This window comes from Pinibacter soli, from assembly GCF_029961145.1.
Classification (GTDB): Bacteria; Bacteroidota; Bacteroidia; order Chitinophagales; family Chitinophagaceae; genus Pinibacter; species Pinibacter soli.
Genome location: NZ_JASBRG010000007.1, coordinates 2,203,531 through 2,434,216, shown reverse-complemented (window position 1 = coordinate 2,434,216; position 230,686 = coordinate 2,203,531). Strand labels below are relative to the sequence as shown.

Genomic DNA, 230,686 nt, shown 5'->3' with positions numbered 1-230,686 from the left:
ACCAAGCTCACTACGTTATTATGTTGCAACAGTAAGTCAAATATATTTGTTAATATTGTATCACACACAATTAAATAAAATGGATAATAATTTTTCAGCCCAGGTAAAAGAGATTATTTCGTTTAGCAGGGAAGAGGCTTTACGGCTGGGGAATGATTTTATCGGCACCGAGCACTTGTTGCTTGGCCTGATAAGAGAAGGGGAGAATACGGCCATAAAAATTCTGAAGAGCTTTAATGTTGATCTCTATGAACTGCGAAAGGAAGTGGAAATGGCAGTTAAGGATAAGACAGGCAAGAATATCGCAAACATTAATAGCCTACCACTGACCAAGCAGGCAGAGAAAGTTATAAGAGTAACTGTTTTGGAAGCAAAGGCTTTGAAGAGCCCAACTGTAGAAACAGAGCACCTGATGCTTTCAATTTTAAAGAACAAGGAAAACATTGCTACGCAAATCTTAAATCAATTTGATGTGGATTACGACATTTTTAGAAATGAACTTGGCGTGGTAAGAAGCAATGAAGTTAGGAGTGAATTTTCTGATGAGAACGAAGATGATTTCGATGAGGAGAAAAAATTTGCTCAGCAAAAATCTAAGACCACAGGAAACACAAAAAGTAAAACACCTGTACTAGACAACTTCGGACGTGATATTACACGCCTTGCAGAAACAGGCTCCCTCGACCCTATTGTTGGTCGTGAGGAAGAAATCGAGAGGGTATCACAGATACTTTCCCGCAGAAAGAAAAACAACCCGATACTGATCGGTGAACCGGGAGTTGGTAAAACAGCTATCGTGGAAGGGCTTGCTCTTCGCATCGTTCAGCGTAATGTATCCCGCGTGTTGTTTGACAAAAGAGTTATTTCGCTTGACCTTGCTGCTTTAGTGGCAGGTACAAAATATCGTGGACAGTTTGAAGAAAGAATGAAAGCGATCATGAACGAGTTGGAAAAGAACCGTGATGTGATCCTGTTCATCGATGAGATCCACACGATCGTAGGTGCCGGTGGTGCCAGCGGTTCACTGGATGCTTCAAACATCTTTAAGCCGGCATTGGCACGTGGCGAACTGCAATGCATAGGCGCTTCTACTTTGGATGAGTACAGAATGTACATTGAAAAAGATGGTGCACTTGACCGTCGTTTTCAAAAGGTTATTGTAGAACCACCAAGTGTAGACGAAACCATTCAGATATTAACAAACATTCAAAGCAAATACGAAGATTATCACAACGTTTCTTATTCTCCGGAAGCAATTGAAGCTTGTGTTAAACTAAGTGACCGCTACATGACCGACCGTTTGTTGCCAGATAAAGCAATCGACGTGCTGGATGAAGTGGGTGCTAGAGTGCACTTGAAAAATATCAACGTTCCTCAGGAAATCGTAGATCTTGAAAAGAAGATTGAAGATGTGAAGAACGAGAAAAACAAAGTTGTTAAGAGCCAGAAGTTTGAAGAAGCCGCTTCTTTACGCGACACTGAGAAACGCTTACAGGAAGAGCTTGAAAAAGCGAAAATCAACTGGGAAGAAGAAAGCAAACATAAACGCTACCCGATAGACGAAGATGCTATCGCCGAAGTAGTGAGCATGATGACAGGAATTCCTGTAAAACGCATGGTGCAGGCTGAAACAGAAAAGCTGCGCAACATGAGTAATGATATGCGCGACATGGTGGTTGGTCAGGATGAAGCCATTCAAAAAGTGGTGAAAGCCATTCAACGTAACCGTGTGGGATTGAAAGATCCTAAGAAACCTGTTGGTAGCTTTATTTTCCTTGGTCCTACTGGTGTTGGTAAAACTGAGTTGGCAAGATCATTGGCAAGATATCTCTTCGATAGCGAAGATGCACTGATAAGAATAGACATGAGTGAATACATGGAAAAATTCACCGTGAGCCGTTTAGTAGGTGCGCCTCCGGGCTATGTGGGTTATGAAGAAGGCGGTCAGCTTACTGAAAAAGTAAGACGTAAACCTTACTCTGTAATCTTACTTGACGAGATTGAAAAAGCACACCCGGATATCTACAACATTTTGTTGCAGGTACTGGATGATGGTCAGCTTACTGACGGACTTGGCCGCAAAGTAGATTTCAAAAACTCACTTATCATTATGACATCTAACATTGGTGTTCGCCAATTGAAAGATTTCGGTGAAGGTGTGGGTTTTGCAACTGCTGCAAGAACTGCTAATTCTGAAGAGAACAGCAGAGCGGTAATTGAGAAAGCATTGAAACGTACTTTCTCTCCAGAGTTCCTTAACCGTATTGATGATGTGATCATATTCAATTCTTTGTCAAAAGAAAATATCTTCACCATTATTGATATACTGATGAAAGGTGTGTTGAAACGCCTCAACAATCTTGGTTTTACACTCGAACTGACAGAAGAGGCGAAAAGCTTCCTTGCAGAAAAAGGTTACGATGTGCAGTTTGGTGCAAGACCACTACACAGGGCGATTCAGAAATACCTTGAAGATCCTTTAGCAGAAGAAATACTGAATATGCAAGTGAAGAACGGCGATATTCTGGTAGCAGATTTGGATAAAGAAAACAGCAAGATCAAATTCAGTTTAAAAGAATCAAAAATTTCTTCTGAGAAGTCTCAGGCATAAAAAGAAATAAATTAATAGTCAAGGAGTACAGCATATGTTGTACTCCTTTTTTTATTTTTGCGGGGAGAGGGAGCACGCACCCGCCCCGCTGAAGCCGTTCGGACGGGGATGACGCTGATTAGACTGAGATTGGCACACGGATGACACGGATTGGACGGATGAACACGGATTTTTTTTGTTGATGTTTGATTAGTCTGTTGCTTATGGGAGAGTATGATAAGCTATTATCAGTTCGCTGTGTCGTTGCTTCGCTGCGATAGCCTCGAGAAATGTAAAAAGCCTTTGCGAACTTGTTGTTCCCTTTGCGCCTTTGCGTGAAATCTTTTTGAATTTTTAATTTTGACTAAACCTGATGCATAAGAAAATAATTATAACGATAGACGGGTGGAGCAGTTGCGGGAAAAGCACTCTGGCTAAGCAATTGGCTAAAGAATTAAACTATGTGTATATAGACAGCGGCGCGATGTACAGAGCCATCACATTGTATTTTCTCCGTAATCACGTAGACTGGACCAAACATAAAGCGGTAGAGGAAGCTCTGAGGAAAATTACGCTCGATTTTCGTTATAACGAACATAGCAACCAGTCGGAAATGTACCTGAACGATGAAAACGTTGAATACGTAATTCGCGATCTTGTTGTTGCTGAAAAAGTAAGCGATGTGGCTGCGGTAAAAGAAGTGCGCCAATTTGCTGTTAAGCAACAGCAAATGATGGGGGAGAAAAAGGGCATTGTAATGGATGGAAGAGATATTGGAACTGTTGTTTTCCCTAAAGCCGCTTTGAAAATATTCATGACGGCAGACAATGCAATACGCGTTGAAAGAAGATTTAAAGAACTCTACGATAAAAATCCAAACGTAACTATTGACGAGGTTAAGAATAATCTCGAAATGCGTGACTATATAGATTCTCACCGGGATATAAGCCCACTTAGACAAGCTGAGGATGCCATTGTTCTCGACAATACAAATCTTACGATGAAGCAGCAACTGGAAATTGCGCTGAGGTGGGCGAAGGAGAAGATTGGCTAGAAATTAGGAATTAGGAATTAGGAGTTAGAAATTAGAAAATGTGCAACAGTCTGTATTGCCCTAAGCGTTTAGAGAATTTTTTTAGTGAAACGTAGGTTTTCGGTGCCTAGTGGTAAATATTTGGTAGTATAAATCGTAACCAATGCTACACGGCTACATTCGCTTTGAACTCGGCTGTGGTAATTACTCAATTTTTCTTGATCGGTCAGTATTTTATGAATAAAGCTTAACTTTTTTTAAGCGTTTATTTATATTCGTAACAGATAAGAAAAGTTATGAAACCATTTAGATCCCTCCTTGCCTTCCTGGTTACTACAATTACCCTGTTCGCACTGAGCTCATGTCAGAAAGAAATAAGTTACGACCTGGGTCATGGAGGCAGTGTAGGAACGTCAACCGGAACTTTTACTGCAAGTATCAACGGCGTTGGCTGGGCGGCAGCTGCAGATAAACAAAGCGTTACAATTAAGGATGGGATGATCAACATAACGGGAACAAGCAGCAACGGACAAATGGTTACAATCACTCTCCAGGGAGACACTGTGGGCACATACGACGTTTCTTTTGCAGCTTTGAAAGGATTGCTGACTTACGAACCGGATTATACCAAACCTGCCAATATATATTCGTCCGTTGGGTCCAATGATCCTGCGAGTGCTAATGGCACAGTGACGATAACATCAATTGATGCGGATAAAAAAGTTATCAAAGGAACGTTTCAATCGAAAACATTTAACCCCACTGATGGAACCAGTTACACCTTTACGGAAGGCGCATTTGAATTAACTTATTCAACCTCTCTGCCAACAACTCCGACTACAGGAGATGCTTATTTAAAAGCCACCATCAACGGTACTGCATGGCAGGCAAAATCAATTACTGCACAAATAACGCTTGGCCAAATCTATATCGCCGGAATGGATGCGTCCAAAATATTTGCATTTACCATACCGCCGGACGCAAAAGTGGGCTCATATACTTATGATCCGCTTAACCAGCTTTATACAACAGACTATAGTGAAATAAATGGAACATCCGGAAAAATGTATTCTGCAGAATCCGGTACGCTAAAAATCACGCAGCACGATCCTACCAAGAAAACCATGACGGCTACATTTGAATTTGTGGGAAGAGAAGTGCTGGATGGCGTGGAAACAAGACAAATAACAAAAGGCTCGTTTTTTGTAAAATATCAATAAGCATAAGTAAAAAGATTAAAAGTCAAAATTCAAAAGCGCTGTGTTGCCTTTTAACTTTTGATTTTTACTATATAATAAAAAAGAGCGGCCCTTCGACTGAGGGCCTCTCTTTTTTGATATTTAGTCCGGTTGAAAAACTTGATTAGTTTATTACACCACCTCTTTCTCTTTATAGACTGTAAGCCTCGAAAAATCTACTCCATTAAATATCTTGGCAAGCCCCATATTGTTTGACCTGCTGTATTCTTCAAATTGTGATTTTGGAACAATTCTCCAAAGATTCTTCGATTTAAGATCATCGTAATCCTTGTCTTTTACAAAAAGGCCGTAAATGGCGTCCCTCTTTTTAAAGTCAATTTTTACTTTAGTATCAGCCGATGTTTTAGAATCTATGAACTTTTCAATTTCTTCTGTGTGCATATAGAAGGTGTTTAAATTGTTACTGAATTATGAAAGAGCCTTACGTGTGTTTTCTTTTCTCCTAAAGCTTTTGCCTGGCTTGCTGTATCCAGGTTTTTTGGTTACAACCGGTGTTGCGGACTGCTTTGTTTCAAAAGCTTCAAACGGATGATTTTCCGCAGGAACTTTTAGCCCGATCAATTTATTAATATCGTTCAGGTATGGCCTTTCTTCGCTATCGCAAAATGAAAAAGCTATGCCACTCGTGCCTGCTCTGCCTGTTCGACCAATTCTGTGAACATATGTTTCCGGTACATTGGGTAAATCAAAATTGATCACATGTGAGAGTGCGTCCACGTCAATACCCCTTGCAGCAATATCGGTAGCCACTAACACTTGCAGTTTGCCATTTTTAAAATTGGTTAGAGCATTTTGACGGGCATTTTGTGATTTGTCACCATGAATAGCATCTGCCGCGATATTCATTTTCTTAAGCCCTTTTGCAATTTTATCGGCGCCGTGCTTTGTTCTAGAAAAAACAATGGTACGATCAATTGCTTTTGCCTGCAGCAAATGAACAAGTAATGGTAATTTTTCTGTCCTGTTAACAAAAAACACCGATTGGTCTATTTTTTCGGCTGTTGATGAAACAGGCGCCACTTCAACTTTTATTGGAAAATGCAAAAGCGAATTGGCAAGATGTGCGATTTGAGGAGGCATCGTTGCAGAGAAAAACAACGTTTGCTTTTTTTCAGGTAATTCTTTGATGACTTTTTTTACATCATGTATAAAGCCCATGTCAAGCATGCGGTCCGCTTCATCCAACACAAATATTTGAATATGCTGAAGAGATATGTAACCCTGGTTTATGAGATCGAGTAGCCTTCCGGGTGTGGCGATCAAAATATCTGTACCATTGCGCAGCGCATTTACCTGGTTATGCTGCGAAACTCCTCCAAAAATAACCTGGTGTTTCACACCGGTATTGCGACCATATGACGCAAAGCTCTCATTGATCTGTATAGCCAGTTCTCTTGTGGGAGTAAGAACCAGTGAGCGTATATTTCTATGGGCTTTATGATCAGCGTGCAGACCGTGCAATATTTGTAAGGTGGGAATAGCAAACGCGGCAGTTTTCCCCGTTCCTGTTTGTGCGCAACCCAAAATATCTCTTCTTTCCAGCACTGCCGGGATTGATTGCAATTGTATAGGGGTGGGATTGGTGTAGCCTTCAGTTTGAAGGGCTTTTAAAATAGGTTCTATGATACCTAATTGTTCAAATGTCATTATATCTTTTTAATTTCTAAATAATGCGACCGCATGTTTAAATGATACAGCGGTCAACGTTTAATTGCTCACATTATGACAGATTGAGCACAAATAATTTAATACTGGACTAATGGCTGCTAATAATGCGAATAAAGCTTATTAGGTAAGCTAAATATTATCTGAGGAAAAGATCAGAAAAGAAGTATCCGGAGAAGATGAATGATAATTTCTTGACTAAAAGTAGCTCAAATGATTTGCAAATATAGTGTAAATAATTTTAATAAATAGTTAAATAAAAGTCGATAAGTTATTTTATAACTAAGTCATTTTCAGGATATTAAATAGATAATAAATAAAAATGGCTTGAGGAGTTAACATCAAGCCATTTGCATATTCAATAAAAAAATGTCATCAGCTGCCGCGACTACCACCTGTTTTCACCATTTTCTTTCCTCCGCCGCCAGTCACTTTTGAAGTTGGCTTTGCAATGAATTTAGAACCATTTGCCGCAGGCTGGTTTTTGCCAACTGCTTTCCCTTTTCCTTTATTGTTTACGGGTAATGCCATGTGCTTTCATTTTTGTGTTAATAAAGATAAGGTTTTGCGCAGAACTTATTGCAGGTACAGGCAGAGCAAGGTAATTTATTATTTAACAAAGATAAAATAAGGCCCTACTGCCCTGTCTCTCGAATCCGAACCCCGTAATACCACATCAATCATAATCTTTGAATTTTTAGTCAAACCCCTAATGACGGTTTGCTGCTCGCTGGAAAATAAATTGCCGTTGTGCTGTATAAGTTTTGCCAGAGTATCCGAGGCTGGACCAATGAAAGTTGTATAAAATCCAACTATACTAAGAGGCTTATTACGCAGACTATTTACAACAATTTTTATTCCTCCATTGGCAAGGATTTCGCCCACGGTCGCCGTGTCATTGGTTATATTTCCGACATGAACTTTAATCGAAAATGTAGTGTCGATCAAGAATGTTTTTTTCAACAACAACTTCTTCCCGGAAAGAACTGAAAGCGTGTCCGGATTCAGATTTCGCGCACGGATCGCAAACTGATTGCTGCCCGTTGGAGTTACCGCATTTCCAACGCGTGACACCAGGTCAACCTTTGCAGAGGTGCCCGAAACAACCAAAATATTTTCCGAGCCATACGCCAGGACATTTGTATCTGGTTTAATGAGGCTGGTATTTTTAATGGAGACCTGCGCATAAATTTTCAGTGAAAACAATAAAATGATGTAAACAAGACTGGGTTTCATAATGGAATAGATTGAATATAAAATCTCTATTTCAAGCGCTCCAATACTCCCTTTCGCTTCACAATATTTTTATAATCCCATTGAATTTCTCTGGATTTTTTCAACCATCGTTTCAGATGGGTTTTGTTTATTTGCGATGCAGCGGTATAGCGCATTTCGGCGGCCTTAAACGATCCTTCTACCTGTAGCTTTTCTTCATCGAATGATTGTCCGCTCCAAAATAATAAGCGAACACTATCTTTTAATTTGCTATAACCTACAATAGGATTTCCTTCTAGAAACCAAACTGGATGCCGGTGCCATATTTTATTTTCTGCCTCCGGCAAATGAAGAGTTATTTCGTGCGACAGTACATCGCAAATTTCTTTGTCTTCATCTGCAAGTGCATCGTTATAAGCTTCGATGTCTTTGTTGATTGCTGTTTTATTTTCTTTCATGTTAAGCAATTGATTTACTCATCTTTAAGAAGTCCAAAACGGGAAAACACAAGTTTTCTTCTTCGTTCAAAGGTTGTAAGCACATTAAAAAATACTCATTATTTAAGAAATAGTTTACTTTTTATGGAACGAAAAAATCCACTCACTGAGCTGATTTTGTTTCTTGCATTCCTTCTTCAATTGTGAATTAATTGGCAAGATCGCCCATCTTGGGTCGTAATCCCTGTGGTGCTCGCGCTTGTGGTAACGACAGGCAGTCCATAGAGCGTATGGAAAATGGGAAGGTTATACCTTCAGTCTATTCCATTTATTAAATCACCAAAGCGCCGGAGATTTCAATGGCTGCGTTTTTTAATTTCTAAATTTTCTCGATATTATTCCGCGACTTGTTGGTTTCAACTGCGAAATGATAATATTCAATTGGTGCTGCACAAGACCTGACAGGTTTTTAAAAACCTGTCAGGTCTTACAACCCTCCTTACACACAACTATCCGGCTTTAGCAGTACAAACAAGTTTGAGTTTTTCTGAATCAGGCGCTGCATTCGCAGGGCTGGCAATCACTATGAATTCCGTCTTTTTAAGAGAAGAGATACTCATATTCATTTCTTTACCTACTGCCAGTTTAATTGATTTTAATTTAGGATCGTATAGCCATGTACCTTTTATCTTGTCTTTGTCGCTGGTCAATACAAATGTTTTATCCTTGCTGAACTCGTAGCTAATATTGCCCATGTCTGAGGGTTTCTCTATTTTGGTATTTCCGGTTATGACATAACTTACTTCCCATTTTTTACAAAGAAGAGCAGTTACGCTGTCGGCTGATAAATTAATGGTTTGGCTAAATGATTTAATGTTTGCAAAAAATAATAATAGGGTTAAGATGGTAAGGATTTTTTTCATAAAGGGTTGTGTTAATATAGAATAATAATTAGAAAATCAGGAATGGTTTGTAGGGTTGCATCAAATTGTAAATTATATACTTTCTCCAAATGTCAACAAATTATTATCAGGATCAAGCAATGAAAATTCCTTTTGTCCCCAGGGCTTCGTTTCCAAATGTCCGTTAGGGTGGATTGCTACTTTTGCGTCTATGAGAGATTGATAAAATACTTCAATATTATTAACCCTGATATAAACCTGTCCATAATTTTCTTTTGGGTCAAGTTCCTTGAACTCGAAGAAATGAATTTCAATATTGTCTTTTCCAATCATCAAATAACCATCCCAGTCAAGGCTTCCCAGTTGTATAAAACCAAGTTTGTTCAGATAATAATCCCGCGTTGCAGCTTTACTGCGCATTGGGAGCTTTGGATGGATGGCTGTAAGCATTTCTGGTGTTTGTATAAATTTAATTAATTAACCGGTTTATAGGAATTGAAATTCCTTTTATCTGTGATTCGACATGCGCTGTGCTAACATGTCGAATAGCTTAATTCCACACAAAGGCACAAAGCCGCAAAGAAGTTAAAAAAAGTTAAAGGATTTTGAATGATGGGGTAAAATTATATGATCAATCGTCTTGTTATTTCATATGCAGAAACTAGATGTTGTATTAGGTTTGCTGATCTTGTTTTTCGTTCCTTGGCCGGGAAAATGTCAACAAAAAGATTCATCCAATCTTATTATAAAAGGCCATTTTAAGAATGTGCGCCCTCTTTCAAAAGTGCTTGTAACTATTGTAACAGGAAGTGGCCATAGAAAATCCGACTCTGTTAAAATAGTGAGCGGCTCTTTTGTATTAAAATTTAGATTGGACGAGCCATCTATTGCATGGATTGATTTTAGGAGATTTAAAACTCCAGAGGAGCGTGATAAAGGTGTGCGATATCTTTTTACGCAGTACGACTCGGTTTATAATCATGAACTTTTAAGTACTTTTCTTGAGCCGGGTGTTTTAACTATTGATGCGGATAGTTCATTTTCTACAGCAAAATTTATGGGGATGCAATCACATAGTGACTGGGAAATATTGCATAGGACCATAGGCCCAATAGAGAAGAAAATATTTGAAGAGAACCAGGCGTATTGGCGCCGACAACAGAAAAACAATGACACTACGGGCTTGTTTGCCGAGAGGCAAATGGCTAACGCTTTGCAGCAACAAATAGCTGACTGCAAACTCCAGTTTGTCAAAACTCATCCTGACTCTTATGTCAGTGTACATTGTCTTTGGGAACTGGCGGGTGGAAATATCAACTATGATTTCATCAATCCTTTGTTTGTAAGTCTTACATATCGAATGAAATTTTCTAAAGAAGGTAAAGATCTGTCAGAGCGTCTAAAGCTTGCAAGCAAAATGCAGCCGGGTTTTCCATTCACGGATTTTACAGCAACTGATGTAAAGGGCAAAACCTTTCAGCTATCATCACTAAAGGGAAAATATATCTTGCTTGATTTTTGGGTGAGTTGGTGGCGACCATGCCAAATGGAAAATCCCAACAAGGTGCTGGCCTATGAAAAATATCACCATCATGGTCTGGAAATTGTTAGTGTCTCCCTTGATACCGTAAATGTTGCCTGGGAATTCGCGATAGAAAAAGATCATTTGAGCTGGTATCATGTTTCCGACCTCACAGGCAAGTACGACAGGGTAGCCCAAGCTTATGGAATAACCGCTGTACCGCAAAATATCCTGATCGATCCAAACGGAATGATCATTGCCCATAACTTGTACGGAGAAGATTTACAAAAGAAATTGAAAGAGTTATTTGATGTCGAAAATAAACCGGCATCTTAAATGCGGAAAGGCTTCACGCAAAGCCCCGTTATGTTTCACGCCCGCCTGAATGAAATTCTTTCGGGCAAGCGGCGAACGCAGCGGAGCAGGATCTCTGTCGATCTGCATAATCAGCGTCATCTGCGTGCTCACTCAAAAAATCCGTGTAAATCCGTCCAATCCGTGTCATCCGTGTGCCATAAAAAAAGTTGGCAACTCTCGCTGCCAACTTATATCTTGAAAACTTTTAGGTTTCTCCTAAATCTTCTTCAGCAATAATTTCCTTTGAGAAAAATTATATGCTGCATCCAGAACTGTAACTACAGCCGGCCAGTTTTCGGCTTTTACGTTTACGTTTTTAAATACCTGCTTAGCTTGAATCAACAGTTGATTATTTACAATTTTTGCTTTGCTGGTAAAACTTGCAAACTCATTGTCTGTTCGTGCATTCAAAGCTTCCCATCCTTTAATAGTGTAGCCTATGGGAATGTCGAACGCGATGTTGTATGTAAAGTTGCCTTCGTAGTTGATGTTGATAGGCAATGTACGTGTACGGTCCGCTTTTTTAATTTTTGTTTGCTCGCCCATAAGGAAAGGAATCTTAATGATAATGTCTTCTCCAACTTTTGAAGTCATTTCATTCAGCGAAAAATTCTCTACGTATTTGAGCTGATTTTTTTTGTAGCTACGGCCATCATCAACTACGCGGAAGTTCGTATATTTTTCCACCTGATCGTTATAGAGGTCGTTGGCATTCTCTTCCATCATTAGCGGTTTGTCTTCTTTCCATTCCTTTTTTTGATGGTTAAATTCAGTCGTAGCTTTTTCTTCTTCTACAGAACTTAAACCTTCCCACATGCCGGTGCCATCATAGTTTCTGTAATCGCTTTCCATAAAAGGAGTGAGCGCAAGCGCATCATCTATGTAAGCGCTCTTTACAAGACCTTTGGCTTCTGTTGTTTTCTCAACACTTAAAATAGATTGAGTAACGTCTGGCATTTTGCTCATAACCTGTACGGTTATTGAGTTGGCAAGCGTATCAGAAACAGGAAGCGGCTCTACAGTTTCCTTTTCCTTTGTATTATTAGGATTGAATCTTACAGAAAGGTTGCCATTGTAAATAGACGGCATTTCTTCTGGATTCAAATGTTCATCCGGGTTGCAATAATATTTTTTGTTGTATTTGATCAGCCAGCCAAGCTCTGAAGTAAAGGCCACTTTTGATAGATCCGTTAACTGGTTATTTGTAGTTACAATTACTTCGTGCGGAATTTTTCTTTCATTTAAAAGTGCGGAAAAAACTTTAGCAAAAGTGTAATCGTCCCAATTATTATACACCGTTTTAGAACGGATAGAATAGTAAGCTTTGCGTACATATTCATCATCGCTTGCACTGTTGATGCCATGCTTTTTCAATTCTTTGTAAATCGCATTTTCCATTGCACTGATGTTCCCTTTCGCATCATCGCCGAATGCCGCGCCCTGCATTTTGTTTGGCTCAAACCAGATAATCTTTGTTTTTTCAACAAACTCTTCCGGCTGCATGTCTTTCTTAATATCGTCATCGCTTTTAAACCATATCAAGCCCTGGCTGTTGTTCTTGGCATACTTCACCTGGAATTTCATTACAGGCAATTCTGTGTATCTGTTTACAAATTTTATGTTGCCATATTTGTCGCGGTTATCATCTTCCCAGCGGTACACTTTGTTGCCGTGCTTGTCTGTGGCATCGGTAAAGGCCGGAGTGTTTTTTAAGTTTTTATAAGCGAGATGATATTTTTCATCTTCCACGTTTACTTCTATGATTTGTTTTACAACAGGCATTGATCTGTTGCAAACGTAATACACCGGATAAAACTCTTTGTAAGATGGATTGTTGCTAAATTGTTTTGAATTGATATTTCTGAATTCATATTCTATAACATCTCCTTCTTCCAGATCCGGCACTGCTATTTTATAGTAGTTAGGACGATAGGTGGAAGAAAATCTTCTGTCGGTATAACTTCTAAAGATATCAGGAACGGCGCTTGGATTATCAACTGCAATGGCGTCTTCTATGTCAACATTTTTTGTTGAGCCATCCTTTTTTATCACACGTGCCGCAAACGCATCTTTCTCTGCATACAGCCTGAAGTAAAGAACAGAATATTGTTCAAGCGAATATTTGTCGTTTAACAAAAGCTTTCTTCTTTCTGTTTCTTCCACTATCATTTTAGTGGCGCCGTTGCCTGCATTGGCGCCATAAATGGAGTAGCCAAATGTAGGCAGCGCCATCAACAAGCCAACTAAATTGCGGCCGATAATTGTACCTGCACTCAAGCCTTTTTTGTCGAAACTAAAACTGGTTTTTTGCGATAGAATTACCGCGCCTTCGCTCGACCATTGTGGAGAGGCATTTATGCTGAAGTCTTTATCATCTGTAAGAAGGGGATCGCTCTTGAGATTTTTTTCAATGATGCTGATTTCGTTTTTATTGATGTGGCGCTGCGCCATGCTTTGCAAAGCGAGGCAGGCACAGGTTATGATTAAAATACTTTTTTTCATCTGGTTATATTTTATCCGGTTAGATGGTCTGTAGAAATGACAACTGCATTGTGCCGAACTCACCATCTTACATTTGTTGTGTAAAGGAGTTGTAAGTGTTTATTCAATAATGGAAATACTACTGCGGTTAAACTCTTTTATGGAACTGACAAATTTCTTCCACGCATCAAAGTCGACAGGCAGTATCACAGGCGAAGCCATTACTGTTTTCTTTTGTAAAGTCACCTGACCGTTGTTGAATGCGTACTCTGCATCCACCTGGTTTTTGTTGAAGTTTGCAGTGAATTTTTTTGGCATTGAACCGGGCTTTGCACTGGCAGGCAATTTCAGCATTATTTTATCTGTGGCTACAAAAGCGTTACCCAAGTCGATTGGCGATTTCCTATTTTCTCCCGGCATAAAGCCCATGATGTTGCGTGGGAAAAAGTCGATGGTTGTGTAAATATTTTTATCAATTTCTGTGATCTGGTTGCTTACTTCTATATCGCCTTCAACGGTGATAGGAATTTCCCTGTTCGTAAAATCAGATGTTTTAATGTTGGAAGTTTCCGTGTTTTCGCCGGAAACCTGCAGCAGGCTGCTTACAAAGTCTTTACGTTTGTCGACAGGCACATTGTTGTAAATGTAATGGAACAAGTGGCGGGATTCACCGTCAAAAGTAACAGTCATGTGTCCGGTAAGTTTATCGCCGTCGATAGCAAGGTTGGACACGGTATTTATTTTGTCGTTCTCCATGTTTTCCTGCGGCACTGTTTCTAGTTTGTAAGAGCTGCCATTTTCAACCAGTACTTTCTTGCCCTGGATGCGGCTGGCGTTTGTTCCAAGCGCAGCATACTTTTCAGTACCGTCGATGAAGTATGTTTTGCCTTTAAGGTAAAGCACAGATATCGCGTGGTTGCTTACACACATAGATTGTACATCTGTAATATCGTAGGGAATTTCCCTTGTGCCGATCCATGAGAAATGGGCATCGAAGCCTGCAAGTTTCAGCATTTCTGTAACAAGGTTGGCCATGCCTTTACAATCGCCATATTTGTTATTGTAAACATCTTGTACTGTTTCGGGAACAAAGCCTGCATAACCTTCTTCAAAGGCAATGTAGCGGATGTTGTCCTGCACCCAGTAATATATGGCACGCACTTTATCTTCATCCGTCGTTTTGCCTGCTGTTAGTTTGGTTACCTGAGCCTTCAAAACGTCCGTTTTGTTTTGGGCTTTTTTGTAGAGCAGGCTGTACCAGGTGTACATGTCGTCCACATTTTTAAAGCCGCTTATTTTTTGCTTGTTTACTGTAAAGCTTCTAACGGTTAGGATCAGGTGTGGAAGATAGTAAGGTTTCGCCAGCGACATTTTTTCTGTCTTTGCGCCCGCCATATCATCTGCCTTGTAAGTGTAAATGGTATAGTCTTTATCCTTCTTTACCTCTTTCTTGATTTTGTAGCCGTCGAAATTCTTTTCCAATATTTCCAGCTCAAGCCAGGAGGGCACTTTGAAGGTGATGATTTGCTGTTTTACAGGAAAAGATTCGTGGAAAAACAAGCGTGTCAGATACTTCGCGTCAGTGTATTGATAGTTGTATTTAAAACGGCAGCGCTGGCCCGATTCCTCTGCTTTAAAGCCGTAGACCATGCCGTAGGAGTCGTCCTGGAAAATGCTTTCATCGGTAAGCGAAATTCTTTCCGGCGGATATTTTTGGGTCTTGAAATTGTTCTTGTAAAAAATCTGGAAGTCGTAATCCTTTAGTTTGACGAATGTATTAAAAGGTAGCATGTACCCAACGATGGCTTTCTCCTCAATGCTGGCCATTTCAATATTTCCGGTTTCTTCGGCGGTAACTACGGGCTGGCCGTTGATGCCTTTGGAGGTGCCGAATTCAATTTGTTTGTTGATGAGGTAAGCACCGTACTTTGCCTTTTTATCCAATTTTTTAAGGTTAGAGGCTTGCTGAGAGCCTTCGCTGTCTGCGGTTTGGGACTGCGAGAAAACGGATACGTTCACGCACAGGCACAAAGCAATGCCTAACAAGGTTTTTAGCATAAGGGGTTTATTTTTTACTGATAATTATATAAGATGCATTAAGATGGTGAAATTACCAAAGGATGCAAATATTTGACAAAATGGTCGTTGTGTCAAATAGATATTTCGATAATGTGTTAGAAGGCTTCACGCCCGCCTGAATGACTTTAGTCGGGCAGGCAAAGGTGCAAAGGGGCGCGGAGTGCTTGTGAATTTCACGGAGCAGCGAAGCAAAGTGCTGTTGCTGATTTGCAGCTAACTCACTAAATATTACTTAGTTCAGCCCTTATGGCGTTCTCCGCCTCTAAGACAATAGTTGCGATTTCTTTGCCTGTGGTTTGAATGCAGGGAAGAACGGTCCAGCTTATGTGTTCCCCGACCGACATGGGAAATCGCCAGCGGTTTAGTTTCCAATTATTATTGATCACTATAGGCACAACTAATGCGTCAGGAGCTTTTTTCAATAACGCATTGATCCCGGCAGCGGCAAAACCTTTTACTGTTCCATCTTTTGATCTTGTGCCCTCAGGAAATATTACCGCACTATAATTATTTTCTTCTATTAGTTTTCCAAGTTTTGCTATTGCAGTAATTGCTTGTCTGGGATCATTCCTGTTAATCATTGCGGCTCCGCTATGGCGAAGATTATAAGAAATGCTTGGAATGCCCTTGCCGAGCTCTATTTTAGAAACAAATTTTGGATAATTGTTGCGCAGGAACCAGATAATGCCAACAATATCATACAGGCTTTGATGGTTGGCTACAAAGATGATTGGTTTATCCACGGGCGGCTTAAACTTGTATTTTATATGTATGCGTGTTCCTAAAATCCAAAGGCTGTATAAGAGACAAAAATTCATTACATCTACTGTTTTCTTATGCGCATTTTTTCCAAATATTCTTAGTGCAATTACTTGCGCTACATGGAACACGCAAAGTATTAGCCCAAATACAAAGTAAAAAATGGGTGTTAAGATGTATCCTAAGAGTTTTTTCATAAAAAATCAATAAATAGTTTTGAACCAGGTACGCAATTGCGAGGCTGCAAGTTTAAAGTATCCATGCGAATCAAAAGATGACTTCGTCAAACTGATATATAAAACTTGAAAAGGAGAATGCGGCCGTTAACGGGCTAAGTAAGCGCAACGGCTTCGCTCTATCCGATATTCTTCGCTCAATAGAAATTCTGCTGTACAAGTGTGCGACGCAACAATGGCCCAATAATACCTCAACTGCTGATTACCTAATATTCACCGATCATACAATCTTAAAATCCACGTGTCTTCTCTAAAATAAAAAAAGTTGGCAACTTTCGCTGCCAACTTAAAACGTATTACTTAAAACTTACTACTTAACAAACTGCTTGCGAATGATGTTCAATGCGCCACCGGCTTTGAACCATTCGATCTGCTGATCGTTGTAAGTGTGATTTGCCATGATGATTTCGCTGCTGCCATCTTTATGGTGCAATACCAGTTCCAATGGTTTGCCTGGAGCGAAATGAGTCAGGCCATTGATATCGATTGTATCGTCTTCCTGAATTTTATCATAGTCTGCTTTGTCGGCAAAAGTCAATCCCAGCATACCTTGTTTTTTCAGGTTGGTTTCGTGGATACGGGCGAAAGATTTCACCAAAACCGCACGTACACCTAAGTGACGAGGCTCCATAGCCGCATGCTCACGTGAAGAACCTTCACCGTAGTTTTCATCACCAACTACTACTGAACCAACGTTTGCTGCTTTGTAAGCACGTTGAGTTGCAGGAACTGCGCCGTATTCGCCAGTCAACTGGTTTTTAACAAGGTCAGTTTTTTCGTTGAAGAAGTTAACCGCACCGATCAACATGTTGTTGGAAATGTTATCAAGGTGACCGCGGAATTTCAACCATGGGCCTGCCATAGAGATGTGGTCAGTTGTACATTTTCCTTTTGCTTTGATCAGGAGTTTCAAACCTTTAAGGTCTGTACCTTCCCATGAAGCAAATGGATCCAGCAATTGCAAACGGTTAGAGGTTGGAGAAACTGCTACCTGAACGCCACTGCCATCAGCAGCCGGAGCCTGGTAACCCGGATCGTCAACAGAGAAACCTTTTGGAGGCAATTCATTACCTGTTGGAGCATCCAGTTTTACTTTCTCACCTTTTTCGTTTATCAAAGTATCTGTAAGCGGGTTGAAAGAAAGATCACCTGCAATAGCCAATGCTGTAACCAATTCAGGAGAAGCAACGAACGCGTAAGTGTTAGGGTTACCATCCGCACGTTTAGCAAAGTTTCTGTTGAAACTGTGAACAATGGTATTTTTTTCTTGCTTGTCAGCACCCATTCTGTCCCACATACCAATGCAAGGCCCGCAGGCATTTGCGAAAACTTTTGCACCGATCTGGTCAAAAATATCAAGAAAACCATCTCTTTCGATAGTGAAACGAACTTGCTCACTACCAGGAGTAATGGTGAATTCTGCTTTTGTTTTAAGACCTTTTTCTTTTACTTGTTTTGCAAGGCTCACTGCACGGCTGATATCTTCGTAAGAAGAGTTTGTACATGAACCGATCAAACCCACTTCGATTTTAGTAGGCCAGCCATTTTTAGCAGCTTCTTCTTTCATTTTAGAAATAGGAGTGGCTAAATCCGGAGTGAATGGTCCGTTTAAGTGTGGTTCCAATTCGCTCAGGTTGATTTCGATAACCTGGTCGAAATATTTTTCAGGATTTGTGTACACTTCAGCATCTGCAGTAAGGTGTTCTTTGATAGCGTCAGCAGCAGTTGCGATTTCTTCGCGGCCGGTTGCTTTCAAATAGCGGCTCATGCTTTCATCGTAACCGAATGTAGAAGTGGTTGCACCAATTTCTGCACCCATGTTACAGATAGTACCTTTACCTGTACAGCTCATGCTTGTAGCGCCTTCGCCGAAATATTCAACAACAGCACCGGTACCACCTTTTACAGTAAGAATACCGGCAACTTTTAAGATAACATCTTTAGGAGCGGTCCAGCCATTCAATTTACCTGTGAGTTTTACACCGATCAGTTTAGGGAACTTCAACTCCCAAGGAAGGCCGGCCATCACGTCGCAGGCATCAGCACCACCAACACCGATAGCAATCATACCCAAGCCACCTGCGTTTACCGTGTGGCTATCTGTACCAATCATCATGCCGCCAGGAAAAGCGTAGTTTTCCAACACCACCTGGTGAATGATACCCGCACCCGGTTTCCAGAAACCGATACCATATTTATTAGAAACAGAAGCAAGGAAGTCATAAACCTCGCTGCTCTCGTGAACTGCTCTGTCAAGGTCCACTTTGCTGTTTTCTTTAGCTACAATCAGGTGGTCGCAATGTACAGTAGAAGGAACGGCAACTTTATCACGACCCGCTTGCATGAACTGCAAAAGCGCCATTTGCGCAGTCGCATCCTGCATGGCAACGCGATCCGGAGCAAAATCAACATAGCTTTTTCCCCTTTCAAAAGGCTGGGTAGCTGCGCCTTGCCAGAGGTGGGCATACAATATTTTTTCTGTTAGCGTTAACGGACGTCCAACAACTTTGCGGGCAGTCTCCACCTTAGCACCGAAACCGGCGTAAAGTTTTTTGATCAGGTCTAAATCGAAAGCCATGTGTATTATGTTTAGAATTGTGACAATGAATGCTTTACACGGCGGTCATAGTCAATCAGAGAGGGAAAAATTCTTTTATTGCCTGGGACAGCCGTAAAAAGTGCTGCGAATTTACTAAAAAATAGAACTGGTTGAAAATGAACATTGAGAAAAACAGCTGAACGCTGAAAGCCGAATGCCTAACGCTTAATGCAGAAAATTGAGCTGCATTAAGCGTTAGGCATTCGGCGTAAGCAATAATAGGTGCTATAAAGTTGCTTTAAACTTGCCGTTTGAAATAGTTACTACATCGCCTTTTTTGTTCCACCCGTTGCCAGAGAATGTGCCGGCAACTGTTTTCGTAGCCGCATCATAAGATGAAATGGTAACCGTTATTTTGAGATTGGACAATGCACAAGTGCCGCATTTTTCGTAATAGATATATTTCGCGTTTGGCGGCAGATCTGTATACATTGTAACCTCAGTAGAATTAATGGCAAAACTATTTGGCTCGGAAACATAATTGCCTGGTACAGGCTGTGAAGGCGAGCCATTGAAATGAACATTGATCCTAAATGTTGTGTCGGCGGTAGAGGCGGAGCCATATAGCGTCATTACTTTGCCGGAAACAAGATCGTCGCCGAAGCTATTGTATCTTCCAAAAGTGCCGCTGTATGTTACGCCACCTTCGGTAAAACTCCAGGAGCCGGATGTTGGCGGCGGTGCGCTAACTGCAATTTGCAGACTACATCTGGAGGTACCTACCTCAATCGGAACATTTGCCATAGCGTCATTTCCCGGCGTTCCTAAACCGTATAGTGTTATCTGTTGTACACCTGTTGTGGTAAAGGTGCCGCTGCCGGAAAACGAAATGCCATTGCTTTTACCGGTGGTTATCGTATAGGTGCCCGGACTGATGACGTTTACACTGATCGTAACAGCATTCGCGGAAGTAAGCGCAACGCCCGTGTAGTAACTGCCCTGGAAGGTGGCAGAAGAACAGCTGGTGGCTGTAAGTTCAAACTTTGCAGCAGCAACGGTGAAGGTTACTTGTTTTTTAATGCACTGATTTGCAGTTATAGTGATCTTTCCTTCCATGCTGTCTGACTTACCGCAATAAGCCTTGTATGAGTGTTCGCCCGGTAACAAAGAAAAAGTGGCACAACCTGAGAGGCTGCAATCAGATGGTTCGGTACTGGTAAAAGTGGTTATTGATTTTTCGTCTTTTCCGTCAATCTTAATTCTGATACTGCCACCTTCGGTGCAGGAGTTTTTCGCCCAGAATTCCACCTGGCCCATAACTGGTCCGGTTTGTTGCAAAACAACTTCTTTTCTTTCACACCCGCCCTTGCTAACGGTAACGGTGCCCTTAACCGAATCCTGAGTGTTTGAAGCAGCTACCCATGTATAAGTTCCAACAGGCACTTTGAATCTTGCTGTACCCGCTGTTTGGCAGTCGGCAGGAGCAGAGGACGTAAACACGCTGATGGTTTCTGTTTTGTCATTTATTCTCACCTTTATCGGCCCACCGCCATTAGGATTACCTTTTGCCCAAAAGCTCACCCAGCCGCTGTCTTTTGCTGCCGGAGGAGGCGGAATATTTGATTTAAGCGTTAACGTAAATCTTCCGTCCCTGATTTGCTTCCTGGCACCAAATGGATCTTTTACGGTGCCGGAAAAAGTTCCGCTTATTGATGTTGCACTGATTTTGGTGATAATGATCTGAAAATTTCCGGTATCACTTTGGTAGATGATCGCGTTGTTTTTCATGTAGGTGAAACCTACATGGTTGACCTGGTAAGTTGCTGGTTTAGTTGTATCGAAATTCTCAATGGCAAATAGTATCAGCCCTGTTTTGTCGCTGGACCTTCCGGTCACTGCAACGTTCGCACCGCTGGAACCAGCCTGCATAAAGGCCGAGTCGATGGTGCCGCCGTAATTGTTTGAACCTTCTTTGAATTCCCATTGTGTGGAAATCGTGGCATTATAATTCGGTTCGGAACTGTTTTCTTTGCCACAAGAAAAAATGTAAATTAGGAGTACACATAGCGGTACAAAGAGGGCAAGACTCTTTTTCATTGGTTCGAAAGTTTTGGTGGAGGTGCGTTTACCTGCCTAAAATACTAATTTTTTAAAAAAAATAAAAGTCCCGGATTGTTATTCTTTAGTAAATAGGCTGGATGCTTAATACTGTAGACCGCTTGTCCGGATACGAAAAAATTACCTGACAACATATGCTGCCGGAATCGCTGAAAAACATACTCCTGAACCTTCACCCGCTCGAGCCGGAGGTTCTAAATGAAATAGCCATACGCCTGAAGCTAATGGAGCTGAAGAAAAAAGAGCTTTTGCTCCGGCAAAAGCAGGTTTACACAGACGTCTATTTTATAGAAAAAGGGTTCCTGCGAAGTTTTTATGAAGAAGGAGAAAATGAAGTGACCACCTGGTTCATGAAGGAGCATGATTTTATCATTTCTGTAAAAAGTTTTTTTGATCAGCAGGCAAGTCATGAATCAATCGAAGCTATTGAAGATTGTGTTATGTACTATATCTCCTACGAAGATTTGATGCACTTGTACGAGAAATATCACTCATTCACTTTCGTGGGTCTGATGCTTACTCAACATTACTACAAGCAAAGTGAAGACAGACTTTTTAACCTTCGCAAAAAAGATGCGTTTGAACGTTATCAATATCTTCTTGAAACATATCCCGAAATAGCTTTGCGTTGCCCGCTAAAACACATCGCATCTTACCTGGGCATTACATTGGAAACATTAAGTAGAATAAGAGGAAGAAAAATTTGATCCTCTGTGCAGCGCTTTCGTTTACCACTGAGGCCTAAGGGCACTGAGCCTCCTAAGAAAACCCTTATTGACCGCTCTGCAAGGCTTGTAGCTTTGCAGCTCCATGCTATCGCCTTGGGCGATGTATTGCAGAGCTGTTGCCCAAGGCGACAAAATAAAACTGCAAGGCTAGAAGCCTTGCAGAGCATAATTATCAACCATTCAGTTATTCGTCATTCCTACACGCCAAGGCTCCAGCCAGCTCTATACTGTCTCTTCACAAACTGATTCGCGTCTTCAAAGTTGGTGATGCGCATATTTGCGCCATCCCACAAAAGTTTGATGTAACGACCGGGGTATGTGAACCCGCCGCCTTGTTTTTCTTTGCGAATATCATAGCTGCGGATTGCGAGGTTGCCCATCAAAATACTTTCTGTAAGCGGACCAGCAATGTCAAAATTGGAACTTAATTCTTTGGCCTCTTTGCTGCCATAGCCTTTCATTGCCGCATTTACCCATGCTGCATAATGTCCATCCGCGCCGCCGGGTACGCGTTGAATGGTTTGTGGCACTTTAGTAATCGCAGTTTTAGAAGTGGGCAATAACTGTGGGTTAAGACTGTAAGTAGAGCACATCATTTTCCCTTTTGTACCCACAAATATTACTCCGTTGCCGCCATCGCCCATTTGCTCATTGGGACCAAGCTCAGCTGGCCTTTCCGGTTGAATACCGCCATCCATCCAGTGAAGCTTAACACCCGGCTTGCCATTTTTTTCTGCAAACTTCAAAGTGACATGCGAAGAAGGGGGACAGCTATCAGGGAAATAACCACGTTTGAATTCACCTACATAAACAGACCCTACGCTACACTCAGCTTCGGTTGGGTAACCAAGATCCATAACCGAAAAAGCCGGAGCTATAATGTGGCAGCCCATATCGCCCAATGCGCCTGTGCCGTAATCCCACCAGCCGCGCCAATTGAACGGTACAAGGTTGTTAACGTAGTCTTTTTGCGGAGCTGTACCTAACCAAAGATCCCAATCAAGCTCCTTAGGTACTTCTGCTTTTGCAGCCGGCCATTGAATGCCTTGTGGCCAAACAGGTCTGTCGGTCCAGCAGAAAATTTCGGTGATGTCGCCAATTACGCCGCTGCGGTACCATTCTGTCAATTGCCTTACGCCGTCATTGCTGGCACCCTGGTTTCCCATTTGCGTAACTACTTTATATTTATGGGCAGCTTGTGTAAGCATGCGTGCTTCGTAAATGTCATGTGTCAGTGGCTTTTGCACGTACACATGTTTGCCCATCTGCATAGCCGCCATTGCCTGTACAGCATGCATGTGGTCCGGTGTAGAAACAGAAACCGCGTCAATCGATTTTCCTTCTTTTGACAGCATTTCTCTATAGTCCTTGTAGAATTTTGCATTTGGGAAACGCTTGCGACTATTTGCAGCGCGGCGTTCATCTACATCGCATAGGATAGCAATTTCTGCTTTGCCGCTTTTGTTGAACATATCGATATCGCTTTCGCCTTTACCGCCTACGCCAATGCCGGCAATAATAAGCTTGTCGCTGGGAGCGACGAAGCCTTTACCTCCTAATACGTGACGTGGTACAATATACATCCCTGCAAGTGCAGTAGTGGTGTTACGGATAAATTTTCTGCGTGAGTTGTCGCCTTGTTTTTTCGGTGAATCTTTTTGCATAGCTGATCGTTGGTTGTTGTTTGAGAAACTAATATAGAGGCAAAATTTGAAAATATGGTAATTTGAAAATTTGAAAATGTGGGTAGAAAACAAATAAGAATTAAGAATTAAGAATTCATGATGTTATGACTTCTCAGGACATTGTGTTGCTGAACGATACGCTTGAAGCAACACAGAAAGAATTCTTAATTCCTAATTCTTAATTCTTAATTTCCGAATTTATCTTGCATCATCTTGTTAAATGAGTCCGATTGTCCTTTTGCAATAGAAAGCGGTTGCCAATCGCCGGCTTTCATGATTTTGCCGAGCATTACAATTTGTCCCACGTGACCACAGTAGTGAGCAATTTGTCTTACAATAGCGTCAGTAACGGATTGTGGTTCGGTGCGAATGAAAATATCTTTTGAAAGATCTTCTTCCTTCAAACTTTGCAAAGTATCAAACAATACTTTCCAACCTTTTTCCCAAAGCTCAAGTAAATGTTCTTTGTTTAGGTTTTGATCATTAAACTCTGTATCACGGTTGCGCCAGGGCTTTTCGCCATCTTCCGTTAAAAAGTTTGTCCAGCGGCTAAGCATATTGCCACTCATGTGCTGAATAAGAATAGCAATGTTATTGCATGCGTCATTCGGCTGATAATGCATTTGCTCTTCGCTTAGCTGCGCAAATGTTTTATCCGCCAATCCTTTGTAAGTGGTGAAATGCTTGATGGCATTTTGTACGAGGAGAGAGGTTGACATGGTAGTGTGTTTTTAATTTTAATAGCCGCATGATTAGCAAATGACTGAATAAACTGAATGGACTGAATAGACTGAATGTTTAATTTCGATTTTGCTCTTTACCTTTCAACCAATCAGTTTATTCAGTCTATTCAATTTATTCAGTTATTAATAACCCGCCGCGCTGTCATCTCCGCGATGATCGCCTACGGCTTCTATCATTCCTTTATCAATTTTTATCGCTTCGGTTCTGCCGATGCCGCCAACTTTTTTAATAGTATAACCCATTGCCGACAATTGTTCCAATACATCTTCAGGAAAATTTTCTTCTACCACCAGTTCATCCGGCAGCCATTGATGGTGGAATTTTGGTTTGTTTACTGCATCATCAAGGCTAAGGTTAAACTCCAGCACATTCACCAGCGATTGAAACACTGAGGTTGTAATGGTTGTGCCGCCGGGGGTTCCCACAACCAAATACGGTTTGTCGTTTTTCAAAACAATCGTTGGCGTCATAGAACTCAACATCCTTTTGTGAGGAGCAATTGCATTTGCTTCACCGCCCACTGCACCATACATATTCGGAACACCAGGTTTTGCACTGAAATCATCCATTTCATTGTTAAGCAGAAATCCCGCTCCGGCTACAACCGTTCGACTGCCGTAGCCTCCGTTTAATGTGGTAGTGATCGCCACCGCATTTCCATCTTTGTCATAGACGCTCAGGTGCGTCGTTTCATCGCTTTCGTGGGGAATTTCTCCGGGACCAATTTTGGTGCTCACGCCAGCTTTTTCAGGATCGTACAGTTTCATGCGCTCGGCAATATATGCGTCACTCGTAAGTGTTTTAACCGGCACTTTATAAAAATCAACGTCGCCTAAAAATTTTGCACGATCGGCGTAGGCGAGTCTGTCAACTTCCGTCATTAAGTGAACTGCTTTTACTGAATGAAAACCGTAGTCTTGCATCGGCTGGTTTGCAATCATTTTCATCATCATGGGTAACAATACTCCGCCACTTGAAGGCAATGGCATCGTTACGATCGTGTAGTCCTTGTATTTGAAAACTACCGGCTTTCTTTCTTTGGCTTTATAATTTTTAAGATCATTATAAGAAATAATGCCATTCCCTTTTTGCATTTCTTCAACGATCATTTTCGCTGTGGCGCCTTCGTAGAAACCTTTTGCGCCATTATCGCGAATGCGTTTCAATGTATTGGCAAGTTCGGTTTGAATAAGCGTATCGCCTTTTTGCCATTGTGTATTTTTTACAAAGGCTGAAGTTTTTGAACTGTATTTCAAAAAATCATTTTTGTAATGATTCAATCCTCTTGCTTCCGGTACGGTAATTACAAATCCTTTTTCGGCCAGATCAATTGCAGGTTGTATCAAAATCTTGAAAGGTAGCCGTGCATATTTAAGAGAAGAAAAAATACCTGCAATTGTGCCTGGGACACCGCTTGCAAGATGTCCATTTTGACTAAGAGTCAACTGGCTTTCACCTTTTGCGTTTAGATACATATCACGGGAAGCCTTGCCGGGGGCCATTTCGCGAAAGTCGATAGTTACATTTTTCCCATTGCTTAAATGCGCAACCATAAAACCGCCGCCCCCAATATTGCCAGCTCCCGGATATACAACTGCGAGAGCAAGCTGTGTGGCAATGGCAGCGTCTACCGCATTTCCACCTTTCTTTAAAATGCTAAGTCCTGCCTGGCTCGCCAGTGGATGGGCACTCACCACCGCTCCGTTTTTTCCCTTGAAATTTTTCTGAATACTGTAATCAAAAGGTTGAATTATTTGCTGGCTATACGAAAGCTGCGAAAAGACAAGCAGCAAAACAATTAAATGTTTTTTCATGTTTCAAAATGTTCTCTATCTGCAATTTAAGTATATTCGGGTGAAGGGTGAAGAGATGCTTCGCATCTCCAGGATTACCACTAAGTCACTCAGGGCACTAAGCCACATTAAGGGTGCGTTTATTTTTAACCACAGAGGAAGGGGTTTTTTTCACAGAGTGAAGGAGATTAGTTTTCGGAGTCACCACTCTCTGTTTCCTCTGTGAAAAAAATCTATGCGAACTCTGTGGTAAGAAACTCTTGCCGAGCTTTGGTGTTTGTATAACAATGCTGATTCAAGATTGACCATTCATGATAAATAATTTTCGATGAAAAGATTCATTAGCTGTTTTCTTGTTTGTTTAATTGCAATAACATCTTTTGCCCAGCTGCAAAGCCCTGAACAATTTCTTGGCTACAAGATAGGAAGCAGGTATACGCCTCATTATAAAATTGTGAATTACTTTAACTATCTGGCAAAGCAATCGCCAGACATGGTGAAGCTGGAGCAATACGGAGAAACCAATGAAGGACGGCCGCTGTTGTTGGCATTTATTTCAACGAAAGAAAATATTACCAACCTTGAAAATATTCGTCAGAATAATTTGAAGCTGGCAGGCTTTGACGCAGATAAAGCGAACGCTTCAGAAAAGACGCCGGCTATCATATGGATGAGTTACAACGTGCATGGCAACGAGCCTTCATCATCTGAGGCTTCTATGCTTACTATTTACGAGTTGCTTAATCCATCAAACACGAAATCAAAAAACTATTTGCAAAATACAGTAGTGATCATTGATCCATGCATGAATCCTGATGGCCGCGATCGCTATGTTTACTGGTTCAATCAAGTGGTAGGAAAAAAGGCAAACCCGAATCCTGCATCGCGGGAGCATAGTGAGCCGTGGCCGGGCGGCAGAAGCAATCACTACAATTTTGATCTTAATCGTGATTGGGCATGGCAAACGCAAATTGAGAGCCAGCAAAGAATGGCGAAGTACAATGAATGGTTACCACAAATTCATGTCGACTTTCATGAACAGTCTTATAACAACCCTTATTATTTCGCACCGGCTGCAGAGCCTTTTCATGAAGTGATCACAGAATGGCAAAGAAATTTTCAAACAACCATTGGTCGAAACAATGCAAAATATTTTGATGAAAATGGTTGGCTGTATTTCACCAAAGAGCAGTTTGATTTATTCTACCCAAGTTATGGTGATACTTATCCATTGTATAATGGCGCAATAGGGATGACCTACGAGCAGGGTGGTAACAATCGCGGCGGGCTCGCTGTGGTTACTGATGCAGGCGACACATTGACTTTGTATGATCGTGTGATGCATCATTTCACCACGGGTATTTCAACCATTGAAATCGCTTCGCAAAATGCGGACAAGCTGGTGAAGGAGTTTCACAAGTATTATAACAACGCAATAAGTTCGCCTTTGGGAGATTTCAAAAGCTATGTAATAAAAGCAGATGATGGCGACAAGCTCGATCGTTTGAAAAAACTGTTAAACCGTAATAAAATATTGTGGTCGTATTTGCAGGTAAACAACGCACAACTAAACGGGCTTAACTATTTCACCGGCAAGCAGGAAAATTTTAAAGCGGCGATCGGTGACATCGTTGTGAATGCAAATCAACCAAAATCAAATCTTTTGAGGGTGTTGTTTGAAAGGGTATCAAAGCTTAGTGATTCAGCTACTTATGATATTACTGCGTGGTCGTTGCCTTTCGCTTATGGACTGGAAACGTATGGACTGAAAAGTTATATTACCACAACTACCAAAGCAAATCCTGATTCAATTACGACCTTTGCATTGCCGCCAACAACTTACGGTTATGTGGTGCAGTGGAATGGAATGAGCAGCGCGAAATTTCTTACGGCAGTTTTACAAAAAGGATTGAAAGTTCGCTATGCTGAAAGATCATTCAAAATAGGTAGCGAAGATTTTGATAAAGGAAGTTTGATTCTTACCAAAGCAGGAAACAATACGCTTTCGCAATCGTTGGAACAAATTATTAAATCTGCCGCAGAGCAGGCAAACGTGAGAGTTTATGCAGTAAGTTCGGGCCTCGTGGATAAAGGGTTTGATTTTGGTTCGGACAAGGTGCATGTGATCAAATCTCCACGTGTGGCACTGCTGGCGGGAAAAGAAGTGACGTCGTTGAACATGGGTGAAATCTGGCATTTATTTGATCAGCAATTGAATTATCCGGTGTCGCTCATCAACGTGAGCGATCTGCAAAAAGTGGCATGGAACAGTTTTGATGTGCTGATCATTCCGGATGGTGATTATGATTTCTTCAATGAAAAAAACACCAACGATGAATTGAAGAACTGGGTGAAGAGAGGCGGAAAAATAATTGCGGTACAAAGTGCAGTGATGGAAATGGCAAAAGCAGATTGGGGAATCAAATCAAAAGTGCCTGATGATGATAAAAAAGACGATGTGATAAAAGGAGACTATTCGTTACTGCATCGTTACGAAAACCGCGACCGTGATGTGTTGGTAAACAGTATTCCGGGATCGATATTTAAAGTAGAACTTGATAATACGCATCCACTTGCTTTCGGTTATCCTGATTTTTATTACACGCTGAAACAGGATGAAAATATTTACGAGTTTATGAAAGAAGGCTGGAACGTGGGTGTATTGAGAAAAGATAATTACATTGCCGGCTTCACGGGCAGCAAAACAAAGGAAAAACTAAAAGACGGCTTGCTGTTTGGCGTGCAGGAAATGGGTAGGGGTAAGGTGGTATACCTTGCTGATAATCCTCTATTCAGAAGTTTTTGGGAGAACGGAAAGCTGTTGTTTTGTAATGCGGTGTTTATGGTAGATTAGTACGGAGTGAGGTATAAGGTATGAGGTCTGAAGTTTAAACGCCTTACATCTTATGCCTGAAGCCTCAAACCTCAAAACATGATTAAAATTGCAATTCTGGATCTTTACGAGGGACACGCAAACGAAGGTATGCGATGCTTAAAGCAGATTATTGATCAGTTTAAAACAGACAATAACTTGCCGATCGTACACGATGAGTTTGAAGTGCGCTTGAGCAATAGTGTTCCCGATCTTTCTTATGATATTTATATAAGCAGTGGTGGCCCCGGCTCCCCGTTGGAAAGTGAAGACGTGGATTGGGAAGTAAATTATTTCCGTTTTATAGAAAGGTTGCGACGCTGGAATACTGAACCGGGTACGCGAAAGAAGCATATGCTTTTCATTTGTCATTCGTTTCAATTAGCCTGCAGACATTTTAGAATAGCACAGGTTGCGAAAAGAAAATCAACGGCGTTTGGCGTGTTCCCTGTTCATCTTTTACCTGAAGGTAAAAGCGAAAGATTGTTTGAAGGTTTGCCCGATCCGTTTTATGTAGTTGATAGTCGCGACTACCAAGTGATACAACCTGATATGGAACAAATAGAAAAACACGGAGCGAAAATATTGTGTATCGAAAAAGAACGCCCGCATGTGCCATTGGAAAGAGCCATCATGAGTGTGCGTTTTAATGAGTATATGGTAGGTGTGCAGTTTCATCCTGAGGCCGATGCACAGGGGATGCTCGTTCATTTAGAAAACCCCGTTAAGAAACAAAACATCATCGAAAAATATAGCTTTGAAAAATGGCAGTCAATCGTGGAAGCATTAAGCAATCCGGAAAAGATATTGTGGACGTATGAGACGATGCTGCCAAATTTTTTGAAAAACGCGATTGAGAAAGAACGCTGATTTTCATGATTGTCATGATTTTTATGATTTGAAATTTGTAGGGGCGATTTGTATTCGCCCTAATCAACATTCAACAAAGACAGAAAATAATAACCAATGATCCCGCAAGTTCGTCGAGAATACAACAAACAGTTCACTGAGCAAGCCTACAGCGATTTTCTGAATGAGCTGGATGAATCATATCCTGGTGCCATCGATTTTCGTTTGGCGGAAACACCGGTATTTGTTGATAAGGCATTTAAAAATAAAGTGCTGCAAGCTTGCGAAAGCATCATTGATTTTATTGTAGATTCTGCATTCATGGAACTTACAAAAAAATCAATTCCTGAAGGCGAACGTTTTGCCAACGAAACATCTCCTTGTCAAATGCTGGTGTTTGATTTTGGTATTTGCGAAAATAAAAATGGTGAAATAGAGCCGATGCTAATCGAAATGCAGGGATTTCCTTCGATGTATGCTTTTCATGCATGGTTTCCGGAGATCATGCGCAAGCATTTGTATGTGCCTGAAAATTTCACACAATACTTAAATGGTTATACAAAAGAAAGTTTTGTCAACGAATTTAAGAAGATCCTTGTAGATAATATATCGGTTGAGAATGTAGTATTGCTTGAGATAAAGCCGCACGAGCAAAAAACGAGAATAGATTTTTATTGCACTGAAGCTTACACTGGAATCAAGCCCATTTGTATTTCTGAATTGATACAGGACGGTCGCCAATTGTTCTACATGCGCGACGGCAAAAAGACTTTGATCAAAAGAATTTACAATCGTATCATCACTGATGAACTTAGAGCCCGACGTCACGAATTCGACAACATGGTCGACATTACGCAAGACTTCGATGTTGAATGGATCCCGCATCCCAATTGGTTTTACCGCGTCAGTAAATACACGCTCCCTTTTTTGAGACACGAATATGTGCCGCAAACTTTTTTCCTTAATGAAATAAAACAATTGCCTGCTGATCTGGAAAATTATGTATTAAAACCTTTATTCTCTTTCGCCGGTCAAGGTGTGGTTATTGATGTAACAGCAGAAGAGATCGAAAAAATAAACGATACCGAAAACTGGATATTGCAACGCAAAGTACAATACGCAAACATCATTAAAACTCCCGAAGAAAACGATCCAGCAAAAGCAGAGATCCGCATCATGTATTTGTGGAACAAAGATTGGTCACGGCCAAGGGCAGTCCTCAATCTCGCTCGCCTTAGCAAAGGAAAAATGATCGGCACGCGATACAACAAGAATAAGACTTGGGTAGGAGGGAGTGTGTGCTTTTTTGAAGAGTGAAAAATTAGGAATTAGGAATTAAGAATTAAGAATTAAGAATGCATTCTGTGTAGCATTAGATTTCAAATGCAAGATGATTGAGCTTTAAAAAAAGATCCGTGTAAATCAGTCTAATCAGTGTCATCTGTGTGCTCTCTAAATAAAAAAAGTGCAGAGTAGAAACTCTGCACCACATCCTAGAAAAACGAAATTAACATCCTTTATATTTAGTCGTTTTTTCCCATCCAGTCGGGACGTACTTTGCTGTCGTCTTCTTTTGTAACCACATTAATGTTGATCAACCAGCCGTTCATTTCATAAAGAAGTTCGAGCTCTACTTTTAAATTTTTGTAACGGTCATCACCTGTTTGAAGATGCAAAGCACTTGTTACAAATTGCAACTCTTCTTTTGGTGATTCATAATTCCCTTTTAAGAATAGAATAGAACCATCAATTAATCTGATTTTTACGTTGTTGAGATTTCGATAAAAAGTGCTGTAGGCTTTGGCTGCTTTATCGTACTCGTCATAATGCCCCATAACGGCTTGCCAGCTTGCGGTGGTGTCCAGAGCTGAGTGATATCGCGTGATCATGCAACTTTCAGAACCTTCCAGTTCTATATTGGAGGCGTAGTTGTCAATTTCTCCTTGTGAGAGAACCAGATCTCCGGCGATGTTTTTGTAGTTAAATGTAAAGTCTTTCAAAACCGCGGTCATTGTTTCAGAAAAGTTACCTTTTCTTGGGGTGGGTGATGACTGCGAATAGCCAATGGTCGACACCATCAGGCAGATCATCAAGGCAGTAATTGGCTTCATTGAAGTAGGATTTATGAAGGCAAGTTTAGAGAATAACTTTTTAGCAACAAACAGGTATGAGGTTGGTTGATAAAAAAATAAATCAGCACGATGTTATTCTCGTTTATTCAACAACGTTATTTCGGAGTTCATAGATGTTAACAAAAGGTCGGCCCGGATTTTAAATGCTGATTCCTATTGATTTTGACGAGTGATGCAGAGGAGGCAGATAAGCATAAATCAATTTTTCTATTGTTGGTAAACGAAATTTCGTTCAGTCATAGTTGTGTAGAAATACTATATCCGATGTTAGAAACTGCACACCCCACTATCTTTGATTATCATGTAGTTATGTAAATCACGTTTTTTTGAAAAAAACGAATTTTAGCGCACATCGTAAAACAACGTTGGGATGAACCGCGTTCTCCCGGTTGTTAACTTTACCGCATGAACGAAAATATAGAGATAAGGAGGATAAGACCAGAAGATAATAAAGCCCTGGCTGTAATTGTGAGAAACGCATTGGCGGAATTTGGAGCCAACAAACCGGGGACTGTGTTCTTCGATCCTACAACAGATAATTTGTTTGAACTCTTTCAACAACCGGGCGGTGTTTATTTTGTAGCACTCATAAATAATGAAGTGGTTGGCGGCGCAGGCATTTTTCCAACGGAAGGTTTACCCTCTGATACTTGCGAGCTTGTAAAAATGTATTTGTCATCAGCTGTGCGTGGGAGAGGGCTTGGAAAATTTCTTATAGACAAATGTATGGCACATGCAATAGAAGAAGGCTATTCGAGAATGTACCTCGAAACCTTGCCAGAGCTGCGAAAGGCTGTATTAGTGTATGAAAAATTCGGCTTTCAATATCTTGATGCACCACTTGGAAATTCGGGGCATTTTGGATGTGATGTGTGGATGATTAAACAATTGAAAATTTGAAAATGTGCTAATTTGAAAATTGTGGTCCCCGCCCGGTAACTACCATTCCGCACACAAAGCATTTTCACATTTTCAAATTCCCACATTTTCAAATTGTTTTTAAGCGTACACTTCGTACACAGGACTAAACAAATACACTTTGCCGGTTTTTATTTCGATGCATTGAAAGCGTTTGCGGAGTTGTTTACCCTTCTTGAACTCGCGGCCTCCTTCGATGGTGAAGTTTTCGCCCTCCTGCACTTGTTCTACAAGCTTCATTCCCTCTTTCACGGGATCGTATTTTTTTAAAACACGCATCAGGTTTTCATCCGCGCAACTGCTGGCGGGAAGATTATTCAGGGATTTTAATAGTGTCTTTTCTACATCTGCAGGGAAAATTTCTTTATGCAAAAACTGTGACAGTAGTTCTTTATATAAGGCCTTCCATTCTTTTCCGTGCGATTGTACTTTATTGCCGAATTGCAGAAAGGTCACAAGGTGTGCGAGCTCGTGGATAAGTGTAATAAGAAATGCGTATTGATTAAGGTTCCCATTTACGCTAATGCGGTGATTTTTTCCCGGCACAGCATGGCGATAGTCTCCCAGTACAGATTTCCGCTCACGTGTGATCGTAAGGTGCACCTTGAACTGATGAATATAATGAAGCACAGGCTCTAACGAACCTTGAGGAATAAATACTTGTAAACTATGTAAGGGTTGTTCTGATTTAGGCATTTTTTTTCTGCTGCTTGCTTAAATGTAATACACTGCGCATTTCAAAAAAGGTATAAATTAAATACATTCCCATGCAAGCAAAAAGCGCAGGCTTATTTACATTTTGCCTCGCTGCAAAAACATATCCAAAGGCTGCAATCATGCAAACCATAAGTTTTAGGAACATTCCACTGTAAACATTTCTCAGGAAGCCCTGGGTGGAAGTGTGCGCCAGTCCGCGCTGGTATAATACGAAGGAACCGGCTGAAACCAGGAAAAGGAGAAGATTGCCACAGGCAAGAACCACAACATTAAAACCGTTTGTCTGCAACAGCGCCTTGCAGGCAAAAATTAAAATAGTAATAATAACGAATACGAAAATTATTGGCTGAATTGCTTTTAATATGCTTTTATTTTCCATTGCTGCCGCAGCTTTGATTTTTTACTACATTCAAGTGTACGGCAAAGTTAATCCCCAAACTGATACTGGCCTAGGGATCATTCGGTCTATTTCCAGACCAGGTAATTAATAATTAAGGCCTCCGCGATTATCTCTTTCATTCGATTGAGCCATCGAAGGGACCCTGCCTTTAACTGCAAAAAAAGAGGTTGCATTTTTTAAAGACTGCAACCCTATTAATTATTCTTTATTAATTATTAATTGGATTCGTATTATTTCGCCATCGCCAATCTTTCTTTTTTACCGGAAGACAAAACTGCATCAGCTTCTTCTTCAACTTCAGTCATTTGAACAACTCCTGGCGGGATCATGTGGCAGTTACCGTTGAATGAAGCGTTTGGCTCAACCTGCAGTTTGCCGGCAGCAATGTTTCCGTTCACAACGCTGTTGTCCTTTAATTGTAATAGTTCTTTTACGGTCACATTGCCCGTAATTTTACCTACAACATCCGCCTGTTGAGCGATAATGTCGCCTTCTACTTTGCCATTTGGCCCGATAATAACTTTAGCTGTACTGTTGATGTTCCCGATGATGGTACCATCGATGCGCATGTTGGAGCTGCTGCTAAGATCGCCTTTAATAGTAGTTCCTGCACCTACAAGGCTTGTACTGTTAGGTGACGTAACTTCTGCGGGAGAGAAGTCGTCATTCTTCTTGTTTTTAAACATAGTATCAGATTTTATTCAGTGGATTTTTCAGGTTCGGGCACGTTTAGCAAACTGGTGTCCAGTTTTACTGTAGCATCCCCACCTAAAACCTTTTTTACGCTTTCCAGATATTGGTCTTTATATTTTGTGGCCTTTTCAAGAGAATCCGTCCTCATTTTCAGCTCCCTCAATTCTCTTGTGCCAGATCCTGATCCATAACCGGGTATGTACAATTTTAGTGGTGTAAACACTATCAAACCCACTGTGAGCCCTGTCAGCAAAACAAAAACGGTACTTAGAAACACATAGACACTTAACCGCGACAGTTTGAACGTAACTACTTCTTCATAAGAGTCATCGTTCATAATTACCAGTCTATAACGGTTTCTCAGCCTTTTTAGTGTAGAAGTGCCTTCTATTTTCGACATAGTTATAATTCAATGCTCTAAGGTAATGTTTAGTTCATTTTATCCACCTAACCACCTCAAAAATTATTATCGTGCATGGTGAATTGTCAATCGCGAATATTTTTCCCAATTTCTCAGCCTGGTTTCAAATTTTCGACCCGCATTCAGGATTCACCATTCACGCCTTCTCCCAGCAATAACGATGATAAAGATGAAAAAATGCGGGTAAGAGTAATCGAAATCCGTCATTCCGCTTTTTAAAAAAGACATTTTTTATCGGTTTTTGAAGGTTATTATAAAAAACACGGTAAAAATAGTTGGCCTAAGCAATCTTAATTGTGAACTTGCAGCAGCTCGTAAAGAAATGTATAATTGCAAATAATAATATTAAGCCGGCGAGCAGGATTTTTCGTTCAATCTTTTGAGCCTTTCAGGCGAAATTTTGGCTTAATTTTTTGAAGTAAATTTGAAATAATTTTTCCTTTTATAAGTTATTAAATCTTTATCCAAGAAGATGTTTGTATTGTTGAAAAGATTTCTGTTCGTAACTACCTTTTTGTTGGCTTTAGCGAATGCTTTTGCCCAACCCCATCTTGACCCTGATATCAAAAAACCAAAGAAATACGAGAATCGTACATTGGGCGCTGAAAAAACGGAAACAACGAAGTTTAAACTACCCCGGAAATTTATTCAGAACACGGTTACCCACTACAATTACTATTTTAATGCAGCCACCAAACTCGATCAGGTGCTTTCCCGCGCAAAGGAAATGCACAAGGATGACTATGGCAAATTGCTGCCTTTTTATAATTACAGACTCGATAGAACTGCAACTTATAAACAGGAGCTGGACAGCGTAATTTATAAATCTACAGCGGGCATACTCTTACATGATCTGCGCAATAGCTATATCGACAATTTGTACATGCTGATCGGTCAGGCTTATTATTTCCGCAATCAGCTCGATTCGGCCCACATTACATTTCAGTTTGTGAACTTTTCATTTGCCCCAAAAGAAGAGGGCGGATACGATAAATATATTGGAAGCAACTCAAATGCTGAAGAAGGGGGAAATGCCTTTTCCATTGCTACTAAAGAAAATACGCATTTTGCCCATCGCCTCTGGGCAAGGCCTCCAAGCCGTAATGATGCGTTGATATGGCAGGTACGAACTTACATCGCAAGTAATGAATATGTGGAAGCAAGTAGTTTGATATTGACGCTTAAAAATGATTCTCTGTTCCCTAAAAGATTGGCAACGGATCTTAATGAGATGCAGGCGTGGAACTTTTATCGCCAGGAAGTTTACGACAGCTGTGCTTTTTATTTGGCGAAATCTCTGGACAACGCTGATAATAACGAGGAAAGAGCAAGATGGGAATATTTGCTGGGTCAGTTGTACACGATGACGAACGACAAGACGCTGGCATCGCAATATTTTGCAGAGTCAATCAAACATACGATCAATCCGATTGAGGAAGTTTATGCAAGATTAAACAACGCAAAGCTTGCAAATGGCGACTCTCTGCATAATCCCCTCGCACAGGCCATGCAGGAGCTTTTGAAAATGGCAAAGCGTGAAAAATACCTGGTATATCGCGACGTTGTGTACTATACTGCATCGGAAGTGGCGCAAATGCAAAATGATCCCGACAATGCCAAACAACTACTTTTAAAAAGTGTCCATTCAAGCATTGACAATCCTGTACAGAAAGCAAAGTCATTTCTTGCCCTGGGTGATATTTCATTCAAGCAAAAGCAATATGGAGAAGCAAGCCGCTACTACGACAGCGTAAATGTTTCGACTATTGATCCTGCGCTTGGCATTGAAGCACAGTTGAAAGACAGGAGAGATGCATTGCACATTGTTGTTAAAGAAATGGACATCATTCATCGCCAGGATAGTTTGCAATACATAGCAGCCTTGCCGCAAAAGGAAAGGGATGAAGTGATCAAAAAAGTGCAGAGAACGCTTAGAAGACAGCAGGGACTTAAAGATGAAGAGTATACCTCCGGAAGTGTGAATACGCCGGGTGCCAACAATAACGGTGGCGTAACCGATCTTTTCAATACAACTAACAAAGGAGACTGGTACTTTTATAATGCCACTCAAAAAACAAGGGGTGCCACTGAGTTTAAATCTGTGTGGGGAACACGACCCAATGTGGACAACTGGCGACGATCGGCTGCAATAGCAAGCGCATTGGCGAATATGAACAATGGTGGTCAGGGAGATGATGTTGCTAAAAAGAATGCTGCCGCAAACGCATATAGCTTTGAAAGCCTTTTGGATAAATTACCAACTACTCCAGAGAAATTAAAGATATCCAATGATTCGATTGAGCATGCAACATTTGCATTGGGCGTTGGCTTGCAGGATTACCTTGAAGATTATGCTTCTGCCATTGAAAAGTATGAATCGTTGCTGCAGCATTTTCCACAAACGGTACACGAACAAGATGCACTTTTCAATCTATATTATTGCTATGAGAGGTTGGGCATAACCGACAAATCAATGGCGGTTAAGAGACAACTGGACAGCAAGTATCCGAACGGAAAACAGGCAACGAGATTAAAGAATGGTGGAATATCTGCTGACAGTTTATTGAAGAAGGATGCGACTGCTTTGTACGATGAGATTTACAACAAATTCATTGAAGGAAATTTCCAGGAAGCGGCCGCAGAAAAGAAAGTTGCAGACAGCAAATATGGCAACAAATACTGGACGCCGCAGTTGCTTTACATCGAAGGCGTACACTATGTTCACGAACGTGATGACAGCACTGCAAGAGTTGTGTTGAACAGCATTTTGCAATTGTATCCAAACAGTACGATGCGTGAGAAAACGCAAAATCTTTTAAGTGTATTAAGCAGAAGAAGACAAATTGAAGAATACCTGACCAACCTGCAAATAGAAAGGCCAAAAGAAGACACAACAGCGACGATTGCTGATGCAGAACCGAAAAAGCAGGAACCTCTGCCGCAGGATTTCGAATTGAAAGAAGCCAAGGGAAAACCGAACGATGTTCATTTACTAAATGATAAAGGAAGATTTGATAAGACCAATATCAACCCAAATCAGCAGGCACTGGCAACTATCGACCCTGGATTATTGTATCTGTATGAGAAAGATCTTTCAGGCAAACTGATCGGTGGCAGGGCGGATTCTACAGGGCGTTTAAATGCTAACAAGCCAGGTATTGTTGCGCCGGGCATGGTAACGGGCTCCCGCACGATAGATTCTACTTTGCTGTATCAATATGAAAACCAACAAAAGGAATTAGCAAAACAGAACGTTAATAAAGAGCCGGTTGACCAATCAGCTGTTGCAAAAGGCGCTCCGGTGATAGCGGCACCAGGATTACAATCAGGACAGAAGATCGATTCTTCCAAACTGAATGTAATTCCACTGAACGAAGTAAAATCTGCGTATTCGATAGACCCACGCAAGCCGCAATATGTAGCGTTTGTAATGGAAAAAGTTGATCCTGTATATGTAACAGAAGCAAGAAATGCGTTCAGCCGTTACAACAGAGATTACTACAGCGGTAAGACTATTGAGTTGAGTAATGTTATCATTGACGATAATAATAAGTTACTATTGTTTAAAGGATTTGCGAGCATAAACGAGGCACTTGATTACTTGCAAAAAGCCAAGAAAGCGGCACCGTCTGAAATTATTCCATGGCTTAGTGTGAGCAAATATTCATTCATACTTCTTTCCGATGACAATCTTGAGCTGTTGAAGAGCAAGAAGAATATTCAAGAGTATAAGACGTTCCTGCAACAGTCGTTGCCATCGCAGTTTTAAGAAGTTGAGAGTCGAAAGTTGAAAATTGAAATAATGGCGGATAGCTTCTAAAGCCTATTTTCAGTTTTCAACTTTCAAATAACGCTCAGTTTTTTACCTTTCCATATTCACCATCTACCGCCTCAAAAAATTTTGTCGTTATTTTTTCGTTATTGGTCGACGCCATTTTTTCTATTTCTTATGTAAGAAATAGTTTTGAGGCGTTTTACGATAAAATTCGTTTTTTAATTGATTATTGATTTTATAGATCGTTACCTAAAACCTGTACGCATGAAAGTTAAACTCACAATCGTAGCGCTATTATCTGTTATTTTGGCCAACGCACAAACTAGCACACAGACTGTTGCAACTGAGCAGCCTGTACCACAGTCTTCGTTCCAATGGGGAATAAAGGGAGGACTTAATTTCACCAGCATAAGAGGAGAGGGAATGAACACAAAATTTGGAACGGGTGTAGAAGGCGGTTTGTTTGGTTCCTGGAATTTTAGCAAGAATTTTAACCTGCAACCTGAATTATTGGTGAGCCAGTCAAACACTACAAGATCAGATGATTTTATGGTGTATTATGTAAACTCTGGTAAAGCTGGAGGAGACAAAGCGATTAAACTTACAACCTTAAACGTGCCGGTGCTTTTGAAATATAATGTCACTAAAATGTTCTCGGTGTTAGCAGGTCCTCAATACAACTATATGTTGTTCGATAATGAAGATCTGTTGAGGGATGATAAAGATGCATTTACAAAAGGTGAGTTCAGTGGAAATGTGGGAGCGCAGTTTAATGTATCAAGCGTAAGTATTTATGGCCGTTACAACTTTGGTTTATCAGACATCAACAATGTTGACGACCGTTACTCATGGCATTCTTCACACATCCTTATCGGTGTTGGGGTTAGATTAAAATAGGTTTTTTTAATGCTTAAGAAAAGGTAGTGTGTGGCGAAAGCTGCGCACTATTTTTTTGATGATAATTGAATAACTGAATGTTCATATTCTGGTAGACTAATCGAAATTAAACTACTCAGTTATTCAGTTATTGGACAACAACTGAGGCTTTCATGTCTGCATGAAAAGTGCAGTGATAAGAAAACGTACCAGTGGTAGAAAAAGTATGACTGTATTTACTTCCTGTTTTTATTGCACCGCTATCGAAACTTCCATCATTTGCTGTTACAGTATGGTCCACATTATCATTATTGGTCCAGGAAACGGTTGTGCCCGCTTTTACAGTTAAGTTGCCGGGATTATACAACATGTTTTCTATAGAAACTGCATTGCTCTGATTGTTGCCATTATTGTTGTTACTGCTGGAGCCGTAACCGTTATCTTTACTGCAGGATATGACTATCAATACGCTCCACAAAACGACCAGAAATCCTGCTGATATTAATTTGGATTTCATAGGCTTTTTCTTTTATTACTACTAAATACGTACCAGCACAAGAACCGGTTGCTTGAAAATATGCTGCATTTAGCTCATTAACATGGAATGTTATGCCGTTAGGATTTTGGTAGGTATTCATAAAAAAAGCGCCTCAAATGAAGCGCTTTCTATATTTAAACAAGTTCTTTTTCCTCTTTAAAGGCTTCTCTTGGCTTTAATCCAAACAATTGGAACATTGCCATATCCTCGTCAAAGCCAGGGTTTGGAGTAGTAAGCAATTTCTCGCCGGTGAAGATTGAGTTTGCACCAGCCATGAAACAAAGTGCCTGTTCTGATAAAGACATTTCTGTTCTACCTGCACTCAAGCGCACCATGCTGCGGGGCATAATGATTCTTGCAGTTGCAATCATGCGCACCATATCCCAGATCTCAATTTTAGGATTATCCTGCAAAGGCGTTCCTTTTACACGAACAAGAGCGTTAATAGGAACACTACCCGGATGCTCAGGAAGTGTAGACAATGTGTGTAACATACCAATGCGGTCCTCATGTTTTTCACCCAACCCGATGATGCCACCGCTGCAAACGCTGATACCAGCTTTGCGCACGTTATCAAGGGTGTTCAGGCGATCCTCGTAAGTACGTGTTGTAATGATGTCATGATAGTGTTCAGCAGAAGTGTCTACGTTGTGATTGTAGGAATATAAACCTGCATCGTGCAGTTTTTTAGCTTGGTCCTCTGTAAGCATACCCAATGTACAGCAAACTTCCATACCAAGTTCGTTCACGCCCTTAACCATGTCAATAACGCGGTCAAAGTCGCGGTTGTCGCGCACTTCGCGCCATGCTGCACCCATACAAAAACGAGTAGAACCTGCATTTTTAGCTCGTTCTGCATAAGCCAGAACTTCTTCTTTTTTCATCAAAGCTTGTACATCCACACCAGTGTTGTAACGTGCAGCCTGAGGGCAATAGGCACAATCCTCACTGCAACCGCCTGTTTTGATTGACAACAATGTACAAACTTGCACTTCCGCAGTATCCTGATGCTCACGGTGAACAGTAGCCGCTTTGTAAATAAGCTCCATCAAGGGAGTATTGTATATTTCTGAAATTTCCTCTTTGGTCCAGTCGTTTCTAATAGTCATTGTAAATATTTTTTGGGACACGCATGTTTCGATAGAGACAAGGCATCGCCTTGTTTGTACAGATGCGTTATAGATAGTTCAAATTTGTTTTTGGTGTCAATGTCAATACCGTGTCATACATTAGTTTGATCGTATTTTCAATATCGCTTTTGTGCAACATTTCCACAGTCGTGTGCATATAGCGCAAAGGAATTGAGATCAGTACGGATGGGCAACCATCGTTTGCATACGCAAATGAATCGGTGTCGGTGCCGGTGCTTCTGCTTACTGCTCTTAGCTGAACAGGGATAGAAGATTTCTCTGCTACATCCTGCACAACTTGCAGCAATTTGTTATGAACGGCTGGTCCAAAAGCCAATGACGGCCCTTTTCCACAAGCCACATCGCCTTCAATGATCTTGTTAACCATTGGTGTAGTCGTGTCGTGGGTAACATCTGTAATGATGGCGACGTTTGGCTTAATTCTTCTTGCGATCATTTCAGCGCCACGTAAACCAATTTCTTCCTGAACTGCATTTACGATGTAAAGTCCGTATGGCAGTTTCTTTTTGTTCTCTTTTAATAATCTTGCTACCTCTGCGATCATAAAACCGCCAACGCGGTTGTCGAATGCGCGACCGATATAATAGTCGTTAGCCAGTTCCGCGAAGCCTTCCTGGTAAGTAACTACCGCTCCAATATGAATGCCGAGTTCTTCTACTTCTTTTCTGTTCCTGGCGCCGCAGTCAAGGAACAGGTTTTCAACCTTTGGCTGTGGTTCTTTATTTTCATTATTGGAAAGACGTGTGTGAATAGCAGGCCACCCGAAAACGGCGGGAACATTACCCTTTTTACCGTGGATGAATACCCTTTGTGCCGGAGCTACCTGGTGGTCCACGCCGCCATTGCGTTTCAGGTACAAAAGACCTTCAGGAGTGATGTAATTTACAAACCAGCTTATCTCATCTGCATGTGCTTCGATTACCACTTTAAAAGGAGCATCGGGATTGATTACACCCACGGCAGTGCCATAAGGATCTACAAATGTGGTATCTACAAATGGTTTTAAATAATTAAGCCATATTTTTTGGCCGCTTGCTTCAAATCCTACCGGAGAGGCATTGTTGATATATTCTTTTAAAAACGACATTGATTTATCGGTTAAAAAAGAGCTGCTTTTTTCTTTCTTTGCTGCCATGAATGCGTTTTAGCGGTCAAAGATAAGGGGAAAGGAGAATATCAGGAATATTCGGACGCAACTTAAAACCGCAGGCTATACGTGATTTATGTCAGGGAATTTGAAACTACCCTTTAGACAAGATGACCGCCTGGTCAGAAATAATTGTATCGCTAATATTACCACCTCTGTCCTGCAGCCAGAATTGCACTTTGATGGTGTCATTTGGGAAGTGCGCAGTATCATTATTTCTATGAAGAAAGTTATAATCCAGGGTCAGCTGAAGCTTTCCTTTTTGCCAATCCACGTCAAACAATGGAACGGTGTCAGCTAAAACTTCGTATGGTAAGCCATCGCTAGCTCCCAAAGGCCGTTGATTAAGCCTGTCGGGATAATAATAAAGAAGACCGTGGCTTATGTCACCCTGCTTATCTGTGTACTCCATTTCTATTACCAGGTTTTGATTTCTTCCTACCACAGCTGTATTCTGATTGGTAATTTTCAATGTGGGCTTCGTCTTATAATTATCTTTGTTGCAGGCAAACAATAGCGCTACGGATCCTATTATTGCTATAGCTGTTATGTTTAGCTTCATATAACTTTTCTGTAATTAACAAATTTAAAGGATGCAGGCATTATTTCCTAACACAACGGAATTGATTAACCAGATTTTTAACAATCCAAACCTTGCTTTCGAGGATCTGTGCCTGCAGGTTTTCCGGTTCCAATACTATAACAATTCAATTTACAGGAAATTTGCCAACGCCCTGAATATTAACGAGGAAAATGTTGACTCGGTTGCCAAAATTCCCTTTTTGCCAATAAGTTTTTTCAAATCCCACAAGGTTGCTGCTACAAATTTTGAACCAGAGCATTTGTTCGAAAGCAGCGGTACAACCGGTTCTGTAAACAGCAAACATTTGATCAAAAGTTTGGACCTCTACAAGCAGAGTTTTGCAAAAGCATTTGAACTTTTTTATGGCAATCCTGACGATTGGTGCATTATCGGACTGTTGCCTTCTTATCTCGAAAGACAAGCTTCTTCGCTTGTGGTGATGGTGGATGAACTGATCAGGCAAAGCGGCGATCCGCAAAGTGGCTTTTATTTGTATGATCATGAAAAACTACATACTGTTTTGCAAGAACTTGAAGCCAGGGGGAAAAAAACTTTGCTGATAGGCGTCACGTTTGCGCTATTGGATTTCGCGGAAAAATATTCCATGCAATTAAAAAACACTATCGTGATGGAAACCGGTGGAATGAAGGGTAGAAGGGAAGAATGGACGCGTGAAGAAGTGCATGAGTTTTTGATGGAGCGTTTAGGCGTAAACAAAATTCATTCTGAATACGGAATGACCGAGTTATTGTCGCAGGCCTATTCGAGCGGTGACGGCATTTTCAGTACGCCGCCCTGGATGAAGATAGTGTTGCGTGAAGAAGATGATCCCTTAAGTGTACGCCAGCTTTCTGATAAGGCGATCAACGGAGTGATTAATGTGATAGATCTTGCTAATATTTATTCCTGCTCATTTATAGCCACTGAAGATGTCGGAAAACTATTCCCCAATGGAGATTTTAAAGTGCTGGGAAGGCTTGATAACAGTGAGGTGAGAGGGTGTAGTTTGATGGCGCTGTAGAGACGCGTTGAACACGTCTCTTTCGACACGGCATGTTGCAAAAAATGTTTTTAACTTACTGTAAACTAAAAAGAGACGCGTTCAACGCGTCTCTACTGTATTCTTAATAATCATTGTCCTTATTCTTCTTGCCACCAAACAATCTCTTAAAAAATCCTTCTTTCTTTTTCTCTTCCTCTGGTGGTGCTGCAACAGGTTTTTGCTGATTGTTCTTTTTGTTTTGTCCTTTCGCTTCCTGCAGCACTTTTTGTTCATCCGGATCAAGTCTTGAGTCTACCGGCACATGCACATTGCTGGTATCCAAACGCAGGTATTCATTTGCATTGCCATTTCCCTGGTCATCACCTTCAGCACCTGGTGGTGGAGTAGGATCAAAGTTTTGGTAAGACATCATCAAGCCATCACGCACAGATTCCGGTTGAATGAATTTCGCTTGCCTGTCAATAGCCAACGTTTTATCAGCATATACTTTTTGGAAGAAGTATTCCCAGATTGGTTTGCTCGCTGCACCACCATAACCTAAGGCGCCTTCGAGGCGAATAAATCTGTCATCGCAACCAACCCAGGTACCCGCAACCAATTGAGGAACATAACCCATGAACCACGCATCACTGTTGTCATTCGTGGTACCTGTTTTGCCACCCATTTCAGCAGCGCCTAGTCTTGCACGCAAGCCAGCCGCGGTACCTACGTCTACCGTTCCCTGCATCATGCGGCACATAGTGTATGCGCCGTTCTCGCTGATAACTTGTTTAACTGATGTCTGAAAACTTTCAAGCACATTACCATTTTTATCTTCTATACGGGTAATGTAAATTGGTTTGGTACTGAATCCTCTGTTAGGAAACATTGAATAGGCCCACATCATTTCAAACATAGAAAGGTCGCAGGAACCCAGCGCAATGGAAGGATATGGATCAACTTTTGTTTGAATGTTTACGTTTTTCAAAAACTCTACAAAACGCTTCGGCGTTACCTGCTTCATAATATAGGCACTCGCGCAGTTCATAGAATAGGCAAGCGCATTTGCCATGGTAACCGTTCCGCCTTTGCAGATACCTTTTGCCGGAACCATGCCATAGCCAGGGAAATTCTGTGCACTGTTTTCGCAAGGCGTTTCCGGAGTAAAGCCAATTTCTTCAATTGCGTCGCAATACAAAAGCGGCTTAATGGTAGAGCCAACCTGGCGCTTTGTATTAATGTTTACGTGATCGTATTTGTATGTTTTAAAGTCGATACCGCCTACCCATGCTTTCACTTCGCCGGTTACAGGATCCATTACCATGAAAGAGGTTTGCAACATCTGCCGGCAATATCTGATGGAATCCATCGGAGACATCACCGTATCCTTTTGTCGGGTACTGTTCCAGGCAAACACTTTCATCGGTACCTTTTTGTTGAAAGACGCTTTTAATTCTTCGTCAGACATGTCATCATCTTTACCGTTTTTCCAGCGATCGCTGTTTTTCATTGCCGTATTCAGAATGTTTTCATGCTCCTTCCAAACCTTGCCCGTTTTTACTGATGCCTGCATGTTTAATACTTTTTGCAACGCAGGCATTTGTTTGGCCACCGCTTCTTCTGCATACAATTGCATGCGCGGATTGATGGTAGTGTAAATACGCAAACCATCTTCGAAAAGATCGTATGGTTCGCCCGTTGCCGGATTTTTATGTTCCTTGCACCATTTTTTAAGATCATCACGCAGAATGTCGCGGAAGTAAGGAGCAAGGCCGGTTGTTTCATCCATTTTTTTGTAACTGCCCATGTCAATCGGAATAGCCTTCAGCTTCGTAGCTTCTATGCTCGACAGCTTTCCGTTCTTTACCATTTGGTCCATTACGGTGTTACGTCTGTCTCTTGCTTCCTTTGGATTTCTGCGAGGGTTGTACAATGTGTTTCCTTTAAGCATACCCACCAGAATAGCCGCTTCATCTACCGTCAAACGATCGGGTTCTTTTTGGAAGAAGGTTAGCGACGCATTGCGGATGCCGTAAGTGTTATCGCCAAACGGAACTGTGTTGAGATATAAAGTGAGAATTTCTTCTTTGGTAAAATTTCTTTCCAGCTTCACGGCTATGATCCATTCTTTCACTTTTTCGATTACGCGTCGTACAATATTTTTAGAACCTTGCTCAAGCAGGTTCTTTGCCAGCTGTTGGGTAATGGTGCTACCGCCACCTTGCAAACCTCCTGTGAATACGGCACGCATAACTGATTTGCCATCGATGCCGGAGTGAGAATAGAAACGTTCATCTTCTGTTGCAACCAACGCATCGATTACATGCGGAGAAATATCGCGGTATTTTACGCTGCTGCGATTTCCTTTTTCGCGATAGAATTTCCCCATCAAAGTACCATCAGAAGCGTACACTTCAGAGGCTTGCATGATGGTTGGATTTTCCAGCTGCGCCAAAGAAGGCAGCTTGCCAAAAACGCCAAAATTTATGAGAAGGAATATGAGTAAAAGGATGCCTGCGCCCCAGAGTACAAGTTTCCAGAAAATGCGAACGGAGTTTTTCATGTTGATTGCTTAAAGTAGAATGGTATTTATTAGCAAAAATCGACCCGAAAATAGGAATTAGGAACTAGAAATCAGGAATTAGGAACCCCGAATTTGGGAAACCCAGTAGAGATGCGTTGACCGCGTCTCCAGAATAACAGTCTGCATGAATTTTCGAATGGATTCCCCGTCATTGGTATTGCGACGTGGTGTTGGGGGAGACGCATGCAATGCGTCTCTACTGGAAAACAAAAATCCCCCGTAAAAACGGGGGATCTCTTTAACCCTTAAAACAACCAACATGAAAAAATTCTACAATGTTTTTAACAACGTTTAAAAGAAATAGTTCAGATAAAAAGTTGTTTTTGTAAATATTTATTTAAAATTTTTATGCCAAAGCAATATCAAGAACCTGTTGCATAGTTTTCACATAGTGGAACTTCAGGCCCTTAATGAAGCCGGATTCAATTTCCTGTACATCCTTTTCATTTTGCCAGCACATAACTATCTCTTTCAGGCCAGCTCTTTTTGCTGCCAGCACTTTCTCTTTAATGCCTCCCACCGGCAACACCTGACCCCTTAAAGTAATCTCGCCGGTCATTGCCAGGTAAGGCTTTACTTTCCTGGCCGTAAAGGCAGATGCAAGGGCCGTCATCATTGTAATTCCAGCGCTGGGGCCATCTTTTGGAACGGCTCCTTCTGGTACATGTATATGAACACTCCTCTTCGAAAAAAGATCGGAATGAATGCCAATTTTTTTTGCGTTTGATTGCAAATAGGTCAATGCAGTTGACGCACTTTCCTTCATTACATTGCCAAGGTTACCTGTCAACTTCAGTTCGCCTTTGCCATCGCTAAGACTTGTTTCGATAAATAAGATATCGCCGCCCACGTAAGTCCACGCCAAACCAACGGCAACGCCCGCCATATTTGCGGTTTTATATATCTCGTTACTATAGCGCGGCTTACCCAATATTTTTTCAATGTCTGTACCAGACACCGTTGAATCAACTTTGCCTTCTATCGCATAGTCTTTCGCCTTAGATCGCATGATACCTGCAAGCTGTCTGTCCAGTTCCCGCACGCCGCTTTCTCGTGTATAGTCCTCCACTACTTGTTGCAGCACTTTATCGCTCATTTTCAGATTCACACTTTTCAAACCGTGTGCTTCTTTTTGCTTTGGCAAAAGATGTCGTTTGGCGATCTCTACTTTTTCTTCCACCGCATAACCGCTGAGGTCAATTATTTCCAAACGGTCACGCAAAGCAGGTTGAATGTTCGCGATATTATTGGCAGTAGCGATAAACAAAACTTTACTTAAGTCGTACTCAAGCTCAAGATAGTTATCGTAGAAAGTATTGTTTTGCTCAGGATCCAACACTTCGAGCATAGCAGAAGAAGGATCGCCGCGAAAATCATTTCCTATTTTATCAATCTCATCCAGGATAATCACCGGGTTAGATGATTTTATTTTTCTGATAGATTGCAGAATACGGCCCGGCATCGCACCAATATAGGTTTTACGGTGACCACGTATTTCACTTTCATCGTGCAAACCACCAAGGCTCAGGCGAACATATTTTCTGTTGATCGCGTTTGCAATGCTTTTGCCAAGCGAAGTTTTACCAATACCGGGAGGACCTGCGAAACACAAGATCGGGCTTTTCATATCACCCTTTAGTTTCAACACAGCAAGGTATTCGAGAATGCGCTCCTTGATCTTCGCCATGCCAAAATGATCTTCATCTAATATCTTCTTTGCTTTCTTAAGATCATAGGAATCCTCAGTATATTCCTGCCACGGAAGATCAAGCATCAGATCAAGATGGTTGTACACTACGGAATAGTCTGGAGTAGTTGGGTGCATTCTTTCCAGCTTTTCGATACCTTTCTTGAACATTTCCTTCGCAGCTTCGGGCCATTTTTTTGCTTCGGCCTTTTTCTGCATTTCTTTCACCTCTTTGTCATTAGTATCACCGCCCAGCTCATCCTTAATACTCTTCAATTGTTGTTGAAGAAAATATTCACGCTGTTGCTTATCCAGCTCATTGCGTGTTTTGTTGGTCACCTTGTTTTTAAGTTCAGCAAACTGCAATTCCTTTTGCAGGATTTGCATCAAAAGGTCTGCGCGGGAATGAATATGGTTTATTTCCAGCAGTCTTTGTTTTTCTGCCAGCTCCGTATTCATGTTACTCGACACAAAGTGAATAAGGAAAGATGGATTCTCAATATTTTTTAAAATGATCGCTGCTTCTGAAGGAAGGTTGGGCGATAGTTGTATGATTTGTGTAGCCAGTTCTTTAATATTGGCTACATAAGCTTCAAAGTTCTGATCAGTTGGAGCCGGTTCTTCTTCCAGCAATTCAATTCTTGCCTTAAAGTAGGGGTCTTCTGCAGTAATCATAGAGGTTTTGAAACGCTTTTTCCCCTGTATTATCACCGTTGTGCCGCCATCGGGCATTTTGATCAGCTTCACAATTTTGGCAACCGTACCAATATCTTCAAGATCTGTAACCGCAGGATCTTCAACAGTGCTGTCTTTTTGCGCAATTACACCTATTAACTTGTCGGCTTTGTAAGCATCATTAACTGCTTTTATGCTTTTGTCTCTTCCAACAGTTATTGGCAGCACCACTCCGGGAAAAAGGACTGTATTGCGGAGTGGCAAGAGCGGTAGTTCATCCGGTATTGTCAATTCCGTCCCGTCATCCCCTTCATTCTCGTTTAAGGGAATAATGGGCATGAAATCCATATCATCTTCTGGCTTAAATAAAAAATTCGAACCTTTCATTATATATTAATTCATTAGTAATCAGCTGTTATGGGTGCATAATCAGCCGTAGTGACCCAAATACGAATTAGGCGTCAATATTTTTAAAAAGGTGACAAAATAACATCGCCTTTCTTAAAAAAACTAATTTTTGGATCACTCCTAAATTGTCAACTATGATGCCACGAAGAAAAATGAGAAAAAACGTCAGGAAATTGAAATAAATAAGAAATTAAAAAGAAAAAAGTAAAAATCAAAACGTTGTAACAGATTTTGCTGAATGTATGTTCACGTAATAATTGAAAAGGTCATTATCCGGTTACGGAAAATGACCTTCAGGCATTTTTATTCTTACTTTTTCTTTCGACTACAAAAAACGCCATCCAAGGCTCACCTGGAATCCTGTATTCTTCCATTCCTCAGGTTTTGAAGTATTATTGATATTGTTCAAACCGGTATACCATCTGCCTGTTACTTTGAAAGTAGCAATGTTAAGTTGAAGGCCCAATAAAAGACTCAGATCTCCTCCCTTAAAAGCATTCTCGATGGTTTGAGTAAGATGCTCATTTTTGTTTGTCAAAATACCGGCCTGCAAACCGCCTTGTAAAGTGAGTGGTTTTACAACGTTGTAATTGATTAGCACAGGTACAGAAAGATAGTTAAGCTTTACATCTTTAAAATTGTTTGGATCGTAAACATCGCTCGGCTGATTGGCCACTTTTGCACCGTATTGATTAAAGAGAAGTTCTGGCTGAATGCCCCATTTTTGGGAGAAATTGATAATGCCGAACAAACCAGCCTGATAACCATAATTGAATTCGTCTTTAAAAGATTCGCCTGTCACCTTGGTGATGTTGGCGCCCGCTTTGATGCCAAACTGAAATCCCTGCGCATGCGTAGAAAAAGATAATAAGGTAAGTATACATGCCAGCAGGATAAAGGTTATTTTAGTTTGCATTTGGTTGTATTGTTTACGATATGGAGGCAAAGATTATACCACTACAAAGCCTCACTGTGACAGTACAACATATTAGGAAGCGAAAGGTTCGCCAAGGTAGGATGTAGGGTGTATTTTGCGAAGGAACGCTTTTGTGACTTTTGTGATTAGCAAATCGTGCATTGATACTTAGTTTGAACAGAGCAAATAGCGATGCCTTTTAATTTTATCCTATCCGTATGAAAAGATGTAATAAATTTAGGCTTGTAAAATTGTGACCATGAAAGTGCTATTAGATATTCCAGATAACAAAGCTGCATCTTTGATGGATGTTTTGAAAAGTATTTCTTACGTAAAAGCAAAACCCCTAACCGATGCCAAAGCATTGCTAATGGGAGAACTAAGGGATGCGGTAGAAGAAATGAAATTAGTTAGAGCTGGCAAAAAGAAGGCTCGTAACGCCGACGATTTTTTGAATGAGTTATAAAGTCAAAACAACTACTGTTTTTGAAAAACAGGCAAAGAGACTCGTAAAGAAATATAGTTCCTTAAAAAAGGAATTATACACGTTGATTCAAGAGCTTAAGGAAAATCCCGAACACGGGATAGCTATAGGTAAAAGCTGTTTCAAGATCAGAATCGCCATTTCTTCAAAAGGCAAAGGTAAAAGTGGCGGAGCAAGAATTATTACAAATTTCATTATAACCGATAATACTGTTTATTTAATTGCCATTTACGACAAATCTGAACAAGATAGTTTAACCGATAAAGAGCTAACTGAACTACTAAAATATCTTCCAGAATAAGATTTTGGCATGCAGATGACGCTGATTTAACTGATTTATGCTGATCTTGCGTGAGCGATTTTCTTTATACAAGACAGTAAGACCAGTTAGTTTTGCTGTCTTGTATAAAGAAAAAAATCAGTGCCAATCAGTTAAATCAGCGTCATCTCCGCGCCAAAATCTCTCTACACGAACTCTATCACTGTGATCTCAGGCAATATTCCAACACGACCGGGATAGCCGATAAACCCATAGCCTCTGTTCACATATAATTTTTGCTTTTCTGTTTCATACAAACCCGCCCATTGCTTGTACATGTACTGAACAGGACTCCATTTAAAACCGGGCAATTCCACACCGAACTGCATGCCGTGTGTATGTCCGCTCAACATAAGATCGATGTCGCTGTATTTGGGAATTACTTCTGCGTCCCAATGGCTCGGGTCATGACTCATCAATATTTTGAAAGGATATTTTTCTGTACCCGCATAAGCTTCACTCATTTTACCATATTTAGGGAAACGTCCTTTGGCACTCCAGTTTTCAATACCTATTAAAGCGATTTGTTCGCCGCCTCTTTCAAGTGCCACGTGCTCGTTCATTAGCAAACGCCAGCCAAGGTTGGCATGAACCACTTTCAGGTTTTCGAGGTTTTGTCTTTTTGCTTCCGGACTGTCCCATGCCACGTAATCGCCGTAATCATGATTGCCAAGCGTAGAAAACACACCCATTGGAGCTTTTAATTTGCCAAAAACATCCATGTAGTTTTTCATCTCTGTCGCACGATCATTAACAAGATCACCGGTGAATAAGATAAGATCCGGTTTTTCGTGCATTATTTTTTCAACGCCTCTTTCCACCGCGGCTTTATCATTAAAACTACCCGAATGAATATCGCTGATCTGTACCACTTTCAAACCTTTAAAAGATACAGGCAAATTCGTGTAGGAAAGTTTGATCCTGTTTACATGATAGTGATACTTGTTGCGGAAGCCATATACCAACGAACCAAACAAAGTGCCGCTGGCGGCAAGCCCGAGCCAGCTTATAAACACAGATCGTGTAATGCCTTCGTCGCCTGTTGTGATAGCAACTGTCGGACTACTGAACAGTTTTCCGATGCTCCACATCATCAATCTCCTCACGTCATCTACGAGGAAAAAGATGGAACCAACCACTTTAGAAAAAAACAAGCCGATCAATATTGCAAACGTATAACTGCGCAATGACTTGGGCCAGTTTTCTGTATTCAGATACGGCATCAGCAAAATAAAAAGGAAGGTGCAGGCGGATAAAAACCAATAAATGGAAAATAAAATGATCCGCGTACGATTGGCGGAGTTTTGGGTAACAGTTTTTAAAGCTTGAAAAACGTAAATATCAATAACTACGATAATTGCCAATAAGATCCAGGCAAAGCCGGAATTGCGCATAGAGATAATTTATAAGTAAAAAGGTAAAAGTAAAAAGTCAAAATCGCCACAAACCTTTGAATTTTTACTTTTAATTTATTCGATAGACGATTGAGATCGAATAATATTTTAAGAAGGTGAAAGTTGTAGGGGCGAATCGCATTCGCCCAAAAGTAAAAACCGTGCGCGACTGTTTTTACTTTTGATTTTTGAATTATCTAAAACTCTATAAACTCGTCCAGCTGCTGATTAATAACCTTGACCGTAGCCGGATCAGTAATTTTCCCCTCTGCATCCAATAATCTGTCTACAATGGAAATAGGTAGTTTGTTAGGATGAACGATCACTTTTACATAATGCAGAATACCGGTAAAGTGTTCCATACCACGTAAGTTTCCGGCGCGGCCAGTCGATACGCCCGCTAGCAGCGCTTTTTTCCCCCACCACACATTCTTAATGTCGGAAATATCGATTAATGATTTCAAAACGCCGGGAATGCTGCCGTTGTATTCCGGGGCTATGAAAATAAATTTCTTCGCTGGGATCAAAATAGTTTTCTCCAATTGGATCATCGCCGGACTTCTGTGATTTACGTCCATATTTTCCAGCGATAAAAAGTTTGGTTCAATCCCTTTTTGGCGCAGGAAATAATCGTACTGACGTGCAATCTTTATCGTGTTACTATCCGCTCTGTTGGTACCGGATATAATGGTATACATGTAGAAAAAGAAAATTTAATTATAAAGATAGGTTATTAGTTGTTAGTTGATTGTTGTTAGTTATCAGGCTTTAATGAAGGCTAGTTAAAATTGAACACCAACAACTAACAACTATCAACCAACAACTATAATTCCTATTTTTGTCAGCCTGCAAAAACATGGCTTCTTAAACATAGAATTATGCAAATAACATATTACGGACATAGTTGCTTTTCAGTAGAAATTAAAGGGAAACACCTTTTATTTGATCCATTCATTACACACAATGAGCTGGCGAAAAAAATAGATGTAAACAGCATAAAGGCAGATTATATTTTGCAGTCTCATGGTCACGGAGATCATATTGCAGACACTGTTGGAATTGCTAAAAGAACAGGGGCGAAAGTTATTGCAGCCTACGAAATCCACGAATGGCTAAATAAGCAGGGTGTTGAAAACACGCATCCGATGAACACCGGAGGTAAATGGAACTTTGGCGAGTTCACGGTGAAATGTGTAGTGGCTCACCATTCGAGCGGTTTGCCCGATGGCTCATATGGTGGAAATCCTCTGGGTTTTGTGATCACCAGTGAAGAAGGGGACTTTTACTACGCTGGTGACACAGCTTTAACACTTGATATGCAGCTTATTCCACGTTGGGGAAAATTAAAATTTGCATTCTTACCTATTGGTGACAACTTTACTATGGATGCCACGGATGCTGTGGAAGCTTCAAATATGTTAAAATGTGATAAAGTGATAGGCATGCACTATGATACGTTCGGATTTATCAAAATAGACAGGGAAAAAACATTACAGTTGTTTAAAGAAGCGGGAAAAACACTGCTGTTGCCTGGTATTGGGGAAACGATTGACGTGTAAATCGTGAAATGAGAATGGTGAATCGTCAATGCGGTGTCTTCGAAGTTGAGCAACCCAATTCACGATAGTTGTTGTTGAATTCTAAAAATCTGGTTTTTAAATCCTTACGCAAGTTTTTAATTTGAAATTTTAATTTCAAATTGCGGAAGGAATATAATATTTTACATTTGCGGCCCGGAACAGGGAAACGCACATAGAGCCAGATAATTATCTGGCTCCGTAGAAAGTAATTAAGTAATAAGTAAATATGGCAAGAATAATTGGTGTAGCGAATCAAAAAGGTGGGGTAGGAAAAACAACTACTGCTATTAACCTTGCAGCAAGTTTTGCGGTGCTCGAGTTCAAGACTTTGCTGGTGGATGCAGATCCGCAGGCTAATAGTACCACCGGTGTTGGATTCGACCTGCATAATATTACGCAGGGACTCTACGATTGCATGGTTAACGAAACACCTGCGCGGGACGTAATCCTGAAAACTGAAATTCCTAATCTGGATGTAATTCCTTCTCACATTGACCTTGTTGGTGCTGAGATAGAAATGATCAACTATCCTAACAGGGAAAGTGTATTGAAAGCCATATTGGAGCCGGTAAAATCAGAATATGATTTTATTATCATCGACTGCTCGCCATCCCTTGGTCTTATTACTGTAAATGCTTTGACGGCTGCGGATTCCGTGGCGGTTCCCGTTCAAACAGAATTTTTCGCCCTTGAAGGTTTGGGCAAATTATTAAATACAATCAAGATCGTGCAAAACCGCTTGAATCCGGACCTGCAGATTGAGGGTATATTAATGACGATGTACGATGGCCGTTTACGTTTATGCAACCAGGTGGTAAGTGAAGTGCGCCGTCACTTCGATGATCTTGTTTTCAGCACGATCATTCACCGTAATTCCAAATTAAGCGAAGCGCCAAGTGTGGGCAAGCCTTCTATTTTGTATGATGCCTTCAGCAAAGGATCGGTTAACTACCTCAACCTTGCTAAGGAAATTTTGCAGAAAAACAACATGACCAAGATATCCCAGGAAGAAAGGATCATTGGGGCAGGCGACGAAGAAGAATAAATAAGATTTAAGTAATAAGTTATGAGTTATCAGTTGTAAGTTTTGAGTGATGCGTTGTAAGGCCAATAAATGAATTTGTGATAGCCTGGCAGCCCCGCAACTTTCAACTTTCAATTTTCAACTTTCAATTTTCAACTCTAAAAAAATGAGTGACCAGAAAAAACAACCAGGTAACAATCCAAAAGGTAATAAAGAATTATTAGGGAAAGGCATCCGTTCGTTGCTACAGGGCATCGATGCTGACCTGAAAACAGCTGCCGGAACGCATTTGAAGAATAATGTAGTGGAAGCGGCGACTGGGATTTTACGTATTCCGATTGAGCAGATCGAAACCAACCCAAAACAACCACGTCACGATTTTGATGAAAAAGCGCTGAATGAATTGGCGGCTTCTATCAGGATCCACGACATTATACAGCCGATCACTGTTTCTAAATTACCTACTGGAAAGTACAGGTTGATTTCTGGTGAGCGCCGTTACCGCGCTTCTAAAATTGCAGGTTTGAAAGATTTGCCTGCATACATCCGTCTGGCAAACGACCAGCAATTGCTGGAACTTGCGCTGCTGGAGAACTTGCAACGCGAAGATCTCAATGCCATAGAAATTGGTTTGAGCTATAAACGCATGATGGAAGAGCTTTCCCATACGCAGGAAGAAGTTGCAGAACGCATGGGTAAAGAAAGAAGTACCGTTTCAAACTATATCCGTCTTTTAAAATTGCCACCAGATGTGCAGGTTGCCGTTCGCAACGGAGAGATCAGCATGGGCCACGCAAGAGCCTTGATCAACATTGATGCAGTAGATAAGCAGCTATATATTTTCGGAGAAATTAAAAATAAAGGTCTTTCCGTAAGACAAACCGAGGAATTGGTTCGTAACGCTTACAAGGAAGGAGGCGCTGCTGTTAAAGTTGCTTCAAAATCAACATTACCACCTACATATAAGAAAATAGAGGATAATTTAGCGTCTCATTTTGGCACCCGTGTAAAACTGAATCACAGCAAAAAAGGTAATGGAAGTATTACGCTGGAATACTATTCTTTACAGGAGTTCAACAAAATACTGGAACAATTAGGCGTGTCAGCTAACTAAAAAAAATGAAGTTTTACCGTTTTTTATTCGTTCTTCTATTTTTTACAGGAGCAAGTAATGCTGCATTCTGTCAGCAAGACACCCTGAAGATTACACATGATACCATCATCGCCAAAAAAAAGCCGGCTTCTTTGTACGGCGATTCGGCCATGATCCATGGTAAAATGAGAAAACACGACCCCAGCCAAGCTACATTACGCTCCGCAATAATACCGGGGTGGGGACAAGTATATAATCGCAGTTACTGGAAAGTGCCGATCGTTTATGCTGCCCTTGGCATTACCACTTATGTTTTTGTCGATAATATGAAGACTGTTCGGGATGCTAACTACGCAATCAAATATATGACTCCGGAAGATAGCGCCGGCACCAGTTACGATAATATCGCCCCGTATCTGAAACCGCTGGTAGACCAGGGGGATATCAATTCGGTACGCAACGTTAGGAACCAGTTCCGTCAATATGTCGATTATGCGGCATTGGTGTTCATTTTGTTTTGGGGATTGAATGTGGTAGACGCTACCGTAGATGCACACCTGAAACACTTTGATGTGACTGATGATTTGAGCATGAAAATTAAACCAAACATAGTTCCGCAAGTGGGAGGACAAACATTTGGTGTCAGCCTTGTGTTTGATATTCACAAAGGGAAGACGGCGCTGCGTGGTTTGCCGTAGGGGCGAATTGCATTCACACTGAGTCTCCGAATATCGGAGATTTTGTAATTACAGGAAATCTTAACAGGCGAATTCAATTCGCCCAAATAAACAAACTGTTATGAAAATTGCTTTAGTTGGTTATGGTAAAATGGGTAAAGCCATAGAAGAAATCGCTCTGAAAAGAGGTCACGAGATAGTTTTAAAGCTCGATATTGATAACCAACATGAGTTTACCAAAGAAAATCTTGCCAAAGCCGACGTTGCCATTGAATTTACAAGCCCGCACAGTGCTTACAACAATGTAAGTAAATTGCTGGAATGGAACGTGCCTACCGTGTGCGGCTCCACAGGCTGGCTGGACAAATGGGATACTGTAAGGAAATATACTGATGAAAATAATCGTGCGCTTGTTTACGCCAGCAACTACAGCGTGGGCGTCAATATATTTTTCGAAATAAACAAAAGACTGGCAGAATTGATGGCTCCCCACGCAGAATATGATGTGCGTTTAGAAGAAATCCATCATACTGAGAAAAAAGATTCTCCAAGCGGAACTGCGGTTTCCCTGGCTGAACAAATTCTGGAAAGAATTGCCCGCAAAACAAAATGGATTAATGAAGAAAGCGATAACGCCAGTGATCTGGTTATTCTAAGCGAAAGGGTTGATCCTGCTCCGGGAACCCACATCGCCTTATATACATCCGCGATCGACGATATAGAAATTATTCATACGGCCCACAACAGAACCGGTTTTGCTACAGGCGCTGTATTGGCGGCCGAATTTGTTAAGGACAAAAAAGGTATCTTTAGCATGAAAGAAGTGTTAGGACTGTAGGGAAGGCAATAGGTTATAAGTTGTAAGTTATAAGTAGTAAGTAAATGAGAATGTCTTGCTGCTTCAAACTTTATGCTTATTGCTTATAACTCAAAACTTATAACTTAAAACTCATAACTCATAACTTCCAATGCTTTCGAAGAAAACACAATATGCATTCAAAGCCCTGATGTATCTGGCCCAACATGAGCATGAAGGCCCCGTACTCATTGCTGAAGTATCCAAGAAAAAGAAAATTCCGCTGAAGTTTTTGGAGAATATCCTTCTTGAATTACGAAAGGCCGGAATTCTTGATAGTAAGAAAGGAAAAGGGGGCGGCTATTTTTTCGCAATTGAACCAAAGAAGGTAAATCTTGCACAAGTCATGCGACTGCTGGATGGACCAATCTCTCTGCTGCCTTGTGTTAGCCTTAATTTTTATGAGCGTTGTAAAAATTGCGATGAAAAGAAATGTGGCTTAAATATGGCAATGGTACAGGTGAGAGATGCTACTTTGAAAATATTGGAAAAGAAAACTGTTGCGGACATTTCATTTCCGGAGTAAATAATTCAGATAATCTCTTTTAATAAAAACGGACCGCCTTAATGGTGGTTCTTTTTTTCCGGACATTTATTTTTTCGACTCATCCCTCAATGAATTGATTTCCTTTTCTTTCAATTTCAGCAGGCTCTTTAAAGTATCGATGTGATCATTCCGCAATTTGATTTGCTCTTAAATCAAATGTGACGCCATCTGTTTAAAATACTATTTCCCCATTTCACTCCTTAACCTTCAATTCAACAATTCATCAATGATTCTGTTAAATTCTTTTTTGTATTCATCATAATGTACACCTGTTCCAGGGCCATTAAAGCCAGTATCGATCTTTTTTACTTTGCCATCTTTTCCAACGAACACAGTAGAAGGAAACGTCATGATAGGAGTAAGCTGCGGTAATGTTTTTTGCGTACGTAAAGTGTCGTTTGCTCTAACACCGGTGATCAATATTGGATATTGTACATTGAAACGTTCCTGAAATTTGCGGAGACTTTTTTGCGAACGCTGATAATCTTCGCTGTACTCATATGCAAGCGCTACCATTTCAATACCGCGGTTTTTATTCTTGTCGTAAAACCTACTTAAGAAAGCAGTTTCATCCATGCAATTCGGGCACCAGCTTCCCATTATTTGAATAACAACAACCTTGTTTTTAAATCTTTCATCATTGATCGAAACCTTTACGCCCTCAAGGTCTGTAAAAGAAAAATTAAGTTTATCCTCTCCTGATCTTACATACATCGCAGCTTCATTTTGTGGCAAAGTTGCGGTATCATTTTTTTCGGCTATCCATGACTGCTTGTAAGCCGGTCCTGAAACGAAAAGGCCGTCAGACAGATGTTTGGCATCTTTTATTTTGGCAGAAAAATAATAGGCATGTCCACCATCAAAGCCAGACATCTGCAAAAAATCATTATTCACCACACCTTCCTGGAATCTGTAATCACCTGTAGTAGTTAGAAAAGTGCCGGTTACTTTTTGTCCTTTCTGTACAAGTTCGGCTATAGCTTGTTCATTGCCGTCAGCAGATGAAAAGGTTGTCGCCCATCTGCCGCTTATATTGTGAGATGCTTTGGCTGTAATAGGGTAACGATCTGTTTTGCCATATACTGCTTTAAAAGGAACGACAAGATTTTTTGCAGACGATCCGCGAATCCAAAGTCCGGCAAGCTCCCCATTATTAATAACTTTCAATCTGAACTGCGATTCAAAAAAAGGCATGTTGATAAAACAGGAATCTCCTGCGAAACTGATATCCTTTACTTCAAGTCTTTCTGCAGCATTATGAATAATAAACACACTTTTGCCTTGCACCTGCTTTACATCAAAGTTGAAAGCGATCTCATTGCCATCCGTTCTTTGCAAGACTCCCCGCCAAACACCATTTTTTAGCGTTTGTCCATAAACGGTAGTTATAAACAGCGTAACGGTTAAAAAGGTGATTATTTGTTTCATAGCTATGTAATTATTGAATAACTGAGTAACTGAATAACTGAGAGCGGCCGAAACAGCTGAAAGTTGCACATAGAGTTCAGTTATTCAGTTACTCAGTTATTCTGTTATTTGAGATTCTCCAACATATCACCAGTCATTTTCTCCAAATCATATTCATGCTTCCAATTCCAGTCATTGCGTGCAACACTGTCATCAATGCTTTGGGGCCAGCTGTTGGCAATTGCCTGGCGGCTGTCTGGCTTATAGGAAATTTCAAAATCAGGAATGTGCTTTTTAATGCAGGCCGCAATTTCTTTTGGTGAAAAGCTTATTGCGGCAACGTTATACGATGTGCGGATAGAAATTTTTTCTTTGGGCGCTTCCATCAGTTCGATTGTTGCACGAATCGCATCTGGCATGTACATCATTGGCAGATAGGTGTCTTCTTCAAGAAAGCAGTCGTATTTTTTTTCTTCCAATGCCTCATGGAAAATTTCAACAGCATAGTCTGTCGTGCCGCCGCCCGGAGCAGATTTATAACTGATCAAACCGGGATAGCGAATGCTTCTTACATCTACGCCATAACGCTGGTAGTAATAATTGCACCAGAATTCTCCTGCGTACTTACTGATGCCATACACGGTGGAAGGTTCTATGATAGTTTGCTGGGGGCAATTTTGCTTTGGCGAAGTTGGCCCAAAAACCGCAATGCTGCTCGGCCAGTATACTTTATGCAATTTCTCTTCCCTGGCGATATCAAGCACATTCAAAAGACTTTGCATATTCAGGTGCCACGCAAGGTTCGGATTTTTTTCACCTGTTGCCGAAAGGATCGCGGCCAGCAAATAGACCTGCGTGATATTTTGACGAATTACCTGCACGTGCAACATTTCCTTGTTCATCACGTCCAGCGTTACATAAGGACCGGTGCCTTTAAGCAATTCATTTTCCTCACGCATATCCGAAGCGATCACGTTCGATCCGCCATAGATATTCCGTAAGGCTAACGTAAGTTCTACGCCTATCTGTCCGCAAGCGCCTATTACTAAAATTTTCTCTTTAACCATGTTTAATTGTTTCGTGTGCAAACCTATGATAAATTTGAAAATGTGGTAATTTGAAAATTTGAAAATGCTTTTTGCGCTGGGTGTTTATTGGAATTTTGCTTCTAGCGAGTATTAATTTAGTCTTGGGTCTAACACAGAGGAACAATTTTCAAACTAACACATTTTCAAATTCTCATATTTTCAAATTTTCAAATTGAGTACATTTGTAAACATGGAACAATTCTTAAAAGATGCATTTGCTAATCAGCAATACGACGAGAAAAATTTCTTTTTGATAGCGGGGCCTTGTGTGGTAGAAAGTGAAGAACTTGTAATGGAAGTGGCAGACAAGGTTTTTGGTATTTGTAAAAAACTAGGGATCCCTTATATTTTTAAGGCCTCTTATAGAAAGGCCAACCGTACCAGCGGTAGCTCTTTCACCGGTCTGGGTGATGAACTGGGCCTGGATCTAGTGGCAAAAACGGGTAAACATTTTCAGCTTCCCACAACGAGCGACATTCATTCAGCTATTGAAGCGCCTTTGGCAGCGGAGTTTGTGGATGTACTGCAGATACCTGCCTTTCTTTGCAGGCAAACAGACTTGCTGGTGGCTGCCGCAGAAACAGGAAAAATTGTAAACGTTAAGAAAGGACAGTTTCTTAATGGTCCTTCAATGAAGTTCGCAGTAGAAAAAATACAGAAGGCCGGTAACAATAAAATTATCCTAACAGAAAGAGGAACAACTTTCGGCTACCAGGATCTGGTAGTAGATTACAGAAATATTCCGTGGATGAAAGATCATGGTGTACCTGTGGTGATGGATTGTACGCACAGCTTACAGCAGCCAAACCAAACCAGCGGTGTAACTGGTGGTAACCCTCAACTGATTGGAACCATTGCAAAAGCAGCAATTGCTACCGGCGCAGATGGACTGTTCATTGAAACGCATCCCAATCCGGCAGTAGCGAAAAGTGACGGAGCAAACATGCTGAGATTGGATTTACTGGAAGGGTTGCTCGAACAATTGGTGAAATTGAGAAAAGCAGTAATTTAGGGGTAGTATAATTTGAGAATTTAAAAATTTGGTAGAAATGCGTTCTGTGACGCGTTTCTACCAAATTTTTCTCTCAAAATGTGTTGATTTGAAGTCTTGGAATTGCTTATACGATCCATTTTCAAATTCTCAAGTTGAATTCGCCTCTATGGCCCCAAAACTCATAATTGTTCTTGCGGGATTTTGCTATCTGTCATTTGTTGCGTTTGGACAAACGCGAAAAGTCATCGACTCCGTTGACGTTAAATACAAGGTGTGCCTTGATAACGGCCGCCAGACATTTGCGTGTGCAAAAAAATATTACTGTCAGATGGATAGCCTGGTAAATGCTTTTTATCATACCATTTACAACTCGCTTGATACAACAAAGAAATCGGAATTTAAAAAGAATGAAATTGAATGGCTGAATAAGAGAGATAAATATTTTAAGAAAACCTATCTCAGCTTTAAGAAAGACAATCCATACCAGGAGCCGTTTACAAAACCTAAAGGTGCAGAATACGATGCGATGATAATGTTTGATAAGAATGCGAAGTATGTAAGAGACAGAGTCATAGCACTGGCGAAAATGCTGGACAAGATAAACAAGCTGAAAACCTGACCAATTGGCAATTATATAAAACATTGAAGCCCCTGGAAAGGGGCTTCGCATTTTTAAACAACACCATTGAACCTTAAAACTTACCTATTTGTTAACCAGCATTTGGCTGGGTAATACTCCATGGATTTTTTTGAACGCTGCGGCAAAGTGGCTGATATTCTGGTAGCCTACTTTTTGTCCTACCTGCTTCACGGTATAACTACCGGTTAGCAAGATGTCTTTTGCTACATGCATGCGGTGATTTTGATAATATTCATACACCGGCAGCCCAAAAATTGACTTAAAAGATCTTTTTAATTTGGTAGCGCTCATCGCGGCCATTTTTGCCAGATCATCAATTGTTGGCGTTTCCTCAAATAAACCGTTGACCAGTTTATTTTCAACTTCTGCAAGCCTTTTAAGCTCTTCAGCAGTAAGGTGTTTTTCTCTTTCTACACCGTTTAGACCCAGATAATGCTTTGTGAAGAATTTTTCGATCAGCAGCATAACGCGGTTGCCAATGAATAGCTCTCGTAAAGGGGTCTTGAGTTTGGGATCAAATAATTTATTGATTATAATCCTGTACTCGGTATCCATAAGTTGTAAATGCTGCTTTTGAAAAGGTATTCCGCGCAAATGTTCCAGCATTATACCCGACTCTGTGGTTTCAGCAAAATGCTGCATCCAGGCCAGAGGCATTATTACACTTACAGATCTCACGTGCCCTGCGGGCACATAATATTGTGCATTATTTAAAGAACTTCTTAAATACACTCCTGTCTGCAGGAGAATGAAATCGTCCGGTTGTTGATCTTTTTTATCATCGGTTTCCGGATTTGATTCCTGGAAATTCAGAACATAAAATTCTTCATCTACGATTCCGACTTCCAGCACCAGGCCATGACGTAGAGACGTCTCTGCCATAAGTACACTTAATCCATTTCCGAGATCTATACCTTTCACGAATCCACTTCCCAGCGACTCAGGTAATTCAAACTCATTGTTTTTGATTTCTAGATCAAACGCGCCGGCTACGCCATGCACAAAGTCTGAATAATTATGATATCGGATAGAGAATCGGTTCACTTTACAAAGGGTTTAGATTTTTACTCATGTTTAGTTATTGTAAGAAATATATTCTTATGATAACTCGCTTCTCACGGACTTTCTGGATCAATTAAAAACGGGCCAAACCTTATTCCTTATTCACAGTGCAAAGATACTTACACATGCGTGGAACTCTGTAACCGATAAAGTCTCATGTTTATCCAAAACGGACTTTTAACGAAATTGCTTTAACAAGTAATTTTGAAATGGCATGCAACCATTTGAAGAAGAGAGGAGAAGATACTGTAAATTAATTTAATTTGTCTGCAACCGATTGCTGCAACTTATGCTTACAGATACTTAAGTGGATTGCGTTTAGCGGCAAACATATACTTTTTGAGGTTGATCCAAAAAGCATAAATAAGGTAGAAAATGATAGGAGAACCCATTGTAAGAAGGGAAGCATAGATAAAAAAACGACGAATGGAAGACGTTGCGATTCCCATTTTTTCACCGAGGTACGAGCAGACACCGAAAATGTGCCATTCAATGAAATGTTTCAATGATTTCATAGAGGCTAAATTAACTAAAATAATAAAACCGAGAAATACGGTTTGTTAAAGCAATGTCATTTTGAAGATGTTTTGACTGCAAAAGCTATTTTGGTCATGAAACGAAGTGGGAAGGAGCCAATCAAGTAAACTTTCACAGGATAATTGGCTTTTTTTTGGATTAGCTGTTAAACTTAAAGCCTTTTCTGGTATCGAATTTGCTCATTATCATCGTTTAAGTATTTTTACAATTACAATCCCCATTTACTGAAAAAGGCCCGGAAAATAATTGGATATTTCTTTCTGTCGCTGCTGGTAATCTTATTACTGGCATGGGTGCTTATTCAGACTTCTTTGGTTCAAAACTGGATTATAGGTAAAGTTACCAAACGACTTTCCAAAGAATTAAATACCACAGTTCAGATCAAGCATGTGGATTTCAGTCTTTTTGACAAGATGCTGCTGGAAGGGACACTTGTAAAGGATCATAACAAAGACTCATTGTTATATGCAGGTGTCGTGGAAGTAAACATCAATAATTGGTTTTTTTTGGGTGAAGATGTTAATCTTAAATATATCGCGCTCAAGGATGCAAGCATTTTTCTGCACCGTACCGACTCGGTTTGGAACTACCAGTTTCTTGTAGATTACTTAACGCCATCTCAGCCAGATACATCGACCAAGAAAAGTTCAATTGTTTTAAATCTCCAGAAAATAGACTTGAAAAATCTTCACATTCTCAAGAAAGATGAATGGCGCGGCGAGGATATGGGTTTTTCGTTACAATCATTTGCACTTGTTACCAAGGAGTTTAATCTGAAAAAGAAGAGAATCGTTGTAGATAATATTGATCTTAATGAGCCGGTTTTTTCGATTTACAATTATGACGGAAGACGACCGCCCCGTGTAAAGAATCCTAATGACACGGTTGCTGTTTCGCATAAAATCAATCCTGACTCACTGCAGTGGAACGAAGCAGGATGGGACATTGCAGTAAACAAATTGACCCTTACAAAAGGGACTTTCAGAAATGATGTTTACACAAAACGTGATCCCTATCCATATTTCGATGGAGCACATATTTTGTTTGGACAAGTAAACAGTACATTTAAGAACATTCGTTTCAAAAAAGACACACTTTCTTGTCAGCTCACTTTAAGTACGAAAGAGAGAAGTGGTTTCCAGGTAAGCTCAATGAAAGCCGATGTGAAGTTTCATCCCAGAGCGATGGAGTTTCACAACCTTGATATCCGTACGCCTAAAAGCAGGCTGCGTAATTTTTACGCAATGCGATACAACGATTTTGATGACATGAGCGATTACATTAGCAAAGTTGTGATGGATGGGCACTTCAAAGATTCTGAGATTAACAGCGATGATATTGCGTACTTCGCGCCTGAACTGAAAAACTGGAAAAAGCAGGTGTATTTTACCGGCAATGTAAAAGGAAGTGTAGAAAATATGTCGGGCAAAAACCTGGAAGTCAAGGCTGGTAAAACAACTTATCTTAATGGGGATTTCAGCATGAAAGGCTTGCCGGATATTGAGCAAACTTTTATTTCGTTCAAGGCGAATGAACTCCGCACAACCTATGCAGATGCATCAACAATTTTTCCTGAGATAAAAGAAATAGATGAACCCAAACTGAGCAGTGTCCAAAATCTTAGGTTCAGAGGAAGTTTTAACGGTTACATACGCGACTTTGTAACGTTTGGCACGATTGAAACAAACCTGGGAAATCTAACGACTGACATTCACATGAAGCTTCCTGAAAAAGGATTGGCGATCTATTCGGGAAAACTTACAACAACCAATTTTGATTTGGGCTCTTTTCTTGATAACAAACAATTCGGAAAAGTTTCTTTTGACGGATCGGGAAAGGGTACGGCATTTACATTCCGCCAACTGGAAGCTTCTCTCGTAGGAAAACTTTCATCGATTGAGTTCAATAATTATGCTTATAAAAATATAACCGTTGATGGAAAGGTTGCGAAGCGTTTGTTTAATGGTCTTTTAATGATCAAGGATGAAAATATAGACGGCAACCTTGATGGCCTGGTTGATTTTTCTGGTGAAAAACCTCGCTTTGATTTTACTTCCACAATCGAGCATTCTAATCTTCAAAAATTAAACTTTACCCAAAAAGATATCGACTTTAACGGTCATTTCCGTTTCAATTTTGAAGGAGATAATATCGACAATTTCTTAGGTTCGGCACGTGTGTATGATGCATCTATTTTTAAAGAGGGGCAACGTATTTCGTTTGATTCATTAACCTTGTATTCAAGTGTGGTTGACAGCAATAAGACACTGGTGTTAATGAGTAACGAAATGGACGCAGCAATTGCCGGTCAATTTAATATTAAAAACTTGCCTGACGCTTTCCAAACATTTCTAAACCGGTATTACCCTAGTTACATAAGACCCTCAACAAAGAAACTGCAACAGGAAAAATTCAGCTTTGTAATTACTACAAGAGGTATCGAAGATTACATCGCATTGTTTACCGACAAGGTGAGTGGTTTTAATAATTCAACAGTTTCGGGAAGGATCAACAGCAGGGATAATGTGTTTGAAGTGACTTCTGACGTGCCGAAATTTTCTTATCGCAATGTCGCATTCAACGATGTGAAGATGACTGCCAGGGGGAATTTGGACAGTCTTTACTTAACTACAAATATTGGCGACACTTATGTAAACGACAGTTTGCATTTTCCTAAAAGTGCCATCAGTATCGTTTCTGCAAATGATATGTCCAGTGTGAAGATCGCTACTACGGCCAATCAAACATTAAACAATGCTCAGATCAACGCTGATGTGCAAACGCTTACAGATGGTGTTCGCATTAGCTTTAAGCCTTCCTCATTTGATATAAACGGGAAGAAATGGATTATTGATAATAATGGGGAACTCATCCTTAGCCGGGACTTCGTAATGACGGACGGGTTTCGTATTTACAGCGATGACCAGGAGATTTACCTGACTGCTTCTCCCGGAGATTCATCCAGTGCCAATACATTGAATGTTAGTTTGACAAAAATAAATATCGGCGATTTTGCGCCGTTCTTTGAGAAGGAAGTAAAACTGGAAGGATTATTAACGGGCGATGTAAACATTACTTCGCCATTTGGAAAAATGAAAATTGATGTAAATGCAAAGGCAGAGCAGTTTAGATTGGACAATGATTCAATTGGCGTTCTAAGCCTTGCTGCAGCATATGATGGCAATAAAAAAGAGGCTCCATTCTCTGTCGTTTCAGATAACCCCAACTATCAGTTTGATTTGCAGGGAATGTTTAATGTAGTAGACAGCACGACAGATAATTTGAATATCGTTACCAATCTTAAAAATACTGATATCCATCCGCTTGAAAAATATCTTGAAGGTATTGCGTCGCATCTGACAGGAAAAGCAACAGGGCAACTTACCATTACAGGCTCTCCGAAAAAATTAAAGTATCTTGGTAAAGTTGCGCTAGCCGATGGCGGAATGTTGATCGACTATACGAAATGTTACTACAAAATACCGAAAGCCAATGTCGATTTTGAAGATGGTGTGATCAACTTCGGAACGTTTACCATAAAGGATACACTCGGAAACACCGGAGAGGTGGTAGATAGTAAATTGTATCACCAAAGCTTCGATAATCTTGCGTTTGATTTCAGAGTGCGCTCAAACCATTTGCTGGTGCTGAATACAATAACAACGGATAATAAACAGTTTTATGGAACCGTTATTGGCAAGGTAAACCTGACATTATCCGGCCCGATGGATGAAATGGAGATGACGATAAAGGGAGAGCCAACGGATTCATCGAAACTCTATTTGCCAATGGCGTCATCTCACGAGAGTGAAACGGCAGATTTTATCGTATACAAAACATACGGTAAGGAAATGAAAGCAGAGGAGAGAGATAAATTTGGTACCAACCTGAATGTGTCAATGGATATCACTGCAAATAACTATGCCCACGTTTATCTCATTATGGATGAACTTACCGGCGATGTGATTGAAGCGCAGGGACATGGAAATATTAAGATGACAGTTGGCACAACAGAAGATCTCACTATGAACGGCCGTTATGAAATTGAAAGAGGAAATTATAATTTTAGTTTCCAGGGATTGAAAAGGTATTTTACATTGAGTCAAAACTCATCAAACTATATTTTGTGGAGTGGCAACCCGGCGCAGGCGATTTTAAATATCAATGCTGAGTATAAAGCGGAGAATGTTAAGTTCAACGATCTTGTAACAGCATTGATGCCTAGTCAAAGTTCAAATATAAAAGATCCGAATCGTTATCGTGGAACAGTATTGGTAGTTGCGCAAATTACAGAGAGGTTAACGGCGCCAAGGATTAAATTTGATATTGAACTTCCAGAGGGAGGAGCTACACAAAATGACCCAGAGTTACAAGCTTGCATTGCCTTGATCAGGCGTGACGAAAATGAAGTGAATAAACAGGTGTCGTTTCTTGTATTGTTCAATTCTTTTGCACCCGTTACCGCCAGCAAACAAGGCACAGTAGGAAACACCGTATTTGAAGGTTTGGTAATAAACAGCATATCAAGTTTTCTTTCCACCATGCTGACAAAAGAATTCTCAAGCATTTTCCAAAACGTGTTTAATGATCAAAGCTTGCGTATTACCATTAATGCCAGCTTGTACAACGCTTCAAGTACCGTGAACCCTACTGATCCGACTGAAGCAAACAGTTTTGCCATCCCTGACAGAACTAATTTTACATTCAGTGTAAATAAAAGTTACATGAACGAAAGATTGACGTTTATGTTGGGAAGCGCCTTCGACTTTGGATTAACTGCTGCACAGAGCCAGGCCGCATTCCAGTTTCTGCCTGACGTAAGTGTGGAATACAAACTTACTCCAGACGGCAAATTCCGATTAACATTCTTCTATCGCGATAACTACAGTTATATTGCCGGTAAGGCAAAAAACCGCTCTGGCGTTAGCTTCTCTTACCGTAAAGAATTTAATAAAGTGAACGAGATATTTAAGAGTACGAAGAAGGTGACGGCGAACTGACGAATTAATAATTAATAATTAATAATTAATAGGTGGGACAGACAGCAGAATATAAGCTTTCCTCTTACTAAATATACAAGGGCAGCATTCATTAATGAGTGCTGCCCTTGTATATTAATTATTAATTCTTAATTAAACCTCAAATCCTCCTGTCTGCTCTTCATTCAAAATCTGATGTCCCAATTTATCTCTTTTGGTTTTCAGATATTTTTCGTTGTGGGGATTTGGTTTGATCTTTATGGGAACGGTGTCAACAATTTCAAGACCGTAGCCTGAAAGGCCACTGCGTTTTTTCGGGTTGTTGCTGATCAGTTTAATATTTGTAATGCCAAGATATCGGAGAATCTGAGCACCAACGCCGTAATCTCTTTTGTCCATCGGGAACCCGAGATGCAGGTTTGCTTCCACAGTATCCATACCTTCTTCCTGGAGTTTGTAGGCCCTTAGTTTGTTGAGCAATCCAATGCCACGTCCTTCCTGGTTCATATATAATACAACACCTTTGCCTTCTTTTTCTACCATTTGCATCGCCAGTTCAAGTTGTTCGCCGCAATCGCAACGAAGCGAACCAAGAATATCTCCGGTGAAGCAAGAGGAGTGAACGCGAACCAAAACAGCGTCTTCTTTTTCCCATTCCCCTTTAATAAGAGCAAGGTGCTCGTTTTGCGTATGTTTTTCTCTAAAGGCTACTAATTTAAAGTGACCATATTTAGTTGGCATATCCACTCGCACCACCTCTTCAATAAGAGAATCGGTTTTCAGGCGATATTCAATAAGGTCCTTGATAGAAATGATTTTGAAATTATGCTGTTTTGCTATTTCCATCAATTCAGGCAATCTCGCCATGGAACCGTCTTCGTTCATGATTTCCACCAAAACACCTGCGGGTTCAAATCCTGCTAAACGAGCAAGATCGATTGTTGCTTCTGTGTGTCCGGCACGTCTCAGAACGCCACCTTTTTTGGCCCTTAATGGAAAAATATGTCCCGGCCGACCGAGGTCCTCCGGTTTTGTTTTTTTATCAATAAGCGCCTGAATTGTTTTAGCGCGGTCATGCGCGGAAATGCCGGTGGTACAGCCATGTCCAAGAAGATCGATCGAAACAGTGAACGCCGTCTCGTGCAAAGCTGTATTATTATTAACCATCAGGTCCAGTTCCAGTTCATCGCATCTTTCTTCGATTAGGGGCGCACAAATAAGGCCGCGGCCATATTTACTCATAAAGTTGATCACTTCCGGGGTAACATTGTGAGCAGCCGTTACAAAGTCTCCTTCATTTTCCCTGTCCTCATCATCTACTACAATTATCAGTTTGCCTTGTTTTATATCTTCTATAGCACTTTCTATCGTATTCAGCATATGATTCTAATAAAGTTTGAACAAAGGTAAGACATCTGTATCCGTAATCATTCAAGAACATATGGCATATATCATTAGAAATCACTTTTAATTATCTATTTTTTACATATGAGTTCGATCTGAATTTTTGTAGTCCCTTTTTGAACAAACGCAACATAAATGATGGAAAATTTGAATAGATTCTTACTAAATGGCGCAGCTTTTGAAATATTTTTATTGTCTTAATGCATGCTAACAATTTGTTAATATTCCATAGCAACTTAATTAGTTTCTTTGCAGCTGAAAATTTTAACATTATATGCTTAAGAAAATCGCCCAGCTGCTTATGATGTTTATGGCGTTCACAGCCGTACTTCATGCGCAGGTAACCACCAGTAATATGACTGGGGTAGTTAAGTCTGAGAAAAACGAACCGTTGGTTGGTGCAACAATCACGGCTACCCACACACCCTCCGGAACTGTTTATCACACAGTTTCAAGAAAAGACGGTTTATTCGATTTGCCAAACATGCGTGTTGGCGGTCCTTATAAAGTAGAAGTGTCTTATGTAGGATTAGAAAAAATTACCTACAATGACCTTTATCTTCAGGTAGGTGAAGATACAAGACTTACACCGGTAATGACTTCAACTATGCAGACGCTTACTGAAGTTAGTGTAACAGGAAAAAGAAGTCTTGTTGCTAAAGAAAAGGTTGGCCCTTCTATGCAGATCAGCCAACAGCAATTGACACAATTACCTACAATTACACGTAACGTTAACGACTTCGCTCGTTTAGTGCCACAAGCTCAGGCAAGAAGTAACGCTTCTGATGGTTCTACAATGGGTATCTCTTTTGCCGGTCAAAGTAACAGATACAACCAGTTCACCATTGATGGTGTTAACTCTACTGATATCTTTGGTTTGGCTGCGAGCGGAACAAACGGTGGACAAGCTGGTATCAACCCTATTCCTTTCGATGCGATCGAGCAGGTTCAGGTTGTATTGGCACCTTATGATGTAACTCAGGGTGGTTTCACAGGTGGTGGTTTGAACGCTGTAACACGTTCTGGTTCTAACGAATTCCATGGTTCTATCTATGGTTTCAACCAAAACCAGAATTTTGTTGGTAAAAGTGCAAACGACAAATCTAAATACGGTAAGTTCCACGACAACACTTTTGGTGCTCGTTTAGGTGGTCCGATCATTGCAAATAAATTGTTCTTCTTCGTAAACTACGAAGGTGAAAGACGCTCAAGCCCATTGGATTTTCAACCAGGTTCTGCAGGTTCTAACGTAAAAACTTCAACTATGGATTCCCTTTCTAACTGGTTGAAAGATGAATCTAAACACGCAGGTTGGAGTTACGATCCTGGTGCTTACAATGGCATCAACAAAACAAGAGAGTCAGACGCGATCTTTGCCCGTATCGACTGGAACATCAATGCAAAAAATAAGTTGACTTTGCGTCACAGCTACACTGATGGCCGTTCATTCGTAATCAGCGATGGTCAGAATACAATGCAGTTCATGAACAATGGTTACTATTTCGCTAGTACCAACAACTCAACTGTATTAGAATTGAACACAAACTTTTCAAGCAAATACTCTAATGTTGCCCGTGTTACTTACACTTCAACAAGAGACAGACGTGAAACTCCAGGTGCAGCTTTCCCTTATGTAAAAGTAAAAGACGGTTCTTTGACTTATGCATTCGGTACTGAAAACAGCTCTGGTGCTAACAGATTGAATCAGGACATCATAACTATCACAGATAACTTTAACATCTACGCTGGTAAACACGTATTTACAGTAGGTACAAATAACGAGATCTACAATACTAAGAACTTGTTTGTACAAAACATCTACGGTAACTATGGTTACAACAGCATGTCTGATTTCTACACCAATGCAAAACCAAACAGTTATAGCTACTTCTCACCGGCACAAAAAGGAAGTGATGGTTCTGCTCAAATCCATGCTGCTCAATTTAGCGTTTACGCGCAGGATGTATACCGTGTAAACAACAACTTCAAATTGACTTATGGTGTAAGAGCTGATATCCCTGTTTTCTTTAACAAACCAGGTGTGAATGATAAATTCAACTCATCTGATATCGCAAAACAATACAATGTGGCAACTGACAAAGTGCCTGCAACTAAAGTATTGGTTTCTCCGCGTATCGGTTTCACATGGGATGTTAGCGGTGATAAATCAACTATCGTTCGTGGTGGTGCTGGTTTGTTTACTGGCCGCATTCCTTTGGTTTGGATATCTAACCAGTATGGTGGTACAGGTGTTCTTATCAACAGATACACTGCAAGCTCAACAGATCTGAACACTATCAGATTCAATCCGAATAACCCTCCAACTGGTCCTGGCCCAGCAAGAAACGAGATCGACGTTACGTCTCATGACTTCAAATTCCCTCGCACCTTCAGAGCTAACTTAGCGGTTGACCATAAACTACCTTGGGGTATCATTGGAACAATCGAAGGTATCTATACAAAAACTTTGCAAGACATCGCTTACCAGGACCTGAACCTCGCTCCATCTACAACCGTATTGCATTTGGGCAGCACAACACGTCCTTTCTATGGTTCACAAGTAGACGCAACAAACTACAGCAATATCGTTTTGTTGAAAAATACAGACAAAGGATATGCTTATAACGTGACTGTTCAGTTTGTAAAACCATTCGCTCAAGGTTGGACAGGTATGGTTTCTTACAGCCTTGGTCACTCTTACGGTTTGAACGATGGTACTTCTTCTACAGCATTGTCTAACTACCGTTTTGCTTATAACATTAACGGTTTGGGTAATCTTGACCTTGCGAGAAATAACTACGATCAGGGTTCTGCTGTAAAAGCATATGTTAGCAAGAAATTTACTTACGGTAAATTCTATACTTCAGTTGGGTTGGTGTACAACGGTTATCAGGGTCAAACACTTTCTTATGTTTACTTCGGTGACCTGAACGGTGATGATGGTACAACTAAAACATCTGTTAATACAAGTAACAGTGCTGACCTGATGTACATGCCTACTTCTGCTGCTGACTTTGCTTACCTGTACACTACCAACTCTGCTGGTAACGTAACTGGTATCAAATACACGCCTGACCAACAATATCAAGGTTTCCTTGCTTACATGAACTCTACTGACTATACAAAAGATCATATTGGTAAAAATACAAGCCGTAACGGTACACGTTTACCTTGGGAAAACCACTTTGACCTTAAATTGGTACAAGGTTTCAAGTTCTACAAAACACACTCTCTTGAAGTATCCTTCGATATCTTCAATATTGGAAACTTGTTGAGCAACAAATGGGGACATGCTTACTATGCGAGCAATCAGGAGCTTCAGCCTCTTAACGTAGCTGCTCCAACTGCTGCAAGCAAATTCACAGGAAGCGGTATCCCAGCTGAACAACAATACACTACATTCGATCCGGCTAATCCAAAAGTTACATTTGACCCTGCCTTTGGTTTGAACAAATACACTGGCAAGCCATGGTCCTATGCTGATTTTACATCTCGCTGGAACATGCAGATCGGTGTTCGTTACACTTTCTAAAACATAAACTGTTTTATAAACAAAAGGTGATGCTCAAAAAGCATCACCTTTTTTGTTGGAAAAAATTATAGAATCGCTTCCGTTATTTGCCTTAATATTGAGATGCAATTGAACTTGCCATTTTATGTCCAACCTCAATTTTACACATTTCACTTTAGGAGTAGAAGAAGAATACATGGTTATTGATCCTGCTACAAGGGAGCTCATAAGCCATGACCAGAAGCTGGTGCTGGAGGGTCAAAAGCTCATTAATGACAAAGTGAAAGCAGAAATGCACCAGGCTGTAGTAGAAGTTGGCACGGACGTTTGTAACAATATTGACGAAATTTTGCGTGACATAACAAGTTTGCGCCAAACGCTGGCCGCGATTGCAGATGAAAATAATCTGTGGCTCGGCGCGGCAGGTACTCATCCGTTTAGCCATTGGCAAAAACAATTGATCACTGAGCACGTACGCTACAATGAAATGATCAATGAGTTTCAGGAAGCAGCGAGAAGCAATTTGATTTTTGGCCTGCACGTACACGTTGGAATGCAGAACAGGGAAATGGCAAACCACATTGCGAATTCAACACGATATTTTTTACCCCACATATTTGCGTTAAGCACCAATTCTCCATTTTGGGAAGGAAGAAAAACAGGCTACAAATCCTACAGAACAAAAGTATTCGACAAATTTCCCCGCACCGGTATTCCCGAGGCTTTTGAAAGTATCGAAGCGTATGACAACTACATTAAGCTGCTCGTAAAAACCAATTGTATTGACAACGCGAAAAAAATATGGTGGGATCTTCGTGTGCATCCATTCTACAATACCGTCGAATTTCGCATATGCGACGTGCCGTTAACCACAAACGAGACAATCGCTTTAGCGGCATTGTGTCAGGCCGTATGCGCCAAAATTTACAAGCTGCGCCTGCAAAACATGAACTACATCCAATATTCCAGGGCGCTGATCAACGAAAACAAATGGAGAGCCAGCCGTTATGGAATTGACGGAAGGTTGATTGATTTTGGAAAAGAAGAAGAAGTAAATACCAGGGTACTGATTCATGAACTGCTGGATTTTGTGGACGATGTAGTGGACGAGCTGGGTAGCAGGCATGTTATTTCACACGTGAAATCCATTCTCGAAAACGGCACCGGCGCCGACCGCCAACTAAAACTTTACGAAGAGTCCGGCGGCGACCTGGTGAAAGTGGTTGATTTTATTCATGAAGAGTTTTTGAAATAAAGTTGTTGGTTGCTAGCCTTTGTTGTGGATAGTCGTCATTAAAGGCTAACAACCAACAACTATCAACCGTAAACTCCTTTCCTCCGGCATTCCACCAGCGGCAACACACTACAATTCTTTTCGCTTAATTTCGTGACGGTTTATACCGACCTTTTTAATCTAAACAATTATTGGATGAACAAAATAGCAAACATATTTCTGTTGGCAACTTTACTGGTTTGCAACGCTGTAAATGCTCAGGCGCCTGCAACCTATAGTAGCGCAGATATTTTATCCGGCTTGAAAAAATTAAATGTGCTCGGTTCAGTTTTGTACTTTGCCGCGCATCCGGATGATGAAAACACTAAGCTACTGGCTTATTTATCCAAAGAAAAATTATACCGCACCGGTTATTTATCGCTGACCCGTGGCGATGGTGGACAGAACCTGATTGGCAACGAACAAGGTGTAGAACTTGGTTTGATCCGCACGCAGGAACTGTTGGCAGCAAGAAGGATCGACGGCGCAGAGCAGTTTTTTTCAACGGCTTTTGACTTCGGTTTTTCAAAAAGTACAGAAGAAGCATTGAAAATCTGGGGCGAAGAAAAAGTGCTGGCAAATGCTGTTTGGGTTATCCGCAAATTTCAACCGGATATTATCATCACAAGATTTCCTGAAGATAGTCGTGCCGGTCACGGTCACCACTCCGCATCCGCAGTTATTGCACGCGAAGCATTTATCGCCGCCGCCGATCCAAAGCGCTTTCCTGAACAATTTGCCTTTGGCGTAAAACCATGGCAGGCAAAAAGAATTTTGTGGAACACCTTCAATTTTGGAGGTGCAAATACAACAAGTGAAGATCAGTTCAAAATGGACATTGGCGGTTACAATGCGTTGCTGGGAAAAAGCTACGGAGAAATAGCAGCGCAAAGTCGCAGTCAGCATAAGAGCCAGGGATTTGGCGTGGCTTCTACAAGAGGGCAATCCTATGAATACTTCAAAACTACTTTGGGCAATGCGCCAAAAAATGATTTGATGGATGATGTAGTTACAACCTGGAACAGGGTAGAAGGCGGAAAGATTATCTCTTCTCAAATAGATGCGATCATTAAAAACTATTCTTCTGCAGAACCAGGAAAATCTGTTGCCGCACTGGTTACGCTATATCAGTCGATCAGTAAATTAAAGGACGGTTATTGGAAAGAAAAAAAGCTTGCAGAAGTACAACAACTTATTGAAGCATGTGCGGGTTTGTTCATGGAGGCAAACACCAACCAGGAATATGCAGTACAGGGCGATTCGATGCCTGTAAACCTGAATATCAATAATCGTGAAGATGTAAAGATGTCTTTGGTTAAAGCAGAAATAAACGACAAAGAAATTGCAGGCAAACAAGATCTTGAAGCAAACAAATCATTTAGTTTTCCAACAATGCTTTCCGTTGCTGTCGACAAATCATTATCGCAACCATACTGGTTAGCAGAGCCGATGCAAAAGGGAAGCTTTACCGTAAATGATCAAACACTTATCGGCAAGCCACAAAATGACCCTGCTTTCGAAGCAACATTTGTGATCTCTGTAAACGGGCAGGAGCTGACCTACAAAAAGCCTTTACTTTATAAATACACTGATCCTGTAAAAGGTGAATTATATGAGCCACTCATTATTCTTCCTGCATACCGCGTTGAAATTCCAAGTCCGCTGAACATGATGATTTCCGGAAGTGGAAAAACATTTACACAGGAAGTAAAATACATCGCCAATAAAGATGTTGCTGATGTTAAAATTTACGAAAACGATAAACTGCTAATTGATGATACAAAGGGCTTAAAGAAAGGTCAGTACGCTGTTTTCTCTCATCCGCTTGATATGAGTTTTTATGGAAACAACGCTGCCGGCGAATACGATATGAACCTTTATCAGCAACCGCAAAAAGAAGCTGCAAAAGTGCTTCGCAAAATTCAGTACGACCATATTCCTAACATAAACTATTTCTCCAATGCCGTTGTGAGAAATGTATTGGTAGATGTAAAAACGGTGGGTAAAAAGATCGGCTACATAAAAGGCGCTGGCGACAAAGTTCCGGAAGCACTTGCGCAAATGGGTTATGACGTTACTTTCCTTGATGAAAAAAATATCGCATCAGGAAGTCTGTCACAATACGATGCAATTATTGCCGGCGTTAGAGCTTACAATATTTACGACTGGTTAAATACATATCATTCATTGCTCATGCAGTATGTAGAAAATGGTGGAAACTTAATTGTGCAGTACAATACCTCCAATCAAATTGGACCTGTAAAAGCAAAGATCGGACCTTACGATTTTGGTATTTCACGAGCACGTATAACCGATGAAAATGCTGCAGTTAAAATTTTACAACCTGATCACCAGGTATTGAATTTTCCTAACAAAATAACCTCGAAAGACTTCGATGGCTGGATACAGGAGCGCAGCATTTATCATGCATCGAATTGGGACAAACACTATGAAACAATTTTCTCCATGCATGATCCGGGTGAATCTGATGATGATGGAAGTTTGATCACCACAAAATATGGTAAAGGAACTTTTGTGTACACTGGATTGGTTTTCTTCAGAGAACTTCCTGCCGGCGTGCCCGGTGCGTATCGTTTGATGGCAAACATTATTGCATTAAGCAAAAGTTCGAAATAGGAGAAATCAAAAGTCCAAAGTAAAAAGTCAAAAATGGTTCCCTGTCGGCGACCTCTTTTTGACTTTTGACTTTTTAATTTTTATTTATAATGAGCAAACCGAAACAACAAGGAAGAAGAGATATTGGAATATTGCTTTGTGTGATCTTAGGGTTAATAATCGGCGCATTTATCAAACGCGTTTCCGTTGGATTGATAATAGGGCTCGGCCTGGGCTGGATGGCCGGCATGTTGATCTCAGGAAGAAAGTAGGGGAATTGAAAATTGAAAGTTGAAAATTGAAAATGTTGGGGCGTGTGGCATTCGCCTTCATCACGATTCACGTTTGACCATTCACGATAAAACATTACAATGAACAATCAGGAAGATAAAGCACCTCTGTTTAGATCATGGCGCACATGGTATACGCTTGTTGTAGCTATTCTGGTATTGCTTATTGTATTGTTTCAATTATTTACAAAATACTTTTCATGAGCTTTATAGATTGGATAGTACTGGCGGTCACGCTGCTAATCATCATTGGTTATGGATTGTATAAGAGCCGTACCACAAAAAATCTGGACGGTTATTTTTTAAGCAACCGGAGCATGCCATGGTATCTCATTTTACTTAGTATAATGGGAACGCAAGCCAGCGCCATCACATTTCTTTCAGCTCCCGGTCAGGCATATACAGACGGAATGCGTTTTGTGCAATACTACTTTGGCTTACCACTGGCGATGGTTGTACTATGCATTACATTTGTTCCCGTTTTTCACAGACTAAAAATTTACACTGCATACGAATATTTAGAAGAACGATTTGATCTCAAAACAAGGACACTCACTTCGTTTTTGTTTTTGCTGCAAAGAGGACTTTCTACCGGAATAAGCATCTACGCTCCATCAATTATTTTGTCATCGCTATTGGGCTGGAACATTTATTGGACAAACATTTTCATGGGCGGCCTCCTCATTATCTACACAGTAACCGGTGGCGCCAAAGCTGTTGCTTATACACAGCAGTTGCAGCTTATTATCATATTCGCGGGAATGTTTTTAGCTGCATACATGGTTGTGCATTTGTTACCTGAAGGCGTTGGTTTTATTGATGCTTTAAAAGTGAGTGGCAAGCTGGGGAAATTAAACGTAATAACAACTGGCAATACTGAAAAAGGCTTCAACTGGAGCGATCGTTATAACATCTGGAGCGGGTTGATCGGAGGCTTTTTTCTGGCCCTGTCTTATTTTGGAACCGATCAAAGCCAGGTGGGGCGCTATCTTACTGCAAAGAATGTTTCGGAAAGTAAAACAGGGTTATTGATGAATGGCATTGTAAAAGTGCCAATGCAATTTTTGATTCTGTTGATCGGAGCTTTGATATTTACATTCTATCAGTTTAACCAGGCTCCCATTTTTTTTAACCAGGCGCAAGTGAATAAACTCGCGGCCTCCCCGAAAAAAGACACGTTGAGGTTCATGGAACAGCAATACAACCTTTTATCAGCAAAGAAAAAAGAGCTCTCTGCGACATTTGTTCAGGAAGAAAAACATGGAAGCGCATCAGCAGCAACAATAAATGAGCTCAGAAATGTAAATGCCGAAAGTGAAAAAATAAGAACCGGACTAAAAGATGTTCTGAAAAAAGAAGTAGGCGGAGATACAAGCGACACCAACTACATTTTTATAAGGTTTGTAGTAGATTATTTGCCAAAAGGTCTTGTCGGATTGTTGATCGCGGTTATCTTCCTGGCGAGCTGGGGAAGTATAGCAGCGGCATTAAATTCACTTGCCTCCAGCACAGTTGTGGATATTCATAAAAAGTTTATCAACACCTCTTGTACAGAGTTTATGGACTACTCCATATCACGCTATTATAGCCTTGGCTGGGGCATTTTTTGTATAGTTATTGCTCAATTCGCCAATAATATGGGAAGCCTTATCGAAGCTGTAAACGTTTTGGGATCATTGTTTTATGGTGTGATCCTGGGCATTTTCCTCGTTGCATTTTATTGTAAAAGTGTTAAAGGGAACGCTGTGTTTGCAAGCGCTTTAATTGTAGAACTAGCTATTATCCTATTGTTTTGGAAGTGCAACATCGGGTTTTTGTGGTTAAACCTGATTGGGGCATTGGGTGTTGTGGTCATTGCATTAATAATTCATGCAACGTTCAATCTGCTTAAATTGTCAAAGCAATAAACCCCCGAAAGATGTGCAGATTTTTACTTTTATTGTTGGTAGTGCCGGTGATGATGTTGTCCTGTACTAAAAGTTCGAGCACTGATGCTTCTACTTATGATTCGGCCTCGGACGTTTTCAGGGGGACATATGTGAAAACAGACTCGAGAGTCGACACGCTTGTTGTGGGTGTTACAAATGGTAAGCCTAGTCTGTTCTATAATACCCAGGCTTTTCGCGATCAAGCGCAGGCCCATCCGGAGTTACAAACATTTGAGTATGAATTTAAAGACGGGAAAATAGGAGTTCGTTCTATGACCTCGCAAATAAGCTCGTTCGTGTATTATGATTTTAGCTGGGTAGCCGTAGGAAAAACCTTCAAGATGCAGGTAATCGCCCTTCAGCCGGACATATATACTACCTCATTTTACACCTTCGAAAAGGTTAAATAAAGCCGCTTCATATATCGAAAGTTTAAAATTTCAAGAATTGCTAATAATCAACAACTTTCTACTAACAACTTATAACTAACTAATCTCTTATCTTCGCAAGCCTTATTTTGAAAACATTTGAATAAAGAATAATCCTTGCAACCAAAAGTATCAGTCGTTATTTTAAACTGGAATGGGCAAAAACATTTGCAGCAGTTCCTCCCTTCCGTGCTGGCTTCAACATATTCAAATGTTGAGATAGTGCTGGCTGATAACGCGTCTACGGATGATTCTGTTGATTTTGTCCAAAAAAATTATCCCGAAATAAAAATATTAAGGCTATCAGAAAACTTCGGCTTTGCAAAAGGCTACAATGAAGCATTGAAGCTTGTGGAGGCTGATTATTTTGTGTTGCTGAATTCAGATGTAGAAGTAGAAAGTGGCTGGATTGAACCGGTTATTGCGCTAATGGAAAGCGATAAAAATATCGGAGCCTGTCAGCCTAAACTGCGTATGTATGCTGATAAAAGATTGTTTGAGTATGCCGGTGCGGCAGGAGGGTGGCTGGACAGACTTGGTTATCCATTTGCAAGAGGAAGAATATTTGATATCTGCGAAGAAGACCATGGTCAATACGATGACATAGCGCAAATTTTCTGGGCAAGCGGAGCCGCGATGTTTGTAAGAAGTGAGGTGTATAAGGAGCTTGACGGACTTGACGAGTATTTCTTTGCCCACCAGGAAGAAATAGATCTGTGCTGGCGAATGCAGTTGCACGGATACAAAATTATGGTATGTCCGAAGTCTGTTGTATATCACGTTGGCGGAGGAACATTGCCAAAAGGAAACGAAAGAAAAGTGTATCTCAACTTCAGGAATAACCTGATCATGATGGCGAAAAATCTTCCTGTTGCGATGGCACTATGGAAAATACCTTACAGGTTTTTGCTGGATGCCATAAGTGCGTGGAAGACGCTATTGGCGGGAGAAACGCATTACATTACTGCGATTCTAAGAGCGCACGGAAGCTTTTTAAAGTGGTTGTTTTTCGAAAGAAAAAAAAGTGTGTTTGCTAAAAAGAGAACTGGCAAACTTCATGGATACTATACCCACAGCGTCGTATGGAAACATTTTATACTAGGTGAGAAAAGTTTTTCTGAAATTCTCGGTAGGAAAAAATGAATTGAATAGTTTCAACCTTTATTTTTGCAATGCAATAAAAAACTTATGGCACAGAACGAACAACATTTTGACGATCCAACAAAGAAAGACTTTGCTAGAAACTGGGTTAATTCATCTGTATTTTTATTTTATCTGCAAGTGTTTTGTGTGTTAGCTTTTGTGCTTGGCGGATGTTATGGATTATATACACATCACTACAAAGGTCATCCTGATGTAGCAGTACCTGAGAGCACCCAGTACACTCCGAAATACAAATAAAAAATATTTGAAAAAGTAGGAGAAAAAGTTGGAGGGTTCAAAAAATAAAATAACTTTGCACTCCCAATCAAAATAACAAAAGCTCTTATAAGTAAAAGCAAATCAACAAGATAGCCGATACGAGGGGTGATTTTGAAAGGAAAAAGTTCTTTATAATAAGCGGAAGTAGCTCATTTGGTAGAGCACGACCTTGCCAAGGTCGGGGTGGCCGGTTCGAGCCCGGTCTTCCGCTCTGAGACAAAGCAGATAGCCTCAGTTATCTGCTTTTTTTGTCTTAAAGATAGTGTCACCCGGGTGGTGGAACTGGTAGACACGCAGGACTTAAAATCCTGTGGGCAGCAATGCTCGTGTGGGTTCAACTCCCATCCCGGGTACTCTTTTAAGAGCGCTATTTATTATAAAGCACATAAAGTTCTTACAACAAGCGGAAGTAGCTCATTTGGTAGAGCACGACCTTGCCAAGGTCGGGGTGGCCGGTTCGAGCCCGGTCTTCCGCTCACAAAGCAGGTAATCGAAAGGTTATCTGCTTTTTTTTGCGCCAAACTTTCTTACGATAGCCTGCAAAATGTAAAGAGTTTGAAGTTGCCCAAATCTCCTTTCCTGGTTTAAAAAGGGTTAGCTGTTCAATGTTCTTAGCAATATACTTTGGGAGGAGATACCTCAATTCTTCACAATTGTCGCTCGATAATTAAAATCAGGATCAATGCTTTCTTATATTCATATATTGCAAATCCCACTTGCTCGCTATGAAGATTGCCTCAACAACACTTGCATTGATTCTATTAGCTATAGCGTTGTATCGCTGCGTTGATTCAACCAGGCCTGCTACTGCCGTTGAGTTGACATATGTAGGCACAGCGAAATGTAAAACCTGCCACCAGAGTGAATATGACCGCTACCTCACCTCCGATCATTTTCATGCGATGGATAGTGCTTTACCCCGTTCCGTAAAAGGCAATTTTGATAATGCTACTTTTATTTCGCATGGCGACACTTCATTCTTTTACAAAAAAAACGATCGCTATTTTGTTCGAACCACAGATTCTTCGGGCAAAAAGAAAGAGTTTGCCATCAATTATACTTTCGGTTGGAAACCTTTGCAGCAATACCTGGTACAGTTTCCTGACGGTCGCATTCAGACGCTTCCTTTTTGCTGGGACACAAGACCCTCGAATGAAGGAGGCCAGCGTTGGTTCCATATTTACGGTAAAGAAAATATTTTGCCGGGAGATGAATTGTTCTGGACAGGTATAAATCAGAACTGGAACTTTATGTGCGCCGATTGTCACACAACGGCCTATTCAAAAAACTACGATTTCACAGCAAATACCTATCATAGTACGTGGACAGAAAGTAAGGTTTCCTGTGAGTCGTGCCACGGGCCGGCTTCGGGCCACATTAATTGGGCAGATAAAAGAAATCCATACGACAGTTTGAAAGGTTTTGCTATTAATGTTTCTTCGAAAAAGGTAAACTGGGTTTTTAATCAGGAGAAAGGTATTGCGTATCCTTCAAAGGTTGAAAAAAATGATGTGCTCATTGAAACTTGTGCCCGCTGTCATGCAAGAGCATCAAGGGTTTCAGATAATTATCACCAAGGCGCTTCATTTTTGCAAACGCATATTCCATCTACCATCAATACCAATAATTATTATGAGGACGGGCAAATCAAAGAAGAAGATTATGAATACGGATCTTTTCTTCAAAGCAAGATGTATGCACAGGGCGTAACCTGTATGAACTGTCACGATCCGCATACAATGCAAATAAAAATACAGGGTAATGCTTTGTGCTATTCATGTCACGCGCCAGAGAAATTCGATGTTGAAGAGCATACACATCATGAAAAAAACAGTATCGGCGCCACTTGTGTTGGCTGTCACATGCCTACTACAAATTACATGGTAATTGATGCAAGGCGGGATCATAGTATACGCATACCCCGGCCAGACTTATCTGAAAGCATGCATGCTCCTAACGCCTGCAATAAATGCCATACAGATAAAACGATAGCATGGTCAACTAAAATTTTCGAGCAATGGTATGGCGATAAATTGTCAAAGCAGAAAACGTATGGAGAATTGCGGCAAATGATAGCAAGGGATATTGCCGGCAGTGACGCCGCTTGGAACGAATTGATGAGTATGGCTAATTATCCGGCTATCATAAAAGCAACTGCTTTGGAAACCAACAACCGCTTTTATTCGCAACGCAGCATTGATCAAATAACTGCGCAGCTAAAAAGCAGTGATCCCAATTTGCGGCTTAACGCATTGCGGGCAATTTCGCCTTTGCCTTCAAATATTGCGCAGCCTGTTGTATTGCCTTTGTTAAACGATGAGGTGTTAACTGTACGGCGCGAAGCATTGAATGTGCTGCTTCCTTTTTATGCTGAATTACCAGAAGCAGACAGGCGAAGATTTGATGCTGTGATGAACGAGGCTATCACTATGGAGCGAAATCTAAGTGATCGCCCGGAAGGTTATCTTAACCAGGGAATTTTGTTTGCGGGCACAGGAAAGCTTGATGATGCAGAGCAGGTATATCTTCTCGGTATTAAACGTTTCCCGAAGAATAGCAGCCTTTATATGAATCTTGCAGACTTGTACCGGATGAAACAAAATGAAGTGAAGGTGAAAGAGACGCTTGATAAGGGATTGCAAATTTTTCCACGCAATGGAGGGCTTCATTATGCACTTGCTCTATGGCATGTGCGAAGAGGAGATAAACAAGAAGGGGTTCTGGAATTGCAAAAAGCTATTCAGCTGGAGCCATCAAACGCATCCTTCAATTACGGATATGCTGTAGCTATGCATGATATAGAAGGTGGCGGCAAAGCAGTTGCTTTGCTTGAAAGCTTTACTAAAACTTACGGAAATGATCCGTCAGTCATTAACGGATTAATCTCATTCTATAATGATATGAAGCAGCAGAGTAAAGTAGAATACTATTCCAAACTTCGAAAAGATGTATTTGGGTATTAGAAAGCACGCAGATGACGCTGATTTGGGAGATTGACCGGATTTTTTTCGGTCCGTTGGCCGGATACTAATTTTGCAAATGCCTTTTTGTTCATTAGATATACTACCGTTGAATGGAGCGTCGCAACCAAAGTTTAATCACAGCGTTGCCGCTGGTTTCCCAAAGTAGAGACAACGTGTCCAACGAAATTGTGTACAATAAAAAAGCAGCCATAACGACTGCTTTTTTATTATATGCGAAGTAGCACTTAATCTCATTTTCAACTTTCAATTAATCCGTCCACTTGACTAATTCATCCACCAGCTTTCTGTCATTACTTAGTCGTGGTACTTTGTTTTGCCCGCCTAATTTTCCTACACTTTTCATGTATTCTATAAAGCCATTCTTATGAACAGGTTTTATCTCAAGCGGTTTCAAAATGTTGCCAGTGATAAGATCGTCGTAGTAGATGTTCTTGCTGCGCAAATTGTTATCTACTTTCAAAGCAAACTCAGCCATATTCGCAGGTGCGTTCTCGAACTCTACAAACCACTCGTGGTAAGACTTTCCTGTATCCTGCTTGATCATTGGCGCGACTGTAAATTCAGTGATGTGAACACCTTCTTCAGCTGCAGCTTTTAACAAGCTATATTCTACTTCTTCACCAATAACGTGCTCTCCGAACGCAGAGATAAAATGCTTGATCCTTCCTGTAACCACTATACGGTAAGGGTTGGTGGACACAAAGCGAACAGTATCGCCAATATTGTAACCCCACAACCCTGCATTGTTATTAATAATGAGCGCATAATTTTCACCAACTTTCACATCTTTCAGGCTAAGGCGTGTTGGCTTTTCATCAAAAATTTCACCCGCAGGAACGAATTCAAAAAAGATTCCGCTATTGGTATTTAATAAAAGACCTTCTGCGTTTTGAGAGTCCTGGAAGGCGAAGAAACCTTCAGAGGCAGGGTAGGTTTCAATCGTTGGTAAAGTCTTTCCTACGCTTTCAAAAAGTTTTGCTTTATACGGCTCGAAGTTTACACCGCCATGTACCAGTACAGACAGATTTGGGAAAATATCTTTAATTTTTTTGCCGCTCACTTGCGAAAGACGGTCAAAGTACATTTGCATCCAAGGTGGAATTCCGCTGATCAGCGTCATATCCTGGTTAATGGTCTCTTGAACTATTTTGTCCAGCTTTGTTTCCCATTCGTCGATGCAGTTAGTTTCGTAGCTGGGAAGCTGGTTGCTCCGCAAATAACTGGGAACGTGGTGGTTAACGATGCCACTCAGCCTTCCAGTAGGGATATTGCCAATACGCTCAAGTTCCGGCGAACCTGAAAGGAAGATCAGTTTGCCATCGGCAAAAGCTGTATTTCCTGTTTCAGCCATAAAGCAAAGCAGGGCGTTTCTGGCCGTATTTATATGATTATCAATGGATTCTTTTGAAATGGGAATATATTTGATGCCGCTTGTAGTACCTGAAGTTTTGGCAAAATAGATCGGTTGTCCTTTCCAGAGAATGTTATGTTTACCGGCTTTTACCATTTCTATATATGGCTTGAACTGCTCATAGTCGCGAATAGGCACGGCATTCTTAAAATCCTCATAGGTCTTAACCTCAGAAAGCTTATGATCTTCTCCAAAAGTGGTCTTGCTGCCCGTTTTTAAAAGATCTTTAAAAATATTTTCCTGATCTTCCAGAGCGGTAAGCATTCCTTTTTTAATTTGCCTGTGGATATACGAAGCAAAGGGTTTGGCAAGAAATGATTTGAATTTCATAGATTTATTACAGTTAAGTAAAAATAACAGGCTGCAATCTACCAAAACATTGAATTATTTGCGAGAAACATTTTTGCAATAAACATTTGTTGGAAACTAAAATACTCTTACCTTTGCACTCCTTAATTCGGAAAGTTATGTTCGCAGTAGTTAAAATAGCAGGGCAGCAATTTAAGGTCGCTAAAGACCAGACTTTGTATGTACCAAAAGTTAACGGCAATGCCGGTGACAAAGTAGAGTTTTCAGAAGTATTACTAGTAGATACGGATGGTAGCCTTTCAATAGGTGCTGCTGTAAAAGCTGTAGTTAAAGCTGAAATCATCGCACAAGTGCAAGGTGATAAAGTGATCGCCTTTAAAATGAAGAGAAGAAAAGGTTTCCGCAAGAAACACGGTCACAGAACTCATCACACGAAGATCAAGATCAACGAAATTGCATAATCATCTATAAAAAAGTTATATCATGGCTCACAAGAAAGGTGAAGGTAGTGTAAAGAACGGCCGCGACTCGCAAAGCAAACGCCTGGGTGTAAAAATCTATGGTGGTCAAGCTGCGACTGCAGGTAACATCATCGTTCGTCAACGTGGTACTGTTTATCATCCTGGTAAAAATATCGGTGTTGGTAAAGATTATACATTGTTTGCACTTACTGATGGTGTGGTTGAATTCAGAAAATCAAGAGGTAACAGAACTGTCGTTTCTGTAAACGCAGTTGAGGCTACGGCTTAAGATTTTTTGATTTAATAGCAAAATTTTTTTGGCAGTTTCCCAGAAGTTTTTATTTTTACTTCTGATATTTCTTTACTAACCATTTTAAATTCAAGAAACATGGCAACTGCAAAAAAAGCGGCTCCTAAAAAAGCTGCTGCAAAAAAAGCTGCACCTAAGAAAGCTGCTGCGAAAAAAGTAGCAAAGAAAGCCGCTCCTAAAAAAGCTGCTGCAAAGAAAGCCGCTCCTAAAAAAGCTGCTGCGAAAAAAGTAGCTAAAAAAGCTGCTCCTAAAAAAGCTGCTAAGAAAGCTGCTCCTAAAAAAGCATAGTCTTTGCAACAAAATGAACATACAGTCCTGCAGAAATGCAGGACTTTTTTTATGCCCTGATTTAAGCACACTGATGACACGGATTAGACTGATTTACACAGTTCTTTTTGTTTCGCCTGCCCTTATTAGTTGGATCAGCACTTTATCTATTTGAAGAATCAATAATCAATATTGTAACAATGCCTTGAAATGATGCGCTAAAAAATTTGTGTCGATCAGTTAAATTTGCGTCATCTGCGTGCTAAGTCAGTCTTTCTCTATCTTCACACTCTAAACAGCCATTTATGCCGCTTGATAATTATGCCATTGCTGATCAGTTTTCATTGCTAGCAAAACTCATGGATATTCATGGAGAAAATAGTTTCAAATCAAAGTCATACAGCGTTGCAGCTTTCAATATAGAGAAGATCACAACACCATTACACGAGATATCTCCCGATAAACTTTTTACACTAAAAGGTATTGGTGAATCCACCGGACGAAAAATCATTGAAATCCTTGATACAGGCAAGTTACAGGCATTGGAAGATATGCTTTTAAAAACGCCTCCGGGCATTTTAGATCTGTTAAACATTAAGGGGTTAGGGCCTAAGAAAATCTCTACCATCTGGAAAGAAATGGGCATTGAATCTGTTGGCGAATTGTTGTATGCATGCAATGAAAACAGGTTGACACTTCTCAAAGGTTTCGGTGAAAAAACACAAAAAAGCGTACAGGAAAACATAGAATTTTTCTTAAGAAATGTAGGCAGTTATTTGTACGCACAAATTGAAGGATATGCGCACCAGTTGCTCGCCGGATTAGCGAATGCATTTGGTGATGATCTTTTAGAAATTACCGGCGATTTTCGCAGGCAAAATACCATCATTAGCAAGCTTGAATTTGTGACCACAAAAAGTATCGACTTCATCGGCGATTTTTTTTCACAGCAGAATTTTGTTGTAGAAGAAGTCAACCAGGAAATGATTGCGGTGAAAGGGCCGGAAAATATCTTACTTGTTTTCTACATTGCTGCAGAAGAAAACTTCTATTACAAACTGCTTGAAACGAGTTCTGCTCCTGAGTTTTACGAAGCTTTGCAAAAAGAAAAAGGATGGTCGGCGTCCAACAAAGCGGAATCGGAAAATGATATTTTCAAATCTATTCATTTCAATTTTGTTCCAGCCTATTTAAGGGATTCAACTGCATTTATTGAAAGAGCAAAACAAAAAGATTTTAGTGATATTATTCACGTGTCGGATATAAAGGGAATTATTCATAATCACAGCAATTGGAGTGATGGCGTAAATACTGTTGAAGAAATGGCGAAGGCTTGCATTGCACAGGGATATGAATATCTTGTGATAAGCGACCACAGTAAAACGGCTGCTTATGCAAAAGGACTGCAGGAAGACCGAGTTCGTGAACAACATTTATACATCGATGAACTGAATGCGAAACTGCATCCATTTAAAATTTTCAAAAGTATTGAAAGCGATATTCTGAATGATGGTTCGCTGGATTACAGCAATGAAGTTCTCGCAACATTCGATCTCGTTATCGGTTCCGTGCACCAGAATCTCAGTATGCCGGAAGATAAAGCAATGATGAGGTTATTAAGCGCCATCAGAAATCCCTACACCACCATTCTTGGACACATGACCGGAAGGCTTTTGCTGAGCCGCAAGGGTTATCCTGTTGATCATAAAGAGATCATTAAAGCCTGCGTAGAGAACAATGTTGTTATAGAGTTGAACGCTCACCCAAGTAGGCTGGATATCGACTGGTGCTTCATTGATGATGCCATTGCGCAGGGTGCCCTTATTTCCATAAATCCTGATGCGCATAGCATTGATGGTTTTCACGATGTAAAATACGGTGTGCTTGCGGCTCAAAAGGGTGGACTGACCAGGGAAAAAAACCTGAGCAGCTTCAGCCTCGCAGAGTTTGAGAAGTTCCTGAGTGACAGAAGAATAGCAAAGAAAATATAATGTAAAGTGCTGCTATGGCAAGCTCCTACAAAAAAAGTTCGCGAACTGTATTGATTTAGCAATTAGCCCCTATATTTGCAATCCCTTGCGGAGGTGGCGAAATTGGTAGACGCACTACTTTGAGGTGGTAGCGCCTTTTACCGGGCGTGGGAGTTCGAATCTCCTCTTCCGCACTGAGTTTATAAAGTCCTGTAAATAATTTGCAGGACTTTTTTTTATAGAGCGACTATCAAGAAGTTTTTTTCCTAATCAGACACTTCTAACTTAAAAATGTCTTCAACCTTCTTTCCAAAAGCCTTAGCAATCTTAATAGACAGAATAACTGATGGAACGTATTTGTTGATCTCTATTGAAAAAATTGTTTGACGTGAAACTCCGACTAATTCTGCTAACTGAACTTGTGTAAGCTGTTTTCTCTGCCTTTCTTCTTTGACTGTATTTTTCATGATTTATACTTCACATGAAGAATATAATTGAATCGCCCAATAAATAGAAGCCAGAACAAAAAAACTAAAACAATAAAGAATAGCAACATTCCGCTTTCTCCAGGGTCTCCTGCAAACAATACGAATCCGAAACCGACAATTGTAGTAATTATTTGCAGAAAAGCTGCAAACTGAAAACTTTCCAATCTTGTCTTTTGAACCATTTCATCTTCTACCTTTTCTTTCGAAAACGCGACAAAATAAAGTCCTGAAAGAAAAGACGAGAAACCAATAATAGCAGCTATAACATTAGCCACGTGATAAGCTGACCATTTCTGATTTTCATTAGGTTGACCAAAGACATATACAATCATGTTTTGTAAATAGCCAAGCTGCATTATAAGCCATAAACTGAGACCCAGTGGTGTAATTATGGTTCCAATTTTCTTATAACGGTGTGGGAGGAGAAACTTCATCAGTTGTAATTTAGAATTCTAATGTAAAGTATACTTTACATATTTCGAAATCTTTTTTTCGACGTGGTTAAGAGATTATTTTAAATTATTAGATATCAGGAAGATTTCCTAAGTTCATTTTGCAACAACCTAAACCTTTATCTGAAGCATTGTCGCAATCGTCAAATAAAGATATTTTGAGTGGCCGATGGATCACGCGAATGGAGGTCATTTTCACACATGTACAAATCCAATCCTTATGCACAATACTAAAAGACTCCTTAATATGAAAAGACTGATAACAATTCTACTGCCAAAATTTCGCAGAATGAAATTTTTATATAGTTTATTTTTCGTTCTTTCAGCTACAAATTTTCTGTACGGACAAAACTGTGAGCTATTAGATAAAGAAACGTTTTTTAAGTCAATCAAATTGGGAGAACAAATTCCTGATGACCTTCTTATCTGTTCAAAGATTCAAAGGAATGAATTTTTTCGCGTTGAGTACGATAGTTTGGATCAACAGTGCCGGCATAAATATTCCGACCTTTTTAAATTTCTATCTAACTCATTTTCTTTTTTACAGATTTATAGGTATACAACAGGAAAAATTGTTTCAGTGGATTTATACAGTTTTTTTGAAGACAATCGGGATGATACATCTAAAATTTACGACCCTCCGGCAAACTTTACCAAGACATACAATAAGTTGATCAAATTGTATGGTATGCCGAATAGGATAAAGAATGCAAATGAAACTGATTCACTTTTTGTTAGGGATATAGGAATGGAAAAGGTTGCTGAATGGATATGTGGCAATACAGCTTTAACATTGATGGTACGATATGGTGCCAGAAAAAAAGAAATAAACGTTTTTTCTGTGAGATTTGACAAGATTGAGATTCCTTTGCCAGACGTGATGGAAGAAAGATTACAGTAAAGTTTTGCCCATTTCGGTTTTAAATAATGCTTGTGGTCAATTGCCAGTTTTGCCTGTAATCCAGCCATTTGTTACCAGCCGATAAATATTGGTGGTTGTGTCTTTGCCTGAAACGGACCAGGCCCTGTCCCAGGTGCTATTGTTATGACCGCCACCTTTTATCACATCTATTGAACTGATCGATCCATTTGCGTTCAATGCCTTGTTTTGGGCTTGTGCGGGCCATAACGCACAACAGCCTTGCTTATCATTATCTCCATGAACGAAGTGAAACACATCGCCTTTAATCCGTTGGTATGTCGCTGTAGAAGGAAACTTTACCGGAATACTAACCAGCCAAACCTTTTTAATTTTTGTGGAATATTTGGAGATACCATAAGTCGTTACTGAATTGTCCCAACTGGCTATATCCCATACGTCGCTTGCACCCTGGCTAAGTCCGATAAGCGCTACATATTTGTATTTGCCGTTTGCGTCCGTGGAAAGATCACAACGGTATTTTGCGAAAACGTAATCAAATACCTGGTTGCTTAAGTTCGGTTGAGCGATTGCTCCTGACGACGGGCTTTGCACAATGACATGAATAATGCTGTCAGCAATAGTTCGCTGTACACGATTCAACGCAACCTGCCTGCCGAAGCCGGCATCCATAAGAAGGTTCAAACCGCCTTTGTCTGCTGTTTCATTGTTTCCACAGAAGTGAAAAATTACCGGATACTTTTTTGCATGCAGTCGATTATAGCTGGCCGGCAGTCTGACCAATCCTTGTAAGGTAGAGGAAAATTTTACAGGAGTCATACCGGAATATTGCGCCTGCGTTGAAAGCAGAACAAAAGAAAGTAAGGTTGTTATCAGTTGTTTCATTTTTTTAATAATCGACGCCCAACAGGATAGACAAATCAGCTTTGAATCATCGTTCCAATTTAATTTCTTTCTTCAACACAATTCTAAACGTAGTGCCTTTGCCAACTTCCGAATTTTTTACAAACAATTCTCCCTGGTGGTATTGATCTATAATTCTTTTGGAAAGGCTGAGACCCAATCCCCAACCGCGTTTTTTTGTGGTAAAACCTGGCTTGAATATTTTAACGAGATTGGCGGAAGAAATTCCTTTTCCTGTATCTGAAATGTCTACAATAATTTCATCTGCATGGTCTTGGATATCGGCTGAAATTTTACCTTTTCCTTCCATTGCATCCAATGCATTTTTTAGCAAGTTTTCAATTACCCAGTCAAACAATGGAGGAGAGATCATCGCATTCAAAACATCAATGTCATGAGTTTGTACGGAAAAATCGACTCGGCCTGGTGCTCGTTTTTTCATATATTCTACCATTGCCTGTACCTGGCGTATCACATTGCTGCTTTCAAGTTTTGGAGTGCTGCCGATCTTGCTGAACCTGTCAGATACCAGCTTTAAGCGACTAACATCTTTCTCCATTTCCTTTACAATGTTGTTGCTGCTGTTATCTTCCTTTAGCATTTCCAGCCAGGCTTGCAGCGACGAAAGAGGCGTCCCCATTTGGTGCGCCGTTTCCTTGGCCATCCCAGCCCACACCTGGTTTTGAGTGGATTTATTTCGAATGTTTATCAGCGTTAGTATCAGAACAATGAAGACAATTACAATTAAAAGTTGGATCAGCGGATAATACTTTACCTCGTTCAGCAATTTTGTATTTCCGTAATAATATTTGTTGGCAATAAAAGGTTCCTGGCTTAGGATGATCAGCAGCGGATCATTGGCTTTGCGGAACTCTTTTAATTTTTTGGAAAGAAATTTTGGATCCTGGGCAACGCTGGCACTGTCAATATTGATGAAGTTTACAATGCTGTCGCGCTCATTGGTTTCAATGATAGGAATATCTGTTTGTTCATTCCTGATCATATTGGGTAAGGAAAGATCCATGCCCGGGTTTTGCACAACGGCCTTGCTCGCTTCCACCCACTGCGTCACCTTCTGCTTTTCATCTTTTGCGATTTTAGAGCCAAGGTATTGCGAATAGAATATCGTTCCGCTAATGATAGCGATTCCCAGCAATGCCAGCAGGCTTCTCCAATTGAATATTGATGCAAACATTTTTTATTTCTGTAGAGACGCATTGAATGCGTCTCTCTTGCAGTTTTTAGGTGTTATTCACAAATGGGCAATATTGCATTATGTTTTCTGGCATGTATCAGGTGCAACGGAGATGCATTCAATGCGTCTCTACTATTTCGTGTATGTATAATCATACAGAATCTTTCCCTGCAATTCATTTTTTTTGTTGTAACAAAAATCAGCGGCCTTCAAACCATCTTCATCATATTTGTAATACCATTTCTGATAGTCATTGCTGCCTTCGGGAACAACGGTCATTACAGAAATTTTGTTCGATTCGTCGTACTCAAACATATAGTCAGGCAACATGCGCTTTGCCTTCTGGTTATATCTAACTACGTCTGTAAGCCTGTGTTGATCGTCATAGTAGTAAAATACAGCAGGCTGAGGGATCGCCACATTTCTTTTTGCATGTTCTTCCGTTGGATTTCCTTTGTCGTCCAGGACATAGGTGATCCAGGTAGTGTCAGCTCCGTTACGGATTCTTAGCATAGAAACGGGATTGCCTTTTTCGTTGTATTGCCATGTATGTACTTCAACGTTCATAATGTTTGCAGCACGGCTGGTACTTTTTATACTTTGCAATTTGTTTGACGCATCATAGCTGTAATCCGTTGTTGATACAAGGTGTGAGGAGCTGTCAATTGTTTCTATGAGCAGATTATTTTTGTTATAGAATGCAGTAAAGAATGACTCGCCTGCATCGGTTGTTTTTGTGTAGGTAACAACTTTATTTTCTGCAGCAGAAACTTTTTGATTGCAGTCAAATCCTTCAGTTACCTCATTGGTTTGTATAAAACTTTTAAGAACCACCGTGGCGACATTTGCCTTTTTCATGAGTTGGTAATTGTTGCTCACCTGCCGTGTGGTAATAATGTCCTTGTAATAATATTGTGCATTTACACACAGTGAAACAAGAGCAAAGGCAAGGCATGTTAAAAACTTAGGTATGCTTTTCAATCTTCAAAATTTTAAATGAAACAATCTTCAAAAGGGCCAATGTGATTCGCCTACAATGGGCGGTTTGATCAGAAAGGCAAAGTAATAGTTTATTTGCTAAAATATACCCACTCTTTCGTCTGAATACTTGCTGCTCAATCAAATTTGTATTTATTTTTAACGAAATTTAACCTGTGTCACATTTTCACCAACGAATAGAAAAAAACTGTCTTAACTGCGAAACTGAAGTAATTGGCCGCTATTGTCACGTTTGTGGTCAGGAGAATATTGAGCCTAAAGAATCCTTCGGTCATTTAGTAATGCATTTCTTTAATGACATTACGCATTTTGACGGTAAGTTTTTCAGCAGCGTGAGGTTGCTGTTTAAGAAACCAGGTTTTTTGGCCAAAGAATACCTGAAGGGGCGCCGTGCCTCATATCTGAATCCTATCAGAATGTATGTGTTCACTTCAGCAATATTCTTTTTCCTGTTTTTTGCATTTTTCAAACCGGGGATTCATCCTGGCAAAGAGCGTAAAAATGACCCGAAAGCAATGGCAAAAGTCGAGGATAAGATGGACGCTGAGGATTCAATTGCGTTGGCCAAATCAAAGAGATTCTCCCAAAGCATTCCTATTACTTTTGATTCTACCAATAAGATAAGTATCAGTGGCGACGGACAGGAGTTTACAGATAGAGCGGAATATGACAGATACCAGAAGTTACTTCCTAAGGAGAAAAGAGATGGGATCCTAAAAAGACTATATGTGCATCGTATGATATCGTTGCACAAAAAATATGACAGGCCTGAAGGTGGTGGTGGTAATGAGCTTGTAGATGATCTGCTTGAGAGATTTTTCCATTCACTACCATATATGTTGTTCGTTTCGCTGCCATTGTATGCATTGTTTTTGAAATTGCTGTATGTGCGGAACAAGCAATTTTATTTCGCAGATCATTGCATTTTCCTGGTCTATCTGTACATCTTCACGTTTATCTTTTTACTTGTATTCTTTACGTTGTCAAGAATTTCAGGGTTTGCGCATTTTTCCTGGTTATCGTATATCCTTATTTTGATGTTCCTGGGAGGCGTTTACTACGCTTACAGAGCCATGCGAAATTTTTATGACCAGGGAAGGCGTAAAACGATCGTTAAATTTCTTATATTCAATATATTAACTTCGGTATCACTGCTACTCCTTTTTACGGTTTTCTTTGCTTTTTCAGTATACGTAATATAATTTTTTATGGAACAGGAAAATTTGTCGGCAAGCTTCTTAAAATTAGTGCAGATCATGGATGACCTCAGGGAGAAATGCCCCTGGGATCGCAAGCAAACTATTCAAACGTTGCGCCAGCAAACCATTGAAGAGACCTTTGAATTAGCAGATTCGATTACAGACGAAAGCTGGAAGGGGATAAAGGAGGAGCTGGGCGATTTGTTGCTGCATATCCTGTTCTACTCAAAAATTGGAACGGAGCAACAGCATTTTACTTTGACAGAAGTGATCGATGGCATTTCGGAAAAATTGATTTTTCGCCACCCTCACATCTACGGCGATGTACAGGTGAATGACGAGGAAGATGTAAAAAGGAACTGGGAAAAACTGAAGCTAAAAGAAGGGAAGAAGTCTGTGTTGAGCGGAGTTCCAAAGTCATTGCCGGCTACCGTTAAAGCCATGCGATTACAGGAAAAAGCAAAGCAGGTGGGCTTTGAATGGGACAATAAAGAACAGGTGTGGGATAAAGTGCAGGAAGAATTGCAGGAATTGCAGGAAGTGGTAAAAGAAAATGATAAGAACAGAATAGAAGACGAGTTCGGCGACGTGGTGTTTTCGCTCATCAATTACGCACGGTTTTTGCAAATAGATGCTGAAAATGCGCTGGAAAGAACAAACAAGAAGTTCATACAACGCTTTACACAAATGGAACTCATTGCTTCAGAACAAGGCAAACAGCTGCACGATATGACCTTGCAGGAAATGGATGCCCTTTGGAACACTGTTAAAAAGCAAAAGCAATCATCTTGAGAAGTTTTATTTCTGAAATTCTAAAACGTAATGCCTACTTCATATTAGCCGCAGCATGGCTCTTCACCATTGCATTTATCATCAACAATTATTGGAATTCATATTCTTCTGTTGAAAAAGTGCGCAATGGGATTGAACGACGTCTGCAAAAAATTGAAGAAGATGTTCAAGAATTTAGTGACGATAAAACATTACAAGGTGAGCTGCTGAGTGAAAATCCTTCTGAGAAGACGATCGGTGAAATGGTTGACAAATCGTTTGGCATTTATCTTTTTACTTTGGATGAGTACAATGAACCCCAGCTTAAGTTTTGGAACACGCAAACCGCCATTCCAGACAGGGATCTGTTATTCAGTGCAGATTCGACATCCTTTGTGAAGCTTAGCAATGGTCAGTATGAGTTTATAAAAAAGCAATCTGCCTACAATGGAAAACCATTGATCATAGCGGCTTTGATACCCATAAGGAAAGAATACTTCATTGAAAATAATAACCTCGCCAGGGAAATAGAAGGTTTTTCGGAAGCGGAAAAAAAGGTTTCTCTCACCACCTTTCAAACGGATTATCCTGTTTATTCTAAAAATGGAAACGTGTTGTTTTTCCTCGAAGCAAAACGAAACACACATCCCGCAAGCAACAATAATTGGCTTTCACTTACATTCATGCTTATTGGCATTGCGTTTCTGATGTTTTTTATAAACAACGCTGCGCATAGCATTTCAAGTAAATACGATTATAAAACAGGGATCGGTTTTCTGCTGCTGGTTATTCTCATCTTACGCGGAGTTATTTATTTGTTTCCGGGCCTGCTCAACTTGCGGCAGTTCATGCTTTTCGATCCTACGATTTACAGCTCAAATATTATCTTCAGTTCGCTGGGTGACCTACTGATAAACGTATTTCTTTTCTGCTGGATAGTGTTGTTTGTACGAAGGGAAATTGGCGACAAAGATTTCAGCCGTTATATAAATACAAGATGGCAATGGCCGCTGTACATTATCAATATCTTTTTGTATGTAGCGGTTACGTTTGCCGTTGCTCGCATAATACAAAGCCTGATAGCGGATGCGAGGATTTCATTTAACGTAACAAATTTCTTCAGCATTCTAAATCAATACAGCTTCGCCGGTTTCGTGGTGTTGGCGGCTATTACATTCGGTTACTTTTTTCTTTCGCAGATCATTCTCAAAATTGTGCAGCCGCTGAATATTGACAAGCCTTACATGCTTTATCTTTCAATTGCTATTGCCGGTCTGATCCTGTTAAGCATTGTAACGCAAACTTCGTTTGTTGAGCTAAATATTTACGTACTTATCTGGCTGCTGTTCTATACATGGTTACAAAAGCAAACCTTTTTATCCGATCTTGGAAACAGGTTCAATATATCCCAGGTTATCTTCTGGTTGTTTATTTTCTCAATGTCGGTTGCCTCCATCATTATTGAAGAAAATAACAAAATAGAAATTGAGCAACGCAAACGGACAGCGGAGAAACTGGCATTGCAGGCGGATCCTTCCAGCGAAAGGCTTTTGAGCATTGTGCTTACTTATGTAGACAATAATTTTCTTTACGGGAATTTTGAACGTTTCAGATTGCCTATCTCAAATGCTTATTTGAAAGATAGTTTGATCAACAAAAATTTCAGCGCTTATTTAGACAGGTACAATAACCATATTTACACATTTGACGGATCTGAAAAACCGCTCTTTAACGAAGGTTCCGTTTCATACGACACATTAAATACGATTTTTCAGATTGAAGGGAAACCTACAACAGTAAATGATCTTCGATATTTTGAAAGAGCGTTTGATAAATATTCCTACATCAGTAAGAAAACTGTGACTGATACATTAGGCAACACGGTGGGTTATTTCTTCATGCTTTCCGATCCCAAGTTTTACAAGAGCGATGCGCTTGTGCCGGAGTTGTTCAAGCAGAAGAAAGATTTTCTTCCTAATGAATATTCGCCGTTTTATTCTTATGCCATTTACGACAGCAGGGAGCTCTTAACCAATTTCAATGACTATCCGTTTCCAACGCAGTTGGATTCAAGTATGCTTCCCAAAAATGATTTCACGCAGGTGAAAAGAAACGGTTACGATGAACTATGGTATCGCGATAACAACAAGGTGGTAGTTATTGCAAAGAACAATAATTACTTCATCGAAGCGATCACATTGTTCGCGTATCTCTTTAGTGCATTTATATTGCTGGTGGCTTTATTCCGCATCATTGCGCTCATTATACAATCGGGCCTGCGTTGGAAAAATCTAAAGCCTTACTGGCAATTAAGTTTGCGCTCGCAAATACATGGAACGATCATTTTCATCAGTCTGTTTTCCTTTCTTGTAATTGGTATAGCAACAATTTTCTTTTTCATTAACCGCTACAATCAAACCAAGCAGGACAGACTAACCAAGGCAATTCAAACAGTTAACAACGAGATAGAGAATCGCGTAAAGGGAGACATTGGATTTCGTGATATCATGCGCCTTTACAAGATGGGTGTCGACAAAGATCTGGAGGATATGATATCAAGGGTTTCTGAAATTCACGGTGCTGACATAAACCTCTATAGTCTTGAAGGTGATTTGAAAACTTCATCGAATCCTTTCATTTACAACAAAGGAATTCTAAGCAACAAAATGAATCCGCTTGCTTACTATAATGTACACAATAAAAAACTGGTACAGTATGTGAACCAGGAAAAAATGGGTGGTGTGGATTATCAGAGTGTGTATTGCCCGTTACGGGATGACAGGGGCGAAGCATACGCTTACCTGAACATTCCATCTTTCGATACACAAACAGAATTGAAAAGGGAGATATCCAACTTCCTTGTAACGATCATTAATCTTAATGCATTCATATTCCTTATCGCCGGTATTATTGCGCTTGTAATTACAAACCGCATCACCTCATATTTCACGCTCATCGGAAATAAGATGAAGGAAATTAATCTCGGCACCATGAACGAAGAAATTACATGGAGCCGCGATAATGAAATTGGAGGTCTGGTGAAGGAGTATAACAAAATGGTGAAGAAGCTCGAAGAAAGTGCCGCAGCGCTTGCTAAAAGTGAGCGGGAAGGGGCATGGCGGGAAATGGCGAAACAGGTGGCGCATGAGATCAAGAACCCACTTACGCCAATGAAGCTGAGTATTCAATACTTGCAAAAAGCTATCGACAATAACATGCCGAATGTGAAAGAACACACGGCAAACGTGGCAAGGACGCTGGTGGAACAAATAGATCACCTTTCAAAAATCGCCTCCGATTTTTCACAGTTTGCCAATATTGGAAACGTGAGAAATGAAGTGTTCAATCTGAATGACGTTTTATCCTCACTCGGTTCATTATATGAAAAAACAGAAAACTTCGAATTGTCATTGAATCTGCTGCCACAAAGAATCTATGTACTGGCCGATAAGACACAGTTGAACCGTTTGTTTACAAATCTTTTACAAAACGCTGTTGAAGCCTGTTCAAAGGAGGAAAACCCGGAAGTGATCATCAACGAAATGATCGAGGATGGAAAAGTGATTATTACTGTAAAAGACAACGGTGAAGGCATTCCCACTGATACCAGAGCCAAGATATTCATTCCAAACTTCACTACTAAGTCTTCCGGAACGGGCCTTGGGCTTGCGATGAGTAAAAGTATTGCTGAACATGCCCGTGGAAATATTTGGTTCGAAACCGCCGAGGGCGTCGGTACTACATTTTTTGTTGAACTTCCTATTGTGAGAATGGTCGATTGAATGAGGAATCAGAAGTTAGAAATTAGGAATTAGAATTAGCGGACGACTGCTTTTTTCTAATTCCTAACTCAATGTCGTTTAGTTAAGCAACTTTTCAATTACTTAGTTGCTATGGCCAGAAAAGAAAGACTGCTTGTCATCCCGACGAAGGAGGGATCTGCGTGATTGTTTACGCTTAGTGTTCGTTAGTGTTAGGCCAGATCCCTCGTTCCTCAGGATGACAAGCGAGATGCTTTTGTTTTTTCAAACACCTTAACTAAACGACATTGAATTCCTAACTCCCAAATTCTGTGTTACTTTAGCTGATTGAAAATCAATGCTAAGATTGTAGTAAATATGAAAACTAATTTTTTTAGCAAAAAATGAAAGCTGTTTCGTAAAATTGTATAAATATTCAGAAGATGCCTACGCAAATAAAATGTACGAATTGTGGTCATGAGTTTCCCTTAGAAGATGCATTGAACGACGAGTTGAAGGAAGCAATTGAAAAAGAAAAGCAAGAGCTTCGTCAGCAGGTGATTGACTACAAGAAGACAAAGGATGAAGAACTGAAGCGCAAGGATGAAGAATTTTCTGTGATCAGGAGAAAACAGGAGGAAGAGTTTGCGGCCAATGCCAGAAGGCAGGAGGAAAAATTTCAGCTGCAATTGGAAACCGAAATAAAGAAGAAAAATCAGCAGCTCGAGGAAAATCTTCGTAAAAGTATAACGGCTGATTATGAAGGCAAGCTGGAGTTCCTTGAACTAAATAACAAGGAGAACGAAGAAAAGCTGAAAGAAGCAAGAAAGAAAGAAATTGAATTCTTACAAAAAGAAAAGGAGCTGCAAAATAAGGAGGCAGAGCTTGAGCTTTCCTTGCAACGCAAGCTGCAAGAGGAGCGCAGCAAGCTTTCTGAGGAGATAAGGCAAATTGAAGAACAGAAAAATGCCGCCAAAGAAACGGAGTTTAATCTTCGCTTAAAAGAATTGGAAAAGCAACTGGAGGACCAGAAGAAGCTTGCTGAAGAAATGAGGCGCAAGGCGGAGCAGGGTAGTATGCAATTGCAAGGCGAGGTGCAGGAGCTGGCACTCGAAGAAATGTTGCGTGCCTCGTTTCCGTTTGATGTGGTAAGTGAAGTAGGTAAAGGTGTTCGTGGTGCAGACTGTATCCTTACTGTAAGAAATAACTTTGGACAGGAGTGCGGTAAGATAATCTTCGAAAGTAAACGTGCAGAAAATTTTGGAGGCGAATGGGTGGAAAAACTAAAGAACGATATGCGTAGCCAGCAAGCAGATATCGCTGTACTGGTCACTAAGAAAATGCCGAAGGATATGGACAAATTCGGTGATATAAGTGGCGTGTGGGTTTGTTCGTTTGCTGAAGTAAAGCCGCTTGTACATGTGCTGCGTGACGGTCTTGTAAAAATTGCCACAGCAACAAAATTCCAGGAAAATCGCGGTGATAAAATGCATTTGCTCTACAACTATTTGACCAGCCATGAATTTGCAGAGCAATGGAACGCCATCCGTGAAGGTTTTATGAGCATGCGCATTTCCATACAAAAAGAGCGTGACGCCATGGAGAAACTCTGGAAAGCAAGAGAGAAGCAACTTGAAAAAGTATTGCTGAACGCTGCACACATTCGCGGCTCAATAGAAGGCATAGCCGGTCAGGATTCCATCGATTTGAATTTACTGGATGATGCTGGTAGCGATTTGCTGAATTAATAATTGAATAACTGAATGACTGAATAACTGAATGTTCATTTTCGATTTTGCATTATGAATACGAGACAGTTATTCAGCTACTTAAGGCAAAAGGCCTGACGCTGAGATTCTCTGCGTTAGGCCTTTTGCGTTTTTGCTTTATGCGTTCAGTCCTATTTCGTTTGTTTTTCGATGAACTTTGCCAGTGCTTTTCCAGCGTCAGCATAAGTTTCAGCTAGGCGGGCTCCGGTGTCAAAATCTGCACCCCAGAAATCTCTTCCAAGCGCTTTGTCCAAAGAGATTCTCGCCAATACTTTGTTTTTATTTGCAGTTTCTACAATAACTATTTCAGCATTGTGCTGTGCATTTTTTCTTGAAATACCAATGTTGTAGCCGGGCTCAAGGAAAGTAGTTTTGTAGACCAATGTATATTTTGAAGTGCCTTTGTCGCTCACCTGTAACGCAGTGTTTTTGGTAAACAGCTCTTCAAATTTTGGTTTGTACCTGTTGTCACGATCGTCGATCCAGGCTTTGGCCCATTTGTCGCCTGTGCCGGCCTCTTTCTTGTTCATGTCTTCTTTCTTCTTGTCAATGTAATCTTTCTCATTGTCGTATTTGCCCACTTTTACATTCTCGTAGACAAACTCAACGTTAACTGACTTCTCATTTCTTAGAAAATCAAGATTGCCATCTTCAAGTTTGATTTTTTGTGCGTGTCCCGTGACAGAGAGCGTGGTAATTGCCACGGCAAGGGTTAGTTTAAGCAATTGCTTCATAAAAAAAAGTTTTAAGGATTTAGGGCTACAATATAGTTGCAAAAAATAATAGCAGAAAAATAAAAAGCAGTGAATTGTGAAAAAAAGCGGTTAAAATGAGGCAACTGTATTTATTATCTTGCGGGGATAAGTAAAAACTCTTAGTGTAGGCAAGAGTCGAGAATTGTTTTCGGACTGGAAAGTCTAACGCTTAACGCAAAACGCCTAACGCATAGAAAGTGCGTTAAGCGTTCAGCTTCTAATGAAGTTTTTTCTCAAACATTTTTCCAATTTCCTTAGCGGCATCGGCATAGGTTTCGGCAAGCCGTGCACCAGTGTCGTAATCGTTAAAAGACATCGTTCTTCCCAGAGCTTTGTCTACAGTAATTTTCGCCAGCACTTTACTTTTATTGGCTGCATCAACAACGGTAAGTATAGCATTGTGTTGCGCATTTTTTCTGCTAATACCTATGTTATATCCTGGTTCAAGAAATGTGGTGTGGTAAATGATGGTGTATTTAGCTTTGCCATCGTTCGTAATCTTAAGAGTGGGGCAATGTTCCTGGAAAAGTTCCACAAACTTAGCTCTGTAGCGTTCGCCCTTATCATTTTCCCATTCCTTGGCCCATGTATCGCCGGTGCCGGGCTTTTTTCCGTTCATTTCAGCTTGTTTGTTGGTGACATAATCCTTCTCATTCTCGTATTTTCCCACTTTCATGTCTTCGTAAGTTAGTTCAAGATTGATTGCTGTTTCGCCTTTTAAGAACGACAAATCGCCCTGTTCAAGTGACAGTTTTTGAGAAAAGGTATTAGCCGAGGCCATAATGAATATGCCTGTACATGCAGCTTTTAATAATCGATTCATAAACTAGTGTTTAGTGGTAAAAGTATTGTCAATAACAAAAAAGCCTCATGATAGGTTGAGTGAAATGAAAAAATCGAAGTATCGATTGTATAATAGCCAGTAGGAGTATCAACTGCGATAATGTAATTTACATTTGTAAAAAAGCTGTACATGTGGGAACCCTATAAGAAAGGCTTCAAAGCATACCTTCAACTGGAAAAATCGCTTTCGGACAACTCAGTTGAAGCCTACTTGCGTGACATCGAAAAGCTTACGCAATTCATGCTGCAAACTGATGCCAAGAAATCTCCTGCACAGATTGAGCTAAAAAACCTCCAGCACTTTTTAAAATGGATCGCAGAACTAGGAATGACGGCTACTTCGCAGGCTAGAATCATTTCTGGCCTAAGAAGCTTTTATAAATATTGTTTGCTGGAAAATATTGTTACCAAAGATCCAACCGTATTGCTTGACGCACCTAAGCTAAAACGTTCGTTGCCGGATGTTCTTTCGTTTGAAGAAATTGAAAACATTATTGCGCAAATTGATCTCAGCAAACCTGAAGGAGGCCGCAACAAGGCCATTCTGGAGACTCTTTATAGTTGCGGTTTGCGTGTAAGTGAACTGGTAAACCTGACCATCAGCAACCTGCATTTAGACGTGGGATTTGTAAGGGTTATAGGAAAAGGCGATAAGGAAAGGCTGGTGCCTATAGGTAGTGATGCGACAAAATATATCAATCTTTACCGCGATGAGATACGGGTTCATGTTCCCATAAAGAAAGGCAACGAAGATATTTTGTTTCTTAACAGGCGAGGAGTAAAGCTTACAAGGGTAATGATCTTTTTGTTGATCAAAGATTTGGTGCAGAAGGCCGGCATTCACAAAACCATTTCACCGCACACATTTCGCCATTCATTTGCCACCCACCTCGTAGAAGGCGGCGCTGACTTGCGTGCAGTGCAGGAAATGCTGGGCCACGAAAGCATCACAACAACGGAAATTTACACGCACCTTGACCGGGAATTTTTGAGAGAGACGCTGCATAAGTTTCATCCGGCGTTTAAATAATTGAAAATTGACATTTGAAAGTTGAAAATGAACGGATTAGAAACCTAAGCTGAGAAAAAATCGCACATTGCCTCCCTTGAAAATCATAAAATATCATGAGCATCTTGATAATCTGCGTTCTATCTTTCTTAACCTTCACAAAATTTTTTCGAAAAAACTCTTTCATTATTTAAATTATATTATACTTTTGCGGCCAATAATTGTTCTTCTTAAAAAGACGGAATTGAACGATCAACTGCAACATATAAATTCTTCTTTGCAAGGCTTCCGACCGGAAAGCTACTGCATGCCTCGACCGCGACGTGGTTGCTGATAGGACGAGCCATTAAAACCGGCCCCTATCAGTGGAAAAATCCCAATAGATGAACGTCGCACGTTTTTTGAACTATTTTTCATTGATTTAATTTTTACATAATTGGAAAATCAGGAAATAATTGTCCGGGTGGCAACACCTGCCGACAAAGGCTATTCGCAATTGATTACCGATGAAATGGAAGCGTCAGCTAAGGCCCGCGGAACGGGTATCGCTAAGCGCTCACCTGAATACATTGCGAAAAAAATGGAAGAAGGTAAGGCTGTTATTGCTTTAACTAAAGATGGCGCCTGGGTGGGCTTTTGCTACATCGAGGAATGGAGCCATGGCAAATTTGTGGCAAATTCAGGACTTATTGTTTCCCCGGCATTCAGAAAAAGCGGCGTTGCCAAATCTATCAAGCAAAGAATTTTTGCACTCTCAAGAGAGAAATATCCCGAATCAAAAATATTTGGTCTAACCACTGGATTGGCTGTAATGAAAATCAACAGCGACCTGGGTTACGAGCCCGTTACATATTCTGAACTTACAGACGACGAAGAGTTCTGGGCAGGATGTAAAAGCTGCGTGAACTATGAAATCCTGATGAGTAAAGGTCGTAAGAACTGTATGTGTACTGCAATGCTCTATGATCCGAAAGATCATTACGAGCCAGTAGAAACAGCGCAGGATTTCAAACAGCATTCAAAACTGTACGAACGTTTCATGCGCCTGAAACAATCCAAGTTCCTTAAACCATTCCTGAAAAAAGAATCAAACGGCGGTGGAAGCGGATCTGGCGGCAGGTCCATATTCAGATCACTGTTTCATCTATAAACATTTAAATAAGTGGTGAAAAAAATCTTAGTTCTTGTAGTTGTGTTATTTGTTTCAATAGCTACATTTTCGCAAGTTGCTTCAGATGTTCCTTTGAATGGTGACGCTTTTGGAGTACTTAACGAAAGGCCAAGGTTTCCCAGTGGCGATCTCGGGTGGCATCTTTTTGTGAATCATAATTTAAGTTGCCCAGATTCGCTAAGAAGTAAAAATCAAAAACAAACTGTTGTTATTGGTTTTACTGTTGATAAAGATGGGACGCTGTCTGATTATAAATTTGTGTCTGGTGCCGAAAGTTTGAAGCACTATGCGTTAGATTGCATAAAAAAGTCTCCAAAATGGATACCGGGAAGGCAAAATGGCAGTCCAATAAAATTCTATCATGAAGCAGCAATTGTTTTTGAGGCTCCTATAACATTTGATGCTGTCGAAATCGAACCCGAATTTCCTAAAGGAGAGAGCGCATGGGAGGTTTTTTTACAAGATAGTCTTCAATATCCCAAATATGCACTTGTAATGAAGATTGAAGGCGTAGTTAAGGGCCAATTTTTAGTGGGTAAAGACGGCACAATTAATCAAATAAAAGCTTTATCAGGGCCAGAGGAATTACAATCTGCAGCTATTGACGTAATAAAAAAATCACCGAGATGGACTCCGGGCCTTCGAAATGGCAATCCAGTGGTCTTTATGAAAACATGTGATATTCACTTCTTGTTAGCTAATGATAAGAGTAAAAAATAAAAAAACTTTTAAGAAATGTGCTTGAAAGTTACTGAAACATTGAAGGGACATTTGCATTAAAAGAAGTACAAATGCTGGTAATCAAAAAATAAAACATCAAGTCATGTCAAAAAAAGTTGTTCTTGGTTTTAGCGGAGGATTAGATACCACTTACTGTGTAAAGTATCTGAGTGAAGATAAAGGTTACGAAGTGCACAGTGTAATCGTAAACACAGGCGGTTTTACCGAAGAAGAATTAAAACACATAGAACAACACGCTTATAAACTGGGCGTTAAAACACACACAACCGTTAACGCGGTTAAAGGTTATTATGATAACATTATCAAATACCTCGTGTTTGGCAACGTGCTAAAAAACAACACCTATCCATTAAGCGTAAGCGCTGAAAGGTTGAGTCAGGCATTGCACATTGCAGAGCATGCAAAAAAACTGAATGCTGATGCGGTTGCACACGGTAGCACCGGCGCAGGAAATGACCAGGTTCGTTTTGACATGATCTTCCACATCATGATCCCCGGTGTTGAAATTATTACTCCAATCCGAGACATGCGCCTTAGCCGCGAAGAAGAGATTTCCTATCTGAAAGTAAAGGGTGTGGAAATGAACTTCGAAAAAGCTGCTTACTCTATCAATAAAGGTTTGTGGGGAACAAGTGTAGGCGGTAGAGAAACGCTTTCTTCAAAAGGCATGTTGCCTGAATCTGCGTGGCCAACACAAGTAACAAAAAATGGGGAAGAAGAAGTAAAACTTCATTTTGAAAAAGGTCAGTTAACTAAAGTAAACGATAAAAGTTTCGATCACCCAACTGAAGCGATCCAATATCTGCAAAGCATTGCAGGCGGTTATGGTATTGGTCGTGATATTCATGTGGGCGACACCATTATAGGTATCAAAGGGCGCGTAGGTTTTGAAGCCGCTGCTCCAATGGTTATTTTGAAAGCGCACCACGCTTTGGAAAAGAATGTGCTTACAAAATGGCAATTGAACTGGAAAGATCAGTTGGCGCAATTCTATGGTAACTGGCTTCATGAAGGACAAATTCTTGATCCGGTAATGCGCGACATCGAATCATTCTTTGAACATTCACAGCAAAATGTAACCGGTGATGTGTATGTGCATTTGGCTCCTTATCGTTTTCAGGTGATAGGTATTGAGTCTGCTTATGATTTGATGAGCAGCAAATTTGGTAAATACGGAGAAATGAACAACGGCTGGAGCGGCGAAGACGTAAGAGGTTTCTCTAAGATATTTGGTAACCAGACTGCAATCTGGCAACAAGTGAACGAGTCTTCTAAATAAATCCGGAACGCAGATTTTCATGATTGTCATGATTTGTGAAGATCTTAATTGATCATGAAAATCTTGAAAATCTGCGTTCTCTCTAAAAAGATATTACAATGATCAAAGTTGGAATTATAGGCGGAGCGGGTTATACAGGAGGCGAGTTAATCAGACTTTTGATTAACCACTCTCAGGTTGAAATTCTTTACATACACAGCAAAAGCAACGCTGACAAACCTGTTTATACAGTGCACCAGGATTTAATTGGTGAAACAAAATTAGAATTCACAGGTGCTCTTGATAAAAAAGCAGATGTGGTGTTTTTATGCGTGGGTCATGGTGAAGCAAAGAAATTTGTAGATGAGAATGCCGATTTTTTAAAAGGCAGTAGGATCATTGACCTGTCCCAAGATTATCGTCTACACAATGACAATGCACGCCCAACCATCAACGGACAAGCAGTTGTATACGGTCTTCCGGAACTGAATAAAGATGAAATAAGAAAAGCGCAGCATATTGCAAACCCTGGGTGTTTCGCAACAGCAATTCAACTGGGATTGTTGCCTTTAGCACAAGCGAATTTGCTTGATGATGTTTATACAACAGGCATTACGGGCTCCACAGGCGCAGGACAAAGCCTTGCAACAACTTCACATTTTAGCTGGAGAGCCAATAATATACAGGCGTATAAAACGCTTACACATCAGCATTTGAAAGAAATCGGGCAATCGCTGAATCAACTGCAACCTGGAACAGAAATAGAACTGAGTTTCATTCCATGGCGAGGTGATTTTACAAGAGGCATTTTCGTAAGCTCACAACTTCATTGCGAGCTAAGCGAAGCTGCATTGATTGAAATGTATGAAACGTTCTATGCTGATGATCCTTTTACAACTATAAGCAAAGAGCCTATTTTCTTAAAGCAGGCTGTGAACACGAACAAGTGTGTGATTCAATTGGAGAAAGTGGGCAGCAAACTTGTTATACATACTATTATTGACAACTTGCTAAAAGGCGCGTCTGGCCAAGCAGTTCAGAACATGAACCTGATGTTTGGTTTGGACGAATGCACCGGATTGAAATTGAAAGCGAATTATTTTTAATAATTGCACTCAGATGATACTGATTGAGCAAGATCAGTGCAAATCAGTCTAGTCAGTGTCATCTGTGTGCCAACTAAAACTACAACATGAAACTTTTTGATGTTTATCCGCTTAATGACATTACGATTGAAAAGGCTTTAGGAGCGACTGTATGGGATGACAAGGGACAAGAGTACTTAGATCTTTATGGTGGCCATGCTGTAATTTCCATCGGACATACAAATCCTCATTACGTTAAGCGAATAGAAGATCAATTACACAAGGTTGGGTTTTATTCTAACTCTATAAAAATTCCTTTGCAGGTGGAGCTTGCTGAAAAGCTTGGTAAAGTTTCCGGCAAGGAAGACTATCAATTATTTCTTTGTAATTCCGGTGCAGAAGCAAATGAGAATGCATTGAAGCTCGCATCGTTTCACAACGGAAGAAAAAAGATAGTAGCATTTACAAAATCTTTCCACGGAAGAACTTCATTGGCAGTAGCTACGACTGACAATCCTGCGATCGTTGCACCGGTTAATGCAACATCAAATGTCTCATTTCTTCCTTTCAACGATGTGCAAGCACTCGAAGATCATTTTAAAAAAGAAGGTGATGAGATCAGTGCGGTGATTATCGAAGGCATTCAAGGTGTTGGTGGTATCAATGTAGCAAGCAACGAATTTTTGCAAGCGATCCGTCGTTTGTGCGATCAATATAACGCCGTATTTATTGCAGACAGTGTGCAGTGTGGTTATGGCAGAAGCGGTAAATTTTACTCCCAGGATTTTAGTGGCGTAAACGCCGATGTTTATTCAATGGCGAAAGGCATGGGAAATGGTTTTCCGGTTGCAGGCATTTCCATCGCTCCGAAACTACATCCTAAATACGGCATGTTGGGAACAACATTCGGAGGCAATCATTTGGCTTGTGCCGCTGCATTGGCAGTGTTGGAAGTTATTGAGCAAGACAACCTGGTTCAAAACGCTGAGAACATTGGTAATTACCTCATCTCAGAATTGAAGAAATTGCCAAAAATAAAAGAGGTAAGAGGAAGAGGCTTAATGATCGGTATCGATTTGCCGGAAGAATTGAAAGATGTAAAAAAGAATCTTTTGTTGAAACATAAAATTTTCACTGGCGAAGCAAAACCATACGTGATAAGACTCTTGCCGACATTGAACATAGGAATGAAGGAAGCGGATCAATTTTTGACCGCCTTGAAAGCAGAACTAGCGTAGTTGTGTACTATGTACATTTTCTTAACAGCATATAAAATTCATTTACACAAAGAATGAAAAATTTCATCTCCGTTCACGATGTTACAGACATCAACGCTTTGGTAAAAAAAGCACTTGCTTTTAAAGCCAACCCTTTAATGTCGCAATCTCTTGGAAAGGATAAGCGCATTGGATTATTGTTTCTGAATCCAAGTTTGCGTACGCGCCTGAGTACCCAGGTAGCTGCGAAAAATTTGGGTATGGAAGCTATTGTGTTCAATGTAGATAAAGAAGGTTGGGCGCTGGAATTTGAAGAAGGCGCCATTATGAGTGGCAACACAGTAGAACACGTGAAAGATGCAGCGCCAATCCTGGGAAGTTATTTTGACATTCTTTGCATTCGCACATTTCCTTCATTGAAAAATAAAGAAGATGATTACAGCGAGTTGTACATTACGCAGTTCATGAAATATGCCGGTGTACCAGTGATCAGCCTGGAAAGTGCCACTCTGCACCCATTACAATCTTTAACGGACATCATTACTATAAAGGAAAGTTTGCAAGCGCAAAAAATTACCCGCAAGCCAAAGATAGTGCTCACATGGGCGCCACACGTAAAGCCTTTGCCACAATGCGTTGCAAACAGCTTCGCGCAATGGGTGAATGCATGGGGCGAAGCGGATTTTGTGATCACACATCCTGAAGATTACGAACTGTCTGAAGAGTTCACAAAGGGGGCCACCATTACACACAACCAGGATGAAGCATTGAAAGATGCCGACTTTGTGTATGTAAAAAATTGGAGCACTTATACTGACTACGGTAAAATATATGAAAACGATCCTCGCTGGATGTTGGACAATGAGAAGATTGCTTTGACAAACAACGCGAAAGTGATGCACTGTTTGCCTGTGAGAAGAAACGTTGAACTAAGTGACGAAGTGCTGGACAGCCCAAATAGTATCGTTACACAAGAAGCTGCGAATCGCGTGTGGGCAGCACAAGCAGTGATAGCGGAAATATTAGGGGCAAAAGCATAAAGCATGGGCTTGAATCGTAATTAATTCAGCTCGCACATTTCAAAACTAACGCTATGGAGAAATTGGTTGTAATAAAGATTGGTGGGAACATTATCGACGATGAAGCTAAATTGTCTGCATTCCTGAAGGACTTTGCAGCAATTGAAGGAAAAAAGATATTGGTACATGGCGGAGGAAAACTAGCAACGAAACTGGCTGCACAGCTGGGTGTAGAGCAACAGATGATTGACGGAAGAAGGATCACTGACGCAGAGACATTGAAGATCGTAACAATGGTTTACGCAGGCGCTATCAACAAAAATATCGTTGCACAACTACAGGCGAACAAATGCAATGCAATTGGCCTGAGCGGTGCAGATGGCAATGTGATAAAGGCACACAAAAGGGTTCACCCAACTATTGATTATGGTTTTGTAGGAGATGTAGATGAGGTGAACACTGGCTTACTAAAGAGTTTATTAGAACAAAATATAGCAGTTGTCTTAGCGCCGATTACACAAGATGGTAAGGGACAACTACTAAACACAAATGCTGATACAATAGCGCAGGAAACTGCGAAAGCGCTGAGTAGCATTTACAAAGTGGACCTGGTTTATTCATTTGAGAAAAGCGGAGTATTGCTTGATGCAAACGATGATAGTACGGTTATTAAAACCATCAATCCAGCATCATACAAAGAACTTAAGGAAAAGCAACTCATCTTTGCCGGTATGATCCCAAAACTTGATAATGCCTTTACAGCTTTAAACAGTGGCGTAACGAGAGTGATCATCGGTAAAGCTGAACAATTACATCACATTCTTAATGGCAATGCCGGAACAACAATTTTACATGAATAACTCAGTAGAACAATTATCGGAGAAAGCGATCGCCTTGTTGAAAGAACTGATCAGCACGCCATCATTTTCAAAAGAAGAAAATGATACCGCAGAATTGATAACGCAGTTTTTTACAGATAACAACGTGCCGTTCGCAAGAGTAGGAAACAATGTGTACGCAAAGAATTTGCACTACGATGTTTCAAAACCCTCAGTGTTATTAAACTCTCACCACGACACTGTGAAGCCCAATAAGGGTTATACACTCGATCCTTTCACCCCTGTAGTAAAAGATGGAAAATTGTTTGGTCTTGGCAGCAACGATGCGGGCGGATGCCTTGTGTCCTTGATGGCTACGTTCCTTCATTTTTACAATAGAAAAGATATTAATCACAACGTTGTTTTTGCAGCAAGTGCAGAAGAAGAAATCAGCGGCGTAAACGGCATTGAATTGGTATTGCCTTATTTAGGGAATATCGATTTCGGTATTGTGGGCGAACCAACCAAAATGGAAATGGCGGTTGCAGAACGCGGCTTGATGGTAATTGATTGCACAGCACAAGGTCGCGCAGGACACGCTGCAAGAAATGAAGGTGAAAATGCCTTGTACAAAGCGCTTGAAGACATCAATTGGATTCGCAACTATAAATTCGAAAAGGTAAGCGACCTGTTGGGTGAATCCCGCATGACGGTTACTGTTATTGAAACAGAGAACAAACAGCACAATGTAGTTCCTGCACAATGCAAATTTGTGATCGATGTACGTGTGAATGAATTGTACACTTTCGAGGAAATATTGGATGCACTGAAAAATAATCTGCAAAGCCAATACAAGCCTCGTACTACAAGAATGAAATCAACATCGATTTCTTTGGAGCATCCTTTGGTAAAGGCAGGTATTGCACTGGGCAGAGGTTATTATGGTTCGCCAACAACTTCAGACAAAGCGTTAATGCCTTTCCCAACTTTGAAAATGGGACCTGGTGATAGTGCAAGAAGTCATACTGCAGATGAGTATATTTATCTCGATGAAATTAAAAACGGAATCGATCTATATATACAGTTGGTTGAAAAAGTGGTAAAATAGTCGCCGGCTGTGCTGGCTTTTAAAATAACCACTAAGACACTAAGGACACTAAGTTTCACTAAGAGAAACCCTTAGTGTATCTTGTGTCCTTAGTGCCTTAGTGGTGAAAAAAATAATCATAAGATCATGAAGCTCTGGCAAAAAAATATTGCGTCGCTTAAGGAAGTTGAAAACTTTACAGTAGGTAGAGATCGCGAATTCGACGTGATGATGGCGAAGCACGACGTGCTGGGAAATATTGCACATGCAAAAATGCTCGCAACAATTGGGTTGCTTACAAACGATGAAGTGGACGACTTAGTTACAGAGTTAAAAAATATTTACAAAACCACTTCTCCCGATAGCGCAACACCATTTTCAATTCTTGATAACATTGAAGATGTGCATTCGCAAATAGAATTTTTACTCACTGAAAAACTTGGTGACACGGGCAAGAAAATTCACTCTGCACGCAGCAGAAACGACCAGGTTTTGGTGGATGTGAAGTTGTTTATGCGTGACGAACTGGAGCAGGTTGTCAACACAATTGTTCCGTTTTTTGAATTGCTGATAAAACAAAGCGAGAAGTACAAAAACGATTTATTGCCTGGCTACACGCATTTGCAGCTTGCCATGCCTTCTTCTTTCGGGTTGTGGTTTGGCGCATATGCAGAAGGGCTGGTGGATGACATGAACGTGTTGAAAGCCGCATACGAAATTGTAAACAAAAATCCGCTGGGCTCTGCGGCTGGTTATGGTTCTTCATTTCCCATCAACAGAACGCTTACAACAAAGCTTTTGGGTTTTGCTGACCTTAATTACAATGTTGTGTATGCACAAATGGGGCGCGGCAAAGCAGAAAGAATTGTTGCAATGGCATTGGCAAATGTTGCAGATACATTGGCTAGATTAAGCATGGATGCCTGCCTTTTCCTGAATCAGAATTTTGGGTTTGTAAGTTTCCCTGCAGAGCTTACGACCGGTAGCAGCATTATGCCGCACAAGAAGAATCCTGATGTATTCGAATTGATCCGTTCGCACTGCAATCGAATAAAAGCTTTGCCAAACGAGATCATGATGATGACCACAAATCTTCCTTCTGGTTACCACAGAGATCTGCAACTGCTGAAAGAGCATTTGTTCGAGGCGTTCAAGACATTGAAGGATTGCATTGAAATGGCAGGTTTGATGCTGAGCAATATTGAAGTGAAAAAAGATATTCTCGCAGATGAGAAATACAAATTTCTGTTTAGCGTAGAAGAAGTGAACAAACTTGTGCTGCAGGGAATTCCCTTCCGTGATGCGTATAAAAAAATTGGGTTGGATATTGAGAACAATAATTACCAGTATTCAACACACGTGAACCATACGCATGAAGGCAGCATTGGCAATTTGTGCAATGATCAAATAGAAAAAATGATGAAGGCACAGATTGCATCGTTCAATTTTGAGGGCGTTCACATGGCCGTTAATGATTTGTTGAAATAATTTTCGGTACCAGAGGCGAATTGCATTCGCCCTGATTCACCGGCCGGTTGTGTCGAAAAATCAACAACCCTGCACTCTCGTAGAGACGCATTGCATGCGTCTCTACGGGCACGCGAATGTAATGCGCCTCCGTTCTGGGGGGCGGCACCCATCCCAAACAATTAATATTTTCACAACAATCAATTCTCTTGTACGGCACAACATTAGTGGCCCAGAAGGGATTGATATTCTGCATCCGTTCCCATTAACTTTTCCCGGAAAACATTGTTATACGAAAATAGAAGGAGCACGTACAAACGAAATTATTTTGCATAACAATATTTATTAATGTTTAAAAACTTAACATGCTGGAAGTAGGAACAAAAGCACCTGATTTTTCATTGTTTACAACACCCGATCAGCGGATCGAATTGAATCAGTTAAAAGGTAAAAGAGTAATTCTGGCTTTTTATCCTGCCGATTGGAGTCCGGTGTGCGGCGATCAAATGAGTTTATATAATGAAATGTTGAAATTTTTTCACAAGCAAAATGCTGACCTGATTGGCATTTCAGTGGACAGCAAATGGTGCCATCTTGCATTTAGCAAAGATAGAAATTTGCATTTTCCGTTACTCTCTGACTTTGAACCCAAGGGCGCCGTATCAAAACTCTACGGTGTGTATGACGATACAACGGGCGAAAGTAAACGTGCTCTGTACGTATTAGATGAAGAAGGTTATGTTAGATGGAAATATTTATCGCCAGTTGGCATAAACCCCGGAGCAGACGGCATTATGGATGCTCTTGATGAAATGAATAGTAAAAAATAAAAAGTTTATCTATGTCAAAGTTAAGACCTGATGTTACCAGCAACGATCATATTCAAGGCAATGTAAACGCATCTGTAGAATTGGTTGAATATGGCGATTATCAATGTCCTCATTGCGGACGCGCCTATCCCATCATCAAGAAGATCCAAAAGAAAATGGGAGATAACCTGAAATTTGTTTTTCGCAACTTCCCATTAACAGAGGTTCACCCAGATGCGAGAATGGCAGCTACTGCAGCAGAAGCAGCAGGTGCACAGGGAAAGTTTTGGGAAATGCATGATATCATTTTTGAAAATCAGGATAGCCTGAATTATGAAGATCTGATGGGCTATGCAGAGTCGCTGGGGCTTGATATGGATCAGTTTGAAAAAGATTTTAATAGTAGCAACTATTCCGATAGAGTAGATATAGATTTTGAAAGTGGGCTGAGAAGTGGTGTAAATGGCACTCCGGGATTTTTTGTGAACGGAGAAAAATACAATGGCATTTGGGAAGACAAGGAGTTGTTGACGTTCCTTCAGAATAAGGTGCAAGAGCTGCAGCATCATTGAAAATAACTGAGTAAATGAAGGGTTTAAATGTTAGACCAAAAGATTATTCAGTTAATCAGTGATTCTCTGCTCGGGGCTTGTAGCTTTGCAGGATTATTTTGTTGCCTCTGGCAATTGGTTATCGTCAAAGACCATAGAATAGAGCTGCAAGGCTACAAGCCTGCAGAGCATAGTTACTCAGTTATTATTTTCTCTCCGGAATGGCAATTGTAAACACCGAGCCTTGTCCGAGCTCACTCGTAGCGAAGATTTGGCCGTTGTGGCGGTCCATTATTTTTTTGCAGATGGATAAGCCTATGCCTGTTCCTTCAATTTCATGGTAACTGTGTAGTCTCTTAAATACTACGAAGATATCATCAGCGTATTTTTTATCGAAACCAATGCCATTATCTGTAATGAATATTTTGCAGTAAGATGATTTGCCATTTTTGCTTCCGTTTATGTCAAGCGAGCAATGCGTTTGTGCATGAATGTGTATCAACGGAGGTTCTTCTTTTTTCTTAAACTTCAGGGCATTGCTGATAACGTTATAAAACACACGTCGCATTAATGAAGGAATAATCAAGGCAGACGGCAGTTGATCAATAACGATGTTTGCATTGCTTTGATTGATCTGCATTTCCAGTTCAACAATCGCTTCCTTAACAACATTATTCAGGTTGGCTTCAACAAAGTCGTTGTCATCAACATGATGGCGCGAAAACTGCAACAAATCATTTACCAGTTGATGCATGCGATCTGTCGACGTTTTTATTTTCGACAGGTATTTATCCATATCCTCCGGTGATCCTTTTTTCTGTAAAAGCAGATCGCTGAATAATTTTATTTTTCGCAGTGGCTCCTGCAAGTCGTGGGAGGCTACATAGGCAAAGCGGTCAAGTTCCTCGTTGATGGATTTCAGATGGACGTTATTCTGTTGCAGCTCCATGTTCAAATGCATAACCTTTTGCTCAGAGGCAAGTCGCTCTTCAATCTCTCTTTGTAAATATGCATTTGTATTCAAGAGTTTTTGCTCATGCGCAATAAGCTGCTGCGTTTTGCGGAATAGTTCTGCGAACAAACCAACTTTAAGACGAAGCAGTTCCGGGTTAACGGGCTTGTATATGAAATCCACCGCACCAAGTTTATAACCCTTGTAAATAGCTTCTTCTTCGTGACTGTGTGCCGTGATAAAGATGATGGGAATGTTCTTCAACTTGTCGCGCTGAAAAATCAAGGAAGCTGTTTCCAATCCGTTCATGTCGGGCATTTGAACGTCCATCAGGATCAGGGAAAAATCATGTTGTGTAAGCAGGATCTTTAAGGCAGCCTTACCCGAATTTGCTTTTACAATTGTATAGTTTTCCCTTTCCAAAATGGTTTCTATGGAAAGCAGATTGTCCTCACGATCATCTACAACTAATATTTTAATGTTAGGTGTCAAATGTTGTAATAGGTTTCTTTTTATTAAAACAGTTTAACTAAACGATACTGAATTTTTAATTATTTATACAACCATACTCTCATCAGCGACAATAACTGATCAATTTTTACAGGCTTGGTTATATAATCAGATGCTCCTGCTTCAAGACATTTTTCTCTGTCACCTTTCATGGCCTTTGCGGTAACGGCTATGATCGGCAATGTGTTGTTTTTGTGTTCACGTCTTATTTTTTGCGTGGTTTCATAACCATCCATCTCCGGCATCATGATGTCCATCAACACAATATCGATGTCGTTGTTTTCACTTAAGATGTGCATCGCCTCTTTACCACTTTCTGCAGTTATTGTGTTGATATTGTATCGCTCGAATGCGGTGGTCAACGCAAACAGGTTTCTAACGTCATCATCTACTACGAGAACTTTTTTATTGGACAGAATGTCTTTTTTCGACCGAAGGTCCTCTATCAATTTTTGTTTTTCCGGCAAAAGATCTTTGTGATTTATATGCAGCCACAGCACCGATTCTTCCAGCAACACATCCAGTGTGTTTACGTTTTTCAGCAAAACTTTATTGGCATATTGCTTAAGTTTCAGACGTTCTGAGGGTGAAAAATCTTTTGCGGAATAAATAATTATCGGCGTTAAGTTGTGTTTATTGATCGTGTATATTTCAGTTACAAATTCCAGTCCGCCAATATCAGGAAGCATGTAGTCAACAATGATGCAATCATAAGAATTGTTCCTGATCAACTCCAATGCCCGCATGCCGCTGGATTCTACTTCAATATTCAGCAAATCTCCATTATCAAGTATTTTGGCAATTTGTGAAGAGTCAAGCTCGTTATCCTCTACTACCAAAACACGTTTTTGTTTGCGTTCATTGTGTTCAATAATATCCTCGAACAAAATAGTTAACACTTCTGCCTTGAGTGGTTTCAGATTGAAGCTTTTCGCACCTCTCTGCATAGCCAGCAATCTGTTTTCTTCACCTGAAATTAAATGTACCGGAATGTGTTTGAAGTTGATGTCATTTTTAAAAAGATCAAGAATGCGCCAACCGCTTGCATCAGGCAGCTTTACATCCAGTGTAACTGCAATAGGGCTATATTTATTTGTCAAATCGAGTACCTCGCCAAAGCTTGTAGCAACAATTACTTTGATATCCATTTCGTGTGCTTTCTCCATCATGATCTTTGCAAAACGGATATCATCTTCAACCACCAATACCACTTTGTCAGTACTTGTGATGTTGTTTCTGTCATCGCCGATGTCATTTATGATTTCATTGAGGACATCCAGATCTTTCGTTTCCGCAACTTTTATCGTTGGTACAGAGTGAATGGTACCATCAATGGCTTCCGGTAATTTATACTCACTAACCGTACGGCTTGTCTGTTTATCTTTTTTGATAGTAGTAGGATTGTAGCTGATAGGCAAGAAGAGTGTAAACGTACTTCCCGCGCCTGCTTCACTTTCCAGTTCAATGGAACCACCTAACAGATCAGCGAGACCACGGCTGATGGAAAGTCCTAAACCCGTACCTCCATATTTGCGGCTAGTAGAACCTTCTGCTTGCTGGAACGCTTCGAAGATGATGTTCTGTTTATCTTTTGATATACCAATACCTGTGTCTTTGATTTCAAATGCAACTACTCCGTCAGCATTGTCAAGGCTTGGCATCATGCCGTGTTTCCAGTTTTTCCTTGCTTCGTAAATGCGTAGCTTAACTTCTCCTTTTTCGGTAAACTTAAATGCGTTTGACAATAAGTTTTTAAGGATCTGGTTAAGACGCTGTGCGTCAGTTTCAAGGCTTGCAGGAAGCTTTTCATCCATTTCAATGCTGAATCGTAAACTCTTGCTTTCGGAGATGTGCTTGAACGTTGTTTCCACAAATGATATAACTGCATTGAATCGCAGGTTGATAAAGTCTGTAGAAATATAACCGGATTCGATTTTAGAAAGGTCAAGAATATCGTTGATCAATTGGATGAGATCATCACCGCAACTGTGAATGGTTTTTGCGTAGCGCACCTGCTTTTCATTCAGGTTGCCTTCATGGTTCTCATACAATTGCTGTGCAAGAATGAGTAGTGAGTTAAGTGGTGTTCTCAACTCATGCGACATGTTTGCAAGGAATTCCGATTTGTATTTTGATGTAAGCTGTAATTGTTCTGCTTTTTCTTCCAGTGATCTTCTTGCTTCTTCCACCTCTTTGTTTTTCGCTTCCACTTCTTCTTTTTGTTTTACCAGAAGGTGAGCTTTATCCTGCAACTCTTCATTCGTTCTTCTTAACTCATCAGTCAAGGATTGTGATTGTTCCAGCAGATCCTCTGTACGTGAGTTCGCTTCAATGGTGTTCAATACGATACCGATACTTTCTGTTAACTGGCTTAAAAAGTCAAGGTGGGTTTGGCTAAATGTGTCGAAAGAGGCAAGTTCAATAACAGCCTTGATCTCTGTTTCAAACAATACAGGCAATACAATCAAATTCACTGGATTCGCCTGTCCCAGGCCCGAACCAATTTTGCTGTAGTTGTTAGGGACGTTTGTTAACAAAATTCTTTCTTTGTCAACAGCGCACTGGCCAACCAAGCCCTGACCAAGATCAAACTCCCTTGAGATGCTTACTTCATCACCATATGCATAAGCAGCGAAGAGTTTTAATTTTTGATTTTGAAGATTTTCATCCTGTTCCAAAATGTAGAACATACCTTTCTGTGCGTTTACAACTTGTGCCAATTCAGAAAGGATGCGTCGTGTTACAGTGTTCAGATCTTTTTGCCCTTGCAACATTTGCGTGAACTTAGCAAGGTTCGATTTCAACCAGTCTTGTTCCTGATTACGCAATGTTGTTTGCTTCAGGTTCGCGATCATTTGGTTAATGGTGTCTTTCAATTCTTCTACTTCACCTTTCGCTTCCACTCGAATCATCTGTGTAAGATCACCTTTCGTTACCGCAGAAGCCACAGCTGAGATCGCACGCACCTGTGTGGTTAAGTTTTCGGCCAACTGGTTTACGTTTTCCGTAAGGTTCTTCCAAATGCCGGAAGCGCCCGGTACGCTTGACTGTCCGCCCAATCTGCCTTCAACACCAACCTCGCGGGCAACGTTTGTTACCTGATCGCCAAACACGGCAAGTGTATCAATCATTTCATTGATCGTATCTGTTAACTGCGCGACCTCACCACGTGATACGATCGACAGTTTTTGTTTCAGATTACCTGTTGCAACAGCTGTTACAACTTTTGCAATACCACGTACCTGGTTGGTAAGGTTAGAGGCCATCATGTTTACAGAGTCTGTCAAATCTTTCCATGTACCTGCAACGCCCTGTACGTCCGCCTGTCCGCCCAGCTTACCTTCTGTTCCTACCTCACGTGCCACACGCGTTACCTCGTAAGCAAATGAGTTCAACTGATCAACCATCGTGTTGATGGTGTTTTTCAAGTCGAAGATTTCACCTTTTACGTCGATCGTTACTTTCTTCGATAAATCCCCGGAAGCCACGGCTTTGGTCACTTCTGCGATGTTACGTACTTGAGATGTAAGGTTACCCGTCATCTGATTTACTGAGTCGGTCAAGTCCTTCCATGTACCCGCAACGCCCGGTACGAAAGCCTGTCCACCGAGTTTACCATCTGTACCCACCTCACGTGCCACACGCGTTACTTCGGATGCAAACGCACGCAATTGATCCACCATCGTGTTCAGTGTTTCTTTCAATTGTAGAATTTCTCCGCGTACGTCCACCGTGATTTTTCGCGACATATCGCCATTCGCCACGGCAATTGCCACATCAGCAATGTTACGCACCTGGTCAGTAAGGTTGCCGGCCATTTGGTTCACTGAGTCAGTTAAGTCCTTCCATGTACCACCCACGCCGGGTACGTTTGCTTGTCCACCCAGCTTACCATCTGTACCTACTTCACGCGCCACACGGGTTACCTCAGATGCGAATGCACGCAGCTGATCCACCATCGTGTTGATTGTATTTTTAAGTTCGAGGATTTCTCCCTTTACATCCACTTCAATTTTCCGGGAAAGGTCACCATTCGCAACCGCTGTTGTTACTTCGGCAATGTTACGCACCTGCGATGTAAGGTTAGACGCCATGATATTTACTGAGTCGGTCAGATCTTTCCACAGACCTTCGACGCCTTTTACCTGCGCCTGTCCGCCGAGTCTACCTTCAGAACCTACTTCCAGCGCCACACGCGTTACCTCAGAACCGAATGAATTCAACTGATCCACCATCGTGTTGATGGTGTTTTTCAATTCAAGAATTTCTCCTTTTACATCCACGGTAATTTTTCTTGACAGATCACCTTTCGCAACCGCGGTTGTTACCTCGGCAATGTTACGCACCTGCGCAGTAAGGTTTGATCCCATCTGGTTTACAGACTCTGTCAAGTCTTTCCATGTACCACCCACGCCTTGTACTTTCGCCTGTCCGCCAAGTTTACCTTCTGTACCCACCTCAAGTGCCACGCGGGTTACCTCAGATGCAAAAGAGTTCAACTGATCCACCATCGTGTTAATGGTTTTTTTCAGTTCGAGAATTTCTCCTTCTACGTCTACTGTAATTTTTTTAGAAAGGTCACCGTTCGCAACCGCCGTTGTTACTTCTGCGATGTTACGCACCTGTGCAGTAAGATTAGATGCCATCTGATTTACAGAGTCTGTCAAATCTTTCCATGTGCCACCAACTCCTTGAACTTTTGCCTGTCCGCCCAATTTACCTTCCGTACCTACTTCAAGTGCCACGCGGGTTACCTCAGATGCGAATGAGTTCAACTGGTCCACCATCGTGTTGATGGTGTTTTTCAATTCAAGAATTTCTCCTTTTACATCCACGGTAATTTTTCTTGACAAGTCACCATTTGCCACCGCTGTTGTTACCTCCGCGATGTTTCGTACTTGCGCCGTAAGGTTCGATCCCATCTGGTTTACAGATTCTGTTAAATCTTTCCACACACCACCAACGCCTTTTACCGTTGCCTGTCCGCCGAGCTTTCCTTCCGATCCCACTTCGCGAGCCATACGCGTAACCTCAGAGGAGAAAGAGTTCAGCTGATCCACCATTGTGTTGATCGTATTCTTTAATTCAAGAATTTCTCCTTTTACGTCCACTGTAATTTTTCTTGACAGGTCACCACGCGCCACTGCGGTTGTTACCTCTGCGATATTACGCACCTGGCCCGTCAGGTTAGAAGCCATCTGGTTTACGGAATCTGTCAAATCTTTCCAGGTACCGGCAACGCCTTTTACCTCGGCCTGTCCACCAAGCTTTCCATCTGTACCTACTTCACGAGCCACACGGGTAACCTCAGACGAAAATGAGTTCAACTGATCCACCATTGTATTGATGGTGTTTTTCAATTCAAGTATTTCTCCTTCTACATCTACCGTAATTTTTTTGGATAGATCTCCTTTCGCCACAGCGGTAGTTACGTCCGCAATGTTACGCACCTGCGCCGTAAGATTACCTGCCATCTGGTTTACAGAATCGGTAAGGTCTTTCCACACACCCGCTACATCTTTTACTTTCGCTTGCCCACCGAGTTTACCTTCAGAACCTACTTCACGGGCAACACGTGTAACCTCCATTGAAAAGAGGTTAAGCTGTTTCACCATTCCGTTTACTTCTGTGGCAATGCGCGCAAACTCGCCCTGCAAGCGGTGATTGCCGATTTGCAATGGCATTTCCTGTGACAAATTTCCTTTTGCCACAGAGCTGATAACATGTGCAATCTCAATGGTGGGATGTACAAGATCGGAGATCAATGTATTGATAGAATCGACCGCTGTGTTCCATGAACCACGCGCCGCACGCGGAAGTTCCACGCGGTGATTGAGTTTGCCTTCCTTACCAATGGTATTTCTTGCCAGTAAAAGTTCTTCCACCAGCAATTCGTTAAGCGAAAGAATTTCATTAACAGTGTCGCATATTTTTCCGTTTACACCTACTTTGTCAACAGGCATTCTTACACTGAAATTACCGCCCTTTGCTTCGGAAAGTACTTGAAGCAACTGCCGTGTATCCAATTCATCGCTCAGTAAATCATCGGTGATTTTTGCAGTGCTTTTCTTCTTGCTGGCTGTGCCGTTTGCTACAGGTGATAAAGTTTCGGTCGCTCCATCGTTGGGTTGGTTAGCAGGATACTTTTTGCGGGTGCTCATTTTACAGTTGTTGTAACGAACTATCTTACAAATAAAAGGCCATTTTTAAAGTTGCAACACACGCTATAATGTGGAAATTTATTTTAAATTTTTATCATGTAATATTTTATCGCAGCAGGTGAAATAGTATCTTAGCACTCGCTTTGCTTACGAGCGTAAATATGAGAGTACCTTTAAGCCAACCCACACGATCCATACTTTTAGCGGAGGATGATGCCGATGACCAGGAGCTTTTATCAAGTGCTCTTCGTGAGATAGATCCTGAGGTGGATATTGTCTGCATTACCAATGGGCGCAAGTTTGTCTCATACCTGGAAAGCATACAGGACGCGGAATTACCAGCACTGATCATTCTTGATTATAATATTCCCGAACTTACAGGGGTTGAAATACTTACGATAATTAATGAGGATGAACGCTATAGCGACATTCCCAAGATTGTGTGGAGCACTTCCAAATCACCGGTTTTTAAGACTATGAGTTTTGATATGGGCGTGGTAGATTACATTATTAAGCCAAACGACATTGCATCATTTTCTGAAATTGCCCGGCATATGCTTTCTTTTGTAAAATGAGAAAGCATTTTTTTTCTTTCACAAAAAAATATTCCAGCGATTTTAATTAGCAGAAGTGCAATGGATTGCAGCATGTAATGTTGGGAAATTAATTCCCCGTTTTGGGGTGAGCTTGTGACCACTAAAAAGTAGTGGCAGTCCTTGTATAGCAAGAGATTGCTTCGCCCCGCTCTCCGTTAATGTGTCTTTCCTTTTGTATTAATGCATTCTTTTTCTGTCTGGGTCTCGCAATGACGAGTGCGGCTCTTCTATGTTTTTGCTACACACTGCACGTGCCTGATGCCTGCTGCACGTCATTGCGAGGCAAGCTGAGCTTGTTGCCTGGTGTTTTGAATGCATCGCGCACTAGCGGGAATCGCCGAAGCAATCTCATTCAGACGGCCGCATAAAAAAGAATAAGCCGTTCATCACGCTTCCGCCACCTTCTTAATCTCTACCAAAATCGGTTGCCAGCCTCCTGAAGCAACTGCTTCGTTGTATCTTTTATCGCCGTCGCCCACTTTGCTGTAGTCGCCCTGTGTTACGGTTAATAAGGTTTCCCCATTTTGCGGTGTGAGTTCGTATGTTACAGTGAGATAATTTTCCGGAACATCTGCTATGCCTGAGTTTGGATCGATGGTGGTGTATTCCAAAAATTTATTCGGTTCGATATTTACGATAGTGCCTTTTACTGCAACCATTTCCTGTCCGTTGAAGTTTCCTTTCCAAAGCAACGGGCTTCCTTGTTCCCAATCGGAAACGGTTTCGCAGCCAAACATGTACTTTTTGGTTTCTTCTGGCTTAGTTAATGTGTCCCAAACTTTTGAAGTAGGTGCATTAATAACGATGGTGTTTTTTACGATTAATGGATTGCTCATGATGTTGTTTTTATGTTTATACAATTGTGTTGAATATTTCAATACAATGTTAGACAGATTATTATCGGATGGATTGCATTTTACGGATTATTTCTAACGGAAAAAGGCGTGAGGCCAAACTTCTTCTTGAAGGCGTTATTGAAATGTTGTGGCGTTGCATAACCAAGCTCGTAAGAAATTTCCGCAGCTGTTTTTTTAGTGTCCCGCAAATATTGATGGGCAAGATGCAAACGTTGTTCTGCCAGGTAACCAAATACCGTGTTGTTGAATGTTTCTTTAAAACCGCGTTTGAGTTTGTATTCATTAAGACCAACCAATCTTGAAATTTGCGAAAGGTTAGGAGGGTCGGTCACTCTGTCATTGATGAGGTCGCGCACAGCAATGATCTTTTCTTTATCAGCTTTGCTTTTAATGAACGGATCTTTTTTGTTGGCAAGATCATACGACTCTGCACAGAGCACCAATAACTCGATGCATTTAGAAAGCATGAAGAGCTTTTTAAGATCGCCGCTATAATTGCAATTGATCACTTGTTGTATTACTTGCTGGATAGGAGAATCAATACTGCCCCAGTTTTCACTAAGCATAATGCTTTTATCATTCATGATCGCTTCGGCAAATCGTTTCAATGCATCAGTAGCATTTTGTGTGAAGTTGACAAAAACGGCCCTGGGAAATTGTACACCAAATGTTTCTACCTCGGCAGTTTTGTTTTGCACCACAATATCAAAATCTTTCGAGAACATGATGTTATGATGACCACCAATGAGATCGTATGTTTTGTTGAGTTGTTTGTAAGTAAATACATAATCGCCTTTCAATCCGAAATGTAACCGAACGACATCAGAGTTTTGCTGACCGGTAGAAAATGTACTTCCCACTTCGGCACTTGAAATGGCGTGCCCCATTTTGATTTCATCAAATGTCCATATAGTAGAACGGATGATACTATTGTCAATGATGCGTTCGAGTTTTTCTTCCATGAGAAATGTTGAAAGTCAAATTTACGAAATGATAGAGCAGATGCAAGAACGTTAGTAGTTAATGAACATTCCTTAATGATGAAGATTTTTTTAACCACAGAGTGCGCGGAGGTTTTTTCACAGAGGAAAGGAGAACTAGGGCGTTGATAAATGGGAACCCATGAGAAAACGATATATACTCGGGGACCCAGACGACACCTCCTTCTTTTCTCTGTGAAAAAAACTCCTTTACTCCGTGGTTAAAAAAACTGTCGGCACCAGGAGCAACTAGATATACCACACATCGCCCGCAAACAATGTCAGATAAACAATGCCTCCTTCCTTGTAATGATTGTCAATTGTTTTTACGGTAATAGAATTGCCGGGAATGGTGACAGAAAGCTCGTGAAGACTTCCTTCGAAGTTTACTTTTTTCACAATGCCTTTGATGGCATCATTGGTTTCTGCGCTGGTAATCTTAAAGCTTTCAGGGCGAATTAAAAGATTGCTTCCGGCCAGGATGAATTTTCCAAAAATGCCCGCATTGTCTGCCGGTATTAAGTTGTAAGAACCGAATAGTCCTGCCACATATTCATTGATGGGATGTTTGTAAATTTCCTGTGGTGTACCCTGCTGTACAATCTTTCCCTGTTTCAACACAATGATCTCCTCTGCCCATGAAAGTGTGTCAAAGGGATCGTGCGAGCAGATGATACAAGAGGTGCCCAAATGTTCCTGGATATCTTTGATGACTTTTTTAAGCGTGTTTTTATGAATGAGATCCAGATTGGAAAACGGCTCATCGAGCAATAAAAGCCGCGGTGAAGAAATTAGCAATCTTGCCATGGCAATGCGTTGTTTTTCTCCACCGGAAAGTTTGTCTGTTCTACGTTTTAGCAAATGACTTATTTCGCAGATGTCAAACAATTTGTTGGCCTCATCTTCAGGTAACTCATTTGCGTAAGACAATAATTCTTCTACTCTATAATTGTTCAGCAACTCGTAGTGTTGCGACAGATAAGCAATGCCCGGGTGTCCGGGAATTAATTTTTCTGCAGGGCCCTCCACACGTGTACCTTCAAAATAAATGTTTCCGTGGTCTGGTTGTGAAAGTCCGGCGATAGATTTGAGTAATGTGCTTTTTCCTGATCCTGTTTCGCCGGCAATGGCAATGTTCTGCGTTTTGTTTTGCGAAAAACTTACACCATTCAAAACATCACTTGTTTCAATACGTTTGTAGATATCTGTTACTTGTAAAAAACTCATTGGTCAGGATTTGGAGGCGTGAAAATACGAAGAAATTGAAAGTTGAAAATTGAAAGTTGAAAATGAAGGGAACGCAGATTGTCATGGTTTTGATGATTAGTTAGGTATTCAAGAAAGATCATACTTAATCTTAACAATCATAAAAATCTGCGTTCCATTTTCAACTTTCCATTTTCAATTTTCAACTCCTATCTTGCACTATGAATTTTTCTGAACCAGAAATAAGAACGGTTAATGTAACGCGTTATGTGACGCCGTTGCGAGAGGGCGGTTCGCTGCCAGCTATTGCCGAGGCGGACGACGGGTTTAAGTACGTGCTTAAATTTCGCGGGGCGGGACAGGGAGTGAAGGCGCTTGTGGCGGAATTGATAGGTGGGGAAATTGCAAGGGCACTTGGGTTGAAAATGCCTGAAATAGTTTTTGCAAATCTTGATACAGCATTCGGCCGCACGGAACCGGATGAGGAAATACAGGATCTGCTGAAAGCAAGTGTGGGGTTGAATCTTGCGATACATTATTTATCCGGCGCCATCACTTACGATCCGGTAGTGACGAAGCTTGATCCATTATTGGCTTCACAAATTGTGTGGATGGATTGTCTCTTGACCAATGTTGACCGCACTGCACGCAACACCAACATGTTGATGTGGCACCATGAACTTTGGTTGATCGATCATGGTGCATCCTTATATTTTCATCATTCGTGGAGCAATTGGGAAGAGCAGGCTGTGAGGCCATTTGCAATGGTGAAAGATCATGTATTGCTGCCGCAGGCAAGTGAATTGGAGAAAGTGGATGAAAGGTTCCGTGAGATATTAACGAGTGATCGTATCCAGTCAATCGTTAATACTGTGCCTGATGAATGGCTGAGTAATTATGGAGAAGATATGACACCGCAGGAAATCAAGCAGGTGTATGTACAATTTTTAACAACGCGTATCGCACAATCCAACGTTTTTGTAAAAGAAGCACAGCATGCAAGAAAATCACTTATTTGAGTACGCCGTTATACGTGTAGTGCCTCGCGTAGAGCGTGAAGAATTTCTGAACGTTGGGATCGTGCTGTACTGCCGTAAGCCGGTTTTTTTAGAAACAATTTATTCGCTGGATGAAGAACGTCTTCGTGCGTTATACGCCGATATTGATATTGACCAGCTACGTGAATATTTGAAGGCTTTTGCATTAATTGCCGCAGGAGATATTAATGGCGGTCCGATTGCAAAACTGGATGTAGCCTCACGTTTTCGCTGGCTAACGGCAACACGAAGCACCATTATTCAAACTTCTAAAGTGCATCCGGGATTTTGCGCAGAGCCGCAGAAGACGGCGAAGAAGTTGTTTGAAGAGTTTGTAATTTGACCCTGTAAATAACCCTAAATCTATGCATTTCAGAACCATACTATTGTTGTCATTTTTGATATGCTGTTCTTGCGGGCTCTCAACAAAAGAACAATGGAACGCCATTCAAAAAAAAGAAAGTGTTTATCTAAAGGATATAATTGTGCGCTTTAAAAAGCCGCTTTGGCAAGACACTGCCGACATCTGGGTTAACACGCCTTATAAGAATTATCCATACAAAAAATATTGCTCAGGATCTGTGCGCGCAAATTTTAAAATGAATAATTTATATGTAATTCAGAATTTGGGCGCTGATTCCCTGGGGCTGGCAAAATCAATTCTGAAGAAAATGCAGACGACTGGAGTTGCTCATCTGGTTGCCCAAAGAATCTATGGTGATGATCTGACTATTTACTATTATACAGACAGGGACGCAGATTGGGTTGGTGTTACCGAAAAACTTAAGGAGCATTATGAAAATTTTGAAATGCAGGAAGATCCGGAATGGAAGGTGTTGAATGACCTTACTTATTAATCAGTCGATCCGCATACAACTCAAATCTTTATACACCTTCGGAGTAATGCCCTCTACTTTTTTAAATAACCTTACAAAATAATTTACATCAGAAAAGCCACAACGGTAGCTTACTTCGGTAATGCTATGGCTGCCGTAACTCAGTAATTGTTTCGCAAGTTTTATTCTTTCACTGTTAATGTAATCAAGTGGTGTAATGCCAAACTGCTGGCGAAACCATTTAAAGAAATCATTGCGGCTCATATATGCTTTGCGGCTAAGCGTGTCAACAGCAATTTTGCCTGTAAGATTTTCGTGAATATAATTGAGAATATAATGAAGTCTTGTACGATTGCTTATTTCTGATGCTTCACTCGCCGTTTGTATCATGTGCTGACTTTGCACAAGTCTTATCAGTAATTCTTTAAGATTGAGATCTGCGTAAATATTTTTAGCAGTGTCGCTGCTGCTACAAATGCGGATCAGTTTGTTAATGATATCTGTGATCTCAGCATCATTGTTGAAGTGGTATTGATTAAACTGCAATTTCCAGTTATGCTTTATGTCTGGATCGCTGTTGTAATGATTGTTTAAATAACCGAGCGTATCATTGATGTATCCGGAAGCTATGGCGAGTGCTACACACTGTGTTGGATTAAGCTCTGACGCTTCAGGGAAATCAATTACCATGGGTTCGTTTCCAGCGGCGATTGCCGTTTCTCCGGGTAAGTAGGTGAATGCAGGTTTCTCAAAAAGATGCACGATCTTTTTTCCCCGCATCATACTAGTGATTACAAAATCATTGAAGGTAAGTGGAACACGATAAGTTTCCTCGTAGCTTTCAAAAATATTCAGTTCGCAGTTGTTGAGATTAAACACGCGCCTATGCTCCACAAATGTTTGCAGCTCTTTGCGCGGAGTGAGGCTAATGGTGTTCAGATAATTATGGCTGGGCACAACCGAACGTTTTTGGTTATATCAAAATACTAAAAAATAATCCAAGACAGAAAAAGTAAAGTACGATTGTGCTATAAAAAAGTACTAAAGTGCAGCACACTTAAGCAGTTATTTTAGAAGTTAGTATTCAGACTGATGTGTAAAGAAAAATACGGGCATTTTATTGGTGGTGAGTGGGTAGTGCCGAATACATCGATAACGTTTCCGATGATGAATGAAAGTTGTTTAGGACAAGTAGCCATAAGAAATGGAAAAGAAATTAGAGAAGTAGTTTATGAGCTACAGAAGTCTTTAAAAAGGAAAACCGCTGAACAAAAGCCTGTAAGCATTGTGTGCTCCATCGGGTATGTGGGCACATTTTGCTGAACGGCGAGAAAAAGAGGACAGGCTCTGAAGATCATTCGACAAAATTGAAAGCTACCCAATATAGGCTAGTTGGAAGATGCATAAGTTCTTTGCGGCGGCGAAGCATTTCTTAAAAAATAGTGGGCTTGAGAATAGCTTTTACTAAGCCTGCTATTTTCAATAGACACAAAGAGGTGTACATTTTCCACGAAAAAGTTTTGGGTCTGTTACATCGTAACAGCCTTTATAACAACCGGGGAAGCAATAGCGATAGCCAATGACACATTGTATGGACTGGGCGCGGGTGTATGGAAGAGAGATTCATGAATTGTATCAAGCGCCCGGAACCATGCAGGCCGGACGAGTTTAAGTCAACTGTTATCACGCATATCCTGCTCATGTGCCTTTTGGTGGTTATAAAGAATTGGTTTCGGACGCGAAACCGACAAAATGATGTTGAGCTATTGTAGTCAAAACAGACGTAGTTGATTTCATACAGCAAGAATAAAATAGGCTTCTTCTAAATCATGAACAGGTGTCGGATAATGGGGAGCGGTGGCGAAAGCCACTGCTCTTGCTTTTTTTGAATATAGAAAACGAATTGCTTTGCAAGTGTCCAGGGTGCTTGCCTCTGATACTGCAAAAAATCCGACTGCAAAATGAAACACGAACCGAGGTAGCCAAGCGTAGATGAAATGACGATGAAGACCGGGGGTGTTCAGAGATCTGGCATGTTCCTAAAACTTGCCAGGTCCGGCACTCCAACTGTACAACGTCATTCATTCGTCGTTACTCCAATTATAACACCAAAATCGCCATCTGTTTGAATCCAATTTTTTTCAGGAAGGTAAGTTCGTGAAACAAATCCATCAAGGTACAATGCATTCTTGCAGCCGATGCTTTTGAAATAATTTGCAAAATCATACAGGTTTATTTCTTTCTTAGACATTGCGAAAATAATTTTGTTGGGCAAAATGCTGGCTGTTACAAAAACTAGTTTCGTGTTTGCAGCTGTGCGAAAAAAATGTGGCATAAATACGAGATGTTTTTTTAATGAAAATCCACATTCTTTTTCTAATCAATTGTTCTACAATTCCTTCAAGCCCTTTAAAATAAAGGTTTTCGATTGTTATCGAAAAGCAGTATTTTCATAGGGCTAACGCTTCCCCTCATTGAGAATTAACCCCATAAAATTGTAAATTTTGAAATCAAAATTTATAAGCAAACCATTCAACTTACTGCTTTTTGCAGCAACCATGCTTTTTATTGTCTCTCTTTTCGTAAGTGATGAAACGGCCAACCTGCATTACAATGATGCTTACTATGTACTTTCCTTAAAAATGATTTGTCTTTGTGGCGTTGTGTTTCTTGGCTTTTTCTGGTTTCTCTACAGAGCCACCAATAATTTTTTATATTCACGCATACTGACGTGGCTGCACGTTATAATAACGGTTGCTGCCATATTTCTTTTCCTTTCCGCGCTGCAATCAAACACTGCCCATAGACCTACACGATATATAGATATTGTAGGCGTCGACACGATTGATCATACATACGTGACATCGATAATCATAGTCATTTGCGCATTTATCATAGCGCAGTTCATTTACATGTTGAACATACTTTTTGGGCTGTCGTCGAAGTCGATGTTGGAATAACTGAATAACCGAATAATCGAATAACTGAATAACTGAGTTGGGCTTAATGCCCAACTCTAAATGCCTAATGCGGGCCTTGGGTCAGGCGTTTAGAGTTCTACATTCAGTTATTCGGTTACTCACTTATTCAGTTATTGCCCCGAACTATTTCTTCTTCTTGTTGTTAAACCCCCAAACAACAAAAAAAACAATCTATGGCCTTCAATTTACTTGACGCGGTAAAAAGTTATTTGCCGGGGGATATAATATCTAAAGCTGCGGGTTATTTGGGAGAGTCAGAAAACAGTGTAGCCAGAGGACTTGATGCTGCCGTGCCGCTATCATTGGCAGGCATTATTCAAAAAGCGGAAGCAGGCGGTGCTGATACGATTTTCAATTTTGCAAAACAAGCATATAACAGCGGCATTCTGCAAAACTTTGCCGGGACATTCAGTCATTCCGGAGGCGGAATACCGGCATCGGCACCGGGTTTGCTAACGGGTATCTTCGGTAATAACTTTGGCGGTATTGCTAACGCATTGTCAAGTAATCTCGGTTTGAAGGGTTCTACTTCGTCGGCATTGTTTGGTTCCATCGTTCCATTGATTTTAGGGCTTTTGGGCAAGCATGCTGTTGATAATAACCTTTCCGCAGGAGGATTGTCTTCTTTTTTGGGAGGTCAGAAGAGTGCCGTGCTTGGCAGCCTGCCTGCAGGTTTTGATGTTACAAAGTTGTATCCTCTGCACAGTCCCGCATCTCATCACATGGCCCCTGCGCCAGCAACAGTGGAGCCTCCAAAAGGTAATCTTCTGTTGTGGGTAATAGCCGGTCTGTTTTTCCTATGCATAATGTGGTGGCTCATGCGGAGCTGCAATGGTGAAAAACATGAAGAGACTGCTGCAACGGAAATGGTTGCCCATGAAGAAAAGCATGATACTACCGCAGTAACGATGATCAGTCCTGCTCACGAATCTTTAAAACTGACATTGCCGAATGGAGTGGAGATCAATGCGTTTAAAGGCGGCATAGAAGATGAGTTGATAGCGTTTATCAAAGATTCAACAAAGATTGCGGGTAAGGACAATTGGTTTGATTTTACCGAACTGAACTTTAAATTCGGTACCGCAGAAATTGTTCCGGAGAGCCGTGTAGAAATAGACAACATCATACAGATATTAAAAGCATTTCCTAAAGTGAAAATAAAAATAGGCGGCTATACGGACAAAGTAGGAGAGGAAGCTGCTAACGTAAAATTATCATACGAAAGAGCAAACGCCGTAACCAAAGCCTTGCAGGATGAGGGTGTTGGAGCACAAGTCGTAAAAGCAGAAGGTTACGGATCCCAGTATGCGAAATATCCCGCAACAGCGCCGGAAGAAGATCGTATTAAGGACAGAAGAGTGGCGGTTAGTGTGAGGGAGAAATAACTGAATAACTGAATAGCCGGGTAACTATACCTGAAGGGCAAGTTTGTCTTCAGGTTTAGTTACTCGGTTGTTGTTTTTGCCTATTGCAAAAGTTTGAAAATTCGACTTTCTTTGCATATCCGCATACCTCCTAAACCTTATCCAACATTCCTATCAAATATTTAGCTTATCAAGTTTACTTGTATTGTTATTGTCACTATTACTGACGGGTATCTTCTTTTGTCAAAAGATAAATACCCCCGCGATTATTTTTTAACTACCAAATACCACCATTGTGAACGAACTTAACCCCAGGCAAATAGTAGTAAAAGGCGAAAAGATTGATAATCCCAATGCCGCTATTGAAGGCGCGAAACTAGTGGATAGTTATCTGATCGGTGCCGCAACAAGAGGTGCACAGGAAACTCATCCTATTTCTCTTGAGAAGTCAGATCGTTTATTGCAGTTTGTGTTTGAAGATGACTCCAGCTGGATGTGTGATGCTTCTACGCTGCATGAATTGTTTCCTGATGTAAACGTGCCAAACAGATCCGGAGAGTTTGTAGTGCCCAATGCTATTGCAAATGTTGATAGTGAACGTGGCGTTGTGGGGCAGGCTGCTTTAAAACTCCTTAACGTGTTTGCAAAGGATGCTATCCCGGATGGAATAAAAACAATTGCTGCAAAGCTGGAAGGAAAGTTGGTTGAAGGAAAAGATCGTTTATGTGTACTGCGTAAAGACTTTGTTTTAGATAAAGTTAATTACGAAGAACTGTCAAAGGATTCGCCTGTTCTTTTATTTATACACGGTACCAATTCAAATACCATTGGAGGTTTCGGGAAGTTTGACAAAAATGTTGATTCCTGGAACTATATCCACAATACCTACAAAAACGTTCTCGCGTTTGAGCACCGCACACTTACAATAAGCCCCTTGCAAAACGTGCTGAATTTTGTAACGCAACTGCCTGAACAAGCAAACCTGAATTTGCATATAATAAGTCATTCGCGTGGTGGTTTGGTGGGCGATATACTTTGCCGTTATTCCAAAGACGACGATAAAAGCTTTCTCGGATTTTCAGATGCGCAAATGCGTATTCTGCAGATGGAGGGAAGAACAGAAGACATTAATTGCATCAGGGAGTTAGACAAGGAATTTGGTAAAAGAAAAATAAAAGTAAAAAAGTTCGTTCGTGTTGCGTGCCCTGCGGCAGGTACGAGATTGGCGTCTAAAAGACTGGACAATATATTCAATGCGTTATTCAATTTTTTAGGAGGCAGTGCAAATGTTATTGGGGATGTTTTCAAGGAACTGATTGCAGAAACAGTTAAAACAAAAGCCGATGTGAAAACATTGCCGGGCATAGAAGCAATGTCTCCTGATTCGCCATTTATTAAGGTGCTCAATGATAGAAATGAAGAAGCTTCTATTAGTGCGCAATCTCTTGCCGTAATATCCGGTAACGGTGCTATTAGCCTCAGCCTAAAAAGTGTTGGTGTCATTCTGGGAAAATTGTTTTTCCAGCAGAGGAACGATCTGGTCGTTAATACGGATTCCATGTATTTGGGAACCCGCAGAAATGGCGATATCCAATATTTTTTCGACCAGGGAGGAACAGTCGATCATTTCAGTTATTTCCTTAACAGTAAAACCAACGCTGCGATCATTGGAGCATTGAAAACTGAAGATGGAAAACCTATTCCCGGTTTTGCAAGCGTTAGTCAATATGAAGTGCCTGCTAGCGATAGAGGCCTGGATCATGGCGAACTTTTTCCATTTACAGATGTGCCATCAGGCAAGAAACCTATCGTTGTTTTATTGCCGGGTATTATGGGTTCTAACTTGTCAAAAGGAAAAGATAAACTATGGCTCAATTACATTTCTGCACTTGGCGGAGGGTTATTGAAAATGGAAAGAGTGGATGATAAAGGCATAACTGCTACATCTTTGATTTCATCTTCTTATAAGCAATTGGCCACACGCCTTTCACATAACTATGATGTGGTGATATACCCATTTGATTGGCGAAAGCAATTGCAAGACAGTGCAAAAGATTTTAATGACAAAATCGTTGAGTTGCTAAAATTTAATCAGCCCATCAAAATAATAGGTCACTCGATGGGCGGTGTGTTGGTCCGCGATTTTATCATTAACCATAAAGAAACATGGACACTGTTAAACAAATCGGAAGGCTTTAAACTGTTATTCCTTGGCGCACCACTCGGCGGTTCGTATCGCATACTTACCGTTTTGTTTGGCAGCGATTCCATCATTCATTCTCTTAGTATGCTTGATATAAGGCACACAAAGAAAGAGTTGATCAGCATGTTTTCAACTTTCCCCGGAATATTAAGTTTGTTGCCGATTACTACAGATGGAGGAAATGATTTTGGTAAGCAGAAGATTTGGAAAGAAATGGCAAATGCATTAGGTGATGGCGACTGGCCGCTTCCTTCCACTGAGCAACTGGATATTTTTGCTAAATACCGCGACAATATTCTCGCTAAAAGGGATGAGATCGATTATACCAATATTGTTTACATAGCGGGACAGGATAAAGCCACGCCTTGCGGATATTATAATGACATGATTCCGCCGAGAACAGAACTTGTTTTTCTAAGCACTGCAGAAGGTGACCAAAGCGTGACATGGGAAATGGGTATTCCTAAACAAATGACTGAAAAGTATGAAAAGCAGGTATACTATGTAAACGTGTCTCATGGAGCATTGGCAAATGAACCAAAGATCTTTGATGGTATTGAGCAGATACTTTCCAGCGGCTCCACTACTTTAATTAGTAATCAAAAGCCTTTGGTGAGAGGTGGGGCAGAAAGCTTCCGTTCACCGGTTACGTACAATTTCGATCTTTCAGAAAGAGGTATTTCAAACAATGTACTCGGTATTTCGAATGAGAATATACAACGGGCAAACCAGGTGCCACTATCCGTGTCCGTTAGTTGCGGTTGTTTGGACTACGCTTCTCATTATATAGTGGCGGGGCACTTTGCAAACGATGGCATTTTATATGCTGAGGCGGCAATCAATAGTGCACTAAACAACAATCTTGTTAAGAGAAGTGCTCTTGGTATTTATCCCGGGGATATTGGCACCAATACAATTGTTGCCGGTAACATTCAAACCGATAGGATTGCAGGCGCAATCATCGTGGGACTGGGCGAGGCAGGCAAGCTCACGCCATTTCTACTTTCTGCAACGGTAGAAAAAGGAGTTTTAAAACATCTGCTGGACATCAATAGTAGAAAGCCTGATACATCGGAAGTTGGACTTTCTGCTTTAATGATTGGATGTGGTTATGGTGGCCTGACTATAGACAGTTCCATAAAGGCGATCATAGAAGGCGTGAATAGTGCCAACACCAAAATGCAGGGGGTGCAAAAAGACAATGAAGGTGTAAGACTTGTGCAAAATCTGGAATTTGTAGAGCTATATGAAGACAAAGCGTTTAGTTGTCTTTATTCCCTTACAAGAATTGAAAGCAACGAAAATAACACCTATAACATAAGGCTGGTTGAAAGGAAAATACGTGAAATGTTTGGCGCTCAAAAAACGCTCAATTTATCAGCTATGACCGAGGCGTGGTGGAACCGGATTTCTGTGAGGTTTAAAAAGCCAAAGGAAGTGCCGGCAGATTCGAAGAACGTTATAAAAGAACTTCCCAGTATAGTTTTTAACGCAGGTACAAATGAAGCACGGGAAGAAGAAATGGAACTTTTTAGCAGTACACCGCTTATAGATCTTTTTATTGAGCAAATGTCCACACAAAATCAATGGGATGCTACTCTTGCAAAAACACTGTTTGAGTTAATGATACCCAACCAGTTTAAACAAAATCTTAAAAAGAATGGTAGTCTTTTGTGGGTGCTGGACAAGGATGCCGCAGCATATCCATGGGAGTTATTGCAGGATAGTGTAAACGATGCAAAACCTTTGTGCATAAATGCCGGCATGATCAGGCAATTGGCGACATCCAGTTACCGCGCAGATATCAGGCGGGCTTCAACTGATTTAGCGTTAGTTGTCGCTGATCCGGTAACGAATGGTTTTTTGCCGCAATTGAAAGGAGCAGAAAGAGAAGGCATAAACGTTGGAAAACTGTTGGAGGTAAATAATTATCCGAAGGTTTCGCTGATCGGAGAAACTGCTGAGAAGATAATACCAGAGATTTACAGCAAGGAATTTAAGATCATGCATTTGGCAGGACACGGCCTCTTTAATCCTGCTGATGTAAATAATTCGGGAATGGTGATAGGGAAAGATTTGTTTTTGTCGGTTAACGCGATAAAACAAATGAGCACAGTTCCTGAACTGGTGTTTATTAACTGTTGCCATTTAGGTAAAGTTAATCCTGACTATGAAGTGTATCTTCAAAACAGATACAAGTTGGCGGCCAACATCGGTACAGAACTAATTGATATGGGCGTGAAGGCTGTGATTGCCGCAGGATGGGCCGTAAATGATGATGCAGCATCCGAGTTCGCGATCAGGTTTTATTCGGAGATGATGAATGGTGAGGCATTTGGCGAAGCAGTAAAAAAGGCAAGAAACACTATTTATAAAGATGTCAATTCCAATAACACGTGGGGTGCTTATCAGTGTTATGGAGATCCTTACTATAAACTCAGAAACAGAGCGTCAAAAAGCGATGCGAAACAAAAGGCACCAGTTTATCTTTTTAAAGATGAAGCGGAAATACAGCTCATTAATTTGAGGCGAAATCTTGATACAAGAACGATCTCCTGCGAAGATTCGAGAGTAAAACTTGGATTGATTTCCGATGCGATTGAAAAGGCTGAAATGAGTAATGGTAAGACACTTGAGCAGCAGGCGTTGATCTTTTATGAACTTGCGGATTACGCATCTTCTGTTAAGCAATTTGATTTATTGCGTGCACAGGAGCTGGCAGATTTCTCAGTGGCGGCATTGGAAAAATATTGTATTACCAAAGCGAGAGATCTTGTATTTACTACCGGACCGCTAAATGCAAGCCCATCACAACTAAAACAAATAGACGTGATAATTGGAGAGTTGAAACAGTTGAATAATATAAAAGAAACGTCAGAGAGGCTTATGCTTATTGCTGAAACGTACAAGAAAAAAGCGTTGATAGCTAAAAATCCTAACGATAAAAAAGCTGCCTGCGATGGTGCATTTGAGTTTTACCAACAGGCAATTAGCAAGAAGGGTGATAATATTTCTGCCTTATGTCATTTTCTGCTACTGGATAATTTACGGCCCGGTAAGAAGCCCCAAACCGGTAGTGCGATTGATAAGCGTTGGAAGATAATAAGGAGTCGTATGAACGTATTGTATAGTGCAAGCGATAACAGACGATTGGACTATTGGGAATCGATGGAATATTTCTGGTGCTACCTTACGTGTATTATTTTAGGACCTCGACCACCAATTGTTCCGTCTGGCAAGGACGAAGCTGGTGTTTGGCAGGATCTTTTGAATTGGTGCAGTTACGTTTGGAGAAATGCAGCCAGCAAAGGAAAGCACTTAGATGAAATAGAAGCCCTGGAAGCTTTGTGCGACTTGTTGGGTGTTTCTTCTATAGAGAGTGGCAATAACTTAAAATCGAGAGTTGATAATCTTAAGGAAGGATTGGAAAAACAGGTATGGGGAGGGAAAGCACAGACAAATGAACATGTAAACTCTTCCAGTTCCAGGCGATGAATTTCATACAAATAACGAATCTGTTTGTAGAAATTAAAGCAAGCCCGCACCGTCATTGCGAGGCCTTCGGAGAATGAATGTCTGCATTACAAAAACAAATCAATATAGCGGCGTGTGACCTAAGCAATCTCTGGCAGCGTGTTTGAGATTGCTTCGCCCCCGTTGTTGGCTGTGCTGCTTTGTTTTGAAATTGATGCATTCACTCTCGGCCGGGGCTTACAATGACGGTTTGCCGGATTGAAACCTCGTTCACCCAATAGAATTCCCTGCGTTGAAGTTCCGATTTTACTGCGTATCGGAATCTCGATGAGGAATCGAATCGGGACGACGCAACGATGATGCAGAGAATTACAAATGCCTGGTTCCAAAAAACAAAAAACCGCTCCATTGGAGCGGCGGTTCTAAGGGTTATGGGTTAGGGGTAATGAGAAACTTTTTACTTTTTAATTACTATTAGCAGGCTGTAGCTTTTGCTCACGAACATAAGCTTTGTTCGCGTTGATCATACCAAGAAGTCTTTGTACTGTAGTCGCTGAACGCAGACCATCCGACGGCGTATTCATTACATAATCCAGTAACTGATCGATGGTGGAAACTGCAACGTGTACGCGGCTGTCTGATGAAGCGTAATAAATAAATACCTTGCCATCGTCATCCATTATCCAACCATTGCTGAACACCACGTTTGAAACATCGCCGGTTCTTTCATCACCTTCAGGTGCAATAAAATAACCGGCAGGTTTGTAAGTGATTTTTGTGAGATCTTTCAAATCTGTCATAAACAGGTAGAGCACGTAACGCAGACCGGCCGCGGTGTTGCGCACACCGTGTGCAAGATGCAGCCATCCATATTTTGTTTTGACAGGTGCTGGGCCCTGTCCGTTCTTTAGCTCATTGACGGTGTGGTACATTTTCGGATCGATGACTGTTTCTTCGGTTACTTCCGCTCCAATAATTCTATCACTCAATCCAAATGCAATACCACCGCCTTGTCCTGCTTCGATAAAGCTGTCCTGCGGACGCGTGTAAAATGCATATTTGCCGTTTACAAATTCAGGATGCAAAACAACATTGCGCTGCTGTGGCGATTTTGTTTTAAGATCAGGAAGGCGTTCCCATTTCTTTAAATCCTTACTGCGCACAATGCCGCATTGTGCCACCGCAGAGCTTTGATCGCCGGGAGCTGCCGCAGGATCTTTTCTTTCTGTACAGAACAAGCCATAGATCCAGCCATCATCATGGGCTACCAAACGCATGTCGTATATGTTCGTATCCGGATTTTCTGTTTCGGGAATAACAACGGGTTCATCCCAGAATTTAAAATTATCAATGCCGTTATCGCTTTCTGCAATGGCGAAAAATGATTTGCGATCATTGCTTTCAACACGCGGCATTAAGATGTATTTATTGTTCCATTTTATGGCGCCTGTATTGAAAACGGTATTCACACCAAAGCGTTCCATTAAGTAGGGATTGGTGGATTCGTTAAGATCATAGCGCCATGTGATTGGGATGTGTGCAGCTGTTAGTGCAGGATGGTGAAACCTTTTGATGATGCCGTTACCGCCTTCAAGTGGTTCGTTTTTTTGTGTAAGAAGGGTTTCATGATTTTTCTTCAGATACTCCAAACGCTCGTTAAATATTTTCTCCATAAAGTTGCTTTTTAAAACCATGCACTCACCGGAAAATGATTGCTGTTATACTGGTGACTTTTATCTTTCCGGTATTAGGGTTACCTCACGAAAAAGCAAAAGCAATTTGAGCAAGCGTATAGCTTTTGCCAAACAGAATACTCAAATCGCCTTTTTCGCTTTTGTAGTTTTGCAGATAGATTAATTAATTCCCATTGCATCTACATATACTGTAAAGCCGCCGTTGCCGGTTGTTTCCTGCAGTATGATGTCCGTTATGTTCGCGCCGCTGATCAGGGACGAAAGTGGGAAGGCATAGTCTGTCCATTTGCCTTCAACTATGGTGATGCTCTGGCCTCCAGCTCCATTTAATTGCAGATTTACCGTTTTGCCGTTGCTGCCTGGCGCACCATAAATTGAAATTTTAAAAGTTGTGTACGAGCCTTTGGCAACTGTGGCACCTCCAAGTTGCAATGGCGATCCCCAGCCACCTACATAATCTATCTTTATTGATTTGTCGCCTTCTCTCACCGGCGTTGTGTTGGCGTAATTTTTATTACCGCCCCAACCATCGCCTGTCCATCCATTCCAGTTTGTTACAGCATCCTTATAAAAAGGAAGCGCAATGGTAGGAGGAGGAACGGCTCCTGTTATCTGAAGAATATTTGGAGATTGAACAGTTAGCGTAGAGTTCAATACGCTCAAAGTTATTTTCCCTTCAGTTACGCCGCTTGGAACTTTCACCACGATCTGTGTTGCAGATTGGCTCACGAAAGTGGTTACGGCATTCGCGTTTTGAAATGCTACCGCAGTAACGAGGTCGAGGTTTGTGCCGGTAATGGTAAGATTTGCCAGCGGATCAACCGGGTTCGGCGTCATATTCGTAACTGCCGGTAACGATACCTGCAAGCTAACAGGGCAAATGGTTTGCACGCCCGATGCGGCTTCCAGTGTTACGTTGCCTGCGGTTGTGGATGCAGGAACCTTCACTACGATTTGTGTTGCAGACTGACTAACAAAAGTGGTAACAGCAGCAGACACACCTGTGAAGTAGATCTTCGTTGTAAGATCGAGATCTGTTCCGGTAATAGTTAAGTTGGTTTGGTGCTTAACAGGATTTGGCGCAAGTGCAGTTGCTTTAGGCAGCGTTACATGCAATGTGTCTTTTGTTTCCACAAAGCCAGAATCTGTACCTGCGTATTTAAGCACCAGCGTTCCTGTTTTTGCGTCAACAGGAACTTTTACCACGATTTGAGTCATACTTTGGCTCACAAATGTGGTCGCTACTTTACCATCGGTAAACGTTACTGCACTAACCCAGTTTAAATAATTACCGGTAATGGTAACGTTATCGCCGGGGCGTGCAGTTCCTGTAATGGAAGTAACTGTGGCAGCGATGCCGATGTTGAATTGCGTTTTTGATGTTACATTACCTGTTGGTGATTTTAATGTAACATAACCTTTCTCTGTTGTTGCAGGCACCACCAGATAAATTTCTGTTGCGCTTTGACGAACAAATTTGTTGCTGGCAACAGTTGCTTTCTGGAAGTCGATCTCTGTAACCTTGTCAAGGTTATTACCAAAGAAGCGTATGGTGTCGCCGGGGCTTGCGCCTGTTGGGCCAAAGCTTAGCAATTGCGTTGATCCATCGTTGGCAGGAGCGGAGTCTTTTTTACATGCTATGAAGCACAACGATCCAATCAAGATCGTTAGTAACAGCAAACGCACGTTATAAATTATTTTCATTTTTATTGATGTTATGATTGAACTAATTTTTTCGGGAGGCTACTTGTTAGATTTTGGAACAATTCTGAAACTGTCAAAACTAATGTCAGCATCCAGGTCGCCGGGCCCCTGCATCAACAGCATTGCCCAGTAGCCATCAGGATTTACAGTCGGCTTTACTGTATAGCTTTTCCATACTTCATCGTAAGAAATAACAACAGTTTGCCATTGACCTTTAGAATCATAAGGAGGTGCCCATTGGTAGTTGACTGCATCCTGAACGCTCGTGCCCGCGTTGATTCTTATCATGCCGTTGTTATACGGTTTCATGGTGCAGATTTCAAACTTCAGGTAATATTTTTCAGGATGAAGAATAGCATCATCAGGAATTTTTTTGCTGTGGTTTGGCATTGCAGATGCCGGGCCGTCTGCAATTTCGTTCCAGCTCCAGCTTGCCAGTTTTTTATTTACGCGAATGTAATTGCCGCTGATCTTTGGAGGATCGCCGGGGCCGGGATTGGTTACTACAAGGTTTTCTTCGTGCCATCCTTCATAAGGGTCGCTGGTGATAAACTGGTTTCTTGGATCGCGGAACCAGAAGTCAGATGATGTTATACCAAAATTTGTTTTCACTGTAATTGGCCCTGGTTGTGCGTTTGCAGGCACTTTGAATTTTAGTACACCATCTGCTACAGAAACAATTTCGCCAGTTGCACCTCCGGTAAATGTTACCGTTAATGGTTGGTAGAAATAGTTGCCGATAATAGTTGCAACATCTCCTGCATTCACAAACTCGCAGGTCATGCTGTTTAACGATGGCTTGCTGATGTCAACACTGAAGTTATACTTCAGTTTGTAGCCATTCGCAAAAACGATCGTCATTATGTTGTTTACTGTGGTTGGAATTTTGCTTGGCACAGACACCAGGATAGAGTTGCCGCTAATGTAAGTTGGTGTTAGCCTTGACTGCTGATCGTTGAACCAAACTTCTCTTGCTTCCTGCAGATTGGTTCCTACAATGGCAATGAGTTGTCCCTGGTTTGCGGACACCAGCAAAGAGTCTGAAGACACGGGATTCGTAACTCTGATATAGTTGATGACAGGCGTTGGTGCCGCGTCTTTTTTGCAGGAGTAAATGATACTTGCTGCTGCAAAAAACATCAACAGGGTGAATAATATTTTATATATAGATTTCATTGAAGTAATATTTCTTTTTCAAAAAAATTGTGACGGAACTAACTAAAGCTTATAATCAACTGGTGGTTTTGATAAATTAGGAGCCTTGCTTAATTCAGTATTTGGAATTGGAAGCAGGAAGTTTCCATCATTTGCAACAACCTTTCTTTCGGTAAACCATGATGTTTTATTGAACGTCCATAAAGTTGGGTTAGGCATTTGATCTGGTTTTGCAAAGAACAAGCCTCTGTCTTGCGCGTTCAGCATGTTATATGCTTTTTGCGGGTTCCAGTAGTGCAGGCTCACAAAGTCGTACCATGCCATGCCTTCCATAGCAAACTCTTTAAATCTTTCTGAAAAAACCTTATCAAGTGTAAGAGGTCCGCTACCGTTCTGGCCGCCTACTTCATAGGCTGGTAAACCTGCTCTTTGATGAACTGCGTTAAAGTATGCTACAGCGGTCGCGTCGGATGTGGAAGCAGCATTACCAATAGTTGCTTCTGTATATATCAGGTACATTTCTGCCAGGCGCATCATATACGTATCGTTAGGGTAGTGTTGCTGAGATGCAATGCCCGCAAGATCCAGCGGTGATCCGATCACATATTTTTTAACAGACAGGAAGTTGTTGTCTGTTCCGCTAAATGGAAATATCAATTTTGTTTTGTCCGTTACCTTGGTTATTTCCGGGTAGTAAAAACCGGGTAGCATGAACGTAGCATGTAAGCGTTGATCTACGGTTCTTCCTTTTAATGTGTCAGTTCCCTGAGCAACAAATCCATCGTACTGGCTGAGCATCCACCATGTTGCGCCTTTATCGCCGCCCCATCCGCCAAATGAAATGTCCGGGCTGTAAGCTAAATATTCCGGCATACTGTTAGCCGTTCCCCATGCTGATGTTCCTGAAAATACCCACTGTAATTCAAACAAAGATTCGGTGTTGTTATTGTATGGATATTTGAAAAGCTGTTCGTAGCTGTCAAGTAGTTTATATCCACTGCGTGTAATTACATCATTTGCATAGTATTTGGCGCTATCTAAAAACTGCTGTTTCCTGGTACCGCCGCTGCTTTCCACGCCTGCCCTGGTTAAATAGAAACGGGCAAGCATACCTTCTGCGGACCATTTGGTCAGTCTTCCCTGCTGTGCCGCGGCTTCTGGAAGATCTGCTGCTGCAGCACGCATTTCACTGGTAATAAAGCGCCAAACACTTGATACAGTATTGCGGGCAATGGAAGTATCAAAAAGTTGCTCAACGTTGTTAGTGATAATTGGCACGGCGCCCCAGTTCATCACAAGGTAGCGATAAGCCAAAGAGCGCATAAATCTTGCTTCTGCTATCGAAATCTTTTTTGTTGAAGCTGTTACCTCCGGACCTGCATATTTGTTGATATTGTAGATTGCCATGTTAGACTGTGCAACCACGTTAAAGAACGCACGCCATGAAGCTCCGTTCTCGCCATTGTCGCCAGTTGTGTTAAACATTACGTTGCCTCTGTCGTTCCATGCAGAGAAAGCAGAACCTCCTCTGAAGTCGCCAAGGTTGTACATGGCCTTGTCATTATAGTCAAACCATACTTCACTGTAAAGTAAGCTGGTCGCGGCTTTTACCTGGTCGTCCGTTTTATAGAAATTCGCATCTACCACTGCGTCTTCCGGTGGCATATCGAGAAAGCTTTTCTTGCAACTTGATAATGCTGCAACAGCAAGTATCAATGTGGCGAAATAATTTTTATATCTGATGTTTTTCATTTTACAAGTAGTTTAGAAGTTAACACTTACTGCTGCATTATACATTCTTGTTAATGGGTAGCGACCAAAGTCGATACCAATTGCCTGGTTGTCCGTTGATGAGCCTGTGCCTACATAAGAGCCAACTTCCGGATCGTATCCTTTATAATGAGTGATCGTTAATAGATTTTGCGTTCCTACTGTTACACGTAATCCTTTAACCACTTTCGCGTAGCCCAGCCATTTTGCAGGAAAGTCATAAGTAAGTGAAATGTTTTTCAAGCGCAGGTACGAACCATCTTCCAAAAATCTGTCAGTAATCTTTGCATAGTTGTTGTCGCTTGCTATCTGGTTGTTGGTAATGCGCGGAACATCTGTGCCCGGGTTGATGAGCTTAGGATTGCCTGGGTCCTTGCCATCAATCTTCGCGTATTCCATGGCTTTGGTCAGCAAGTTTCTGCTAAGGTTGATATTGTTTGGATTGCTCGCTTGTGCAGCTATGAAGTTGTATACCTGGTTGCCATAAGAGCCAATGATCAACATACTTAGTTCAAACCCTTTGTAGCTGAAAGTATTGGTAAGACCACCGCTAAGTTTTGGCCATGGGTTACCAATGTCGGTCATATCATCTACAGTAATTTTGCCATCGCCATTAAGGTCTTTATATTTTACATCACCTACCCACAAGCCTGTGTTTGGATCTGCCGGAATTTTGTTGCCGCTGTTATCAACCGGTCTTGGGCTTTTGTTGATGTCTGCCACAGACTGGAACAAGCCGTCTTCTTTATATCCTCTGAACAACCATGGCTCTGAACCAAGCGTTGAACGTTGCGTCCAGTTGTTCATCCACCATGAAGTTCTTTCAAGAAAAGTCTGGCTGTTGTTCAAAGATGTTACGATGCTTTTGTAATGTGAAATATTCAGGTTCGCGTCCCATTTAAAATCTTTATGATCGATGATGGCTGCGTTGATGGTGATATCCCAACCTTTCGTTTGCATTGATCCGGTATTAACCTGGGGTGCGTTTAAAGATCCGGGGCTGCTATTTGTTCCCATATAATCCGGCACGCTTGCTTTCATCAAAAGATTGCTGATGTTTCTCTCGTAGTAGTTTCCTTCAATGTTAAATCTGCTGTGCAGGAAACTTGCATTAAGGCCCAAGTTATAGCTCCCGGTTTCTTCCCATTGCAAAGCCGGGTTGGTAAATGTGGATGGAAGAAAACCTGTTCCCCATCGAGTGGCACCGGTAGCCAATGGTGCGTATACGCCAGATTTGTTGCCCTGGTTACCATTTAAACCAGTTTCATATCTAAGCTTCAATTCGTTCATCCATGAAACGTCATAGAATTTTTCCTGGCTTATTCTCCATGCTACAGATAAAGAAGGGAACGCCCCCCATCTTTTGTCCGGGCCAAAATTTGGTGATCCGTCTTTTCTGTAGGCAGCAGCTACAAGGTAGCGGTTATCGTAGTTGTAGGTAACCCTTCCGAGATAAGATTCCATGCCGCTTGGATAAGTACCGCCGCTGTTGGTTGCAGTAAGTGGGTCGCCTGCATTTATATCAAAAATGTCATTGGTAAGAAATCCTGTTCTTCCGGCGGTTAACGCCTGGTACTTTGATTCCTGTGCCTCGTGGCTCGCCATCACTGTAAAGTTGTGCTTGCCTATTTGTTTTGCATATTCGATCCACTGGTTCCAGTTCCAATAGTAACTGGAATAGGTACCCGTAGTTAAAGACGCAACAGTGTTGTAGTGCCATTGGTCAATATTATAAGTAGGTGTGTAATAAGTAGAAAGACCATTACCAAAACTGCTACTCAAAGTACTTTTAATGGTAAGACCTTTTACCGGCATAATGCTAACATTAAAGCCGCCCATGAACTGCCTCTTCATATTTGTATTCGTGATGAGGTTTGCCAGTGCGATCGGGTTGATTGGTGCATATTGATTGGCTCCGTTTACAGGATCGCTTCCGCCCCATGATCCGTCGAAATTCGTAACGGGAATTTGAGGTGTCAGTCTTAAAGCGTTTGCAATGAGTGGGCTTTGTGCATCGCCATAGTTAGTGGTAGTAAGGTTTTCATTGGTTTGATTAAAGTTGATATTAGCACCCAGGGCCAGCCATTTTTTCGGCTTGCTGTCAACGTTTAATCTTGTGCCATATCTTTTAAAACCAGAGCCGGCCGCAATACCATCCTGATCCAGATATTCGCCGGAAAGGTAGTAGGTAGTTGCGTTGCTTCCACCGCTAAGGCTAAGCTGGTGCTTGTTCATGGCCGCGTTGTTGAACAATTCTGCCTGCCAGTCGGTGCCCGCACCAAGCAAAGAAGAGTCTAAAAACTCACCCGGAGTGGTACCGCCTGCAATAGCGTGGTATTGTTTTACCATGCTTGCATATTGCGACAGGTTCATTACAGGAAGATGATCCGGAGGTGTTTGCAAACTGTATTGATAGCCGTAGTTTACCTTGAAATCACCGGACTTACCTCGTTTAGTGGTGATTAGTACCACGCCATTTGTTCCTTGCGAACCGTAAATGGCCGTTGCAGACGGACCTTCCAATATTTGTATATCCTCAATGTCTGCAGGGTTTAAGCCTGACAAAGGATTGGATGAAGTTGCGTTACCAGAACCAACATCAGCCCCCTTGATCTGTACATCATCAATAACATACAGTGGCTGAGTAGTGCCGTTAAGCGTACTGATACCACGGATATTAACCGACATGCCGCCGCCCGGCTGACCCGAGTTTTGTGTAACATACACACCGGCTGCACGGCCCTGCAAAGCTTGTTCAACAGTGGTGTTCACCGTTTTTTCAATCGCCTTTGCATTAATTGATTGTTGGGCAGTTGTAAGGTTTGCTCTTTTGGAGGTACCATAGCCTATCACTACAATGTCACTCAACTGTGTTCTGGAAGATTGCAGCACAACTGCGAAAACGGAGTTGGTGCCAATTGGAACTTCTTTTGTAGAAGTGCCCACGTTACTTACTACGAGTGTAGTGGCGCCATCCGGAACTTTGAGGGAGAACTTTCCATCGGCATCTGTGAGCGTTACTGCTTTGGAGTTTTTCACGGCAACCGTAGCGCGAAAGAGCGGGTTACCATTGTTGTCACTTACTGTACCAGAAATTGTTCTGCTTTGCGCCCACGAAATATGGCATAGGGCAAACGCAAAGAACAAGACTAGTACTAGCTTGGTCAATTTTGTCATAACGGCAAGTTGTTTTGGTAAAAATAGTTTGCAATTTGTCATAAGTTAGAATACTTTTTTATCACTTATATATGTTTTTCTGACAAGTTTTCTTGCCAAGTGTCTGTATTACAAGAAAGTTTTAAAAGAAAGTTTAACGGGGAAACAGTGATACTTTATTAACTTATTTTATTCTAATATGTAGGAGGTTGCTGGTTAATGGGCTGTTCGTAATCGGTTGCAGGCGCTGGTTTTACCGCGAAGAATGGATAGGATTTACTGCAAAAGTGGAGGCAACAAACGCTGTAAAGTAAGCAAATAGAAAATGTTCTGTTTGTTCCTTTTGCGCGGTGATCCGCCAGTAATTGCAAACAACTCCTGGCGTCCTTTGGAGTTAAGCAATTACCACCAAATTACACAGTTGGAAATACGGCTTACCGCCACCAGCCAACGGCTACATAATATCCATTATCAACAACTTTACTGCAACTCGCTTGTTTATATAACCGGTATTTGCCGGAACCAGATCTAACAACTAAATAACTATCAACTAACAACTAATGCAATGACTAATACGCTGGTACAAAATGAAAGCATAAACAAGGTTGAGGAAATAAAAGATTCCATACTTGAGCATCTTTGTTTTAACCTGGGAAAATCTCCACGCATCGCCACGTTGCACGACTGGTACATGGCCACGGCCTATGCGGCACGCGAACGAATGATGCGCAACTTCGTGAGCTATACCGAGAAAATGCAGAACAAAAAATTAAAGATCGTCGGTTATCTTTCTGCAGAGTTTTTGATGGGGCCGCATCTCGGCAATGCACTTATTAACCTGGGTATAGAAAATGAAACAAAAAAAGCGGTCGAGCAACTAGGCATTAACCTGAATGACGTATTGGAACAGGAGGAAGAGCCCGGTCTTGGTAATGGCGGTTTGGGGCGGTTGGCTGCATGCTATCTGGATTCGCTTGCTACTCTGCAGGTGCCGTCAGTTGGTTATGGCATACGATATGAATTTGGCATCTTCGATCAAACTATACGCGATGGTTGGCAAGTAGAAGTTACCGACAAATGGCTGCGCAATGGTAACCCCTGGGAGATTGTAAAACCCGAACTTAACTACACTGTAAAACTCGGCGGCCATACTGAAAGTTATACGGATGATAAGGGTAATTACAGGGTAAAATGGATGGCTGAATCTGAGATCAAAGGCATTGCATATGACACACCTGTGCCGGGTTATAAAAACGGCGTGACCGGCATACTTCGTTTATGGAAGTCGGAAGCTGTGGAGTCTTTCGATTTTCATGCATTCGACAAAGGTGATTACTATGGCGCTGTGCATGAAAAAGTGTTTTCCGAAAATATTTCCAAAGTGCTATACCCGAATGATGTGTCTGATGAAGGTAAAAGGCTGAGACTATCCCAACAATATTTTTTCGTTTCATGTTCTTTGCAGAATGCATTTCACATACTCAATTTGCGTGGGCTCAGCATAGAAGAATTTCCCGAGTCGATGACGTTTCAGTTAAACGATACACATCCCTCTATTGCAATTGCCGAGTTGATGCGCTTACTGATCGATGAGCACCAGGTGAGCTGGGACAAGGCATGGGACATGACTAAAAGAACTTTCGCGTATACCAATCATACCTTGTTGCCTGAAGCGCTTGAGAAATGGTCGCTGCCTTTGTTTGCCCATGTGTTACCAAGGCCGCTGGAAATTATTTATGAAATCAATAGTCGCTTTCTTTTAACTATTAGAGATAAATATCCCGGGGATGAAGATAGAGTAAAACGCATGTCGATCATTGATGAACGTGGCAATAAATCAGTTCGTATGGCGCACCTGGCAACGATTGGCAGTCACGCTATCAATGGTGTTTCGGCCTTGCACACAAAATTATTGAAGCAGGATGTGCTGCATGATTTTTATGAACTGGAGCCTGAGATTTTCTTCAATGTTACAAACGGAGTAACGCCAAGGCGATGGATAAAACTGTATAATCCACGACTGGCTTCACTTGTTACAACGCATATTGGTGAAGGTTGGGTAAATCATCTTGAAACAGATCTTATAAAGCTGGAACAATATGCTAATGATGCTTCCTTTCAGCAAGCATGGCACGATGTAAAGAGGCAAAACAAGACTGATCTCGCAGACTTGATACAGACCGTTGTTGGTACCAAAGTAAATCCCGATTCATTGTTTGATATACAAGTGAAACGCATTCATGAATATAAGCGTCAACATTTAAACGTGCTATACATTGCACATTTGTACAATCGTATAAAGCAAAAACGCGCAGAAGGTATTGTGCCGCGTACATTCATTTTTGGGGGCAAAGCTGCGCCCGGATATTTTATGGCAAAGCTGATCATTAAACTGATCAACTCGGTTGCTGAAACGGTTAACAATGATCCCGAAGTAAATGGCCTGATCAAAGTGGTATTCTTTCCAGATTTCAACGTGAAGAATGGTGCGCATGTTTATAAAGCGGCAGATTTATCGGAGCAAATTTCTACTGCGGGCAAAGAAGCTTCCGGTACGGGCAACATGAAATTTGCAATGAACGGAGCGCTTACCATTGGTACGTTTGACGGAGCTAACATAGAAATAATGGAATGCGTGGGCGAGGAAAATTTCTTCCTATTTGGATTGCATGCCGCTGAAGTAGCAGAGACAAAAGCCAACGGCTACTGGCCCTATGATATTTACAATAATGACCAGGAGCTGAAACAAGTTATTGACATGATTCAGTCGGGTGTTTTTTCTCACGGCGATACCAATGTTTTCAAGCCGTTCGTAGATTCATTGCTCAACGTTGATCCGTTTTTGGTGTTCAAAGATTTTCGTGCTTATGTAGAGTGCCAGGAAAAGGTTTCAGCTGCGTACGCCAATCAAAAAGTATGGACGAAAATGTCAATTCTTAATGTTGCAAGAATGGGCATGTTTTCATCCGATAGATCAATAAAAGATTATTGTGAGAATATCTGGAAGGTCGCGCACGGGTAAAGCTAAACGCCTAAAGCTTTATGTTGCAGCGTCATTGCGAGCCCCTGCAAAATTGCGACGTCGCACCAGACATGAGAAGGCTGGAATATCGTGAACGGGGCGAAGCAATCTCAGATGCGCATCGAGATTGCTTCAGCCGTTCGTAAACGTGGTGCTTTGTTTATTTTCTTTCGGTCTGTCAGCTCCGCGGGCTTCGCAATGACGTCGCCGATTGTAACCTATGCTCAATAGAATTACTGCTGTACAAGTGAGTGACACAACCAAAGTTTAATAGCAGTACAAATGTTCGTTCCATAAAAAAATGCTTCAACAATTGCAATGCAAGTCGCAAAAAAACACATCCACGAATATGGCGAAACTTTTCCACTGGGTTCGACGATCGTTCCCGGAGGCGTGAATTTTTCTTTGTTCTGCAAAAATGGTACAGCCGTTGAATTATTACTGTTTGATAATGTAGAAGCTATCGAACCAAACAAGACAATAAAGCTCGATCCGAAAAAAAATCGAACCGATCAATACTGGCATGTGTATGTTCCCGGCCTTACAAGCGGGCAATTGTACGCATACAGAATCGACGGCCCGCATGAGCCTGCAAACGGACACAGGTACGATGCCACTTCAATACTACTCGATCCTTATGCAAATGTGGTGGCCGTGCCGGAAAAATATAACAGGCGTGCAAATGCCGATGAAAGGAAACTCGGTACACCGGCGATGAAAAGCGCTGTTGCTGACCTTTCGGTGTACGATTGGGAAAATGACAAGCCTATTGAACGGTCATTTGCAGAAACCGTTATTTATGAAATGCATACTGCCGGATTTACACTCAACCCTAATTCAACTATAGAAGCCGCGAAACGCGGCACGTATGGCGGTGTTATTGAAAAGATCCCCTATCTCAAAGAGCTGGGAGTTACAGCGGTAGAGCTGTTGCCCGTGTTTCAGTTCGATGCACAGGACAGCCCGGAGGGAATGATCAATTATTGGGGATATAGCCCCGTGTCATTTTTTGCGCCGCACCAGGCTTATAGTTCTTCCAAAGATCACATGCAGGTGTTGAATGATTTTCGCGACATGGTGAAAGCCTTGCACAAAGTGGGTATAGAAGTGATATTGGATGTAGTGTTCAACCATACAGCAGAAGGAAGTCACGATGGTCCTTCATTTTGTTACCGGGGTATAGATAATTCAGTGTATTATATTTTAGAAAATGACAAACAGTATTACTCCAACTTTTCCGGCACAGGCAATACTCTAAATGCCAATCAACCGATCGTGCGAAGAATGATCATTGACAGCCTCCGTTTTTGGGTTTCGGAAATGCATGTAGATGGTTTTCGCTTTGACTTGGCTTCTATTTTGTCAAGAGATGAAAAAGGCTCAGCCATCGAGAATCCGCCGGTGTTGTGGGACATCGATTCTGATCCCGAATTAGCCGGTACCAAGCTCATCGCCGAAGCATGGGATGCTGCGGGATTGTACCAGGTTGGTAGTTTTGCGGGTGACAGATGGAAGGAGTGGAACGGGGTCTTTCGCGATGATCTTCGAAAATTCATGCGGGGAGACGAAAACACTTTGTCGCAACTCGTAACCCGCCTGATCGGAAGCCCGGATATTTATAGTTATCGCAATCGCGACCCGGAACAGAGCGTCAATTTTGTTACCTGCCATGATGGATTCACACTCAATGATCTTGTTTCCTACAATCAGAAACACAACGAAGCTAACGGGGAAAACAACCAGGATGGTTGCAATGACAATTGCAGCTACAATTTTGGCATAGAAGGCCCAACAAATGATCCCGCTATTGAAACTATACGCAACCGGCAGGTAAAGAATTTTCTTGCACTCACTTTGCTCTCCGTTGGCACGCCAATGATACTGATGGGTGATGAAGTACGCAGAACACAAAACGGCAACAACAACGCCTATTGCCAGAATAATGAGTTGAGTTGGTTTGACTGGTCGCTGGTTGACAAGCATGCCGGGCTGTTGCGATTTACAAAAAATCTGATCGTTATTCGCTTGGAGCGCGATATGTCGAAACCAGAATATAGCATGACATTAAACCAACTTTTGGGCAAGGCTGTTATCTCCTGGCACGGCATCAAACTCAATGCAGCTGACTGGTTGCCCAACTCTCACTCGGTTGCTTTCACGGTAGAATCACTCAGCGGAAATTTGACCATGCATTTTATGCTTAACGCTCATAAAGAAGCCCTTGAGTTTGAACTGCCCGAGCCGCCACCCGGCGTGCAGTGGAAGCGATGGGTCGATACCGCACTAGCCTCTCCCGATGATATTTCCCATAGGAAAGAGGCGAAAAGTGTTGCCGGTAAGGAATATAAAGTGGAGGCATTTGGCTTTGCATTGTTGTTTTGGGAAAAGTGAGCACGCAGATGACGCTTCCGCTGGTAGAACTTCTGGCAATAAAATGTTTCCATTGCTTCCTTTATTCCCGATAAATTAATATATTGACAAAACAAACCTCTGCCAACCGCATTTATTGTTCCTCCTACGTCAATTGTCATGCAAATAAACGAGTTGATTATTTGATTGAGTCGTTGTGCATTGCTTTTTCGCGTGATAAAATGTCTATACCCTCACAATCCGTTAAACCCAGGTTCAATTTTTAACCTCCCATATAAACCCTCTTTTATGAAAAAGAACAAACTGGCAAATGCAGTGTTTGCCCTGTCTCTCGCCTTCGCGACTTTCTTAACCAGTTGTCAGAAATTAATTGATTATATCAATAAGCCTGGTAATGGCAAAGATGTTTCTGATATCTGCCAGGTGCAAACAGTCTCCTCTGTCGGTCAGTATGGTCCCGCCAACTACGTTTTTAATTACAACAAACGAAATGAGCTGGAAAGCATTATTGCAACTCCGTTGGGCACCGGTAATCCCAATACGTTTTTTATTTATGACAAAAAGCATCGCGTCAGCCAGGTGCTATATTCTTTCACGGCTACTCCAACAACACCAGGCCAGGTGTGGGCCTGGCATAAATTTGACTTCAATAAGGCGGACCAGATTATAAGAGACACCATGTACGGATTCACGGTCATTGGACCCGATGGCGCAGTGGTGCCGTCTCCGCAGTTTTTGAGTGTTTCTATAATTAACTACGATGCTTATGACAGGGTGGTTGCCAGTGACGATAGTGTTTGGGCATTTGGAAGTTTTGCGAACACATATCACTATGCCTATAAGTATGATGGACGCGGCAATTTAGCTTATCAGGCAAGGCAATACCGCGGCACGACAAATCCGTTGCAACCTTATAATGATACATTCAGGATCGCCCCATACGATGATAAAATAAGCATCAGGCAAACCAATAAAATGTGGATGTTCATTGACAGGAATTATAGTATAAATAATTCATTTAGCAGCGCTACGTATAACAACTACGGATTGCCGGTGTATTTCGACGGCTTTCAGTACTTGCAGGGGCTTGTTACACTACTGCCTTTTATCTATGGCAACGTAACCGTGCAGTACCTGTGTGACGGAAAAGGCAACAGCAAGTAACTCAGAAATAATTTGAATAATAAAAAGCAGCGTAGCAGTTTTTGTACGCTGCTATCATGGTTTCGGGAACGGGTATTGATGAACTGGCACTATGTTTGAAGGGAGTTGATTTGGAAATTGTTTCCCCCAAACTTTTTAGATGATACAAAAGGTGAAATTTATAAAGATTGTTTCGGCGTTGATTTTTAGTTCTATAGTCATTTCGTGCCAGGCCGCGCAGGCAAACATTAGCAATTCTGATGGTCGCGATACCGCAATCATGAACTACATGAAAAGGCAGCCTGCTTTTTCAAAACTTTCCAACCGTGAACAGGATGTGTTGTATTGGGTAAATGTAGTTCGCGTTCATCCACGCGAATTTTACGACAAATATGTTGCATCGTATGCAAGCAACAATGGGAAAGCAAACAGTGCGAATGTACGCTCCCTGAAAAATGAACTTTACAAAGCAAGTCCCGTTACTCCACTTATAGTGATCTCTACGTTAAATCAAACGTCGAAGAATCACGCGACTGATTTAGCACGTCATCAGCAATTTTCTCATAGCTCCTCCGATGGTACCACATTCAGCCGCCGCATGGCGAAGGCCGGAATACCGGGGCCGTGCGCAGAAAATATGTATAACGGTGGTGACGCTGCGCTGGATGCAGTGATTACGTTACTCATTGACGAAGGCGTTCCCGGCTATGGCCACAGGCGTAATCTTCTTAACAAAAATGCAAGGCTGATCGGTGTTGCATTTATTCCTTATAACTCCGGTAGTTTTATTTTGGTGCAGGATTTTGTGACACTTTAGTTTGTTGTCAATTGGTTGGTAAACTGAGCGATATTCAATGTGACTCTCAAGTCGCGACATATCAGAATGAGGACTTCCCAGATCAGATTTTCCAAAATTTCACTTATTTTGTGGGCTAAGCCTTAATCAGTTGAATCAAAACCCCGAGCAACTTGCCAGAGACAGGATCGACGCCGAGCTACTGCGGAGCGGCTGGATCATTCAAAATAAAACGAGCATCAACCTTGGTGCCGGCGTTGGCATTGCCATCAGAGAATATCAAACAGATATTGGTCCCGCGGACTATGTACTTTTCGTCAATAAAAAGCCCGTCGGCATAATAGAAGCCAAACGTGCAGAAGAAGGCGAGCACCTTACCATTCACGAAGAGCAAAGTGAAGGCTATGCTACCGCCAAACTAAAATATTTACAAAACGACCCGCTACCTTTTGTGTACGAAAGCACGGGCGAACTTACCCGCTTTACCGACTATCGTGATCCAAAGCCAAGGTCAAGACCTGTATTTAGTTTCCATCGTCCGGAAACATTTGCCGGATATGCAAAAGAGGAAAAATCGCTGCGAACAAGGCTGCACGATTTGCCCGCTTTGGTTGAAAGAGATTTAAGAGATTGCCAGATCACGGCCATCAATACACTGGAAGATTCTTTTAAGAAAGCGCATCCAAAGGCATTGGTGCAAATGGCAACGGGTTCCGGCAAAACCTTTACTGCTATCACTTTTGTGTATCGGTTATTAAAATATGCCAAAGCAAAACGCATTCTTTTCCTGGTAGACACCAAAAACCTTGGTGAACAGGCCGAGCAGGAATTCATGGCCTTTGTGCCCAATGACGACAACAGAAAATTTACCGAACTATACGGCGTTACCCGGTTAAAAAGCAGTTTCATTCCTGCAGATAACCAGGTGTACATCTCCACCATCCAGCGCATGTATTCCATATTGAAAGGTACTGAGATGGATGAAAGCGCGGAAGAAGAAAATCCCAATGAAGGTTTTCAACCAAGGGAACCATTGCCCGTAGTGTACAATGAAAAAATACCACCAGAGTTTTTTGATTTCATAGTAATTGATGAGTGCCACCGCAGCATTTATAATTTGTGGAAACAAGTGCTGGATTACTTTGACGTATTTCAGGTGGGCCTCACTGCAACGCCCGACAACAGGACGTTTGGCTACTTCAATCAAAATCTTGTAAGCGACTATGGTTATGAAAAAGCGGTGATAGATGGCGTGCTTGTTCCTTACAATGTTTTTACAGTAGAAACAAAAATTACCAAAGATGGCAGCACGATTGCACTCGGCGAAAAAGTAGACAAGCGAGAACGGCTTACGCGAAGGAAATTTTGGGAATCGGTAGATGAAGACATTGAATACAGTGGCAAGCAATTGGATAAAGACATTGTGAATCCAAGCACTATCCGCATGATCGTTCGCGCCATACGCGACAACCTGCCTTTCATGTTTCCCGATCGCCTGGATAAGGATGGAAAATTTGAAGTACCTAAAACGCTCATCTTCGCCAAAACGGATTCGCATGCCGAAGACATTATAGAAATTGTGCGCGAAGAATTTGCCGAAGAAAATAAGTTTTGCAAAAAGATCACTTACCGCAGCGATGAAGACCCCAAAACCGTGCTCAGTCAGTTTCGCAACGATTACTACCCACGCATAGCCGTAACCGTAGACATGATTGCGACGGGCACCGATATTCGCCCGCTGGAAGTGCTCGTGTTCATGCGCGATGTAAAGAGCCGCAGCTACTATGAGCAGATGAAAGGCCGCGGCACACGCACCTGCTCTCTAGAGGATTTAAGAACCAAAGGCACGCCTTCTGCAAAGTTTAGCAAAGATCATTTTGTGATCATTGATGCCATAGGTGTAGAACAATCTCAAAAAACAGATAGCCGCCCGCTTGAAAAAAAGCCAGGCATGAGCCTGAAAGATGTGCTGCAAAACGTAGCGATGGGTAATACCAGCGAAGAAATATTGAGCACACTTGCTAACAGACTTGTGCGCCTCGATCGCCAGATTAATGAGAAAGAAAAAGCCAGCTTTGCCGATCAGGCGGGTGGGGCATCCATTGGGCATGTGGTGAAGCAGTTGCTGAATGCCTATGATCCCGATACGATAAACAATATACAGACAGCTGTAATCCGCGAGAACATCGGCACATCGCCCGATCATATCAATACAACAGCGAAAGCGCAGCACGATAAATTGATTGAACAAGCAGTTGCTGTTTTCAACAATCCTGAGCTGCGCAACTTCATAGTAGATGTGCGCAAAAAATACGACCAGGTAATAGACCACATCAACATAGATGCGGTGACAAAGATGGGCTGGGTAAAAGATCAGGATGCTGCTGCTGAATTGACCATCAGCAATTTTAAAGCATGGATGGAGGGCCATAAAGATGAGATCACTGCGTTGCAGATTTTCTATAGCCAGCCTTACCGCCGCCGTGAACTCACCTACCGGATGATAAAAGACCTGTGCGACAAACTCACGAGCGAGCAGCCGCTACTGGCGCCCTCGCATGTATGGCGTGCATACGAGCAGCTGAAGCAGGCCGGCGGTGCCGCCAAAAACGAACTCACTGCACTCGTGAGCCTCATACGCAACATATGCGGCATAGACGACACGTTGACGAGTTATGATAAAATGGTGGACAAAAACTTTCAAACCTGGGTATTTAAAAAACAGGCCGGTACCACCACCAAATTTACCGAAGAACAAATGCAGTGGCTGCGCATGATAAAAGACTATGTGGCCGGCAGCTTCCACGTAGAAAAAGAAGATTTCGAACTCGATCCGTTTAATAAAAACGGCGGACTAGGCAAGTTCTATCAGCTTTTCAAAAACGATTATGAACTTATTTTGCAGGAGCTGAATGAGGCGTTGAGTGCGTAAAAAAAGTAAACAGATTTTTATGAGCCAGATAGTGCTGGATAACAATATTGAACAATGAAGGAAGAAGGAAATAACGAACAATTGCCGGAGGGTTGGAAGTGGGTGAGGTTAGGGGATGTGTGTAAGAAAATTGGAGATATCGATCATAAGATGCCGAAGCAAGAAACAACTGGATATCCTTATGTGTCTACAAAGGATTTTACAGACGATTTAAAGATTTCATTTGAAAATGCAAAGTATGTTTCGGAAGAGGATTATTTAAATCTATCAAGAAAAATAAAGCCTGAAAGAGGAGATATAATTTTCCCTCGATATGGCACAATTGGGAAAAACATTCTCATTGATTTTGATAAGGAATTTCTAGTCTCATATTCGTGTGCAGTTATTAAACCTGATCGCGATCTAGTATTATCAAAGTATGTTTATTTATATTCTTTGTCTCCAAAGATTTGGGAGGAGATTAGAAAGTATATAGTTGAAACTACTCAAGCAAATGTTGGCATTTCCTCTATAAAACGATTTGAATTTCCTCTTCCAAATATTGAAACTCAACAAGCTATTGTTTCCAAAATAGAAGAACTCTTTAGTGAGTTAGACAAAGGCATAGAAAACCTGCGCACCGCCCAGCAGCAACTAAAAACCTATCGGCAAAGTGTATTGAAATGGGCATTTGAGGGGAGGTTGACAAATGAGAATGTGAAGGATGGGGAATTGCCGGAGGGGTGGAAGCGGGTGAAGATTTCAGAAATTAGTAAAGTAGTGCGTGGAGGTTCCCCAAGGCCAGCTGGTGATTTGAGATATTATCAGGGTAATATCCCTTTTTTGAAAGTAGCTGATGTGACAAACAATGTGGGGATGTTTTTGACAACTTTTCAATATACTATTAAAGAAGCGGGTTTACACAAAACCAGGCAAATAAAACCCAATACTCTACTACTGTCAAATAGTGGAGCGACACTTGGGATCCCAAAGATTTGCATGATTGATGCGACAATAAATGATGGTATTGCTGCATTTTTAGATCTTGACCAAAGAAGTAATCAATACCTATATTATTTCTGGGAGAGTAAGACTAGAGAGTTGCGGAACATTAATATGGGCGCGGCTCAACCCAATTTAAATACTGATCTAATTAAGGATTATAACCTTCCTTATTGCTCGTTTGAGGAACAACATAAAATTGTTGAAGGAATTGAAAGCCGCTTAAGTGTTGCTGATAAAATGGAAGAAAGCATTAATGAAAGCTTGCAACAGGCAGAGGCTTTGAGGCAGAGTATATTGAAGAAGGCGTTTGTGGGGAAATTGATTTAATTATAGGGTTAAATGAAAAAAAATCCTAAACAACATTAACTATGTTTTATAATAAGGAGATTGAGTATTTTATTTCTGATTTTGTCAGCGAACTTGGCGATAATAACGTCGCTATTTTTGCGGGTGCAGGTTTGTCTGCGCCGTCAGGATTTGTAGATTGGAAGGGCTTGATGAAAGATTTTTCTGATCAAATCGACTTAGATGTTGAAAAGGAAGATGACCTCATAAGCTTAGCACAATATTACTTAAATAAGCAAAAAGGCAATAGATACTCTATAACAAAAAAGTTAGTTGAAGAATTCACTCAAGACAAAATTCCTAACGATAATCATCGCATACTTGCTCGCTTACCGATTCCAGTATACTGGACTACCAACTACGACCGACTTATTGAAAAATCACTTGTGGACAATAATAAAAAGCCGGACTCTAAATATGCAAAAGAGCATTTCGTTAAAACAATTCCGAAAAGAGATGCTATAGTTTATAAAATGCATGGGGATATTGAGCACCTACATGAAGTTGTTCTTACTAAAGATCAGTATGAATCATATTATGAAACGCACTCAGCATTTTTAAGCACTTTAGCTGGGGATTTGACGGCAAGAACATTTTTATTTATAGGATATAGTTTCAACGATCCCAATTTGCAATACATCTTAGCGAGGGTAAGAGTTTTATACAAAGATCATCAGCGAAGACATTACTGTTTTTTTAGAGAACTAAAGCAATGGAAAAATGAAAGCTACGAGGATTTTGAGTATAGAAGGGTTAAGCAAAAGTTGATTATTGAAGATTTGGCAAGATTTAATATTCATGTGCTTCTTGTCAAAGAGTACGAAGATATTACGAAGATTCTTTTAGAAATAGAGAGGAGATACAAAATGAAAACTGTGTTCATTTCCGGAAGCGCTTACACTTTTGACGGTTTCAAAAATAATGGAGCAGAGCTAGGGAGAGAATTGTCAATTGCCCTTTTGAAACATGGATATAAAATTGTTTCCGGATTTGGTCTGGGTGTTGGGCAGTATGTTATAGACGGAGCGCTTGATGAGATCTATAATAACCGAAAGGAACGCTTATCAGATCAACTTCAACTGTTTCCATTCCCTGTTTCATCAAACTCTCCGGATATCCAAAATAATTATCGTGATAATATGATATCACATGCTGGGATTACAATATTCTTATTTGGAAACAAATTAAAAGACGGTAGTTTAATTAATAGCCCGGGTTTAGAAAAGGAATTTAAAATTTCAGAGCAGAAGAAATTGCTGCTAGTGCCTGTCGGTGCAACTGGATATGCTAGCAGGGAGCTATGGAATGAAGTGATTAATAATTATGATAAATACTACCAAGAAAAAAATAAGTTTGAAATGTTGAAAAAGTTAGGCGACACTTCACTAACAAACTCCCAATTAATTAATATAATACTAGAATTTATAAAATAATATAAAATGGCAAGAAGAGTGTTTTTCAGTTTTCATTATGAGAATGACGTTTGGAGAACAAACATTGTTAGAAATAGTTGGCTTACGAAACCTGATAGCGAAACTGCAGGTTTCATTGATGCAGCAGAGTTTGAATCAGTTAAAAAGGGTGGAGATTCGGCAATAAAAAAATGGATAGACAATCAGCTAGTTGGAACAACAGTTACTGTTGTATTAATTGGCTCTGAAACCAGTAACAGAGATTACATTAAATACGAACTGGAACAAAGTTGGAAAAGAGGGAATGGTATTATTGGAATTTACATCCATCAGTTAAAGGATAGGTATGGCAATAGCAGCCTCAAAGGAAATAATACTTTTGGGCCCTTATTTTCGAGCCAACTTGACAGTAAGAAATATTTCTATGAACGTTTCGAAACTTACGATTGGGTTGATGATGATGGTTATAATAATTTTGGTAAATGGGTTGATATTGCTGCAAAAAAAGCTGGTAAATAAAATGACACAAGCTGTTCGACATGTTAGTGAAGCGCATGTCGAACCTACAGATAACAGGGATTTTTAATTTGCTGCAACGTCTATACATTTCAGCAGAAGGCGCTGAACAGAATTACAAATGTACAAGTGTGCGACGCAACAGAAGCTTAATAGTAGCAACAGAGCTTAGTACATAATAAAAATGGTTTAATAATAGCGGGTTACACAAGGGATTTTTTTGATTTTTACTTTAAACAATGAGCAACAACAATACATCCACCTCCTCCATCGTCTCCAAAGTCTGGGCATTCTGCAATACCCTTCGAGATGATGGTGTAGGCTACGGCGACTACCTCGAGCAACTTACGTATCTGCTATTCTTAAAAATGGCAGATGAATACAGCAAGCCGCCACACAGCCGCAAGATGCCCATACCTGCGGCTTACAACTGGGAAACGATTACCAACAAAAGCGGTGATGAACTGGAAGTGCATTACAACCATGTGCTGCGTGAGCTGGCGAAGGAGAGGGGCATACTTGGGCAGATATTTACCAAGAGCCAGAATAAAATAACAGATCCGGCAAAGCTGTACAAACTCATTGCGCTTATCAACGCAGAGCAATGGGTATTGATGGGCGTTAAAGACAAGGGCGATATATACGAAGGCTTGCTGGAGAAAAATGCAGAGGATACCAAAAGCGGTGCCGGCCAGTACTTCACACCAAGGCCGCTCATCAAGGCAATGGTGGAGTGTTTGCGTCCGGAGCCAATGCGCACCATTGCAGACCCGGCATGCGGTACAGGCGGATTCTTTTTAGCTGCTTACGACTGGCTCACAGACAATGTAGAGCTGGATAAAGAACAAAAGCAATTTCTGAAATACAAAACATTCGCGGGCAACGAAATTGTGGCGGGCACACGTCGCCTTGCATTGATGAACTTGTTCCTGCACAACATTGGAGATATGGACAGCGAGCAGGTAATGATATCGCCCAACGATTCATTGATTGCTGCTTCTGAAACGAGGTACGATTACATACTCGCCAATCCGCCGTTTGGTAAAAAAAGCAGCATGACTTTTACCAACGAGGAAGGAGAGCAGGAAAAAGAAGACCTCACCTATAATCGCCAGGATTTTTGGGTAACCACCAGCAACAAGCAGCTCAACTTTGTACAGCATATTAAATCCATGCTAAAAACAACGGGCCTTGCTGCGGTTGTATTACCAGACAACGTTTTGTTCGAAGGCGGTGCCGGGGAAACCATCAGAAAAAAGCTATTGGAAACAACAGAGCTTCACACCATTCTGCGCTTGCCTACTGGCATCTTTTATGCCAATGGCGTAAAAGCAAATGTACTTTTCTTCGATGGCAAACCTGCCAGCAAAGACCCGTGGACAAAAGAGATTTGGGTGTATGACTACCGCACCAACATTCACCACACGCTAAAAAAGAATCCGCTTAAGCTGGAAGATCTACAGGATTTCATCACCTGCTACAATCCAAAAAACAGGCACAAAAGAAAGGAAACATTTAGCGAAGCCAATCCCGAAGGTCGCTGGAGAAAATTCACGTACGACGAAATCATAGCAAGAGATAAAACCAGCCTCGACATCACCTGGCTTAAAGATAAATCCCTGGCGGATCTCGACAATCTTCCCGATCCCGATGAATTGGCGCAAGACATTGTAGAAAATCTCGAAGCAGGACTGGAAAGTTTTCGGGCAATTATTGCGAGTTTGAAAAAGTGATAAAGTAGAAATAGAAAATAAAAAAGCCGAAACTTATATTGATAGGGTTTCGGCTTTTTTATTTGTGCAGTTTGTGGAGCATAGAAAAAAGCCCCTTAGTGTTTTCTCCAATCCCAAGGCGAAATCGGATCAGGATCTATCCAAAGGCCAATTTTATTTTGTCTTGCAATTAATTCCAGGCTATCATATGATGTGTCGGTGGAGTATTTCTTGAAATGCCATGCAAGTCCCGCCTTCACCAATTCTTTATTTATATTTTCATTTCTTTCGTTGATAATAACGCCAATAAGCCGCTTGTATCTGTCAAACTCACCTTCATTCAATACGGTTACAGTTTGCCCAAAGCAATGCTCTGACGTAAACTTTTTCGCGTCCTGTCCGAATGGCTGTCTCCTCTTAAGTTCCGGGCAGTCAATATGGGCAAATCTTATAGTCAGGGGTTGTCCATCATAGAGAACTTCAATGGTATCTCCATCCTTTACTGCAATTACTTTTCCTGTTATTGCGGTGTCAATTTCCTTTACCTTAGTTGTGCAGGAAAGAAAAGCAAAAAGGAAGAGTATTTTAGGAAATGAATTGAGTAAAGTCATTATTAATAATTAAGGAAATCAGTTATTCTCTTTCTTGTATTGGTTGGCAGGTCAGTATTATAAATTTCAAAGCGTTTGACTTTCATATCTGTAAACCACTTCTGCAAATAAAGCTTAATAACATCTTCATCATCTTTATGGTCGGCTTCCGAATTTATCTCAAGAACTAAAATCTCAAGGTTGTTCAAATCGCTTCGCGTAGAAATAAGGCCGCAATCGTTTTTTTCAAAACTAGATTTGAAGTTTGCATTGTTTCTCAATCCTAAAGATGTAAGGAGCTGTGGCAGGATATACTCGCTTTTGTTGCCAACTTTTCCCATTGAGCTTTTGTCATAGAGGTAACCGTCTGTCAGAATAACCAAAATGTTTCTATAGGTCGAATCTTTTGATACACAATAATCAACTACGTTATTTTTGAAAAATCTGTAGATGTCTGAACCGTCCCATTTGGAGGTCTTGATAGTTAAGTCTGTGATTTGTTTACTAGCGTCTTCAAAATCAGCGCTAATATGGTCATAAACTTGTTTCTTTTCTTTTACATCTTTTTTCGATAAGTCAATGTCTAAATTTGACGCCAGAGTATTAATATTTTGGTCTGAAGGATTTGGTGAAAAAAATATCTTTAATTTTCCTTTTGCCATATATGCTCCTTTCTTATCCATATCTCCCTTTAAGAAATCTGCAAAGTATTTAATAATAGCAATGTCTCTCTCTGCATTAGTAGGCTGCTCTTTATGAATAAGTGGATTGATTCTGTCAGACAAATCCCATAAGACAGAAATGTTTAATTGTTTCTCCTGTTTTTTACCTTCAACCTTGGCTTGCCCATCGGACTCTTTCTTGTCAGTGCTGTTACAAGAAAAAATAGTGAATGATATTAATGCTATTAAGAATTGTCTTTTCATTTTTAATTATTTTGGTAGTCAATTTGTTTAATGTTAGCTGTTATAAATAATTTCAGAACATCTTCGCATTCTTTTTGTTGCGGTTGATTTTTCAAATTGGCAGCCATCCAGTGTAACCAGCCCTGCATAAAGTGATATAAGTATTGCTCAAACTCCTTTGGAATTATTGTCGTGTTTTCAACTAGCTCGTTTAGTTTATCTATCTCTCCATTGTTTTTGCTTTCCTTTTCTTCCAGGGTATTGATTTCACCATTTAGTTTATCTATGGTTTTGTCAATTTCCCTGATTTGTTCTTCTTTAGTTTTTATTGCCACTCGAACTTTGTCTAATTTTTCATGAGCCTCGATTGTGAAACCAAATACAAATCCCCAAATTAAATAGACCATAAATCCTGCAAAAATGATTAGCCAAAAATTGACGGAGCTAAAGGCTAATTTTAAAGAGTAATCTGGAATATTTTGGAAGCTGTTAGTCTTGTTTATGTCATAGATTTTTTCACAAATTTCATAAGCTATAATCGCATCGAATATGAATGTCACAATAACCAGGACAGCAATAATTAAATAGCTTTTGGAGCTTTTTTTTTCAGAGTGTTTGTGAATTAGGTAGCCTAAACCAAGAAAAACGGCAGGAATAGTAATAATTAAGATGAGCTCCGTGAATCCATCGTTAAAGGCATTTGAAAGCGCTCGTGCATCAAATATTGTGTTCGCAATATTGATTTCGGAAATTTTGAATTCTTTGAAGAAGGATGAATAAGAAGCCGAACTGTAAAAAACGAAAAGATAAACCGTAAGGAGAACCAGGATTATTGCACCTATATAAAAGCTTGCCTTTCCTGTTTTGTCACCTGTTAACAGTTCTGGATTTGACCTGATCTCTGCAATGTCCAGACGGGATCTTTCGATCTTTGTTTTTAAATTGGGTATTTCCTGGCTTTTAATTTTTTCTATTTTTCTTGATATGCCATCATTTTCCGCGTTGAGTTCGTGAAGTTTCAGGCGATATGGCTGTTTTAAATCCGCTTGCTTTGCAATGTCGTCAGTAACCTTTTTTTTGAAATCAAGATAATTCCGATTTAAGCAAATTGAAAGGCCAATAGTTGAGCCGTTATTGGCTTTTGCACTATTGAATCCAAATCTTTCAACTGTTATGGTTTCATTATGAAGCAAACTGTCCTCACTAAGAATGTTATCGGAGCTAGATAGAGGTTTCGCTTCATTTGGGGACGATATGAAGTCTTTCTTGTTTTCAGTGGATTCCATTTTTTTCAGGCTGAACAGGCCTTTAGGCAAATTTTTAAAGTCCATATCAGTTTAAATTTTCAGTGATAATTTGTAAAAGGTCGTCTGCTACTAAATTGCTTTTGGCAGAGGCAATTAGGAAGTCAGTGATAGCAGCGATGTTGGCATCTTCAAATCCAAAGCGACTGCAAAATAATTCAAGGGTGGCACGTTCATTTTCGTGAACGATACCGTCTGCCAATATGATTTTGGCAAAATCATATAAATAGATGATTTTTTCGTCGAGTGTATCGGGAAAAGAAAATTTTACTTTGTCAGGATTCAAAATGATTTGGTCGATTTCGGATTTGTCAACACCTTTTTCTTGTCCAATCTTGTATAGTGTTTCAAGCTCAGATGTGTCGACCTGAGTGTCTGATAGTGCCATTGAATACAGGTTGAGAAAATGGCTTTGTAGAATAGTTGTCATATGGGGACGCTTTAGTTTACTAGGGTGACGATAATATACTCGCATTAAATAATGTTCGTAATTATTTATGGTAAGAGTTGTAAAGCGCGGGTATTGTTGTTATTGGATGCAATTTTCTTGCATAAATGGGGCTTTGATATTCTGACAGCAGATCCAACTACGTACACGACATAGAGCTGCTATAAAGATGGCCCAACCTAAACCTGTTGTTAAAAAAAACGGACATTCTTCTCAATCAAAGTCACCTGAGAAGTTTATACGGTTTAATAGTGAAGTTCTAATTGTTGTACAAAACTACATTCGAAAAAACGAATACAAAAAACAATTTGCTTCCCCAAAGCAGATTTTGGATGAACGTTTGAGATACCGGGATGAACTATACAATCACTGATATCAATTGATCAATCCTCTATACCATATCTAATCAAGTTCGGGAACTATTTTTCTGGAACAAAGATCCCAAAAGAAATACACCGACTATTAAATCGACAATATTCCACAATTCCCTACCGAGAGGGATTTTAAAAAATGGTTGAAATAGTATTGCTAAGCTTAGATAAACTACTTTCGAAAAGTTGTCTTTCTTTTGATTTGCATCGTAGCTCAAAACTAAAAAGCCCACAAGTGAAATGAAACGGATAAGTTGATAATATCCGTAGGGCATTTTCAATAAACATAGAAACAGCAGTATTGCTAAGATGATTTTAAATCCGTTCATGACAAGCGTGATTGTTTATCGTTTTATAATGCATTGTTCTTACAACATACACCTTGTTGCAGGCGTTAGATACAGATTTGTTTTTGAGCTTTGCCGTTGTATAATAGACATTATTTATTTGAGAAAAATCTAATACGGTTAATGGCCGTGACGATTCAGGTAGGAGCTGGTAAATCTCAATGTTGGATAAATGTGGAAGCCGGCAGCTTGATTAGGGTAAAAGCGAAAGACCTCCCTTTGAAGGCTTTTTGGCAAAGGTTAACAGGCAGAAACAAAAAATCCCGTAAGCCAGAGCCTTCGGGATTTTTTGTTTTGTGGAGCTGAGGGGGCTAGAACCCGCTACAGATATGCTTATTAGTCAATTATTTCAAAGTATCTAAACGCATAAGTTCAATGAATGACTCACAAGCTCGTAACAACAATATTCATTCGCAAAGATAATGTAAGGATAAATAAGTTGAGCATCAATCAACGATGCTTTAAGTGCTAAAGGCATTTTCTTATATTTCGCAGCTGCTTAGGCTCCTAATTGAATCTTATTTGCCCGAATGCAACCGGAATAGCCTAGTTTAAAGCGGTAATTTGTAAACCCAGCCCCTTAGTATTTTATGCGTCTAATTGTTTCATTAATGTATTTGTTTCATTGCTACTACAAATTGGGACATTTTAATTACTAGCCTTCCATTATCGAACCCTTTTGATTTAAAAGAATTTTCACCTAAAACTTCAAAAGAAGGACTATGTTTTAGATTATATTCATATTCAAATTCTTTATCTCCTTCAAAGGTATAAGTTCCCAATATTTCTGTCCTTATTTCACCGATGCTTTCACTAACAATTATTGTGCTTGCTTTTAGGAACAAACCTCCTTTTTCTCTTTTAGTAATTATTTGGTTATAATCCTTTATCTTGAGGATGTCAGTTGGTAGATTTCCAGAGAATCCGTTTAAAGTGTTTTTGTAGGAAATGCCTTCATGTGTTAAATCCGCTTTTCCTATTTGCGAAAAAGATGCGGTTGGAAAGTCTGGGTAGGTATATATTCTAGAAGAAATTACTGAACCCTGCTCTTGTAGGAAATCGTAGATACTAGGCGTTCCATCCGGTTTGGTTAGAATGGCGACTTTTTGCGAGGAATTACTTAGGGATAAATATGCAGGATGAAATCCTTCTGGAAGCTTAGTAATGATAATATCTCCGATTAATTCTCCTGAATCGAGCATTCTCATTCTTGTAATAGATTCATACGGACTTCCGTTAATGGTTCCATCAGTAATACCTTCATATTTTTTTTCCGGCATGAGCTTTAGTTTGCATGTTATGCCTACTCTATACGGTTTTCGGCATCCCCGATTTATTTTGTTATATTTTTATATTAAAAGTCAATTTTGAAAGCTGAACTAATTGAAACTTTGCATCAGTGTCATATCCATTTTTATACTCATAGCCAATGCCGATAGTCTCCTGTTTACCTGGATAAAAATATAGTGATGGATTTATTATTGGAAGCCAAGTTTTAATCGAGGATTTATTGTTTATTATTTGTCTATAAGTTCCATCAATATTCAGTTGAAGCGTTCTGGGAACAATCCATAGTTCTGCAAATAATCGTATGAAATAACAGTAAAATTCCTCAGAAACTCCCTTGGTAATTAAATTGGGCAACCTATTATACTCAGCTCCGAAATATGGGTAATATCTGAATCTAAAATTGAGGTTTCCATCTCGCATTTGCCAGCCGGGAAGCCAAGAATAATTACTAGCAAAGGAAGTTTGCAGCGTAAGCTTCGTTTCAAAAACTTTATCAAGCAAGTTTTGTTTGAAGGAAGATGTTCCTTGAAACCAAGGAGCAATAACTAAGCCTTCGTTTACCAAACCGGGTTTTAAGTTAGGAGATTTTAGACCAAATGGTATAAATTCAAAATTTATACCCCCATCTATTTTATTTTTTAAATCGGTCGAATCTGTAGATTTGTGCCATTCTACTTTCGGATAAAATATCAGGCTTGAATGTTTATTTTTTAGAAGCTCAAACTCCGATATTTTTATTGCTAAGTCGACATTGAAGAAATCGTTTTTGGATTGATGATCTATCCAAAATAGCATACCTGCAGGCTTGTTTTCATTTTTGGAACCATCAAACGTCTTGCGTATACTGAAGTTTTTTTCTGTTAGCCATGTTTTTATTTTATTAATTGAAGAGTCTTGGCCGTATGACTGAAAACTCATTGTCAGAAGTGATATGAATATTGAATGTTTTTTCACGCTTTAGATTTTGTAATTATTAGTTCGATCGTTTTCTTAACATCCAAATCCTTTTTTCGAATTTCAGTCACCAAAACTGTTTCATTAGGGTTAAGACTTTTTAAGTATGCTCTCAAGGCGATTGTTAAAAATGCCAGTTTAACATCATCTAGTTTGAGCGGGTCGTTTTTGAGAACATATTCCTCTTTGATACCGTCCGTTGGTATGTTTGCAAACGATGCTATGTAGGCAATTACATTTGCTCTAATTATTTCTTTCATCTTTTTTGTTTATCGTGTGTTTCGATATATGCTGTTATGTCCTAGATTTTAACTTGAAGACTATTGACGTAATGAATGTGTATAGGTTACTACATGGGACAAAATGGCCAAGTACAATTATTTTAGCATTATTTATAAACTTCTTTATGTTCTAGAATTTGTTAAACCGAGCTAGGTTTTCGTATCAAAAAGGAATAATATTGATCGTTCGAAAATCAGCAGGTGGCACTGTTTTTCTATTAATATTAATTCGTTTGAAAATAAAAACTAGTTCAATAACTTTTTGTAAATTTTCTCTGTAATTAGATGCGATCAATGATAGTTCACGGAAGGGAAACGGGCTAGGGTGTTTATCCCATAAACATAGGAAAAAGATTTTATATTGGAAACAACTTCTCTTAATAAATGTCAAAATCCTAAAAGCAAAATCTAAAGATTGAATCAATATAACTTTCTCAATTTTGAAGAGAGAAATAAATCCGATCCAAAACGGACAGAAAAACTAATTCCTTACGACCATTAAACTTGCAAAACGGCGATCAAAAGTCTAGATACACAAAACGGTTGTCAAGCTGCAATCTGTAATCTTTCTTTGGCCTCAATGCCGATCGAGGATATGAAGAATTGACTACCTTATGACAGATAAATTTAAAATGTCACTGCCATATTCAATCTCATAACGTAGGCGGGTAAGGGGAAAAAAGGAAAATTATTATTGCAAAAATGAAAAACTGTTTTTATCTTAATAAAGTCTTTCCTCTTGAGTTCATAAAAACTTATGGCTATAAAACAATGGCTTTAATTTTCCGTCCTTACAAAACAAGCTATCAATTTCTTGACTATCTTGAATCTACAAAAAGGAATGTAAAGTTTTTAAGGGTTAATTGAATTAATTCTTAGTAATGATTTTAAACTCGTTTAGCCTCCTAAATCTCATTCTATTGCTGCAATTACCAATAATTGCATCAATTGTTATTTTTGGTTTTCAAGCAATAACTTTTATCAAAGAATTTAAATATTTGATTATTGCTTGGTCGATAAACCTTATTTATATTTTACTGACATTGATTTCAAGAAAATATAATTTGGATATTAGCAGATCTTCATGGTTTGTTTCATTCTCTGATTTAGCAGCCTCATATTTTTTTCTACTTACTTATTTGAAGTTTGTTGGCTTCAATATAAAAAATAAAGGTTTCAATTTTACAAAATTCATTTTTGCCTCAATATTCATTATTTGTGCGCTATTGAAGTCTCTGACTAACCGAAACGAGTTTGATCGGATTCCTTATATCAATGAGTTTAATATACCAGCAATTCTATTAGATTTTGCTTCTTTGTATTGTCTTTACCTTTTTTTTGACGAAATTAAAATTAGGTTTCCTAAGGCTCGGCTACTGGCATTGGCAGCTTATTGGTATTCTTTATTGCAATTCATTAGCGTACTCCAAACAGATTCGTTGTTTGTCGATTCCGCTGTAGATGTTTTTTATATAATAGCGTACGGGCTTGGTTTTTTGCTTAAATTTTTATTCTTAATTGGGTTGTCAAATTTGTTGGTAGACATTTTCAAAAGCTTCTCTCAAATTGATAAGGAATTATCATTAAAACAGGCTGTCGGTGACAAACTTAATATGATACTTGGTCGTACATTCCATGAGTTGACTCCGCCTCTTTTGGAAATAGAAACCATCACAAATCAGCTTATAAACATTACTCCTGAAAATAAGTTTGCTTATCGAATTACGAGAAAAACCCGTGATGAGATTGAGATAATTCAAGAAGCTATACGTCGGGCAAAAGTTATAGTGACAGCATCAGTCAAGATGTATCATGCTGATCAAGTTAATATTTACAATGCTGATACGATGGACGGCTTGCCTTTACCAATTGATGCGGTAGAAGAGATTAATAATGTAAATACGCTTATTCAGATTGCAATTATGAATTTTAAAGCAAAAGTTTTACAGGAGTTGGATACTAATATGTTTGTAACTGATAAAATCGTTTTCTCTACTGAATATGGTGCGAATTGCGATTTGAAATGCAACCCGGTTCAAATAGTCCAAGTACTTTATAACTTATTTAAAAATAGTTTCGAAGCATGTGACAACCTTTCAATAAAATGTTGCTTAAATATTAAAACGAAAGTAGTTAGAATAAAGACGAATGATGATAGTGATAAAATGGATAAATTTTTACAAATTGATGTTGAGGATAATGGGCCAGGAATTCCGCAGGACATAATGTCAAAAGTTTTTGAACTTGGGTTTAGTACAAAAAACGGGAATCCAAAAGATCGAGGGTTTGGTTTGGACATTGTTAGTGCCTATACGCGAGCAAACAATGGCGAAGTTACCGTTGAATCTCCGGTACAACTATCGAGAATTAAGGATAATAATGGTGGGACTAGGTTTAAGATTCTATTTCCAAAATCATGAATTATGAATAATCTGTTGCAATTTAAAAATCCAGGCAAGGAGATCGCTTTTCTTTATTTGGATGACGAATCAAGTGCGTTACATAATTTTCAGGTAAAGGTTAACAGCTACAATACAAATGTTGACAATGATGATGCGTTTAAAATTAGATTGCAAACGACAGATGACAATGTGGAAGCGGTAGGCATTTTAGAGTCCGAAAATAATGACGTTGATGTATTTATTTGTGATCATAATATGCCAACTCGCAAGGGGTTAGATTTGATAAAATATTTTAAGTCGGGTAGTGCAAACGACTTGATTTATGTACTCTATACTGGTGCCGGAAACGTCAACAATGAGATAAGAAGAGAGTGTGCCAATAATGATATTTTGCTGTTTGCAAAAACCGAGGAATTTTCCACGCTAATAGGTCAAATTGTTAATAAGGCAAACAAACAATCAAATAATCCTATGGAAAATCTTTATTTCAAGCTTACGTCTGATATGATAAGAAGCTTGCAAAATATCGCCAACCACGACCCAAGTTTTCGAATTCAGATCGGTTCCCGATTTCTAAAACCTAATGAACTTATTAACGAATTGAATAATAGGACCCAGCTTGGATTTGAATATCTAGAGTCTTATATAGAGGGGTTAAAGTTTTTTAATAGATAGTTTATGAAAAAGACATTATCTCGGTTTTTGAGTTTTTTCATTGGTTCAAAACCATGCGCTGTGTTTTTTACTGATTCGGAGGATTGTCCATGTTTTAAGACAATAAATGATGTTAATGCAAGATCTTTCATATTTAGAAATGTTTTAAGTAGTGATGCTGAGCATAAAGTTGAGCAAATAAAAAGATTTAATAATCTGATTGTGTTTGCCCATGGCGACAGAAAATCTCTGAATTTTTTTTATTATGAGTTTAAAAATGGCGCAGAGCAAAAAGTCTTTATAAGTGATGGCTGGTGGTCATCATTGGTCAAGTCCAAAAGGAATATTTATTTTCATTCATGTCATGGAGCTAAAATCTTGCTTGAAAATTCTATCATTCGAAATTTTTTTGATGCCTGGGTTTCTTACAATGATATAGTTTATGGTTTTTTTTCTTCTAATGACAGAATAACGAGTATTCAAAGAAAATTTTTCAATTTGGTTACTCGCGAAGTGACAAAGAAACGATCTCCTAAAGCTTTGAAAAGCGCCATTGAAGGTGCTTATTATTCCATCAAAGGTGACCTAGAAGATCTAGGAGTAGTTGATCCCACAAATCCTAATTGCAATAGAGATTATATTTTTCCAATTATTGCTTGTGTGGGAAAAAATATTTCAGGACTTAATTATTCAACCTTTAATTAGTTTGCAATATGAACCACTTTGTTTATTTATCACTATCGTTTTTATCTATAGCTTTATTAATCTTTTTCCTCATAGTTAAAATAAAAGACAATAGAGTGTTTGTTACGGAGATTGGAGACTTTGAACATGGTAATGTTAAAAAAAGTCTTTCAGAGCAGGCTGTTTTACAGAAAATGCGGCATAAGGAGATTTCATTTTATGCTTATTTAATAAGCCTGGCTGTTTCTTTTGTTCTAGGATGTCTTATTGTCGTTAATGTGATAAACCAAAAGATAGATTGGTCTCTATTGGTCGATGGATTAAAAGTTGCCGGCGGTACCGTAGCAACTGTTGGATTTAAGAAACTACATGACAAATGTACTAAAGAACTTAATAACAGATGACGCTTAAAAAATTTCTGTTTTTTGTTGGTTAGAACGTAGAGTAGTGGAGCGATTGCTATTTGACCTGCCTGTTCTAGAAAAGTTTTAGTATTCTTCCATACAAGTGTTTCTGGCGAAATATTTTTGGGGAAGCTTACACATCCTATATTGAAAAGTCCAATATATTGTTTTCAATCAAAAAGAAAATATTTTTTCATTACTACAGTTATTAAGTTTTGATAAAATCTTCGACGTTTTTACGGCTTATTGCTGCAAACGTGTATGGCTTGCTTTGCGTTGCCTGCGGGAAGTTCTTCGATAAAAAACACACTCAATACAAGATTTCTGTGAATGCATATACAGGACTTCTTTATGGAATTAAAAACAGCCTTCCCAGTCATCTTATTCAACAAAAAGCTCCACTGGTACAGACAGCACCGTTAAACTTAATGGTGGACAATCAATCGCTGTTTATGCGCCTGTGTGTATAGGATTTAATTGGGGGCTTGGATGGAAGAAATTCAAATCCATGGCCGCTGTCTGCCTTCGTTTCCCTTATCGATATTGGAGCAATTGTTGGCTACCGATTTGTAACCGACACTGGCCAGGTAAGTACTAAGTTTAAAGTGAGTTTGTCAAATATTTTCGCTCCGGGAGCAAACTTAATAATTGGCTTACCAAACATGCCTTTGTCTGTTGGCGGTGGGCTGCAGTGGATTCCAACTTTACAACGCGACCCTGCGTCGAACGATTTCTTTAATCTTGACCACTCGGGAATGCGGTATCAAGTATTTGTCGCTGTCGATTTACCTCTGCTTAACTTACATACCTCGAAATATAATTTACTGGTCAAAGCAGTAAATACGAATCCACATAATCATACTGACATTTGGGACAACCTTAAAAGAGGGACAATTTGAAGTTGTCCCAAATGTAATTTTTGCTACAAGCAATCGGGTGATCAGCATTAAAAGTTATGCAATTGCAGCAAGAATAATCGCAGGAGGCATTGGCGAATCAAATGTGTACATGATCCTGCTGGATGAAGTGCTATCTCCCTGAAAAAGATGTTTGCCGTCAAATGTATAAATTCTTTTACTTGAGGAATTGCTATCACCTTGATAAAAGAACTTTCCGTCCCAAGTATAAAGTCTTTTGCTAGATGAGGTTGAGTCGCCTTGGTAAAGATATCTTCCATCCCATGTGTACAAAATTTTGCTTGTAGAATTACTGTCTCCTTGAAAAATGTGTTTTCCATCCCAAGTGTAAATTCTTTTGCTCGATGAATTGCTATCGCCTTGATAAACGAATTTTCCATCGAACATACATACGATTTTACTTGACGAAGTACTATCGCCTCTAAAAATTTTTGTCATTTTTTTTCTAATTGTTTAGGGTTACTCTTATCCGTTTAAGATTTCAGACAGTAACTGAAAACTAAAGACAGCCATCACGATAGGTAGTTTAGCTTTTTTTCCATTTCAGCAGCTTTATCAGGACGCCCAATTTGGGAATAACAAATTTTCAAATTTTTCAAAGCATCGTCATTGTTTGGCATAATAGTCAATGCTTGTTCATAAAAACGAATTGCATTTGCGATGTCGTCATTATTGTAAGCATTAACTCCTTGATTATTCAGCTTGTCACTTTGCGCTGCTATCATCATTTTTTCATTCATTGGCATGCTTGTATTCCATTTGTATGTAAAAGCTTTAAAGCTATCAAAGTCAGAATATTGGTTTAGGGTTTCGGATTGTTTCTTGTCATTCGCTTTTTCATAAACAATGTCTACGCGCCGGTCGTGCATGTGTAATGTTATTTTAGCAATGTCATTATTCGACTTATGAAGCGTAATACCATAATCTGCAAAAGAAGCTCCTGTTGCATCTGTGCCGAAGCCACGGAGAACTATTTTATCAGTACTTTCCTCGATGATTTTCATTTTTTTTTTTGCCATTTGAATGTTATCTCCCCACACGGGATGATTTTCATTCATATTGTACATCATTACATAAAAAGTGCTGTTGTCGGAGGTTATAATTCTTATTCCTCTCCAAGCTCCTTTGTTGTTGGCATTGAGAGGGCGTCCATCCTCAATTCGAGTATGATCGTCAGACAGAAATTTGTAGTCTGTTAGGTCAATTGATGGTTTCCCGCCATTCGATTTTAAAAAGTCAAACAATCCCATATGATTTTTCTTTTCGTGTTTTGCTTACTCTATTCGGTTTTCAGCTTCCCCGCTAGTTAAAGCCAATATATCAACCTGTGCTATTCTAGTGCGCCATTATATTTCATTTTGTACTTTTGCAGCCTAGATGCAACATATAAGTATAGAGTTTGTGTTAAAAAGAAAATGACTTAACTTAACAACACTTACGCATCGGTCCTTATGTTCCACGTTATACAGTTCAGTATCCCTCCTTCTTTAGCAATGTCATTGCTTTCAATTGTAACTATAGTTTGCCCTGCAAAAATTGTTTCAAGTTGTTTTACCGCATTATCATCTTCCTTAATACCAAAAATCGGAACGATAATCGTGTTTTCCATTTGTAGATAGTTGATGTACGTGCCATTTGCCTGATCATAGCTTTTGTTGTCATAAACATTGTAAGGAAGTTTGATAAAATCAAGGCCTGCATTGTGAACGGCAATTTCAAAAGCCCTGGAAAACCATTCTTCCTCTTTACTGTAGTCGTTAATGAGTACGGTATGCTCATCTATAAACCGAATCATTCCATCAGAATGGCCTGTATAGTCATCCGGTTGCTCGGGAATGAAATAAAGCTTGTCAACTTGTAAAAGTTCATGAAGTCGATTTATTAAATGTTTGCGTTCGTATCGCGGGTTGTCAATAAAAACACGGTCAGTCATAATAACCTTGTTCGTCCAATGAATGATATTACCTCCGTCGACGATGATATCAGTCTTACTAGTGTCAATTCCGATTTCGGCGCAAATCGAGTCGACGTCCGAAATTGTTTTGGCATAGATTTTATCCTTTGTTAAATACGGCGGCCTGTATAAAAAACGAACGAAATCATTCACCTCGATTTGAATAGGCATATAATCAACAGACCAGACATCTTTAGTGCCTTGTAGTAAAGCAAATTTGATACTACAGTCCGTTAACACCTTTTCAAAACGTTGGTAGAATCTGGGATATTTTCTTGGTAATGAGTCAGCCAGATATAGAAAGTTAGTTTGGATGTCAGTTATCATTGAAAGTTCCTTTTGTATCCTAAAATTCGTTTCGTTTGGTCTCTTTCCATTTTCCCCTTATCCTCAAGCTCTTTTAACATACTTTCAATGCCTTTTACTACCTGTTTAAAGTTTGGAAACTTCGGCAAGATTGTAATGTATCGCAAAGGTAGATTTCTATAATAATCTTCAATGTCAGTTGGCTTAGGTGTCAAGCCAACCCTTTTCGTCTGAATTAGTTTCTCCGCTGGGCAGAGGCTAAAGTTTTGCTTGCAGTCGTTAATGTCGAATATTGAAATGTCATTTCTTTCTGGGCTGAAAAGTGAATTAAGATTTGAAAAAAATTCTGTAGCTACTCGTTGAGGCCCGTCAAATTGTTCCTTCATAAAACCATCCGCGTCCTCGCTACCCTCGAAGAGTTTTACAACCGCTCTCAATAATATTCCACCATAATTGGTCCCATCGCCAAAAGTTATGTCAAGGCCTGAACTGTGCAAATAAAGCTTGCCCGATTTAAGTTGCAACTTATTCCTGTAGGTGTGTGGGTCGGGTAGGGCTTTTGAATACGTATAAAACTCGAAATCTGTAAGTCTATAAAATGAGTTGTTTATTTTAAGGTAGATGTCTTTAGAGATTTTGTCCGCAATACGGTCAAAACTTTGAAGAGTAGTTTCTAAGGTTTCAAAATTTACATCTAAAAATGTCATAGTCTGGTAACGAGTGATGAATGCGACGTAAAATGATGTCACATAAATCGCCGATGAGGTTTAGTTGGTTAAAAAGTGAACTTACTAATTATTATGGGATAATCAAAAGCGAAAATTGTATTTGAATTCTCAAGTTGATCTTTTGTTTTTAAGAAAAAGTGAATGACGAATAAAATATGAAGTACGGTCAATTGAGAAAGTTATCAGCAAGCTAAATTCGGGAGGACCAATTGAAATTCGGATTGAATTTAATTGTGGTAGTATAGTTATAGAATGTTTTTCCGTGCATTTTTTCGGCTTTAACCATTTGAATCGGATTTTTTAATGCCTGATTTGGTGAAAGCTTATTAACGATTGAATATTTGATATTCTATCGAGCAGATATAGTATAAATCCTATTTTCAATGCATTAGGTATCGACGGGTTCTAAAAATTCAATTTAATCCTTCCTTATTTAACATGGTTTTAAACTTTTCAATGCTTCCCCGAGCTGAATATTTCATCTTATAGATAACTGAATTTTGACCTATGTTTTAAGGGAGCTCCTTTCCTAGGCAAACTCAAGTATTTCAATCTTACGCAAGAAACTTTTGCCCTATCTAAGTAAACCCGGCAGTTTGGTGTTTGGTAATGACAGCACCTGCCATCCAGAAAAAATATTAAGTAATGACTTTTGTTAACCCCTTCGAAATATTGGAACTGCAAATGAATGATTCTTTGCAGGATGTTGATATAGCAGCAATTAAAAAAGCAAAGAGAAGGTTGTTTGCAGAAATAGAACTCTCAGACAATCAGGTTGTCTATTATAAGGGTGTTGAAATAACTAAGTCTGATTGTGAAAAAGTGATTGACGATTTGGATATTAAGGAGAAGAAGGAATACTATTATTACCTGATTCAAAATTCGAGGCTCAATGATTTTTTAGCTTATGGTGATAGCAAGTTGTTTGCGTCATTCAATCATCAGGACATCTACACAAAATCAGAATTCGTTGCGTTTGTTAATCCATTTTTCGCCGAAAGATTTGATAAAAGCTTGATGATGGCATTTGGATTAAACGACGTTAAACAAATTGCCTCCATTCTACAGTATCAAATTCTGATTGATCCGTCTTCTGTTAACGCCGCTTTCAAAAGTGTTAGCAATGAAATTGCAAATAGAACAGAGGAAATCAGAACAATATGTGATGAGATAAAAAATGGTAAAAGAGATTGTTCTGAACAGTCAATTGGTGCGTTAGTAAAGAATGTTGAAAGATTATTTCCAATCGAACTTGTAAATAGTTTGCCTTTTTATTTTCAGAGTCAGGTCAACAGGATAGGAAGTGCCATCAATTTTCTCAATTTGGCCATAGACGAGAAATTGGTAGCCTCTCCGCACTGCGTTCATTTGATTGAACATGTGCTGAAAATGAATATTGACAGTATCGGGAGGCGAACATTTCAAAGTAATTATGAAATAGCAAAAGAGCGCTATGAAAAGCAAATAGAAAAGGAACGAAATGCCCCGGCATTGGAAAAATGGAATAAAATTTTGACACAAATAAATCAAACGATCAAGCGTCTTGAAAACAAAACCGCTAGTCCGGGAGATGGGGAGAGAATGATTAGTTCAATCAATCTCTCCGAATTGAACAGTCTTCCGTCCTTCGCTAGTGATTTGAGGGATTCATTTGCAATGGCATACTGCGCTATGGCTATTTCAATGTGGAATGAACATATAAATGTTACAAGCGCAATAAACGTAGTTAAAAAAGGTCTTCTTATAAAATCGTCTGATGGAGTAAAAATGCGGTTAGATCGGGATTTAAAACGCCTCCAGGAATTTAAAGAGAGACAGGATGTGGAGGGTAAGCCAATGCGAGATACCCCTTCATTGTCAACCATGAATGGGATAGGGACGACGATTTATGGCGATACTTTATTTTTTGTTTTATTCTGGATTCCAGTTTTCCCAATTGCAAGATATAATTGTTATCGTGAGCTCGGCGGCTACCGTTTTAAGGGGAAATTGAAGCTTCACGACTGGCAACGGCTTTGGCAAGGGGTGGTTACCGCGGTAGTGGTAATATCCTTCGCAGTTCAAATAGATGAGTTGATTCGTCAATCAAAGCGGCATACATATGATCATCCGGTCAGTACTACTCCGGCATATAATTACAATACATACCAACCCGAGCCTAAAGTTAATTCAACAACGCATTCGGTAGATACCGCCAGCTATGTTGTAGACAGCAGATACAAAGGAAACCAGCTTAAAAATGGAGCGTCGCCGTTATCTGCTTGTTTGGGTGAGAATGTTTATAGTGGTAATCCAAGACTAACCGTAAAGAACACAGGGGAGACAGACGCAATAGTCTGTCTTTACAGTATCAGCAAATCCCAGACAATAAGAAATTCATATGTCCGTGCCGGCTCAAAATTTACCATTAAGAGCATTCCCCAGGGAGTGTACATGCTAAAAGTTTATTACGGAAATGATTGGAATCCAACGCTGGTGAATAGCTGTGGCGGCAGTGGAATTTTTGAAACCAGGGAAGCGTACTGTAAATACAACGGGACAGGAACGTTCGAAGATGGCGAAAAAGGGTATACCATAGCCACTCTAACCCTGGATTCCAAAACTGTTGGGGATGCCTACAGTTCTTCAATTACTCAATCGAAATTTTTCAGCAATTAAATTAAGATAATGCAAGATCCTAGAAAAACAAGGTTTGTAAGAATACCTCAATCATATCTTGATTTGGTAAATCAAGTATTTGAAATCGAAAGAAAAACCCAGCAACTAAAAGAGGATCACTCTATACAAAGGAACATAAACAGGTTGAAGTCACTTATTGAAAGCGAACTGTTTGCCAGTAATGAAGGTGTTGGCCTGACATACCATGATCCGTTGGGAGAGCCATATAGCCAGACACGAACGGACTGCGAAGCAAGCATTGCAGGAAACGTAACAGAGGATCTGGAGATAGTTGAAGTAATAAAGCCTATCATATTTTGTAATGAGTTAGGTAATGATTTTGGTATAAAGAAAATTATACAAAAAGCGGTGATAGTAGCGGCGTCATGCAACAAAAAATAAAAAAATAAGCGTATGGAAAATACAATAAACTTCGGGATTGATTTGGGCACTACCAATTCTGCAATTGCAAAATTTATAAAAGGAGAAGTAGTTGTTTTTACAAATCCACAGGACTTTGGTCGTAGCACTTTGCCATCTGTTGTTTCCTTTAGAAAGGATAAGATAATGATTGGCAATAAGGCGAAAGAATTCCTGGAAAAAGATCCCAAAAGTGTAGTAGGAGCATTCAAACGCAAAATGGGAACAGCGGAAAGCTTTAAAATAAAAGCCCTCAATGAAACAAAGACGCCTGTAGATCTTTCAGCGTTGGTTTTAAAGGAATTGAAAACTTTCGTAAATACAGGTGACAGCTTAGAATCGGTTGTGATCACTATACCGGCTTCATTTGACACAATACAATCAAATGCTACAAAAGAAGCCGGAGCCCAGGCAGGGTTCAAGCAGGTTATTCTTTTGCAAGAGCCTATTGCCGCAAGCCTCGCCTATGCAAATATGAAAAAGAAGATGGACATGAAAGAAGGCTTATGGCTGGTCTATGATCTTGGCGGCGGCACATTTGACGTGGCACTTGTAGAGATTAAAAATGGTGAAATGAAAGTCATTGACCACGAAGGCAATAACTTTTTGGGAGGCGTTGATTTTGATAGAATGATTGTTGAAAAACTTCTTATCCCTAAAATCGAAGAGGAATATAGTTTTTCCTCCCTGGAGAGTGATATGAAGAGTGCTTCAGGAAAATACAACGCAAAATATTATGTACTACTCCGTAGAGCGGAAGAGGCAAAAATTTTACTTTCTGCAAAATCTTCAGCAGATATTGTTATAGACGGATTTGAAGATGAAAGGGGAAATGATGTGGACTTTGAGGTTACAATAACCAGGTCGGAATTTAATGATCTTATAAAGTCGGCAATTGATAGCACAACAGATATGATAAAAAAGATTTTGACGAACAAATCTTTAAAGTCAACAGACATACAATTTACTTTAATGGTGGGAGGTTCCACATATATACCGTACGTAAGGCAACATGTGCAGGAAGTATTGCAAATTCCTACGAATTGCGAAATTGATCCTACAACTGCCATTGCAATAGGGGCGGCTTATTACGCAGCTACAAAACCAAAAGAGTTTAACAATGTAGTACAAGCAAGGAAGGAAAATGCAATTTCAATTAAGCCTGCCTATCAAAAAGCATCAAAAGAAAAAGAAGAACTGTTCGCCGCACGAATTTCCGGTAATGTCGAGGGGCTGTTTTACCGTATTACACGTGAAGATGGCGGCTTTGATACGGGGCTGAAGAAATTGTCTGAAAGAATAAATGAAGATCTTCCGTTGGTAGAAGACGCATTCAATTTTTTCAAGCTTACGGTTTATGATGAGTTAAACAACATTGTGGAAACAAATATGGATCTTATTGGAATAAATAGCGGCTTTGCTATCAGCGGCCAGCCTATTCCGGAAGACATTTGTTTAGAGGTTGACGACGGCGATAATCCAGGTCAAACGAGGTTGTTGCTTGTTTTTCAAAAGAATTCGGTATTGCCGCTTAAACGAAGTATAACTTTTCCTTTAAACAAGACTCTTTCTAAAGAAAGTAGTGATCAGGTTATTAGGATCAATATTCTGGAAGGCCCACATTTATCTCCTCCCGAAGCCAACAAAGGAATTGGTTACATGGAAATTTCTGGAGATAAGCTTAAAAAAGATGTATCGAAAGGATCGGATATTGAGATAACGATTACAATGACCGAATCAAGGGATTTGAGTGTTTCAGCATATTTGAATATGGCAGATCAGGAATTTAAGGAAATATTTAATCCTAAAAAAAGGCATACTTCCATTGAATACCTGAAAGAACAGGTAGTGGATCTTTCCGAAAAACTTGACGAAGAAATTGAGCATGCAACAGAGAAAGAAGACTATGAAATTGCAGGCGCCTTAACAAAACTCAAAAAAGAAATGGAACAGGTAGAGGATGAAACTGAAACCTTAGCTCTTGATGACGAATCTGATAATCGTTATAAGCTCGAGGACCGAAAAAGAAAAATTGCTCAGGAAATTAGCGCCGCTACACAGAACAAAAGGGTTCAGTTAGCCAAAGAGCACTATTTTGAGATAAAGGAGGAATGTGAAAAGATGATTGATGAAAATGGAAACGACTATGAACGCCAGGTGTTTAATGGGATAGTGGAAAAAGAAGAGATCTTTTTAACAACGAATAGTCCATTAAAGATTCAGGAAAAAGCGGATGAACTAGACGGTATTATCAGGCAGATTCAATGGCGAATTCCAGAGTTCCTGGTGGATATTTTTTCATGGTTAAAAAGGGATAGTGCAAAAATGAATGATCAAAACGTAGTTAAATATCTGATTGAAATCGGCGAATCAGCCATTGAGAACCAGCAATGGGATCGATTGAAAGATGTTAACTATAGCTTGTTTGACCAACTGCCAAGAACTTCCCGTGAGCAATTAAATACAAGGATCGGATTCGGTTCTTGACAACGGTTTAAGATGATGGTATTTCCTGTCAAGGCTTTTGAACGCTGTTGGCAGGAAATGTTTGTCGAGCTAACTGAAAGCAAATTCGGACAATTGGTTCGCAAAATCGATGAGATAATGAAAATTGTAAAATTAATGTTAGCAGGTTTATTCTTCGGTTTCAAAAGTTTAGCTTGGTAAAGTACGTAACAACTATAGATTATGAAGGATGATTTTTACAAAGGCTATTTTAGAGCGTGTCTTTATGTAGCAATTTTTAATTCGGTATTTTGGATACTCTTCAATCACGAGTTAGAAATTTGGAAGATTATTTTGGGATTGGTAAGTATATATTTGGGTTATGCTGTTTGCTTTGTCTTTATTGATTTTCTTATAGCAAATTTCTTTCGTTGGGTTCAAGAAGATGAAGAACGTGAAATAAACGAAATAAAGTACAAAGAAGAACAAGCGGTTTATGAAAAAAATAATTTTTATAGAACGAGTGACGACGAGTTTAGAATTAAGCCAATGTTTAAGAGATTTGGGACTGTAGAGTGGGGATTGAAATTTTTTATTCTCATGTTGGTGATTGTTTTAGATACAGTAAGCATTTTTCAATTTAAACAATCGTTAGTATCAGTTTTTCGACATTTTATTTGGTAGAATCAATATATAGATAACCGCTTGGTGCTTGAAAGTGATTTTTCAAAGTATGTTATATGGGAAACAGCTAGAAGATCAATTTGAAGATTATACTGTAAAAATTTCCTAAATCTGGTTTTCTTTTAAATTGGGCCGTAACTAACGGCCCAACTGAGAATAGAGGCAAAACTACTTGATTGACCGCAATCATTGGCTAATTTCGAGGGCCACAAATTTATCCTTAACCATTGCAATATGTATATTCACCCTGACATTCCCGCTCCTCACATACTTTACTTTTATTCATTTGCATTTAGTGTTAGTTTAGGTGGCTAAAACTTAAAGTGATGAAAGAAGAGGTGAAAAATGGTAACATTGTTACCCCAATGTTGTTTCCTTATCAGCCGGAACAGTTCTGGCAATCTTTGCGTCAAATCATTAGAGAGGAGGTCGCGAAAGCGGATAAGGAAAGATCTGCAACTGTTACTTTTGAAACACCGGGTTTGACTTACAAGCCGCTTTTCAAGATTGCCGAAATTTGCGAGCTTTTTCATATTACCAAGCCTACCATATACGACTGGGTGCGCCATGGTAAATTAAGGCCTTTTAAAATTCGTTCAAGGGTATTCTTTTTGTGGCAGGATATACAAGACCTGTTGCAACATAAACTTGATTAATAAAATTGCGTTTGGCCAAGGTTTATGTTCTAAACAGATTTTGTGCTACACAATAATTTTGTGCAGGGTGAACAGTTTTTCATGGCTCAACAAAATCAATTTTGAGCAATTTCTTTTTCAGGATATCTATTTCTGTAAATTCGATATTAAGGTGAAACGCATTTAATGGTATAAGATCGGGGTTTTCCACATGCGTCCATGTTCCGTCGTTCAAAAATGGAATTTCCTCATTAAATTCTATAAAAGAAGGTTTGAAGTTATTTGAGACAAAATCTTTGATACCTCTGTAGTCTGTGGGGGTAAAAAATTTAAAATGATACCTGTGGGTGACGTCGTATTCGATTTTTGCTTTTAAATCCCATTGGTGCATGTCATCATTAAATAGACGTGAAGCATCCAAGTCCAAAAGATGTTTCCCTTGGGTCTTTAAGATTTCGTCCTTTTCTAATTTGCTAACAAAATATTCCATAGCTGTAATAACATCAGGGATTTGTAAACGGTCCACGGTCATAGGTGCTTTGGGGAAATACTGTGTGTTAATTTTTGTTTTTATTGCCATACTCGTTTTTAAGACAGGTATTTCGATCTTCGTTTGCCAGTTAACCTTAGAGGCATCGTGGGCAGAACAGAGTTCTATTTTGCAGCGTTTGGCGTATTCTTTGGCGGCCTTTGTAAAGCCAACGTTGCAAATTAAGATCCCTTTTTGGGCGCAAATGTCTTGAAGAACAGAGCGAAATTCTCCCACAACGTTTACATCAGCGGCTCTCTTAAGATCCTTCGCTTGTATGACCATCAATATTTCATGTCCCGCTATTTTTTTTCGAACGGAAATGTCGATTTGACGCATGGTGCCAGACTCCAAACCGAGAATGGAATCGTTGTGCGTTACATTTGCATGGGGTTCTAATTCTTTGTAGATCGCGTAGATCATCTCCTCAAATTCTTGCCAGCTTTGTTTCCTGTTGCTCATGAACTATGATATTGTTGCAGCTAAAATTTATGGAAGAACTTGTTTTCTACTGCAGAATTTTAAACTGTTTTTTATAAAAATGGCATCGAAAATACAAATTTTCGTGTGTTTAGTTTTTAGTACGTTTATAGCAAGGGTATACCAAACTCCTACCGAAAACAGTTGCTGGAAAGTTTTGTCTAACTAAGGCATTTAAAGTCGCGGGCAATAAAGTGTATTTCTAGTTTAATAGGAGTTCTAAGATTGTAAATATCAACGTATATTCAACTATATTTGTCTTTACCGGTGTTTTGTAATAAACTTTTATTGCAGAATGCTTGCCCTAACATAGGATGACCCAAAACCGTTGTCCTCACATTAACTTTTAAAAAATACTAACCGGCAATTTTCAATGGTTAATGAACCCCAAATAGAATACGGCTTTATCGGAAAGTTAACCGATCTTAAATATACCTATCGTGCGGATATACGGGATCGTAAGAGCCTGAAAGAAAACTTTCGGGAAAAGTTCCAAGCATTAAACCGGGTTAACTTAAGCGATGCGGAGTTTGCTCGTCTTCATGATGAGGTTGTTAATCCAGATGTTTTTGCAGCCTCCAAAATTTTGCGTCAAAGAAATACTTTCCAACGGGAGGACGGTACTCCACTGCAATACACCCTTGTTAATATCAAAGACTGGTGCAAAAATGAATTTGAGGTAATAAACCAGTTGCGCATCAATACTGAGAATAGCAGCCACCGTTACGATGTGATATTGCTTATTAACGGACTCCCGGTAGTGCAAATAGAATTGAAAACGCTGGATATTAGCCCGCGCCGGGCCATGCAGCAGATCATAGATTATAAAAATGATGCGGGAAATGGCTACAGTAATTCGCTGCTTTGTTTTATTCAACTTTTCATAGTTAGTAACCGCTCCAGTACATTCTATTTCGCCAATAACAAAAATCAACACTTTAGTTTCAATGCCGATGAGCAGTTCTTGCCCGTATATCAGTGGGCGAGTGAAGACAATAAAAAAATAGCGAATCTCTATGATTTTGCAGACGACTTTCTTAAGAAGTGCACACTGGGTGAGATGATCAGCCGCTATATGGTGCTGGTTGAAAGTGAACAAAAACTGATGGTGATGCGCCCTTACCAGATATATGCAGTTAAAGCAATCGTTGACTGCATCCATCAAAACAGGGGCAATGGTTATATATGGCATACGACAGGAAGCGGTAAAACGCTCACTTCGTTTAAAGCATCTACGCTGTTAAAAGACAATCCTGATATTGAGAAATGTTTGTTCGTTGTAGACCGTAAAGATCTGGACAGGCAAACACGCGAGGAGTTCAACAAGTTTCAGGAGGGTTGTGTTGAAGAAAATACAAATACGGAAACACTTGTTCGGCGAATGTTGTCGGAAGATTATGCCGACAAAGTGATTGTAACAACCATTCAAAAACTTGGTTTAGCGCTCGACCCAACCCATCGCAAAAATTATAAAGAACGGCTGCAGCCATTAAGCAAGAAAAGATTGGTTTTTATTTTTGATGAATGTCACCGTTCGCAATTTGGTGATAATCATAAAGCTATTAAAGAGTTTTTTCCAAATGCTCAGCTATTTGGATTTACAGGAACGCCAATTTTTGAGGCCAATGCAAACTATAAACAAATAGATGGAACGGTAGGTTCCTACGTGACCACAAATGACATTTTCCAAAAACAATTACATACTTACACGATAACGCATGCGATTGAAGACCGGAATGTATTGCGCTTTCACGTTGACTACTATAAATCTGAAGAAAAGATAAATACAGGAACGGCCATTCACAGATTGGCGGTTGTGGATGCGGTGCTGGATAAGCACGATGCGGCCACCAGCTCCCGGCGGTTCAATGCGCTGCTGGCGACAGCATCCATTAATGAGGCAATAGAATATAGGAGGCTGTTCAAAGAAGCACAGCAGAAAATGAAAGATGAGGACGAAAGCTATCGGTCTTTGAATATTGCCTGCGTTTTCTCACCTCCGGCAGAGGGAAACAAAGATGTGCAGCAAATTCAGGAAGACTTACCACAAGAAAAAGCCGACAACCAGGTGGCGCCTGATGAAAAGAAAATAGCATTAAGATCTATCATCGGAGATTATAATGATCAATACGGAACCAATCACAGTATAAATGAATTTGACCTGTATTACCAGGATGTACAGCAACGGATCAAGGATCAAAAATATACTAATGCAGATTATCCTCATAAGCACAAAATAGACATTGTGATCGTAGTGGATATGTTGCTCACAGGCTTCGATTCAAAATATCTTAATACATTGTATGTAGATAAGAATCTTAAATATCATGGCTTGATACAGGCATTCTCCCGTACCAATCGTATTTTGAATGATAGCAAGCCTTATGGTAACATTCTTGATTTTCGCAAACAGCAGACTGCTGTCGACGAAGCTATCGCTTTGTTCTCCGGACAAGATACTGTCAAAGCGAAAGAAATATGGTTAGTTGATCCGGCACCTGTTGTGATAGGGAAATATGAAAAAGCAGTTTCAGACTTAAACACGTTCATGCAAACCAACGGTCTTGAGTGTACGCCCGAAGAAGTAAATAACCTCAAGGGAGACAACGCCCGTGCAGAATTTATCAACCACTTTAAAGAAGTGCAAAGGCTGAAGACGCAACTTGATCAATACACAGATCTAAGTGTTGACAATAAAAGTGTAATAGAAACATTGCTGCCGGAAGAAGAACTGCGGTCGTTTAAAGGAGCGTATTTGGAAACGGCAAAACGCTTAAAGGAAAAACAAACAAAAGAAGGGGACGATGCCAGTACAGAAGTACAGCAACTGGATTTTGAATTTGTTTTGTTTGCTTCTGCTGTAGTAGATTATGACTACATAATGAAACTGATAGCCAGTTACACGGAGAGCAAGCCTTCTAAGCAAAAAATGACCAAAGAACAACTCGTCAATCTCCTGAGTTCAAGCGCTAACCTGATAGACGAACGGGATGATATAGTGGCATACATTAACAGTTTGGAAGTGGGAAAAGGTCTTTCCGAAAAAGAAATACGGGACGGCTATGATAACTTTAAAGAAGAAAAGACAGCGAAGGAGTTAGCCTCCATTGCCCGGAATCATGGCCTGCAAACAAAAGCATTGAAGGGATTTGTGGATGGCATTATGAACCGGATGATATTTGATGGCGAGCAACTAAATACATTATTAGAACCATTAGAGCTTGGCTGGAAGGACCGAACCAAAAGAGAGTTGGCTTTAATGGAAGACTTGTTACCTCAATTAAAAAAACTTGCCCAAGGGCGTGAAATATCAGGATTGTCAGCGTATGAGTAAAAAAATAAATAATAATAAGGTGCCTGTATTGCGGTTTCCTGAGTTTAACCATGACGGTCAATGGGATTATCTGAATGGAGATGTGATGTTCGATCAGATTTCTGACAAGGATCACAATTCCGACCTCCCTATATTGGCCATTACTCAAGAACATGGAGCGATTCCAAGGCATAAAATTAATTACAATGTTTCAGTAACTGATAAAAGTGTAGAGAGTTATAAAGTTGTAAATGTTGATGATTTCATTATTAGTCTTAGGTCATTTCAGGGTGGGATCGAATATTCGAACTATAAAGGCATATGCAGCCCTGCATATATAGTTCTTCGAAAGAAAAAGGAAATAATAAATCTTTTTTTTAAATATTATTTCAAGACATCAATCTTTATTAAAGATTTAAATAAAAATATTGAAGGCATCAGAGACGGCAAAATGGTTAGCTATAAGCAATTTTCTGAGTTATTGTTACCCAGGCCACCCCGCCCAGAACAACAAAAAATCGCCGACTGCCTTTCTTCTTTAGATGAACTAATTACTGCACAAAACCAAAAACTAGAAGCTCTTAAGTCACATAAAAAAGGCTTGATGCAGCAGTTATTTCCTGGGGAGAGTGAAACGGTGCCTAAGTTGCGGTTTAAGGAATATAGAAGTAGTGGGGCTTGGACACTTAGAAAATTTGGTGAGTTTATTGCTGAACGATCTGAATTTCCTTTAAAAGAAGTACCGCTTTATAGCTTAACCATTGAAGATGGGGTAACGCCCAAGACGGAGCGATATGAGCGGTCGTTTTTAGTAAAAAATGAAGATGATGCTTACAAGTTAGTGTATCCGAATGACTTTGCCTATAATCCGATGAATTTGAGATTTGGGGCAATTGCTAGGCACAGAGGCAATGATAAAGTTGCACTTTCAAAATATTATAACATTTTTCATTGTGACAATTCCGTTGACTCTAGGTTCTGTGAAAAATATTTTAGAAGTCATGGAATGATTGCTCATTATGACAATATTGCAACAGGTTCTTTGGTGGAGAAAAGACGTGTTCATTTCAGCGATTTTTTGAAATTAAGCAATCTCTTTCCTGAACTATCTGAACAAAAGAAAATAGCTGATTGCCTTTCGTCTTTAGACGATCTTATCGAAAAAGAGGCTCAAAAACTAGACAGACTCAATACTCATAAGGAAGGTTTGCTACAACAAATGTTTCCTTCTAAAAATGAAGATGATAAATGAGCCATCAATCCCCTATAACCAAGTTTGAAACCTTGCAGAGCCTTGTTGATAGGTTTCGTCGAGATCTAGACACGAAGAACTTTGTACTCCTATTTGCTTATAACGGCACTGGAAAAACAAGGACTTCAATGGCTTTCCAAGAAACGGGTAAGAGGGGTGAGGGTTTTAGAGATACTTTATATTTTAATGCTTTCACAGAAGATCTTTTTCATTGGGATAACGACTTGGAAAAAGATACAGAACGGGTTCTTCAAATAAATTCTGAATCGAGCTTTTTTGATGGCTTTAAAGAACTTGCATTAGAAGAAAAGATATTTACTCACCTGGAACGATATGCTGATTTCAATTTTAAAATTGACTATGAGAAATGGACGATCTCATTTATAAAAGACAATGACAGTAACATCAAAATATCTCGCGGAGAAGAAAATATTTTTGTGTGGTGTGTTTTTCTTACAGTGTGTGAACTTGCAATTGAGGGCGCGGAGGCTTATAATTGGGTAAAGTATTTTTATATTGACGACCCTATTTCATCTTTAGATGATAATAATGCTATTGCTGTAGCTAGCGATTTATCCCAGTTGTTGAAAAGAGGAACAGATAAAATTAAGACGGTTATTTCTTCTCATCATTCTCTCTTCTTTAATGTCATGTTTAATGAATTAAAGAAATCTAAACCGATTTGCTATTTTCTGCACAAAAATGGTTCGGATGGTTACAATCTGAGAACGACAACCGATACTCCCTTCTTTCATCACGTTGCTTTATTAAGCGAGCTAAGGCGGGTGTCAGAATCTGGTACTATCAACACATATCATTTCAATATGCTTCGAAGCATATTAGAGAGAACAGCAACATTTTTTGGCTTTAATGATTTTGCAGTTTGTGTTCATGGCGTTGAAGATGACGTGCTTTATGCACGCGCATTGAACCTCCTTAGTCATGGTAAGTATTCAGTGTATGAGCCGGTCGAAATGGGAGAGGATAACAAAAAACTTTTTAAAGATATATTGCAGGCGTTCCTGGATAAATATCAATTCTATTTACCAGAACTCCTTATTGAAGACACATCTAACATAGCAAACAATGACAGCAATAGAGCAACAACAATTAGGTAGAACATTATGGACAATAGCAGATGATCTTCGCGGAGCTATGAATGCGGATGACTTTCGTGATTACATGCTGTCATTCCTGTTTTTGCGTTATTTATCCGATAATTATGAGGCCGCAGCTAGAAAGGAGTTGGGAGCCGACTATCCTGCGCCAGTTAAAGATGATAGACGGCCGCCATTAGCAACATGGTATACCGCAAATAAAGCTGATGTACCAGAGTTTGAAAAGCAAATGCGCCGAAAAGTGCATTATGTTATCGAACCTCAATATTTGTGGAGCAATATTGCGGAGCTTGCCCGTACACAAAACCGCGAACTTTTGCATATACTGCAAGGTGGTTTTAAGTACATCGAAAATCAATCATTTGAAAGCAATTTTCAGGGCTTGTTTTCTGAGATCAATCTTGATTCTGAAAAACTGGGGAAGAATTATACGGATCGCAATGCAAGGCTTTGTACCATCATTCAAAAAATTGCAGAGGGCATTGCTAAGTTTTCTACAAGTAGTGACGTGTTGGGCGATGCTTACGAGTATTTGATTGGTCAATTTGCTGCCGGTTCCGGCAAAAAGGCAGGTGAGTTTTACACGCCTCAGCAGATTTCAACCATTCTTTCAGAGATAGTAACATTGGATAGTCAGGATCCTTCTCTCGGCAAAAAGAAAAAGATTGATAAAGTATTAGACTTTGCTTGTGGTTCAGGGTCGTTGCTATTAAATGTGCGCAGGCAGCTTGGCCAACACGGCATCGGAAAAATATACGGTCAGGAGAAAAACATTACCACATACAACCTTGCACGCATGAATATGTTGTTGCATGGTGTAAAAGATACCGAGTTTGAAATTCATCACGGCGATTCATTGTTGAATGATTGGGACATACTCAACGAAATGAATCCTGCAAGGAAGATGGAGTATGATGCCGTTGTTGCCAATCCACCTTTTAGCTACCGTTGGGAACCATCCGAAGCGTTGGGAGAAGATTTTCGTTTTAAGAGCTATGGGCTCGCACCAAAATCTGCCGCAGATTTCGCGTTTTTATTGCATGGATTCCATTTCTTGAGTAAAGAGGGAACAATGGCCATCATTTTACCCCATGGCGTTTTGTTTCGCGGTGGGGCAGAAGAAAAGATCCGAACCAAATTATTAAAGGATGGCAATATAGATACGGTGATAGGATTGCCGCCAAACTTGTTTTTCTCAACAGGTATCCCTGTTTGCATTATTGTGCTCAAGAAATGTAAAAAGTTTGACGACGTGTTATTTATAAACGCCAGCGAATACTTTGAAAAAGGCAAGCGCCAAAACAGGTTGCGCGAAGGCGAGGATGGCGAGCCAAATGATATCGAAAAAATTGTTGACACCTATAAATATCGAAGTGAGCAAGATCGTTATTCCCGTCGCGTAACGATGGATGAGATTGAGAAACACGGATATAATCTAAATATTTCGAGATATGTCAGTACTGCCGTTTCAGAAGAGGTAATAGACTTACAACAAGTGAATGAGCAGTTAGTAGAAATTGAAAAGAAGATAGCTGAGGCTGCCAGCAAGCATAATGAGTTTCTTAAGGAGCTGGGATTGCCACCCATTTAAAAGTTGTTTAATTTTATTTGTAGTGAGGTAGAAAGACATGAAGCAAGGAGGTCGTTTTCGTTAATCGATGATATTATCATATTGTGATGTTTGGTATTGATTATTTTGAACAAACCTGGAACCCCGGTAATCATGCAATATCAGAGTGGATACATACTAGAATCAGTAAGAGATGCGCTAAATGCCTATGCCAAGGGAAAAGGGAAACAGTTAGAACTGAATGGACTACTGAGATCCCTTAGTACATTCGAGGTGCAGACAAATGTAAACCTTGAATTAACGGCATCCTTGCCGTCTATACTGGCTGTTGCTGCTAACATTATTACAAGAGGATTGCCAACATTGGCAAGTGTACATTTGGAGGAGTATTTTGCAGAACAACTATCAATTACCCAAAGACATGATAACGCTGAACGAGGTAAAATTGCATTCCCATTTCTTTCCAGCGAGGTTGAAAAGAACACCGGCGAGGCGCTATTTAATGCGTTGCATATTGTAGAACCGAGAGCACGAACAAGACGCGAATATCTTAATCTGAGTAATGTTGACAGCGATTTTGAAAGAAATTTCTTACTAAAATTTATACCTGAGGAAAAGGCTTGCCTGGCCCAGCTGTTGGAAAAGCAAAGAGCTCGTAATACGTTTACGAGAAACAATAACCAGGGCCGGGTAGATTTCAGTCTGGAGATTCCTTATGATTTTTCAAAAAACAGGACGAACAGATATAATGGTCAGGTACAAATCAAGCACCACAAAACGTATATCGTTGAGGTTGACGGTAGGCAATACCACACGGAATTAATTGATGACCTCAAAGATTTTGAGATCGGGCAGTTGTCTCGAAATATCAGCCATATTACTGAGGATTCGGCTTACAATGATGCCGCAGAATTTATTCGTGTGATAGCGACGGAAGATTATATACGGTTGATAGAGAGTAATTACAACAATAGCAATTATCTATCAGATGCCTTAACATCCCTTGTGCTGGCTCCTTTTGGTATTGCGAGGTTACAAACTATAATGTTGCGGTATCTGATGGCCAATTATGGATCGGTCAGCCAAAAGGAATCAATAAAAATTGCGGTTGTAGAAAGAGATCTGCCTTGTGCCCGGGCCGCGATTGAGGATCTTCAGATATTATTAAATACATTAAACGAGCTGGCTCAATCTCAAATTCAAATACCGTCCCTTGAGCTGACTGTTTTTTCAACACCGGATTTTGCAAACCATAAACTACACAAAGGCAAAAGAATAGAGTCGTTGAATACCTTGGATAAAAGTGCCTTTGATCTGGTTATAGATATTTCAATCCTTCGACGAACTTCAATTTTTAAAGACGATTTCGAACCTTCCGCGAACACTATCATTTTACGCAGTTCCCATTATACCCACTATCAAACTAATACCGGTGTTCTTTCTGCTGCTCCCATTTTTTACAGGCCCTTGGTCAATCAATTTCAGAATGAAGTTTATGAGCCGATAATCGAAACGTCCTCTCTGCTCAGAAAGTTTTTGCAGGACGTTTTCCGGAAGCTCGACTTTCGTGTGGGGCAGTTGCCGATATTGAACAGGGCCGTTCAGTTGAAGTCGGTAATTGGATTGTTGCCCACTGGCGGGGGTAAATCACTAACCTATCAGCTCGCAGCCATCCTGCAACCTGGGACTACAATTGTAATTGATCCTATCCGCTCATTAATGATTGATCAATACAATGGCCTAAGAGAGTTGAATATTGACAAATGCGAATTCATCAACTCCACCTTGACAACTGCAGAAAGAACATTTAACCAGCATGAGTTATTAGCAAAAGGGCAGCTGCAGTTCTTGTTCGTATCACCTGAAAGATTTGTGATTGATGACTTTAGAAAAGCATTGGACAATGCCCGTAAAGATGGTCATTGTTTTGCTTATGCAGTAATTGATGAAGTCCACTGCGTTTCAGAATGGGGACATGATTTTAGGACGCCTTATTTGAATTTAGGCGACAATGCTCAAAAATTTTGCCTTACATACAATGGTAATTCAATACCCCTTTTTGGATTGACTGCCACTGCATCTTTTGATGTGCTAGCGGATATTGAAAGAGAGTTGAACATCAAAGAAGATGATGGGCACGCAGTGGTTCGATTTGAAAATAGTGTGAGGGATGAAATTAATTATTCGATAAAAGAGGTGCCTTGCTCTTATGAGGGCTTGGACAATCTGAATGAAAGAGTCATTCGGGCAACTATTGGAGGAGGAAAGCAAGATGTTATATTTGAATTGATCGGCAATAAGGAGGCGGAGTTTGATATATTTAATGGTGCAGAGGCAATTGACCAGGCAATTAAACATTCATTTCGCAATTACTTGCCCCTGGCTAATCGTCAGAAATTCAAGGAAGCTGCGGGTAATGACTCAGCTGCTGAGAGTTTATACGCATCGAAATTATTTGAAAAATTGCATCTTTCTGTCAATCCTTTTAAATTCGAAATGAAGGATGCTACAAGGCTCTATCAATACGGCTTGATTGTATTCATGCCTCATAGGCAAGGATGGTTGGGAATCAGAAATGGGCAATATTCGCACGGGGTTTTCGATAACCCAGAATATGTATTTACGATACCCCAGGACCAATATGTAAAACATTATTACCAGGCAGAAACTTTAGGCTATTTTATGGGTAGTGGTGATGATGAAAATGCATCTAAAATAGATGAAGAATCCTTTTATCACCTTGAGGCATTCAAAAACAATGAAGAATCTGTAATGGTGGCAACTAAGGCATTTGGCATGGGAATCGATAAGCCCAATGTGCGAATGACCGTGCATATAAATATACCTCAGTCAATCGAATCATTTGTCCAGGAAGCTGGTCGTGCTGGCCGCGATGGCAAAGTATCTTTGTCTGTCATTTTGTTTAACGATGACCAATTGGATCTGGGGACAAAAGCTAATGCGCCTTTCCATCTTGATAAGGATATATTAATGTATTTCCATAAAAATTCGTTCAAAGGGCAAGTGAAAGAGCGTGTAATGATCCACGAACTTAGAAGTAGAATTACGTTTCCCAACACTTCTAGCCTTCAAATGCTCAATGACCAGTTGAATGAGTTATATGGCACGGACGACATCCAGTTTGCTGTTAAAGCTGGAAGTGGAAACCATCGGAACAGAGTGTTTATAAACACGACTTCAGGAATCAGTATTGGATATGTTTACCTGGATAATCAAAACACTGGCATCTACCGAGACTTTAATAATGATGCCCTCTGTTATGATCTGGTAGAATGGCTGAAGAAAAGTCTTCCGTTTGCTCACATTGCTGGTGTCGATAATCTCAGAAACTGGCTGGACCAAATCGTTGTAAATACCCAGCAACAAATTGGCCTTGAAAGAGTAATGATGGATATGAAGCTGGGGGACGAAAAGATATTGCCGATACCGTTTACAAATCGTTACTCTTCAAAACGTGGTCGGTCCATCGATTTTTTCAATCTCAATCAAGATCACTTTCAAAAGGTATTGAATACGTCTGCTGTTCAACAGCTAATCTCTACAAATAGTATTTCAGGAAATACGCTAAGTAATTTGTTGAAAGATGCTGTTTCTGGCGGTCTGGATTATCTGGAGTTTGTTGAGTCTTTAAAAATACAAAACGAATCTTTTGCTCAAAGGTTGACTAATTTGGACGATGACTTATCGTTAGAGTTACAGAGAGCGTATTTCATGCCTCGAAGCCAGGAAGATACAGCCAAGGCAATCTACCGTCTAATCTCTATTGGTGTAATAGATTCTTACACTATTGATTACCAAAACAAACTTTACACGGTTCATTTTACAAAAAAGAGTGATGATGAATATTATAATTCATTAGAGAAGTTGGTTTCACGTTATTCTTCAAAGAATGTTGCAAAGAGAGAAATTGAAAATTTGAAGCGAGAAGCAACGGCAGATATCAAAGCTGGGAAAGCAACCGTAATTAGCAAATGCCTTGAATATCTTACTGATTTTATTTATGGAAAAATCAAACAAAAGCGTTTGCAGGCCATTGATGATATGGTAAGATTGTGTCAAACTTCCATCACAAAGATGGATCCATTGGAACAAAGCACTTATATAAAGGATGAAATTTATTATTACTTCAATGCTAAATATTCCAGACGGGGTTTTGTGGAGCGAGCAGCAAGTGGAGATTTGTCAGCTTCGATGCCTGATGACCTAGATGATGAGGTGCCGGTTCTGGAAACTATTAACAAATACCTGAACCTGGTGAGTAATGAGGAAACTGGCGAATTTATCAGTAACATCAAGCATTTGCGGGGATCCACTATGCGCATGCTAAGGAGTTATCCTGATGAGCCTCAGTTTAGAATACTCAAGTCGTTTGCTCTTTTTATTTTAGCTGATACCGTTAGAGAATTAATAAATGAAGCGACGAGTGAATTAGTTAAAGGATTGATTGATTGGAAACACAATGAAGATCCCGAACTAAATGTGCCGGCATTCATTATTCTATTTAGAAAAGAAGTAGAACGTCATGTGCTTAATTATGACGTTGAAAAAGCCTTTGATGGCATCGAAGATCAATACTATGCATCATACTATGCCACATGGATTGGAACCTTTAATCAAAAATTTTTGACCCAATAACCGTAGAATATGGCCTCACAAGAAGTACTAACCGCACTTGAAACTTTGCACAGGGAAATTGAAAAACTTGAGCCTGCTATTAAGCACGTTGAAGCAGCACAGCAAGTTACCCAAACAGTAAAAGCTATACCTCAAAAGCATGTTGAGCTATTACAAGAGGTGAAAAATAGCGATGTAAAACATAAAGATGAATTGAAAGCGATTTTCGCGACTGAGCTTGTAGGAGTTACAGAAGAAAATCGAACACTCCAAAAAGTAACGAGTGATATTCAGCAACAAATGAAGCTTGAGCAGGAAGCTTTGATAAAACTTAGAGATACTATTCAGGCTTTTCATGAAAGAATAGAAAAAGTAAACTTTCCTGAAAGATTAGATAAGCTTGACGCTAACATCGCAGGTATAATGGCCGCAATACAGTCTGTACAAAGCCGAATAGATGGTTTGGAAAGAAACATTGTTGACCGGTTAAGGGATGTTCAGGATTACCAAAAGGAAACCCGTACTACATTGCAAAGCGGAATGGAACAAACAAAGACTGCTTTGCAAACATCAGTTGATGCCGCTGCTAAAAAGCAACAAATCATCATTTATGTTACCTGGGTATTGATTATAGCAGCTATCATCATCTCCTTTCTAATTAATAAATAAACTCGTGAAGGGAAGAGCTTGGTTTTGATAACGCCCTTCCTGCCTTGAAAAAAGTATATCAATTTCCAACCTGATAAATATCTCCTTGTCCAATGAGCATTGATAAAATAACAAAGCAACATGTCTTGGATGCTGTTGATAAAATTGAACGGGAAGGAATCGCATTGGAGCCTTCTACCGGGTTTGATGTTCTGATTAATGGGAGGTCGTATCCCCCTAAGGAAATAATGCGATACGCCAATTTACATGCAAATGGAACTAAAGAATGGCCCTTTAGTGGGGGCGAGCAAACCAACAAGTTTCTCAGGCAACTCGACTTTGAAATTGTTCCCAAAGGTGAAGAAGTTGAAATGCTTGCGTCAAAAGAGAATTTCGTTCAAATACTCAAACGAATGGGGAAGGTCAATTCGACGAAGTTCCTTAGTGGTGCCGCTAATTTGATGCATCGGCTCAATGTTCAGGCAGAGGATGCGAGAATCACGTATGGCACAAGAAAAGACAATAAACGATTAACAATAACTATAGGGCAACGTTACTGTTATGGCTACGTTTCTAACGAAGCAAATGAATGGCAATTTATACACGATACTGAAAGAGTCTCAACGGACGATATTGAGGTAACCAAGTATGAAGGAGAGCCGGTTGCTTACTATTATCGATGCTCTGACGTTGGTGCAATTGCAAATAATTTTGATGGACTGGTGAATGCAGCTAACAAAGAATTGCAGCGTTCGGCTGTAGCTGGATTTAGAAAATTCAATAATCCCATATTTGAAAAGGTCGTACTAGATGATGTGTATAGACAGCAAATATTTGACGAAGCGTTTGGTAATATAATCAGTTTAACTGGTAATGTTTGGAAGTTAGGATGTAACTGGGGTACAGGAGCACCAAGCTTTTATGAATTTATCAAAAGTCATTCAATCGTTATAGGAGTTGAGAGTAAGTTGTATTCGGTAGGTGATTTAGTCATAATTACGAAAGGTCAAACTGTTTTATCGATCGGAAAGGTGCTACAACCCCCATCTTCATTTAATAATTTTCCTGAGTTTGAGAGCGATTTTGACAACTATGAAATTGAACATGGTGTCAATATTGCAAGGGTTGAATGGTATGAATTGTCCAAAGAAGAAGTGTTCACATATCCATTGCAATTAGGAATATGTAAGGTGCATGGTTCGTACAAGGACACCGCTTTGAAAATATGGCGCGACCGGTTTGTCAACTATTGGATTTTTCAAACCGATCCTACTGAATTTGATTATAAGAAAGCTGTTAACGGTAATTTGCTGGATAGTTGGAAAGTAGCAGTTGGAGATAAAGTAAAGACAAATGATAAGGTGGTGTTATGGCAAACAGGTGCAAGACAAGGATGTTACGCCTTGGCACGAATTATCAGCAATCCAGAGCCCGCCACATCCACAGAAAACCAGCTCTCGAAATTCGAATCAAAATTCCCATTGAAGGTTGGGATAGAATTAACCCACAATTTGATAGATAATCCATTGCTGTGGCAGAATATCAAGACAGCGCCTGGTCTTCAAGATTTAAAACTGGTAAATGACGCAAACAATTTTTCAATAACCCATAATATGATACGCTGTTGAAATTAGTTGAAGGAAATAGTCAAAATATGAGCAAAAAATTAGACTTACATATCAATACCATCTTGTACGGGCCTCCTGGAACGGGCAAAACATATAAACTCAATGAGTATAAGGGAATGTTCTTTACAGACAGGGGAATAGCTGTAAGCGAAAAGGATGTTTTAAGAGAAAAAGTTTCAGAATATCCATTTTGGAAGGTTTTGGGGGCTGTTTTGGGTGTGGCCGAGAAATCACTAACTGTTAGTGAAATTGTTGATCACCCTATTATAAAGGCAAGAATAAATCCTGCAAACAAAACAAAGCCAAATAATCTTGCATGGGCCGATTTGCAATCTTATGCCGATGATATGTCAACACAGTTAGAAGAAAAGTATCGAAGATCTATCAAACTTTTTCACAAGGATGAGGAAAGCCGCTGGACTATTGCAGACGATAAAAAGAAGGACTTGTCGAATATTATAGATCAGGAATTATTGGATATTGCATTCAATCCAATCCTGCAACCTGTACAAAGTTCGACATTTAAAACCCGATATGATTTTATTACATTTCACCAAAAATATAGCTATGAAGACTTTATCGAAGGAATAAAGCCTCTCCTAAGGAAAGAGGATTCAGAGGTGCAATCAGGAGATTTGCAGTTCGAACTAAAGAAAGGAATTTTTTACAATAGTTGTTTAGAAGCCTTACGATTAGTTGGATATGATTCCTTTGATGCCTGTTATAAAGATCTACCTGAAAACCGAGTGGCAAAATTTGAGACTGCCAGATCGAACCCTGCTTTGCAATTTGCATTGTTTATAGACGAAATTAACCGGGCTAATATTTCTGCCGTTTTTGGTGAACTCATTACATTGCTAGAAGATGATAAACGTATTGGTTCCAATAATGAAATGTGGCTTGAATTACCTTATTCGAATGAAAAATTCTGTGTTCCCGGCAATTTGTTTGTCATAGGTACGATGAATACAGCTGATCGATCCATAGCTCTGTTGGATATTGCATTGCGTAGAAGATTTGAATTTAAGGCACTTTATCCAGAGTATATGGAAGACGAATGGTGGGCCCCATTGCTACAAGCAATAAATCAGGCTATATACAATTGGAAGAAAAATCCAGACTTCTTTATTGGCCATGCTTTTTTTATTAATAGGCCTGAGACTGATAGAAGTAAAATATTAAACACTAAAATCATTCCTTTGCTTTATGAGTATTGTCAAAACAATTCAGTAACGGTTAAGAGTGTTCTTTCGGAAGCGGGCATATCATTGAAGCAAACTGGCATTAAAGAAAACTTTCAAATTATAGCCGAGTGAGACTATTTGAGTGGCATAGTAAATCATTTATCGAACACCAATCAAAATTGGCAGACTTTGTCGGCTATCTTTCTAATGCCTGGCAGAACAGAAATCGCTATATTGAAACGTTAGAAGATATTTCTGAAGAAGAAATTCAGGAGCAAAGTATACAAAGGCAACGTTTCTTCGATTTTACTGTAGACGGTAAGATTTCAGCAAGAAATTATGTGGGCGTTGTACAGTATGATGGCATACGCGTTGAAGTTTATCCTAAAATATTTTCAAAAGATACATCAGGAAATGTTAAACAATGGCAGCTAAATATATTGTACTGGCTTTCATACTGTAGCAAAGTTAGATTCCCATTTTCTTTTGCTGATGTCTCAAAACAGAATTTTGATAATTTTCTTGAACTACTGATTTATATATATGCCAATTACACAGCAGAAATTATTGCGAACCAACCATTTCAGGCATACCAGACCGTTGAGGAAGAAACCACTTATTTAAAAGGGTGTATTTCATTTGACGCCTATACAAAAAATAACCTTATTAATGGTAAATGGCAAAACTTTTACTGCATACACGAACCATTTGTGTTCGATAATCAATTCAACAGGATTGTAAAGTATGTCGCAAAAAGACTGCGTACAATAAGTGAAAATCATTTGAATCAGGAAAGACTAGACGAAATTTTATTTATTCTACACGATGTGTCAGACGTATGTTGTTCGGCCGAAGATTGCGATAAAGTAAAATTAAATCCACTGTATGCAGATAGTAAACATATTTTGGACTTGTGCAGATTATATTTATCAAATCAGGTTATCGATTTAGAAAACGAGGAAAGCAATAACTTCTGCTTCCTTTTACCGATGGAATACATTTTTGAAGATTTCATTTGCGGATTCATCTCAGAAAAATGGCCATCTTTAAACATAAAAGGACAGAGTATAGATTTTCTCGCCATGAATCAAGGTAAGTCCGTCTTTCAGATTCGGAATGATATATATGTACCAAATGAACTAATTATTGATACTAAATATAAAATTCGTTCTAACAACGATGGATTAAAGGCCGGCGTTTCTCAGTCAGATCTTTATCAAATGGTAAGCTATGCAATAAGAAGAAACTGTACCGAAGTGCTTCTGCTTTATCCATTAGCAGTTAATAGCGCAGATATTGACGCTTTGTTTACAATACCATCCGGCATGCTGTCAGAAATAATCAGAATTAATGTTAAAAATATTGACATTATTTTGGACGATATTCAAAATGCGGATACCGTCATTAAGTCAAGAATTGAAAAATTGAGTCCGTTGTTTCTATAAGCTAATTACAAATGAAGATGCTTACGAGCTAGAATTGAAGTTACGCGTAAATGGCAAGCCGCCACGCGATTGCCAAACAAATTCCTTTTTCTTTCTCCAAACTGAAAAGTTTATTTATATACTAATTAGAAACACTGCTGGTTGTGGTTGGGGGTCATAATGTGAAGAGGGATTCAAAATTGTCAAGAAACATTTTAAAACTGTATGCATTTAATAACTTATATCCACTGAAAGGACTAAGCTATTTAAGAATACACACGTCGATATGGGTTCATTGGCTGTGGTTAGAGACTTCTGCGATCTTGCCATACATTAAAAGCAAATTAGTAGTTGCAAGAATACCAACCGCTTCAGATGTCCATATAAAAATGGATTATCCCTTCCCAATGTTCCGGTTTCTTCTTGCAATAACCCGAGTAATCACGGTGCGTTATTCTTGTCGCCATTCGATATTGTCGTTCTAAAAATCCCAAAACAGACGACTGGGTAAGTAGGGTTATTCATAAATAATTCTTTTTTATATGCCTGAGCCTGGTTAGATATTATTTGTTTTTGTTTGACGGAAAGCAACGAAAATACTACCTAAATCAAGCAGACATTATTGCAGTTGATCTTCAATTTATGAGTTATAAAAACCGAGCATCGAAGTAGGTGTAGATGTTAAAAAGGTAAGCGAAAGAGGAAAAATTAGATTTGATTTCTTACATGAAAATGCGATCCAAAAAAGCAGTGTCGATTTCTAACACAAAAGACACTAGAAGAAAAAACTACGTGAAAATTAAGATTGCCGTCCTTTTCGCAATCGGCAAGATGTCCGGTTGTTTAACAACCGAATCTTGCTGCTACCCTCGGATCTCGGTCGCAGAGCATTAGACAGGATTTTTGAATGTTTGAAAGCTTATCTAAAGACGGTCTAATCAGACTTGCAAAGCAATTCTTACAACTATGGTCCTAAGAGTAAAATGATAAATCATATTTTAGATTTTACTTGAAAATGCTGATGACATAATGACGCTTGACAACTAAAACCAGAATGCAATAATTAGACATCGTCATCTTAAATTGTTAAACAAAGTTCGCTTTATTTGCAAGGAATAATGAACTTCTAACAGGCTAAGGTATTTAGTAATTCTAGGGAAACGGATTGGTTTTAATTGGTACAGATTACAAAAAATAGTAGAAGCTGTTAGTAAGATTTAACTTTGATTTTCTCTCTCGCAAAGCATATATTTATCTCCTTTCAACCGGATTTAGCAATGTCAATTATCTCTTTCACCCGCTCAAATAAAAGTTGTAAATCCTTGTATTGGATAGAATAATTTTCACTGTACCGCGCCTCTGAATATCCTTTTTGTAGGAGCTTTAAAAGCATTTTTTCCGGCTCCGCATTAGTTGGGAATACGTCGGGTAACCTATAGCAAACCATACTTGCATATCGTAGCAACCTTTCCAAATTATGGGTATGCGTGTGATAACCAATAGCAGTTTTTATCAGCGTCGAAAGGCTGTGTTCGGTCGCCTGGTGTAACATAAAAACAGCCAGACGGAATTGCTTTCGCAGGATATAAAGTTCAGCTCCTGCCAGAAATTCTTTGGCTCTTGTTATTCCTTCCTGGAATACTCTTTCATCTGTTTTAAAACTAATAGATAAAGCATGCCCGAGCGAAAATTGAACGCCCTCTTTTTTGAATATTGGCACTCCCAACTCCATCACGTTTAGGGCAAATTTATGACCATTAGTCAGCCACTCTTCGAAAGTATTCGTATCAAGTACAATAACAGTCACCCTATAATATTCCTTCAGGTATTGTTCGATTTTGTCCTGCCATTCATAAAGCGGTTTGCCCTGCGTGTCCCTAACAATTACTAGCAAAAAATAATCATTTATATGCTGCGCTGTTGGTGATCCACTGCAAAAAATGCTGTCTGTTTTTCGCCGGTGAAGGGTAGCTCCCAGCAAGAATACGGCCTCCGGCTCAATGGTCTCTGAAAGTAGTTGAATGATCTTTTGCTCAGCGTTTGCAGTGAGGTGAACGAACTTGTGATGAAAAGAAAATGATTTCATGTTGGTTGATTGAAAAGGTAATTATTGTTTAACAAAACTTACCGTGTAGCAGGTTTGTAAAGGAGTAAGCACTTCCTTTTCAAACAGAGAAAAATGCTCTTTAAAAATGGTGATCCAGCCGCCGGAACGATCAATCCATTCTACCAGGCAGGCATCTCTTAGTGAACCAAGTGGGAACACAAAATCGTCCATCTTGATAAATAAGGGAATGCCGGTTTCAATGTTTTGCGCTTGCTTTCCATCTATATGCACTTGTAAGGAAAACCGGAAATGATCGCCTTTATCGGAGAGCAAAAATGAAATGACCGGTATGGCAGCAGAGAGAAATATTTGCTGCAAATAATTTCGCCTCGGTTTTGTTCGAAGCGCTTTCGGCCCGAGTAATATATAACTATAGAAAAAAGGCTGACCAAGCAAATAAGGATATATGCTTCTCCACAGCTTCAGAATGGGAGACAAGGATTCAAATTTTTTAGCGTACAATTTTCCTTCAAGTAAAGCACCCGGTAGGCGTTCAATTTGCCGGTAAAGCTCAAAACATTCTTCATGGAACTGGCCTTGTTTTGGAGATTGAAATTGCCTGCTGATTGTTTTCAAGCTGCTTTGAAAACTGTCAAAAGATTTGAGCGCATTGTCTTTTACCGTTGGGGTGCCAGTAACAGGGATGATTGAGGGCAGGTGTTCGTAACGATAAGGGATGACGAGCATATAGGCAATGGCTTTGCCGTCAGGTAAGCGACAGAATTTGCTGTCAAGTTCCGGCAGTTCTTGACATGATGGTAAACCTGTATCCGGCAGGTTAATAATGGCGTTTATGTCTGGAGTTTTGATCTTTGGAGACAAGTAGAAGACGGACTTGAGTTCCGGTCTGATCGTCACAGTAATGCCACTTTCCGTTTCTTGTTTATCAAACAGCATCGGATAACGAAAAGCAAGTTCCATCATTCCCGACGGATGCAACTTTTTAAAATAATCTTGTCCATTTTTCCAGAGAATCGTATCTAATGCACAGTAGGCATGTTTGCAGATTTGCTGACCCGTTTTATTGCAACTGCAGGTCAGAAATAATTGGTTCTGTTTTCGTCGTAGCTGTACAACATAGGTCTCGTCATCGCTTGTCGTACGCAGCGTCAGAATATTTTTTTCGAAGGATAGAAATTTAAGACTGGAGTTACTCCAGCCACTGCGAAATGTTAGATAGCCTGTGCGTTTTTGGAGTTCGTCTGTTGATAGCCTGCCACCTTTTTGCAAAGCAACACAATAGGTGCTTAAGTTGTTTTTACTACCTCTTTTCATACGCTTTCAGTTTTGAATCATAAAGCTCAAAACTGTATCGGCGTATAATATTCACTGTTACCCGTATCTTAGTAAAAATGGCCGTATTTTACGGCGTAAAAAACGGGCAGTGTTTATTATATTTGCTAATATAAACCTATGGGTATGGAAAAAACAATTCATCATGGCCGGAACATCAAACGATTTAGAGAAGTATTCGGTTTGAAACAAGAAGGTTTAGCTTACGAGCTGGGCGATGATTGGGATCAGCGCAAAGTTTCTGCACTAGAGCAAAAAGAAGTGGTCGACCCAAAAATACTTGAGGAGGTTGCTAAAGCATTGAAAATACCCGTTGCAGCGATTGAAAATTTCGATGAAGAGCAGGCTGTACACATTATTGCCAATACGGTAAATAACAATGATCACGCAACAGGGAATGCGCTATACAGTTATTGCCCTACCTTCAATCCCTTAGATGAATTACTGAAGTCGTTGGAGGAGAATAAAAAATTGTATGAAAGACTGTTGCAATCCGAAAAGGACAAGGTGGAAATGCTCCAGGAAGTTTTGAAAAAAATCAAATAGTTTGATTATAATCACTCGCTATGAACAAAGCCACCTACGTAAGGTGGCTTTAATTTTGACAGTTGCTGATAAAGTAACTAATTACCGGAAATCTTGTCTCTCATGTAATTTGAGCCTTGAGAATTTGATCCACCACCCATACTATTTGATGATTGGTTACTATTGCTTACTCCGCTTGAACTTCCAGAAAGTCCTTGAGCGAGCGCTTGCGTTCCGCCATAAACAGCACTCACACCGTTGCTAACTGCGGTTGAAACCATAGTAGTAACTTTTTTTGTTAAGCCATTATCGCCACCCGCATGAATAATATGATTGGTTATGGAAGGAACACTGAAATAACCAATAATTCCAATCAAAAGAAAAATAAGATAGGCTATGTCTGTTGCGCCAAAGTAGGTGTCTCCTGTACTTTGAATTTGAACAATATCCAATTTTATCATGTTTTCTTGGATCTTTCCAATGATGCTGCCGAAAATGTTGGCAACAGGCAACCAAAGAAAAACGTTGAGATATCTCGCTAGCCACGCTTTCAGTGTGTGCTGAAATCCATCAAATACGGAAAATCCAAATGCCAGCGGTCCCAATATAGCGAGGACAATAAGTTGAAAGGTCCGGAGCGTATCAATGACAAGCGATGCGGCCTGAAATATAAATTGTAAAATTTCACTCAACCATTGTTTGACCATGCCCTGCACTCCGAATTGAGCAATTTGCCAGGCGTATTTCATATCTTCTCCGATACCAGTCTCTGAGCTATTGTCATCATGCATGTATTTGTGCCACTTATCAGGATCAGGAATGCCATTTCCAGCAAGAAAAAGCTGACCAAGTTGAGACTCATTCGTGACCTGCTGCTTTTCTTTAAGAAGTGAAGTAATGGCTTTTTTAGAATCTTTGGTCATTTCGTAGGTAGCGGTAACTGTTGGCGTCATAATTCCATTTATGAGGTCAATAACGTGCGGAAACAACATTATTGCAAGGCCAATTGCAAAGGGACGCAGCAGCGGAAAAAAATCAATCGGTTCTGCATTTGCGATATGCTTCCATATGCGCGACCCTATGTACCACAACGCCCCGAAACCTGCAATCAGCTGACTTACTACAATTAGTTTGCTGCAAAGCGGCATCACCTCATTATAGACGTTTTCTAACACACTCTGCAAGCCATGAATGTTGTCTCCGAGGTCCTGCGCTATCAGTAGATGTGGCGTTACACACAGGACTGCGATGCCCGCAACCACTCTGAAATACTTCAACATAAATGATATTTTAAGTTTGAAAAAATGATATGAGTTAACATATCTTGTCGCTCTTAAAAGAATCGTTTAATGTTGACGGTGTCAAGTCCAACAAAATGTTGGACCCCGTTGTACCTATAGCTTGAGACACTAATATGTACAACTGCGGCTTGTTATTTAAAAAGAAATATTGTTATAGATCTGTTTCTGCTAATCCGTTTCCCTAGAATTACTGCAAACAAATCATATTTAGAAGACTCTAATTATAAATGGCACGAAATAAGGAAACCTTACAATTCCGCCTTTTAAATGCTGATTACAAATACTGTACTTTTATTATTACAAAATTATTTTATCCACATTTGTCCGGTTTTTTGTCAAATGGCCATCAAATGGGAAATTATTGAAATTCAATTAGTTAGTACTCTGATTTGTCTATTTTATCAAATGGCCATCAAATGAACTAAGCCCAAATGGGTATATACTTTGGATATCGCCTTGATTTATTATTAGGGTCTTCTAATTTAATTAGTCCCGCGTCAACAGTATCAGATATAATTCGAGAAGCCGTGGCGGCATTTTGATCCTCAATTTGAAAACGTTCTCTAAGACTTTGATTGGTCATAATATTATTAGAAATATATCTCAAACAACAATGTTGATAGCAAGCTCTAATTCTGTCAGGCTTATCCATATCGTTCAATTTTTTATAAGCATATAAAATTACTTTAGTGTGTCTTGTGTTTTCTTGAAAATCAGGAGCGGGTAATTGGAAAACTTCGCATTGACTTATTACTCTGTCAATACCACTTCCTTTTTCCTCACAAATTCCAATCCGTCTCATTAGGGCGGCTATTTCCTCATTCCTGGATTGAAATTCATCAATAAATCTTAGAGGTAATATTAAGGGTAATCCGGGATTCGTTATTTCGATTCTATCACTAAATATTTCTACAAGGGGTCCAGTACCTCTTTCTGAAAAATCTTGATGGATAAGTGAATTTGCAACAAGCTCGCGAATCGCGTCTTCAGGATACATTGTCGTCGTCTCCCGTATTATTTTAGAAATTTCTTCATTGGCAGGTAGCTGGCTAGTTATAAATTGGATAAGAAGTTGGAATCCCACCGCATATCCCCGAGTTCCGACGATATCTCTTTTTGTTTTTAATTTGTCTTGGCCTTCATAAACCACTACACGAGCAGCTTTACGCACAAGAGTCGGAAACTTTTTAACGTCTTTTGCAAATAGAAGTCCACCTAGGTTAGTGATGTCATAAGCTCCTCTATTTTGGACAATAATATTCTCGGATAACAATCTTTCTATAACAGCTTCTTGCGTTGTAGGATAGCGGGTTTTAACAAGAAGATCAAAATAAGCTTGTGTGTCCAAATATTCAATCACTTGAGCGGCAGAAACTGATCTTAATGCGATTTCTTTTGCAAACAAAAGGTCTGGGCTGCTCATCCAGATCTTTCTTTCTTTTTCGGGAAAGTCACTTAGCTTTCGGGTAACACTACCAATCCTAATATAGGAGATGTGAAGAAATGTAACTGGTTGGCCACACGCTTGTGGAATTTCGAAAAGAACAAAACGCTTGTCTTCTATTTCGACATTATAAAACTGAAATTCAATTTTAGGCGACAAACGTTGCACTAGCCAGTTTTCGAGAGGCTCGTTACCTTTCTTATGAGTCGCCGGATTAAATGATGTTCCAATTATAGCGTGTGTTTCATTTTCAATACCAAAAACAAGATATCCATTCGGTTGTTTTGAGATGCAAGCTCCATTTGCCAACGCCGATATCCGTTCACCTATTTCTTCAGGTGAATGAAAATTTAGTTTAAACTCAAGCCATTCACATTCTCCAGGTTGTTTTAATAACCATTCAACAGTATTTCTATGATCCATAGTTGAACAAATTCTTTTGAATTCAGTTTTGCAGTTCTGCTAAGATAATCATCTGTTTATGGATGTTCAATTTTTTGTGATTTTACCAAAAGGTATGCAAATGCTTATTTTAGCACCCATCAATTCAAAATAATTGTAGATACAATACCTTTCAACTTTTGTAGCATCAAGTTTTAAAGCAAATTCTTGGTTTGAAGAAAAGACCCTATCTCAGTTTTTTCTTTACTGGTTTAGAAGTTCTCTGTTTATAAAATCAGCCCCGTTTACGGAACGTAAACAAGAGTAATTTATAAACAACCCCAATAAAATGTCCACAAAATATCAATGTCCACGTTACGTGAACATTCGATAAAACTGGACGAATTTGACATATCCTCCAAAATTCTAGCAATGTCAAGTTCAGGCGTTACTTACCATACTTTTCAAACAAATGCGCCATATCATTTCCAATTTTATGATCTAATATTTTAGCATAGATCTGCGTCGTTTTTAAATCCTTATGGCCAAGCATTTTTGAAACCGTTTCAATAGGCACCCCATTGCTAAGCGTGACAGTAGTTGCAAATGTGTGGCGTGCAATATGAAACGTAAGTGTTTTCTTAATGCCACAAGCATCTGCAATTTCCTTGAGATAGTTATTCATTTTTTGATTGCTAAAGGTTGGCAATGCCGCATCTTTTTTCATACATTCATTATTGTACGCATATTTTTCAAGAATATTTTTTGCTACTGGCAAAATTGGAATTCTAGTCGCTGTTTTTGTTTTATGCCTGTTGCTCATGATCCATAATTTGTCGTCGTTTCCCATCACAATAGATGACCGTTTCAGTTCTTTAACATCTATATAGGCCAGTCCTGTAAAGCAACAGAAAACAAAGATATCCTTGACCAACTGCAAACGTGGAATTGAAAAGTCAAGTTGAATAATCGCATTAAGTTCTTTTTCGGTTAGTGGTACACGTTGCACTTCCATTTTACGCATGGAAAAGCCAAAGAAGGGGTCTTGTTTTAACCAGCCATACTTTATGCAACGGTTGATGATCTTTCTGAAGTTGCTGATATATTTGATGGTAGTGTTGTGATCGCAATTGCGAACAACTTTGAACCAATGCTCAAAATCACAAACCATTTGATAGTCTAGCTTGGTTATGTCTAGATCCTCTTTTTGATACTTATATTCCAGGAAAGCTTGTGTATGACGTAAGGTTGTTTCATATCGAATAAATGTGGCTTTTGAATACTGCTTACCGATAAGTTCAAGTACTTGCTTATTATGATCCTTAAATATTTCAATAAGCATGTGTTTGTTTTTATTGACATCAATACCTAACAGTTTTTGTTTGATGATCTCCGCGGTGATTTCATCATCCCGATCCATCATTTGTTTTTTTATCCTGTATATTTTCTGCTGGAAACTGTCGAGGTAACTGTTGATTTCTTTTGCAGCCTCCGTGCGTCCCTCCATTCGGCCAGCTTGAGCAATCCATTTGTCTGATGAACATTTTCTTTTTGTACTCAGTTCGCATGATTCACCGTCTACTGTAATCTTTACATAAATGAGGCTTTCACTTCCCGTTTGATGACTACGAGATTTTCTTAAGAAGAATAGCAATCCAAAACTCTTTTCCATAACAACATTTTTAGATTATAAATTTAAGTTTCATGTATAATAAAAATCATACATATAATCTTATAAGTTGTTAAAAACAAGTGAGTTGTGTAAGTTTCATTGAACGCAAGTAAAGAAAAGTCAGAGTTCAATGAAAAGCTCAATGGATTTTTCAATTAAGAGCAGTAAAACTGGAACAAGCTAAAAATAGAAAACCCATAAGATCAATGACTTATGGGTTTTACAATACTTTGATTTATCTGATTTAACGCTAAAAAGTGGAGCTGAGGGGAGTCGAACCCCTGTCCAAACATATTCTCCAAAAGCTTTCTACATGCTTATTTCATTATTATTTGTCGGCGGCGTACAGGAAAAGAACCAACCAATACACTACTTAGCTGAATGGTCTTAAGTTATAGTCACAGCCTTCTACAACAGCATTCTGTGTTTGTTTTTGAGTCGGCGGCGGCACATGGTAACAGAACAACCGGCGCGGCGGCCCTAATGACTATCTAATCACTGATTAGGCAGCCATGGCATACTGAGTATTGCCATTTGAAGTTTGTGCATTCCAGATTAAAGTGCAGATTACACAACGCACTGCATGCTTACACTCTCAAAGATCTACGCTGTCAAAACCAATACAGCCCCCGGAAAGATGTGCGAGGATTTACCTTGCGGACACTTTTCGCGAACAGCAAATTTACGCAAATAATTAATAATTAATAAAGAATAATTAATAGGGAGCGTCGCCACCTGTTAGTGATTCATACTGTTTTTCTACAGTTCAGATGTAGCGCTTACTCAATATATGACGCTATTAATTATTCTTTATTAATTTAAACGCCTAGTTTCACCACATGGACAATACCACTATTTATACTCAACGAATCACCAGGCTGGAAGAAGATTTACGGTTGCTCAAAAGAAGAAAGAATACCATAAGCTGGATACGCTTTATCATTACCATTGTCGCGGCGGTGGTGGCGTGGCAATTGAAGGATAACGGCTGGCAGTATATCATTATGCCAATCGTTATCTGGCTCGCTGTTTTCCTGCGGCTGGTTGTGCTGGCGGTGAAGAACAATGCGGCTATTTCGCATCATCAGCGGTTGGTGGCGATCAATCAGCAGGAAATTGAAATAGCGAAAGGGCATTATACCAATCTTCCGGATGGTAGCCAATTCAAGCTGCAGGTGCACGACTATGCAAACGATCTCGACATCTTTGGCCGGGCCTCCATTTACCAATATATCAATCGCACAACTTCCGAACAGGGAAATAAATTTCTTGCGGATAAACTGCTGCATCCATCGGCTGTAAACGACATTCTCCAAATACAGCAAGCGGCAAAAGAATTGGCGCCTGCATATGAGTGGCGACAGGAATTGCAGGCGCATGGAATGGAGTCTCCAATCACCCTTGCGACGCAGGAAAAAATTGCGACATGGCTCCGTGAACCCTTTTCATTTTCAACTAACAAAGGCTGGCAACTAATGCGGATCATTTTCCCATTGATCAGTTTGTCCACGCTGGTATTGCATATTGTAGGCATTATTTCTTCGCCTCTTTTTTATGCATTGGTTATTTTGTATTTGCTCATTTCTGGCGGCATTACGAAAAAGGTAACGGCGCAATATCTTTCGCTAAACAAAATAGTAGGGCAGGTGACGACGCTTTCCAACAGCCTTGAAACGATTGAGAAACTTACACCTAAAACGCATTTACTGCAAGCGATCAAAGCGTATTTTGTTGGCCCAACATTCAGGTCGTCGGCAGAAGTAAGACGCTTGAAAAGCATTCTTGATAAATTTGATATCCGTTTAAATCCAGTTGTTTTTCTTCCGCTGAATGCTTTTCTTTTGTGGGACTTACAACTGATTTTTCAGTTAGAAAAGTGGAAGCAAAAAAATCAATCAAACGTAAATAACTGGTTTGACAAACTTGGAGAAATTGAATTTCTAAACACCATTGGCAATCTTCATTTCAATCAACCTCAATGGGCTTTCGCATCGTTTGTAGAGGCACACGGTCATTTGGAGGCAATAGATCTCGGACATCCTTTGATCGAAAAAAAGAAAAGAGTTGATAGTAATTTTGAAATTCACGGTACGCCGCAACTGGCTCTGATCACGGGTTCCAACATGGCTGGTAAGAGTACATTTTTGCGCAGCGTGGGAACAAACATCGTACTCGCTATGATGGGCGCACCTGTTTGTGCGTCTTCGTTTGCGCTTTCGCCTATGCGTGTGATTAGCACGATGCGCATTGCGGATAACCTGGAAGAAAGCACTTCTACTTTTTATGCCGAGTTAAAAAAACTGCAATACATCATCGAAGCGGTGAACAGAAAAGAGAAAGTCTTTTTGCTATTCGATGAAATACTTCGTGGCACTAACTCTGCTGATCGTCACCTTGGTTCTGCAGCATTGATCAGGCAGTTAATGCATCATGACGCGATTGGCATTTTGGCTACGCACGATCTTGAACTTACTAAACTCACCGGCGAGTTCCCGCAATCGATCCGCAACTATCATTTCGATATGCAGCTCAAAAATGGCAGCGAATTATTTTTTGACTACAAACTGAAAGAAGGTATTTGCGAAAGTATGAATGCAGCGATATTGATGAAAATGATAGGAATAGAGTTTAGTTGAAAATTGAAATGGGAGAGAGGCACACAGATGACACAGATTAGAGTGATTTACGCTGATTTTATGCAGTTATCTTCCATAAAAACAAAACAGCAAGACTACATTGTCTTGCTGTTTTGTTTTTTATGTGAAAAGATCAGTGTAAATCAGTCAAATCAGTGTTATCCGTGTGCTCACTTGAATAGTCGGAAGATATCCAATCCCAAAGCGTATGCCATAATTCCTAATAGTAATACCATGCCCGCCATTTGCGCATACTCCATGAATTTATCGCTTGGTTTGCGGCCGCTGATCATCTCGTATAAGGTAAACAACGCGTGGCCACCGTCAAGGCCCGGAATTGGAAGGATATTCATCAATGCCAATACCAAAGAGAAGAACGCTGTTAGTCCCCAAAAGCTCTGCCAATCCCACACTGGTGCAAACATCTTACCAATTGAAACAACGCTTCCCAACGATTCGTTTGCATTTACTTTACCACTAAAGATCAGTTTTAATTGCAGCCAATAAGATTGCAGTGTTTCCTTGCTTTTTTTCACGCCGGCAGGAATTGCCTGCGCAAAGCTGTAGTTGATCTCTTTCGTTTCGAAATAAGGCTTGATGTCTCCATTGTAAACGCCTATCGCGCCAACTTCAGGAATTGTAAGTGCGATATGATTGGTGTCTTTACCACGCAGCACTGTCAGGTCAACTTGTTTGCCTTTGTTTTTCCAAACCTGTTTTCTGAAGTCCTGGAAAAATTCCGTGCTCACACCGTTTACTGCAATGATCTTGTCGTTCTTTTTTATACCGGCTTTTGCCGCAGCACTTGTATCGCTTGCGAGGCTATCTACTTTTACGAAAGGCACACGCATTTCGATAAAGTTTACCGCTTTATACTTGATCAGTTTGCCTGCGAAATCTTCGGGAATGTTGATTGTTCGTTTTTGACCGTCTCTCTCTACTTCAACAGTTTTTGAACCGCTCAAAATGATTTTCATCGGTATCTTGTTGAAGCGATCGATGTATTCACCATCAACGCTCAGCAGTTTATCTCCATCTTTAAAGCCGATGCTTTGCGCCAATGAATCTGTTGCGATACCATAAGTAAATTTATTGGTAGGCACATATTCTTCACCCCAATGCCAAAGCATGCAAGCGTAGATGAGAAAGCCGAGCATGAGGTTTACTAAAACACCACCCACCATGATGATCAATCTCTGCCAGGCCGGTTTGCTGCGGAACTCCCAGCTTTGCGGCGGCTGTTTCATTTGCTCTTTGTCCATGCTTTCGTCGATCATGCCGGCAATTTTTACATAGCCGCCAAAAGGAACCCAGCCAAGACCATATTCAGTTTCGCCGATTTTCTTTTTAAAAAGGGAAAACCATGGATTGAAGAAGAGATAGAATTTTTCAACGCGGCATTTGAACCATTTGGCCGGAAGGAAGTGGCCAAGTTCGTGCAATACAACGATGATGGAAAAGGATAAAATAAACTGTCCTGCTTTTACTGCAAATTCTGTCCAGTCGATTGCTAATAAGGTCGTCATACAGGTATTATAATATTACCGTATCCGGTACTTTTTGAATTTTGAATAGTCGCAAATATAGGGAAAAGTTTGAGCGCAGACTATGCTTAATGCAGAACGTCTAAAGCTTAACGCTAAACGCCTAAAGCTTAATGCATAAAGCCTGATGTTTCAGGTGTAAATGCTGGAAAAGGCGGGTCGTGAAGCCGCCGTAATATTTTTGTTAATATTTTTCTTTTGATGCATAATGGGGAACGCCTAACGCAGCGTGTACCAATAAGCATGTCTGCCAAATATCCCGATGATGCACCTCTCCAGCGGCGGTTAGCGTTAGGCTCTGAGGGTTCAGCCTCCTACAGACTCAACAACGACGCCGCGAATTCCCTCGCCTCCGCATCACTGTTGAAATAATCTTCGAGTGTTGGTTTTTCTATGAATGGTACTTTTTCCATGGTACGCTCAATGAGGTCCGTCATGTCCAGGAAACCCAGACGATTGCGCAGGAACGCATATACGCCCATTTCGTTGGCCGCATTCATTACGCAAGGCAGGTTGCCACCTTTGAACAAGGCTGCGATTGCAAGGCCAAGGTTGCGGAAGGTTTTAAGATCCGGCTCTTCGAATGTTAGGGCATTGGGTTTGCGGAAATCATAGCGTGGAAAATTGTTCGGCAAACGCTGGGGAAAACCAAGTGCATACTGAATCGGCAATTTCATGTCAGGAAGGCCCATTTGCGCCTTAAGGCTGCCATCTTCAAACTGCACGAGACTGTGGATGATGCTCTGAGGGTGTATAACCACCTGTAGCTGATCTGGCTTTAGATTAAACAACCATCTCGCCTCGATCATTTCGAGGCCCTTATTCATCAGCGTGGCAGAGTCAACGCTTATTTTGGCGCCCATGCTCCAGTTGGGGTGCTGCAAGGCATGATCGCGTTTTACGTTTACAAGGTAATTCGGTTTTTTGCCGAGAAATGGCCCGCCGGAAGCCGTAAGGATCACCTTTTCGATCTTGTTGCGTGTTTCGCCTACAAGGCATTGAAAAATGGCTGAATGCTCGCTATCCACCGGAATAATCGGTACACGATACTGAACCGCTTTTTGCATCACAATATCGCCTGCAACCACCAATGTTTCTTTATTGGCAAGGGCTATCGGTTTTCCGTTTTCAATAGCTTTAAGTGTGGGTTTTAATCCTGCAAAACCTACAATTGCCGCCAGCATCATGTCATAATTATCCATGGCCGCTACTTCTTCCAAAGCATCTTCTCCGGCAAAAACTTTTACGTCAGTGCCCGAAAGGTCTGCTTTTACTTTCGCGTATTGAGATTCGTCTCCTATAACAACAATATTCGGGTTGAATTGTCTGGCTTGCTCAACAAGCAAAGAGGCATTAGAGTGAGCTGTCAGGATCTCGGCCTCGAACAGGTTTTCATTTGCTGCAATTACTTCCAGCGCCTGTTTGCCGATGGAACCGGTAGAACCAAAGATAGCAATACGTTTTTTTGTAATGTCCGGCATTAGCAAGGTTATTTTGGCGGCACCGCGCAAAACTGTGCCATTAATTGTTAAAATGTTAATTAATCTGGCCGGTGCAGTATAAATATTCGGTCTTTCAAATCTGAAGTGGCTTTCTTCAGAACACATTTCAGGATCAAAGGAAAATTTCACCGTAAACCGGGGAGCTAAATTAATGCAATAATCGGACTGAAATGGGTTTTCGGGGTTAAAGTTGTGTGGTTCTGTGAACAAATTGTGTATTTAAAGAATTGAGGAGAAGCATATAGCAGTGAATAACTGAATAACTGATTAGCTGAATAACTGAGTGCTACGAATTAACCATTCACTACGAAGTTGAAACTTTCAGTTATCCAGTTAATCAGTTATTCAGTTATTGAAATGTGACAAAGTTTTTTCTCTTTTTCGCAAATAAATTTTCCCGGGTATTTTTTAATTGTCATTTTTACATTAATTTAGTTGTAACGACGATTGACTGCTATGCCATTTAATATCTCTGACGATACTGCTTTATTGAGTCTGCTTGCTCAAGATGATGAAACTGCGTTTCAAATCTTGTTTGACAAGTACAGAGGAAAGATCTTCAGCGTTGCTTATGTGTACGTCAAAAGCTCCTCGGTGGCTGAAGAAATTGTGCAAGATGTCTTTCTCAAAGTTTGGTTCCAGCGAAAAGATTTGCATAATATCAAGAACTTCAAATCCTGGCTATATACAGTCTCCAAAAACTACATTATTAATTATCTCGAAAAACTTGCAAACGAACTAAAGGCTCGACGTCTTTACAGTGAATTGCATATGGTTTCAGAAGATAATTGCGATTTTAAAGTACGCGATAATCAATACACACAGTTGCTTACAGACGCTATTCAGCAATTGCCTGCGCAGCAGCAGAAGATCTACACCATGGCAAAGCAGGGCGAACTGTCCTACGAGTCCATCGCCACTAAACTCAACATTTCACGCCTCACCGTTAAAACGCACATGGCCCGCGCCCTTGAATCCATACGCAGCTACATTAAGGCGCATGGAGGAGCACTGATGTTGGCGATCCTTATGAGTAAATTCTTTTAGTTTTTTTGATTTGCCTCATTAACTAGTAACTGAATAACTGAATAACTGAGTAACTGACCTTTGAAAGTCAATCATTGATCAATTATTCAATAATTCAGCTATTGCTCTCTTCGGTTATTCAGTTACTCAGTTATTCAGTTATTTGATTTTCCCGCTGTCAAAAAAAAATATTTTGGTTTCGTGTACTCCGCCGCTCCCCGCCGCCTGTCTTAATTAAATGAACCTTGGGAAATAACTGGCTATGGTCAACAAAGAGAGAATACAATATTTACTGGACAAATATGTTTTAGCAAAAATTTCTGCTGCAGAAGAAGAGGAATTATTCGATGCTATTGGCACGGGTATGTATAATGATCTTTTGTCGAACCATATTATGGGAAGGTTTCACCACCAGCAGGCAGAAGAGATGAACATCGATGAGCAAAGGGCTAATGAAATCATCGCCAAAATAAAACACGCGGAGAAGGAAACAGCGAATGTTATACCTATTCAGAAGAAACATAATTACAGAAAAGTTTGGTTTGCGGCGGCATCAGTTTTAGTTGTTTGTCTAAGTACTGCCGTTTTCTTCTTGTCAAAGAAGAAACCCGCTGCAGAGCTGATTTCAGTAAAAGAACAAGTGAAAGGGGAGATGTTCATTAACAAAGAAAATGATGGTACAAAAGCTGAGCGTTTTCAACTGGAAGATGGAAGTTTTATTACACTTAAGCCAGGTTCTTCTGTAAAATATCCGGAGCATTTTTCTGCCAACAAACGCGATGTGTATTTATCTGGCGAAGCTTTTTTCGAGATTACTAAAAATGCCGGCAAGCCGTTTTTTGTGTACAACAGAAATCTGGTGACGCATGTTTTAGGTACCTCTTTCAATATTAAAACAGACGACAATAACAAGAAGATAGAAGTATCTGTGGTAACTGGAAAAGTAGAGGTTTATGAGCGTGACGAAAACGCAGATGATATAAAACAAAGGAAGAACAAAGGTCTCATCATCACTCCAAATCAAAAAGTAATTTACGGGGAAGAAAATAAAACATTTGATGCAACACTTGTTGATGTTCCGTTGCCCATTGTAGTTAACAAGGACAGCATACAAGTCGCTCCTGCAAAAGAACGCGCCGCATTTATTTATGAATCAGAAAGGTTTGAAAGTATCCTGAAAGCTTTGCAGATAACCTACGGCGTGAATATAGAAGTGGAAGATGAAAACATCAACAACTGTCTCTTTACAGGCGATATAACCGATCAGAATCTTTACAAAAAACTAGATATTCTTTGCCAGTCGCTCAATAACACTTACGAAGTAAAAGGCACATCAATACTCATACGTGGCAAGGGGTGTAAATAAAAACGAATTGCTTTTGTGTAAATAATTATTCAATCACTAAACCATAATTATTGCTTTATGAAAAACAACAACTGCAAAACCTAACTCAACAAACAATTTTTCTCAATTATACTGCAAAAGAATGCCGGTATGTGGGGCATACCGGCAAGAAAACCTATGCGGTTTAATTATGTCCGAAACAGTTTACTTAACGAACAAAATCATATGAAATTATGAAAAAAAAGCAATTTATTGCTTCAATACTGCTTGCAATGAAGATTATTGTAGTTCAATTTACTATCGCCGTCACTTTTGCGTTTTCAGTATACGCAAAAAAAACAGAAGCGCAGGGCATACTGGATAAGCCTGTTACGCTTTCTGTGGACAAAATAACGGTGTTCAGGTTCATCTCGCTAATGCAACAACAAACCGGCGTAAAATTCCTCTACAGCCCATCTGCGATTGATGGAAATCAAAAAATCAGTTATTCCGGTGATAATAAAAAAATTTCGGAGGCGCTTTGCGAAGTAATGAAGCCGCTTGACATCCGCTATAAAGTAGTAGATGACCAGATATTACTTTATCCGGACGAAACCAGTCTAAATCCTTTACCAGATAATAAAGCCGTAAACATCGCATCTGACCACTATGTGGGAGGAACTGTAGTAAATGAAAAAGGTGAACCGCAAGCCGGTGTGAGCGTCACTATAAAAGGAACCAGCCTGGGCGTTTCCACAAATGATAAGGGATACTTTCGCATTAGTGTAAAAGATGAAAATGCGGTGCTTTTGATAAGTTATATCGGTTACAAAACACAAGAAATAAAAGTTGGCAACAAAACAGATTTCGTTTTGAAACTAGAAGCTTCTACGGATCAGTTAAATGACATCGTAGTAGTAGGTTATGGCTCACAAAAGAAAAAAGATCTTACAGGTTCTGTAGCAGTAGTAAATGTAACGGACGCGAAAAAGAATCCATCATACGACGTTGCAAAAATGTTGCAAGGTCAGGTAGCCGGCGTTACGGTACACGGTTCAGGAGAACCAGGCGGCTACGTACAACTGAAGATCCGCGGTATCAGCAACTTTGGAGACAACAGTCCATTGTTCGTTATCGATGGCGTTCCTATCGATGCGCCATTTGATTTTTCACCGGACGACATTGAATCTATCTCCATTTTAAAAGACGCCTCTGCTGGCGCGATTTACGGTTCCCGTGCTGCAACAGGCGTTGTAATCATCACTACCAAAAAAGGTAAAGCAGGTATTCCTAAAATATCCCTCAATGGTTATTACGGTGTGCAAAAAGTGCCAAAGAAAATTTCTGTGTTAGACAGAGTAGGGTATCAAAAAGTGGTAAATGCCGCCACTACAAATGCAGGTCTTTCATTAGTTCCCGCAAACGATCCATCCAACCCAAATTTTATATCCAAGATCAATACAGACTGGCAGGATGCTGCGTTGAAAACCGGTTCCATACAGGATTATAACGTAGGCATATCAGGCGGAAGCGAAGCTATCAGCTATAATGTATCAATGGGCTTTTTTGATCAAACAGGTTACCAAGTGGGCCCACAGGCATACAAACGTTATTCTCTAAATAGCGGTTTGCAAGGTAAAAAAGGTAAACTGAGTTACGGTGTGAAACTGGCTTACATGTATTCTAAAAAAGGCAACTACTCAGGAACTGCTAACCACGCTGTTTTTGGTGGTACGGTTACAAGCATGTTAACTGCGATCCCCACAATGCCAGTGTATGATTCAACCAAAGAAGGAGGTTACGGTGGAACCGATCAAACTATTCACCGTGCCATCTCTGCAAACGTTGTTGGCTTGAACTCAATCGTTGATGACTGGAGCGAACGTAACAGAGTATTGCTGAATGGTTGGGCTGAACTTGAAATAGCGAGAGGTTTAAAATACAAGATCAATGCAAGTTTCGACAGAACAGACTGGAAGAATTACCACTACGAGCCAAGCTTCAACATGGGATTCTATTACATCAATACACAGTATTACTACATGGAAGCCTTTGGTCAGCCTAATAAAAAACTTGTAGAAAATACCTTGTCGTATAATTTCAGCAGAGACAAGCATAACCTTGATCTGTTGGCTGGTTATACTTTTGAGAGAGGAAATGACTACTCACAAACAGGAACTTCACGTGCAGACGGAAACCTGGCCTTCCCTTCATTTAGCAATGCAGCAGCCAGTGCTAATACAATCACCGAATACAAAGGTACTTACGTTACAACAGGTATTATTGGAAAGGCGACTTATAACTACGATAGCCGTTATATGTTGAACTTCAATTTCAGAAGAGATGGTTCCTCAAAATTTGCTCCTGCAAAAAGATACGGAAACTTTACAGGTGTGTCTGCCGGATGGAATGTTCTCAATGAAAAATTCGTCGATCTGCATTCTATATTCAGTTCACTAAAAGTACGGGGTGGTTGGGGTACACTGGGTAACCAACTCAATCTTGGAGCTTATGAGTGGCAGTCATATATCAATAACGCGTCTAACTACAATTTCAGCAACACATATGCACACGGCGCTACAACAGTTTCTGTTACAGATCCAAACCTGCATTGGGAAAGCGCTACGACAAGTGATGTAGCCGTGGATATGGGTTTCTTGAAAGAAAAATTAACCGTTACGCTCGAGTATTATAACAAAACTGCTTCAGACATCCTTACCCTTCTGCCTCAGCCATACTCTCTTGGTTCAGTGCCTAATACAATGAGGACAAACGCCGCTTCCGTTAAAAATTCAGGTATTGAAGCGACAGTGGGCTACAGAAAAACTGAGGGTAAGTTCACATTCAATGTAAATGCAAACTTTGCGACTTATAAAAACAAAGTGTTGAAACTGGGTGGTACAAATAACCCGATTTATGGTTCTGGCAGTAAAACGGAAGTAGGACGATCAGTTGGTGAGCTATTTGGTTACCAGACCGAAGGTCTCTTCCAAACTGCTGAGCAGGTTGCCGGTCACGCGTTCCAATCTGTGCAAACTGCGCCTGGTGATGTGATCTTCAGAGCGCAAAACGGGAAAAATAACGACCATACATATACGCTGACAGATGCAAACGATCGTGTGTATCTTGGAAATACAACACCTACATATGGCTTTGGTGTAAACTTCAATGCTAACTATGGTGATTTTGATTTCTCGTTCTTTATCCAGGGAAGTGGTGGAAACAAAGTGTTCAACGGAGTTTACCAGGCATTGATGACAGGTCAGTATGGTAATCAGTCTACAGATGAATTGAACTTCTGGACTCCGACTAATAAAAACACAAATGTTCCAAGACCAATCATCAACGATCCAAACGGTAATAACCGTTTCTCTAATCTGTTTGTGGAAAGTGGCAACTACGCTAAACTGCAAAACGTACAATTAGGCTATAATCTTCCGGCAACATCTTCAATTGTTAAGGCTCATATTGTTAACAGGTTGCGCATATATATTGCCGGCGAGAATGTATTCACAATGAGCAAGTATAAAGGATATGACCCTGATTTCATTAGTGATGGATTGTTCAATCGTGGGTTTGATTATGGATCATTCCCTAATGCAAGAACCTTCATGTTCGGCATTCAGGCAGGGTTCTAATTTTTTATCCTAAAATTTATTTAAGAAAATGAAAAAGACTTTATTGAAATACGGAATAGCCATCAGTTCGATCATCGTTTTGGCAAGCTGTAACAAGCAGCTTGATCAAACTAATCCTAATGCACAAACGTCGGCATCGTTTTGGAAAACACAGAGCGATGCAATAGCGGGAACAAATGCATGTTATCAAACTTTTATTGAAGATGGTGGCTATATGCGCTTTGCGCCTATTTTATTAAACGTACAAGGCGATGACATAAAAAGTAACAGCCCGTGGACCGCTATATCCAACGTCGGAAGATTTCAGCTGGGTACTGCAGACAATTCAGGTTACGGCTGGACCTTCGATGAGTTCTACCAGGGCATTTCAAGATGTAACCAGGTAATTGAGAATGTGCCCGGAATATCCATGGATAATACAGTGAAGAACCGGTTGATAGGTGAGGCTTACTTCTTGCGTGGTCTATATTACTTCCATTTAGTGGATATGTTTGGAAGCGTGCCATTGCCAACTTCTACGGCTAAAATATTGCCGCAGTCAACAGTTGCACAAGGTTGGGCACAGGTAAAAGCTGATTTTAAAGCAGCTATTCCTTTGTTGCCAACAACATACGCAAATCCCGATAAAGGACGTGCTACCAAAGGCGCAGCAATGGCATTTCTCGGAAAAGCATATCTCTTTAATGGGAGTTTCGATAGTGCCTCGGCACAATTTAAATCTGTGATTGATCTAGGTGTGTATAGCCTGATGCCAAACTACGCTGACAATTTTAGCGAAAACAACGAGAACAATGCAGAGTCTGTTTTTGAATTCCAATTCTCTTTAACAGCAGGCGGTACGGACTTGCAGTGGCAAGGTGTACCTTCCTCTACGTGGGGCTTCTACTCTGCACGTGCGATCACATTTGGCGCACCAAACTTCGGGTGGACAGACGTGCAACCAACAGCAACAGCCTTGGCTGAATATCGCCAGGAAAAAACAAAAGACGGAAAGATTGATCCGCGCTGCCTTGCGACTATTTTCTACAACGACACTGTAGATACGCATTTGGCAAATACGCCGATGTATCAGACAACATTCCAGGCTGCCTATGCATCGAGCCCTGCTTACATGGGAGATACTTATTGTAAAAAGTATGAAAACTGGCAAGGTTCAAAACCAAACGAGTACGATTGGAAATCCGGCATCAACGAAAGACTGATGCGTTATTCCGATGTGCTTCTCATGTATGCTGAATGCCAGAACGAACTGGGCAACGCTGCAGAGTGTGCCAAGTACATTCAACTTGTGCGTAACAGGGCAAACCTGCCTGATCGTCAATCCGTATTTGCAGGATACACTAAAACGCAAATGCGGGATCAGATTGGTCATGAAAGATTGCTGGAATTCTGTCTGGAAGGGCACCGCTTCGATGACATCCGCAGATGGGGCTGGTTAAGCGATCCAACTAAGCTCGCATGGCTGAAATCAAGAGATCCGGAGTTTAACAGTTACCTGTCCGGCAGAGAATTGTTGCCAATTCCGCAAGCAGAGATTGACAACAATCCTGGTATTAAACAAAACCTGAATTATTAACCCTTAGATTAGATAAGCAAGCAAAAAGGAGCCGATTCTTCGGTTCCTTTATTTTCTAAGAAATTTAACAGCAAAGGACTCTAAGGTTACGCAAAGGAAGCAAAGAGGTGGAAGGTAGGATTCGCGGGATGCGAGGCCAGACAGATTTTGAAACTCTGTCCGATGTTAATCTTCGAGGTTTTCGAAGTCGTTGGACGTTGATGTTTTTGCCTTCCTGGAGTTGCATAAATCTTTCGAAGTTTATCCTTTGCTTCCTTTGCGAAAAAACCTTTGCGCCCTTTGCGTTTAAAACCTCATAAAATTTTATAATTGTAAAAAATACACTTATTTTAGAGCTCTAATATTTACCGAAAAAACAACGACATGAAATTCTTGCGATTGCTATTGGGAACTTGTTTCCTATTCACTTCGGGATTGCTATTTGCCCAAACAAATATCTCCGTTAATACAAGCAATTCTTCTACTGTTATAAGCAAACACATTTATGGTCATTTTGCAGAACATTTAGGTCATTGCATCTACGGTGGATTTTATGTAGGAGATACAAGCAAAACAATTCCCAACACAAATGGCGTTCGCAATGATATCATTGATGCACTTAGAAAATTAAAGATTCCAAACCTTCGCTGGCCGGGCGGTTGCTTTGCCGATACATATCACTGGAAAGACGGCGTGGGACCAAAAAATAAACGTCCTGAAATGGTGAACAAGTGGTGGGGCGGTGTTACAGAAGATAACAGTTTTGGCACACACGACTTTTTAAATATGTGCGAACTTCTTGGCGCAGAACCATATCTTGCCGGTAACGTAGGAAGCGGAACTGTGCAGGAATTAGCTGATTGGGTGCAGTATGTGAACTTTGATGGGAAGAGCCCAATGAGTGACTGGCGCAGACAAAACGGAAGAGAAAAGCCATGGAATGTAAAACTATGGGGTGTAGGGAATGAAGCTTGGGGTTGTGGTGGAAACATGCGTCCCGAATATTATGCAGATGTATATCGAAAGTATGCAACCTTCATGAGCGACTGGGAAGGCGGTGGAATGATGAAGATCGCTTCTGGTGCAAACAGTGCAGACTATCACTGGACAGAAACATTGATGAGCCAAATTCCTTTGCAGATGCTTGGCGGTGTGGCGCTTCACCACTATTCAGTAATCGAATGGCGCCATAAAGGGCCTGCTACAAATTTTTCTGAACAACAATATTTCGCAACAATGAAAAGTGCATGCTTCATGGATTCTTTGATCATAAAGCATTCCGCGATTATGGACAAATACGATCCGAAGAAGAAAGTAGCATTGGTGGTTGATGAGTGGGGCGGATGGTACGATGTAGAAGCAGGCACCAATCCTGGATTTCTGTATCAGCAAAATACCATGCGTGATGCAATGATCGCAGGTGTTACACTAAACATCTTTAATAATCACGCAGATCGCGTACGCGTCGCGAACCTTGCACAAGCGATCAACGTATTGCAGGCTGTGATCCTTACAGATAAAGAGAAAATGATCTTAACACCTACTTATCATGTAATGGAAATGTATAACGTGCACCAGAACGCAAAACTGTTGCCCGTTACAATCAAAACGAATGATTATGTTTTAGGTGATGATAAATTGCAGGCAGTATGGGCATCTGCATCAAAAGATTCATTGGGCAATACGCACATTTCGCTGGTAAATATTGACGCTAAAAAATCACAGGACATCACCGTGAATTTTGACGGAGCGCAATTCAAATCTGTAAGCGGCAGAATACTTACTTCTGCTAAACTAACTGACTACAACTCCTTTGAACAACCTGATAAATTAAAACCTGTTGCGTTCAACGGAGCGACTGTAAAAGGTTCTGTATTGAATGTGAAATTGCCTCCGTTCTCAGTAGTAGTACTGGAATTAAAATAAGACTCTATGAACAAGCGATTACTTGGTGGTATTATTTGTGGCATCTGTTCTCTGCAGATGTCCGCGCAGGAGAGAAAAGACACAATGTTCATTGCGAATGGAAATCCGGTCATACAACACAAATACACTGCAGATCCTGCAGCGATGGTGTATCACGATACTGTTTATCTGTATACAGGTCACGATGAAGCTAAGCCGCCGCGTGAAGGTTATGTAATGCATGAGTGGCTCTGTTTTTCAACGACCGACATGATCCATTGGACGGAACACCCATCGCCTATGAACAGCAAAGATTTCGCATGGGCAAAAGATGATGCATGGGCATCGCAGGTGATAGAACGCAATGGAAAATTTTATTGGTACGTTGCAGTTGAACATGGAACCATTCACGGTAAAGCAATTGGCGTAGGAGTGAGTGATAAACCAACGGGTCCTTTTAAAGATGCCCGGGGCTCGGCGCTTATTACAAACGACATGACGAAGGCTACAAACATCTCTTGGGATGATATTGATCCAACGGTGATTATTGACGACGATGGACAAGCATATCTCATTTGGGGCAATACCAAATGTTATTATGCAAAGTTGAAAGAGAATATGACAGAGCTTGATGGTCCCATCCAAACCATTGATCTGCCAACATACACAGAAGCCCCATGGATTCATAAACGAAATGGATGGTATTATTTATCTTATGCAACGCAGTTTCCAGAAAAGATTGCGTACGCGATGAGCCGAAGTATTAACGGGCCATGGCAGTACAAAGGAATATTAAACGAGATAGCGGGCAACAGCAACACGAATCACCAGGCGATCATTGATTTCAAAGGAAGATCATACTTCATTTATCATAACGGAGGAATTAATACAAACGGCGGAAGTTTCAGAAGATCTGTTTGTATTGATTATCTCTTCTATAATAAAGATGGTACGATGAAACGCGTAGTGATGACAACAGAAGGCGTGCAACCCAAAAAGTAAGAAACAAATGCGACTGTTTAATAAAAATAATATTTGTGCAAAAGCAGTGATGTTTGCTGCAGCATTGCTCCCACTTGCTTGTTCCAAAAGCGGCGGCGGTACCAACAATGGAGGCGCTGATACTGTTGTAGTTCCCCCACCGGCAACGTTCGACATTAATTCGATCAACGATACTTATGCAGAAGTAGCACCGTTTGCAAATTACCTGCAATGGGGCAGTTACAACGTGCATGATCCGTCTATAAAGAAATTTGGTGATTACTACTACTGCTATAGTACCGATGCAGGTTATGGCATAGATGTTCGTTTGGGTTTACAAATACGCAAATCAAAAGACCTTGTACAATGGCAGTTTGTGGGCTGGGTTTTTAATTCACTTCCCACAAAAGGCGCTGACTATATAAAACAGCAAAGCGGAACTCCCAACAACTCTTTGTGGGCACCATATGTAATGAAGGTGGGCAGTGAATACAGATTGTATTACTCTTTGTCATCTGCAACAGCAAGATTAAGTGTAATAGGTCTGGCCACTGCAACCAATCCGGAAGGGCCATGGACTGAAAAAGGAACAGTTGTTGTTTCCACTAATAATGCCATTCGTCAAACGAATGCGATTGATCCAACTGTAATTGTAACTCCTGCTGGCGAGCATTGGATGTATTACGGTTCTGCATGGGATGGCATTTACGTGCTGAAATTAGATCCTGCAACAGGACTTGCGAACAGCAACGGAGATATTGGCGTACGTGTTGCCAATCGTGGATACACGAGTGGAAAATACAATGGCAATATCGAGGGTGCAGAAATTATTTACAACGCTGATCAGAAAAAATATTATCTCTTTATTGCCTACGATTGGCTGGAAACAAAATACAATATACGTGTTGGAAAAGGCGATAGTCCTCAAGGTCCGTTCTATGATTTCAATGGTGTTGATATCAACACAGATGTTGATCACGCACCAATGATCGTTGCGCCTTATCAATTCAGCGACCACAGCGGATGGCAGGGCGTGTCACACTGTACTGTGTTTGACGATGGCGCAGGAAATTATTACATCGGGCATCAGGGCAGACCGGCCATAAACAAATACTTTATGGATCTTCATGTAAGAAAACTTTTCTGGACAAAAGATGGTTGGCCTGTTGCATCACCTGAAAGATATGCGTGGGAGGATAACAGCCTTGTTGCAAAAGACAGTCTTGCTGGAAATTGGGAGCAAATTATTTTAGGATATCGTGTTGTGCCCGGTTATTCAGCTGAACAAGCATCTCCTGATTTCCAGGTATCGCAAGGCTTAACGATCGGTGCGAATGGAACACTAAACGGCGATGCAGCAAGTACATGGACATACACCGCACCATGGCTTGAAATGCACTGGAGCAACGGTTACACAGACAAAGTTTTTGTACAAAAAGGACGCGACTGGGAACACAAAAAACAAACGATCATTTTCTCCGGCCTTAACAATACAGGCACCGCAATATGGGGAAAGAAAAAGTAAAAAGGTTATGATAGCCTCGTCTAATTCCTGCTTCCTAATTTCTAATTCCTAACTGAACTCAACATTTACTATATCATGCGAAAATTTAGTTTCTTAATCATTGCTTCCCTTGCGCTCGGCGTACCCAACGCACGATCGCAAAAGCAATTGATGGTAAAAGTGAACCAACCGAAAGCAGACATCCAGCCAACGATGTGGGGTGTGTTCTTTGAGGACATTAACCTTGGTGCAGACGGCGGCATTTATGCCGAGATGGTAAAAAATCGCTCATTTGAATTTTTCAGACCACTAATGGGTTGGGCTGTAAAACGCAAAGCAGAAGGCGATGTATTAGTAGTAAACAGAAAAGATGTAAACACTGCAAACCCTCGATATTTAAGAGTTACAGCGAACAATGCATCTAAAGGCGATATAGAATTGGTGAATGAAGGTTTTCGCGGCATGGGAATTAAGAAAGATCTGCGGTATGATTTTTCTTTCATGTATCATCAACAACAACCGGGCGTAAAACTAACTGTTGAATTGCTGGATGCAAATGGAAAAAGCATTGGTGGTACAACCATCACTCCGCAGGAATCCGGTGATGCATGGCACAAAGCAACTGCAAGCTTCAATGCAACAGCAACTGAATTGAAAGGAAAATTGAAAATAACAATCGAAGGAAATGGTATTATTGATTTAGACATGATCTCTATGTTTCCCGGCGACACATGGAAAAACAGACCGGGCGGTATGCGTGCCGATATGGTGCAATTGCTTGCAGATATGAAGCCCGGCTTCATCCGTTTTCCCGGTGGTTGTATCGTAGAAGGCTTTGATCTCTCACAACGATATCAGTGGAAAAAAACAATTGGTCCGGTAGAAGAAAGACAATTGCTGATCAATCGCTGGAACTTTGAATTTGCACACCGTCCAACACCGGATTACTTTCAAACATTCGGATTAGGCTTCTTCGAATATTTTCAACTGGCAGAAGATATTGGTGCCGAACCATTGCCAATATTGAATTGCGGCATGGCTTGCCAATTCAACTCTGCAGAAGTTGCTACACTTGATGAACTCGATCCTTATGTGCAAGACGCACTCGACCTGATCGAATTTGCCAACGGCGATGTTTCGACAAAATGGGGTAAGGTGCGTTCAGACATGGGACATCCAACTCCATTCAATTTAAAAATGATGGGTGTTGGAAATGAAAACTGGGGGCCGCAATACGTGGAGCGTTTGAAAATTTTTACAAAAGCGATCAAATCAAAATACCCTGATTTCAAATTGGTGAACAGCTCCGGTACCGATCCTAACGGCGAACGTTTCGACTACCTGAATAATGAGCTTCGCAA

173 protein-coding genes, 4 tRNA genes and 1 other RNA gene (1 of these 178 cut by a window edge) are annotated in these 230,686 nt (G+C 40.3%); 103 read left to right on the top strand and 75 right to left on the bottom strand.

Translation table 11 applies throughout. The features are described from left to right. Positions 1–79 precede the first annotated feature (79 nt). The 3 genes from QJ048_RS20245 (at position 80) to QJ048_RS20235 (ending at position 4,843) form a co-directional block, all read left to right on the top strand. Entirely contained in the window at positions 80–2,611 is a 2,532-nt protein-coding gene (locus QJ048_RS20245; RefSeq protein WP_282336247.1) for an ATP-dependent Clp protease ATP-binding subunit, read from the top strand. Between the two features lie 352 nt (positions 2,612–2,963). Continuing rightward, complete coding sequence (cmk, locus tag QJ048_RS20240; protein ID WP_282336246.1) at positions 2,964–3,644, top strand: (d)CMP kinase; 681 nt, start codon at positions 2,964–2,966, stop codon at positions 3,642–3,644. 275 nt (positions 3,645–3,919) lie between these two features. After that, positions 3,920–4,843, top strand: coding sequence for a DUF6252 domain-containing protein (locus QJ048_RS20235; protein WP_282336245.1), 924 nt, complete (start codon positions 3,920–3,922; stop codon positions 4,841–4,843). A gap of 150 nt (positions 4,844–4,993) precedes the next feature. Here the strand turns inward: QJ048_RS20235 and QJ048_RS20230 are convergent, their stop codons facing one another. From QJ048_RS20230 to QJ048_RS20200, 7 genes are all read right to left on the bottom strand, one after another. Continuing rightward, positions 4,994–5,263, bottom strand: coding sequence for a short-chain dehydrogenase (locus QJ048_RS20230; protein ID WP_282336244.1), 270 nt, complete (start codon positions 5,261–5,263; stop codon positions 4,994–4,996). Between the two features lie 27 nt (positions 5,264–5,290). Then, a complete protein-coding gene (locus QJ048_RS20225; protein ID WP_282336243.1) occupies positions 5,291–6,529 on the bottom strand; it encodes a DEAD/DEAH box helicase in 1,239 nt (412 codons plus the stop codon). A gap of 393 nt (positions 6,530–6,922) precedes the next feature. Then, complete coding sequence (locus tag QJ048_RS20220) at positions 6,923–7,078, bottom strand: hypothetical protein (RefSeq protein WP_282336242.1); 156 nt, start codon at positions 7,076–7,078, stop codon at positions 6,923–6,925. Positions 7,079–7,156: 78 nt separating this feature from the next. Beyond that, positions 7,157–7,783, bottom strand: a complete 627-nt coding sequence (locus QJ048_RS20215) for a hypothetical protein (RefSeq protein ID WP_282336241.1) — start codon at positions 7,781–7,783, stop codon at positions 7,157–7,159. Between the two features lie 26 nt (positions 7,784–7,809). Then, on the bottom strand, positions 7,810–8,220 hold the full coding sequence (locus tag QJ048_RS20210) for a DUF1801 domain-containing protein (protein ID WP_282336240.1): 411 nt from the start codon (positions 8,218–8,220) through the stop codon (positions 7,810–7,812). A gap of 488 nt (positions 8,221–8,708) precedes the next feature. Beyond that, positions 8,709–9,122 (bottom strand): lipocalin-like domain-containing protein, encoded by a 414-nt coding sequence (locus tag QJ048_RS20205; RefSeq protein ID WP_282336239.1) that lies wholly within the window; start codon positions 9,120–9,122, stop codon positions 8,709–8,711. 72 nt (positions 9,123–9,194) lie between these two features. After that, positions 9,195–9,551, bottom strand: coding sequence for a bleomycin resistance protein (locus tag QJ048_RS20200; protein ID WP_282336238.1), 357 nt, complete (start codon positions 9,549–9,551; stop codon positions 9,195–9,197). Between the two features lie 202 nt (positions 9,552–9,753). Here QJ048_RS20200 and QJ048_RS20195 point away from each other — a divergent pair, with 202 nt between their 5' ends. Further along, positions 9,754–10,959: a TlpA disulfide reductase family protein gene (locus QJ048_RS20195; protein WP_282336237.1), complete on the top strand. Its 1,206-nt coding sequence runs from the start codon at positions 9,754–9,756 to the stop codon at positions 10,957–10,959. A 237-nt stretch (positions 10,960–11,196) separates the two neighbouring features. On the opposite strand, the gene QJ048_RS20190 is transcribed toward QJ048_RS20195, so the two are convergent. The 5 genes from QJ048_RS20190 to QJ048_RS20170 form a co-directional block, all read right to left on the bottom strand. Continuing rightward, a complete protein-coding gene (locus QJ048_RS20190; protein WP_282336236.1) occupies positions 11,197–13,482 on the bottom strand; it encodes a DUF3857 domain-containing protein in 2,286 nt (761 codons plus the stop codon). Positions 13,483–13,581: 99 nt separating this feature from the next. Further along, a complete protein-coding gene (locus tag QJ048_RS20185; protein ID WP_282336235.1) occupies positions 13,582–15,519 on the bottom strand; it encodes a transglutaminase-like domain-containing protein in 1,938 nt (645 codons plus the stop codon). Positions 15,520–15,761: 242 nt separating this feature from the next. Continuing rightward, entirely contained in the window at positions 15,762–16,496 is a 735-nt protein-coding gene (locus QJ048_RS20180; protein ID WP_282336234.1) for a lysophospholipid acyltransferase family protein, read from the bottom strand. 349 nt (positions 16,497–16,845) lie between these two features. Continuing rightward, complete coding sequence (locus QJ048_RS20175) at positions 16,846–19,113, bottom strand: aconitate hydratase (protein WP_282336233.1); 2,268 nt, start codon at positions 19,111–19,113, stop codon at positions 16,846–16,848. Positions 19,114–19,359: 246 nt separating this feature from the next. After that, a complete protein-coding gene (locus QJ048_RS20170) occupies positions 19,360–21,171 on the bottom strand; it encodes a hypothetical protein (RefSeq protein ID WP_282336232.1) in 1,812 nt (603 codons plus the stop codon). A gap of 155 nt (positions 21,172–21,326) precedes the next feature. On the opposite strand from QJ048_RS20170, the gene QJ048_RS20165 reads away from it, so the two are divergent. After that, positions 21,327–21,899, top strand: a complete 573-nt coding sequence (locus QJ048_RS20165; protein WP_282336231.1) for a Crp/Fnr family transcriptional regulator — start codon at positions 21,327–21,329, stop codon at positions 21,897–21,899. Between the two features lie 218 nt (positions 21,900–22,117). On the opposite strand, the gene QJ048_RS20160 is transcribed toward QJ048_RS20165, so the two are convergent. From QJ048_RS20160 to ggt, 3 genes are all read right to left on the bottom strand, one after another. Continuing rightward, entirely contained in the window at positions 22,118–23,584 is a 1,467-nt protein-coding gene (locus tag QJ048_RS20160) for a Gfo/Idh/MocA family protein (RefSeq protein ID WP_282336230.1), read from the bottom strand. A gap of 206 nt (positions 23,585–23,790) precedes the next feature. Beyond that, on the bottom strand, positions 23,791–24,324 hold the full coding sequence (locus QJ048_RS20155; protein WP_282336229.1) for a DUF1572 family protein: 534 nt from the start codon (positions 24,322–24,324) through the stop codon (positions 23,791–23,793). A 147-nt stretch (positions 24,325–24,471) separates the two neighbouring features. Continuing rightward, positions 24,472–26,163, bottom strand: coding sequence for a gamma-glutamyltransferase (gene ggt / locus QJ048_RS20150; RefSeq protein ID WP_282336228.1), 1,692 nt, complete (start codon positions 26,161–26,163; stop codon positions 24,472–24,474). 307 nt (positions 26,164–26,470) lie between these two features. Between ggt and QJ048_RS20145 the strand changes: the two genes are divergently transcribed. From QJ048_RS20145 to QJ048_RS20135, 3 genes are all read left to right on the top strand, one after another. Then, the gene (locus tag QJ048_RS20145; RefSeq protein ID WP_282336227.1) at positions 26,471–28,996 is read left to right on the top strand and encodes a M14 metallopeptidase family protein; all 2,526 of its coding nucleotides are present in this window, start codon (positions 26,471–26,473) and stop codon (positions 28,994–28,996) included. Between the two features lie 78 nt (positions 28,997–29,074). Then, a complete protein-coding gene (locus tag QJ048_RS20140) occupies positions 29,075–29,884 on the top strand; it encodes a type 1 glutamine amidotransferase (RefSeq protein ID WP_282336226.1) in 810 nt (269 codons plus the stop codon). A 96-nt stretch (positions 29,885–29,980) separates the two neighbouring features. Next, complete coding sequence (locus tag QJ048_RS20135; RefSeq protein ID WP_282336225.1) at positions 29,981–31,180, top strand: hypothetical protein; 1,200 nt, start codon at positions 29,981–29,983, stop codon at positions 31,178–31,180. Positions 31,181–31,386: 206 nt separating this feature from the next. Here QJ048_RS20135 and QJ048_RS20130 read toward each other — a convergent pair whose 3' ends face one another. Further along, entirely contained in the window at positions 31,387–31,974 is a 588-nt protein-coding gene (locus tag QJ048_RS20130; protein WP_282336224.1) for a hypothetical protein, read from the bottom strand. A 426-nt stretch (positions 31,975–32,400) separates the two neighbouring features. On the opposite strand from QJ048_RS20130, the gene QJ048_RS20125 reads away from it, so the two are divergent. After that, on the top strand, positions 32,401–32,895 hold the full coding sequence (locus QJ048_RS20125; RefSeq protein ID WP_282336223.1) for a GNAT family N-acetyltransferase: 495 nt from the start codon (positions 32,401–32,403) through the stop codon (positions 32,893–32,895). A 99-nt stretch (positions 32,896–32,994) separates the two neighbouring features. Here the strand turns inward: QJ048_RS20125 and QJ048_RS20120 are convergent, their stop codons facing one another. The 4 genes from QJ048_RS20120 to QJ048_RS20105 form a co-directional block, all read right to left on the bottom strand. Beyond that, positions 32,995–33,609 carry a SprT-like domain-containing protein gene (locus tag QJ048_RS20120; protein WP_282336222.1) on the bottom strand — a complete coding sequence of 205 codons (615 nt, stop codon included), beginning with the start codon at positions 33,607–33,609 and terminating at the stop codon, positions 32,995–32,997. Then, positions 33,602–33,751 (bottom strand): hypothetical protein, encoded by a 150-nt coding sequence (locus QJ048_RS20115; protein ID WP_282336221.1) that lies wholly within the window; start codon positions 33,749–33,751, stop codon positions 33,602–33,604. The genes QJ048_RS20120 and QJ048_RS20115 overlap by 8 nt, the downstream gene beginning before the upstream one ends. Positions 33,752–34,260: 509 nt before the next feature. Then, on the bottom strand, positions 34,261–34,716 hold the full coding sequence (locus QJ048_RS20110; RefSeq protein WP_282336220.1) for a bactofilin family protein: 456 nt from the start codon (positions 34,714–34,716) through the stop codon (positions 34,261–34,263). A gap of 11 nt (positions 34,717–34,727) precedes the next feature. Beyond that, complete coding sequence (locus QJ048_RS20105) at positions 34,728–35,123, bottom strand: hypothetical protein (protein WP_282336219.1); 396 nt, start codon at positions 35,121–35,123, stop codon at positions 34,728–34,730. A gap of 493 nt (positions 35,124–35,616) precedes the next feature. Here QJ048_RS20105 and porW point away from each other — a divergent pair, with 493 nt between their 5' ends. Further along, positions 35,617–38,913, top strand: coding sequence for a type IX secretion system periplasmic lipoprotein PorW/SprE (gene porW, locus QJ048_RS20100; protein ID WP_282336218.1), 3,297 nt, complete (start codon positions 35,617–35,619; stop codon positions 38,911–38,913). Between the two features lie 270 nt (positions 38,914–39,183). Next, entirely contained in the window at positions 39,184–39,816 is a 633-nt protein-coding gene (locus QJ048_RS20095; protein ID WP_282336217.1) for a porin family protein, read from the top strand. 127 nt (positions 39,817–39,943) lie between these two features. Here the strand turns inward: QJ048_RS20095 and QJ048_RS20090 are convergent, their stop codons facing one another. From QJ048_RS20090 to QJ048_RS20075, 4 genes are all read right to left on the bottom strand, one after another. Next, positions 39,944–40,312, bottom strand: coding sequence for a cupredoxin domain-containing protein (locus tag QJ048_RS20090; RefSeq protein ID WP_282336216.1), 369 nt, complete (start codon positions 40,310–40,312; stop codon positions 39,944–39,946). 155 nt (positions 40,313–40,467) lie between these two features. Beyond that, positions 40,468–41,442: a biotin synthase BioB gene (bioB, locus tag QJ048_RS20085; RefSeq protein ID WP_282336215.1), complete on the bottom strand. Its 975-nt coding sequence runs from the start codon at positions 41,440–41,442 to the stop codon at positions 40,468–40,470. Between the two features lie 67 nt (positions 41,443–41,509). Then, positions 41,510–42,619, bottom strand: coding sequence for a M42 family metallopeptidase (locus QJ048_RS20080; RefSeq protein ID WP_282336214.1), 1,110 nt, complete (start codon positions 42,617–42,619; stop codon positions 41,510–41,512). A 106-nt stretch (positions 42,620–42,725) separates the two neighbouring features. Then, entirely contained in the window at positions 42,726–43,193 is a 468-nt protein-coding gene (locus QJ048_RS20075; protein WP_282336213.1) for a hypothetical protein, read from the bottom strand. A 31-nt stretch (positions 43,194–43,224) separates the two neighbouring features. Here QJ048_RS20075 and QJ048_RS20070 point away from each other — a divergent pair, with 31 nt between their 5' ends. Next, positions 43,225–44,235, top strand: a complete 1,011-nt coding sequence (locus tag QJ048_RS20070; RefSeq protein WP_282336212.1) for a LuxE/PaaK family acyltransferase — start codon at positions 43,225–43,227, stop codon at positions 44,233–44,235. A gap of 103 nt (positions 44,236–44,338) precedes the next feature. Here the strand turns inward: QJ048_RS20070 and QJ048_RS20065 are convergent, their stop codons facing one another. The 3 genes from QJ048_RS20065 to QJ048_RS20055 all read right to left on the bottom strand — a co-directional run bounded on the left by QJ048_RS20065 (position 44,339) and on the right by QJ048_RS20055 (position 50,466). Beyond that, positions 44,339–46,759, bottom strand: coding sequence for a penicillin-binding protein 1A (locus QJ048_RS20065; protein ID WP_282336211.1), 2,421 nt, complete (start codon positions 46,757–46,759; stop codon positions 44,339–44,341). Positions 46,760–47,126: 367 nt separating this feature from the next. Beyond that, the gene (gene lon / locus QJ048_RS20060) at positions 47,127–49,529 is read right to left on the bottom strand and encodes an endopeptidase La (RefSeq protein WP_282336210.1); all 2,403 of its coding nucleotides are present in this window, start codon (positions 49,527–49,529) and stop codon (positions 47,127–47,129) included. Between the two features lie 346 nt (positions 49,530–49,875). Continuing rightward, a complete protein-coding gene (locus tag QJ048_RS20055) occupies positions 49,876–50,466 on the bottom strand; it encodes a porin family protein (protein WP_282336209.1) in 591 nt (196 codons plus the stop codon). A gap of 259 nt (positions 50,467–50,725) precedes the next feature. Here QJ048_RS20055 and QJ048_RS20050 point away from each other — a divergent pair, with 259 nt between their 5' ends. Next, positions 50,726–50,932, top strand: a complete 207-nt coding sequence (locus QJ048_RS20050; protein ID WP_282336208.1) for a hypothetical protein — start codon at positions 50,726–50,728, stop codon at positions 50,930–50,932. Next, complete coding sequence (locus QJ048_RS20045; RefSeq protein WP_282336207.1) at positions 50,922–51,251, top strand: type II toxin-antitoxin system RelE family toxin; 330 nt, start codon at positions 50,922–50,924, stop codon at positions 51,249–51,251. Before QJ048_RS20050 ends, QJ048_RS20045 begins: the two co-directional genes overlap by 11 nt. 164 nt (positions 51,252–51,415) lie before the next feature. On the opposite strand, the gene QJ048_RS20040 is transcribed toward QJ048_RS20045, so the two are convergent. Next, entirely contained in the window at positions 51,416–52,663 is a 1,248-nt protein-coding gene (locus QJ048_RS20040) for a metallophosphoesterase (protein WP_282336206.1), read from the bottom strand. A gap of 197 nt (positions 52,664–52,860) precedes the next feature. Next, positions 52,861–53,361: an NADPH-dependent FMN reductase gene (locus QJ048_RS20035; RefSeq protein ID WP_282336205.1), complete on the bottom strand. Its 501-nt coding sequence runs from the start codon at positions 53,359–53,361 to the stop codon at positions 52,861–52,863. Positions 53,362–53,541: 180 nt separating this feature from the next. Here QJ048_RS20035 and QJ048_RS20030 point away from each other — a divergent pair, with 180 nt between their 5' ends. The 6 genes from QJ048_RS20030 (at position 53,542) to QJ048_RS20005 (ending at position 58,419) form a co-directional block, all read left to right on the top strand. Continuing rightward, positions 53,542–54,222 (top strand): metal-dependent hydrolase, encoded by a 681-nt coding sequence (locus tag QJ048_RS20030; protein ID WP_282336204.1) that lies wholly within the window; start codon positions 53,542–53,544, stop codon positions 54,220–54,222. 247 nt (positions 54,223–54,469) lie between these two features. Next, on the top strand, positions 54,470–55,288 hold the full coding sequence (locus QJ048_RS20025; protein WP_282336203.1) for a ParA family protein: 819 nt from the start codon (positions 54,470–54,472) through the stop codon (positions 55,286–55,288). A 145-nt stretch (positions 55,289–55,433) separates the two neighbouring features. Further along, positions 55,434–56,381: a ParB/RepB/Spo0J family partition protein gene (locus tag QJ048_RS20020; protein WP_282336202.1), complete on the top strand. Its 948-nt coding sequence runs from the start codon at positions 55,434–55,436 to the stop codon at positions 56,379–56,381. A gap of 5 nt (positions 56,382–56,386) precedes the next feature. Beyond that, a complete protein-coding gene (locus QJ048_RS20015) occupies positions 56,387–57,058 on the top strand; it encodes a DUF5683 domain-containing protein (protein ID WP_282336201.1) in 672 nt (223 codons plus the stop codon). Positions 57,059–57,158: 100 nt separating this feature from the next. Next, positions 57,159–57,875, top strand: a complete 717-nt coding sequence (gene dapB, locus QJ048_RS20010) for a 4-hydroxy-tetrahydrodipicolinate reductase (RefSeq protein ID WP_282336200.1) — start codon at positions 57,159–57,161, stop codon at positions 57,873–57,875. A gap of 130 nt (positions 57,876–58,005) precedes the next feature. Then, entirely contained in the window at positions 58,006–58,419 is a 414-nt protein-coding gene (locus tag QJ048_RS20005) for an RrF2 family transcriptional regulator (protein WP_217790479.1), read from the top strand. Positions 58,420–58,647: 228 nt separating this feature from the next. Here the strand turns inward: QJ048_RS20005 and QJ048_RS20000 are convergent, their stop codons facing one another. Both QJ048_RS20000 and QJ048_RS19995 read right to left on the bottom strand, forming a co-directional pair. Continuing rightward, positions 58,648–59,868 carry a peroxiredoxin family protein gene (locus QJ048_RS20000; protein ID WP_282336199.1) on the bottom strand — a complete coding sequence of 407 codons (1,221 nt, stop codon included), beginning with the start codon at positions 59,866–59,868 and terminating at the stop codon, positions 58,648–58,650. A gap of 104 nt (positions 59,869–59,972) precedes the next feature. Continuing rightward, the gene (locus QJ048_RS19995) at positions 59,973–60,914 is read right to left on the bottom strand and encodes an NAD-dependent epimerase/dehydratase family protein (RefSeq protein ID WP_282336198.1); all 942 of its coding nucleotides are present in this window, start codon (positions 60,912–60,914) and stop codon (positions 59,973–59,975) included. A 211-nt stretch (positions 60,915–61,125) separates the two neighbouring features. Here QJ048_RS19995 and kdsA point away from each other — a divergent pair, with 211 nt between their 5' ends. Next, entirely contained in the window at positions 61,126–61,947 is an 822-nt protein-coding gene (gene kdsA, locus QJ048_RS19990; protein ID WP_282336197.1) for a 3-deoxy-8-phosphooctulonate synthase, read from the top strand. A gap of 148 nt (positions 61,948–62,095) precedes the next feature. Then, on the top strand, positions 62,096–62,548 hold the full coding sequence (locus tag QJ048_RS19985) for a lysozyme inhibitor LprI family protein (RefSeq protein WP_282336196.1): 453 nt from the start codon (positions 62,096–62,098) through the stop codon (positions 62,546–62,548). A gap of 84 nt (positions 62,549–62,632) precedes the next feature. Here the strand turns inward: QJ048_RS19985 and QJ048_RS19980 are convergent, their stop codons facing one another. Both QJ048_RS19980 and QJ048_RS19975 read right to left on the bottom strand, forming a co-directional pair. Beyond that, the gene (locus QJ048_RS19980; RefSeq protein ID WP_282336195.1) at positions 62,633–63,613 is read right to left on the bottom strand and encodes a helix-turn-helix transcriptional regulator; all 981 of its coding nucleotides are present in this window, start codon (positions 63,611–63,613) and stop codon (positions 62,633–62,635) included. Positions 63,614–63,924: 311 nt separating this feature from the next. After that, positions 63,925–64,146, bottom strand: coding sequence for a PspC family transcriptional regulator (locus QJ048_RS19975; protein ID WP_282336194.1), 222 nt, complete (start codon positions 64,144–64,146; stop codon positions 63,925–63,927). 315 nt (positions 64,147–64,461) lie between these two features. Here QJ048_RS19975 and QJ048_RS19970 point away from each other — a divergent pair, with 315 nt between their 5' ends. Next, the gene (locus QJ048_RS19970; RefSeq protein WP_282336193.1) at positions 64,462–69,168 is read left to right on the top strand and encodes a translocation/assembly module TamB domain-containing protein; all 4,707 of its coding nucleotides are present in this window, start codon (positions 64,462–64,464) and stop codon (positions 69,166–69,168) included. 132 nt (positions 69,169–69,300) lie between these two features. Here the strand turns inward: QJ048_RS19970 and QJ048_RS19965 are convergent, their stop codons facing one another. Then, positions 69,301–70,527, bottom strand: a complete 1,227-nt coding sequence (locus tag QJ048_RS19965; RefSeq protein ID WP_282336192.1) for a bifunctional 3,4-dihydroxy-2-butanone-4-phosphate synthase/GTP cyclohydrolase II — start codon at positions 70,525–70,527, stop codon at positions 69,301–69,303. Positions 70,528–70,825: 298 nt separating this feature from the next. Here QJ048_RS19965 and QJ048_RS19960 point away from each other — a divergent pair, with 298 nt between their 5' ends. The 13 genes from QJ048_RS19960 to QJ048_RS19900 all read left to right on the top strand — a co-directional run bounded on the left by QJ048_RS19960 (position 70,826) and on the right by QJ048_RS19900 (position 84,982). Continuing rightward, entirely contained in the window at positions 70,826–74,083 is a 3,258-nt protein-coding gene (locus QJ048_RS19960; protein ID WP_282336191.1) for a TonB-dependent receptor, read from the top strand. A gap of 124 nt (positions 74,084–74,207) precedes the next feature. Continuing rightward, positions 74,208–75,317 (top strand): carboxylate-amine ligase, encoded by a 1,110-nt coding sequence (locus tag QJ048_RS19955; protein ID WP_282336190.1) that lies wholly within the window; start codon positions 74,208–74,210, stop codon positions 75,315–75,317. Positions 75,318–75,491: 174 nt separating this feature from the next. After that, on the top strand, positions 75,492–77,972 hold the full coding sequence (locus tag QJ048_RS19950) for a PIG-L family deacetylase (RefSeq protein ID WP_282336189.1): 2,481 nt from the start codon (positions 75,492–75,494) through the stop codon (positions 77,970–77,972). Between the two features lie 89 nt (positions 77,973–78,061). Continuing rightward, positions 78,062–78,223, top strand: coding sequence for a hypothetical protein (locus QJ048_RS19945; RefSeq protein WP_217790460.1), 162 nt, complete (start codon positions 78,062–78,064; stop codon positions 78,221–78,223). A 99-nt stretch (positions 78,224–78,322) separates the two neighbouring features. Continuing rightward, positions 78,323–78,445, top strand: coding sequence for a hypothetical protein (locus QJ048_RS19940; protein ID WP_282336188.1), 123 nt, complete (start codon positions 78,323–78,325; stop codon positions 78,443–78,445). After that, positions 78,442–80,148 (top strand): sodium:solute symporter family protein, encoded by a 1,707-nt coding sequence (locus QJ048_RS19935; RefSeq protein ID WP_282336187.1) that lies wholly within the window; start codon positions 78,442–78,444, stop codon positions 80,146–80,148. Before QJ048_RS19940 ends, QJ048_RS19935 begins: the two co-directional genes overlap by 4 nt. A gap of 11 nt (positions 80,149–80,159) precedes the next feature. Further along, positions 80,160–80,579 (top strand): hypothetical protein, encoded by a 420-nt coding sequence (locus QJ048_RS19930; protein ID WP_282336186.1) that lies wholly within the window; start codon positions 80,160–80,162, stop codon positions 80,577–80,579. Positions 80,580–80,714: 135 nt separating this feature from the next. Then, the gene (locus QJ048_RS19925) at positions 80,715–81,740 is read left to right on the top strand and encodes a glycosyltransferase family 2 protein (protein ID WP_282336185.1); all 1,026 of its coding nucleotides are present in this window, start codon (positions 80,715–80,717) and stop codon (positions 81,738–81,740) included. Between the two features lie 45 nt (positions 81,741–81,785). Further along, the gene (locus QJ048_RS19920) at positions 81,786–81,998 is read left to right on the top strand and encodes a hypothetical protein (RefSeq protein ID WP_282336184.1); all 213 of its coding nucleotides are present in this window, start codon (positions 81,786–81,788) and stop codon (positions 81,996–81,998) included. A 159-nt stretch (positions 81,999–82,157) separates the two neighbouring features. Beyond that, positions 82,158–82,230 (top strand) — tRNA-Gly (locus QJ048_RS19915). Between the two features lie 56 nt (positions 82,231–82,286). Further along, positions 82,287–82,372: transfer RNA gene (locus tag QJ048_RS19910), tRNA-Leu, on the top strand. A gap of 50 nt (positions 82,373–82,422) precedes the next feature. After that, positions 82,423–82,495 (top strand) — tRNA-Gly (locus tag QJ048_RS19905). A 249-nt stretch (positions 82,496–82,744) separates the two neighbouring features. Beyond that, complete coding sequence (locus QJ048_RS19900; protein WP_282336183.1) at positions 82,745–84,982, top strand: multiheme c-type cytochrome; 2,238 nt, start codon at positions 82,745–82,747, stop codon at positions 84,980–84,982. A 268-nt stretch (positions 84,983–85,250) separates the two neighbouring features. Here the strand turns inward: QJ048_RS19900 and QJ048_RS19895 are convergent, their stop codons facing one another. Beyond that, positions 85,251–86,744 (bottom strand): GH3 auxin-responsive promoter family protein, encoded by a 1,494-nt coding sequence (locus tag QJ048_RS19895; protein ID WP_282336182.1) that lies wholly within the window; start codon positions 86,742–86,744, stop codon positions 85,251–85,253. A 137-nt stretch (positions 86,745–86,881) separates the two neighbouring features. On the opposite strand from QJ048_RS19895, the gene rplU reads away from it, so the two are divergent. The 5 genes from rplU (at position 86,882) to QJ048_RS19870 (ending at position 89,925) form a co-directional block, all read left to right on the top strand. Then, complete coding sequence (rplU, locus tag QJ048_RS19890; RefSeq protein WP_282336181.1) at positions 86,882–87,184, top strand: 50S ribosomal protein L21; 303 nt, start codon at positions 86,882–86,884, stop codon at positions 87,182–87,184. 22 nt (positions 87,185–87,206) lie between these two features. Further along, positions 87,207–87,473, top strand: a complete 267-nt coding sequence (gene rpmA / locus QJ048_RS19885; protein WP_282336180.1) for a 50S ribosomal protein L27 — start codon at positions 87,207–87,209, stop codon at positions 87,471–87,473. Between the two features lie 99 nt (positions 87,474–87,572). Next, entirely contained in the window at positions 87,573–87,782 is a 210-nt protein-coding gene (locus QJ048_RS19880) for a hypothetical protein (protein WP_217790450.1), read from the top strand. 284 nt (positions 87,783–88,066) lie between these two features. Beyond that, the gene (locus QJ048_RS19875; RefSeq protein WP_282336179.1) at positions 88,067–89,752 is read left to right on the top strand and encodes a helix-hairpin-helix domain-containing protein; all 1,686 of its coding nucleotides are present in this window, start codon (positions 88,067–88,069) and stop codon (positions 89,750–89,752) included. Positions 89,753–89,839: 87 nt separating this feature from the next. Next, a tRNA-Leu gene (locus QJ048_RS19870) sits at positions 89,840–89,925 on the top strand. 72 nt (positions 89,926–89,997) lie between these two features. Here QJ048_RS19870 and QJ048_RS19865 read toward each other — a convergent pair. Both QJ048_RS19865 and QJ048_RS19860 read right to left on the bottom strand, forming a co-directional pair. Then, complete coding sequence (locus QJ048_RS19865) at positions 89,998–90,198, bottom strand: helix-turn-helix transcriptional regulator (RefSeq protein ID WP_282336178.1); 201 nt, start codon at positions 90,196–90,198, stop codon at positions 89,998–90,000. Further along, positions 90,195–90,653, bottom strand: coding sequence for a hypothetical protein (locus QJ048_RS19860; protein ID WP_282336177.1), 459 nt, complete (start codon positions 90,651–90,653; stop codon positions 90,195–90,197). Before QJ048_RS19860 ends, QJ048_RS19865 begins: the two co-directional genes overlap by 4 nt. A gap of 307 nt (positions 90,654–90,960) precedes the next feature. Here QJ048_RS19860 and QJ048_RS19855 point away from each other — a divergent pair, with 307 nt between their 5' ends. Then, entirely contained in the window at positions 90,961–91,572 is a 612-nt protein-coding gene (locus QJ048_RS19855) for a hypothetical protein (protein ID WP_282336176.1), read from the top strand. A gap of 36 nt (positions 91,573–91,608) precedes the next feature. On the opposite strand, the gene QJ048_RS19850 is transcribed toward QJ048_RS19855, so the two are convergent. From QJ048_RS19850 to QJ048_RS19840, 3 genes are all read right to left on the bottom strand, one after another. Beyond that, positions 91,609–92,436 (bottom strand): hypothetical protein, encoded by an 828-nt coding sequence (locus tag QJ048_RS19850; RefSeq protein ID WP_282336175.1) that lies wholly within the window; start codon positions 92,434–92,436, stop codon positions 91,609–91,611. Positions 92,437–92,482: 46 nt separating this feature from the next. Continuing rightward, the gene (locus QJ048_RS19845; protein WP_282336174.1) at positions 92,483–93,649 is read right to left on the bottom strand and encodes a sensor histidine kinase; all 1,167 of its coding nucleotides are present in this window, start codon (positions 93,647–93,649) and stop codon (positions 92,483–92,485) included. Between the two features lie 132 nt (positions 93,650–93,781). After that, complete coding sequence (locus tag QJ048_RS19840; RefSeq protein ID WP_282336173.1) at positions 93,782–94,630, bottom strand: hypothetical protein; 849 nt, start codon at positions 94,628–94,630, stop codon at positions 93,782–93,784. Between the two features lie 299 nt (positions 94,631–94,929). On the opposite strand from QJ048_RS19840, the gene QJ048_RS19835 reads away from it, so the two are divergent. From QJ048_RS19835 to QJ048_RS19820, 4 genes are all read left to right on the top strand, one after another. After that, positions 94,930–95,850, top strand: a complete 921-nt coding sequence (locus QJ048_RS19835; RefSeq protein WP_282336172.1) for a DUF3667 domain-containing protein — start codon at positions 94,930–94,932, stop codon at positions 95,848–95,850. 6 nt (positions 95,851–95,856) lie between these two features. After that, positions 95,857–96,639 (top strand): nucleoside triphosphate pyrophosphohydrolase, encoded by a 783-nt coding sequence (gene mazG, locus QJ048_RS19830; RefSeq protein WP_282336171.1) that lies wholly within the window; start codon positions 95,857–95,859, stop codon positions 96,637–96,639. After that, a complete protein-coding gene (locus tag QJ048_RS19825) occupies positions 96,636–100,400 on the top strand; it encodes an ATP-binding protein (protein ID WP_282336170.1) in 3,765 nt (1,254 codons plus the stop codon). Before mazG ends, QJ048_RS19825 begins: the two co-directional genes overlap by 4 nt. Before the next feature lie 401 nt (positions 100,401–100,801). Further along, positions 100,802–102,106, top strand: coding sequence for a DUF2130 domain-containing protein (locus QJ048_RS19820; RefSeq protein ID WP_282336169.1), 1,305 nt, complete (start codon positions 100,802–100,804; stop codon positions 102,104–102,106). Between the two features lie 152 nt (positions 102,107–102,258). Here QJ048_RS19820 and QJ048_RS19815 read toward each other — a convergent pair whose 3' ends face one another. Together QJ048_RS19815 and QJ048_RS19810 are read right to left on the bottom strand one after the other, a co-directional pair. Beyond that, complete coding sequence (locus QJ048_RS19815; protein WP_282336168.1) at positions 102,259–102,861, bottom strand: hypothetical protein; 603 nt, start codon at positions 102,859–102,861, stop codon at positions 102,259–102,261. Between the two features lie 238 nt (positions 102,862–103,099). Continuing rightward, entirely contained in the window at positions 103,100–103,705 is a 606-nt protein-coding gene (locus tag QJ048_RS19810; RefSeq protein ID WP_282336167.1) for a hypothetical protein, read from the bottom strand. A 150-nt stretch (positions 103,706–103,855) separates the two neighbouring features. Between QJ048_RS19810 and xerD the strand changes: the two genes are divergently transcribed. From xerD to QJ048_RS19750, 12 genes are all read left to right on the top strand, one after another. Then, positions 103,856–104,755, top strand: coding sequence for a site-specific tyrosine recombinase XerD (gene xerD / locus QJ048_RS19805; RefSeq protein WP_282336166.1), 900 nt, complete (start codon positions 103,856–103,858; stop codon positions 104,753–104,755). Between the two features lie 415 nt (positions 104,756–105,170). Beyond that, the gene (locus tag QJ048_RS19800; RefSeq protein WP_282336165.1) at positions 105,171–105,884 is read left to right on the top strand and encodes a GNAT family N-acetyltransferase; all 714 of its coding nucleotides are present in this window, start codon (positions 105,171–105,173) and stop codon (positions 105,882–105,884) included. A 15-nt stretch (positions 105,885–105,899) separates the two neighbouring features. Next, positions 105,900–106,625 (top strand): energy transducer TonB, encoded by a 726-nt coding sequence (locus tag QJ048_RS19795; protein ID WP_282336164.1) that lies wholly within the window; start codon positions 105,900–105,902, stop codon positions 106,623–106,625. Positions 106,626–106,728: 103 nt separating this feature from the next. Beyond that, positions 106,729–107,925 (top strand): argininosuccinate synthase, encoded by a 1,197-nt coding sequence (gene argG, locus QJ048_RS19790; RefSeq protein WP_282336163.1) that lies wholly within the window; start codon positions 106,729–106,731, stop codon positions 107,923–107,925. 98 nt (positions 107,926–108,023) lie between these two features. Beyond that, the gene (argC, locus tag QJ048_RS19785; RefSeq protein WP_282336162.1) at positions 108,024–109,010 is read left to right on the top strand and encodes an N-acetyl-gamma-glutamyl-phosphate reductase; all 987 of its coding nucleotides are present in this window, start codon (positions 108,024–108,026) and stop codon (positions 109,008–109,010) included. Positions 109,011–109,096: 86 nt separating this feature from the next. Continuing rightward, the gene (locus QJ048_RS19780; protein WP_282336161.1) at positions 109,097–110,227 is read left to right on the top strand and encodes an aspartate aminotransferase family protein; all 1,131 of its coding nucleotides are present in this window, start codon (positions 109,097–109,099) and stop codon (positions 110,225–110,227) included. 53 nt (positions 110,228–110,280) lie between these two features. Continuing rightward, positions 110,281–111,246, top strand: coding sequence for an N-acetylornithine carbamoyltransferase (locus QJ048_RS19775; protein ID WP_282336160.1), 966 nt, complete (start codon positions 110,281–110,283; stop codon positions 111,244–111,246). 53 nt (positions 111,247–111,299) lie between these two features. Next, positions 111,300–112,085: an acetylglutamate kinase gene (argB, locus tag QJ048_RS19770; RefSeq protein WP_282336159.1), complete on the top strand. Its 786-nt coding sequence runs from the start codon at positions 111,300–111,302 to the stop codon at positions 112,083–112,085. Beyond that, positions 112,078–113,151, top strand: coding sequence for a M20 family metallo-hydrolase (locus tag QJ048_RS19765; protein WP_282336158.1), 1,074 nt, complete (start codon positions 112,078–112,080; stop codon positions 113,149–113,151). Before argB ends, QJ048_RS19765 begins: the two co-directional genes overlap by 8 nt. Before the next feature lie 126 nt (positions 113,152–113,277). After that, positions 113,278–114,618, top strand: a complete 1,341-nt coding sequence (argH, locus tag QJ048_RS19760; protein WP_282336157.1) for an argininosuccinate lyase — start codon at positions 113,278–113,280, stop codon at positions 114,616–114,618. Positions 114,619–114,962: 344 nt separating this feature from the next. Then, a complete protein-coding gene (locus QJ048_RS19755; RefSeq protein ID WP_282336156.1) occupies positions 114,963–115,427 on the top strand; it encodes a redoxin domain-containing protein in 465 nt (154 codons plus the stop codon). An 11-nt stretch (positions 115,428–115,438) separates the two neighbouring features. Continuing rightward, a complete protein-coding gene (locus tag QJ048_RS19750) occupies positions 115,439–115,978 on the top strand; it encodes a DsbA family protein (RefSeq protein ID WP_282336155.1) in 540 nt (179 codons plus the stop codon). A 184-nt stretch (positions 115,979–116,162) separates the two neighbouring features. Here the strand turns inward: QJ048_RS19750 and QJ048_RS19745 are convergent, their stop codons facing one another. Together QJ048_RS19745 and QJ048_RS19740 are read right to left on the bottom strand one after the other, a co-directional pair. Then, the gene (locus QJ048_RS19745) at positions 116,163–117,401 is read right to left on the bottom strand and encodes a sensor histidine kinase (RefSeq protein WP_282336154.1); all 1,239 of its coding nucleotides are present in this window, start codon (positions 117,399–117,401) and stop codon (positions 116,163–116,165) included. Positions 117,402–117,460: 59 nt separating this feature from the next. Further along, positions 117,461–123,580: a HAMP domain-containing protein gene (locus QJ048_RS19740; protein ID WP_282336153.1), complete on the bottom strand. Its 6,120-nt coding sequence runs from the start codon at positions 123,578–123,580 to the stop codon at positions 117,461–117,463. Between the two features lie 161 nt (positions 123,581–123,741). On the opposite strand from QJ048_RS19740, the gene QJ048_RS19735 reads away from it, so the two are divergent. After that, positions 123,742–124,155 carry a response regulator gene (locus QJ048_RS19735; RefSeq protein WP_282336152.1) on the top strand — a complete coding sequence of 138 codons (414 nt, stop codon included), beginning with the start codon at positions 123,742–123,744 and terminating at the stop codon, positions 124,153–124,155. 407 nt (positions 124,156–124,562) lie between these two features. Here QJ048_RS19735 and QJ048_RS19730 read toward each other — a convergent pair whose 3' ends face one another. From QJ048_RS19730 to QJ048_RS19720, 3 genes are all read right to left on the bottom strand, one after another. Next, on the bottom strand, positions 124,563–125,012 hold the full coding sequence (locus QJ048_RS19730) for an SRPBCC domain-containing protein (protein ID WP_282336151.1): 450 nt from the start codon (positions 125,010–125,012) through the stop codon (positions 124,563–124,565). 80 nt (positions 125,013–125,092) lie between these two features. After that, positions 125,093–125,995 carry a helix-turn-helix domain-containing protein gene (locus QJ048_RS19725; protein WP_282336150.1) on the bottom strand — a complete coding sequence of 301 codons (903 nt, stop codon included), beginning with the start codon at positions 125,993–125,995 and terminating at the stop codon, positions 125,093–125,095. A 267-nt stretch (positions 125,996–126,262) separates the two neighbouring features. Beyond that, a complete protein-coding gene (locus QJ048_RS19720) occupies positions 126,263–127,240 on the bottom strand; it encodes an ABC transporter ATP-binding protein (RefSeq protein WP_282336149.1) in 978 nt (325 codons plus the stop codon). A gap of 200 nt (positions 127,241–127,440) precedes the next feature. On the opposite strand from QJ048_RS19720, the gene QJ048_RS19715 reads away from it, so the two are divergent. The 3 genes from QJ048_RS19715 to QJ048_RS19705 are packed head-to-tail and all read left to right on the top strand — an operon-like array spanning position 127,441 to position 129,113. Continuing rightward, on the top strand, positions 127,441–128,238 hold the full coding sequence (locus QJ048_RS19715; RefSeq protein WP_282336148.1) for a HipA family kinase: 798 nt from the start codon (positions 127,441–127,443) through the stop codon (positions 128,236–128,238). Continuing rightward, a complete protein-coding gene (locus QJ048_RS19710) occupies positions 128,216–128,599 on the top strand; it encodes a DUF3037 domain-containing protein (protein WP_282336147.1) in 384 nt (127 codons plus the stop codon). Before QJ048_RS19715 ends, QJ048_RS19710 begins: the two co-directional genes overlap by 23 nt. 22 nt (positions 128,600–128,621) lie before the next feature. Further along, positions 128,622–129,113 carry a hypothetical protein gene (locus QJ048_RS19705; protein WP_282336146.1) on the top strand — a complete coding sequence of 164 codons (492 nt, stop codon included), beginning with the start codon at positions 128,622–128,624 and terminating at the stop codon, positions 129,111–129,113. Here QJ048_RS19705 and QJ048_RS19700 read toward each other — a convergent pair whose 3' ends face one another. Together QJ048_RS19700 and QJ048_RS19695 are read right to left on the bottom strand one after the other, a co-directional pair. Then, on the bottom strand, positions 129,114–130,049 hold the full coding sequence (locus QJ048_RS19700; RefSeq protein WP_282336145.1) for an AraC family transcriptional regulator: 936 nt from the start codon (positions 130,047–130,049) through the stop codon (positions 129,114–129,116). A 1,120-nt stretch (positions 130,050–131,169) separates the two neighbouring features. Continuing rightward, the gene (locus QJ048_RS19695) at positions 131,170–131,427 is read right to left on the bottom strand and encodes a phosphodiester glycosidase family protein (RefSeq protein ID WP_282336144.1); all 258 of its coding nucleotides are present in this window, start codon (positions 131,425–131,427) and stop codon (positions 131,170–131,172) included. 169 nt (positions 131,428–131,596) lie between these two features. Here QJ048_RS19695 and QJ048_RS19690 point away from each other — a divergent pair, with 169 nt between their 5' ends. The 3 genes from QJ048_RS19690 to QJ048_RS19680 all read left to right on the top strand — a co-directional run bounded on the left by QJ048_RS19690 (position 131,597) and on the right by QJ048_RS19680 (position 139,135). Then, entirely contained in the window at positions 131,597–132,052 is a 456-nt protein-coding gene (locus QJ048_RS19690) for a hypothetical protein (RefSeq protein ID WP_282336143.1), read from the top strand. Between the two features lie 194 nt (positions 132,053–132,246). Further along, positions 132,247–133,458 carry an OmpA family protein gene (locus QJ048_RS19685; protein ID WP_282336142.1) on the top strand — a complete coding sequence of 404 codons (1,212 nt, stop codon included), beginning with the start codon at positions 132,247–132,249 and terminating at the stop codon, positions 133,456–133,458. Between the two features lie 274 nt (positions 133,459–133,732). Beyond that, complete coding sequence (locus QJ048_RS19680) at positions 133,733–139,135, top strand: DUF7379 domain-containing protein (protein ID WP_282336141.1); 5,403 nt, start codon at positions 133,733–133,735, stop codon at positions 139,133–139,135. 443 nt (positions 139,136–139,578) lie between these two features. Here QJ048_RS19680 and QJ048_RS19675 read toward each other — a convergent pair whose 3' ends face one another. From QJ048_RS19675 to QJ048_RS19655, 5 genes are all read right to left on the bottom strand, one after another. Continuing rightward, on the bottom strand, positions 139,579–140,787 hold the full coding sequence (locus QJ048_RS19675) for a glycoside hydrolase family 130 protein (RefSeq protein WP_282336140.1): 1,209 nt from the start codon (positions 140,785–140,787) through the stop codon (positions 139,579–139,581). A gap of 180 nt (positions 140,788–140,967) precedes the next feature. Further along, a complete protein-coding gene (locus tag QJ048_RS19670; protein WP_282336139.1) occupies positions 140,968–142,512 on the bottom strand; it encodes an IPT/TIG domain-containing protein in 1,545 nt (514 codons plus the stop codon). A gap of 39 nt (positions 142,513–142,551) precedes the next feature. Continuing rightward, positions 142,552–143,688 (bottom strand): glycan-binding surface protein, encoded by a 1,137-nt coding sequence (locus QJ048_RS19665; RefSeq protein WP_282336138.1) that lies wholly within the window; start codon positions 143,686–143,688, stop codon positions 142,552–142,554. 42 nt (positions 143,689–143,730) lie between these two features. After that, entirely contained in the window at positions 143,731–145,419 is a 1,689-nt protein-coding gene (locus QJ048_RS19660) for a RagB/SusD family nutrient uptake outer membrane protein (RefSeq protein WP_282336137.1), read from the bottom strand. Positions 145,420–145,431: 12 nt separating this feature from the next. Further along, positions 145,432–148,614, bottom strand: a complete 3,183-nt coding sequence (locus QJ048_RS19655) for a SusC/RagA family TonB-linked outer membrane protein (protein ID WP_282336135.1) — start codon at positions 148,612–148,614, stop codon at positions 145,432–145,434. A 544-nt stretch (positions 148,615–149,158) separates the two neighbouring features. On the opposite strand from QJ048_RS19655, the gene QJ048_RS19650 reads away from it, so the two are divergent. The 9 genes from QJ048_RS19650 to QJ048_RS19610 all read left to right on the top strand — a co-directional run bounded on the left by QJ048_RS19650 (position 149,159) and on the right by QJ048_RS19610 (position 163,846). Next, positions 149,159–151,615, top strand: a complete 2,457-nt coding sequence (locus tag QJ048_RS19650) for a glycogen/starch/alpha-glucan phosphorylase (RefSeq protein WP_282336132.1) — start codon at positions 149,159–149,161, stop codon at positions 151,613–151,615. A gap of 318 nt (positions 151,616–151,933) precedes the next feature. Next, on the top strand, positions 151,934–154,006 hold the full coding sequence (glgX, locus tag QJ048_RS19645) for a glycogen debranching protein GlgX (protein WP_282336131.1): 2,073 nt from the start codon (positions 151,934–151,936) through the stop codon (positions 154,004–154,006). A gap of 267 nt (positions 154,007–154,273) precedes the next feature. After that, positions 154,274–155,149 carry a hypothetical protein gene (locus tag QJ048_RS19640; protein ID WP_282336130.1) on the top strand — a complete coding sequence of 292 codons (876 nt, stop codon included), beginning with the start codon at positions 154,274–154,276 and terminating at the stop codon, positions 155,147–155,149. Positions 155,150–155,288: 139 nt separating this feature from the next. Next, a complete protein-coding gene (locus QJ048_RS19635) occupies positions 155,289–155,945 on the top strand; it encodes a CAP domain-containing protein (RefSeq protein ID WP_282336129.1) in 657 nt (218 codons plus the stop codon). A gap of 130 nt (positions 155,946–156,075) precedes the next feature. Continuing rightward, complete coding sequence (locus tag QJ048_RS19630) at positions 156,076–158,856, top strand: type I restriction endonuclease subunit R (RefSeq protein ID WP_282336128.1); 2,781 nt, start codon at positions 156,076–156,078, stop codon at positions 158,854–158,856. 54 nt (positions 158,857–158,910) lie between these two features. After that, the gene (locus tag QJ048_RS19625) at positions 158,911–160,167 is read left to right on the top strand and encodes a restriction endonuclease subunit S (RefSeq protein WP_282336127.1); all 1,257 of its coding nucleotides are present in this window, start codon (positions 158,911–158,913) and stop codon (positions 160,165–160,167) included. 41 nt (positions 160,168–160,208) lie between these two features. Then, the gene (locus QJ048_RS19620; RefSeq protein WP_282336126.1) at positions 160,209–161,618 is read left to right on the top strand and encodes an SIR2 family protein; all 1,410 of its coding nucleotides are present in this window, start codon (positions 160,209–160,211) and stop codon (positions 161,616–161,618) included. Between the two features lie 6 nt (positions 161,619–161,624). Then, positions 161,625–162,116, top strand: a complete 492-nt coding sequence (locus QJ048_RS19615) for a TIR domain-containing protein (RefSeq protein WP_282336125.1) — start codon at positions 161,625–161,627, stop codon at positions 162,114–162,116. A 236-nt stretch (positions 162,117–162,352) separates the two neighbouring features. Further along, entirely contained in the window at positions 162,353–163,846 is a 1,494-nt protein-coding gene (locus QJ048_RS19610; protein ID WP_282336124.1) for a class I SAM-dependent DNA methyltransferase, read from the top strand. Positions 163,847–163,941: 95 nt separating this feature from the next. On the opposite strand, the gene QJ048_RS19605 is transcribed toward QJ048_RS19610, so the two are convergent. The 8 genes from QJ048_RS19605 to QJ048_RS19575 form a co-directional block, all read right to left on the bottom strand. After that, complete coding sequence (locus QJ048_RS19605) at positions 163,942–164,436, bottom strand: thermonuclease family protein (RefSeq protein ID WP_282336123.1); 495 nt, start codon at positions 164,434–164,436, stop codon at positions 163,942–163,944. A 2-nt stretch (positions 164,437–164,438) separates the two neighbouring features. After that, the gene (locus tag QJ048_RS19600; protein ID WP_282336122.1) at positions 164,439–165,341 is read right to left on the bottom strand and encodes a hypothetical protein; all 903 of its coding nucleotides are present in this window, start codon (positions 165,339–165,341) and stop codon (positions 164,439–164,441) included. Positions 165,342–165,343: 2 nt separating this feature from the next. Further along, a complete protein-coding gene (locus tag QJ048_RS19595; protein WP_282336121.1) occupies positions 165,344–166,651 on the bottom strand; it encodes a hypothetical protein in 1,308 nt (435 codons plus the stop codon). Between the two features lies 1 nt (position 166,652). After that, entirely contained in the window at positions 166,653–167,054 is a 402-nt protein-coding gene (locus tag QJ048_RS19590) for a hypothetical protein (protein ID WP_282336120.1), read from the bottom strand. Between the two features lie 424 nt (positions 167,055–167,478). After that, positions 167,479–167,772 (bottom strand): DUF6804 family protein, encoded by a 294-nt coding sequence (locus tag QJ048_RS23500; protein ID WP_425607795.1) that lies wholly within the window; start codon positions 167,770–167,772, stop codon positions 167,479–167,481. A gap of 626 nt (positions 167,773–168,398) precedes the next feature. Further along, on the bottom strand, positions 168,399–169,070 hold the full coding sequence (locus QJ048_RS19585) for a hypothetical protein (RefSeq protein WP_282336119.1): 672 nt from the start codon (positions 169,068–169,070) through the stop codon (positions 168,399–168,401). A gap of 61 nt (positions 169,071–169,131) precedes the next feature. Next, on the bottom strand, positions 169,132–170,034 hold the full coding sequence (locus tag QJ048_RS19580; protein ID WP_282336118.1) for a hypothetical protein: 903 nt from the start codon (positions 170,032–170,034) through the stop codon (positions 169,132–169,134). Further along, the gene (locus QJ048_RS19575; RefSeq protein ID WP_282336117.1) at positions 170,031–170,294 is read right to left on the bottom strand and encodes a hypothetical protein; all 264 of its coding nucleotides are present in this window, start codon (positions 170,292–170,294) and stop codon (positions 170,031–170,033) included. Before QJ048_RS19575 ends, QJ048_RS19580 begins: the two co-directional genes overlap by 4 nt. 941 nt (positions 170,295–171,235) lie before the next feature. Between QJ048_RS19575 and QJ048_RS19570 the strand changes: the two genes are divergently transcribed. From QJ048_RS19570 to QJ048_RS19550, 5 genes are all read left to right on the top strand, one after another. Continuing rightward, a complete protein-coding gene (locus tag QJ048_RS19570) occupies positions 171,236–172,735 on the top strand; it encodes an ATP-binding protein (RefSeq protein WP_282336116.1) in 1,500 nt (499 codons plus the stop codon). 3 nt (positions 172,736–172,738) lie between these two features. Continuing rightward, positions 172,739–173,392 (top strand): response regulator, encoded by a 654-nt coding sequence (locus QJ048_RS19565; protein WP_282336115.1) that lies wholly within the window; start codon positions 172,739–172,741, stop codon positions 173,390–173,392. Positions 173,393–173,395: 3 nt separating this feature from the next. Next, the gene (locus QJ048_RS19560; RefSeq protein WP_282336114.1) at positions 173,396–174,076 is read left to right on the top strand and encodes a hypothetical protein; all 681 of its coding nucleotides are present in this window, start codon (positions 173,396–173,398) and stop codon (positions 174,074–174,076) included. Positions 174,077–174,084: 8 nt separating this feature from the next. Then, positions 174,085–174,459 (top strand): hypothetical protein, encoded by a 375-nt coding sequence (locus QJ048_RS19555; protein ID WP_282336113.1) that lies wholly within the window; start codon positions 174,085–174,087, stop codon positions 174,457–174,459. A 485-nt stretch (positions 174,460–174,944) separates the two neighbouring features. Beyond that, on the top strand, positions 174,945–175,358 hold the full coding sequence (locus tag QJ048_RS19550; RefSeq protein WP_282336112.1) for a hypothetical protein: 414 nt from the start codon (positions 174,945–174,947) through the stop codon (positions 175,356–175,358). 54 nt (positions 175,359–175,412) lie between these two features. Here QJ048_RS19550 and QJ048_RS19545 read toward each other — a convergent pair whose 3' ends face one another. The 4 genes from QJ048_RS19545 to QJ048_RS19530 form a co-directional block, all read right to left on the bottom strand. Next, positions 175,413–175,814, bottom strand: a complete 402-nt coding sequence (locus tag QJ048_RS19545; RefSeq protein WP_282336111.1) for a hypothetical protein — start codon at positions 175,812–175,814, stop codon at positions 175,413–175,415. Positions 175,815–175,888: 74 nt separating this feature from the next. After that, positions 175,889–176,626, bottom strand: coding sequence for a tetratricopeptide repeat protein (locus QJ048_RS19540; RefSeq protein WP_282336110.1), 738 nt, complete (start codon positions 176,624–176,626; stop codon positions 175,889–175,891). 185 nt (positions 176,627–176,811) lie between these two features. Further along, positions 176,812–177,657, bottom strand: coding sequence for an agmatine deiminase family protein (locus QJ048_RS19535; protein WP_282336109.1), 846 nt, complete (start codon positions 177,655–177,657; stop codon positions 176,812–176,814). Next, a complete protein-coding gene (locus QJ048_RS19530; RefSeq protein ID WP_282336108.1) occupies positions 177,654–178,343 on the bottom strand; it encodes a hypothetical protein in 690 nt (229 codons plus the stop codon). Before QJ048_RS19530 ends, QJ048_RS19535 begins: the two co-directional genes overlap by 4 nt. Before the next feature lie 705 nt (positions 178,344–179,048). Here QJ048_RS19530 and QJ048_RS19525 point away from each other — a divergent pair. The 5 genes from QJ048_RS19525 to QJ048_RS19505 all read left to right on the top strand — a co-directional run bounded on the left by QJ048_RS19525 (position 179,049) and on the right by QJ048_RS19505 (position 185,227). Next, on the top strand, positions 179,049–181,022 hold the full coding sequence (locus tag QJ048_RS19525) for a hypothetical protein (protein ID WP_282336107.1): 1,974 nt from the start codon (positions 179,049–179,051) through the stop codon (positions 181,020–181,022). Between the two features lie 9 nt (positions 181,023–181,031). After that, entirely contained in the window at positions 181,032–181,424 is a 393-nt protein-coding gene (locus QJ048_RS19520) for a hypothetical protein (RefSeq protein ID WP_282336106.1), read from the top strand. 12 nt (positions 181,425–181,436) lie between these two features. Further along, on the top strand, positions 181,437–183,929 hold the full coding sequence (locus QJ048_RS19515; protein ID WP_282336105.1) for an Hsp70 family protein: 2,493 nt from the start codon (positions 181,437–181,439) through the stop codon (positions 183,927–183,929). A 201-nt stretch (positions 183,930–184,130) separates the two neighbouring features. Beyond that, a complete protein-coding gene (locus tag QJ048_RS19510) occupies positions 184,131–184,571 on the top strand; it encodes a hypothetical protein (RefSeq protein WP_282336104.1) in 441 nt (146 codons plus the stop codon). 326 nt (positions 184,572–184,897) lie between these two features. Further along, the gene (locus QJ048_RS19505; RefSeq protein WP_282336103.1) at positions 184,898–185,227 is read left to right on the top strand and encodes a helix-turn-helix domain-containing protein; all 330 of its coding nucleotides are present in this window, start codon (positions 184,898–184,900) and stop codon (positions 185,225–185,227) included. A gap of 79 nt (positions 185,228–185,306) precedes the next feature. Here QJ048_RS19505 and QJ048_RS19500 read toward each other — a convergent pair whose 3' ends face one another. After that, positions 185,307–186,197 carry a restriction endonuclease gene (locus QJ048_RS19500; RefSeq protein WP_282336102.1) on the bottom strand — a complete coding sequence of 297 codons (891 nt, stop codon included), beginning with the start codon at positions 186,195–186,197 and terminating at the stop codon, positions 185,307–185,309. A gap of 391 nt (positions 186,198–186,588) precedes the next feature. Between QJ048_RS19500 and QJ048_RS19495 the strand changes: the two genes are divergently transcribed. From QJ048_RS19495 to QJ048_RS19455, 9 genes are all read left to right on the top strand, one after another. Beyond that, a complete protein-coding gene (locus QJ048_RS19495) occupies positions 186,589–189,549 on the top strand; it encodes a type I restriction endonuclease subunit R (protein ID WP_282336101.1) in 2,961 nt (986 codons plus the stop codon). Continuing rightward, positions 189,518–190,780: a restriction endonuclease subunit S gene (locus tag QJ048_RS19490; RefSeq protein ID WP_282336100.1), complete on the top strand. Its 1,263-nt coding sequence runs from the start codon at positions 189,518–189,520 to the stop codon at positions 190,778–190,780. The genes QJ048_RS19495 and QJ048_RS19490 overlap by 32 nt, the downstream gene beginning before the upstream one ends. Positions 190,781–190,908: 128 nt before the next feature. Further along, positions 190,909–191,898, top strand: a complete 990-nt coding sequence (locus QJ048_RS19485; RefSeq protein WP_282336099.1) for an AAA family ATPase — start codon at positions 190,909–190,911, stop codon at positions 191,896–191,898. Continuing rightward, positions 191,867–193,489, top strand: a complete 1,623-nt coding sequence (locus QJ048_RS19480) for a type I restriction-modification system subunit M (protein ID WP_282336098.1) — start codon at positions 191,867–191,869, stop codon at positions 193,487–193,489. The genes QJ048_RS19485 and QJ048_RS19480 overlap by 32 nt, the downstream gene beginning before the upstream one ends. Before the next feature lie 132 nt (positions 193,490–193,621). Next, a complete protein-coding gene (locus tag QJ048_RS19475) occupies positions 193,622–198,124 on the top strand; it encodes a DEAD/DEAH box helicase (RefSeq protein ID WP_282336097.1) in 4,503 nt (1,500 codons plus the stop codon). Positions 198,125–198,133: 9 nt separating this feature from the next. Continuing rightward, positions 198,134–198,772, top strand: coding sequence for a hypothetical protein (locus QJ048_RS19470; protein WP_282336096.1), 639 nt, complete (start codon positions 198,134–198,136; stop codon positions 198,770–198,772). Positions 198,773–198,864: 92 nt separating this feature from the next. Continuing rightward, positions 198,865–200,379 carry an EVE domain-containing protein gene (locus QJ048_RS19465; RefSeq protein ID WP_282336095.1) on the top strand — a complete coding sequence of 505 codons (1,515 nt, stop codon included), beginning with the start codon at positions 198,865–198,867 and terminating at the stop codon, positions 200,377–200,379. A 26-nt stretch (positions 200,380–200,405) separates the two neighbouring features. Further along, a complete protein-coding gene (locus QJ048_RS19460; protein ID WP_282336094.1) occupies positions 200,406–201,695 on the top strand; it encodes an McrB family protein in 1,290 nt (429 codons plus the stop codon). Beyond that, the gene (locus QJ048_RS19455) at positions 201,692–203,008 is read left to right on the top strand and encodes an McrC family protein (RefSeq protein ID WP_282336093.1); all 1,317 of its coding nucleotides are present in this window, start codon (positions 201,692–201,694) and stop codon (positions 203,006–203,008) included. Before QJ048_RS19460 ends, QJ048_RS19455 begins: the two co-directional genes overlap by 4 nt. A 1,240-nt stretch (positions 203,009–204,248) precedes the next feature. Here the strand turns inward: QJ048_RS19455 and QJ048_RS19450 are convergent. Together QJ048_RS19450 and QJ048_RS19445 are read right to left on the bottom strand one after the other, a co-directional pair. Continuing rightward, complete coding sequence (locus QJ048_RS19450) at positions 204,249–205,073, bottom strand: HEPN domain-containing protein (RefSeq protein WP_282336092.1); 825 nt, start codon at positions 205,071–205,073, stop codon at positions 204,249–204,251. A gap of 21 nt (positions 205,074–205,094) precedes the next feature. Beyond that, the gene (locus QJ048_RS19445; RefSeq protein ID WP_282336091.1) at positions 205,095–206,369 is read right to left on the bottom strand and encodes a hypothetical protein; all 1,275 of its coding nucleotides are present in this window, start codon (positions 206,367–206,369) and stop codon (positions 205,095–205,097) included. 144 nt (positions 206,370–206,513) lie between these two features. Here QJ048_RS19445 and QJ048_RS19440 point away from each other — a divergent pair, with 144 nt between their 5' ends. Next, complete coding sequence (locus QJ048_RS19440; RefSeq protein WP_282336090.1) at positions 206,514–206,933, top strand: helix-turn-helix transcriptional regulator; 420 nt, start codon at positions 206,514–206,516, stop codon at positions 206,931–206,933. A 77-nt stretch (positions 206,934–207,010) separates the two neighbouring features. On the opposite strand, the gene traJ is transcribed toward QJ048_RS19440, so the two are convergent. From traJ to ssrA, 4 genes are all read right to left on the bottom strand, one after another. Next, positions 207,011–208,192, bottom strand: coding sequence for a conjugative transposon protein TraJ (gene traJ, locus QJ048_RS19435; RefSeq protein ID WP_282336088.1), 1,182 nt, complete (start codon positions 208,190–208,192; stop codon positions 207,011–207,013). A 442-nt stretch (positions 208,193–208,634) separates the two neighbouring features. Then, positions 208,635–210,080, bottom strand: a complete 1,446-nt coding sequence (locus tag QJ048_RS19430; protein ID WP_282336087.1) for an ATP-binding protein — start codon at positions 210,078–210,080, stop codon at positions 208,635–208,637. Positions 210,081–210,486: 406 nt separating this feature from the next. Beyond that, positions 210,487–211,710: a site-specific integrase gene (locus tag QJ048_RS19425; RefSeq protein WP_282336083.1), complete on the bottom strand. Its 1,224-nt coding sequence runs from the start codon at positions 211,708–211,710 to the stop codon at positions 210,487–210,489. A 255-nt stretch (positions 211,711–211,965) separates the two neighbouring features. Beyond that, positions 211,966–212,340: a transfer-messenger RNA gene (gene ssrA, locus QJ048_RS19420) on the bottom strand. Between the two features lie 209 nt (positions 212,341–212,549). Between ssrA and QJ048_RS19415 the strand changes: the two genes are divergently transcribed. Then, on the top strand, positions 212,550–214,346 hold the full coding sequence (locus QJ048_RS19415; protein ID WP_282336082.1) for a MutS-related protein: 1,797 nt from the start codon (positions 212,550–212,552) through the stop codon (positions 214,344–214,346). A gap of 170 nt (positions 214,347–214,516) precedes the next feature. On the opposite strand, the gene rseP is transcribed toward QJ048_RS19415, so the two are convergent. After that, complete coding sequence (gene rseP / locus QJ048_RS19410; RefSeq protein WP_282336081.1) at positions 214,517–215,872, bottom strand: RIP metalloprotease RseP; 1,356 nt, start codon at positions 215,870–215,872, stop codon at positions 214,517–214,519. Positions 215,873–216,204: 332 nt separating this feature from the next. Next, positions 216,205–217,371, bottom strand: coding sequence for a 1-deoxy-D-xylulose-5-phosphate reductoisomerase (locus QJ048_RS19405; RefSeq protein ID WP_282336079.1), 1,167 nt, complete (start codon positions 217,369–217,371; stop codon positions 216,205–216,207). Between the two features lie 477 nt (positions 217,372–217,848). On the opposite strand from QJ048_RS19405, the gene QJ048_RS19400 reads away from it, so the two are divergent. From QJ048_RS19400 to QJ048_RS19365, 8 genes are all read left to right on the top strand, one after another. Continuing rightward, on the top strand, positions 217,849–218,439 hold the full coding sequence (locus tag QJ048_RS19400; protein WP_282336073.1) for an RNA polymerase sigma factor: 591 nt from the start codon (positions 217,849–217,851) through the stop codon (positions 218,437–218,439). A gap of 241 nt (positions 218,440–218,680) precedes the next feature. Further along, the gene (locus QJ048_RS19395; RefSeq protein ID WP_282336072.1) at positions 218,681–219,784 is read left to right on the top strand and encodes a FecR family protein; all 1,104 of its coding nucleotides are present in this window, start codon (positions 218,681–218,683) and stop codon (positions 219,782–219,784) included. 212 nt (positions 219,785–219,996) lie between these two features. Further along, the gene (locus QJ048_RS19390) at positions 219,997–223,380 is read left to right on the top strand and encodes a TonB-dependent receptor (protein ID WP_282336070.1); all 3,384 of its coding nucleotides are present in this window, start codon (positions 219,997–219,999) and stop codon (positions 223,378–223,380) included. Positions 223,381–223,408: 28 nt separating this feature from the next. Continuing rightward, the gene (locus tag QJ048_RS19385; protein ID WP_282336069.1) at positions 223,409–224,956 is read left to right on the top strand and encodes a RagB/SusD family nutrient uptake outer membrane protein; all 1,548 of its coding nucleotides are present in this window, start codon (positions 223,409–223,411) and stop codon (positions 224,954–224,956) included. Between the two features lie 363 nt (positions 224,957–225,319). After that, positions 225,320–226,861, top strand: coding sequence for an alpha-N-arabinofuranosidase (locus tag QJ048_RS19380; protein ID WP_282336068.1), 1,542 nt, complete (start codon positions 225,320–225,322; stop codon positions 226,859–226,861). Between the two features lie 6 nt (positions 226,862–226,867). After that, the gene (locus QJ048_RS19375) at positions 226,868–227,842 is read left to right on the top strand and encodes a glycoside hydrolase family 43 protein (RefSeq protein ID WP_282336067.1); all 975 of its coding nucleotides are present in this window, start codon (positions 226,868–226,870) and stop codon (positions 227,840–227,842) included. Positions 227,843–227,849: 7 nt separating this feature from the next. Next, positions 227,850–229,346: an arabinan endo-1,5-alpha-L-arabinosidase gene (locus tag QJ048_RS19370; protein WP_282336066.1), complete on the top strand. Its 1,497-nt coding sequence runs from the start codon at positions 227,850–227,852 to the stop codon at positions 229,344–229,346. A 75-nt stretch (positions 229,347–229,421) separates the two neighbouring features. Further along, positions 229,422–230,686 carry the 5' portion of an alpha-L-arabinofuranosidase C-terminal domain-containing protein gene (locus QJ048_RS19365; RefSeq protein ID WP_282336064.1) on the top strand. The gene runs 703 nt beyond the window's last position, so only the first 1,265 of its 1,968 coding nucleotides appear in the window; its start codon is at positions 229,422–229,424; the stop codon falls past the right edge of the window.

Bases quoted from the DNA above. Each gene is read 5' to 3' on its own strand.
- QJ048_RS20235 (WP_282336245.1), top strand. From the start codon at position 3,920: ATGAAACCATTTAGATCCCTCCTTGCCTTCCTGGTTACTACAATTACC.
- kdsA (WP_282336197.1), top strand. From the start codon at position 61,126: ATGGAACAATTCTTAAAAGATGCATTTGCTAATCAGCAATACGACGAG.
- QJ048_RS19470 (WP_282336096.1), top strand. From the start codon at position 198,134: ATGGCCTCACAAGAAGTACTAACCGCACTTGAAACTTTGCACAGGGAA.
- QJ048_RS19930 (WP_282336186.1), top strand. From the start codon at position 80,160: ATGTGCAGATTTTTACTTTTATTGTTGGTAGTGCCGGTGATGATGTTG.
- xerD (WP_282336166.1), top strand. From the start codon at position 103,856: ATGTGGGAACCCTATAAGAAAGGCTTCAAAGCATACCTTCAACTGGAA.
- QJ048_RS20040 (WP_282336206.1), bottom strand. From the start codon at position 52,663: ATGCGCAATTCCGGCTTTGCCTGGATCTTATTGGCAATTATCGTAGTT.
- QJ048_RS19820 (WP_282336169.1), top strand. From the start codon at position 100,802: ATGCCTACGCAAATAAAATGTACGAATTGTGGTCATGAGTTTCCCTTA.
- argG (WP_282336163.1), top strand. From the start codon at position 106,729: ATGTCAAAAAAAGTTGTTCTTGGTTTTAGCGGAGGATTAGATACCACT.
- glgX (WP_282336131.1), top strand. From the start codon at position 151,934: ATGCAAGTCGCAAAAAAACACATCCACGAATATGGCGAAACTTTTCCA.
- QJ048_RS20000 (WP_282336199.1), bottom strand. From the start codon at position 59,868: ATGAAACAAATAATCACCTTTTTAACCGTTACGCTGTTTATAACTACC.
- QJ048_RS19860 (WP_282336177.1), bottom strand. From the start codon at position 90,653: ATGAAGTTTCTCCTCCCACACCGTTATAAGAAAATTGGAACCATAATT.
- QJ048_RS20190 (WP_282336236.1), bottom strand. From the start codon at position 13,482: ATGAAAAAAAGTATTTTAATCATAACCTGTGCCTGCCTCGCTTTGCAA.
- QJ048_RS20120 (WP_282336222.1), bottom strand. From the start codon at position 33,609: ATGCCTAAATCAGAACAACCCTTACATAGTTTACAAGTATTTATTCCT.
- QJ048_RS19510 (WP_282336104.1), top strand. From the start codon at position 184,131: ATGAAGGATGATTTTTACAAAGGCTATTTTAGAGCGTGTCTTTATGTA.
- QJ048_RS19415 (WP_282336082.1), top strand. From the start codon at position 212,550: ATGGACAATACCACTATTTATACTCAACGAATCACCAGGCTGGAAGAA.
- traJ (WP_282336088.1), bottom strand. From the start codon at position 208,192: ATGTTGAAGTATTTCAGAGTGGTTGCGGGCATCGCAGTCCTGTGTGTA.
- QJ048_RS19640 (WP_282336130.1), top strand. From the start codon at position 154,274: ATGAAAAAGAACAAACTGGCAAATGCAGTGTTTGCCCTGTCTCTCGCC.
- QJ048_RS19940 (WP_282336188.1), top strand. From the start codon at position 78,323: ATGAACAATCAGGAAGATAAAGCACCTCTGTTTAGATCATGGCGCACA.
- porW (WP_282336218.1), top strand. From the start codon at position 35,617: ATGTTTGTATTGTTGAAAAGATTTCTGTTCGTAACTACCTTTTTGTTG.
- QJ048_RS19880 (WP_217790450.1), top strand. From the start codon at position 87,573: ATGGCAACTGCAAAAAAAGCGGCTCCTAAAAAAGCTGCTGCAAAAAAA.
- QJ048_RS20230 (WP_282336244.1), bottom strand. From the start codon at position 5,263: ATGCACACAGAAGAAATTGAAAAGTTCATAGATTCTAAAACATCGGCT.
- QJ048_RS19540 (WP_282336110.1), bottom strand. From the start codon at position 176,626: ATGGGATTGTTTGACTTTTTAAAATCGAATGGCGGGAAACCATCAATT.
- QJ048_RS19590 (WP_282336120.1), bottom strand. From the start codon at position 167,054: ATGACAACTATTCTACAAAGCCATTTTCTCAACCTGTATTCAATGGCA.
- QJ048_RS20160 (WP_282336230.1), bottom strand. From the start codon at position 23,584: ATGCAAAAAGATTCACCGAAAAAACAAGGCGACAACTCACGCAGAAAA.
- QJ048_RS19465 (WP_282336095.1), top strand. From the start codon at position 198,865: ATGAGCATTGATAAAATAACAAAGCAACATGTCTTGGATGCTGTTGAT.
- QJ048_RS19955 (WP_282336190.1), top strand. From the start codon at position 74,208: ATGTCCAACCTCAATTTTACACATTTCACTTTAGGAGTAGAAGAAGAA.
- QJ048_RS19575 (WP_282336117.1), bottom strand. From the start codon at position 170,294: ATGAAAGAAATAATTAGAGCAAATGTAATTGCCTACATAGCATCGTTT.
- QJ048_RS20155 (WP_282336229.1), bottom strand. From the start codon at position 24,324: ATGTCAACCTCTCTCCTCGTACAAAATGCCATCAAGCATTTCACCACT.
- QJ048_RS19765 (WP_282336158.1), top strand. From the start codon at position 112,078: ATGAATAACTCAGTAGAACAATTATCGGAGAAAGCGATCGCCTTGTTG.
- QJ048_RS20200 (WP_282336238.1), bottom strand. From the start codon at position 9,551: ATGCTTACAGCCATCCATCCAAAGCTCCCAATGCGCAGTAAAGCTGCA.
- QJ048_RS20210 (WP_282336240.1), bottom strand. From the start codon at position 8,220: ATGAAAGAAAATAAAACAGCAATCAACAAAGACATCGAAGCTTATAAC.
- QJ048_RS19735 (WP_282336152.1), top strand. From the start codon at position 123,742: ATGAGAGTACCTTTAAGCCAACCCACACGATCCATACTTTTAGCGGAG.
- cmk (WP_282336246.1), top strand. From the start codon at position 2,964: ATGCATAAGAAAATAATTATAACGATAGACGGGTGGAGCAGTTGCGGG.
- QJ048_RS20075 (WP_282336213.1), bottom strand. From the start codon at position 43,193: ATGAAGCTAAACATAACAGCTATAGCAATAATAGGATCCGTAGCGCTA.
- QJ048_RS19695 (WP_282336144.1), bottom strand. From the start codon at position 131,427: ATGCCACATTTTTTTCGCACAGCTGCAAACACGAAACTAGTTTTTGTA.
- QJ048_RS20170 (WP_282336232.1), bottom strand. From the start codon at position 21,171: ATGAAAAAGAGTCTTGCCCTCTTTGTACCGCTATGTGTACTCCTAATT.
- QJ048_RS20180 (WP_282336234.1), bottom strand. From the start codon at position 16,496: ATGAAAAAACTCTTAGGATACATCTTAACACCCATTTTTTACTTTGTA.
- QJ048_RS20245 (WP_282336247.1), top strand. From the start codon at position 80: ATGGATAATAATTTTTCAGCCCAGGTAAAAGAGATTATTTCGTTTAGC.
- QJ048_RS19950 (WP_282336189.1), top strand. From the start codon at position 75,492: ATGAACAAAATAGCAAACATATTTCTGTTGGCAACTTTACTGGTTTGC.
- rplU (WP_282336181.1), top strand. From the start codon at position 86,882: ATGTTCGCAGTAGTTAAAATAGCAGGGCAGCAATTTAAGGTCGCTAAA.
- dapB (WP_282336200.1), top strand. From the start codon at position 57,159: ATGAAAATTGCTTTAGTTGGTTATGGTAAAATGGGTAAAGCCATAGAA.
- QJ048_RS19945 (WP_217790460.1), top strand. From the start codon at position 78,062: ATGAGCAAACCGAAACAACAAGGAAGAAGAGATATTGGAATATTGCTT.
- QJ048_RS19375 (WP_282336067.1), top strand. From the start codon at position 226,868: ATGAACAAGCGATTACTTGGTGGTATTATTTGTGGCATCTGTTCTCTG.
- QJ048_RS19670 (WP_282336139.1), bottom strand. From the start codon at position 142,512: ATGAAAATAATTTATAACGTGCGTTTGCTGTTACTAACGATCTTGATT.
- QJ048_RS19485 (WP_282336099.1), top strand. From the start codon at position 190,909: ATGGCTTTCCAAGAAACGGGTAAGAGGGGTGAGGGTTTTAGAGATACT.
- QJ048_RS19545 (WP_282336111.1), bottom strand. From the start codon at position 175,814: ATGACAAAAATTTTTAGAGGCGATAGTACTTCGTCAAGTAAAATCGTA.
- QJ048_RS20135 (WP_282336225.1), top strand. From the start codon at position 29,981: ATGATCCCGCAAGTTCGTCGAGAATACAACAAACAGTTCACTGAGCAA.
- QJ048_RS19895 (WP_282336182.1), bottom strand. From the start codon at position 86,744: ATGAAATTCAAATCATTTCTTGCCAAACCCTTTGCTTCGTATATCCAC.
- QJ048_RS19975 (WP_282336194.1), bottom strand. From the start codon at position 64,146: ATGAAATCATTGAAACATTTCATTGAATGGCACATTTTCGGTGTCTGC.
- QJ048_RS19635 (WP_282336129.1), top strand. From the start codon at position 155,289: ATGATACAAAAGGTGAAATTTATAAAGATTGTTTCGGCGTTGATTTTT.
- bioB (WP_282336215.1), bottom strand. From the start codon at position 41,442: ATGACTATTAGAAACGACTGGACCAAAGAGGAAATTTCAGAAATATAC.
- QJ048_RS23500 (WP_425607795.1), bottom strand. From the start codon at position 167,772: ATGAACGGATTTAAAATCATCTTAGCAATACTGCTGTTTCTATGTTTA.
- QJ048_RS19425 (WP_282336083.1), bottom strand. From the start codon at position 211,710: ATGGAAAAGAGTTTTGGATTGCTATTCTTCTTAAGAAAATCTCGTAGT.
- QJ048_RS20005 (WP_217790479.1), top strand. From the start codon at position 58,006: ATGCTTTCGAAGAAAACACAATATGCATTCAAAGCCCTGATGTATCTG.
- QJ048_RS19755 (WP_282336156.1), top strand. From the start codon at position 114,963: ATGCTGGAAGTAGGAACAAAAGCACCTGATTTTTCATTGTTTACAACA.
- QJ048_RS20115 (WP_282336221.1), bottom strand. From the start codon at position 33,751: ATGATTGCAGCCTTTGGATATGTTTTTGCAGCGAGGCAAAATGTAAAT.
- QJ048_RS19385 (WP_282336069.1), top strand. From the start codon at position 223,409: ATGAAAAAGACTTTATTGAAATACGGAATAGCCATCAGTTCGATCATC.
- QJ048_RS19380 (WP_282336068.1), top strand. From the start codon at position 225,320: ATGAAATTCTTGCGATTGCTATTGGGAACTTGTTTCCTATTCACTTCG.
- ggt (WP_282336228.1), bottom strand. From the start codon at position 26,163: ATGAAAAAACATTTAATTGTTTTGCTGCTTGTCTTTTCGCAGCTTTCG.
- QJ048_RS19560 (WP_282336114.1), top strand. From the start codon at position 173,396: ATGAAAAAGACATTATCTCGGTTTTTGAGTTTTTTCATTGGTTCAAAA.
- QJ048_RS20145 (WP_282336227.1), top strand. From the start codon at position 26,471: ATGAAAAGATTCATTAGCTGTTTTCTTGTTTGTTTAATTGCAATAACA.
- QJ048_RS20050 (WP_282336208.1), top strand. From the start codon at position 50,726: ATGAAAGTGCTATTAGATATTCCAGATAACAAAGCTGCATCTTTGATG.
- QJ048_RS19620 (WP_282336126.1), top strand. From the start codon at position 160,209: ATGTTTTATAATAAGGAGATTGAGTATTTTATTTCTGATTTTGTCAGC.
- QJ048_RS19815 (WP_282336168.1), bottom strand. From the start codon at position 102,861: ATGAAGCAATTGCTTAAACTAACCCTTGCCGTGGCAATTACCACGCTC.
- QJ048_RS20090 (WP_282336216.1), bottom strand. From the start codon at position 40,312: ATGAAATCCAAATTAATATCAGCAGGATTTCTGGTCGTTTTGTGGAGC.
- QJ048_RS20215 (WP_282336241.1), bottom strand. From the start codon at position 7,783: ATGAAACCCAGTCTTGTTTACATCATTTTATTGTTTTCACTGAAAATT.
- QJ048_RS19405 (WP_282336079.1), bottom strand. From the start codon at position 217,371: ATGCCGGACATTACAAAAAAACGTATTGCTATCTTTGGTTCTACCGGT.
- QJ048_RS19850 (WP_282336175.1), bottom strand. From the start codon at position 92,436: ATGAAACAACTGATAACAACCTTACTTTCTTTTGTTCTGCTTTCAACG.
- QJ048_RS19965 (WP_282336192.1), bottom strand. From the start codon at position 70,527: ATGCTGAATACGATAGAAAGTGCTATAGAAGATATAAAACAAGGCAAA.
- QJ048_RS19525 (WP_282336107.1), top strand. From the start codon at position 179,049: ATGAATGATTCTTTGCAGGATGTTGATATAGCAGCAATTAAAAAAGCA.
- QJ048_RS19920 (WP_282336184.1), top strand. From the start codon at position 81,786: ATGGCACAGAACGAACAACATTTTGACGATCCAACAAAGAAAGACTTT.
- QJ048_RS19775 (WP_282336160.1), top strand. From the start codon at position 110,281: ATGAAAAATTTCATCTCCGTTCACGATGTTACAGACATCAACGCTTTG.
- QJ048_RS19615 (WP_282336125.1), top strand. From the start codon at position 161,625: ATGGCAAGAAGAGTGTTTTTCAGTTTTCATTATGAGAATGACGTTTGG.
- QJ048_RS20125 (WP_282336223.1), top strand. From the start codon at position 32,401: ATGAACGAAAATATAGAGATAAGGAGGATAAGACCAGAAGATAATAAA.
- argB (WP_282336159.1), top strand. From the start codon at position 111,300: ATGGAGAAATTGGTTGTAATAAAGATTGGTGGGAACATTATCGACGAT.
- QJ048_RS19565 (WP_282336115.1), top strand. From the start codon at position 172,739: ATGAATAATCTGTTGCAATTTAAAAATCCAGGCAAGGAGATCGCTTTT.
- QJ048_RS19555 (WP_282336113.1), top strand. From the start codon at position 174,085: ATGAACCACTTTGTTTATTTATCACTATCGTTTTTATCTATAGCTTTA.
- QJ048_RS20165 (WP_282336231.1), top strand. From the start codon at position 21,327: ATGCTGCCGGAATCGCTGAAAAACATACTCCTGAACCTTCACCCGCTC.
- QJ048_RS19390 (WP_282336070.1), top strand. From the start codon at position 219,997: ATGAAAAAAAAGCAATTTATTGCTTCAATACTGCTTGCAATGAAGATT.
- QJ048_RS19530 (WP_282336108.1), bottom strand. From the start codon at position 178,343: ATGACATTTTTAGATGTAAATTTTGAAACCTTAGAAACTACTCTTCAA.
- QJ048_RS20035 (WP_282336205.1), bottom strand. From the start codon at position 53,361: ATGTATACCATTATATCCGGTACCAACAGAGCGGATAGTAACACGATA.
- QJ048_RS20055 (WP_282336209.1), bottom strand. From the start codon at position 50,466: ATGCAAACTAAAATAACCTTTATCCTGCTGGCATGTATACTTACCTTA.
- QJ048_RS19995 (WP_282336198.1), bottom strand. From the start codon at position 60,914: ATGGTTAAAGAGAAAATTTTAGTAATAGGCGCTTGCGGACAGATAGGC.
- QJ048_RS19985 (WP_282336196.1), top strand. From the start codon at position 62,096: ATGGCCCCAAAACTCATAATTGTTCTTGCGGGATTTTGCTATCTGTCA.
- QJ048_RS19725 (WP_282336150.1), bottom strand. From the start codon at position 125,995: ATGGAAGAAAAACTCGAACGCATCATTGACAATAGTATCATCCGTTCT.
- argH (WP_282336157.1), top strand. From the start codon at position 113,278: ATGAAGCTCTGGCAAAAAAATATTGCGTCGCTTAAGGAAGTTGAAAAC.
- QJ048_RS19480 (WP_282336098.1), top strand. From the start codon at position 191,867: ATGACAGCAATAGAGCAACAACAATTAGGTAGAACATTATGGACAATA.
- QJ048_RS20065 (WP_282336211.1), bottom strand. From the start codon at position 46,759: ATGAAAAACTCCGTTCGCATTTTCTGGAAACTTGTACTCTGGGGCGCA.
- QJ048_RS19600 (WP_282336122.1), bottom strand. From the start codon at position 165,341: ATGAAAAGACAATTCTTAATAGCATTAATATCATTCACTATTTTTTCT.
- QJ048_RS20025 (WP_282336203.1), top strand. From the start codon at position 54,470: ATGGCAAGAATAATTGGTGTAGCGAATCAAAAAGGTGGGGTAGGAAAA.
- QJ048_RS19495 (WP_282336101.1), top strand. From the start codon at position 186,589: ATGGTTAATGAACCCCAAATAGAATACGGCTTTATCGGAAAGTTAACC.
- QJ048_RS19655 (WP_282336135.1), bottom strand. From the start codon at position 148,614: ATGACAAAATTGACCAAGCTAGTACTAGTCTTGTTCTTTGCGTTTGCC.
- QJ048_RS19715 (WP_282336148.1), top strand. From the start codon at position 127,441: ATGAATTTTTCTGAACCAGAAATAAGAACGGTTAATGTAACGCGTTAT.
- QJ048_RS19665 (WP_282336138.1), bottom strand. From the start codon at position 143,688: ATGAAATCTATATATAAAATATTATTCACCCTGTTGATGTTTTTTGCA.
- QJ048_RS19710 (WP_282336147.1), top strand. From the start codon at position 128,216: ATGCAAGAAAATCACTTATTTGAGTACGCCGTTATACGTGTAGTGCCT.
- QJ048_RS19370 (WP_282336066.1), top strand. From the start codon at position 227,850: ATGCGACTGTTTAATAAAAATAATATTTGTGCAAAAGCAGTGATGTTT.
- QJ048_RS19720 (WP_282336149.1), bottom strand. From the start codon at position 127,240: ATGAGTTTTTTACAAGTAACAGATATCTACAAACGTATTGAAACAAGT.
- QJ048_RS19660 (WP_282336137.1), bottom strand. From the start codon at position 145,419: ATGAAAAACATCAGATATAAAAATTATTTCGCCACATTGATACTTGCT.
- QJ048_RS20095 (WP_282336217.1), top strand. From the start codon at position 39,184: ATGAAAGTTAAACTCACAATCGTAGCGCTATTATCTGTTATTTTGGCC.
- lon (WP_282336210.1), bottom strand. From the start codon at position 49,529: ATGAAAGGTTCGAATTTTTTATTTAAGCCAGAAGATGATATGGATTTC.
- QJ048_RS20140 (WP_282336226.1), top strand. From the start codon at position 29,075: ATGATTAAAATTGCAATTCTGGATCTTTACGAGGGACACGCAAACGAA.
- QJ048_RS20205 (WP_282336239.1), bottom strand. From the start codon at position 9,122: ATGAAAAAAATCCTTACCATCTTAACCCTATTATTATTTTTTGCAAAC.
- QJ048_RS19460 (WP_282336094.1), top strand. From the start codon at position 200,406: ATGAGCAAAAAATTAGACTTACATATCAATACCATCTTGTACGGGCCT.
- QJ048_RS19515 (WP_282336105.1), top strand. From the start codon at position 181,437: ATGGAAAATACAATAAACTTCGGGATTGATTTGGGCACTACCAATTCT.
- QJ048_RS20105 (WP_282336219.1), bottom strand. From the start codon at position 35,123: ATGTCGAAAATAGAAGGCACTTCTACACTAAAAAGGCTGAGAAACCGT.
- QJ048_RS20045 (WP_282336207.1), top strand. From the start codon at position 50,922: ATGAGTTATAAAGTCAAAACAACTACTGTTTTTGAAAAACAGGCAAAG.
- QJ048_RS20030 (WP_282336204.1), top strand. From the start codon at position 53,542: ATGCAAATAACATATTACGGACATAGTTGCTTTTCAGTAGAAATTAAA.
- QJ048_RS19855 (WP_282336176.1), top strand. From the start codon at position 90,961: ATGAAATTTTTATATAGTTTATTTTTCGTTCTTTCAGCTACAAATTTT.
- QJ048_RS20130 (WP_282336224.1), bottom strand. From the start codon at position 31,974: ATGAAGCCAATTACTGCCTTGATGATCTGCCTGATGGTGTCGACCATT.
- QJ048_RS19450 (WP_282336092.1), bottom strand. From the start codon at position 205,073: ATGAAATCATTTTCTTTTCATCACAAGTTCGTTCACCTCACTGCAAAC.
- QJ048_RS19625 (WP_282336127.1), top strand. From the start codon at position 158,911: ATGAAGGAAGAAGGAAATAACGAACAATTGCCGGAGGGTTGGAAGTGG.
- QJ048_RS20070 (WP_282336212.1), top strand. From the start codon at position 43,225: ATGCAGGCATTATTTCCTAACACAACGGAATTGATTAACCAGATTTTT.
- QJ048_RS19605 (WP_282336123.1), bottom strand. From the start codon at position 164,436: ATGACTTTACTCAATTCATTTCCTAAAATACTCTTCCTTTTTGCTTTT.
- QJ048_RS19740 (WP_282336153.1), bottom strand. From the start codon at position 123,580: ATGAGCACCCGCAAAAAGTATCCTGCTAACCAACCCAACGATGGAGCG.
- rseP (WP_282336081.1), bottom strand. From the start codon at position 215,872: ATGACGACCTTATTAGCAATCGACTGGACAGAATTTGCAGTAAAAGCA.
- QJ048_RS20080 (WP_282336214.1), bottom strand. From the start codon at position 42,619: ATGGCAGCAAAGAAAGAAAAAAGCAGCTCTTTTTTAACCGATAAATCA.
- QJ048_RS19650 (WP_282336132.1), top strand. From the start codon at position 149,159: ATGACTAATACGCTGGTACAAAATGAAAGCATAAACAAGGTTGAGGAA.
- QJ048_RS19900 (WP_282336183.1), top strand. From the start codon at position 82,745: ATGAAGATTGCCTCAACAACACTTGCATTGATTCTATTAGCTATAGCG.
- QJ048_RS19730 (WP_282336151.1), bottom strand. From the start codon at position 125,012: ATGAGCAATCCATTAATCGTAAAAAACACCATCGTTATTAATGCACCT.
- QJ048_RS19520 (WP_282336106.1), top strand. From the start codon at position 181,032: ATGCAAGATCCTAGAAAAACAAGGTTTGTAAGAATACCTCAATCATAT.
- QJ048_RS19445 (WP_282336091.1), bottom strand. From the start codon at position 206,369: ATGAAAAGAGGTAGTAAAAACAACTTAAGCACCTATTGTGTTGCTTTG.
- QJ048_RS19875 (WP_282336179.1), top strand. From the start codon at position 88,067: ATGCCGCTTGATAATTATGCCATTGCTGATCAGTTTTCATTGCTAGCA.
- QJ048_RS20110 (WP_282336220.1), bottom strand. From the start codon at position 34,716: ATGTTTAAAAACAAGAAGAATGACGACTTCTCTCCCGCAGAAGTTACG.
- rpmA (WP_282336180.1), top strand. From the start codon at position 87,207: ATGGCTCACAAGAAAGGTGAAGGTAGTGTAAAGAACGGCCGCGACTCG.
- QJ048_RS19440 (WP_282336090.1), top strand. From the start codon at position 206,514: ATGGAAAAAACAATTCATCATGGCCGGAACATCAAACGATTTAGAGAA.
- QJ048_RS19845 (WP_282336174.1), bottom strand. From the start codon at position 93,649: ATGTTTGCATCAATATTCAATTGGAGAAGCCTGCTGGCATTGCTGGGA.
- QJ048_RS19535 (WP_282336109.1), bottom strand. From the start codon at position 177,657: ATGATAACTGACATCCAAACTAACTTTCTATATCTGGCTGACTCATTA.
- QJ048_RS19935 (WP_282336187.1), top strand. From the start codon at position 78,442: ATGAGCTTTATAGATTGGATAGTACTGGCGGTCACGCTGCTAATCATC.
- QJ048_RS19500 (WP_282336102.1), bottom strand. From the start codon at position 186,197: ATGAGCAACAGGAAACAAAGCTGGCAAGAATTTGAGGAGATGATCTAC.
- QJ048_RS20195 (WP_282336237.1), top strand. From the start codon at position 9,754: ATGCAGAAACTAGATGTTGTATTAGGTTTGCTGATCTTGTTTTTCGTT.
- QJ048_RS19475 (WP_282336097.1), top strand. From the start codon at position 193,622: ATGCAATATCAGAGTGGATACATACTAGAATCAGTAAGAGATGCGCTA.
- QJ048_RS19750 (WP_282336155.1), top strand. From the start codon at position 115,439: ATGTCAAAGTTAAGACCTGATGTTACCAGCAACGATCATATTCAAGGC.
- QJ048_RS19595 (WP_282336121.1), bottom strand. From the start codon at position 166,651: ATGGACTTTAAAAATTTGCCTAAAGGCCTGTTCAGCCTGAAAAAAATG.
- QJ048_RS19835 (WP_282336172.1), top strand. From the start codon at position 94,930: ATGCATTTCTTTAATGACATTACGCATTTTGACGGTAAGTTTTTCAGC.
- QJ048_RS19705 (WP_282336146.1), top strand. From the start codon at position 128,622: ATGCATTTCAGAACCATACTATTGTTGTCATTTTTGATATGCTGTTCT.
- QJ048_RS19960 (WP_282336191.1), top strand. From the start codon at position 70,826: ATGCTTAAGAAAATCGCCCAGCTGCTTATGATGTTTATGGCGTTCACA.
- QJ048_RS19780 (WP_282336161.1), top strand. From the start codon at position 109,097: ATGAAACTTTTTGATGTTTATCCGCTTAATGACATTACGATTGAAAAG.
- QJ048_RS19810 (WP_282336167.1), bottom strand. From the start codon at position 103,705: ATGAATCGATTATTAAAAGCTGCATGTACAGGCATATTCATTATGGCC.
- QJ048_RS19610 (WP_282336124.1), top strand. From the start codon at position 162,353: ATGAGCAACAACAATACATCCACCTCCTCCATCGTCTCCAAAGTCTGG.
- QJ048_RS19430 (WP_282336087.1), bottom strand. From the start codon at position 210,080: ATGGATCATAGAAATACTGTTGAATGGTTATTAAAACAACCTGGAGAA.
- QJ048_RS19585 (WP_282336119.1), bottom strand. From the start codon at position 169,070: ATGCCGGAAAAAAAATATGAAGGTATTACTGATGGAACCATTAACGGA.
- QJ048_RS20015 (WP_282336201.1), top strand. From the start codon at position 56,387: ATGAAGTTTTACCGTTTTTTATTCGTTCTTCTATTTTTTACAGGAGCA.
- QJ048_RS19505 (WP_282336103.1), top strand. From the start codon at position 184,898: ATGAAAGAAGAGGTGAAAAATGGTAACATTGTTACCCCAATGTTGTTT.
- mazG (WP_282336171.1), top strand. From the start codon at position 95,857: ATGGAACAGGAAAATTTGTCGGCAAGCTTCTTAAAATTAGTGCAGATC.
- QJ048_RS19865 (WP_282336178.1), bottom strand. From the start codon at position 90,198: ATGAAAAATACAGTCAAAGAAGAAAGGCAGAGAAAACAGCTTACACAA.
- QJ048_RS20225 (WP_282336243.1), bottom strand. From the start codon at position 6,529: ATGACATTTGAACAATTAGGTATCATAGAACCTATTTTAAAAGCCCTT.
- QJ048_RS19400 (WP_282336073.1), top strand. From the start codon at position 217,849: ATGCCATTTAATATCTCTGACGATACTGCTTTATTGAGTCTGCTTGCT.
- QJ048_RS20185 (WP_282336235.1), bottom strand. From the start codon at position 15,519: ATGCTAAAAACCTTGTTAGGCATTGCTTTGTGCCTGTGCGTGAACGTA.
- QJ048_RS19675 (WP_282336140.1), bottom strand. From the start codon at position 140,787: ATGGAGAAAATATTTAACGAGCGTTTGGAGTATCTGAAGAAAAATCAT.
- argC (WP_282336162.1), top strand. From the start codon at position 108,024: ATGATCAAAGTTGGAATTATAGGCGGAGCGGGTTATACAGGAGGCGAG.
- QJ048_RS20175 (WP_282336233.1), bottom strand. From the start codon at position 19,113: ATGGCTTTCGATTTAGACCTGATCAAAAAACTTTACGCCGGTTTCGGT.
- QJ048_RS20220 (WP_282336242.1), bottom strand. From the start codon at position 7,078: ATGGCATTACCCGTAAACAATAAAGGAAAAGGGAAAGCAGTTGGCAAA.
- QJ048_RS19395 (WP_282336072.1), top strand. From the start codon at position 218,681: ATGGTCAACAAAGAGAGAATACAATATTTACTGGACAAATATGTTTTA.
- QJ048_RS19685 (WP_282336142.1), top strand. From the start codon at position 132,247: ATGGCCTTCAATTTACTTGACGCGGTAAAAAGTTATTTGCCGGGGGAT.
- QJ048_RS20020 (WP_282336202.1), top strand. From the start codon at position 55,434: ATGAGTGACCAGAAAAAACAACCAGGTAACAATCCAAAAGGTAATAAA.